The sequence below is a fragment of the Neomesorhizobium albiziae genome (assembly GCF_900114255.1).
Lineage (GTDB): Bacteria > Pseudomonadota > Alphaproteobacteria > Rhizobiales > Rhizobiaceae > Neomesorhizobium > Neomesorhizobium albiziae.
In genome coordinates this window covers 1-230,686 of record NZ_FOSL01000008.1, presented here as the reverse complement: position 1 = coordinate 230,686, position 230,686 = coordinate 1, and the positions used below count along the sequence as shown (strand labels likewise).

At 62.2% G+C, this 230,686-nt stretch carries 204 protein-coding genes, 4 tRNA genes and 4 pseudogenes (1 of these 212 cut by a window edge); 88 read left to right on the top strand and 124 right to left on the bottom strand.

Translation table 11 applies throughout. The features are described from left to right. The 4 genes from F3H98_RS15360 to F3H98_RS15345 all read right to left on the bottom strand — a co-directional run. Positions 1-1,008 carry the 5' portion of a RimK family protein gene (locus tag F3H98_RS15360; RefSeq protein ID WP_149761014.1) on the bottom strand. It extends 447 nt beyond the left edge of the window, so 1,008 of the gene's 1,455 nt are visible here — the first part of the coding sequence; the start codon lies at positions 1,006-1,008; its stop codon lies beyond the left edge, outside the window. Between the two features lie 129 nt (positions 1,009-1,137). Beyond that, positions 1,138-1,608 (bottom strand): GNAT family N-acetyltransferase, encoded by a 471-nt coding sequence (locus tag F3H98_RS15355; protein WP_244621734.1) that lies wholly within the window; start codon positions 1,606-1,608, stop codon positions 1,138-1,140. Positions 1,609-1,879: 271 nt separating this feature from the next. Beyond that, the gene (locus F3H98_RS15350) at positions 1,880-2,674 is read right to left on the bottom strand and encodes an anti-sigma factor family protein (RefSeq protein ID WP_149761012.1); all 795 of its coding nucleotides are present in this window, start codon (positions 2,672-2,674) and stop codon (positions 1,880-1,882) included. Next, positions 2,671-3,189, bottom strand: a complete 519-nt coding sequence (locus F3H98_RS15345; RefSeq protein WP_149761011.1) for a sigma-70 family RNA polymerase sigma factor — start codon at positions 3,187-3,189, stop codon at positions 2,671-2,673. The genes F3H98_RS15350 and F3H98_RS15345 overlap by 4 nt, the downstream gene beginning before the upstream one ends. A gap of 258 nt (positions 3,190-3,447) precedes the next feature. On the opposite strand from F3H98_RS15345, the gene F3H98_RS15340 reads away from it, so the two are divergent. Then, positions 3,448-4,689 carry an MFS transporter gene (locus F3H98_RS15340; RefSeq protein WP_149761010.1) on the top strand — a complete coding sequence of 414 codons (1,242 nt, stop codon included), beginning with the start codon at positions 3,448-3,450 and terminating at the stop codon, positions 4,687-4,689. A gap of 81 nt (positions 4,690-4,770) precedes the next feature. Here F3H98_RS15340 and F3H98_RS15335 read toward each other — a convergent pair whose 3' ends face one another. The 13 genes from F3H98_RS15335 to F3H98_RS15275 form a co-directional block, all read right to left on the bottom strand. Continuing rightward, positions 4,771-7,482 (bottom strand): DUF2339 domain-containing protein, encoded by a 2,712-nt coding sequence (locus tag F3H98_RS15335; protein WP_149761009.1) that lies wholly within the window; start codon positions 7,480-7,482, stop codon positions 4,771-4,773. A gap of 128 nt (positions 7,483-7,610) precedes the next feature. Next, complete coding sequence (gene recO, locus F3H98_RS15330) at positions 7,611-8,375, bottom strand: DNA repair protein RecO (protein ID WP_149761008.1); 765 nt, start codon at positions 8,373-8,375, stop codon at positions 7,611-7,613. 97 nt (positions 8,376-8,472) lie between these two features. Continuing rightward, positions 8,473-9,705 (bottom strand): peptidase T, encoded by a 1,233-nt coding sequence (gene pepT, locus F3H98_RS15325; RefSeq protein WP_149761007.1) that lies wholly within the window; start codon positions 9,703-9,705, stop codon positions 8,473-8,475. 46 nt (positions 9,706-9,751) lie between these two features. Continuing rightward, positions 9,752-10,663 (bottom strand): GTPase Era, encoded by a 912-nt coding sequence (gene era, locus F3H98_RS15320; RefSeq protein ID WP_149761006.1) that lies wholly within the window; start codon positions 10,661-10,663, stop codon positions 9,752-9,754. Beyond that, on the bottom strand, positions 10,656-11,375 hold the full coding sequence (gene rnc, locus F3H98_RS15315) for a ribonuclease III (RefSeq protein ID WP_149761005.1): 720 nt from the start codon (positions 11,373-11,375) through the stop codon (positions 10,656-10,658). Before rnc ends, era begins: the two co-directional genes overlap by 8 nt. Before the next feature lie 116 nt (positions 11,376-11,491). Beyond that, positions 11,492-12,250, bottom strand: coding sequence for a signal peptidase I (gene lepB / locus F3H98_RS15310; RefSeq protein ID WP_149761004.1), 759 nt, complete (start codon positions 12,248-12,250; stop codon positions 11,492-11,494). A 100-nt stretch (positions 12,251-12,350) separates the two neighbouring features. Then, positions 12,351-12,752: a holo-ACP synthase gene (gene acpS, locus F3H98_RS15305; protein WP_149761003.1), complete on the bottom strand. Its 402-nt coding sequence runs from the start codon at positions 12,750-12,752 to the stop codon at positions 12,351-12,353. After that, positions 12,749-13,339 (bottom strand): DUF2062 domain-containing protein, encoded by a 591-nt coding sequence (locus F3H98_RS15300; protein WP_149761002.1) that lies wholly within the window; start codon positions 13,337-13,339, stop codon positions 12,749-12,751. The genes acpS and F3H98_RS15300 overlap by 4 nt, the downstream gene beginning before the upstream one ends. Before the next feature lie 33 nt (positions 13,340-13,372). Further along, complete coding sequence (pyrE, locus tag F3H98_RS15295) at positions 13,373-13,951, bottom strand: orotate phosphoribosyltransferase (protein ID WP_149761001.1); 579 nt, start codon at positions 13,949-13,951, stop codon at positions 13,373-13,375. Between the two features lie 57 nt (positions 13,952-14,008). Further along, positions 14,009-16,255 (bottom strand): RelA/SpoT family protein, encoded by a 2,247-nt coding sequence (locus tag F3H98_RS15290; RefSeq protein ID WP_149761000.1) that lies wholly within the window; start codon positions 16,253-16,255, stop codon positions 14,009-14,011. Between the two features lie 108 nt (positions 16,256-16,363). Then, positions 16,364-16,765 (bottom strand): DNA-directed RNA polymerase subunit omega, encoded by a 402-nt coding sequence (gene rpoZ, locus F3H98_RS15285; RefSeq protein ID WP_149760999.1) that lies wholly within the window; start codon positions 16,763-16,765, stop codon positions 16,364-16,366. Between the two features lie 104 nt (positions 16,766-16,869). Further along, the gene (locus F3H98_RS15280; protein ID WP_149760998.1) at positions 16,870-18,123 is read right to left on the bottom strand and encodes an RNA polymerase sigma factor; all 1,254 of its coding nucleotides are present in this window, start codon (positions 18,121-18,123) and stop codon (positions 16,870-16,872) included. Then, positions 18,120-18,485, bottom strand: coding sequence for a YciI family protein (locus tag F3H98_RS15275; protein WP_149760997.1), 366 nt, complete (start codon positions 18,483-18,485; stop codon positions 18,120-18,122). The genes F3H98_RS15280 and F3H98_RS15275 overlap by 4 nt, the downstream gene beginning before the upstream one ends. Positions 18,486-18,967: 482 nt before the next feature. Here F3H98_RS15275 and F3H98_RS15270 point away from each other — a divergent pair, with 482 nt between their 5' ends. Next, positions 18,968-19,549, top strand: a complete 582-nt coding sequence (locus F3H98_RS15270; protein ID WP_149760996.1) for a LabA-like NYN domain-containing protein — start codon at positions 18,968-18,970, stop codon at positions 19,547-19,549. Then, the gene (locus tag F3H98_RS15265; RefSeq protein ID WP_149760995.1) at positions 19,549-20,226 is read left to right on the top strand and encodes a uracil-DNA glycosylase; all 678 of its coding nucleotides are present in this window, start codon (positions 19,549-19,551) and stop codon (positions 20,224-20,226) included. Before F3H98_RS15270 ends, F3H98_RS15265 begins: the two co-directional genes overlap by 1 nt. A gap of 57 nt (positions 20,227-20,283) precedes the next feature. Here F3H98_RS15265 and smpB read toward each other — a convergent pair whose 3' ends face one another. Together smpB and dapA are read right to left on the bottom strand one after the other, a co-directional pair. Beyond that, complete coding sequence (gene smpB / locus F3H98_RS15260) at positions 20,284-20,763, bottom strand: SsrA-binding protein SmpB (protein ID WP_149760994.1); 480 nt, start codon at positions 20,761-20,763, stop codon at positions 20,284-20,286. An 82-nt stretch (positions 20,764-20,845) separates the two neighbouring features. Beyond that, complete coding sequence (gene dapA, locus F3H98_RS15255; RefSeq protein ID WP_149760993.1) at positions 20,846-21,727, bottom strand: 4-hydroxy-tetrahydrodipicolinate synthase; 882 nt, start codon at positions 21,725-21,727, stop codon at positions 20,846-20,848. Between the two features lie 248 nt (positions 21,728-21,975). Here dapA and F3H98_RS15250 point away from each other — a divergent pair, with 248 nt between their 5' ends. Then, a complete protein-coding gene (locus F3H98_RS15250) occupies positions 21,976-24,063 on the top strand; it encodes a lytic transglycosylase domain-containing protein (RefSeq protein WP_188130435.1) in 2,088 nt (695 codons plus the stop codon). Positions 24,064-24,199: 136 nt separating this feature from the next. After that, positions 24,200-25,102, top strand: coding sequence for an alpha/beta fold hydrolase (locus F3H98_RS15245; protein WP_149760992.1), 903 nt, complete (start codon positions 24,200-24,202; stop codon positions 25,100-25,102). A 148-nt stretch (positions 25,103-25,250) separates the two neighbouring features. Here the strand turns inward: F3H98_RS15245 and F3H98_RS15240 are convergent, their stop codons facing one another. Then, on the bottom strand, positions 25,251-26,483 hold the full coding sequence (locus F3H98_RS15240) for a porin (RefSeq protein ID WP_149760991.1): 1,233 nt from the start codon (positions 26,481-26,483) through the stop codon (positions 25,251-25,253). A gap of 486 nt (positions 26,484-26,969) precedes the next feature. On the opposite strand from F3H98_RS15240, the gene F3H98_RS15235 reads away from it, so the two are divergent. The 5 genes from F3H98_RS15235 to F3H98_RS15215 all read left to right on the top strand — a co-directional run bounded on the left by F3H98_RS15235 (position 26,970) and on the right by F3H98_RS15215 (position 31,711). After that, positions 26,970-27,060: transfer RNA gene (locus tag F3H98_RS15235), tRNA-Ser, on the top strand. A gap of 135 nt (positions 27,061-27,195) precedes the next feature. Continuing rightward, the gene (locus F3H98_RS15230; protein ID WP_149760990.1) at positions 27,196-28,320 is read left to right on the top strand and encodes a porin; all 1,125 of its coding nucleotides are present in this window, start codon (positions 27,196-27,198) and stop codon (positions 28,318-28,320) included. A gap of 313 nt (positions 28,321-28,633) precedes the next feature. Further along, complete coding sequence (locus F3H98_RS15225) at positions 28,634-29,599, top strand: tyrosine-type recombinase/integrase (RefSeq protein WP_149760989.1); 966 nt, start codon at positions 28,634-28,636, stop codon at positions 29,597-29,599. A gap of 558 nt (positions 29,600-30,157) precedes the next feature. Beyond that, positions 30,158-31,270: a pyridoxal phosphate-dependent aminotransferase gene (locus F3H98_RS15220; protein WP_149760988.1), complete on the top strand. Its 1,113-nt coding sequence runs from the start codon at positions 30,158-30,160 to the stop codon at positions 31,268-31,270. Positions 31,271-31,342: 72 nt separating this feature from the next. Next, a complete protein-coding gene (locus F3H98_RS15215; protein ID WP_149760987.1) occupies positions 31,343-31,711 on the top strand; it encodes a VOC family protein in 369 nt (122 codons plus the stop codon). Between the two features lie 7 nt (positions 31,712-31,718). On the opposite strand, the gene F3H98_RS15210 is transcribed toward F3H98_RS15215, so the two are convergent. After that, positions 31,719-32,705 carry a bifunctional helix-turn-helix transcriptional regulator/GNAT family N-acetyltransferase gene (locus tag F3H98_RS15210; RefSeq protein WP_188130434.1) on the bottom strand — a complete coding sequence of 329 codons (987 nt, stop codon included), beginning with the start codon at positions 32,703-32,705 and terminating at the stop codon, positions 31,719-31,721. Positions 32,706-32,961: 256 nt separating this feature from the next. On the opposite strand from F3H98_RS15210, the gene F3H98_RS15205 reads away from it, so the two are divergent. The 10 genes from F3H98_RS15205 to F3H98_RS15160 all read left to right on the top strand — a co-directional run bounded on the left by F3H98_RS15205 (position 32,962) and on the right by F3H98_RS15160 (position 42,665). Continuing rightward, positions 32,962-33,621, top strand: a complete 660-nt coding sequence (locus F3H98_RS15205; RefSeq protein ID WP_149760985.1) for a TetR/AcrR family transcriptional regulator — start codon at positions 32,962-32,964, stop codon at positions 33,619-33,621. Further along, positions 33,587-34,750, top strand: coding sequence for an isovaleryl-CoA dehydrogenase (locus F3H98_RS15200; protein ID WP_149760984.1), 1,164 nt, complete (start codon positions 33,587-33,589; stop codon positions 34,748-34,750). Before F3H98_RS15205 ends, F3H98_RS15200 begins: the two co-directional genes overlap by 35 nt. Positions 34,751-34,828: 78 nt before the next feature. Then, entirely contained in the window at positions 34,829-35,224 is a 396-nt protein-coding gene (locus tag F3H98_RS15195) for an AbrB/MazE/SpoVT family DNA-binding domain-containing protein (protein WP_149760983.1), read from the top strand. Further along, entirely contained in the window at positions 35,221-35,604 is a 384-nt protein-coding gene (locus F3H98_RS15190) for a type II toxin-antitoxin system VapC family toxin (RefSeq protein WP_149760982.1), read from the top strand. Before F3H98_RS15195 ends, F3H98_RS15190 begins: the two co-directional genes overlap by 4 nt. Before the next feature lie 7 nt (positions 35,605-35,611). Continuing rightward, entirely contained in the window at positions 35,612-37,219 is a 1,608-nt protein-coding gene (locus F3H98_RS15185; protein WP_149760981.1) for a carboxyl transferase domain-containing protein, read from the top strand. A gap of 255 nt (positions 37,220-37,474) precedes the next feature. Further along, on the top strand, positions 37,475-37,936 hold the full coding sequence (locus F3H98_RS15180; RefSeq protein ID WP_210249684.1) for a hypothetical protein: 462 nt from the start codon (positions 37,475-37,477) through the stop codon (positions 37,934-37,936). 198 nt (positions 37,937-38,134) lie between these two features. Next, positions 38,135-38,374, top strand: a complete 240-nt coding sequence (locus F3H98_RS15175) for a hypothetical protein (RefSeq protein ID WP_149760979.1) — start codon at positions 38,135-38,137, stop codon at positions 38,372-38,374. Between the two features lie 709 nt (positions 38,375-39,083). Next, on the top strand, positions 39,084-39,455 hold the full coding sequence (locus F3H98_RS15170) for a hypothetical protein (RefSeq protein ID WP_149760978.1): 372 nt from the start codon (positions 39,084-39,086) through the stop codon (positions 39,453-39,455). Positions 39,456-39,935: 480 nt separating this feature from the next. Beyond that, positions 39,936-40,697: a VOC family protein gene (locus F3H98_RS15165; protein WP_149760977.1), complete on the top strand. Its 762-nt coding sequence runs from the start codon at positions 39,936-39,938 to the stop codon at positions 40,695-40,697. A gap of 24 nt (positions 40,698-40,721) precedes the next feature. Beyond that, positions 40,722-42,665 carry an acetyl/propionyl/methylcrotonyl-CoA carboxylase subunit alpha gene (locus F3H98_RS15160; RefSeq protein WP_149760976.1) on the top strand — a complete coding sequence of 648 codons (1,944 nt, stop codon included), beginning with the start codon at positions 40,722-40,724 and terminating at the stop codon, positions 42,663-42,665. Positions 42,666-42,740: 75 nt separating this feature from the next. Here the strand turns inward: F3H98_RS15160 and F3H98_RS15155 are convergent, their stop codons facing one another. Further along, a complete protein-coding gene (locus F3H98_RS15155) occupies positions 42,741-43,859 on the bottom strand; it encodes an ABC transporter substrate-binding protein (RefSeq protein ID WP_149760975.1) in 1,119 nt (372 codons plus the stop codon). Between the two features lie 276 nt (positions 43,860-44,135). Next, complete coding sequence (locus F3H98_RS15150; RefSeq protein WP_149760974.1) at positions 44,136-44,402, bottom strand: SEL1-like repeat protein; 267 nt, start codon at positions 44,400-44,402, stop codon at positions 44,136-44,138. Positions 44,403-44,836: 434 nt separating this feature from the next. Between F3H98_RS15150 and F3H98_RS15145 the strand changes: the two genes are divergently transcribed. Continuing rightward, the gene (locus F3H98_RS15145) at positions 44,837-45,181 is read left to right on the top strand and encodes a DUF2147 domain-containing protein (protein ID WP_149760973.1); all 345 of its coding nucleotides are present in this window, start codon (positions 44,837-44,839) and stop codon (positions 45,179-45,181) included. A 58-nt stretch (positions 45,182-45,239) separates the two neighbouring features. Here F3H98_RS15145 and F3H98_RS15140 read toward each other — a convergent pair whose 3' ends face one another. Further along, positions 45,240-45,968 carry a glutathione S-transferase family protein gene (locus F3H98_RS15140; RefSeq protein ID WP_149760972.1) on the bottom strand — a complete coding sequence of 243 codons (729 nt, stop codon included), beginning with the start codon at positions 45,966-45,968 and terminating at the stop codon, positions 45,240-45,242. Between the two features lie 150 nt (positions 45,969-46,118). On the opposite strand from F3H98_RS15140, the gene F3H98_RS31095 reads away from it, so the two are divergent. From F3H98_RS31095 to F3H98_RS15130, 3 genes are all read left to right on the top strand, one after another. Continuing rightward, positions 46,119-46,268, top strand: a complete 150-nt coding sequence (locus F3H98_RS31095; protein ID WP_188130433.1) for a hypothetical protein — start codon at positions 46,119-46,121, stop codon at positions 46,266-46,268. Between the two features lie 33 nt (positions 46,269-46,301). After that, complete coding sequence (locus F3H98_RS15135) at positions 46,302-46,499, top strand: hypothetical protein (protein ID WP_149760971.1); 198 nt, start codon at positions 46,302-46,304, stop codon at positions 46,497-46,499. Between the two features lie 70 nt (positions 46,500-46,569). Next, a complete protein-coding gene (locus tag F3H98_RS15130; protein ID WP_149760970.1) occupies positions 46,570-48,072 on the top strand; it encodes an AMP nucleosidase in 1,503 nt (500 codons plus the stop codon). A 12-nt stretch (positions 48,073-48,084) separates the two neighbouring features. Here the strand turns inward: F3H98_RS15130 and F3H98_RS15125 are convergent, their stop codons facing one another. Together F3H98_RS15125 and F3H98_RS15120 are read right to left on the bottom strand one after the other, a co-directional pair. After that, entirely contained in the window at positions 48,085-48,684 is a 600-nt protein-coding gene (locus F3H98_RS15125; RefSeq protein ID WP_149760969.1) for a DUF922 domain-containing Zn-dependent protease, read from the bottom strand. Positions 48,685-48,789: 105 nt separating this feature from the next. Beyond that, positions 48,790-49,695: an alpha/beta fold hydrolase gene (locus F3H98_RS15120; protein WP_149760968.1), complete on the bottom strand. Its 906-nt coding sequence runs from the start codon at positions 49,693-49,695 to the stop codon at positions 48,790-48,792. Between the two features lie 135 nt (positions 49,696-49,830). On the opposite strand from F3H98_RS15120, the gene F3H98_RS15115 reads away from it, so the two are divergent. Further along, positions 49,831-50,856 carry an endonuclease/exonuclease/phosphatase family protein gene (locus F3H98_RS15115; RefSeq protein WP_149760967.1) on the top strand — a complete coding sequence of 342 codons (1,026 nt, stop codon included), beginning with the start codon at positions 49,831-49,833 and terminating at the stop codon, positions 50,854-50,856. Between the two features lie 50 nt (positions 50,857-50,906). Here F3H98_RS15115 and F3H98_RS15110 read toward each other — a convergent pair whose 3' ends face one another. Together F3H98_RS15110 and F3H98_RS15105 are read right to left on the bottom strand one after the other, a co-directional pair. Then, complete coding sequence (locus F3H98_RS15110) at positions 50,907-51,503, bottom strand: DUF922 domain-containing protein (protein ID WP_149760966.1); 597 nt, start codon at positions 51,501-51,503, stop codon at positions 50,907-50,909. A 137-nt stretch (positions 51,504-51,640) separates the two neighbouring features. Then, complete coding sequence (locus F3H98_RS15105; protein ID WP_149760965.1) at positions 51,641-53,323, bottom strand: electron transfer flavoprotein-ubiquinone oxidoreductase; 1,683 nt, start codon at positions 53,321-53,323, stop codon at positions 51,641-51,643. A gap of 247 nt (positions 53,324-53,570) precedes the next feature. On the opposite strand from F3H98_RS15105, the gene F3H98_RS15100 reads away from it, so the two are divergent. Together F3H98_RS15100 and F3H98_RS15095 are read left to right on the top strand one after the other, a co-directional pair. Beyond that, positions 53,571-54,197, top strand: a complete 627-nt coding sequence (locus F3H98_RS15100; RefSeq protein WP_244621739.1) for a hypothetical protein — start codon at positions 53,571-53,573, stop codon at positions 54,195-54,197. 54 nt (positions 54,198-54,251) lie between these two features. Beyond that, the gene (locus F3H98_RS15095; RefSeq protein WP_425294849.1) at positions 54,252-55,127 is read left to right on the top strand and encodes a uracil-DNA glycosylase; all 876 of its coding nucleotides are present in this window, start codon (positions 54,252-54,254) and stop codon (positions 55,125-55,127) included. Between the two features lie 107 nt (positions 55,128-55,234). On the opposite strand, the gene F3H98_RS15090 is transcribed toward F3H98_RS15095, so the two are convergent. Further along, a complete protein-coding gene (locus F3H98_RS15090) occupies positions 55,235-55,660 on the bottom strand; it encodes a PaaI family thioesterase (protein ID WP_149760963.1) in 426 nt (141 codons plus the stop codon). A 31-nt stretch (positions 55,661-55,691) separates the two neighbouring features. Beyond that, positions 55,692-56,087, bottom strand: a complete 396-nt coding sequence (locus F3H98_RS15085) for a hypothetical protein (RefSeq protein WP_149760962.1) — start codon at positions 56,085-56,087, stop codon at positions 55,692-55,694. 132 nt (positions 56,088-56,219) lie between these two features. Between F3H98_RS15085 and F3H98_RS15080 the strand changes: the two genes are divergently transcribed. Next, a complete protein-coding gene (locus tag F3H98_RS15080) occupies positions 56,220-57,044 on the top strand; it encodes a helix-turn-helix domain-containing protein (protein ID WP_149760961.1) in 825 nt (274 codons plus the stop codon). 59 nt (positions 57,045-57,103) lie between these two features. On the opposite strand, the gene F3H98_RS15075 is transcribed toward F3H98_RS15080, so the two are convergent. The 3 genes from F3H98_RS15075 to F3H98_RS15065 form a co-directional block, all read right to left on the bottom strand. After that, complete coding sequence (locus F3H98_RS15075; protein ID WP_149760960.1) at positions 57,104-59,026, bottom strand: ABC transporter ATP-binding protein/permease; 1,923 nt, start codon at positions 59,024-59,026, stop codon at positions 57,104-57,106. Positions 59,027-59,242: 216 nt separating this feature from the next. Beyond that, positions 59,243-60,214 carry a DMT family transporter gene (locus tag F3H98_RS15070; protein WP_149760959.1) on the bottom strand — a complete coding sequence of 324 codons (972 nt, stop codon included), beginning with the start codon at positions 60,212-60,214 and terminating at the stop codon, positions 59,243-59,245. A gap of 92 nt (positions 60,215-60,306) precedes the next feature. Then, positions 60,307-62,616, bottom strand: a complete 2,310-nt coding sequence (locus F3H98_RS15065) for a xanthine dehydrogenase family protein molybdopterin-binding subunit (protein WP_149760958.1) — start codon at positions 62,614-62,616, stop codon at positions 60,307-60,309. 158 nt (positions 62,617-62,774) lie between these two features. On the opposite strand from F3H98_RS15065, the gene pepN reads away from it, so the two are divergent. From pepN to F3H98_RS15045, 4 genes are all read left to right on the top strand, one after another. Further along, positions 62,775-65,420 carry an aminopeptidase N gene (gene pepN / locus F3H98_RS15060; protein WP_149760957.1) on the top strand — a complete coding sequence of 882 codons (2,646 nt, stop codon included), beginning with the start codon at positions 62,775-62,777 and terminating at the stop codon, positions 65,418-65,420. A gap of 216 nt (positions 65,421-65,636) precedes the next feature. Continuing rightward, positions 65,637-66,647, top strand: coding sequence for an ATP-binding cassette domain-containing protein (locus F3H98_RS15055; RefSeq protein ID WP_149760956.1), 1,011 nt, complete (start codon positions 65,637-65,639; stop codon positions 66,645-66,647). Continuing rightward, entirely contained in the window at positions 66,644-67,447 is an 804-nt protein-coding gene (locus F3H98_RS15050; protein WP_149760955.1) for an ABC transporter permease, read from the top strand. The genes F3H98_RS15055 and F3H98_RS15050 overlap by 4 nt, the downstream gene beginning before the upstream one ends. Before the next feature lie 176 nt (positions 67,448-67,623). Then, positions 67,624-69,972, top strand: a complete 2,349-nt coding sequence (locus F3H98_RS15045; RefSeq protein WP_149760954.1) for a PAS domain-containing sensor histidine kinase — start codon at positions 67,624-67,626, stop codon at positions 69,970-69,972. Between the two features lie 85 nt (positions 69,973-70,057). Here F3H98_RS15045 and F3H98_RS15040 read toward each other — a convergent pair whose 3' ends face one another. From F3H98_RS15040 to F3H98_RS15020, 5 genes are all read right to left on the bottom strand, one after another. Next, positions 70,058-70,507, bottom strand: a complete 450-nt coding sequence (locus tag F3H98_RS15040) for an EF-hand domain-containing protein (RefSeq protein WP_149760953.1) — start codon at positions 70,505-70,507, stop codon at positions 70,058-70,060. Between the two features lie 67 nt (positions 70,508-70,574). Further along, positions 70,575-73,541, bottom strand: a complete 2,967-nt coding sequence (locus F3H98_RS15035) for a bifunctional [glutamine synthetase] adenylyltransferase/[glutamine synthetase]-adenylyl-L-tyrosine phosphorylase (RefSeq protein ID WP_149760952.1) — start codon at positions 73,539-73,541, stop codon at positions 70,575-70,577. Continuing rightward, positions 73,538-74,992, bottom strand: coding sequence for a sensor histidine kinase (locus F3H98_RS15030; RefSeq protein ID WP_149760951.1), 1,455 nt, complete (start codon positions 74,990-74,992; stop codon positions 73,538-73,540). The genes F3H98_RS15035 and F3H98_RS15030 overlap by 4 nt, the downstream gene beginning before the upstream one ends. Further along, positions 74,992-75,666 (bottom strand): response regulator transcription factor, encoded by a 675-nt coding sequence (locus F3H98_RS15025; protein ID WP_149761049.1) that lies wholly within the window; start codon positions 75,664-75,666, stop codon positions 74,992-74,994. Before F3H98_RS15025 ends, F3H98_RS15030 begins: the two co-directional genes overlap by 1 nt. A 275-nt stretch (positions 75,667-75,941) precedes the next feature. Then, positions 75,942-77,477, bottom strand: coding sequence for a Do family serine endopeptidase (locus F3H98_RS15020; RefSeq protein ID WP_149761048.1), 1,536 nt, complete (start codon positions 77,475-77,477; stop codon positions 75,942-75,944). A 136-nt stretch (positions 77,478-77,613) separates the two neighbouring features. Here F3H98_RS15020 and F3H98_RS15015 point away from each other — a divergent pair, with 136 nt between their 5' ends. Next, the gene (locus F3H98_RS15015) at positions 77,614-78,789 is read left to right on the top strand and encodes an adenylate/guanylate cyclase domain-containing protein (RefSeq protein WP_149760950.1); all 1,176 of its coding nucleotides are present in this window, start codon (positions 77,614-77,616) and stop codon (positions 78,787-78,789) included. Between the two features lie 26 nt (positions 78,790-78,815). Here F3H98_RS15015 and F3H98_RS15010 read toward each other — a convergent pair whose 3' ends face one another. The 17 genes and pseudogenes from F3H98_RS15010 to F3H98_RS14925 all read right to left on the bottom strand — a co-directional run bounded on the left by F3H98_RS15010 (position 78,816) and on the right by F3H98_RS14925 (position 93,183). Next, positions 78,816-79,289 (bottom strand): cytochrome c-type biogenesis protein, encoded by a 474-nt coding sequence (locus tag F3H98_RS15010; protein WP_244621732.1) that lies wholly within the window; start codon positions 79,287-79,289, stop codon positions 78,816-78,818. Further along, positions 79,286-81,277, bottom strand: a complete 1,992-nt coding sequence (locus F3H98_RS15005) for a heme lyase CcmF/NrfE family subunit (protein WP_149761046.1) — start codon at positions 81,275-81,277, stop codon at positions 79,286-79,288. Before F3H98_RS15005 ends, F3H98_RS15010 begins: the two co-directional genes overlap by 4 nt. Continuing rightward, positions 81,277-81,717, bottom strand: coding sequence for a cytochrome c maturation protein CcmE (gene ccmE / locus F3H98_RS15000; RefSeq protein ID WP_149760949.1), 441 nt, complete (start codon positions 81,715-81,717; stop codon positions 81,277-81,279). The genes F3H98_RS15005 and ccmE overlap by 1 nt, the downstream gene beginning before the upstream one ends. A 3-nt stretch (positions 81,718-81,720) precedes the next feature. Then, on the bottom strand, positions 81,721-82,857 hold the full coding sequence (gene ccmI / locus F3H98_RS14995; RefSeq protein WP_149760948.1) for a c-type cytochrome biogenesis protein CcmI: 1,137 nt from the start codon (positions 82,855-82,857) through the stop codon (positions 81,721-81,723). A gap of 252 nt (positions 82,858-83,109) precedes the next feature. Beyond that, entirely contained in the window at positions 83,110-83,550 is a 441-nt protein-coding gene (locus tag F3H98_RS14990; RefSeq protein ID WP_149760947.1) for a hypothetical protein, read from the bottom strand. A 161-nt stretch (positions 83,551-83,711) separates the two neighbouring features. Beyond that, on the bottom strand, positions 83,712-85,088 hold the full coding sequence (locus tag F3H98_RS14985) for an ATP-binding protein (protein ID WP_149760946.1): 1,377 nt from the start codon (positions 85,086-85,088) through the stop codon (positions 83,712-83,714). A gap of 49 nt (positions 85,089-85,137) precedes the next feature. Continuing rightward, the gene (locus F3H98_RS14980; protein ID WP_149760945.1) at positions 85,138-85,803 is read right to left on the bottom strand and encodes a response regulator transcription factor; all 666 of its coding nucleotides are present in this window, start codon (positions 85,801-85,803) and stop codon (positions 85,138-85,140) included. A 75-nt stretch (positions 85,804-85,878) separates the two neighbouring features. Beyond that, positions 85,879-86,178 carry a hypothetical protein gene (locus tag F3H98_RS14975; protein ID WP_149760944.1) on the bottom strand — a complete coding sequence of 100 codons (300 nt, stop codon included), beginning with the start codon at positions 86,176-86,178 and terminating at the stop codon, positions 85,879-85,881. A gap of 121 nt (positions 86,179-86,299) precedes the next feature. Continuing rightward, positions 86,300-86,506, bottom strand: a complete 207-nt coding sequence (locus F3H98_RS14970) for a hypothetical protein (RefSeq protein WP_149760943.1) — start codon at positions 86,504-86,506, stop codon at positions 86,300-86,302. A 169-nt stretch (positions 86,507-86,675) separates the two neighbouring features. Then, positions 86,676-88,228 (bottom strand): annotated as a pseudogene (locus F3H98_RS14965) (phage tail protein). A 302-nt stretch (positions 88,229-88,530) separates the two neighbouring features. Then, positions 88,531-88,941 (bottom strand): annotated as a pseudogene (locus tag F3H98_RS14955) (phage major tail protein, TP901-1 family); the annotation flags it as partial. A gap of 181 nt (positions 88,942-89,122) precedes the next feature. Beyond that, complete coding sequence (locus F3H98_RS14950; protein WP_149760941.1) at positions 89,123-89,536, bottom strand: DUF3168 domain-containing protein; 414 nt, start codon at positions 89,534-89,536, stop codon at positions 89,123-89,125. A gap of 165 nt (positions 89,537-89,701) precedes the next feature. After that, positions 89,702-90,037 (bottom strand): phage head closure protein, encoded by a 336-nt coding sequence (locus F3H98_RS14945; RefSeq protein ID WP_149760940.1) that lies wholly within the window; start codon positions 90,035-90,037, stop codon positions 89,702-89,704. After that, positions 90,037-90,606 (bottom strand): head-tail connector protein, encoded by a 570-nt coding sequence (locus F3H98_RS14940; protein WP_149760939.1) that lies wholly within the window; start codon positions 90,604-90,606, stop codon positions 90,037-90,039. The genes F3H98_RS14945 and F3H98_RS14940 overlap by 1 nt, the downstream gene beginning before the upstream one ends. 295 nt (positions 90,607-90,901) lie before the next feature. Continuing rightward, on the bottom strand, positions 90,902-92,155 hold the full coding sequence (locus tag F3H98_RS14935; RefSeq protein ID WP_149760938.1) for a phage major capsid protein: 1,254 nt from the start codon (positions 92,153-92,155) through the stop codon (positions 90,902-90,904). Next, entirely contained in the window at positions 92,145-92,849 is a 705-nt protein-coding gene (locus F3H98_RS14930) for an HK97 family phage prohead protease (RefSeq protein WP_149760937.1), read from the bottom strand. Before F3H98_RS14930 ends, F3H98_RS14935 begins: the two co-directional genes overlap by 11 nt. Beyond that, positions 92,839-93,183, bottom strand: coding sequence for a DUF6107 family protein (locus F3H98_RS14925; protein ID WP_149760936.1), 345 nt, complete (start codon positions 93,181-93,183; stop codon positions 92,839-92,841). Before F3H98_RS14925 ends, F3H98_RS14930 begins: the two co-directional genes overlap by 11 nt. Before the next feature lie 178 nt (positions 93,184-93,361). Between F3H98_RS14925 and F3H98_RS14920 the strand changes: the two genes are divergently transcribed. Then, a complete protein-coding gene (locus F3H98_RS14920) occupies positions 93,362-93,574 on the top strand; it encodes an AbrB/MazE/SpoVT family DNA-binding domain-containing protein (RefSeq protein WP_149760935.1) in 213 nt (70 codons plus the stop codon). Continuing rightward, on the top strand, positions 93,574-93,951 hold the full coding sequence (locus F3H98_RS14915) for a type II toxin-antitoxin system VapC family toxin (RefSeq protein WP_149760934.1): 378 nt from the start codon (positions 93,574-93,576) through the stop codon (positions 93,949-93,951). Before F3H98_RS14920 ends, F3H98_RS14915 begins: the two co-directional genes overlap by 1 nt. A gap of 44 nt (positions 93,952-93,995) precedes the next feature. Here the strand turns inward: F3H98_RS14915 and F3H98_RS14910 are convergent, their stop codons facing one another. The 4 genes from F3H98_RS14910 to F3H98_RS31770 form a co-directional block, all read right to left on the bottom strand. Next, on the bottom strand, positions 93,996-94,304 hold the full coding sequence (locus F3H98_RS14910; protein ID WP_149760933.1) for a hypothetical protein: 309 nt from the start codon (positions 94,302-94,304) through the stop codon (positions 93,996-93,998). A gap of 386 nt (positions 94,305-94,690) precedes the next feature. Next, the gene (locus F3H98_RS14905; RefSeq protein ID WP_149760932.1) at positions 94,691-95,932 is read right to left on the bottom strand and encodes a phage portal protein; all 1,242 of its coding nucleotides are present in this window, start codon (positions 95,930-95,932) and stop codon (positions 94,691-94,693) included. 143 nt (positions 95,933-96,075) lie between these two features. Further along, positions 96,076-97,239, bottom strand: coding sequence for a DNA-packaging protein (locus tag F3H98_RS14900; protein ID WP_483237993.1), 1,164 nt, complete (start codon positions 97,237-97,239; stop codon positions 96,076-96,078). 55 nt (positions 97,240-97,294) lie between these two features. Beyond that, positions 97,295-97,786, bottom strand: coding sequence for a hypothetical protein (locus tag F3H98_RS31770; RefSeq protein ID WP_244621731.1), 492 nt, complete (start codon positions 97,784-97,786; stop codon positions 97,295-97,297). Positions 97,787-97,879: 93 nt separating this feature from the next. Here F3H98_RS31770 and F3H98_RS14895 point away from each other — a divergent pair, with 93 nt between their 5' ends. From F3H98_RS14895 to F3H98_RS14880, 4 genes are all read left to right on the top strand, one after another. Further along, entirely contained in the window at positions 97,880-98,104 is a 225-nt protein-coding gene (locus F3H98_RS14895) for a hypothetical protein (RefSeq protein WP_149760930.1), read from the top strand. A 30-nt stretch (positions 98,105-98,134) separates the two neighbouring features. After that, positions 98,135-100,285 carry a transglycosylase domain-containing protein gene (locus F3H98_RS14890; protein WP_149760929.1) on the top strand — a complete coding sequence of 717 codons (2,151 nt, stop codon included), beginning with the start codon at positions 98,135-98,137 and terminating at the stop codon, positions 100,283-100,285. Between the two features lie 153 nt (positions 100,286-100,438). Next, positions 100,439-101,023: a DUF1214 domain-containing protein gene (locus F3H98_RS14885; RefSeq protein ID WP_149761045.1), complete on the top strand. Its 585-nt coding sequence runs from the start codon at positions 100,439-100,441 to the stop codon at positions 101,021-101,023. Continuing rightward, entirely contained in the window at positions 101,016-101,558 is a 543-nt protein-coding gene (locus F3H98_RS14880) for a DUF1254 domain-containing protein (RefSeq protein WP_149760928.1), read from the top strand. Before F3H98_RS14885 ends, F3H98_RS14880 begins: the two co-directional genes overlap by 8 nt. A 94-nt stretch (positions 101,559-101,652) precedes the next feature. On the opposite strand, the gene F3H98_RS14875 is transcribed toward F3H98_RS14880, so the two are convergent. Further along, entirely contained in the window at positions 101,653-101,841 is a 189-nt protein-coding gene (locus F3H98_RS14875) for a hypothetical protein (protein WP_149760927.1), read from the bottom strand. 188 nt (positions 101,842-102,029) lie between these two features. On the opposite strand from F3H98_RS14875, the gene F3H98_RS14870 reads away from it, so the two are divergent. Further along, positions 102,030-102,974, top strand: coding sequence for a DUF2336 domain-containing protein (locus F3H98_RS14870; protein WP_149760926.1), 945 nt, complete (start codon positions 102,030-102,032; stop codon positions 102,972-102,974). Here F3H98_RS14870 and F3H98_RS14865 read toward each other — a convergent pair. The 3 genes from F3H98_RS14865 to F3H98_RS14855 form a co-directional block, all read right to left on the bottom strand. Beyond that, complete coding sequence (locus F3H98_RS14865; RefSeq protein ID WP_149760925.1) at positions 102,971-103,318, bottom strand: DUF1491 family protein; 348 nt, start codon at positions 103,316-103,318, stop codon at positions 102,971-102,973. The two genes, F3H98_RS14870 and F3H98_RS14865, sit on opposite strands and share 4 nt — an antisense overlap. Positions 103,319-103,512: 194 nt before the next feature. Further along, the gene (locus F3H98_RS14860; protein ID WP_149760924.1) at positions 103,513-104,301 is read right to left on the bottom strand and encodes a peptidoglycan-binding domain-containing protein; all 789 of its coding nucleotides are present in this window, start codon (positions 104,299-104,301) and stop codon (positions 103,513-103,515) included. Further along, positions 104,276-106,030, bottom strand: coding sequence for a PAS domain-containing sensor histidine kinase (locus tag F3H98_RS14855; RefSeq protein WP_149760923.1), 1,755 nt, complete (start codon positions 106,028-106,030; stop codon positions 104,276-104,278). The genes F3H98_RS14860 and F3H98_RS14855 overlap by 26 nt, the downstream gene beginning before the upstream one ends. 505 nt (positions 106,031-106,535) lie before the next feature. Here F3H98_RS14855 and F3H98_RS14850 point away from each other — a divergent pair. After that, a complete protein-coding gene (locus F3H98_RS14850; protein WP_149760922.1) occupies positions 106,536-106,868 on the top strand; it encodes a DUF5330 domain-containing protein in 333 nt (110 codons plus the stop codon). A 262-nt stretch (positions 106,869-107,130) separates the two neighbouring features. Then, positions 107,131-107,559, top strand: a complete 429-nt coding sequence (locus tag F3H98_RS14845) for a SufE family protein (RefSeq protein ID WP_149760921.1) — start codon at positions 107,131-107,133, stop codon at positions 107,557-107,559. Positions 107,560-107,864: 305 nt separating this feature from the next. On the opposite strand, the gene F3H98_RS14840 is transcribed toward F3H98_RS14845, so the two are convergent. Both F3H98_RS14840 and F3H98_RS14835 read right to left on the bottom strand, forming a co-directional pair. After that, a complete protein-coding gene (locus tag F3H98_RS14840; protein WP_149760920.1) occupies positions 107,865-108,680 on the bottom strand; it encodes a DUF6456 domain-containing protein in 816 nt (271 codons plus the stop codon). Positions 108,681-108,682: 2 nt separating this feature from the next. Then, positions 108,683-109,027: a helix-turn-helix domain-containing protein gene (locus F3H98_RS14835; protein ID WP_244621730.1), complete on the bottom strand. Its 345-nt coding sequence runs from the start codon at positions 109,025-109,027 to the stop codon at positions 108,683-108,685. A 299-nt stretch (positions 109,028-109,326) separates the two neighbouring features. Between F3H98_RS14835 and F3H98_RS14830 the strand changes: the two genes are divergently transcribed. Further along, the gene (locus tag F3H98_RS14830) at positions 109,327-109,665 is read left to right on the top strand and encodes a cytoplasmic protein (RefSeq protein ID WP_425294848.1); all 339 of its coding nucleotides are present in this window, start codon (positions 109,327-109,329) and stop codon (positions 109,663-109,665) included. Positions 109,666-109,687: 22 nt separating this feature from the next. On the opposite strand, the gene F3H98_RS14825 is transcribed toward F3H98_RS14830, so the two are convergent. Then, on the bottom strand, positions 109,688-110,113 hold the full coding sequence (locus F3H98_RS14825) for a Ros/MucR family transcriptional regulator (RefSeq protein ID WP_149760919.1): 426 nt from the start codon (positions 110,111-110,113) through the stop codon (positions 109,688-109,690). Between the two features lie 622 nt (positions 110,114-110,735). After that, complete coding sequence (locus F3H98_RS14820; RefSeq protein WP_342211613.1) at positions 110,736-111,188, bottom strand: SH3 domain-containing protein; 453 nt, start codon at positions 111,186-111,188, stop codon at positions 110,736-110,738. A gap of 36 nt (positions 111,189-111,224) precedes the next feature. Between F3H98_RS14820 and F3H98_RS14815 the strand changes: the two genes are divergently transcribed. Beyond that, positions 111,225-113,345, top strand: a complete 2,121-nt coding sequence (locus tag F3H98_RS14815; protein WP_149760918.1) for a S9 family peptidase — start codon at positions 111,225-111,227, stop codon at positions 113,343-113,345. A 94-nt stretch (positions 113,346-113,439) separates the two neighbouring features. Here the strand turns inward: F3H98_RS14815 and F3H98_RS14810 are convergent, their stop codons facing one another. Together F3H98_RS14810 and F3H98_RS14805 are read right to left on the bottom strand one after the other, a co-directional pair. After that, positions 113,440-114,396, bottom strand: a complete 957-nt coding sequence (locus F3H98_RS14810) for a c-type cytochrome (protein WP_149760917.1) — start codon at positions 114,394-114,396, stop codon at positions 113,440-113,442. A 10-nt stretch (positions 114,397-114,406) separates the two neighbouring features. Next, complete coding sequence (locus F3H98_RS14805) at positions 114,407-114,844, bottom strand: c-type cytochrome (protein WP_149760916.1); 438 nt, start codon at positions 114,842-114,844, stop codon at positions 114,407-114,409. A gap of 355 nt (positions 114,845-115,199) precedes the next feature. Between F3H98_RS14805 and F3H98_RS14800 the strand changes: the two genes are divergently transcribed. The 9 genes from F3H98_RS14800 to F3H98_RS14760 all read left to right on the top strand — a co-directional run bounded on the left by F3H98_RS14800 (position 115,200) and on the right by F3H98_RS14760 (position 126,462). Continuing rightward, positions 115,200-116,177, top strand: coding sequence for a substrate-binding domain-containing protein (locus F3H98_RS14800; RefSeq protein ID WP_244621736.1), 978 nt, complete (start codon positions 115,200-115,202; stop codon positions 116,175-116,177). 65 nt (positions 116,178-116,242) lie between these two features. Beyond that, a complete protein-coding gene (locus F3H98_RS14795) occupies positions 116,243-117,763 on the top strand; it encodes a sugar ABC transporter ATP-binding protein (RefSeq protein ID WP_149760914.1) in 1,521 nt (506 codons plus the stop codon). Positions 117,764-117,768: 5 nt separating this feature from the next. Further along, positions 117,769-118,797: an ABC transporter permease gene (locus F3H98_RS14790; RefSeq protein ID WP_244621735.1), complete on the top strand. Its 1,029-nt coding sequence runs from the start codon at positions 117,769-117,771 to the stop codon at positions 118,795-118,797. Between the two features lie 5 nt (positions 118,798-118,802). After that, positions 118,803-119,780, top strand: coding sequence for a sugar-binding transcriptional regulator (locus F3H98_RS14785; protein ID WP_149760913.1), 978 nt, complete (start codon positions 118,803-118,805; stop codon positions 119,778-119,780). After that, positions 119,777-120,766, top strand: a complete 990-nt coding sequence (locus F3H98_RS14780; protein WP_149760912.1) for an aldo/keto reductase — start codon at positions 119,777-119,779, stop codon at positions 120,764-120,766. The genes F3H98_RS14785 and F3H98_RS14780 overlap by 4 nt, the downstream gene beginning before the upstream one ends. Positions 120,767-120,787: 21 nt before the next feature. Next, positions 120,788-122,563, top strand: coding sequence for a glycerol-3-phosphate dehydrogenase/oxidase (locus F3H98_RS14775; RefSeq protein ID WP_149760911.1), 1,776 nt, complete (start codon positions 120,788-120,790; stop codon positions 122,561-122,563). Beyond that, positions 122,505-123,350, top strand: coding sequence for a class I fructose-bisphosphate aldolase (locus F3H98_RS14770; RefSeq protein WP_149760910.1), 846 nt, complete (start codon positions 122,505-122,507; stop codon positions 123,348-123,350). The genes F3H98_RS14775 and F3H98_RS14770 overlap by 59 nt, the downstream gene beginning before the upstream one ends. After that, entirely contained in the window at positions 123,347-124,852 is a 1,506-nt protein-coding gene (locus F3H98_RS14765; RefSeq protein WP_149760909.1) for an FGGY-family carbohydrate kinase, read from the top strand. The genes F3H98_RS14770 and F3H98_RS14765 overlap by 4 nt, the downstream gene beginning before the upstream one ends. Beyond that, complete coding sequence (locus F3H98_RS14760) at positions 124,816-126,462, top strand: GMC family oxidoreductase (protein ID WP_149760908.1); 1,647 nt, start codon at positions 124,816-124,818, stop codon at positions 126,460-126,462. Before F3H98_RS14765 ends, F3H98_RS14760 begins: the two co-directional genes overlap by 37 nt. A 13-nt stretch (positions 126,463-126,475) precedes the next feature. Here the strand turns inward: F3H98_RS14760 and F3H98_RS14755 are convergent, their stop codons facing one another. From F3H98_RS14755 to F3H98_RS14710, 10 genes are all read right to left on the bottom strand, one after another. Beyond that, positions 126,476-127,234: an iron ABC transporter ATP-binding protein gene (locus tag F3H98_RS14755; protein WP_149760907.1), complete on the bottom strand. Its 759-nt coding sequence runs from the start codon at positions 127,232-127,234 to the stop codon at positions 126,476-126,478. Beyond that, positions 127,231-128,139, bottom strand: a complete 909-nt coding sequence (locus F3H98_RS14750; RefSeq protein WP_149761041.1) for an iron chelate uptake ABC transporter family permease subunit — start codon at positions 128,137-128,139, stop codon at positions 127,231-127,233. The genes F3H98_RS14755 and F3H98_RS14750 overlap by 4 nt, the downstream gene beginning before the upstream one ends. Positions 128,140-128,164: 25 nt before the next feature. Beyond that, positions 128,165-129,139, bottom strand: a complete 975-nt coding sequence (locus F3H98_RS14745; protein WP_149760906.1) for an ABC transporter permease — start codon at positions 129,137-129,139, stop codon at positions 128,165-128,167. Beyond that, complete coding sequence (locus F3H98_RS14740; RefSeq protein ID WP_149760905.1) at positions 129,136-130,038, bottom strand: siderophore ABC transporter substrate-binding protein; 903 nt, start codon at positions 130,036-130,038, stop codon at positions 129,136-129,138. Before F3H98_RS14740 ends, F3H98_RS14745 begins: the two co-directional genes overlap by 4 nt. A 42-nt stretch (positions 130,039-130,080) precedes the next feature. Further along, positions 130,081-130,365 carry a DUF2218 domain-containing protein gene (locus F3H98_RS14735; protein ID WP_149760904.1) on the bottom strand — a complete coding sequence of 95 codons (285 nt, stop codon included), beginning with the start codon at positions 130,363-130,365 and terminating at the stop codon, positions 130,081-130,083. 35 nt (positions 130,366-130,400) lie between these two features. Further along, positions 130,401-132,683, bottom strand: a complete 2,283-nt coding sequence (locus tag F3H98_RS14730; RefSeq protein ID WP_149760903.1) for a TonB-dependent receptor — start codon at positions 132,681-132,683, stop codon at positions 130,401-130,403. A gap of 146 nt (positions 132,684-132,829) precedes the next feature. Next, the gene (locus F3H98_RS14725) at positions 132,830-133,756 is read right to left on the bottom strand and encodes a FecR family protein (protein ID WP_244621728.1); all 927 of its coding nucleotides are present in this window, start codon (positions 133,754-133,756) and stop codon (positions 132,830-132,832) included. A 141-nt stretch (positions 133,757-133,897) separates the two neighbouring features. Continuing rightward, positions 133,898-134,413, bottom strand: coding sequence for an RNA polymerase sigma factor (locus F3H98_RS14720; RefSeq protein ID WP_149760901.1), 516 nt, complete (start codon positions 134,411-134,413; stop codon positions 133,898-133,900). A 361-nt stretch (positions 134,414-134,774) separates the two neighbouring features. After that, positions 134,775-135,374 (bottom strand): superoxide dismutase, encoded by a 600-nt coding sequence (locus F3H98_RS14715; RefSeq protein WP_149760900.1) that lies wholly within the window; start codon positions 135,372-135,374, stop codon positions 134,775-134,777. Positions 135,375-135,586: 212 nt separating this feature from the next. Then, positions 135,587-136,465: a branched-chain amino acid aminotransferase gene (locus F3H98_RS14710; protein ID WP_149760899.1), complete on the bottom strand. Its 879-nt coding sequence runs from the start codon at positions 136,463-136,465 to the stop codon at positions 135,587-135,589. Between the two features lie 154 nt (positions 136,466-136,619). Between F3H98_RS14710 and F3H98_RS14705 the strand changes: the two genes are divergently transcribed. From F3H98_RS14705 to F3H98_RS14695, 3 genes are all read left to right on the top strand, one after another. Then, the gene (locus F3H98_RS14705) at positions 136,620-137,282 is read left to right on the top strand and encodes a haloacid dehalogenase type II (RefSeq protein ID WP_149760898.1); all 663 of its coding nucleotides are present in this window, start codon (positions 136,620-136,622) and stop codon (positions 137,280-137,282) included. 187 nt (positions 137,283-137,469) lie between these two features. Continuing rightward, positions 137,470-138,177 carry a L,D-transpeptidase gene (locus tag F3H98_RS14700; RefSeq protein WP_149760897.1) on the top strand — a complete coding sequence of 236 codons (708 nt, stop codon included), beginning with the start codon at positions 137,470-137,472 and terminating at the stop codon, positions 138,175-138,177. Positions 138,178-138,354: 177 nt separating this feature from the next. Further along, positions 138,355-138,867, top strand: coding sequence for a DUF992 domain-containing protein (locus tag F3H98_RS14695; protein WP_149760896.1), 513 nt, complete (start codon positions 138,355-138,357; stop codon positions 138,865-138,867). A gap of 113 nt (positions 138,868-138,980) precedes the next feature. Here the strand turns inward: F3H98_RS14695 and F3H98_RS14690 are convergent, their stop codons facing one another. From F3H98_RS14690 to F3H98_RS14665, 6 genes are all read right to left on the bottom strand, one after another. Further along, entirely contained in the window at positions 138,981-140,540 is a 1,560-nt protein-coding gene (locus tag F3H98_RS14690) for a helicase HerA-like C-terminal domain-containing protein (RefSeq protein WP_149760895.1), read from the bottom strand. A 185-nt stretch (positions 140,541-140,725) separates the two neighbouring features. After that, complete coding sequence (locus F3H98_RS14685; RefSeq protein WP_149760894.1) at positions 140,726-141,475, bottom strand: PopZ family protein; 750 nt, start codon at positions 141,473-141,475, stop codon at positions 140,726-140,728. Positions 141,476-141,750: 275 nt separating this feature from the next. After that, a complete protein-coding gene (locus F3H98_RS14680; RefSeq protein WP_149760893.1) occupies positions 141,751-143,142 on the bottom strand; it encodes a TolC family outer membrane protein in 1,392 nt (463 codons plus the stop codon). A gap of 170 nt (positions 143,143-143,312) precedes the next feature. Next, complete coding sequence (locus F3H98_RS14675; protein ID WP_149760892.1) at positions 143,313-143,987, bottom strand: protein-L-isoaspartate O-methyltransferase family protein; 675 nt, start codon at positions 143,985-143,987, stop codon at positions 143,313-143,315. Between the two features lie 562 nt (positions 143,988-144,549). Continuing rightward, a tRNA-Cys gene (locus F3H98_RS14670) sits at positions 144,550-144,623 on the bottom strand. A 118-nt stretch (positions 144,624-144,741) separates the two neighbouring features. Then, complete coding sequence (locus F3H98_RS14665) at positions 144,742-145,017, bottom strand: PGPGW domain-containing protein (RefSeq protein WP_244621727.1); 276 nt, start codon at positions 145,015-145,017, stop codon at positions 144,742-144,744. 195 nt (positions 145,018-145,212) lie between these two features. Between F3H98_RS14665 and F3H98_RS14660 the strand changes: the two genes are divergently transcribed. The 7 genes from F3H98_RS14660 to F3H98_RS14630 all read left to right on the top strand — a co-directional run bounded on the left by F3H98_RS14660 (position 145,213) and on the right by F3H98_RS14630 (position 152,535). After that, positions 145,213-145,287, top strand: a tRNA-Asn gene (locus F3H98_RS14660). Positions 145,288-145,533: 246 nt separating this feature from the next. Continuing rightward, positions 145,534-146,976, top strand: coding sequence for a methylmalonyl-CoA mutase family protein (locus F3H98_RS14655; RefSeq protein WP_149761039.1), 1,443 nt, complete (start codon positions 145,534-145,536; stop codon positions 146,974-146,976). Next, positions 146,973-149,096 carry a methylmalonyl-CoA mutase gene (gene scpA, locus F3H98_RS14650; RefSeq protein ID WP_149760891.1) on the top strand — a complete coding sequence of 708 codons (2,124 nt, stop codon included), beginning with the start codon at positions 146,973-146,975 and terminating at the stop codon, positions 149,094-149,096. Before F3H98_RS14655 ends, scpA begins: the two co-directional genes overlap by 4 nt. A 203-nt stretch (positions 149,097-149,299) precedes the next feature. After that, positions 149,300-149,848 carry a FecR domain-containing protein gene (locus tag F3H98_RS14645; protein ID WP_149760890.1) on the top strand — a complete coding sequence of 183 codons (549 nt, stop codon included), beginning with the start codon at positions 149,300-149,302 and terminating at the stop codon, positions 149,846-149,848. 51 nt (positions 149,849-149,899) lie between these two features. After that, positions 149,900-151,855, top strand: a complete 1,956-nt coding sequence (locus tag F3H98_RS14640; protein WP_149760889.1) for a CHASE2 domain-containing protein — start codon at positions 149,900-149,902, stop codon at positions 151,853-151,855. Positions 151,856-151,927: 72 nt separating this feature from the next. Further along, positions 151,928-152,149 carry an AbrB/MazE/SpoVT family DNA-binding domain-containing protein gene (locus tag F3H98_RS14635; protein ID WP_149760888.1) on the top strand — a complete coding sequence of 74 codons (222 nt, stop codon included), beginning with the start codon at positions 151,928-151,930 and terminating at the stop codon, positions 152,147-152,149. Next, positions 152,146-152,535, top strand: a complete 390-nt coding sequence (locus F3H98_RS14630) for a type II toxin-antitoxin system death-on-curing family toxin (protein ID WP_149760887.1) — start codon at positions 152,146-152,148, stop codon at positions 152,533-152,535. Before F3H98_RS14635 ends, F3H98_RS14630 begins: the two co-directional genes overlap by 4 nt. On the opposite strand, the gene F3H98_RS14625 is transcribed toward F3H98_RS14630, so the two are convergent. Further along, on the bottom strand, positions 152,532-153,014 hold the full coding sequence (locus F3H98_RS14625) for a GreA/GreB family elongation factor (protein ID WP_149760886.1): 483 nt from the start codon (positions 153,012-153,014) through the stop codon (positions 152,532-152,534). The genes F3H98_RS14630 and F3H98_RS14625 overlap by 4 nt on opposite strands. A 117-nt stretch (positions 153,015-153,131) precedes the next feature. On the opposite strand from F3H98_RS14625, the gene F3H98_RS14620 reads away from it, so the two are divergent. After that, the gene (locus F3H98_RS14620; RefSeq protein WP_149760885.1) at positions 153,132-154,511 is read left to right on the top strand and encodes a TIGR03808 family TAT-translocated repetitive protein; all 1,380 of its coding nucleotides are present in this window, start codon (positions 153,132-153,134) and stop codon (positions 154,509-154,511) included. A 28-nt stretch (positions 154,512-154,539) separates the two neighbouring features. On the opposite strand, the gene F3H98_RS14615 is transcribed toward F3H98_RS14620, so the two are convergent. The 4 genes from F3H98_RS14615 to F3H98_RS14600 form a co-directional block, all read right to left on the bottom strand. After that, positions 154,540-155,544 carry an asparaginase gene (locus F3H98_RS14615; RefSeq protein ID WP_149760884.1) on the bottom strand — a complete coding sequence of 335 codons (1,005 nt, stop codon included), beginning with the start codon at positions 155,542-155,544 and terminating at the stop codon, positions 154,540-154,542. 120 nt (positions 155,545-155,664) lie between these two features. Further along, entirely contained in the window at positions 155,665-156,156 is a 492-nt protein-coding gene (locus F3H98_RS14610; RefSeq protein ID WP_149760883.1) for a hypothetical protein, read from the bottom strand. Between the two features lie 94 nt (positions 156,157-156,250). After that, positions 156,251-156,994 (bottom strand): SDR family NAD(P)-dependent oxidoreductase, encoded by a 744-nt coding sequence (locus tag F3H98_RS14605; protein WP_149760882.1) that lies wholly within the window; start codon positions 156,992-156,994, stop codon positions 156,251-156,253. Further along, a complete protein-coding gene (locus tag F3H98_RS14600; RefSeq protein ID WP_149760881.1) occupies positions 156,991-158,157 on the bottom strand; it encodes an acetyl-CoA acetyltransferase in 1,167 nt (388 codons plus the stop codon). Before F3H98_RS14600 ends, F3H98_RS14605 begins: the two co-directional genes overlap by 4 nt. Before the next feature lie 438 nt (positions 158,158-158,595). Between F3H98_RS14600 and betI the strand changes: the two genes are divergently transcribed. From betI to betB, 5 genes are all read left to right on the top strand, one after another. Further along, positions 158,596-159,183 (top strand): transcriptional regulator BetI, encoded by a 588-nt coding sequence (gene betI / locus F3H98_RS14590; protein ID WP_149760879.1) that lies wholly within the window; start codon positions 158,596-158,598, stop codon positions 159,181-159,183. Between the two features lie 205 nt (positions 159,184-159,388). Beyond that, on the top strand, positions 159,389-160,912 hold the full coding sequence (betC, locus tag F3H98_RS14580; protein WP_149760877.1) for a choline-sulfatase: 1,524 nt from the start codon (positions 159,389-159,391) through the stop codon (positions 160,910-160,912). Then, positions 160,912-161,913: a threonine/serine dehydratase family protein gene (locus F3H98_RS14575; RefSeq protein ID WP_149761038.1), complete on the top strand. Its 1,002-nt coding sequence runs from the start codon at positions 160,912-160,914 to the stop codon at positions 161,911-161,913. The genes betC and F3H98_RS14575 overlap by 1 nt, the downstream gene beginning before the upstream one ends. Beyond that, the gene (betA, locus tag F3H98_RS14570) at positions 161,906-163,558 is read left to right on the top strand and encodes a choline dehydrogenase (protein WP_149761037.1); all 1,653 of its coding nucleotides are present in this window, start codon (positions 161,906-161,908) and stop codon (positions 163,556-163,558) included. The genes F3H98_RS14575 and betA overlap by 8 nt, the downstream gene beginning before the upstream one ends. Before the next feature lie 32 nt (positions 163,559-163,590). Beyond that, positions 163,591-165,054: a betaine-aldehyde dehydrogenase gene (betB, locus tag F3H98_RS14565; protein ID WP_149760876.1), complete on the top strand. Its 1,464-nt coding sequence runs from the start codon at positions 163,591-163,593 to the stop codon at positions 165,052-165,054. A gap of 28 nt (positions 165,055-165,082) precedes the next feature. Here betB and F3H98_RS14560 read toward each other — a convergent pair whose 3' ends face one another. Then, entirely contained in the window at positions 165,083-165,829 is a 747-nt protein-coding gene (locus F3H98_RS14560; protein WP_149760875.1) for a DUF899 family protein, read from the bottom strand. Between the two features lie 39 nt (positions 165,830-165,868). After that, positions 165,869-166,645: a DUF899 domain-containing protein gene (locus tag F3H98_RS14555; protein ID WP_149760874.1), complete on the bottom strand. Its 777-nt coding sequence runs from the start codon at positions 166,643-166,645 to the stop codon at positions 165,869-165,871. Positions 166,646-167,147: 502 nt separating this feature from the next. On the opposite strand from F3H98_RS14555, the gene F3H98_RS14550 reads away from it, so the two are divergent. Continuing rightward, on the top strand, positions 167,148-169,133 hold the full coding sequence (locus F3H98_RS14550; RefSeq protein ID WP_149760873.1) for an alkyl/aryl-sulfatase: 1,986 nt from the start codon (positions 167,148-167,150) through the stop codon (positions 169,131-169,133). Positions 169,134-169,222: 89 nt separating this feature from the next. Further along, entirely contained in the window at positions 169,223-170,128 is a 906-nt protein-coding gene (locus F3H98_RS14545; RefSeq protein ID WP_149760872.1) for a transporter, read from the top strand. 79 nt (positions 170,129-170,207) lie between these two features. Here the strand turns inward: F3H98_RS14545 and F3H98_RS14540 are convergent, their stop codons facing one another. Both F3H98_RS14540 and F3H98_RS14535 read right to left on the bottom strand, forming a co-directional pair. After that, positions 170,208-172,454 (bottom strand): AGE family epimerase/isomerase, encoded by a 2,247-nt coding sequence (locus F3H98_RS14540; protein WP_149760871.1) that lies wholly within the window; start codon positions 172,452-172,454, stop codon positions 170,208-170,210. 15 nt (positions 172,455-172,469) lie between these two features. Next, entirely contained in the window at positions 172,470-173,990 is a 1,521-nt protein-coding gene (locus F3H98_RS14535) for a phosphomannomutase/phosphoglucomutase (RefSeq protein WP_149760870.1), read from the bottom strand. 308 nt (positions 173,991-174,298) lie between these two features. Here F3H98_RS14535 and F3H98_RS14530 point away from each other — a divergent pair. Further along, positions 174,299-174,375: transfer RNA gene (locus F3H98_RS14530), tRNA-Pro, on the top strand. A 260-nt stretch (positions 174,376-174,635) separates the two neighbouring features. On the opposite strand, the gene F3H98_RS14525 is transcribed toward F3H98_RS14530, so the two are convergent. The 6 genes from F3H98_RS14525 to F3H98_RS31765 form a co-directional block, all read right to left on the bottom strand. Further along, on the bottom strand, positions 174,636-175,517 hold the full coding sequence (locus F3H98_RS14525) for a hypothetical protein (RefSeq protein ID WP_149760869.1): 882 nt from the start codon (positions 175,515-175,517) through the stop codon (positions 174,636-174,638). 253 nt (positions 175,518-175,770) lie between these two features. After that, positions 175,771-177,390, bottom strand: a complete 1,620-nt coding sequence (locus tag F3H98_RS14520) for an ABC transporter ATP-binding protein (protein ID WP_149760868.1) — start codon at positions 177,388-177,390, stop codon at positions 175,771-175,773. Positions 177,391-177,392: 2 nt separating this feature from the next. Then, complete coding sequence (locus F3H98_RS14515; protein ID WP_149760867.1) at positions 177,393-178,529, bottom strand: ABC transporter permease; 1,137 nt, start codon at positions 178,527-178,529, stop codon at positions 177,393-177,395. Then, positions 178,522-179,445 carry an ABC transporter permease subunit gene (locus tag F3H98_RS14510; RefSeq protein ID WP_149760866.1) on the bottom strand — a complete coding sequence of 308 codons (924 nt, stop codon included), beginning with the start codon at positions 179,443-179,445 and terminating at the stop codon, positions 178,522-178,524. Before F3H98_RS14510 ends, F3H98_RS14515 begins: the two co-directional genes overlap by 8 nt. A 72-nt stretch (positions 179,446-179,517) precedes the next feature. Then, the gene (locus tag F3H98_RS14505) at positions 179,518-181,107 is read right to left on the bottom strand and encodes a peptide ABC transporter substrate-binding protein (RefSeq protein ID WP_149760865.1); all 1,590 of its coding nucleotides are present in this window, start codon (positions 181,105-181,107) and stop codon (positions 179,518-179,520) included. A 389-nt stretch (positions 181,108-181,496) separates the two neighbouring features. Continuing rightward, positions 181,497-181,634 carry a hypothetical protein gene (locus F3H98_RS31765; protein WP_244621740.1) on the bottom strand — a complete coding sequence of 46 codons (138 nt, stop codon included), beginning with the start codon at positions 181,632-181,634 and terminating at the stop codon, positions 181,497-181,499. A 26-nt stretch (positions 181,635-181,660) separates the two neighbouring features. On the opposite strand from F3H98_RS31765, the gene F3H98_RS14500 reads away from it, so the two are divergent. Together F3H98_RS14500 and F3H98_RS14495 are read left to right on the top strand one after the other, a co-directional pair. Continuing rightward, positions 181,661-181,978 (top strand): hypothetical protein, encoded by a 318-nt coding sequence (locus F3H98_RS14500; RefSeq protein WP_342211614.1) that lies wholly within the window; start codon positions 181,661-181,663, stop codon positions 181,976-181,978. After that, on the top strand, positions 181,975-183,765 hold the full coding sequence (locus F3H98_RS14495; RefSeq protein ID WP_149760864.1) for a TadG family pilus assembly protein: 1,791 nt from the start codon (positions 181,975-181,977) through the stop codon (positions 183,763-183,765). Before F3H98_RS14500 ends, F3H98_RS14495 begins: the two co-directional genes overlap by 4 nt. Positions 183,766-183,771: 6 nt before the next feature. Here the strand turns inward: F3H98_RS14495 and bglA are convergent, their stop codons facing one another. From bglA to F3H98_RS14445, 10 genes are all read right to left on the bottom strand, one after another. Then, positions 183,772-185,400, bottom strand: coding sequence for a beta-galactosidase BglA (gene bglA, locus F3H98_RS14490; protein ID WP_149760863.1), 1,629 nt, complete (start codon positions 185,398-185,400; stop codon positions 183,772-183,774). A gap of 46 nt (positions 185,401-185,446) precedes the next feature. Continuing rightward, positions 185,447-187,435 carry a glycogen debranching protein GlgX gene (gene glgX / locus F3H98_RS14485; RefSeq protein WP_149760862.1) on the bottom strand — a complete coding sequence of 663 codons (1,989 nt, stop codon included), beginning with the start codon at positions 187,433-187,435 and terminating at the stop codon, positions 185,447-185,449. 271 nt (positions 187,436-187,706) lie between these two features. Continuing rightward, on the bottom strand, positions 187,707-189,335 hold the full coding sequence (locus tag F3H98_RS14480) for an alpha-D-glucose phosphate-specific phosphoglucomutase (RefSeq protein WP_149760861.1): 1,629 nt from the start codon (positions 189,333-189,335) through the stop codon (positions 187,707-187,709). Beyond that, positions 189,332-190,783: a glycogen synthase GlgA gene (glgA, locus tag F3H98_RS14475; RefSeq protein ID WP_149760860.1), complete on the bottom strand. Its 1,452-nt coding sequence runs from the start codon at positions 190,781-190,783 to the stop codon at positions 189,332-189,334. The genes F3H98_RS14480 and glgA overlap by 4 nt, the downstream gene beginning before the upstream one ends. A gap of 2 nt (positions 190,784-190,785) precedes the next feature. Further along, entirely contained in the window at positions 190,786-192,048 is a 1,263-nt protein-coding gene (gene glgC / locus F3H98_RS14470; protein WP_149760859.1) for a glucose-1-phosphate adenylyltransferase, read from the bottom strand. A gap of 18 nt (positions 192,049-192,066) precedes the next feature. Further along, positions 192,067-194,283 (bottom strand): 1,4-alpha-glucan branching protein GlgB, encoded by a 2,217-nt coding sequence (gene glgB / locus F3H98_RS14465; RefSeq protein ID WP_149760858.1) that lies wholly within the window; start codon positions 194,281-194,283, stop codon positions 192,067-192,069. A 61-nt stretch (positions 194,284-194,344) separates the two neighbouring features. Then, the gene (locus tag F3H98_RS14460) at positions 194,345-196,813 is read right to left on the bottom strand and encodes a glycogen/starch/alpha-glucan phosphorylase (protein WP_149760857.1); all 2,469 of its coding nucleotides are present in this window, start codon (positions 196,811-196,813) and stop codon (positions 194,345-194,347) included. Positions 196,814-196,937: 124 nt separating this feature from the next. Next, the gene (locus tag F3H98_RS14455) at positions 196,938-197,720 is read right to left on the bottom strand and encodes an ATP-binding cassette domain-containing protein (protein ID WP_188130432.1); all 783 of its coding nucleotides are present in this window, start codon (positions 197,718-197,720) and stop codon (positions 196,938-196,940) included. After that, the gene (locus F3H98_RS14450) at positions 197,717-198,781 is read right to left on the bottom strand and encodes an ABC transporter permease (RefSeq protein WP_149760856.1); all 1,065 of its coding nucleotides are present in this window, start codon (positions 198,779-198,781) and stop codon (positions 197,717-197,719) included. The genes F3H98_RS14455 and F3H98_RS14450 overlap by 4 nt, the downstream gene beginning before the upstream one ends. A 163-nt stretch (positions 198,782-198,944) precedes the next feature. Further along, on the bottom strand, positions 198,945-199,961 hold the full coding sequence (locus F3H98_RS14445; protein WP_188130436.1) for a sugar ABC transporter substrate-binding protein: 1,017 nt from the start codon (positions 199,959-199,961) through the stop codon (positions 198,945-198,947). 221 nt (positions 199,962-200,182) lie between these two features. Here F3H98_RS14445 and F3H98_RS14440 point away from each other — a divergent pair, with 221 nt between their 5' ends. The 4 genes from F3H98_RS14440 to F3H98_RS14425 all read left to right on the top strand — a co-directional run bounded on the left by F3H98_RS14440 (position 200,183) and on the right by F3H98_RS14425 (position 204,340). Then, positions 200,183-201,412, top strand: coding sequence for an ROK family transcriptional regulator (locus F3H98_RS14440; protein WP_425294847.1), 1,230 nt, complete (start codon positions 200,183-200,185; stop codon positions 201,410-201,412). Between the two features lie 133 nt (positions 201,413-201,545). Continuing rightward, the gene (locus tag F3H98_RS14435) at positions 201,546-202,469 is read left to right on the top strand and encodes a carbohydrate kinase family protein (RefSeq protein ID WP_149760854.1); all 924 of its coding nucleotides are present in this window, start codon (positions 201,546-201,548) and stop codon (positions 202,467-202,469) included. Between the two features lie 139 nt (positions 202,470-202,608). Further along, on the top strand, positions 202,609-202,962 hold the full coding sequence (locus tag F3H98_RS14430) for a nuclear transport factor 2 family protein (protein ID WP_149760853.1): 354 nt from the start codon (positions 202,609-202,611) through the stop codon (positions 202,960-202,962). A gap of 235 nt (positions 202,963-203,197) precedes the next feature. After that, a complete protein-coding gene (locus F3H98_RS14425; protein WP_149760852.1) occupies positions 203,198-204,340 on the top strand; it encodes a DegT/DnrJ/EryC1/StrS family aminotransferase in 1,143 nt (380 codons plus the stop codon). Positions 204,341-204,402: 62 nt separating this feature from the next. Here F3H98_RS14425 and nadC read toward each other — a convergent pair whose 3' ends face one another. The 11 genes and pseudogenes from nadC to F3H98_RS14370 form a co-directional block, all read right to left on the bottom strand. Further along, positions 204,403-205,254 carry a carboxylating nicotinate-nucleotide diphosphorylase gene (nadC, locus tag F3H98_RS14420; protein ID WP_149761034.1) on the bottom strand — a complete coding sequence of 284 codons (852 nt, stop codon included), beginning with the start codon at positions 205,252-205,254 and terminating at the stop codon, positions 204,403-204,405. Further along, positions 205,254-206,795, bottom strand: coding sequence for an L-aspartate oxidase (locus F3H98_RS14415; protein ID WP_149760851.1), 1,542 nt, complete (start codon positions 206,793-206,795; stop codon positions 205,254-205,256). The genes nadC and F3H98_RS14415 overlap by 1 nt, the downstream gene beginning before the upstream one ends. Then, on the bottom strand, positions 206,792-207,766 hold the full coding sequence (nadA, locus tag F3H98_RS14410; protein ID WP_149760850.1) for a quinolinate synthase NadA: 975 nt from the start codon (positions 207,764-207,766) through the stop codon (positions 206,792-206,794). The genes F3H98_RS14415 and nadA overlap by 4 nt, the downstream gene beginning before the upstream one ends. Positions 207,767-207,831: 65 nt before the next feature. Further along, the gene (locus F3H98_RS14405) at positions 207,832-208,797 is read right to left on the bottom strand and encodes an NUDIX hydrolase (protein ID WP_149760849.1); all 966 of its coding nucleotides are present in this window, start codon (positions 208,795-208,797) and stop codon (positions 207,832-207,834) included. 215 nt (positions 208,798-209,012) lie between these two features. Next, positions 209,013-209,858: a 3'(2'),5'-bisphosphate nucleotidase CysQ gene (gene cysQ / locus F3H98_RS14400; RefSeq protein ID WP_149760848.1), complete on the bottom strand. Its 846-nt coding sequence runs from the start codon at positions 209,856-209,858 to the stop codon at positions 209,013-209,015. Then, on the bottom strand, positions 209,821-211,758 hold the full coding sequence (cysN, locus tag F3H98_RS14395; RefSeq protein WP_149760847.1) for a sulfate adenylyltransferase subunit CysN: 1,938 nt from the start codon (positions 211,756-211,758) through the stop codon (positions 209,821-209,823). Before cysN ends, cysQ begins: the two co-directional genes overlap by 38 nt. A gap of 2 nt (positions 211,759-211,760) precedes the next feature. Beyond that, positions 211,761-212,666, bottom strand: coding sequence for a sulfate adenylyltransferase subunit CysD (gene cysD / locus F3H98_RS14390; protein ID WP_149760846.1), 906 nt, complete (start codon positions 212,664-212,666; stop codon positions 211,761-211,763). Between the two features lie 374 nt (positions 212,667-213,040). Continuing rightward, positions 213,041-213,274, bottom strand: coding sequence for a hypothetical protein (locus F3H98_RS14385; RefSeq protein WP_149760845.1), 234 nt, complete (start codon positions 213,272-213,274; stop codon positions 213,041-213,043). Between the two features lie 281 nt (positions 213,275-213,555). Then, positions 213,556-213,672: pseudogene (locus F3H98_RS14380) on the bottom strand (IS5/IS1182 family transposase); the annotation flags it as partial. 225 nt (positions 213,673-213,897) lie between these two features. After that, positions 213,898-214,326 (bottom strand): hypothetical protein, encoded by a 429-nt coding sequence (locus tag F3H98_RS14375; RefSeq protein ID WP_149760844.1) that lies wholly within the window; start codon positions 214,324-214,326, stop codon positions 213,898-213,900. Between the two features lie 147 nt (positions 214,327-214,473). Beyond that, positions 214,474-215,055, bottom strand: coding sequence for a hypothetical protein (locus F3H98_RS14370; protein ID WP_149760843.1), 582 nt, complete (start codon positions 215,053-215,055; stop codon positions 214,474-214,476). 1,327 nt (positions 215,056-216,382) lie between these two features. On the opposite strand from F3H98_RS14370, the gene F3H98_RS14365 reads away from it, so the two are divergent. The 8 genes from F3H98_RS14365 (at position 216,383) to F3H98_RS14330 (ending at position 224,759) form a co-directional block, all read left to right on the top strand. Next, on the top strand, positions 216,383-217,195 hold the full coding sequence (locus tag F3H98_RS14365) for an IS5 family transposase (protein ID WP_149760842.1): 813 nt from the start codon (positions 216,383-216,385) through the stop codon (positions 217,193-217,195). Positions 217,196-217,312: 117 nt separating this feature from the next. After that, positions 217,313-218,350 (top strand): IS110 family RNA-guided transposase, encoded by a 1,038-nt coding sequence (locus F3H98_RS14360; protein ID WP_149760841.1) that lies wholly within the window; start codon positions 217,313-217,315, stop codon positions 218,348-218,350. Positions 218,351-218,821: 471 nt separating this feature from the next. Beyond that, positions 218,822-220,132, top strand: coding sequence for a tyrosine-type recombinase/integrase (locus F3H98_RS14355; protein WP_149760840.1), 1,311 nt, complete (start codon positions 218,822-218,824; stop codon positions 220,130-220,132). Positions 220,133-220,449: 317 nt separating this feature from the next. Further along, positions 220,450-220,863, top strand: coding sequence for a hypothetical protein (locus F3H98_RS14350; RefSeq protein ID WP_149760839.1), 414 nt, complete (start codon positions 220,450-220,452; stop codon positions 220,861-220,863). Between the two features lie 71 nt (positions 220,864-220,934). Continuing rightward, a complete protein-coding gene (locus F3H98_RS14345) occupies positions 220,935-221,354 on the top strand; it encodes a hypothetical protein (RefSeq protein ID WP_149760838.1) in 420 nt (139 codons plus the stop codon). After that, positions 221,351-221,521, top strand: coding sequence for a hypothetical protein (locus tag F3H98_RS31090; RefSeq protein WP_188130431.1), 171 nt, complete (start codon positions 221,351-221,353; stop codon positions 221,519-221,521). Before F3H98_RS14345 ends, F3H98_RS31090 begins: the two co-directional genes overlap by 4 nt. Positions 221,522-221,858: 337 nt before the next feature. Continuing rightward, positions 221,859-223,202 carry a nucleotide sugar dehydrogenase gene (locus tag F3H98_RS14335; protein WP_149760837.1) on the top strand — a complete coding sequence of 448 codons (1,344 nt, stop codon included), beginning with the start codon at positions 221,859-221,861 and terminating at the stop codon, positions 223,200-223,202. A 267-nt stretch (positions 223,203-223,469) separates the two neighbouring features. After that, positions 223,470-224,759 carry an O-antigen ligase family protein gene (locus F3H98_RS14330; RefSeq protein WP_149760836.1) on the top strand — a complete coding sequence of 430 codons (1,290 nt, stop codon included), beginning with the start codon at positions 223,470-223,472 and terminating at the stop codon, positions 224,757-224,759. Positions 224,760-225,057: 298 nt separating this feature from the next. On the opposite strand, the pseudogene F3H98_RS14325 reads toward F3H98_RS14330, so the two are convergent. The 3 genes and pseudogenes from F3H98_RS14325 to F3H98_RS14315 all read right to left on the bottom strand — a co-directional run. Then, positions 225,058-225,477, bottom strand: a pseudogene (locus tag F3H98_RS14325) (transposase); the annotation flags it as partial. A 155-nt stretch (positions 225,478-225,632) separates the two neighbouring features. Further along, positions 225,633-226,898: an MATE family efflux transporter gene (locus F3H98_RS14320; RefSeq protein WP_149760835.1), complete on the bottom strand. Its 1,266-nt coding sequence runs from the start codon at positions 226,896-226,898 to the stop codon at positions 225,633-225,635. Further along, positions 226,879-228,087 (bottom strand): glycosyltransferase, encoded by a 1,209-nt coding sequence (locus tag F3H98_RS14315; RefSeq protein ID WP_149760834.1) that lies wholly within the window; start codon positions 228,085-228,087, stop codon positions 226,879-226,881. Before F3H98_RS14315 ends, F3H98_RS14320 begins: the two co-directional genes overlap by 20 nt. 547 nt (positions 228,088-228,634) lie before the next feature. Between F3H98_RS14315 and F3H98_RS14305 the strand changes: the two genes are divergently transcribed. Continuing rightward, on the top strand, positions 228,635-230,176 hold the full coding sequence (locus tag F3H98_RS14305) for a hypothetical protein (protein ID WP_188130430.1): 1,542 nt from the start codon (positions 228,635-228,637) through the stop codon (positions 230,174-230,176). A 347-nt stretch (positions 230,177-230,523) separates the two neighbouring features. Continuing rightward, positions 230,524-230,686: transposase (locus F3H98_RS14300; RefSeq protein ID WP_149760831.1), on the top strand; the 163-nt coding region annotated here is incomplete at its 3' end.

Below are 230,686 nucleotides of genomic sequence, written 5' to 3'. Positions count from 1 at the left end.
CTTCTTGACGCCGCGCGAAAAGGCGCTGTCGGGAATTTTCAGCACCAGCGGAAAGCCGAGAGTCTGCGCCGCGATCTCCAGGTCGACGGGGCCGGCGATCATTACAGTGGGCGGCACCGGCACCTTATTGTAGGTCATCAGTTCGTTCAGATAGACCTTGTTGGTGCAGCGGATCATCGACAACGGGTCGTCGATCACCGGCATGCCCTCCTGCTGGGCGCGCCTGGCAAAGCGATAGGTGTGGTTCGAGATCGATGTCGTCTCGCGGATGAACAACGCGTCGTAGTTGGCTAGCTTTGCAAGGTCGCGTTTGGTGATCGGCTCGACTTCGACCCCCATCTTTTCGGCGATCTTGGCCCAGTACCGCAGCGACTGGACCTCGGATGGCGGCAGTTCTTCGTGCGGATCGATCAGCGTGGCGAAGGTGTAGCGCGACGGCGTTCTGGCCTTGGTGTCGCGCCATTCGCGGCCGGTATAGGTTTCCAGGCACTCCAGGAAGCGCGCTTCTTCCTCGTCGGTCATGCGGGCAAGCGGCAGGAAGCCTATCTTGCGGACAGACGCCCATTCGGCGCTGTCCGTGATCGAAACCTCCAGCGCCGGCGCGCGAAACCAGTCGAACAGAAGTTTCGCGAAACGATCCCAGGCCTTGGAGGGACCTATGCCAAAAAAGATCGCGACCTTGTGCGGAAAGGCTCCGCCGAGGTCCTTGCGGCATTTGTTGAGCGCCAGTTCGAGCTCCGGCAGCGCATGCTCGTAAAGCTTGCGCTCGGAAAGGTCGATCATCGTCTCGACGGTCGGGATGACCTTGTGGCCGCGCGAACTGGCGAGCAGCGAGGCATAATAGCCGCGCGACTGATAGCCGTAGTTGTTGGACAGGTTGATGACCTTCGGCCGCTGCCCGCGAAACAGAGCCGGATGGGCCAAATAATCGCGGTTGGTGATGATCTTGTGCGGTGTGGCGAACTGATCGATGTCGTTCTGCCGTCCGGTGAGAATGACCCAAGTCATCGTGTCGAATACTTTCCAGAGATTCTCTTTGCAATCCGGCCGCCCCGTGGGCCGCGGAAGCGGGAATAGGAACCGAGTCGCGCGCCGGCGTCGAGCGCCACTTCGAAATCCAAGCGGACGCCGAACGCTCTATGCACGCCGCAGTTCCATCACGGCCGGCGCGCCAGCCTTGGCTGCGCCGATGTTCATCGGTTTTTCATATTTGAACGCAGTGGCGCCATCGGCGTAATAGCCTGCTACTTCGCCTATCCGCCGATAGCCGTTCTTCTCGTAGAGGATGCGGGCGCGGTCGTTGTCGTGACGCACCTCAAGGCGCAGCGAGCGGGCCCCCCTGTCACGGGCAGCGCGCTCGGCAGCATCCAGCAGTTTCCTCCCATAGCCGTTGCCCGCGTCCGGGGCCGCCGCGATGGAATAGAGGCGTGCGCCGGCATTCCCCTTCCTGAACAGCACGACCGCGTAACCGGTTAGCTTGCCGGCCGCCTCGGCAATCAGCACCACGGCCGTATCGGCGCTGACAAAGTGGCGAAACGATTTGCGGGAAATGCGGTCGGCCTCGAAAACCGTGTTTTCGAGCGCTACCAGAGCGTCGATATCGGACACGCGGGCCGTTCTGATGTCGGCGGGCATTCGGACCACAAAACCTCGAATTCGAAGGAGGAAAGTCCAGTGTTGCTAGTGTCGTTCGATTCTGAAACTCGCACACTGCCCCTGATCTCTAACTCATGCGAATTTCAGAATCGGGACACTGGTGCGATGCGAGACCCGTCATGGCCTGCACCGGAGACGCTTTCCGCTCCTCGATTTGGGCCGAATTGTGACTGTTAAAGCCGCCGGGAAGCCGTTTCGCAATGTAATGAAGGGCTGGATGATCTCAACCCGGAACGGCTTCAACCAGCTGCTTCCAGGCGGTTTTCGCCACCTCGGCCAGCCGCTGCTCGGGTAAGGAACCGACGATGGCGCAGCCATAGTTCTTGTCCAGCCAGTAGATGGCGGTCGGACCGCCGGTTTTGGCGGTGTAGGTTCCCTTCGCCTTAGCGTCGCCCTTGGCGATCATGTAGATGGAAATCTGGGCCCCCTTCTGATCCTTGTAGACCAGCAGCGCGGCCGGGCTTTGCCCACCGGGCAGCAGACGTCCGCCGAGCAGTTCGAACCCTTCCGACTTCAAGTCTGGCGCGACGAGCTTCAGGCCGGTTCGCTTCGAAAGCCATCCCTCCAGATAGGGCCTGTCGGTGCCGCCGACCTCGACAGTGTGGCCCTGGTCGGCTGCGTAGGTGACATAGGCGCCGATCGCATTCTCGACGAGTTCCTCTTTCGCCTCCGCCTGCGTCCGCAAGCCGCCGGCGCCGGCAAGATATCCGCCGGCGACGCCGGCCGCGAAAATCACCGCTGCTGCAGCCGCCGACCGCCAGGCCGGCAACCATGAGGTTCTCGTAGTCCTCGGTTGATCTTCTGTCACCACTTCCGTCAGCCGTTCCGGCACGGGTTCCTTGAGCACCGACGCAAGAACATTCTGCAGGCGTGCTCGGTCGGCGGCAAAACGCGTGCTCATCGCCTTCATGTCCGGGTTTGCGGCGAGCCAGACCTCGAAAGCCTCGCGGTCCTCGGCGGGCATCTCGCCGTCGAGCGCCATGTGGATGTCCCTGAGGGTGTATTCGCGCCGCGTCATTTCTCGACAATCCTGATCGTGCGCCGACGCGCCGCATCGTCGAGAAGCACGCGCAGTTCCTCGCGTCCACGCGCGATCCGCGACATCAGGGTTCCCGCCGGAATTCCCAGAATGTTTGCTGCCTCGACATATGAAAACCCCTCCACTGCGACCATCATGATGGCGGCGCGGCGCTCCGGGCTGATCGCCTCCAGCGCGTCCAGTACGTCGCGCACGGCAAAATTGTCCTGCTGCGCCGGCGCTTGTGGCAGGCGCTCGGCCGCCTCCACCGGCACTGTCGCGTTGCCGCCACGGCGGCTCACCTTCCTCATCTGGTCGACAAACAAATGATGCATGATCGTAAACAGCCAGCGGCGCGGGTTTTCACCGGTGCGCCAGTTGTCGAGCCGCGTCAGCGCCCGCTCAAGGCTGTCCTGGACGAGGTCGTCGGCAGCGTCCCTGTCGCGCAAAAGCGCGCGCGCATAGCGGCGTAACCGGGGAATCTCCGCAAGGATGGCCGTTTTCTTCTCGTCCATTAGCTCCGCCGGCGTCTCCTGCCCGATCGTCACGCCTGCGATTGAACCCCCGTTTCCGCCGCCGCACAAGCAGCGAAAGCGTCCGGAACCCCGGCAGGCAGCCAAAAGCCCCGCCGACGCATTCCCTGGCCGACAACGCATCAGGACGGGAATTTATTCCCGCGGTTGCATCAAAGGAATTGAACCGACTGATCCAACCAATTCATTTGATTGGCGACGCCAATCCTATATCAATTGTGTAACTACACGGAGGTTCCCATGTCCAATGTTTCGGCAGCCGCCCGGCCCGCCGCATCCCACCTGCCCTGGCTGATCATCGCCTGCGGCTGCGTGATTGCGGCCATGACATTCGGCCCGCGCTCCGCCATGGGTTTCTTCCAGTTGCCCATGCTTGCCGAAAAGGGCTGGGACCGCACCACCTTCGGCCTCGCCATGGCGCTGCAAAACCTGTTCTGGGGCGCTGGGCTGCCATTCTTCGGGGCCATCGCCGACCGCTACGGAACCTGGCGGGTGCTGGCGCTCTCCGGCATCATTTATGCAGCCGGCCTGTTCCTGATGGCGACGGCGACGACGCCCACCATGCTTCATATCGGCGGAGGCGTGCTGGTCGGCCTCGGCGTCGCAGCCGGCGGCTTCGGCATCGTGCTCGCCGCGTTCGCCCGCCATGTGCCGGCGGAGCGGCGGAGCCTGGTTTTCGGCATCGGCACGGCCGCCGGTTCGGCGGGCATGTTCATCTTCGCGCCGATTAGCCAGGGCCTGATCACCGCCTATGGCTGGTCGGACACGCTGATCATCATGAGCGCGGCAATGCTTCTCATTCCAATCATCGCCATTCCGCTCGCCGGCAATTCGAAGTCGGGCACGGTCTCGCAAGTCGAGATCGAGCAATCGGTCGGCCAGGCGCTGCGCGAAGCGCTGGGCCACCAGAGTTTCCTCCTGCTCACTTCCGGCTTCTTCGTATGTGGTTTCCAGGTGGCGTTCATCACCGCACATTTTCCCGCCTATATCGGCGATATCGGCATCGAAGCCCGCTATGCGGTCATCGCGCTGGCGCTGATCGGCTTCTTCAACATCATCGGCTCGCTCGCTTCGGGCTTCATCGGCCAGCGTTATTCGAAGCCGATCTTCCTGGCTTGGATCTATATCGGCCGCTCGGTCGTCGTTACCGCGTTCCTGCTCTTCCCGCAGACCCCGACAACCGTCATCCTGTTCGCCATCGCCATGGGTCTTCTGTGGCTCTCCACGGTGCCGCCGACCAATGCGCTGGTCGCCATCATGTTCGGCACAAGGCATCTCGGCATGCTCGGCGGTGTCGTCTTCTTCTCCCACCAGATCGGCTCGTTCCTCGGCGTCTGGCTCGGCGGCTATCTCTACGACCGGTTCGGCTCCTATGACGGCGTCTGGTGGTTGGGTGTCGCGCTGGGGCTGTTTGCAGCGGTGGTGCACTGGCCGATCGCCGAGCGGCCGGTCGTCCGTCCGGCACTGGTACCGGCGCAGTAGTCAGCGCACTGCGCCCGCCTCCGTTGCCGACAGAGCCCCGAACTTGGCTAAGCCGGCGCTAAAGCATGATTCACATCGCCGTCATCGCCGCGCTGTCGCAGTGAGCATACGCTGATAGAACAACCCGATGCCGATCAGCACCGCGCCGAGGCCGATGAAGGACAGCGCGCGCAGCACGCCTTCGAGTTCCGACATGTCGAACAGGAAGACCTTCGCTACGGCCACCACCACCAATGCAGCGGAAGCGATGCGCACGACGCGCGAGTTCAGCCTGAGCCCCGCGACCAACAGCAACACGCCCATGGCCAGCCACAAGGCGGAATATGAATAGGTTTCTATCTGGCCCATGCCTTTCCACGCGCCGATAAACTCGCCGTGGAACAACCGGCGCACCGAAAGGGTCGCGTAGACGAAGGCGAGCACCGCCGCAACGGTCGCCAGCATCGCGACATACCAGTCCGGCCGCTTTCCCCACGCGTAGAATGCGACCCCGGCCATCGCCACAGCCGGCAGCAGATAGGCCAGCAGCAACAGGTTGAAGAACACGATGGTTCCGGTGGATTCGTTGGTGAACAGCGGGTTGAGCATGGCCAGATGCTGGAAGGCGATGAACACCACCGACAGAACGCCGATACCCATCGATCCGTAGCGGAAGACCGGGCTCGGCGCGCGTGCATCGAGCGCCACCAGGATGGCGCTGCCGCCGATGGCGATCAGCGTATAGATCGCCTGCTCGGCCAACGTCGGCGCGCTGTCGTCGATGATGCCTCCATTCATCGCGTGGCGCACCAGCATGGCCACCGTCAGCAGGCCGAACAGCGCTGCCACTGCTTCCATGACGAAGCGCGGCCGGCCCTTGGTGGTTTTGGCCAGCTGCCAGGCGGTGAAGCCGAAGGCAATCGCGGGAATGCCGTATCCGGGCAGCAGCCAGTTGAACACCGGCGTGGTCTGCAGGAACTCCGAGCCGACGATGGTCGGGTCGAAGGCGACGCGCGCCAGCGTGATGGCGGCGGCACCGACGCTCATCCAGCCGAGGATCGGATAGCCCCGGTAACGCGTGGCGAGAGCCGGCAAGACCGCCGCAAGGCCGATCAGGATGGTCGTCAAGCCGGCGCCGAACGCCATCAGGATCGTCAGCACGAGAGCGAGACCAGACCCGGCAAGCAGCAGCGACACCGCGAGATCGCCCTTCAGCGGCCGGGCTTCGGCGCGCGCCACCCATTCGCCGCCCGCGACGAGAAGCAAAGTCACCACAAGTGCGGCAAAGGCATAGTTGAAATCGCGATCAATATTGCCAAATGCCAGCCAGGTGGCTGCGAGGATGGCGAGCGACACCAAAGCCGCCCAGCCGGCCCACGAGCCTGCCCTGTAGCGGCTGGTGGAGGCGAATTTTCGCGCCATCCACAAGCCGGCGGCAAGGAATACGGCGCCGATGGCGATGCCCAGCGGCACGAAGTTCACCGAGGCGGCGGAAATCGGCAGGCCGTCGATTGCAATATCGCCATCCCAGAACTCGACCTCGAAATCGCCGCCGAAGGCCGACTGGATGTAGATGAGGATGGTGGCTACACCCGACCCGTAGAGCAACGGTATCGCGCCGTAGCGCAGGAAGGCCACCAGCACCAGGGCAATCAGCAGTGCCGCCGAAAGCCAGGTGCCGCCACTGGCTGAGAACACGGGATCGACACCGAGCCCCATTGCTGCAATGGCGACAAGCAGCGCCGGCACCATCGACGGCTTGTCGATGCCGGCCAGCACGCCGGCCTCATCGCTCAGCGCCGCATCACCACGCAGCCAGACGAAAGCCAGCACTGCAAGAGTGACCACATTGATGAAGGCCACCGCCTTGAGGTCGGCAACGGGTGCGGCGACCATGTAGGCAAGGCACCAGAGCCCGGTGCCGGCAAATGCCGCCGCCATCAGAAGCGGCCACGACCGCATGCGGGCAATGACGCCGGTCGCCGCCAGAATGATGGCGAGGAAGCCGAACAGCGACCACGGGCTCGGCGCATTCGATGCGACCAGCAGCGGCGTCAGGAACGAGCCGAGCAGGCCGAGGCCCGCCAGCGCCTGCCCATGCACCAGCGACGCCGCGATGGCGCCCAGGCCGACGATCGCCATCAGGATGAAAGCCGGCGCCGGCCCGATGAAACCGTAGATGCCATGCGCGGCATAGATGGTGCCAAACAGCGTGAAGGCGCCGGCGGCAGTCAGGATGCCTGGCACATAGGCACCCTGCACGCCCTCAAGAGGCACCTTGAAACCGGTGCGGCGGATGAATTCGCCGCCGGCAACCAGCAGCAGGCCAAGCAGACCAGCCATCGTCAGGCGCATGCCAGGGCCGAAAATGCCGGCCTCGATCGAATAACGGACGAGGAAAATGCCGCCCAGCGCCAGCGCCAGCCCACCGACCCACACCGCCCACCGCGTGCCAAGCGCAGTCTCGATGTCAGGTTTTTGGGGAGCGTCTTTTATGCCCCCGGCAGGAACGGCCTCGTCGCTGGAGGGGCGAACCGTGACCGCCTCACTCGTCTCATCGGAAGCGGTCGTCACTGCCTCGGGCAATGCCTGTTCGGCATCATTTGCGGTGGCGGGGATCGCGGCGTCTGCCGGCAAAGCCTCGCGTAGCGAATCTTCGGCGGTGGCTGCCGGTGCGGGCGTGGCTGCGCCCGAAAGGACAAAGCTGCGCAGCGCGCCAAGCTCGCGCTCGATCAGGCCAAGCCGGCTCTGCTGGCGCGCTACCACGATGATCAACCCGACGATCGCGACAAAACCGATCAGACTTTCGAACATCGTGGCCCCCGTTCCGCCAGAACAGTTCGTCTACGAAATATCGGCACGCCGCAAGGTTTTGCTGCCAAAGGCGAACGGCTTGCCATCCCTGCCCTCCGGCACGACCGGCCGTTCCAGACGGATCTCACTCACGCTGCGGTCCCTCCATCCAAGGCAGGCTTCGGCGCGGCGAGGCTTTTCCGCAAGGCTGCGATAAAACCGGCGCGCGCATCCGGTTCGGCAAGCCCGCGCGGTTCGTAGACGTGGCGCTCGAAAAAGAAGCCGGTCAACCTGAACGCGTCCTCGATGTCGGCCGGCCCTGCGCGAACGCCAGCGCCATGTTGCAAGAATGCCGGCAGCGCCAGCATCTTGTCGCGCCAGGGAGCAGCCGCAGCGCGCGAGACGGCACGGCCCGACTTCGGCGAGACATAGGCCAGGTCGTCGCGCGTGCCGGTCGCAGCACATTCGGTCAGGTCGAGCCCGAAACCCAGTTCGTCGAGGATCAGGAGTTCGAAGCGCACCACCAGTTCGGCGGCAGCCTCCGGATCGTCGAGATGGCCGATCATCAGCACCAGCGTCTCGAACAGGCTCGCATGCGGGTCGCGCTCCGGCAAAAGACGCAGATGCGCCGCCAGCGTCTGCAGGCCATAGACGGCGACCGCGCTATCGATGAGGCGGGCGGCGTTGAGTTCCAGTGCTTCGGCCTGGAAGATGCCGAGATGTTCGTCGAGCCTGGCGCGCCACAATAATTCCACCCGGTTTCCCGGCTGCAGAAGTGGCTGCAATTTACGCGACCGCCCGCCGCGAACCAGACCGAGATGCCGGCCATGCGCGCGCGTCATCACCTCGAGGATGGCGCTGGTTTCGCCATGCTTGCGGGTGCCGAGAATGATTCCCTCGTCGCGCCATTCCATCCGCAAAGCCTTTCACCGCTTCGCTGGCGAAATCAAGAACCATGGCATTCAGCCGAGATGCGGGCCGCGCCCGAAGCCGGGCTGCCGCAACCAGCTTCTAGGCGCGTTCTTCCCAGACCTTTGCCAGCTCGACGATGGTCTTTACCGCCCTTTCCATGTCCTGGCGGCTGACCCATTCGAGCGGCGAGTGGAAGGCGTGGCCGCCGGCGAAAATATTGGGGCACGGCAGGCCCATGAACGACAGCCGCGAGCCATCGGTGCCGCCGCGGATACTGCCCCGCACTGGTTCCATGCCGGCGCGGCGCACAGCCTCCAGCGCGTTGTCCACGATCTCGGGGTGACGGTCGAGCACGACCTTCATGTTGCGATACTGCTCCTTGACCTCAAAACTGTAGGTCGAGCCGGGATAAGTCGTCATCACGTCCTTGACGATTTCTTCCAGCATCGCCTCCTTGGCGGCGAGGCCCTCGTCGGTGAAGTCGCGGACGATGAAGCTGAGCGCTGCCTTTTCCATCGATCCGGAAAGGCCGGTGGGGTGGACAAAGCCTTCGCGGCCCTCGGTCGTTTCGGGCGCCATGTCCTTTGGCAGGCGGGCAACGATCTCGCCGGCGATCTTGATGGCATTTTCCATGCGATCCTTGGCGAAGCCGGGATGGATGGCGACGCCCGCGATCGCGATCTCGACGCCGTCGGCCGAAAAGGTCTCGTCCTCGACGTGACCGGCGGTCTCGCCGTCCATGGTGTATGCAAAGGCCGCTCCCAGCTTTTTCAGGTCGACCTTGTCGACGCCACGGCCAATCTCTTCGTCGGCGGTGAACAGAAGCCTGATGGCGCCATGCTTGATGTCGGGATTGGCCACCAGGAATTGCGCCGCCGTCATGATCTCGGCGATACCGGCCTTGTCGTCGGCGCCGAGCAACGTCGTGCCGTCGGTGGTGATGATGTCATTGCCGATCTGGTTCTTCAGTTCGGGGTGCTCCGCCACGCGGATGACCTGCTGCGGGTCGCCCGGAAGCACGATGTCACCGCCGGCATAGCTGCGCACGAGCTGCGGCTTGACGTTGGTGCCGGTGAAATCGGGCGCGGTGTCCATGTGCGAGCAGAAGCAGATGACCGGCACCTGCTTGTCGGTGTTGGACGGGAGCGTGGCATAGACGTAGCCATGCTCGTCGAGATGGGCGTCCGAAAGGCCGATCGCCAAAAGCTCCTCGACGAGCAGCCGGCCGAGGTTCTTCTGCTTTTCGGTCGAAGGCTGGGTCGGCGATTTAGGATCCGACTGGGTGTCGATAACGACGTAACGGAGGAAGCGATCGATCACGGTGTCGGTCATGGGTGATATCCAATGCGTCGGGGAAGATGTGGGAGCCGCGCAGCCCCTACCCCGGAAAATCCAGCCCCATCTCGCGGTAGCGCTCGGGATCGTTGCCCCAGTTCTCGCGCACCTTCACGAACAGGAAAAGATGCACCTTCTGTTCGAGGATTTCGGCGATTTCCATGCGCGACGCCTGGCCGATGGCTCGGATCGTCTCGCCCTTGTGACCGAGCACGATCTTCTTCTGGCTGTCGCGCTCGACATAGATCACCTGCTCGATGCGCACCGAGCCGTCGGGCTTCTCTTCCCATTTCTCGGTTTCGATGTGCGACGAATAAGGCAACTCCTGGTGCAGCCTAAGATAGAGCTTCTCGCGGGTGATTTCGGCTGCGAGCTGGCGCATCGGCAAATCCGAAATCTGGTCCTCAGGATAGTACCAGGGGCCGGCCGGCAGCTTCTCTGCGAGGTAGTCCAGCAGATCCTTGCAGCCGGAGCCGGTCAGCGCCGAGACCATGAAAGTGCGCTGGAACGGCACCCGTTCGTTGGCAGCCGCGGCCAGCGCAAGCAACGCTTCGGGCTTCACGCGGTCGACCTTGTTGAGGATAAGCACCATCGGCTGGCGCACATCCTTCAACCGTTCAAGAATGGCGTCGGCGTCGCCCCTGATGCCGCGCTCGGCATCGATCAGCAGAAGCACGATATCGGCATCCTTGGCGCCGCCCCAGGCGGTCGTCACCATCGCGGTATCCAGCCGCCGCTTCGGCTTGAAGATGCCTGGCGTGTCGACGAACACGATCTGCGCATTGTTGTGGGTGGCGATGCCGCGCACGATGGCGCGCGTGGTCTGCACCTTGTGGGTCACGATCGACACCTTGGCACCGACCAGCTGGTTGACCAGCGTCGATTTACCGGCGTTCGGAGCGCCGATCAGCGCAACGAACCCCGACCGCGTGGCGGCCTGTTCGGTTTCAGTCATGCGCCCCTTCCTTCTGCCAGACGCCTTCGCGCAGCAGTACGGCCGTGGCGGCCGCTTGTTCGGCTTCGCGTTTCGAGCGGCCAACGCCGGTCGCGGGTTCGAAGCTGCCTACCCTGACACTGATCGTGAACACCGGGTCGTGGTCCGGGCCTTCGCGGCCTTCCAGCGTGTATGCCGGCGTGGTGCCCGCCGCCTGGTGCGCCCACTCCTGCAATTCGGTCTTGGGGTCCCGCCGCGCCTCACGCACCGCGCTGGAGCGCGGCTCCCAATAGCGCCGGATAAATTTTCGGGCGAGTTCCAGACCGCCTTCGAGAAAGAGCGCGGCAATCAGCGATTCCAGTGCGTCGGCGCGCAGATTGACCCGCTTGCGTCCCTCGATCGAGCGCAATTCGCTGCCGGTATGGACAAGCTGCGGCAGCCCGACTTCCTCCGCGATCTCGGCCAGCGTCTCGGCGTTCACCAACGCATTCAGCCGAAGCGACAGTTCGCCTTCGGGTGCATCGGGATAGGCGTTGAACAGCATGTCGGCGATGACCAGACCAAGCACGCGGTCGCCGAGAAACTCCAGCCTCTCATAGTCGGCGCCGGTGCTGCCGCGCGCGCTGGCATGGGTCAGCGCACGGCGCAGGCGTGCGTGGTCGCGAAACAGATGACCCGTCGGCGCCTGGAGTGCTATCGCCAGCGCCTCACCCGACAGTTTTCGCGTTGCCATGGGAACGCTGCGGCCTAGGGCCTGAACCATTCCGACAAAATCGGAATGGAGGTCCAGTCTTCACGGCTGACCATGATCTCGTTCGAAAACCGGCGCCGATTTTTTGGGGTCATGGCCTAATGAACCGGGTTGAGGAAGCGCGACAGACGGACCGAACCCCACCGCCAGAGTTCCAGCGGGCTGGCGCCGTCGGCGATCGAGAAGAAGATGATGTTGGCGCGGCCGACAAGGTTTTCGGCCGGCACGAAGCCCACGCCGCTCGGCGGCGAGAAACGGCTGTCCGTCGAGTTGTCGCGGTTGTCGCCCATCATGAAATAATTGCCTTCCGGAACCACGAACTCGCGCGTGTTGTCGGCAATGCCATTCGGCGTCAGGTCGAGGGTTTCATAGGAGACGCCGTTCGGCAGGGTCTCGCGGTAGACGTCGACCGGGCGGTTGACTTCCGTGATGTCGGGATTGTTGATCTCCCCGACCTTTTCGCGCGGCACCGGCACGCCGTTGATGATGAGCTGGCCGTTCTGCACCTGGATGCGGTCGCCGGGAAGGCCGACCACGCGCTTGATGTAATCGAGCGACGGGTTGGGCGGGAATTTGAAAACGACGACATCGCCGCGCGCCGGTTCGCTGCCCCAGATACGACCCGAGAAGATCGGCGGCGAGAACGGCAGCGAATGGCGGGAATAGCCGTAGGCCCACTTGGTTACGAAGAGATAGTCGCCTTCGAGCAAGGTGGGGCGCATCGAGCCGGACGGAATCGAAAACGGCTGGAACAGAAGCGTGCGGATGACCAGGGCAAGCAACAGCGCCTGAACGATGACGCTGACGGTCTCGCTAAGCCCGCCGGACTTCTTTTCGGTTTTTTCAGCCACGCTCATGTCGTCCTCGATTGTACGCGGGAATCGTCTTAGCCAGTTGCGCCGTCCTGGGCAACGGAATTGGGCCGCGCGACGGCTCCAAAGCGCAGGACTATGGCGGTTATTCGACCGGAAGCGCCTCGATGATGACGAATGCCTGCGCCAGCGGGAAATCGTCGGTGATGGTCAGGTGTATCACGGCGCGGTGGCCGGTCGGCAAAAGCCGCTCGAGTTTTGCCGCCGCTCCGCCGGTCAGATGCATGGTCGGCTTGCCCGAAGGCAGGTTCACCACGCCCATGTCGCGCCAGTAGACGCCTTCGGAAATGCCGCTGCCCAGCGCCTTGGAACAGGCTTCCTTGGCGGCGAACCGTTTGGCGTAGGATGCCGCACGCCCCCTGCGGCGCTCCGAGCGCGCCCGCTCGATATCGGTGTAGATACGGGTGATGAACCGCTCGCCGTGGCGTTCAAGCGATTTTTCGATCCGCCTTATGTCGATCAGGTCGCTGCCGATGCCGAGGATCATCGAACGGTGGAACCGGAGTTTCCGGACGCGGGCACGACCGCGCGGCGGCCTGACCTTTCGGCCATGCGCCTGAGACGCTGGTTGCGGAAAGCAGTCATGCCCCAGCGTGTAATTCCATAGAAAACCAGCCCGAAGAACACGCCGAGCGGGACCGCGCCGACTGTCATCGGCTTCAGCACCGGTTCCCACAATTGCGCGAAGGACAGGTCCTGGAGCATGGCCCCGAGCCTTGCGGTCGGCGCATGGATCGTCTGTTCATGCAGGATCAGCTTGCCGGTCTCCCACGATGCGCCCCACAGAAGCGGAAACGTCAACGGGTTGCCGAATGCCGTGCCGAGGGCGGCAGCGACCACGTTTCCGGCGATCAGCCAGGCAACGATCACCGCGATGATGAAATGGAAACCGAGCGGGAAAAACGACGCGAACACGCCTGCCGCCACGCCGGCCGCCACCGCATGGGGCGTCGCCTTCAGCCGGAGCGCGCGTTTCGAAAAATAGCGAAGCGAACGCGAGAAAGACCGGCGCGGCCAAAGGAGGACCCTCAGCCTTTCCGCGAAACTCGCCGATATTCTGCGTCTGAACAACATGGGATTGTCTATTACAGCCGAAACGCTGTGCCTTCAAATGTTCCTGCTGCCCGGTTTGATCGGCGGAATTGCGGCAAGTTCCGGCGGCAAATTGTCCGCCGGATAGGCCGGCACCTCATATTCGGCGAGTGCGACCAGCGGCACCCCGACATCGGACTTGCCGGCAGAGCGGTCGATGATGCAGGCAGCCGCCGCCACCTCGGCGCCGATCGCCCGCAGGCAGTCGATCGTCTCGCGGATCGACAGGCCGGTGGTGACGATGTCCTCGACGATGACGACGCGGGCGGCCTTCTCGATCTCGAAGCGCCTCAGCCGGAAGGTGCCGTTCTCGCGCTCCACCCAGATCGCCGGCACGCCGAGATGCCGCGATGTCTCGTAGGCGGGGATCAGTCCGCCGATCGCCGGCCCGACCACGTAATCGATCCGGCCGGGGACTTCCCGGCGGATCTTTTCAGCAAGTGCACGGCACAGCTTTTCGGTCTTGTCGGCGTGCATGAACACGCGTGCCTTCTGCAGGAAGACCGGGCTGCGCAGGCCCGACGTCAGGATGAAATGACCTTCGAGAACCGCGCCAGCTTCACGAAAAACCGCCAAAACGTCGTCTGTTTTCATCAAGATCTTCCCAGAATTCGCAAATTTTCAGCCCGGAACATCCGGTCTTCGCAACCGTCAGCCGTTGACGCGGCGCGCCTCGCTGACACTCGAATTGTCCTTCAGCTGCGACAGCAACCGGTTCAGATGTTTCAGATCCCAGACCTCGAGGTCGATCAGCATTTCGGTGAAGTCGGGCGCGGTGCGGATCATCGACAGCGTGTGGATGTTGGCATCGTTGGCGGCGATCACCTGGGCGATATCGGCCAGCGAGCCCGGCGCGTTGATCGCCGTCACCGAGATGCGGGCCGGGAAACGCTCCTTGGTGTCTTCGTCGATGTCCCAGCGCACGTCGATCCAGCGCTCCGGCTGGTCGTCGAAAGCGGTCAGCGACGGCGACTGGATGGGATAGATGGTGATGCCGGATCCGGGCTGCATGATGCCGACGATGCGGTCGCCGGGCACCGCGCCTTCCGGCGCAAAGCGCACCGGCAAATCGCCGCGCACGCCCTTGATCGGCACGGCGCCGTCGCGCTGCTCCTTGGCTTCCTGCGCCTCGCGCCGCGATTTACGCGACGAGGCGCGGCCGGGGATCTGGAACAGCATGCCGGCGGCGTTGCGCAGGTTGAACCAGCCCTCCTCGCGCGCCTTGGGAGCCTGGGTGACGCGCTCGTCCTTGAAATCGGGGTAGACCGCCTTCATGACGTCGGTCGAGGCGAGTTCGCCGCGGCCGACAGCCGCCAGCACGTCCTCGATGTCCTTGCGGGCGAGCCGGTGCAGCACCGGCTTCAGGCTCTCCTTGGAGAAGCTCTTGCCGCTGCGCTCGAAGGTGCGCTCCAGAATGCGGATGCCTAAGCCCGAATACTGCTTGCGGATGGCGTTCTTGGTCGCCCGGCGTATCGCCGAACGCGCCTTGCCGGTAACCACCACCGATTCCCATGCGGCGGGCGGCACTTGCGCCTTCGAGCGGATGATCTCGACCTCGTCGCCGTTCTTCAACTCGGTCATCAGCGGCATGATGCGGCCGTTGACCTTGGCGCCCACGCAGGTGTCGCCGACGTCGGTATGGACGGCATAAGCAAAGTCGATCGGCGTGGCGCCGCGCGGTAGCGCGATCAACATGCCTTTGGGGGTGAAACAGAAGACCTGATCCTGGAACAGCTCAAGCCGGGTGTTCTCCAGGAAGTCTTCCGGATTGTCGCCTTCCGCCAACGCCTCGATCGTGCGCCGCAACCAGGCATAGGCGTTGGTTTCCTTGGAAATGGTGTGCGTGGAGCCGTTGGTCTTGCCGCCTGTGTCCTTGTAAATGGTGTGGGCGGCGACGCCATATTCCGCGACCTTGTTCATCTCGCGGGTGCGGATCTGCAATTCGATACGCTGCCTCGAAGGCCCGACGATCGTGGTGTGGATCGAACGGTAGTCGTTCTGCTTCGGCGTCGAGATGTAATCCTTGAAACGGCCCGGAACCATGGACCAAGTGGTGTGAATGGCACCCAGCGCGAGGTAACAGTTTTCGACGCTTTCCACGACGACCCGGAAACCGAAAATATCGGAAAGCTGCTCGAAGGAGAGCGCCTTGGCTTCCATCTTGCGAAACACCGACCACGGCTTCTTCTGGCGGCTTTTGACTATCGCCTTCAGCTTGTATTTTTCGAACAGTTCCGAAAGCGACCTCTCGATCTCGCCGATGACACCGCGGTTGCGTTCAAACGTGTCGGCAAGACGTGCGGTGACGGTACGGTAGGCTTCCGGATTGATGTAGCGGAAGGCGAGCTCTTCCAGCTCCTCGCGCATACCCTGCATGCCCATGCGGCCAGCCAGCGGCGCATAAATTTCCATCGTTTCTTCGGCGATGCGCAGCCGCTTGGCTTCGGGCACGTGGTCGAGCGTGCGCATGTTGTGCAGCCGGTCGGCGAGCTTGACCAAGAGCACGCGCACATCCTCGGAAATCGCCAGCAGCAGCTTGCGCAGGTTTTCCGCCTGCTCGGCTTTCTTGGAGACGAGATCGAGCTTCTTCAGCTTGGTCAGTCCCTCGACGAGCTTGCCCATTTCGGGACCGAACAGCTCGTCGATCTCGGCCCTGGTGGCCGTGGTGTCCTCGATGGTGTCGTGGAGGAGCGCGACCGCAATCGTCGCCTCGTCCATGTGCATGTCGGTAAGAATGGCCGCGACTTCGAGCGGGTGCGAAAAATACGGATCGCCCGAAGCACGTTTCTGATGGCCATGCTTCTGCATGGCGTAAACGTAGGCCTTGTTGAGCAGCGCCTCGTTGACGTCGGGCTTGTAGCGCTGAACGCGCTCGACAAGCTCATATTGACGCATCATGGGCGGGTTTCCGGCGGTCGAAATGAAACATGCGCCGCATCGGATGAGCAGCGCATGTCATAGATAGCCACGAAATTGCCGCCACGGAAGTGGCGGCGCTCAACGTGCTCAGTAATCGTCGCTTTTCTCTGGCGGAACAAGACCTTCGATGCCGGCAAGCAGGTCTTCCTCGGTCATGCGGTCGAACGTGATGTTGTCCTCTTCGCGGTCAGCATCGGCAGCAATAGCCGTCGTATCGGTCTGGTCGGCGATTTCCTGCGCGTCGGCTTCCGGCTCGTCGACTTCGACATGCTTCTGCAGCGAATGGATCAGGTCTTCCTTGAGATCGCCCGGCGAGAGCGTCTCGTCGGCGATTTCGCGCAGCGCCACGACCGGATTCTTGTCGTTGTCGCGATCAATGGTGATCATCGCGCCCTGCGAAATCTGGCGGGCGCGGTGGCCGGCAAGCAGAACGAGCTCAAAACGATTGTCGACCTTGTCGATGCAATCTTCAACGGTTACGCGGGCCATGGATTGCCCCTTTCAAACATTGGATGTCGGGAAACTGGCCGGGCCTTACACTGAACGACCGTGAAATTCAAGCATAATGGCATTGTTGGGGATATGGCTAGACCTTAATGCCTTGTCGCGCCCTGCCCCTTGAGCTGGTCGAGACGGGCCTCCAGGAAGCGGCGCTCCACGGGCTGGCTCGCCAGGTCGAGCGCGCGCCGGTAGGAAGCTTCAGCTGCTTCGTTTTGGCCGAGCCTGCGCAGCATGTCGGCGCGCGCCGCATGCGCCAGATGATAATCGTCCAGGCCACCATGCCCCAGCACGCCGTCGATGGCCAGAAGCCCAGCCGCTGGCCCGTCGCGCATGCCGATAGCGGCCGCGCGGTTCAACGCCACAACCGGCGACGGATCAACGCGCAGCAGCACATCGTAGAGCGCGACAATTTCGGCCCAGTCGGTTTCGGCCATGCCCGGCGCGCTAGCGTGGACCGCTGCGATGGCCGCCTGGAGCACATAGGGCCCGACACGCCGCGTCGCCAGCGCCCGCCTGATCAGGCCATCCGCCTCGGCGATGAGCCGGCGATCCCATTGCGATCGGTCCTGATCCTCAAGCAGCACGAAATCACCCGCAGCATCCGTGCGCGTGGCGCGCCGCGCTTCATGCAGCAACATCAGGGCGAGCAGGCCGAGCGCCTCCGCATCGTCCAGGAGTTCGACCATCAGCCGGCCGAGCCGGATCGCCTCCGCCGACAAGTCGGCGCGCGTCAGGCTCGGCCCTTCGGTCGCGGCGTAACCCTCGTTGTAGATGAGATAGATCACCTGCAGGGCGCTCTCCAGCCGGGCCGGCAGTTCCGTGCGGCCAGGCACTTCGTAGGGAATCGCGGCTTCGCGTATCCTGGCTTTGGCGCGGACTATGCGCTGCGCGATCGTCGGCCCACGGGTCAGATAGGCGCGTGCGATCTCCTCGGTGGTCAACCCGCCGACCTCGCGCAAGGTGAGCGCGATGCGCGCGTCGGGCGCCAAAGCGGGATGACAGCACACGAAAATCAGCCGCAGTTCGTCGTCCTGGATCGGTTCGGGCATGGTCGGCTCCGCCACGGGTTCGGCCAGCGCCGTCAGTTCCGGCAAGACGCCCGCCAGCCGCGCCTGGCGGCGCCACCGGTCGATGGTCTTGAAACGGCCCGCCGAAACCAGCCAGGCATAAGGATTTACCGGAACACCTTCCCGCGGCCAGCGGTCCGCAGCCGCGGCGAAGGCTTCGTGCAAAGCCTCCTCCGCAGGCTCGAAGCCGCCCAGCAGGCGGATCAGCGTTGCGAGCACGCGCCGCTTCTCGGTGCGGTAGGCCGCCTCGATGGCGGCGCGTGCTTGCGGATCGCTCACAGTTCCGGCCGCGGCTCGCTGAAATCGACGACCGGGCGGACTTCGACCGAGCCGATCTTCGCCAGCGGGTGCGCGCTCATGACCTGCACCGCTTCATTGAGATCGGATGCCTCGATGACGATGAAGCCGCCCAGCACCTCCTTCGTCTCCATGAACGGCCCGTCGACGGTCGACATCTTTCCGTCGCGCACCCTGATCGTCATGGCCTCTTCGGGCAGCACCAGCGCCTCCGAGGCGACGTAGTGCCCGGTTTCCGTCAGCTTTTCGCCGAAGCCGGCGCATTCTTCGAGGGCGGCGTTGGATTCGGGTGCTCCGCCGAAAAGCGTCTTGGGGTGGTAGTAGATCAGACATGCATAGCGCATGATGGGCTCCTTGTGTTGACACCTTTGAACGCAGGTAGTCGTCTGGCGCCGCAGGAATTCGACATAGGTTTAGATTTTTTTTCGGAATTGTCGAAACACGGCCGCGCGCGGCGCTCTCGCCATCATCAAGTCAGGGGCCGTTGCGGAAATCCGACTGGTCAGGATCGCATCGAAGTGGGCTTTGAGAGCCTGTTTCGAAATTCGTCAGGGCGTGGCGAAAATGGTTATTTCGAGAACCGGAGCGCAGCGTACATTCGGGTACGCAAGCACCGGAAGCGCAGAAATTGCCATTTGCAGCCCGCCATCACGGATTTCCAAACGGGCTCTGAGTGCGCCATCACATTTTCTTGCTTTTCCCGAGGAATCTCTTGGAATGGTCCCGTCGGAGCGTTATCTCATATTAGGCAGCGGTGAAATTGCGCCGCACAGGGCCCGGGACCGAAAATTTTTCGATCTTTTATTGACCAAAAGGATTTTCCGGCATGTTCGACCCCCGCGAAAAGATCGCCTTGTTCATCGACGGCGCCAATCTCTACGCCACGTCGCGCGCGCTCGGCTTCGACATCGATTACCGCAAGCTACTGTCGAGCTTCCAGAAACGCGGCTATCTCCTGCGCGCGTACTATTACACCGCGTTGATCGAAGACCAGGAGTACTCGTCGATCCGGCCGCTGATCGACTGGCTCGACTACAATGGCTTCAAGGTAGTGACCAAGCCGGCCAAGGAATTCACCGACTCGACCGGCCGCCGCAAGATCAAGGGCAACATGGACATCGAACTCACCGTCGATGCGCTCGAACTTGCCGATGTCGTCGACCACTATGTGATCTTTTCCGGCGACGGCGATTTCCGCACTTTGGTGGAAGCGCTGCAGCGGCGCGGCCGCAAGGTCAGCGTGGTGTCGACAATGGCTTCGCAGCCGCCAATGATATCCGACGACCTGCGCCGCCAGGCCGACCACTTCATCGACCTGACGACGCTGAAGAACGAAGTCGGGCGCGATCCGTCCGACCGCCCCGTCAGGCGGCCCGAGCCGGCCGACGCCGAAGACGACGACTATTGATGTCGGCGGAAAATCTGGCGTTGCTCGCAGAGCCGTCGCGCGACTGCCCGCTGTGCCCCAGGCTGCATGATTTCATCGCCGGCTGGCGGCAGCGCGAACCCGGCTGGTTCAACGGGCCGGTGCCGACGTTTCTGCCGCCGGAAGGCGACGCCGCGGTGCGCTTCCTGATCGTCGGCCTGGCGCCCGGCCTGCGCGGCGCCAACCGCACCGGTCGCCCCTTCACCGGCGACTACGCAGGCGACCTGCTCTACGCGACGCTGATCCGCTTCGGCTTCGCGCGCGGTGAATTCAAGGCGCGGCCCGACGACGGGCTCCAGCTAATCGGCACGGCGATCACCAACGCGGTGCGCTGCGTGCCTCCCGAGAACAAGCCGGTCGGCGCGGAGATAAACACCTGCCGGGGCTTCCTGAAACCCACGATCGAGCGGTTTCCAAACCTCGAGGCCGTTCTGACGCTTGGCGGCATCGCCCACCAGACGACGGTGCGAGCACTCGGCGGCCGCGTCGCCGCAATGCCGTTCAAGCATGGCGGCCGTCATCAAGCCGGCCCTATTTCAATTTTTTCCAGCTATCACTGCTCGCGCTACAACACCAATACGGGGGTGCTCACCGAGGAGATGTTTGTCAGCGTTTTCAAGGACGTGGCCGAATTTCTTGAGTCCCGCCGATCCCGCTGACAAAGTGCTCCAGCAGCTAGAGTTGTCCTCGTTCTGACAATTCGGCAAGCCGGAAACTCACCCCCGCTCCTTCAACAAGCGCCCCTTCTCACGCGCCCAATCGCGCTGCTTTTCGCTCTCGCGCTTGTCGTGCAGCTTCTTGCCGCGGGCAACGGCGAGCAGCAGCTTGGCGCGACCGCGGTCGTTGAAATAGATCTTCAACGGCACCATGGTCATGCCTTCCCGGTCGACGGCCTGGCCGAGGCGCGCCATCTCGCGCTTGTTGAGCAGCAATTTGCGGCGGCGGCGCGGTTCGTGGTTGAAGCGGTTGCCCTGGAGATATTCCGGCAGATACGAATTGATCAGCCAGATCTCGCCGTCTTCCAGCGATGCGTAGGATTCCTGGATGTTGGCATGGCCCTGGCGCAGCGACTTCACTTCGGTGCCGGTGAGCATCAGCCCGGCCTCGATGGTATCGAGCACCTCGTAAGAGAAACGCGCCTTGCGGTTCTCCGCCGCCACCTTGTTGTTGGGATCGGATTTCTTGCCGGGGGCCATGACTTTCGAAGCGGTTCGTCCCGCCAACTCCTTGATTTGAAACGATGTTCCGAGCCGTCTGTGAACTCGCGCGAATGTCGCTCTAGTTGATCAGGCCAGCGTGTTTCATCGCCGCGTCGATCTTCTCGGCGGTCGAATCCTCCACCGTCATCAGCGGCGAGCGCAGGGCGTTCTCGACCTTGCCCAGCCGCGACAGCGCATATTTTGCGCCGGAAACGCCGGGCTCAAGAAAGATCGCCTTGTGCAGTGGCATCAGACGGTCCTGCAGTTCCAGCGCCTTTTCCTTGTCGTTGTTGAGCGTCGCTTCCTGGAACTCTGCGCACAGGCGCGGGGCGACGTTCGACGTCACCGAAATGCAGCCGACGCCGCCATGCGCGTTGAAGCCGAGCGCCGAGGCATCCTCGCCGGAAAGCTGGATGAAATCCTTGCCGCAGGTCATGCGCTGTTCGGAAACACGCTCCACCTTGCCGGTCGCATCCTTGACGCCGACGATGTTCTTGAAATCGTGAGCCAGCCGACCCATCGTTTCCGGCGTCATGTCGATGACCGAGCGCGGCGGGATGTTGTAGATGATGATCGGCAGGCTGGTTGCCTTGGCCACCGCCGCGTAATGCGCATAGAGGCCGCGCTGCGTCGGCTTGTTGTAATACGGCGTCACCACCAGCACCGCATCGGCGCCGACGCTTTCGGCATACTTCACCAGACCGACAGCTTCCTCGGTGTTGTTGGAGCCGGCGCCGGCGACAACCGGCACCTTGCCCTTGGCCACCTCGACGCAAGCCTTGACGACCTGCCGGTGCTCATCATGCGACAGCGTCGGCGACTCGCCGGTGGTGCCGACTGGCACGAGGCCGGTCGTGCCCTCGGCAATCTGCCATTCGACGAATGCGCGAAAGGCTTTCTCGTCGAGACGCCCGCTCTTGTCGAACGGTGTCACGAGCGCGGTAAGCGAGCCTCTCAGCATGTCGTCCAACTCCCTGGAACGCTTGGGGTTTCAAAGTCTTTGCGATGTCACGGATTTTTTAGCCGAAAGCAAGGCGGCTCACCATAGTCCTGACATTCCTGTGCGGCAATACCAGCCAAACACGGTTCTCGAAGGAATCGAATCCAGCGATGATAACCTTTCGTTTACATCCTCTTCACCGCATCTCGGTAAGGTCCCCGTAACCCGCTCCACCTTGTATCGTGTATGGACAGGAAATGAAAAACGCCATGCCATCCAGAGTTCTGGTGCGTCTTGTGCTTGCGGGCACTGCGCTGGCCACAGTTACGGTGGCGTTCGGCCAATCTGGTCACATGAACTACGCGCCGGTGCCCAAAGCCCGGCCGCAAGCAGCCATCAGCGGCAATCTCGACAAGGAAACGACCGGTGCGATCCGGGTGCGACCAGAGCTTCCCGGCGACCGGCAGCCGGTTAAATCCGCTGACATCGCCGCGCTGAAAAGCGGCCTCGACGCACTGACCGCGAAGGACCTCGGTCGCGCGCGCGCCGTGCGCGACGCGCTGCCGGCGGCTTCGCTCGATCACCATATCCTCGCCTGGGCGATCGCGCTGCAAGGCGGCAATGACATTTCAAGCGGTGAGATCGCCGCCGCGGCGGAGGCACTGCCAGGCTGGCCCGGCATGGCAGCACTTCGCCGCAACAGTGAAAAAGCCCTGCTGCGCGAGAACCCCGCGGCCAAAACCGTGGTGCAGGCATTCGGTGCGACGAAGCCGCAGACTGCCGAAGGAATGACCATTCTGGCGCGGTCGCTGGTGGTGCTTGGCCAGCCGGAGCGCGCCCGCGCCCTGCTGTCGCCGTTCTGGCGCACGGAGAAACTCGAGGCAAAGGACGAGGTCGCGATTCTCAAGGAGTTCGGCGCGCTTATCCCGGCTGCCGACCACCGCTTTCGCATGGAGCGCATGTTGTATGCGGACCGGGTGAGCTCTGCGCAGCGTGTCGCGGGACTGGCCGGCGCAAAACAGCTCGCCGATGCGTGGAGCGCCGTGCTCAGGAACGACAAGAACGCCGGCAAGCTGCTCGATGCGGTTCCGTCGGCACAACGCTCGGCCGGCTACCTGTTCGCTGAAGCCAAATATCTGAGGCGCGGCGAAAAAATCTCCGAGGCGGCCGCGATCATCCTGAAGGCGCCGAAAGACAAGGCGTCGCTTGTCGATCCCGACGCCTGGTGGATCGAAAGGCGGGTCCTGTCGCGCGAACTGGTTGACGCGGGCGACATGAAAACGGCCTACAGGCTTGTGGCGGCGCATTCCGCCGAAAGCCCGTCGAATGCCGTCGATGCGGAATTCCACGCCGGCTGGTATGCGCTGCGCGGGCTCAACGACGCACAGACGGCGGCGAAACATTTTTCCCGCATCGCGGAGATCGCCGACGGCCCGGTTTCGCTGTCGCGTGCCTATTATTGGCTTGGCCGAGCAGCCGAAGCCGGCGGGCCTGGCGATGCCAAGGCCTATTACGAACGCGCCGCCGGCTACGGCACCGCGTTCTATGGACAGCTCGCGGCTGCGAGGATAGGCCGCGGCGGCATCACCGTCGCCTATCCCACTCCGACCTCGGCCGACCGACAGCAATTTTCGCGACGCGAGGCCGTGCAGGCGATCCGCCGGCTGGAAAATGCAGGGCACGCGTGGCGCGCCGACATTCTTTACCGCGATCTCGCACAACAGTTGACGGCGCCTGGCGAACTGGCGCTGCTGGCGGTGATGGCGGAAAAGCGCGGTAATAACTTCCTTGCGCTGAAGGTAGGAAAAATAGCAGCCGGACGCGGTATCGACATCGGCGCGTTATCGCATCCACTCGGGGCCATACCAGAATCGGCCAAGATCGACGGCTCCGGCAAGGCGCTCGCCTATGCGATTGCGAGGCAGGAAAGCGAATTCAACACCGGCGCCGTCTCGCGCGCCGGCGCCATGGGGTTGCTGCAGCTGATGCCGGGCACGGCAAAGGAACTCGCCAAGCGGTCTGGCCTGCCCTATTCAATGCAGCGTCTTACCTCCGATGCCGGCTACAATGCGACCTTGGGCGCTGCCTTTCTCGGCGAACAGCTTGGCAAGTTCGACGGCTCCTATGTGCTCACTTTCGCCGGCTACAATGCCGGGCCACGCCGCACACAGGAATGGGTGAAGCGTTACGGCGATCCGCGCGGCAAGGACATCGATACCGTGGTCGACTGGATCGAACGCATCCCCTTCGCCGAAACGCGCAGCTACGTGCAGCGCGTGATGGAGAACTACCAGGTCTACAAGATGCGGCTTTCCGGACAGTTCAACATCGCCACCGACCTGGTAAGCGGGCGCTGATTCTTCGACCGGCTTTGCTTTCTCCGGGGGGGTCGCCGTGCCGGCCGGCGCTGGCGTCACGCGCCCACGGCTATTGATTCTGCGCTGTCGAACCGTCTAGCAATGCCAAGGCGGCGGTCCGCCGACGGGAGTTCTCATGGATATATCGACCGGCTTTTCCGACTTTTTCTATTCCGCGCAGGACGGGCTGAAGCTGCATGCCCGAATCTATGGGGACGATGGCAGCGCCGGATTGCCGGTCATCTGCCTCCCCGGCCTGACGCGCAACGCCCGCGATTTCCACGATCTCGCCCTGTTCCTGTCGCGCGACGCCCAACAGCCTCGCAAGGTCATCGCCTTCGACTATCGCGGGCGTGGACGCTCGGCCTACGATCCCAACTGGAAAAACTATGATGTGGTCGTCGAAGCTGGCGACATCCTCGCCGGCCTCACCGCCCTCGGCGTCGAGCACGGGGCCTTTGTCGGCACCTCGCGCGGCGGCCTGATCATCCATGTTCTGGCGGCGATGCGGCCGGCGGTGCTTAAAGCGGTGGTGCTTAACGATATCGGTCCGGTTGTGGAAGGCGAAGGCCTGGCGCATATCCGCGCCTATCTCGAGCGGGCGCCGAAGCCCAAAAATCTCGCCGATGCTGTCGCCGTTCAGAAGGCCGTGCATGCGCAGGCGTTTTCGGCGCTGAGCGACGCGGACTGGGAGCGCTTCATTCGTGCCATTTACCGAGAGGAAAGCGGCGTTCCGGTTCCCGATTTCGACCCCGCTTTGCTGAATGTCGTCAAGGGCATGGACCTGACGCAACCTCTGCCGGTGCTCTGGCCGCAATTCGAGGGGCTGAAAGCTGTTCCAATGCTGGCGATCCGCGGCGCGAACTCGAAACTGCTGTCTGCAGCGACCCTCGCGGAGATGGCCAGTCGCCATCCAGATTGCCGAACGGTTACCGTCGACGGCCAGGGCCACGCGCCCCTGCTCGAGACGGGAGAATTGCCGGCGACCCTCGCCGCATTTCTAACCCACGCCGAGCAGAAATCATCGACAGACTCATAGGCCGGAGACCGCCGAATTTTCATTGCGCCGCCGTGTCGACGAGGCCACGGCGGCACCTGAAGCGCGACACAATTGCCTTAAGGCTAGACCCTCAAAGCAAAAAACCCGGCGGTTGCCCGCCGGGTTTTTCTATCAGCCGTGAAGCCGATTAGAAGTTGCGCTGGAAGCGAAGGAAGCCACCAAACGAGTCGGCATCGTCGCCGGCATCATCAGCGAAGTTGTCGATGTAGACAACTTCAGGCGTGATGGTGAAGCCCGGAACGAGCTCGTAGTCGACGTTACCGACTGCCACGAAGTTCTCGAAGTCGTCATACGAAATCTGAACGTTGACTGCGGTCTTCGGCGACACGACGAAACGACCGCCGCCCCAGATGGCCCAGTCGCCACCCCAGTTGCCGTAGAAGTTCAGGTTGGTGATATCCGCAACGCCGTCGCCGTCGATATCAAAGTCATCCGAGTCCTTCCAGCCTGCCATTACGAAGAGGCTCAGAGCCTCCGTCGCTTTCACGTCCAAGCGGCCCTTGACGGCGAACTGTTCCCAGACCGAGTCGTAACCGGCAACAACCTTCACGCCACCCCAGCCAGCAGTGTAGCCGACACCAGCAGCAACATGCGGCATGAAGCTGTCCAGCGTGTAGACGTCTGCCGAAACAAAGTCCAGGTCGCCATCAGCATCAATGTCGACAAGAACGTCATCCGTGCCGGTGCCTTCTTCGAGAGCGATACCGGCGGTGAAGCCGTTGCCCGCGTCGAACTTATACTGGATGGTGTGGGTGTCGAACGGACCATAAGGAATGAGGTCGTCGTTGATGATGGTACCGGCATAGTCGGTAAAGGTCGTGAAGAACGAGTCGGTCTTACCAACCAGGAAACCGCCCAGCTCGATATAGGCGTGGTTGATCGCGACTTCTTCGTTGGTCTCAACGAACGGAAGGTCGGTATCTGCGACACCATCACCGTCAGTGTCGATCGTGCCCAGGTTGCCCTGGTCAGCGTCATAGTTGAAGTTGATCTGGAAATATGCACGCAGGGTGCCGAGCTCGGTCTCGGTGCGGGCGTCGAGACGCAGGGCCGCACGAGCGCGCTTGTAGTAGGTGTCGTTGATGTCGACAACGCCATCCTCAAGCAGGTCGAGCTTGTCGAACGACTGCTGACCTAGAAAGCCGTCCTCGCCCACGCCGATGTCGTAACGGACATAGCCGCTGACCTTCAGGCAGGTTTCGGTGCCGGGCATGTAATAGAAGCCGGTGCCGTACACGTCGCAGACGCGAACGTATTCGACCGGCTCCGGCTCGGCGACGACGACCGCATCGGCGGCGCGCGCACCGGAAACTGCGACGAGGGCCGCAGCGGAGCCGAGAAGAAGGCTCTTGATGTTCATTTTCTGACCTCCAGTCAAAGTTAATAAACGGGTCTGGGTATTTATTGCTGAAGGACAGCGTTCCCTGCCCCATCCCCAATGGCGAAAAAGACGCAAATCGCTCCTTCTTCAGTGCTGACTTTTACCGAACCCGTTTGCCTGTTCAACAACGATCAGGCGTTTGTACCTGCGCTGCCGCCTCTATGCCCAAAGCCTGTTGCACAAATGACACGATTTTGCCCACCTTGTTCATTCCTTGGTAACCATCAGCCGCTTTCGACCCCTTGTTTCCAGCATATTCGCCCAAATGAAACGGGCAGAATCGCCCGCAGCACCGGGTGCTCCAGCGTCGAATCGGCCGGTTATTCGGGTGTGCAGGGATCGGCGGCGCCAGCTCGGCAGAATTCGCACCGCCCGCACTCTTTACCTGGCTGGCAGGCATTTTCGAGAAATCACGACCTCTCCTTATTGATTGTCATGCCGGATTTCTCTATCCAGCGGTGCGCCGGAGAGGTGGCCGAGTGGTCGAAGGCGCTCCCCTGCTAAGGGAGTAGACCTCAAAAGGGTCTCGTGGGTTCGAATCCCATCCTCTCCGCCAGCGCTTTGGTTCACATCGACATCCCAAGTCTTTTCAACCACTTACCTGCCATTCGCTGGGCGAGGGGCGCGGATTTTGCGCCCTAAACCGGCATTTTCTCGCGCTCCTGTCACGATTCTGACTGGAGGTCAGAAAATGAACATCAAGAGCCTTCTTCTCGGCTCCGCTGCGGCCCTCGTCGCAGTTTCCGGTGCGCGCGCCGCCGATGCGGTCGTCGTCGCCGAGCCGGAGCCGGTCGAATACGTTCGCGTTTGCGACGTGTACGGCACCGGCTTCTATTACATGCCCGGCACCGAAACCTGCCTGAAGGTCAGCGGTTACATCCGCTACGACATCGGCGTGGGAGATATCCTCGGTCTGCAGGACGTGCTCGACAAGGAAGACTTCGCCAACGGCGTAACGAACCTGAACGACACCTACTACAAGCGCGCTCGTGCGGCCCTGCGTCTCGACGCCCGCACCGAGACCGAGCTCGGCACCCTGCGTGCATATGCCCAGATCAACTTCAACTGGGATTCGACTATCGCTGGCCGGACGATCGATACTGATGGCGACGGCATTAACGACGCAGGCGGCTTCTCCACCACCGCCCAGAGCACCTCGCTCAACCACGCCTACATCGAGCTCGGCGGCTTCCTGATCGGTAAGACGGACTCGCTGTTCACGACCTTCACCGACTACGCCGGTTCGGTCATCAACGACGACTTCGCCGTTCCGTACGGTCCGTTCGACACCCACACCATCCAGTACAAGTTCGATGCGGGCAACGGCTTCAGCGCCGCGATCGCCGTCGAAGAAGGCGCTGGCCTGACCTACACGATCGACGACTACGTCCCGCACGTCACCGGCGGCGTCGGCTACACCGGCGGCTGGGGTTCGGTCCGCGTCGTCGCTGGTTACGACTCGGTCTGGGAAGAATACGCCGTCAAGGCGCGGTTGGACGTGAAGGCGACCGAAGCCCTCAGCCTCTTCGTGATGGGCGGCTTCAAGGATGACGATGCTGGCGAGCCGAACTTCTACGGCACCTGGGGTGGCGACTGGGCCATCTGGGGCGGCGGTCGTTTCGTCGTGTCGCCGAAGGCTGCCATCAACGTTCAGCTGGCGTACGACGACTACGAGAACTTCTCGGCTGTCGCCAACGTCGACTACGAGCTGGTTCCCGGCTTCACCATCACGCCGGAAATCGCTTATGGCGAAAACTTCGACGTCGATGACTCCGATGCGTTCGGCGGCTTCATCCGCTTCCAGCGCAACTTCTAATGCGCCAAGCGCGATAGCTTGAGTTGACGGCCCGGGGTCCAAGGGGGATCTCCGGGCCGTTTCATTTTTCAATCTGCGTTGGCGAGGGGGCTGACAGAACAGGGGGCTCGCGACTTGAACGAGGCATGACCTTGATGTGTGGATTCAAAGACAAGCGTCTCAAATTTCGCGTGAATTTCGCGAGAGAGCCGCACTTCCCAATCTCACAGAAATGTGATCAACGGGTCCTTATCGGTTACAAGAACGTGATCTCGGCAGGGGGCCGGGTTCACTTCCACAGCAAAATTGTACCGGTTGGGGGCGCGTTGTTGTCATGAGTACGAGTGTAAAGAGTGACTTTTCGAGTCATACAATTTCATACACTGCCAATTACGGCAGCGGCGCTGCCCTTCATGACAGACTTTTTAATGTCGTCGAAAAGTTCTCGGTCGCGGAGCTCTTCGAGAGATACAAGAACATTCTGTGGGAAGACGGAAACCACAAATACAACGTCACCTCATTCCTGGGCGAGTTAAACGAAATAATGCTCGGAGAGCGCTTCAGCGCCTTCGATCAAAGCACCCTGGACGATCTGATCGGCAAGCTACGCGAACGCGGTAACAGCAACGCCACCATCAACAGGAAGATGGCTGCGCTGAGCAAACTGCTGCGAAAGGCGTACAAGATGGGGGATATCCACAGCTTGCCGGAGTTCCGGCGTCAGAAGGAACGGGCCGGGCGCATCCGGTTCCTGGAGTATGACGAGGAAGATCGCTTGTTCGGCGCCATAAAGGCCCGCTGCGAGGACAGCTACCGGCTGAGCCTGTTCCTTGTTGACAGCGGCTGCCGGCTCGGCGAGGCGCTGGGCCTGATCTGGAACGATATCCAGGAGCACCGGGTGAGTTTCTGGATCACCAAATCCGGCCGTAGCCGCACGATCCCGCTGACCGAGCGCGCCGAAAGAGCGATCAAAGGGGTAGATGCCAGAGGCAACAAGGGCCCGTTCTCGATGCTGACCGGGGTGCGCTATCGCATGCTGTGGAACGATGCCAAGGCTGAAATCGGACTCGGCGACGACACCCAGGTCGTACCGCATATCCTCAGGCACACTTGCGCGTCTCGCCTGGTGCAAGGCGGCATCGACATTCGCCGTGTCCAGATGTGGCTCGGCCACCAGACCTTGCAGATGACCATGCGTTACGCGCATCTCGCGACCAACGATCTCGATTCCTGCGTCAATGTGCTCGATCGCGATCGCTGCCGCCGGCATCATCCGGAGCGGGCCTGGCACATAGCCTGACCGAACGGAAAGGCCAAGCGTCTCACGGGGGTCGTGCAAGCGTATCCGCGCATGCAATACCCCCTCGCACGGGCACAAGGGGCTCCGGGCTAAATCGGCGTTCGCCCTTGCTCCCTGAAGCGGTAACGGGCTCACATTGATAGATGAACTGCATCCGTTCAGCCGCTGGTCGTTCCAGCACCTCCAGGAGTTCGCGCCCGTTGCGGCGATCGCATCGCCGCAACCAGAAACCGGGCGGCCGGAAGCGGCGGGACTGCTGGCGGACTTGAAGCTGACTGCTTCCGACGGTCGCGGTATATCCGCTATCGAAAAGCTCGACAGTTTCGTGGTCATGCGCACTGGAAAATCCTCGACGAATGGCATGGGGCCATGTCGACCCCACTGCCCCACACTTTCTTTTCGGCGCTGACGGAAATCGACATGCTCGGACAGGTCGCAAGGGCGCTTTGAACATCGAGGGGTTTGTTTCACTTCCGATGCGACGCGAAAGAGAATTGCTTCCCCGACGGCGGACCAATATCTAGGCCCACAATCTTCCCATGCCGAGCGAGCCAGACGATGCCCAAAACTCCGCGCCTCACACCTTTGGTGGCATCCTTGCCGACGACGGTGCCGTTTGTCGGCCCGGAAGCGCAGGAGCGCGCCAGCGGCAGGAAATTTCGCGCCCGCATCGGCGCCAATGAAAGCAGCTTTGGCCCCTCGCCTGCCGTGATCGCCGCCATGAATGCCGCTGCACCCGGCATGTGGATGTACTGCGATCCCGACAATTACGATCTCAAGGCGGCACTCGCGGCTTTCTTGCGTGTCAACATCGGCAATGTCGTGGTTGGCGAAGGCATCGACGGCCTGCTCAATCTCGTCGTTCGCATGTATGTCGCGCCCGGCGAAACGGTGGTGACTTCGCTTGGCGCCTACCCGACCTTCAATTTCCATGTCGCCGGCTTCGGCGGGCGCCTGGTGACGGTGCCGTTCGAAAACGACCGGGAAAACCTTGACGGGTTGCTCGCCGCGGTGAAGCGCGAGAACGCGCCGCTGGTATATCTCTCCAATCCCGACAATCCGATGGGAACCTGGTGGGAAGCTTCGGAAATCGTCCGTTTCATCGAGGCGCTGCCGGAAACCACGATGCTCATCCTCGACGAGGCCTACGGCGAGACCGGTCCCGCTTCAGCGCAGCCGGCGCTCGACGTTGCTCGCCCGAATGTAATCACCATGCGGACGTTTTCGAAGGCCTACGGGCTTGCCGGCATCCGCTGCGGCTATGCTATCGGCGAAGCCAAAGTTATCGGCGAAGTCGAGAAGGTGCGAAACCATTATGGCGTCAGCCGCATGGCGCAGATCGCTGGCCTCGCAGCACTTGCCGACCAGGCCTACCTGAAAGAGGTCGTGGCGAAAGTCGCGGCCGGGCGTGAACGTATCGCCAGAATTGCTAGGGAAAACGGGCTGTCACCGATCCGTTCGGCGACGAACTTCGTCACGATCGACTGCGGCGGGGATGGCGCCTTTGCGCTGAAGATCATGCAAGGCCTGCTGTCGCGCGATGTCTTCGTACGCAAGCCGATGGCGCCGAAACTGGATCGCTGCATCCGCGTCAGCGTTGGGCTCGACCACGAACTGACTATTTTCGAGGAAGAGCTGCCGGGCGTTTTGGCGGCCGCGCGGGGCAACTGATCCATCGCGGCGTCTCCGATGCCGGAGTACTTGGACGGTATAGGGAATTAATGCATCTCTGGAGGTGAACCGATGCCGAAAGCCGTGCCGATGCTGCATGTTTCGGATGTCGACGCCACCGCCGACTGGTACCAGTCGATCGGCTTCACGATCGAAAACAAGGGCAGCGACGGACAGGACATCATCTTTGCGCTACTGTCGTTCGGGGAGAGCGAAGTGATGCTGAGCGCCGGCGGCTCTGTCAGCCAGGCGCCTCGCCGCGACGCCGATCTTTATCTTTATGTTGACGACGTCGGCACCATTTTCCCGCATGTCAGCCGGCAAGCCGAACTGGTCGAAGGGCTGCACGACACGTTCTACGGGATGCGCGAATTCATTGTGCGCGACATCAACGGATTCTGGCTGACCTTTGGGCAGCGTTTGCCAAAGCGGGCGAATTGAAGCGTGGCTACAGCGCCAGTTCCCATGTCTGGCCGACCAGATCCTTGCCGAAGCTGTGATGCCGGTTTTCCTCGACGAGCCTGAAGCCGGCGCGCTCATAGAGTTTGCGCGCCGCGACGAGCACGTCGTTGGTCCACAGAACCATGCGCCGGTAACCACAGCGGCGCGCCTGCTCGACGCACTCCTCGACCAGCCGCGCGCCGATGCCATGGCCTCGCGCGGCTTTTTCGACATGCAGCATGCGTAGTTTTGCCGATCGTCCATCATCCTCGTGGACCAGAAAGACCGCCCCCACCGGCTGGCCATTCAATTCGGCGATCCAGCAGAAATCGAGGCCGGGCTGGCAATTGCGGATGAATGCGGCGCCGATCTCCGCCAGCAAGGCCTCGAACTCGATGTTCCAGCCATACTCTTCCGCATAGAGCCGGGCTTGCCGCTGCACCACCCAGCCGATGTCACCGACGCGATGCGGGCGCAGCGCAATACATGGCGGCCGGGCCGTCTCGCCCAAAAACTCCATCATGATGTGCAAGGCATTGCCGAGTTCGGGCTGCCTCTCGCCGGGAAAAGCAGATACGAGGCGCGTAATATCCTCGTCGGCGGCGGCCTGGAGTTTGGCGAGGGCCGCAGCACCCGCCCCGGTGAGCGACAGGATGCGGCGGCGGCCATCGGCGGGATCGGCGCGTGCTTCGGTGAGACCGGCGCCTGCGAATTTTTTCAGGATGCGGGTCAGGTATGCAGGGTCGAGCCGCAGATCCTCCGCAATCTCGGATGCCGCAGGCCCGACCTCCAGATGGAATGTGTCGGCGAGAAAACCCAATTCTCCATTTGCCTTGGCGGAAACCGGACTGCCGCGGTGGCCGATTTCAAACAACACGCGTGCTTCAGTCAGCGTAAAGGCGCTGCGGGTCAACGTCTCTTCGAGAAGGCCAATTGTGCGGGTGTAGAGCCGGTTGAAACGCCTGACGTCAGCAACCAGACCATCGGTGTCCATCAATATTCCTCACTGCATTTTCGTTGACTCAGTCAACTAAATTTAATGGACTGAGTCAACGAATATGTGAAGAAAACGGGCAAAAGCATGCTGGCGCGCCTCATCTGCTGCATCTGCCGAGCAGCAAAAGCGGCCATGAAGCGTCACGCGGGTAACGACTACCGATTGCGTCACAAGCAACATACGGCTCGCAGGGCATCTTGAATTAATTGAACGTTTGTTTTATTATTGATCCAAATCAAAACGAGGCTTATCCATGGCCAGAACCACCGGTTCAGACGGCGAGAAGACGGAAGCCGCGCTGCGCGAAGCGGCGGTCAGCCTGATGGCGCGCCATGGCTATGAGGCGGTGTCGATGCGCCAGCTCGCCGCTGAAGTGGGCGTCCAGGCCGCCGCGCTCTACCGCTATTTCCCAACCAAGGAAGACCTGCTGTTCACGCTGATGCGCGAGCATATGGAAGGGCTGATCGGAGCGTGGGAAGAGACGCGGCCCCTGATGGCTGGCCCGGCGGAGCGCCTCGAGGCCTTTGTCGGCAACCATATCCGCTTCCATGTGGCGCGCCGCCACTCGACGCACGTTTCCAACATGGAATTGCGCAGCCTGTCGCGTGAAAACCTCACCCACATCCTCAGGCTGCGCACGAGCTACGAGAAGGAGCTGCGGCAAATCCTGCGCGACGGCGTCGAGACCGGCGCCTTCCTCGTCGACGATACCGGGCTGACCGCGATGGCGATCATTCAAATGGTGACCGGCGTGATCGTCTGGTTCCGCCCCGACGAGCGACTGTCGGTCGACGAAGTGACCGAAACCTACCTTTCCATGACCTTGCGCCTGGTCGGCGCCGAGACAAAAAACATCAAAAATTCCAGGGAGAAACGCGATGTACACGCATTCGATGAATTTCGGGCTGGGTGAGGACATCGATGCGCTGCGCGACATGGTGCAGCGTTTCGCGCAGGAGCGTATCGCCCCGCTCGCTGCCGGCATCGACCAGTCCAACCAGTTTCCGGCAGCGCTATGGAAGGAACTCGGCGAGCTCGGCCTGCTCGGCATCACCGCCGACCCCGACCATGGCGGCTCCGGCATGGGCTATCTCGCGCATGTGATCGCGGTCGAGGAGATTTCGCGCGCCTCGGCCTCTGTCGGCCTTTCCTATGGCGCCCATTCCAATCTCTGCGTCAACCAGATCAACCGCTGGGCAAAACCCGAGCAGAAGGCGAAGTACCTGCCCGATCTCTGCAGCGGCGAAAAGGTCGGCGCGCTCGCCATGTCGGAGAGCGGTTCGGGTTCCGACGTCGTCTCGATGCGGCTGAGGGCGGACAAAAAGAACGACCGCTATGTGCTCAACGGCACCAAGATGTGGATCACCAACGGCCCGGACGCCGACACGATGGTGGTCTACGCCAAGACCGATCCGGAGCGGAAATCGCGCGGCATCACCGCCTTCATCGTTGAAAAGGAGATGGCCGGCTTCTCGGTCGCGCAGAAACTCGACAAGCTCGGCATGCGCGGCTCCAACACCGGCGAACTGGTGTTCGAGAATGTCGAGGTGCCGTATGAAAACGTGCTGCACGAGGAAGGCCGCGGCGTCGAAGTTTTGATGTCCGGCCTCGACTATGAGCGTGTGGTGCTGGCCGGCGGGCCACTCGGCATCATGGCCGCCTGCCTCGATGTCGGCATTCCCTATGTGCACGAGCGCAAGCAGTTCGGCCAGAAGATCGGCGAATTCCAGCTCATCCAGGGCAAGCTCGCCGACATGTACACGACCATGAATGCGGCGCGCGCCTATGTCTATGCGGTGGCAAGCGCCTGCGACCGTGGCGAGACGACCCGAAAGGATTCGGCCGGCTGTGTCCTGTTCGCCGCCGAACGCGCCACCCACATGGCGCTTGACGCGATCCAGCTGCTCGGCGGCAACGGCTACGTCAACGACTATTCGACCGGGCGCCTGCTGCGCGACGCCAAGCTCTACGAGATCGGCGCCGGCACGAGCGAAATCCGCCGCTGGCTGATCGGACGGGAGATCATGGCGGAGGGCGTCTAGATTGGCAACTTGCAAAAAATTGCCATTAGGGTGAGATTATGACATAATCGGCTTGTTTGCCACTTGAGCGCGATTGTCATGAAACACAAAAAGAAAACGGCGGGTTTCCAGGAGCATGCCCAAGCGCCATATGATACGCGCCAGCGGGAGAGCTTGCTCGGGAAGCCGCCGCGCTATGAAAAGCTGAAACTCGGCGAGGGCGGGCGTTTCGTCATCCCTGCGGCGATGCGCGAGGAGATAGGCGTGAAGCCGGGCGAAGATCTGATCCTCTACGTGGAAAATGGCGAACTCCGGGTAAGGTCATGGCTTCGGAACTTGAGGCGCATCCAGTCGGAATTGTCGGCTTTGAAAAGGCCGGGCGAAAGCGTCGTTGACGATTTCCTGAAAGAGCGGCGAGAGGAGCAGCGTCGAAGCGACGAGCGATTCGACCGGCTTCATGCCGAAGGCATGGCGATGAAGAAAGCGCCTGGATGATCCCATACGTCATGGACAGCTCCGCAGCGCTTGCGATCCTGCTCGACGAAAAAGGCGCCGAAACAGCAATGGGCTTCTTGCCGGGGGCCCAGTGCTGTTCGGTCAACGCCGTGGAGATCATCACCAGACTGATCGACAGGGGGCGCTCCGCAGAGGAGGCCGCAGAGGATTTCGCCGGCCTGGGCATGCCGATCGCCGCCTTCGACGGAGCCCTGGGAATTGCCGCAGGCCAGCTTCGCGCGGCGACCAAGCATCTTGGTCTCTCGCTTGGCGATCGCGCCTGCCTTGCCCTGGCAATTCGCGAAGACCTCGTTGCCGTCACCGCCGACCGCAACTGGGCCAATCTCGACGTCGGCTGCAAGATAGAACTCATTCGCTAGGGAAAAAATGGCCACCTTAACCTCCCAGATCTCCCCCTCCTCCGAAGCCTATCGCGACAATGCCGCCCGCATGCGCGAGCTGGTCGCCGACATCGCCGACAAGGCAGCGCTGGTACAGCGCGGCGGCTCCGACGAGGCGCGCGAACGCCATGTATCGCGTGGCAAACTGCTGCCGCGCGAGCGGCTGGCGCAATTGCTCGACACTGGCTCGCCCTTTCTCGAAATCGGCCAGTTCGCCGCCTGGAACATGTATGACGGCGACATTTCTTCAGCCGGCATGATCGCAGGTATCGGTCGCGTCGAGGGCCGCGAGGTGGTGATCGTGGTCAACGACGCCACGGTGAAAGGCGGCACCTATTACCCGGTGACCGTGAAGAAGCACCTGCGCGCGCAGGAAATCGCGATGCAGAACAACCTTCCCTGCGTCTATCTCGTCGACAGCGGCGGGGCTAACCTGCCCAATCAGGACGAGGTGTTTCCCGACCGCGAGCATTTCGGCCGCATATTCTACAACCAGGCCAACATGTCGGCTGCCGGCATTCCGCAGATCGCCTGCGTCATGGGTTCGTGCACGGCGGGCGGCGCCTATGTGCCGGCGATGGCCGACGAATCCATCATGGTGAGGAACCAGGCGACCATCTTTCTCGGCGGCCCGCCGTTGGTGAAGGCCGCCACCGGCGAGGACGTGACGGCGGAGGATCTCGGCGGCGCCGACGTGCATACCCGCCTCTCCGGCGTCGCCGACCATTACGCGATGGACGACGAACACGCGCTGGCGATCACCCGGCGCATTGTGAAAAACCTCAATCGCAGGAAAGAGACAAGCCTCGACCTGCGTGACTCCCGGCCGCCGCTCTACGCCCCGGACGAGATATACGGCGTCATCCCCGCCGACCTGCGCCAGCCATACGATGTCCGCGAGATCATCGCGCGCGTGGTCGATGGCTCCGAGTTCGACGAGTTCAAGCAGAACTACGGCACCACGCTGATCACCGGCTTTGCCCATCTGCACGGCATGCCGGTCGGCATCATCGCCAACAACGGCGTGCTCTTTTCCGAAAGCGCGGTGAAGGGCGCGCATTTCATCGAATTGTGCTGCCAGCGCAAAATCCCGCTGATCTTCCTGCAAAACATCACCGGCTTCATGGTGGGCCGCAAATACGAGGCCGGCGGCATTGCCAAGGATGGCGCCAAGCTGGTGACCGCGGTGGCGACCGCCCAGGTGCCGAAGGTCACGATGATCATCGGCGGCTCGTTCGGCGCCGGCAATTACGGCATGTGTGGCCGCGCCTATTCACCACGCTTCCTGTGGATGTGGCCGAACGCCCGCATCTCGGTGATGGGCGGCGAACAGGCGGCCACGGTGCTTGCCATGGTCAAGCGCGAGGGCATCGAGCGCAAGGGCGGCGAATGGAGCGCCGAAGAGGAACAGAAATTCAAGAAGCCGATCCTGATGAAATACGAGCATGAGGGCCACCCGCTCTATTCCTCGGCCCGCCTTTGGGACGATGGCATCATCGACCCGGCCCGCACCCGCGAGGTGCTGGCGCTCTCGCTCTCCGCCGCGCTGAACGCCGAAGTGAAGGAGACGAAATTCGGCGTGTTCAGGATGTAAGGGCCATCCCGCAACGGAAATCTCGCTTCCCGTTTGTCCACCCCCATTCCGCGTCCCCTTAAGCTTTTCCTCGAGCAGTCGAGGAAGGGTGATGGACGAAAGCGCACACACAAGGTTCAGAACACGAAGCCAGATCGCAGCGGGAGCGATCCTACAACAACAATGTACGGCGCTTCGATCTGGAGAATCGCAGCTTCGGTGAACAATATGATGACGGTCTCGGGCTGATTGAGGAGACGTTGGGGGAGTATGGCTATGACCTCTCGGATTTCTGAAATATCGGTGCATGAATTGCTCAAAACGTTTCTTAAATATGAAAATCTGCGCTTGCGCGCTGTCAGAAGGCTTGATGTCCCGGCCACCAATAGGAATTTCCTCAAGGCGGTAGCTGCATCAGACTCGCTTTCACAAACTGCCGCAGGCAGAGCGGAAATCGAGAAGCTTCTTACGCACCCGATGCCCTATATCCGTGTCAGGGCGGCAGGTGCGGTGATGACGTGGGCGCCCGAAAAAGCAATACCGGTTTTTGGCCGCATGCTCGATGCCGATCTGAGCGCCATCAGTTCAGTGGATGAGCGGCTGGATATACGGATCGATTCCCAGGACTGGCTTTACCAGCATTTTCAGATCCGCAGTTCCGATCGAAACGATCTCATAGAGCCATTGAAGGCTTATGGCATTGAATTGTCTTATCGAGATCGCACGGGATGGCGATGAAACCGCGAAGGACATGGGTTATGAAATCGATCCATTTTGATCCAGAAACGACGCAACTTGTTTCTATCCTGGTCGAGCATCAGCGGGAAATCGCCATTTCGACAGAATATTCTCGGTAGCAAAGCAACTTTCGAAAATTCTCGCGGACGTGACGCCCTCGAACATCTAATGACACACGATATGCCGGAAGTTTGCGTCGTGGCCGCTGGTCAAGTCATGGCATGGGCGCCCGACAAGGCGATTCCCGTGCTCGGCAAGTTGGTCGTGGAATGGCTGCGCAAGGATCCCCGCAAGGGATACGTAGCGGTGCGCACGGAGGCCAAGGCACGGCTCTACGATCATTTCGGCATCAAGGATTTCGATCAGAACAAGCTGATCGAGCCATTGAAGGCGTTTGGCATCAACTTGCCGCGACAACCGGAAGGAGGGTCGTTCTGACAGCGCGGCCTTTCGGTGACCGCCAGGTGGAGCGACTGGCGCATAATGGCATGGCCGCCTGCGATATGGTGTGGAGGCCTGCAGGGGAATGGCAAGTACGACGACGCAGCAAGCACATGGCGCTCATAGCCACCAGTGGCCTCGCACACGATGAGCATTGCCCATTGTCAGCATCTGTTAGCAGTCTTCCCCCGGTTTTGTCCACACCCCTTTGCCGCTCCCGCATAATGGCTGCATCGCCCTCACGGGAACACGGGTCATGAACCGGATGAGCGTGGAGGGGACGGTGCCGGATCGGCAGCGCTACGGTGGCGTTGCTGGGGGAATGAACCCGTAGGTCCGGGCCCTGACCGAGGCTAGTTCGCGGTGTGAAAGCCGCGCTCCCTGCGGTAGGGCAAGAACACCGGCGGCGCCTGGGAGACCGGGCCTCGTATAAATTTGAAACGGCACGGTCCCAGGCGCCGCTTCCCACTCCTGAGCCTGTCGAAGGGCTCCACTCAATGGCCAGACCGGAAACGGGGCGTGGCGACGGAGAAGCTTGTGCCGATGGAAGTTGGAGCCTGCGATAAAAGACCTCGCCGGCGGAGAGCTTGAATTGACTTACTGGGATCGCGCGAGCTGTGAATAATGACAACCGTACACCATTACTTCTTTTCACACGCACAGATTGCAGCTAACCCTTGTCCCGTTCAAAGGGGGAATACAGAGAATGGGACTGAAATACGTGCGGCCGGCAATCGCTTCGATGCTGGCGGGAATGATGCTTGTGGCCACACCGGGTGCAGGAATGGCGGAATCGCTGGCGGGGAAAATCGGCAACAAACGCTATCCCGTGCAATTCACACCCGGAATGACCGGCCCTTGCCAGAAGGTCTACAAGGACTACATCGCGGCCCCTGGCCACTCCGCCTATGCGCAGACACCCTTGCGAGATGGGGTCGAAGCCTTCTTCTGCGGACGCGCCTTCAATGCGCCTTCACAGAAGGCTGCCGAGGAGCGCGCACTGGAGAACTGCAGGTCCGTGGGCAAGAAGTACAAGGTCAAGATCGCAGGAGCTTGTGCGGTTTACGTTTCGAAATAAAGAAAGCGACGGGAGCAGGCGAACAGGCCGGCTCCCGTCGTGGGCCAGATGACGATGTTGGCCGAGGCCTGTCTCGCGGGTCGGTCGGACACTGCAAGCGGCAGGTTAAGCCCCTCGCCCGCCATGCGCTTCAACAACCTTGTGGCAGGCTTCGGAAAACTTCTCCCTGTCGCGCAGACAGGCCTGCATCTGCGCCAAGACCGGGGCAACCGTCCGCGTCAAATTTCATCGCATGGGCGCACTCGCAGCCCGTGCGGCAAACCAACAAGTCATCAAACACGCCGGCTGCGTCGCGCGGGACCCTCCACAGGGCGGTTTCGCCGGGTTGCACGATGCTTGTCTTCGCGTCGTCAAGATTGTGATGTCAGTATATTGCCGTTCGCCCTTTCCGGGCGCAACGTCACCGCCTCGCGATCGAACATGCTCCGGCCGGCGCTGGCCGGGGGCGAAAGAGTTCGACACCAACCAAGGGAGCGAAACATGGCCTCGAAATTCATCTGGTATGAACTGATGACTTCCGATCTCAAGGCGGCGGAAAAGTTCTACAGCGAAGTTGTGGGCTGGAGCACCGAGGATTTTGGCGGCGGTGATTTGCCCTACACCATCGTCAAGGCGGGCGAGACCCCCGTCGGCGGTTTGATGAACATTCCCGCCGAAGCGGCGAACATGGGCGCACAGCCAGCCTGGATGGGCTACATCTACGCCGCCGATGTCGACGCCAAGAGCGAAAGTATCCGGGCGGCTGGCGGCGCCGTTCAGCGTGCGCCCGAGGATATTCCGGGCGTCGGCCGGTTCTTTGTGGTAGCCGATCCCCAAGGGGCGATGTTCATGCTTCTCGCCCCGCAAGGTCCGGAGCAGCCGCCGGCGCCGATGGGCACGGTCGGCCATATCGGCTGGCGCGAACTCTATACCGACGGCTGGGAGAAGGCCCTCGACTTCTATTCCAGCCAGTTCGGCTGGACCAAAGACCAGTCGATGGACATGGGCGAAATGGGTACGTATCAGCTCTTCGCGATCGACGGTGAACAGGCTGGAGGCATGATGAATCGAACGCCGAACATCCCGATGCCGTGCTGGGGTTTTTACTTCAACGTTTCCGGCATCGATGACGCGGCGGCGCGCGTTACCGCGAACGGCGGACAGATCCAGATGGGGCCGATGGAAGTGCCGGGCGGCAGTTGGGTCATCAACTGCGTGGATCCGCAAGGCGCGGCGTTCTCCCTGGTCGGCCCGAGCCGATGAATTGACAGTGACAAACGAGGGTACATGTTCACCAAAATACTGATTGCCAACCGCGGCGAGATCGCTTGCAGGGTCATTCGAACCGCCCGCAGGATGGGCATCCGGACGGTTGCCGTCTATTCCGATGCCGATGCGCGCGCCCTGCATGTCGAAATGGCCGACGAGGCCGTGCATATCGGCCCGTCGCCCGTCACGGAAAGCTATCTGCTCGGCAACAGGATCATCGAAGCCGCGCTGGAAACGGGCGCCCAGGCAATCCACCCCGGCTATGGTTTCCTGTCGGAAAATCCGGACTTCGTCGATGCGGTCGAGGCGGCCGGGCTGACCTTCATCGGTCCTTCCGGCGCCTCGATCCGCGCCATGGGCCTGAAGGACGCAGCCAAGCGGCTGATGGAAAAGGCCGGCGTGCCGGTGGTGCCCGGCTATCACGGCGAGGACCAGGGGCTTGTGCTGCTTGCCGGCAAGGCCAAGGAGATCGGTTATCCCGTGCTGATCAAGGCGCGCGCCGGCGGCGGCGGCAAGGGCATGCGCCGGGTCGACAGCCCCGACGATTTTCCCGAGGCGTTGGCCGGCGCCCGCCGCGAGGCCAAGGCCGCCTTCGGCGACGAAAGCGTGCTGGTCGAAAAATATGTCGACAAGCCCCGGCACATCGAGGTGCAGGTGTTTGGCGACAATCACGGCAACGCGGTGCATCTTTTCGAGCGTGACTGCTCGGCTCAGCGCCGCCACCAGAAGGTGATCGAGGAGGCGCCGGCGCCCGGCATGACGCGCGAAATGCGCGCGGCGATGACGGCAGCGGCCGTGAAGGCCGCCGAGGCCATCAAATATTCCGGCGCCGGCACCATCGAATTCATCGTCGATGCCTCGGACGGGCTGAAGGCCGACCGTTTCTGGTTCATGGAGATGAACACGCGCCTGCAGGTCGAGCACCCGGTGACCGAGATGGTGACCGGCATCGACCTCGTCGAATGGCAGCTCAGGGTCGCCGCCGGCGAAGCGCTGCCGAAATCGCAGAACCAGATCGCGCTCGACGGCCACGCCTTCGAGGCGCGCATCTATGCCGAGGATCCCGGAAAGGGCTTTCTGCCGGCGACCGGCACGCTGCATCATTTGAAATTTCCACCTCAGGATGCCGATCTGCGGGTCGAAACCGGCGTGCGCGCCGGCGATGCGATCTCACCTTTCTACGATCCGATGATCGCCAAGCTGGTCGTCCACGCAGACAGCCGCACGGAGGCCCTCCAGGCGCTGGACAACGCTCTGGCGGCGACCGAAATCGCCGGTTCGGTAACCAACATCGCCTTTCTCGCCGCTCTTGCCCGCGACGCCGACTTCGCGGCAGGCGACGTCGATACCGGATTGATCGGGCGCAAGCAGGACGGGCTCGTGCAAGTGCCGCCACCGGGCGCGGAGGCGGTCGCAGCCGCGGCGCGCGAAGCGGCCGGCATCGGAACCCTGCCGGCTTCCGGCGATCCATGGGCGTCACTGCCCGGCTACGCGCATTTCCACGCCACGCCGCGGCGCACGCGGCTGAAATTTGGCGATACGGACATCTCGGCGCACGTTTCGGTCGTCAACGGACGCTGGTCGGTGGAACTGGACACGCCGATTTCCCCCGCCCCCTCGCCTGGTGGAACACCACGCGTGGCGCGCTGGCCGGGCCACATCACCGTCTTCGACGGAGCCGCCGGTTATACCTTCGCCGTCCACGACCCGCTGGCGCAAGCTGCGGACGCGGCCGCAGGCGACAGCATGCGGGCGCCGATGCCGGGCCTGGTCAAGATCGTGCGGGCAGCCGCCGGCGATATCGTAACGAAGGGCCAGCCCCTGCTGGTGCTGGAAGCCATGAAGATGGAACATACCATCGCGGCATCGCATGACGGCGTCATCGCCGACATCGTCGCCGAAGGAATGCAGGTCACCGACGGCGCGGTTCTGGTGCGGTTCGTGGAAGCCGATGCGGCCTGAACAGGCGGGACGTCCTTCAGGCACCAAAAAAGGCCGGGACGAACCCGGCCTTTTGCACTGCTTAAGCTGCGAAGCTTACTGCTTGATCGGCGCGTACTTGCCGTCATGCCACTGGTTGATGTCGTAGCTGGCGTTCTTCAGGTCGCCCTTTTTATCGAAAGTCACCTGGCCGACGACGGTGTCGATGGGCTGGCCGTTCTTCAATGCCTCGGCGACCTTCATCGGGTCGTCGCTGCCGGCACGCTTGATGCCCTCGGCGAATGCCTGGATCGTTGCGTATGAGAACAGCGTAAAGCCTTCCGGCACGAAGCCGCCGGCCTTGATCTTCTCGATCGCCGCCTTGGCTTCGGGTTTCGACTGCGGGTCCGACGGGAAGACGAACATGGTGCCTTCACCGGCCGGGCCGGCGATCTGCCAGAATTCCGGCGATGCGATGGAGTCCGGCATGATCAGCTGGAACTTGAAGTTCTGCTCGGCCGCCTGGCGCAGGATGAGGCCCGCTTCGGGGTGATAGCCGCCGAAATAGACGACATCGGCCTTCAGTTCTTTCATCTTGGTGACCAGGGCCGTGTAGTCCTTTTCACCGGCGTTGATGCCGTCATACATCACTTCGTTGAGGCCGCCGGCGTTCATGGTCGCCTTTACCGCATCGGCCACGCCCTGCCCGTAAGCGCTCTTGTCGTGCAGGATGACGACGTTCTTGCCCTTGTACTTCTCGGCGATCCAGGGGCCGATAAAGGCGCCCTGCGCGTCGTCGCGGGTGTAGAGGCGCATGATGGTCGGCCAGCCGTTCTTCGCCGCGTCGTCGGTCAGCAGCGGGTTGGACGATGCCGGCGTCATCATCAGCGCAGCGCTTTCGGCATAGACGGCCGAGGCCGGGATGCTCGAACCGGAGCAGGCATGGCCGTCGATGAACTTGATGCCGTTGGCGATGATGCGATTTGCCACCGACACCGCCTGCTTGGGATCGCAGACGTCGTCTTCGATGGCGATCTTGATCTGGCGGCCGTCAATGCCGCCCGCCTCGTTGATCGCAGCGGCAGCCGCTTCCGCGCCTTGGCGGAACTGGTCGCCGATGTTGGCGAGTTGGCCCGTCATCGGTCCGACGACGGCAAAGGTGATGTCGTCGGCGTGAGCCGGCGCTACCAGAAAAAGCCCGGAAAAAGCCGCGCCCAGAAGGGTTTTCCTGATCATATCTCTGTTCCTCCACGGCATCCGCGATGCCCGAAGCATCCTGATATCGCGGCAGGACGCGGATTGCCACATATGATGCGGTCTATCGCGCGGGGCCAGCCGAAAGAAACGGATAATCCAGCTGCAAGAAAGCCGCGCCGGTTGTTCCCACCGGTCGCGGCTTTTCCTGTCAGCTTCGTCCAGGCGTCCCCTTGCCTGTTTCGCGCCGTTGTCCCGGATGGCAGCTTTTGCCGCTCTGTTTTGCCGGGAACTCCCTGTTTAAGGTCGGTATTCCTGTCAGTGTGCGGTCATCCATTCGCGCGCTTCGCGCAGCGCCTTGGCGATTTCCAGCTTGGACATCGAGGCCGAGAGTTCGGCGCGGACTTCAGCCGCACGGTCCGATCCCTTGATGGCTGCGATGTTGAACCATTTGTGGGCGGCGACAACGTCGACGGCGCAATCGCGGCCGGTCGCATACATCATGCCGAGTTCGAAAAGAATGTCGGCCTGGGCCGAGCTACCGATGCCGCCGAAGCCGGCTTCCTGGATTTCAAAACGTGCCATTTCTTCGTCCCCTGTCTTGCTCCGAGAGCCGCTTCTTTCGTCCCGTTCGAGCTGCCCTTTCGATGCTTCCGAGAATGCCGCCGAGGCTTGAATCCGTCGTTAAATGGCGTGCTTAATTTGCCGCAAACAAAAATCAAACAAGAGGTAAACCTCGGATTTTATTAAGGATAGAGTCGCCGCTGCGGCGCGGATTCGGCGAAAAATCGTCGAAAATTTGGGCCTGGCAAAAGAACTGTTTGATAACCACGAAACCGGAAGCGGGCTCAAGAATTTGCGCCCCGTCTGAAAAACCAACGCAAAAAAAACCGCCCGAAAATCGCCGCAACCTGACGCTGCGTCATACTTTTGTTTTCCCCCGGACTGGATTAGCTTACGTTTGCGTAAGGGGAAGCGGCGGAAGGATCCGGGCCGGCAACCCTCGGAGGGAGGAACCGATGTTTCGCAAAATGAGCATGGCCGTTGCGGCGGCAACACTGATGACCGGCGCGGCGCTGGCGGCAGAGCCTATCGAAGGCACCTGGAAGCGCTCGAACGGCACACTGATCCAATATGCCGCAAGCGGGGGACAATTCTGCGGCACCGTTATGACCGGCGAATACAAGGGCAAGTCTATCGGCTGCATGGCCGGCTCCGGCGGCAGCTACAAGGGCAAGGTCAACAAACTCGATGAGGGCAAGACCTATTCGGGCAAAGCCTCCGTCAGTGGCAACACGCTCTCGCTCTCCGGCTGTGTGCTGGGCGGGATCATTTGCAAAAGCGAGAGTTTGGCCCGCCAATAATTAGTCGTGTCGCGCGCCGCGGCCACCGCGCTCATACGGTGGCCGCGAACACATGCTCTCAGGCTCTCGCACGCTGGCCGAACAGCACCTTCTGGGCTTCCTTGTCATTGGCGAGATTGGATTTCTCGCGCTCTTCCTTGCCCACCTCCATCGCCCTTTCGACGGCCGGCCGGGCCATGATCGCCTCGAACCAGCGCTTGAGATTGGGAAAGTCGTCGAGATCCTGGCCCTGGTTCTTGTAGGGCCTCACCCAGCCGATGCAGGCCATATCGGCAATCGAATAGTCGCCAGCCAAGAACTGCCGGTCCGCGAGGCGCTGGTTCATGACGCCATAGAGCCGGTTGCACTCGTTAGTGTAGCGGTCGATGGCGTAAGGGATCTTCTCCGGCGCATACTGGCGGAAATGATGCGCCTGTCCGGCCATCGGACCCAAGCCACCCATCTGCCAGAACAGCCATTGGTCGACCTCCACGCGGGCGCGCTCGTCCGCCGGATAGAATTGCCCGAACTTGCGGCCGAGATATTGAAGGATGGCGCCGGACTCGAAGACCGAGATCGGCTCGCCGCCCCCTTTTCCGTTGGAAGAAGGCCCCTCGGGATCCACGATCGCCGGCATGCGGTTATTGGGCGCGATCTTCAGGAATGACGGCTCGAACTGCTCGCCACGGCCGATGTTGACGAATTTCACCGTGTAGGGGATGCCGAGTTCCTCCAGCATGATGGTGATCTTCCAGCCGTTTGGCGTCGGCCAATAATGCAGTTCGATCGGCTTGGTCTGGGTGGCCATCGGGCATGCTCCTGTTTGAATTCCGGCGCAGATTGCCCGCCGGGGCCACCCGCGTCACGTCAAAGTTTTTGAACGCAGGATGAACGGCGGTCTCAGGGCCGGTTCAGCCCGCAACAGGCAAAGTGTGTCCATGAATTGAGGGATACACCGATGCTCGCTCGCCGCTTCACCATCGTCTGCCTGATTACGGCGCTGTTTGGACTGTTCTTTGCCCTTCTCGTCGCAGAGGCAGGGCGCTCCGACCGCCACCGTGGCATCGCCGCGCCTTGCGCATTCTCCTGCAGCACCCCGCGCGGATAACAACCCAACCCGTTCAACCCAAGGCCAACGTCTATGAACCGCTCGATCAACCCAGTTCTCAAAGTGCTTCGCCACCTGCCCCGCGCAGCAGCGATCATGCTGGTGTTGTGGAGCCCGCTGCTCGCGATCCAGGGTGTTCGCGCCGACAGCCGCGTCACGACGATCGAAGCGCCGGCGCCGAAGAAGAGCGGCATGGGTTTCGTGCTGCTTGTCAGCCTGCAGCGCGGCTGACGGCTGGGGTGTCGTCAGATTCTGGAATGGCCCCCCTCCCATGGGCTGACCCAAATCTCTATATTGGGTCATGGAAAAGCGAATCTACCCAGAACCCATAGAATCCGTTGCCAGTCCGGAGCCATTTGCCCGGCAAAGTTTCACTGACGCTGCCGAAGCGGTAGCCATGCTGCGCGTTCTCTACGAGCGCAACACAGCGTTCCTGCGCGACTCCTTCAAGAAACTCGCCGAGGGCGACCACAGCCCGCAACGCTTCCGCGCCTTCTATCCCGAAGTCAGCATGACGACGTCTTCCTTTGCGCAGATAGACTCCCGCCTCGCCTACGGACACATGCCCTCTCCCGGCCATTATTCGACAACGGTAACGCGGCCCGATCTCTTCGAAAGCTATCTTACCGACCAACTGCGGGTGATCATGCGCAACCACGGCGTACCGGTCACCATTTCGGAATCGGAAACGCCGATCCCGGTGCATTTTGCGTTCCTCGAAGGCACGCATGTCGACGCTTCGTCGGCGGACCGCATCCAGCGACCCCTGCGCGACATCTTCGACGTGCCCGACCTCAACGCAACCGACGACCACATCGCCAACGGAACGTTCGAGCCGATCCCCGGCGAGCCGCTGCCGCTGGCGCCGTTCACGGCGCAACGCATCGACTATTCGCTGCACCGGCTTTCGCACTACACGGCGACCAGCCCGCAGCACTTCCAGAATTTCGTACTGTTCACCAACTACCAATTCTACATCGACGAGTTCTGCGTGCATGCGCGCAACCTGATGGCCAATGGCGGCGGCGGTTATACGGCCTTCATCGAGCCGGGCAATTTGGTGACGCATGTCGGCGAAACGGCGCCGCAGGATGGCGCCTCGCCGCTGCGCATGCCGCAGATGCCGGCCTACCATCTGGTGAAGCCGGGGCACAGCGGCATCACCATGGTCAATATCGGCGTCGGTCCGTCCAACGCCAAGACGATCACTGACCACATCGCTGTGCTGAGGCCGCATGCCTGGCTGATGCTCGGCCACTGCGCCGGGCTGCGCAACACGCAGGCGCTCGGCGACTACGTCCTGGCGCATGCCTATGTGCGCGAGGATCACGTGCTTGACGACGACCTGCCGGTCTGGGTGCCTGTGCCGCCGCTCGCCGAAGTCCAGGTCGCGCTGGAGCAGGCGGTGGCGGAGGTGACCGGGCTTTCCGGCTACGACCTGAAGCGCATCATGCGAACCGGCACCGTGGCCACGATCGACAACCGCAACTGGGAGCTGCGCGAGCAGCGCGGCCCGGTGCAGCGCCTTTCGCAATCGCGCGCCATCGCGCTCGACATGGAATCGGCGACGATCGCGGCGAACGGCTTCCGCTTCCGGGTGCCTTACGGCACGCTGCTTTGCGTTTCCGACAAACCGCTGCATGGCGAGTTGAAGCTGCCGGGGATGGCGACCGAATTCTACAAGCGGCAGGTCGCTCAACATCTGACGATCGGCATCCGCGCCGTCGAAAAACTCGCGGAAATGCCGCCGGAACGGCTGCATTCACGCAAGCTCAGGAGTTTTTCGGAGACGGCGTTCCAGTAAGGGATTTGGTCTTCAGGGATTCACCAGCCGCAGTATCAGCTGCTCGATGTTGCCGCCCTTGCCCATTTCGACGCGGTCGAAATCGCGGCTTTTCTGCCGCTGGGCAAGCGACGCCGCCGAAAGCGGCTTTTTGATTTCTTCCCGGATCTTCTTGCATTTTGGATCATCGGGAACGGAAAATCCTACGGTGGCGCTTAAAATCGTCTCCACCATCTCCCTGATCTGATCGCCATGCACTTTTTCGTGGTCGCGAATGCCCGCGTAAAATGTCTCCCACTTCTTTGCTATCGGCTCCGGCAGGTGCTGGGACGGCTTGGGCAGCGTGTAAGTGATGATCAGCTTCGGCCGCGCCGAAACCAGCGTGCAACCGCCGTCTTGCGGTACATAGTCCCTGATCCAGGTCAGCTTGAAATCGGTATGCGCGACAGTGCGGACCTTGCCGCCAATCAGCGGTCCCCGCTCGCCGATCGAGGTGTAAAGCTCGATGCCGGTGGTTCCGGAAACGGCATAGGTCTTGACCTTTTCGACCGCCTGCCATTCCGCTGCCTGCGCGGCTGTGGGCAGCACCGCGAGACAGGCAGGCAAAGCCAGCAGCCAAAATCGACGCACCATTTTCACGCGAATCCCCGCAGCAGTTGGATATGCGCGCGCAAGATATGGGTGACGCGACGCACGGGCAATGCATCGCATCATTTCCCTCAAGCACCGCGGGCCGGACTACCTGCCCGCGAGGAACGGGATGAAGGCTCCAAGCACACCCTCGGGATTTTCCTCGGGCACGAAATGACCGGCCTTTACCTCGTCGCCGGTGACGGTTTTCGCCCAGGCCCGCCACAGGCCCATCGGATCACCGGTCTTTGCCGGGAAACCGTGGCTGGACCAGACGAAATGCAAAGGCGCCGCGATCTTGCGGCCGGCTTTGAAATCGGCGTCGTCCAACGCGCGATCGATGCTGGCGCCCGCCCGATAGTCCTCGCAGAAGGCGCGGATGCGGTCCGGCTCTGCATAAGCGCGCCGGTAGCTGTCGAGCGCGCCGGGGTCGAACGCCTCGAGCGAGCCGCTCTGCGACCAGGAGGCCAGCGTCCATTCCAGATAGGGCAGCACGGGATCGGCCGCGATCATCCGCTCCGGTAGCGGGTGCGGCTGCGCCAGGAAAGTCCAGTGATAGGCGCTCATCGCCATGCCGGCATCGAAGCGGTTCCACATTTCGGCGGTCGGCACCACTTCGAGAATGCCCAGTCGCTCGACATGTTCGGGCGTGTCGAGTGCAAGCCGGTAACCCACCCGCGCGCCACGATCATGCCCCAGCACGCTGAAACGCCGGTGACCAAGGCCGGCCATGATCGCCACGATATCGCTGGCCATCTCCCGTTTCGAATAGGTCCGGTGGTCCGCGGCCGGCTCGGGAATGGAACTTTCGCCATAACCGCGCAGGTCGGGCACGATGCAGCGGAAGTGCTTCGCCAGCGTCGGCGCGACGCGATGCCAGGCAGCATGGCTCTGCGGGTAGCCATGCAGCAGCACCAGCGGCGGCCCGTCGCCGCCAATGCGGCAGAACAGATCAGCGCCCTCACCCGCCAGCCTGCGGGTCTCAAACCCCGGGAACAAATCGGCGCCTGGCATCGGCTACCTCGCAGCTTTCCGAACAAAGATGACGTAGGATCACCGCATCATTTGACAACGATCTGTGAGGGGCTGAAATCGGCCAAAATCAAAAGTTCTTCTCAGCCAGCTTTTTTCAAGACATAAACAGGCCACATGATTTTTCGTATCATCCTTCCCTTCGCGACGCTGGCGATTGCCGCACTGCTGTCGCTGTCATTCCTGGCGCGGCTTCATCCAGCGTTCGATTCCATCGCGCATTTTCGTGGGCACCTGGCGGTGCTGCTGGGTTTCTTAGGCCTGCTTCTGCTGATGGTCGGGTACTGGAAGGAGGGAATCGTAGGGCTGGTGTTTGCGGCCGCAGCCTTTTCGTCGACCTTAGGCTCGTTTTCATTTCCTGGCATGACCAAGGTACATGCCGCACTCGCGCCGAAAGACGAAAACCGGGCGGTCTACCGGCTGCTGCAGATGAACCTGCGCTTCGACAACCAGAATCCGGGAATGGTGTTGTCGCTGGTCGGCCGTACGCAACCCGACGTGATAACCTTCCAGGAAGTCTCGGGAAAATGGATCCCTTCGCTCGACCGGCTGTCGGCGACCTACCCTTACCGCGTCATCTGCCAGGGCACGACGCGGATCGGCGGCGTCGCCGTCCTTTCGCGCCGCCCCTTCGCCGAAGGCGTTGCCGGGCGCTGCTTTGGCCGCGGCAGGCTTGCCATCGCGCCGGTCAACTTCGGCGGGCAGGTAGCGGATGTGGCCGCACTGCATCTCGGCTGGCCCTGGCCTTATTGGCAATGGGCCGAGGTCGACGACGTTTCGGGAGTTCTCGGCACGTTGAACGACAATGCAATCCTCGCCGGCGATTTCAACGCAGTCGGCTGGAGTGTCACAGCAAACCGCGTCGCGGCTGCCGGCGGGCTGACGCCAGTACCGTCGATTGGGCCGACGTGGCTGCACCGCAAGCTTCCAAACGCACTGCGGCCATGGATCGGCCTGCCCATCGACCATGTGATGGTAAGGGGCAATGTGATTGTCCATTCGGCGAAAACGCAGGCCTATGCCGGCTCGGACCATCTGCCGGTGCTGGTGGAATTTTCCCTGCAGCCCAATTCGCGGGTTCCGGATGAAGCGGCGCCAACCGAAACGGTCTCGCTTTCACCGCAGGCCGCACCTGGGGGCTGAGGCCAAATTGAAGCAGATAGAGTGGCTTGCGCGCTCCAACGGCGGATCGGCTAGTCTTTTAGACGGGCGATCAGGCGTTCGACATTGCCGCCGTCGCCATGCTCCTTGGTGTCGAAAAGGATCTGGCGCCTTTCATATTTGGCATAGATCGCGCTGACACGTTTCTTGACCTCGGCCTGCGCCTTGCGGCAGCCCCTGTCGTTGGCAATGGCCAGGCCCGACACTGAACGCTCGGCAGTCGTGACCATTTCCCGGGCGAGGCTGCCGTGCCATTCCTCATGTTTGCGGACACCGCTCATGAAGCTGGCCCAACGTTTGCGCATCGCCGGCGACATCCCACCCTTCACTTGCGGGTAAGTGTAGGTGATCGAAAGCAGTGCATCGGCACTCTTGACCCGGCACGCGCCATCCTTTTCCGCCCAGGTAACGTTCCATCCAACCGTGTATTTGGTCTGGGCGATGGCGCGGGTCAGCAGGCCGTGCTTCGGGCCATGACGCTCCATGGCGTCAAGCAGCGTCGCGCCTGACTTGCCGCTGATCTGATAGCTTGCTTTCGTGACGGTGACCTTGACCCCGGCCGAGGCGCCACCGGTGAGGCCGGCGAGCAAGGCCGCTGTCAGTATGCCGGTCCAGGCGATGGAGCGCATCTTATGATCTCCCGCTTCCCGAAACACAGCACATCCACGGCCGTGTTTCAATATCAGGATATGGTCCGCGACCCCGAGGTCTCAAAAAAGCAACCTAGGGACTAAAATCCGTACGGCTAGAGGACCGGAGATCGCGCCTACATACTCGTATAGACGGGTCCCTCGCCGCCCTGCGGCGGTACCCAGTTGATGTTCTGGTTGGGGTCCTTGATGTCGCAGGTCTTGCAGTGCACGCAGTTCTGCGCGTTGATGACGAACCGGGCGTCTTCATGGCCGGGGTCGCCCGCGATCGAATTGCCGTCCGCGTCCACCCATTCATAGACGCCGGCCGGGCAATAGCGCGACGACGGACCGGCGAAGATTTCGTATTCCGAGCGCTTCTGCAGATCCATATCCTTGACCTGAAGATGGACCGGCTGGTCCTCCTCATGGTTGGTATTGGACAGGAACACCGACGACAGCCGGTCGAAGGTGAGCACGCCATCGGGCTTGGGATAGGCGATCTTCTGGTGCTTTGCCGCCGGCTCCAGTGACGCGGCGTCCGTCTTGCCATGGCCCATGGTGCCGAACAGCGAGAAGCCGAACAGCGTATTCGTCCACATGTCGAAGCCGCCGGCGCCAACGCCGATGATGGTGCCGAAGCGCGACCACAGCGGCTTGACGTTGCGGACTTTCTTCAGATCCTTGCCGATGTCGGAATCGCGCCAGCCGCTCTCGTAACCTTCGAGTTCGTCATTGGCGCGGCCGGCTGCAATCGCCGCCGCTGCGTGCTCTGCCGCCTGCATGCCGGACAGGACCGCATTGTGCGACCCCTTGATGCGGGGAACGTTGACCAGGCCGGCAGAGCAGCCAATCAGTACCCCGCCGGGGAAGGAAAGCCTGGGCACCGACTGATAGCCGCCCTCGGTGATGGCGCGTGCGCCATAGGAAAGCCGCTTGGCGCCTTCGAACGTGCCACGGATCGAGGGATGCGTCTTGAAGCGCTGGAATTCCTCGAACGGTGCCAGATAGGGGTTCTTGTAGTTGAGGTGGATGACGAAGCCGACCGCCACCATGTTGTCCTCGAGGTGGTACAGGAAGGACCCACCGCCGGTCTTCATGTCGAGCGGCCAGCCGAACGAATGCTGGACCAGACCGGGCTTGTGGTTTTCCGGCTTCACCTGCCAGAGCTCCTTCAGGCCGATGCCGTATTTGCCGGGCTCGCGGCCTTCGGAGAGATTGAATTTGGCGATCAGTTGCTTGGCGAGCGAACCGCGCGCGCCCTCGCCGATCAGCACATATTTGCCGAGCAACGCCATGCCGGGAGCGAAGGCGGGGCCATGCGAGCCGTCACGCTCGACGCCCATGTCGCCGGTGACCACGCCGGTGACCGCGCCCTGGTCGTTGTAGAGCAGGCTTGCGGCAGCAAAACCCGGATAGATCTCGACGCCCAGAGCCTCGGCCTTGGCGGCCAGCCAGCGGCAAACGTTGCCCAGCGAGACGATGTAGTTGCCGTGGTTGTTCATCAGCGGCGGCATCATGAAGTTCGGCAAGCGGAAGGCCCCCGACTTCGACAGCACCATGAAGCGGTCGTCGGTGACCGGGGTCTTGAACGGATGATCGCTTTCGGACCGCCATTCGGGCAGCAGGCGGTCGATGCCGATAGGGTCGACCACCGCGCCGGAGAGGATGTGGGCGCCGACCTCGCCGCCCTTTTCGAGGACCACGACCGAGAGTTCCGGATTGATCTGCTTGAGCCGGATCGCCGCCGACAGGCCCGCTGGACCCGCTCCGACGATCACCACGTCGAATTCCATGCTTTCGCGTTCGATCTCGCTCATCAGGTCCTCCGCAGATTGCCCGCTTTTCACAGGCACTTACCCCTTGCAACCGCTCATAGCGCATCCGTTCGCGACGCGAAACCATCACACAAGCGGCGGGTCATTCGGTCGCGAGCTCAACGTCCCCGGAAAAGTAAATTACGTAAACGTAAACGTCAATATTCAGAAGGCGGTGGAAAATTGCGTTGACCTCGTCCCCTATCCTTTTCCAGTTTGCGAAAATCCGGTTCTCGGTCATAGTCGCGCGATGCGGCACCGCCTCTTGGGTCGAGTATCGGCATTCAGCGTCGTGGGAGCAGTTGCGCTGCTTCTGGCGACTTCCGGAGCTGGCGCCGATTCCGAGACCGATGGCCCCCGCATACTCGAAGCCGGCGCCTATTCCTTTTCCGACGAGTTGGGCGGCTTCCACCTCACCTCCGCCAGTGGCTCGGGAACACGGGACGACCCGGTCGTGATCACGCAGGAGCTGAATTCTTCAAGCCCGGTGACCCTTGTCATCCGCGCGATCCGCCCCATCCGGCCGTTCAGTAACTCGGAGGAAGTCGTCAACGGCTTCCTTTATCTGCGCAGTGAAATACTCAACAACAGCGGACAGGCCTGGATCGAATTCGAGTTCGAATTGCAGGAGTTGCTGCAAAAGCCGAGCGTGTTCGGCGATGGCCTGTCCTTCGATCAACGGCAGTCCAACACCCCTAGCATCAAGTCCGACAGTTTCGCCGAATTCAGCCGCGATTTCGAACCCTACGATCGCCTGCTCTTCCAGAATGGCCGGTTGGACCCGCTGAAAACCGGCTCGTTTTCGTTTCTGGTGACCGACTTCACGCCGCGGCCCAAATTCTTTCTGGTGCTAGACCCGCGCATTCCGTCGTCCTGAAACTTGCGTTCAAGCCGGCAATCTGCGAACCCGGTGGCAGCGAGAAGAACCTTGATCCAGGCAAAAGAACCACCACCCGACCTTGGCGACCTGCTGCGTTTCTACGCGGATGCGGGCGTCGACGAGGCGTTGGACGAGATCGCGCCGAACCGCTTCCAGGCAAACGCCACGAAGAATGTTCCGGCCCCGGCGGTGGAGCGCATTGCAAGCCCGGCCGCCGATTCGACGCCGCGGGCCGAGGAGGGGTTTCGCGATGAACGTTATGCCGCGGCGCCCGATGCTCCCGCGAGCGGCAGGCCGCAGGTTGCCGCCGTTCCCGACGGCGCGCAGGCAGCCCTTGCCCGGGAAGCCGCCAACCGGGCCGGGTCGCTTGCCGAACTCAAGGAAGCGATGGCTGCCTTCGACGGCTGCAACCTGAAATTCACCGCCAAGAACCTGGTTTTCGCGGACGGCAATCCGGAAGCCGACCTGATGCTGGTTGGCGAGGCACCCGGACGTGACGAGGACCTTGAAGGGCTTCCGTTCGTCGGGCGTTCGGGACAATTGCTCGACCGCATGCTCGCCGCGATCGGCTACGACCGCAGTTCGGTCTACATCGCCAACGTCATCCCGTGGCGGCCACCGGGCAACCGCGACCCCTCCCCCATGGAGACGGAAATCTGCCGCCCCTTCATCGAGCGGCAGATCGAACTCGCCAATCCCAAGGTGATGATTACGCTCGGCAACCCGTCGTCGAAGCTGCTGTTGAAGACGCAGACGGGCATCATGCGCCTGCGCGGCAACTGGGGAACGTACCGGACGCAGTCGGGCGCCGAGATCGCCACCATGCCGACATTCCACCCGGCCTATCTCTTGCGCAATCCCGCACACAAGAAACTCGCCTGGCGCGATTTCCTGGAGGTGAAGGCGAAGCTGAAGGGCCTCGCCTGAGCCGGCTACAGCGCGTCGCGCCGAATGGAATTCGGCGGCCATGCCGTAGTTTGTTGCTTGTGCATGTCGTTTCCCCCGAAACCGAGGACACTTTCGGGCGACATGCATTAGCCTGCCGGCCTGCGGAAGATGCGGCTGGTCACCGTTCCCTTGGCGATCAACGCTCCCTCGCAATCACGCACCGATACATCGGTGACGGTTTGGCTTCGCGTGCGATGGGCCACAACCGCCTCGGCGGCGATGTCACGGCCTTCGGCCGGCGCGAGGTAGGCCACGTTGAGATGGGTGGTTGCACCGCCCACCGTGTCGTCTCCGGCAATGCCCGAGGCCGAAGCGGCTGCGCCCGCGACGTCGATCAGCGTGGCGATGGCGCCGCCATGGACAATGTTGCCCACGGTGGCGAGGTCGGTCCGGAACGGGAGGCGCAGCGTCACCCGCTCGGGCTCGGCATCGACCACTTCGATGCCGAGCGGTTTGGCGAAAGGCGACTTTATGAGAATCTCGTCGATCCAGTAGCGAGCTGCCTTTTGCATCTGCCTTCTCCTTGCGCCATGCGTTCCGCGGTCAGGCGGCCGCCGCTGCGCGGCGCATGCCGACGAACTGCAACTCGGCAAACAGCGCGACCGTGATCGCCTGTGCGGCGACAAACAGGATCCCGAGCAGGTTCGGCGACACCGCACCGCTCACGAGAAGCGCGAAGCTGCCGATAACCCAGAGCGCGTTGATCGCGATGATGTCGATCATGACCAGCCGCGAAACGGTTTGCCGTCGAGCGATGACAACGAGCATCGCGACGAAGGGCACCAGCGCCAGCCCGGCCCAGAAGAGCAGCGGTGCCGGCAGTTCGAGGAAAGGGGAAAGAATGTTCGCGCCACCCATCATCAGCAGGCCGGCGACGCCGCTGACCAGTGCGTCGGCATTGATGGCATTGCGAAGGAATGGGGTAATCGTGACAGACATGATCGTCTCCTGTTGGGCGCCGTTCGTTCGGTTCGGCGGTTTCGACGATCGGGAAGATGCCAGCGGTTTTTCGGCCTGACGATTACGCGTGAGGTAATAGGATCGAAATCGCGGTTCGGTTACGGTCCAATCATGAACACGACAACCGACATGCCGATTGGCAACCTCATCCGTGAGTGGCGCACCAAGCGCCGCATGAGCCAGCTCGATCTCGCCAGCGAGGCGGAGATTTCCCAGCGTCACCTGAGTTTCGTCGAAAGCGGGCGCTCCGCCCCTTCACGCGAGATGGTGCTGCACCTGGCCGAAATGCTGCAGATTCCGCTGCGCGAGCGCAACCACATGCTGCTTGCAGCCGGTTTCGCGCCTGCCTTCGGCGAACGTCCGATCACCGATCCGACGCTGTCGGCGGCGCTCGATGCCGTCAATCTGGTGCTGAAGGGGCACGAGCCAAACCCGGCGATCGCTGTCGACCGGCACTGGAACCTGATCTCGGGAAACAATGCGATGCGGCCCTTCCTGGCCGCGGTGACCGAGCCGTCGCTGCTGACGCCGCCGGTCAATGTCTATCGCCTAAGCCTGCACCCCAAAGGGCTGGCGCCGATGATCGCCAATCTCAACGAATGGCGCTCGCATCTGATCGACCGCTTGCGGCGCCAGAACGACGCCGTCGCCGACCCCGTGCTGATCGAGCTCGAGAAGGAGGTGTCGGCATATCCGGGTGCGGCGCGCGGCGGGCCGGCGATCATCCACAAGGATCAAGCGGCGATCGCCGTGCCGCTCAGGATCAGGATCGGCAGCGACATCCTGTCGTTCATCTCGACGATCACCGTGTTCGGCACGCCACTCGACGTCACCCTGTCTGAACTTGCGGTGGAATCGTTCTTTCCCGCAGACCAGCGCACAGCCGAGATGCTGCGCGCCATGGCCGCGACCAACCCGGCGCAGCAGACTTCCTGACGGCTACAGCGCCGCGCGTCATTTCAGGCGTACAATGGTTGCTGTTTGAAGGTCATCCGTCAGCGCAGGCCCGGACGTTTCCCCTTGGCGCGGATGATGCGAGCAAGCCGCAGGCGCGCGCCGTCGACCGGGAAAGGCTGCACCAGCGCTGCTGCAACCTCCATCGGCGGGTTCGCCACGATCGGCGTCTTCAGCGCAATACCGTCCTCGACCAGCAGGATGCTGTGGTAGAAAGAGGCGCCGTTGGCGGCCTTCGGCGGCTCGAGTTCGTGCATGACGCTGATAACGGTGATGCCGGGGCAATTGTCCTTGATGGCCTGGTGGAAGGCGATCTTCGCATCCAGGTCGAGCGCACCGGTCGCCTCGTCGAGAAACAGGATGCCGGGCTGGTGCAGCAGGATGCGGGCAAGCATCAGCTTCTGCTTCTGACCGCCCGAGAGAACCTGATCCCAAGTCTTGCCCTCGCGATCTTCTGCCGCGAGATATTCGATGAAGTCGCCCAACCCGGCTTTGTGGAGCATGGCCGCAACGCGTGCGTCGGCATGGGCCTCGTCGCCATCAGGCAGGCAGACCAGCCGCTTCAGCGAAACCTGCTGCAGCTTTACGTCCTGCGCGGCATAGTAGGAGCGCACGCCTTCCGGGAACACGATGTCGCCCTGGCCATAGGGCCACAGGCCGTTGATTGCCTTGATGAGGCTGGTCTTGCCGCTGCCGGACTCGCCCTTGATGAGGGTCCATTCGCCACGGCGGAAGCGGATGTTGCCAGCGCTCAGGAAGGGCTGTGCATCTTCGCCCTGATGCATCAGTTCGAGGCGCTTGACGGTGAGGCCGAACACCGGATGCTGGGCGTCATAGCGGAAATCGGACCGGCCGCTCAGCCGGTAGAATTCCTGCGGCTGCTGCACGTTCTCGATGGCAATGGCGAGGTCCGTGATACGCCGGGCATTGGCTTTCAGCGTGGCGATCGACGGCATCACCTGGATGAACCAGGAACATTGGCTGATCAGCGAATTGACCAGTTCGGCGCCGGTTACATAGCGCTTGAGGTCGATCTGTTCGTGCATGTAGGGCAGCAGGCCGGGGCCATAGGCGACAATCCGCGCCGCGACGAAATTGTAGATCGTCTCGAACGACATGTAGCCGGCATTGATCCAGTTGAGGCGCCCCCAGGTGCGATCGATGCCGACGTAAAGCCGATCGTGCATTTCCTTCTGGACGTTTTCGCCACCAGCGGCGGCGACATGAAAGCTGCGGCGCAACAGGGTGGTCAGTTCGGCGCGATAGCTGCCTTCGGCCTGCTGGATGGCGATGGTCAGCCTTTCCAGGATGCCGCCGAGCTTCATGGCGATAAGCGTGTTTGCCGGCACGTAAAGCGCCACTGCCGCGAAGGCGAGTACCGCGCCGCCATAGTCGCCGAGAAACTCCAGCCCGGCCACCGAGGTCGAGGTCTCGATCAGCTTCTGGCCAACGAAATACAACGACGTCGCGACGCCGAGCACGCCCATGGCCAGGCCGATGGCGCCGCCCGTCATCTGCTTGATGGAATCCTGGACGCGCTGGTCGATGTTGTCCGGCGCTTCGGCAATCAGGCCGTCCTTGCCCCTTGCAGCGTGCTGCACGTGGAAATGCGTGTGGTTGCCGTCAAGCAGCGCCTTGTTGAAGCGGCTGTTCAGCCAGGCGCGCCATTTGCGGTGCAATGTCGAGGAGAACAGATGGCGGACGCCGACGAAGGCGACATCCTTGATCATCACCAGAAGAACCAGCATGCCCGCGTTTGTCAGCAGCGTCGCCAGCGGCGACATGTTGAGCGGGTTGTGGAAGAAGGCAATCGAATTGACGAGTTCGCCCGAGGCCTCGGCGATCCAGACGCTGGCTTTGCTGGCGACCGCCGTCAGAAGGGCAATGATGATGGTCAGAGCCCAAGCTTCCTTCCAGCGCTCTGAGAACCAGTAGGCCCGCATCAGACCCCAGAACCCGCGCATCGAGGAAACCGGCGTCAGTGGAGGGGGGCGCGAACCGCCATTCCACCACTTGTCGACGGAAGATGGTAGAGGCCTCGCGGCCAGTACCCGAATCACAACGAATCCCACCTTGCGTTTTTTTGTTACATAAGAGTAACACAAATTGATCTTTTGCAAATTGCTTTATGCCTACCGCTTCCGAAGGTGGCGGAATTGCTGGGTTTTTTGTCAACCCGGCTAACCTTGTGGCGGGGTCACCTTTCTGGCGGCGCCTCGTTTGAGGCCCAACTGGCGCTCGCGCCAGATGATGAAAATACCTGCCGCGACGACGATTGCGCCGCCGACCAGCATGTGCACGGTCGGCACGTCGCCGAAGGCCAGATAACCGACGACGATGCCCAGGATCATCGAGGTGTATTCGAACGGCGCAACCGTCGAGGCCTCGGCATGGCGATAGGCTTCCGTCATCAGGATCTGCGCGACGCCGCCGCAAAAACCCGCGGCTATGAGGAACGCGGCCTGCTCGGCTGTGAGTGCCTGCCAGCCGAACGGCAGGGTCATCAGGCCCACCACGCTGGCGGTAAGCGAGAACCATAGTACGATGGTCGCCGTCTTTTCTGTTCGTACGAGGTTGCGGACCAGAAGCAGCGCCACAGCCGAAATGCCGGCCGCCACAAGGGCCGCGGCGACGCCGACCGCTTCCTGATTGCTTATGCCGCCCGGCGAATCCAGAAGCGTAAGCTTCGGCCAGGAGATGATGAAAACACCGAGCAAGCCGACGATGACCGCGCTCCAGCGGTAGAAACGGATCTTTTCCCCCAGGAACAGCGCGCTGAAAACCACCACCAGCAGCGGCTGCGCATAGTTGAGGGTGATCGCTTCCGGCAGCGGCAGCCTAGTCAGCGCAAAGAAGCCCAGCATCATCGACGAAACGCCGACCACGCCGCGTGCAATGTGGTTCAACGGCCGGTTGGTGACGAGAGCGGTGCGCAGTTCACGCTGGTATGCGAGGAAGGCCAGGATGGGGAGAATGGCAAAGAAAGACCGGAAGAAAACGATCTGTCCGGCGGGAAGCTGGCCCGACGCCTTGATGAAGGAAGACATGCCGACGAAGATCGCCACCGACAGGATTTTCAGGCCTATGCCGATCAGCGGGCTTCTGGTGTCTACCTCTTCCGTCGCCGCCGGCTCGTCTTTTTGTTCATTCATCTTTTAGCGGGCATTTTTAGCGGGCATCTTTCAGCGGGGGCAGGTCACCGTCGCCGGCTGGCGAAGGCCTGAGGAGAAATACCTAGGACACGTCAGCCCGAAGTTCCGGCAGCCTGAATGGCGTTCCAGATCCGGTCGGGTGTCGCCGGCATATCGATATGACCTATTCCATAGGCGCGATAGAGCGCGTGGGTGATGGCGTTCAGCGTTGACGGCGTGGCGCCGATCGTGCCGGCCTCGCCCGCTCCCTTCATGCCCAGCGCATTGGTGGTCGAGGGCACGTTGCGCGTTTCGAAATGCAAGAAGGGCACGGTGTCGGCGCGCGGCATGCTGTAATCCATGAAGCTTGCAGTCAGCAGCTGGCCATCGTCGGAATAAACGGTATTCTCGGTCAGCGCCTGGCCGATGCCCTGCACGACGCCGCCATGCACCTGTCCGGCCAAAAGGATCGGATTCACGGTGACGCCGAAATCGTCGACGATGGTGTAGGCGACGACATCGGTATGCCCGGTTTCGGGGTCGATCTCGACTTCACAGATGTGGGTGCCGTTCGGGTAGGTGTTTTCATCCTGAACGAATTCGCCGAAGCCCTTGATGTCTTCCGGCTTTTTGGCCGCTCTGGCGATCTCGGAAAAACCAATCGAACGGTCGGTGCCGACGATGCGGGCAACTCCGTCGACCAGTTCTATGTCGGCAGCCGACGCTTCGAGTTCGTCGGCCGCGATCTTCTTGATCTTTTCTGCAAGATCCTCGCCGGCGCGAGCCGCCGACACGCCGCCAAGCGGGATCGAACGCGAGCCGCCGGTGCCGCCACCGCTGGCGAGACGGTCGGTATCGCCCTGGTGCATGTGGACGCGGGAAATATCGATGTTGAGCTTTTCAGCGACGAACTGCGCATAGGCGGTCGCATGCCCCTGCCCGTTCGACTGCGTGCCGATCAAAAGCGTCACCGAACCATCGGTGTTGAGTTCGACATGCGCGGGTTCGGAGCCCGCGAAAGCGCACGCCTCGATATAGGTCGCCATGCCGATGCCGCGGATCTTGCCGGCGGCCTTCGATTTCCGCAGCCGCTCGTCGAAGCTTTTCCAACCTGATCGCTCGATGGCCTGGTTCATGTGCCCCTCGAACTCGCCGACGTCGTAAAGACGGTCGGTCTGGGTGCGATAGGGAAACTGCTCCGGCCGGATGAAGTTGCGGCGGCGCAGCGCGTCGGGCGTCATGCCGAGATCGCGTGCGCAGGCATCGACCAGCTTTTCCAGCAGGAACGCCGCCTCGGGCCGCCCCGCGCCGCGATAGGCGTCTACGGGGCAGGTGTTGGTGTAGACGCCCACGATCGACACATCGAGCGCCTGGATATCGTAGACGCCGGTCGACATTGAGGCGCCGACATAGGGGATGAACGGGCCGTACTGCGAGATATAGGCGCCGAGATTGGCGATCAGCGCGACCCGCAGGCCGAGAAAGCGGCCCTCCGAATCCATCGCCATCTCGGCGGTCACCACGTTGTCGCGGCCTTGCGCGTCGGTCAGGAAATGCTCGGTGCGGTCGCCCGCCCACTTGACCGGCTTGCCCAGGCGTTTCGCCGCCTCCAGCACCAGAGCGTGTTCGCGGTAGACAAAGCTTTTCGGGCCGAAGCCGCCGCCGACATCGGGCGTAATGACGCGCAGCTTCTTGGCATCGATGCCGAACACGCCGGCAAGGATGTACTGCATGGAATGCACGCCCTGCGAACCCGTGGTCAGCACGAAACGGTCCTCGTCGTCGCGCCATTCGCCGATCGCCGATCGCGGCTCGATGTAGTTGCAGACCAGCCGGTTGTTGATGAACTCGATGCGCGTGACGCTTTTGGCCATGGCAAAGGCGGCGGCGGTCTTGGCCTGGTTGCCCATCGCATAGGTGAACGCCCTGTTGGAACCGAGATCCGGCCAGACCAGCGGGGCGTCGGGATCGAGAGCGCGCGCGGTTGCGGCAACGGCGTCTTCGCCGTCATAGTCGACCTCGATGAGTTCGGCGGCGTCCTGGGCCAGCGCCCGGCTGTCTGCGACCACGAAGGCGACCGCGTCGCCGACATAGTTGACGCGGTCGCGGCACAGGATCGGGATGTCGCGGGTCGGCGCCCGCGTGCCGTCGGGCTGGCGCTGCATCACGCCGGATTTCAGCGCCTTGAGATGGGCTACGTCGGCCCCGGTCAGCACGAGATGCACACCAGGTGCTGCGCGCGCCGCCTCGACCGAACCGACCGATAACCTCGCCTTGGCGACAGGCGAGCGCAGCACATAGCCGTGCAGCGTGCCCGCCGGCGAGATGTCGTCGGTGTAGCGGCCCTTGCCGGTGATGAAGGCTTCGTCCTCAAGACGCAGGACGGATGCGCCCATCCCGAATTTCGGTGTGACGATGGTCATGGCTGCTCCGCGGGATTGTTTGGGCGAGACACATATGCCCTCCTCCAGTTTTGTCGAGAGGTCAGGGTCTGTAAAGCTCAGTTTCCCGTTTTTGTTGTGCCAGTCCGCAATGACGGCTAAACCGCCACAGCTTTGAAGCGACAGGGGAAGCGTTCGATATGCGTTCAGATACCGGCCAGATCTTCCGGCTCGAGGACTACCGCGCAAGCGACTACCTCATTCCGCAGACGCAACTTACCTTTCAGCTGTCGCCGGAAAATACGCTCGTTGTCGCCGAACTGACCATAGAACGGCGCGACGGCGTCGCAAAGAACGCGCCGCTGGTTCTCGACGGGGACGAGCTGACGCTGAAATCCATACGGATCGACGGCGCGCCGCTCTCCCCATCGCAATACGAGGCGACACCGGACAAGCTCACCATCCGCAAGCCGCCGGCCGCGAAAAAGTTCGTTGTTTCGATGGAGACGGAACTCAACCCGTCGAAGAACGAAAAGCTGATGGGACTCTACCGTTCCAGCAACGTCTACTGCACGCAATGCGAAGCGGAGGGTTTTCGCCGCATCACCTACTTCCTCGACCGTCCGGATATACTGTCGGTCTATACGGTGCGGATCGAAGCGGAGCGCAGCGAAGCGCCGCTGCTGCTTGCCAACGGCAATCCGGGTGAGACGGGCGATCTTGCGAACGGCCGCCACTATGCGGTCTGGGAAGACCCCTTCCCCAAGCCGTCCTATCTCTTTGCGCTGGTTGCCGGCGACCTCGGCCGCGTCGGCGATGTCTTTGTGACGGAGTCCGGCCGCACGGTCGAACTCGGCATTTATGTCGAGCATGGCAAGGAGGCGCGCGCCGCTTACGCGATGGACGCGCTGAAGCGCTCGATGAAGTGGGACGAGGAGAAATTCGGCCGCGAATACGATCTCGACGTCTTCAACATTGTCGCGGTGTCCGACTTCAACATGGGCGCCATGGAGAACAAGGGGCTGAACCTCTTCAACGACAAATATGTCCTGGCCGACGACGAGACCGCGACCGACGCCGACTTCGCCAATATCGAGGCGATTATCGCGCATGAGTACTTCCACAATTGGACAGGCAATAGAATCACTTGCCGCGACTGGTTCCAGCTTTGCCTGAAGGAAGGGCTGACCGTCTTCCGCGATCACGAGTTTTCCGCCGACCAGCGCTCGCGCGCGGTGAAGCGCATTGCAGAGGTACGGACGCTGAAGGCGCATCAGTTTCCGGAGGATCAGGGGCCCCTGGCTCATCCGGTGCGGCCGCGTCGCTACCGCGAGATCAACAATTTCTACACGGCCACCGTCTACGAAAAGGGCTCCGAAGTGGTGCGCATGATCCGCACCATTCTTGGCGAGGAAAGCTTCCGCGCCGGCATGGATCTTTATTTCGAACGGCATGACGGCGATGCCGCGACGATCGAGGATTTTCTCAGGGTTTTCGAGGATGTTTCGGGCCGCGACCTTTCGCAGTTCGCGCTGTGGTACCATCAGGCGGGAACGCCCAACCTCAGCGTCGCCTCGTCGTACAATGCGACGGCGGCCGAGTTCACGCTGGAGATCGAACAGTCGGTGCCGCCGACGCCGTCGGAGAGCCGCAAGCGGCTGATGCACATCCCCGTCGCTTTCGGCCTTGTCGGTCCGGATGGCAAGGACATCGCCTACAGCCGCGTCGAGGGTGCTACGGTGGAGGGCGACATCATCCATGTCAGGAAACGCCGCCACTCGGTTCGTTTCTCTGGCGTTTCGTCCCGCCCGGCGGTTTCACTCAACCGCGGCTTCTCGGCGCCCATCACGCTCGCCATCGAGCAGAAGCCGGAGGGCCACTACTTCCTGGCGCGACACGACAGCGACCTGTTCTCGCGATGGCAGTCGCTGAACACGCTTTTGACCGATGAGTTGATTACCGCCTTCCGCAAGTGCCGCGGCGGCAAGGCCACCAACTACCCGGCCGAACTCTCCGCATTGGCATGCGACATCGCCGCCGACGAGGAGCTGGAACCGGCTTATCGCGCATTGGCGCTGACCTTGCCGGGAGAGGCCGACGTCGCGCGCGAAATCGGCACGAACATCGATCCTGATTGCATCTTCGAAGCGCGTGAGGCGCTGACGCGCTCGATCGCCCTGGCGAATGAAAGCCGCTTCGGCGATCTTTTCCGCAGGCTGCACAACAAGGGCGAGTTCAGCCCGGATGCCGCCAGCGCCGGGCGCCGGGCGTTGCGCAACGTGCTTCTGGATTACCTCTCGGTCGCATCCGGCGATCCGACTTTCGCCGAAAAGGAATTCGCCGGCGCGACCAACATGACCGACCGTGCTGCGGCGCTGACTATCCTGGCGCACCGCTTTCCCGGCTCGCCGCAAGCACTGTCGGCATTGGCGGCCTTCGAAAAGCGCTTCCGCTCGGATGCGCTCGTGCTCGACAAATGGTTCCAGATCCAGGCCACGGTGCCGGGGAAAAACGCCGTCGTCACCGTTGGCGCGCTGATGGAACACCCGGCTTTCTCGCTCACCAACCCGAACCGGGTTCGTGCGCTGGTGGGCACCTTCGCGACCGCCAACCAGACGGGTTTCCACCGTGCCGATGGCGCGGGCTACAGCCTTTTCGCCGACACTGTTCTGGCGGTGGAGAAGCGCAATCCGCAAATCGCCGCCAGGCTGGCGACCGCGTTGCGGTCATGGCGTTCGCTCGAGCCGGTACGCCAGGCCAAGGCGCGGGAGACGCTGCTGTCCATCGCCGCCGCGGACAACCTCTCGGCCGACCTGCGCGACATCGTCGAACGCACCCTGGCTTAAATCGGCTTGTAAGGCCCCAAGGCCGCAGCCGACCGGCAGTACCTGTGTCAGTAGAGTTGAGACACCTGCTGCAGACGCCACTTGAAAAATCCGTAACGCAACCCAAGTCGGAGCGGTCGGGTCTTTCAATGGTGCCGGCAGGCGGCTCGTAAGGCCCGGCTTGCGGCGTCGTGAATTCATCTCCTAGAGATACGTCTTTTCGAAGGGGCTATTGCGATGAACGATGCGGCGCAGGCGAATGTCTTCTCGCGGACACGCGACATGGTTCCGCTTGCAATTTCGGTACGCGGGCTCGTCAAGCATTTCGGCGATGTCAAGGCGGTGGACGGGATCGATCTCGACGTGCCGCGCGGCATGATCTTCGCCATGTTGGGGCCGAACGGCGCCGGCAAGACGACACTGATCCGCGTTCTCGCGACGCTGCTCTCACCCGACGCGGGCACCGCAACAATCATGGACCACGATCTTGCGGCGGAGCCACAGGCCGTGCGCGGATCGATTGCCATGACCGGGCAGTTCGCCTCCTTGGACGAGGACCTGACCGGACGCGAGAACCTCGTGATGTTGGCGCGGCTCTGGGGCTTCGCCGGCCGGCGCGCAAAGGAACGCGCCGACGAACTGCTGGCCGCTTTCGATCTTTCCGAAGCTGCGGGCAAACAGGTCAAGTCCTATTCCGGCGGCATGCGGCGCAAGCTGGACATCGCCGCCTCCCTGATCGTGACGCCGGGCGTCCTCTTCCTCGATGAGCCGACCACGGGCCTCGACCCGAAGGCGCGGCAAGGCGTTTGGCGGATGATCAGGCAGTTGGCGCAATCGGGCGTCACCATCCTGCTTACGACGCAATATCTGGAAGAAGCCGACCAGCTTGCGGCCCGCATCGCCGTTATCGACCACGGCCGCAAGATCGCGGAGGGCACGAGCCACGAGTTAAAGTCGACCATCGGCTCAGGCTTCCTGCATGTCGCTCTCGCCGATCCCGCGCGGCTCGACGAGGCAGAGGCGCTACTCGAGGCGCGGCTTCGCAATACCGTGCAGCGCAGCGCCGAAGGCGCCCGGCTTTCCATCATCGCCGGCACGCCGAAGGCCGCCAACGAAGCGCTGGCGGCGCTGATTTCCGCCGGCATCGAGTTGGCCGACTTCTCGATGGGGTCGCCCAGCCTCGACGAAGTGTTTTTCGCGCTTACCGGCCAGCCGCTGGAAGACGAAGCGGAGGAGGAACATCCATGAGCGACATCAGCCCGGCAACACTTTCGAACGTCGCCCGTCCGCCCCGCCCTTCGGCTTTTTCCAACGCACTGGTGTTCGGCTGGCGGGCGATCCTGAAATTCAAGCATGTGCCGGAGCAGCTCTTCGACCTCGTCATGACGCCGCTCATGTTCACACTGCTGTTCACCTTCGTGTTCGGCGGTGCGCTGGCCGGTTCGACGGGCGAATATCTGCAATTTTTCCTGCCGGGTATCTTGGTGCAGACCGTGGTCTTCAACTCGGTCTATTCAGGCATGGGGTTGAGCACGGATCTCAGCAAGGGCCTGTTCGAGCGTTTCCGCTCTCTGCCCATCTGGTCGCTTTCGCCCTTTGCCGGCCTCATGGTGGGCGACGTCCTGCGCCACGTCATCGCCGGGTTGATCATCCTCGGCGTCGGCCTGGTCCTCGGCTACCGGCCGGAGGCGGGCTTCATCGGGGTCGTCGCCTCGTTCCTGCTCCTGATCGTCATCGGCTTCGGCGTCGGCTGGATATTCATCGTGCTCGGCCTCCTCATCAGCACGCCGATGACGGTGATGACGATCGGCTTCACCTTCATCTTCCCCCTGGTCTTTGCCTCGAACATCATGGTGCAGCCGGAAACGATGCCCGACTGGCTGGAAGCATTCGTCGTGCGCAATCCGGTCTCGCACATGACGACGGCGCTGCGTGGCCTGATGGCGGGTACGGCGACCGGTGGCGACGTGCTGCTTGCGCTGGTGGCTCCGGCGGTCCTGACGCTGGTGCTGGCGCCGGTGACGCTTTGGCTATACCGGCGGAATTGACACCCGAGGGCGACTTCCCGGCCTCGGAAACATGTCCAGCGCAATAAAAATCGCGCTGCGCGATCTTTTTTCGCTCCAGCCTATGGACAACGCGAATCACGTTTGATTCTTTACTGAAGATTCGGATGTGCGGCGTTTCCGGATCGTCAACAGAAAACCAGGTTGGGGAGCCGGTTATGGCAAAGGCGGACGCGTGGCTCGCGGCCGGAGGGTGGATTTTTTCCCGGCGAAAGCGCCGTCGCGAGGGCAATCTCGCTGGCCATGCGCGCATCATCGCGGAACCTGCCTACCAGAAGCTGCTCGCAGCGGAGCCTCTCTTGCGACGGTCCATCCCGACCCTCATCGTCATCTTCCTGCTGGTGGTTAGCGCCGCCCGCGCGATGTCGTTGCTGGCATGGCGCGACGACGTGGAGCGCAACGCCAAGGCGGTGCTTGGTCTCGCCGCCGGCGAACTCGTCAATGCCCTGATGCTGGCAAAGGCCGATGGCGATCCCCTGCCCGGCGTGCGTCAGGATCTGCTCGAACGGACCGGCCAGCATGGGGCGATGGGCGACCGCTACATCCTCGCAGTGACCGACCGCTCCTTCACGGTACTGGCGGCGACGCCGGAGTCAGTGCAGCTCGAAGGCAAGTCGCTGCCGACGCTGATCAGCGGCGGGCAGCCCCTGTTCATGTTCGGCCAGCGTGCCGGCGTCATGGACGTAACCATCGACGGCGCCGACTGGTTTGCCGCGGTCGGCCTCACCGACAACCGGGACGGCGCGGCCGTAGCGCTGATTTCGCAGGACGCGGTGTTTGCCGAGTGGCGCAAGACCGTTTCGCTCAACGTCTCGCTGTTCGTGCTGACGTCGGGCATCCTGATCGTCATCCTCTACGCCTATTTCAGCCAGGCGGCGCGGGCACGTGCGGCCGACCGCATCTACCTCGAAGCGCATCAGCGCATCGACCTCGCGCTGGTGCGCGGCCGCTGCGGCCTGTGGGACTGGGACATGGTGCGCGGCAAAATGTACTGGTCGCGCTCGATGTACGACATGCTCGGCTACGAGTACTGCGACACGATGCTGTCGTTCGGCGAAGTGGCCGAGATCATCCACGCCGAGGACGGCGACCTCTTCCACCTCGCCAACCGTATCGTGTCGCGCGAAGTCGACAATATCGACCAGATATTCCGCATGAAGCACGCCAACGGCCAGTGGATCTGGGTACGGGCGCGCGCGCAGGTGGTCGACCCCGACGCCTCGGAAATCCAGCTCATCGGCATTGCCGTCGACGTCACCGAGCAGCGCAATCTCGCGCAACTCTCAGAAGTGGCCGACCTCAGGCTGCGCACCGCCATCGAGAACATCACGGAATCCTTCGTGCTGTGGGATGCCGCCAACCGGCTGGTGATGTGCAACACCAAGTACCAGCAGGACAGCGGGCTCAGCGAACGCGACGTCGTGCCGGGCGCCAGCCGCGAGGTACTGGAGCAAAAGATGCTCCCGCTGGCCTCCGAACGGCGGCTGGCCAACGCCAACGGGCCGCGTGGCGCGGCGACTTTCGAACGCCAACTGGCCGATGGCCGCTGGCTGCAGGTCAACGAGTTGCGGACCCGTGACGGCGGCACCGTCTCGGTGGGTTCCGACATCACGCAGATGAAACAGCACCAGGAAAAGCTGGTCGACAGCGAACGCCGCCTGATGGCGACGATCCACGACCTCAGCCTGGCGCGCAAGGCCGAGCAGGAGCGCGGCCGCGAACTGGTCGACCTCAACCGGAAATACATGAAGGAAACCGAGCGCGCCGAAGCGGCAAACCGGGCGAAATCGGAGTTCCTCGCCAACATGTCGCACGAGCTCAGGACACCGCTCAATGCGATCATCGGCTTTTCCGAACTCATGCAGTCGTCGCTGTTCGGACCGCTCGGCTCCGACCGTTACAAGGAGTATGTCAGCGACATCCATTCCAGTGGCAATTATCTGCTCGGCGTCATCAACGACATCCTCGACATGTCGAAGATCGAAGCCGGCCAGTTCTCGATGGACCGCGAGGAAATCGACCTTTGCCCGCTGATCCGCGAGACGGTGCGGGTGGTGTCGCTGCAGGCGGCCCAGAAATCGATCGCCGTCGAGACCAGGATCGCCGACAAGATGACGCTGTTTGCCGACCGCCGCGCGGTCAAGCAGATCGCGCTCAACCTCCTGTCCAACGCCGTAAAGTTCACCGGGCAAGGCGGTCAGATCATGGTGCGCGCCCGCAACGTCTCGGGCGCCATGATGCTGAGCATCGAGGACAATGGCTGCGGCATTCCGAAAGAGGCGCTGAGCAAGCTCGGACGGCCGTTCGAGCAGGTGCAGAACCAGTTCTCGAAGAACCATACCGGCTCCGGCCTTGGGCTGGCGATTTCCCGCTCGCTGGCCGAACTTCACGGCGGCGCGCTTAAAATCCGCTCTAGGCAGGGAGTCGGCACCATCGTGTCGGTGCGCATCCCCGTGCGCAAACCGCCGGCCCGCAGCGCCGCGAGGAAACTCAGGGCAGCCGCCTGACGGGCCTCGTCCTGCATCAGGGATTTATCCCTTTTGGAGCACTCTCCCGCCCTTCCAACCGAACGGCGGGGAGAACGCAAACCGGTCAGTTGTCGGCATTGCCGCGACGGTCTTTCCAGCGGCGCGGAATCTCGTCCTTGACGATCTTGCCGTCATTGTTGCGGTCCATCAGCGCAAACATCTTCTTTTCGCGATCCTCGATCGCCTTGGTCGTCAGTGCGCCGTCGCCGGCCTCGTAGCGGGCGAGGATGCGCTTGGCCATCCGCTCGAAACGCGCCTTCTCCAGCGCGTCGGCAAGCTGTGCGACCGTGACCTTGCCGCCGTTGTCAGCAACGATCTTCTTCAGCCGCGTATCCATCGCCGCGGAGAACTGGTCGAAGGTAAGGCTGCCATTTTGATCCTTCATGGCCTTGTCGAGACGCATCATCATGCCGCGGCGCCGACTGTCGCCCGATTGATCATCGGCATAGGCTGCGCTTCCGATCACGCCGGCCAAGCCGGCGAAGGCGATCGCGAGTGTGGTCGACTTTCTCATGGTCTTCTCCTGTTGCACCCGTTACCCCCGATGCAGTGGAAACGCCCTGGCCTGCCCATCGCCGGCGTCAGCGTTCCCCACGAAGCAGAAGGTCGAAGTCGCTTCGCACCTTCCGCGCCGTCTCTTGGACATGTGCCTCCAGCACACGGAAATCCGGCAGATCGCTGGTTCCGACCAGGAGGTCCGAAAGGCCCGGCGGAACATCTTCCGGCTCGAACGCGCCGGTCAGGCACAGCCTGATCATCTGCGTCAGCGCCGAATAAAGCGCATGCGCCTCCACAAGCTCGTGCCTGATCTGGGCGTCCGCCATCTCCGGTGCGAGGCGCGCGAGCTGCTCATGCGTACCGGTGGCCCTCGACACACCGGATATCTGGCCGGTCAGCGCCGCACACTGCCCGATGAATTCAAGATCGATCAGCCCGCCTGGAATGAGCTTCAGGTCCCATTTGTCGTGCGGCGGCTTTTCCTTCTCGATCATGGCGCGCATCTCCGCCGCTTCCCTGGCCACCTTCGCCCGGTCGCGCGGCAGCGCCAGGATTTCCTCGACTTCGGTTTCCACCGCCGCTGCGAGCCTTTCGTCGCCCGCCACCGCGCGCGCGCGCGTCAGCGCCATGTGCTCCCAGGTCCAGGCATCGTTGCGCTGGTATTTGCTGAAGGCCGAAAAATGCGTCGCCACCGGCCCCTTGTTGCCGGAGGGGCGCAGCCGCAGATCGAGTTCGTAGAGCACGCCCTCCGCTGTCGGCGCCGAAACGGCCGCGATCAGCCGCTGGGTCAGCCGCGAATAGTAGTGCGACGGCGCCATCGGCTTTTCACCGTCGGATTCTTCGGCATCTTCGTCGTGATCGTAGAGCAGGATCAGATCGACATCGGAGCCGGCGGTCAGTTCGCGGCTGCCGAGCTTGCCCATGCCGAGGATCACCACCCTGCCGCCCGGCACCTTGCCGTGCCTGGCCGCGAATTCGTCGGCAACCGCGTCGAGGGCAGCACCTATCGTCAGGTCGGCGAGATCCGAAAAAGCCCTGCCCGCGCGTGCCGGCTCGATCGACCCGGTAAGCAGGCGCACGCCGATCAGGAATTTCTGTTCCGCCGCGAAAATGCGCAGCCGGTCGAGGATTTCTTCGTAAAGAACCATGCCGTCGAGAAAGGCTTTCAGCCGTGCCGCCAGGTAGGCCCGGTCAGGCAGTTCCGACAGCAGCAGAGGGTCGAGCAGCCCGTCGAATACATGCGGGCGACGCGTGATGATGGCTGCAAGCCGGGGTGCCGCCCCCATGACGGTCGCCAGAAGTTTCAACAGCGCCGGATTGGATTGCAGCAGCGAGAAGAGCTGGATGCCTGCCGGCAACCCGGCAAGGAACTCGTCGAAGCGCATCAGCGCCTCGTCGGCCCGCTTCGTCTGGCCGAAGGCGCCGAGCAGCGCCGGCGTCAGTTCGGTCAGGCGCTCGCGCGCTTCCGCCGACTGTGTCGCGCGATAGCGGCCGAAATGCCAGCCGCGAATGACCCGGCAGATGTCGCTCGGCCGCTGGAAGCCCAGATTGGCGAGCGTCCGTAACGTGTCGGGGTCGTCGACATCGCCGGTGAAAACCAGGTTGCCGACCCCGGCGGAGAGCTGCGGCGCGGTCTCGAACAACGCGGCATAGTGTCGTTCGACCAGTTGCAGCGACTTGCGGAACGCCGCTTCGAACGCCTCGCCGCCGGCGAAGCCCAGCATCCTGGCGATCCGCTCGATACCCTCGTCGTCGTCCGGCAGCGTGTGCGTCTGCTCGTCGGCGACCATCTGGATCGCATGCTCGACGCTGCGCAGGAACCAGTATTGCGCAATCAGCGCATCGCGCGCTTCCGCCGTGATCCAGCCATGCGCTTCCAGCGCTTTCAGCATCGGAACGGTCTCGCGGCCACGCAGTTCGCGAAACCGCCCGCCGGCGATCAGCTGCTGCGTCTGCACGAAAAACTCGATCTCGCGGATGCCGCCGCGGCCGAGCTTCACATTGTGGCCCTTGACCGCGATCTCGCCATGTCCCTTGTGGGCATGGATCTGGCGCTTGATCGAATGAACGTCGGCAATCGCCGCGTAGTCCATGTACTTGCGCCAGACATAGGGCAGCAATTCCCTGAGGAAGGCTTGGCCTGCCTCGATGTCGCCGGCCACCGGCCGCGCCTTGATCATGGCGGCGCGTTCCCAGTTCTGGCCGCGGCCCTCGTAATAATTCAGCGCCGCCTCGACCGGAATGGCGAGCGGCGTCGAGCCGGGGTCGGGACGCAGGCGCAAATCGGTGCGGAAGACGTAGCCGTGCTCGGTGCGGTCCTGAAGGATACGGACCAGCCGGCGCGTCAGGCGGGCAAACAGGTCGACGCTCTCGAAGGGATCGGTGATCGCCGGGGCACCCGGCTCGACGAAGACGATCAGGTCGATATCGGACGAAAAGTTGAGTTCATGCGCGCCGAGCTTGCCCATGCCAAGCACGATCCAGCCGGAATCCGTGGCAGGATTTTTCGGATCCGGCAGCTTGAGCTTGCCCTGGCTGTGGGCATCGCCCAGCAGGAAGTCGACGGCGGCGCCGACGCAGGCATCGGCAAGGTCCGCCAGCCGCCCGACCGTCATTTCCGTCGTCGCCTCGCCGGAGAGCTCGGAAAGCGCGATCAGGAAATGCGCCTCCGTCTTGAGGATGCGCAGGTCCTTCATCAGGCTCGCTTCGGAAACGTCGGCAGCGCTGGCGCATTGACCGATCGCGGCGCGCACCTGCTGCAAGCGGTCCTCAAGCGCGACGTCGAACAGGCGGTCGAGCATTTCCGGCTGGCGGCGCGCGCAATCGCGCATGAAGGGCGAGAGATTGAACACCGCGCCGAGGAAATCGGCCGCCGCGCTTTTCCCCGCCAGCAACCCGGCAAGGCGCGTCAGGCCGTTTTCGGTGGCGACTTCCGCCATGTCGGAGAGTTCCCGGCGAGCTTCATCGGCATCGAGCGGAGCAAGTTCGCGCAGCGTGGCGCCAAACCAGCCCGCGCCTGTTTGCTTCTGCTTTGCCGAAACGACCGTCATTCGCCACCTTTCGCGTCCGGGAACACCATTGTGACGGATAATCCCGGATTGTTGTCGGAAAGATCAAGCTGCCCGCCGTGAAAACGAATGACTGCCTTGGCAAGGCTGAGGCCGAGGCCCGAGCCCGGCTGCGAACGGCTTTCTTCCAGACGCACGAACCGTTCGGTGGCGCGTTGCCGGTCCGCCTCGTCGGCAATGCCCGGCCCATTGTCAGCTATACGCAGGCGGATTTCCGCCGCCGTCTTCTCCAGCGACACCACGACGCGCGGACTTTCGGACGCGCCGGCGGAATATTTGATCGCATTGTCGACGACGTTGGAGAGGGCCTGGCCGATCAGCTCGCGGTTGCCGTCAACCACGAACGAACCGTCGACCGACGCCTCCAGCACGACACCGACATCTTCGGCGGCCGGCTCGTAAAGCTCGACCACGTCGCGCACCGCGTCGGCCAGGTCGACCTTGGTCACCGATTCGGCGGAATAACCGGCCTCCAGCCGCGAAATCATCAGGATGGCGTTGAAGGTGCGGATAAGCTGGTCGGATTCGGCGATGGTCGCCTCCAGCGTCTCGCGATATTCGGCCGGCTTGCGCTTGCCGGCGAGTGCCGCCTCCGCACGGTTGCGCAGCCTGGTCAGCGGCGTCTTCAGATCGTGCGCGATGTTGTCGGAAACCTGCTTCAGGCCCTCGTTCAGGGTGCCGATCCGGCCCAGCATGGCGTTGAGGTTTTCAGACAGGCGGTCGAATTCGTCACCGGCGCCGGTCACCGGCAGGCGGCGCGTCAGGTCGCCTTCCATTATGCGCGCGCTGGCTTCCGAAACGCTGTCGATGCGCTTCAGCGCCCGTCTGCCGACCAGAAACCAGATCAGGAATGCGCCGACGCCCATCATGCCGAGCGCGAACATCAGCGCCCGCTGCACGACACTGCGGAAGCGCTCGGGTTCGCCAAGGTCGCGGCCGACCAGCATGATCATCTGGTTGGGCAGCCGCAACACCACCGCGATGGCGTGGTGGCGCCCGTCGGCCGGCCGGGCGGTGGATTCCAGCGCCGTGTTGCGCTGCTCGCCGCCGCGCTCCCCCTCGCCGAAGCGCTGGTACGCAAAAGGTCGCTCGGTCCAGCCGTCACCCTCCAGCACGCCAGGTTCCAGATTCTCGACGTTGCCTGACAGGATGCGGCCGTTGGGGTCTGCGATCAGATAGAGATTGGCGCCGGGCTGGCGTGCCCGCCTCTCAATGGTGCGCACGAGAAAAGGCAGGCCGCCGCGCTGGTAGGCCTGGGCCAGACCTTGCACTTCCTCGTTGATCGTCTCCATCGTCTGGCCGGCAAGCATGCGGGCCGAGAGCGACGTCATGTAGAAAACCAGCACCACCGCGCAGACCGCGAACAGAAGCAGGTAGAGCGCGGAAAGCCGCGCCGCCGTTGTCCGCATCATCGCCGAAAGCTTGGCCAGCATCAGCCGGCCTTCAGCATGTAGCCGGCCCCGCGAACCGTGTGCAGGACCGGGCTTTCGAAACCTTTTTCGATCTTACCGCGCAGCCGCGAGACGTGAACGTCGATGACATTGGTCTGCGGATCGAAATGATAGTCCCAGACGTTTTCGAGCAGCATCGTGCGGGTGACCACCTGGCCGGCATGCCGCATCAGATATTCAAGCAGGCGGAATTCGCGCGGCTGCAGGGTGATCTCCTTGCCGGACCGCCGCACGGTATGCGACAGCCGGTCGAGTTCCAGATCGCCGCTGCGGTAGACAGTCTCGACCTCCTTGGCGCCGGCGCGCCTGTTCAGCACCTCGACGCGGGCGAGAAGCTCTGAAAAGGCATAGGGCTTGGTGAGGTAATCGTCGCCGCCTGCGCGCAGGCCGGTGACCCGGTCGTCCACCTCGCCGAGCGCCGAAAGGATCAGGACCGGCGTCGTGTTGCCATGGGCACGAAGCTCGGCGATCACCGACAGCCCGTCGCGGCGCGGCAACATGCGGTCGACAACCAGCACGTCATATTCGTTGGTGTCGGCAATCGCGAAGCCCATCTCGCCGTCGGAGGCCAGATGCGCGGTATGCCCCGCCTCGGACAATGCCTTCTGCAGATAGTCGGCCGCCTCGCGGTCGTCTTCGATGACCAGAATCTTCATGGGGTCCTTATACGCGAAATCCTTGAACGGTGCGGAGCCCATGACTTTGCCTCCTGGCGTGTAACTTCGAAAGCCGAAATCCTGTTCCGGCTGCGCAGATTAAGAAAACCGCGGTTTCCTGCCCCGCTGCGCCGGCGGATGCAGCCATCGAAGAAAGACGGCAGCAGGCGATGGGACCTGCTGCCGTCGGAACCGGACAACTCTACGCACCGGCTCCTTCTTGTCCGGACCGGCGGACCAGGGGGTGTTTGATCCGCCGCCCCGAAAAGAAGCACTCAACCCTTCGAGACAGGCAGCGCCACGAAGCGGCTGGTGTTGTCGCGGGTCACCTGGACGAGGACAGCCTTGCGGCCGGCCTTGACGGCGTCGGCCATCGCTGCGGAAACATCGGCGGAGCCGCTGACTTCCTTGGCGTTCACTGCCACGATGACATCGCCCGCCTGGATGCCGCGATCTGCGGCATCGCTTTCCGGATCGACATCGGTGACGACGAGGCCCTTGCCATCATCGGCCGGCGAGACGGTCAGGCCGAGGCTTTCCAGCGATTCGGCTCCTGGCGCCTCGCCGTTGCCCTGGTCGAGGTTTGCCTGCTTATCGGCGTTGGGCAGTGTGCCGAGATCGACCTTGACCGTCTCGGTTTTGCCCTTGCGCCAGACAGTGACGTCGACGGGCTTGCCCGGCGCCATATTGCCGATCAGGCGGGAAAGTTCCCTGGGCGAAGCGACCTCCTTGCCGTCAACGGCAGTGATGATGTCGCCGGCAACGATACCGGCCTTCGTGGCCGGGGTACCGGCTTCGGCTTGCGAGACGAGCGCGCCCTTGGTTCCGGTCAGGCCGAGCGATTCGGCGATCTCGGTGTTGACGGGCTGGATCTGCACGCCAAGGAAGCCGCGCTGTACGCTGCCATTCTTCATGAGATCTGCGACCACCTGCTTGGCGGTCGAGGCCGGGATTGCAAAGGCGATGCCGACATTGCCGCCCGACGGCGAAAAGATCGCGGTGTTGATGCCGACGACCTCGCCGTTGAGGTTGAAGGCCGGACCACCGGAGTTGCCACGGTTCACCGCAGCGTCGATCTGGATGAAGTCGTCGTAGGGGCCGGCGCCGATGTCGCGGCCGCGCGCCGAGACGATGCCCGCCGTCACCGTGCCGCCGAGGCCGAACGGATTGCCCACGGCAACGACCCAGTCGCCGACGCGAACCTTCGCATCGTCGGCAAAGGAGACATAAGTGAACTTGCGGCTGTCATCGACCTTGAGAACGGCAAGATCCGTGCGCGGATCGGTGCCGATCAGTTTGGCATCGAGTTCGGCGCCATCGTCCATCACGACGGTGAACTCGGAGCCACCTTCGACCACGTGGTTGTTGGTGACGAGATAACCGTCTTCAGAGATGAAGAAGCCGGAGCCTTGGGAGACGGGACGCGGGGCGCGGTCACGACGGCTGAATCGGCCATCGCGGTCGCCACCCTGCTCGCCATCACCGCGGAACTCGCGGAAAAAGCGCTTCAAGGGGTGGTCGTTCGGCAGGTCTTCGAAACCGCGCGGACCGGAAAACATATCCGAGCCGTCGTCCGCGGCGGGCTGGACCTTCGCCTTGACGCGAACGCTGACCACCGCGGGGGAGACGCGCTGCACGACGTCGGCAAAACCCGGGGCCTGCGGGCCGTCGACACGGACAGCCTCGGCAAATACCGGTACGGTGCCGGTGGTGATGGCGCCAAGGCCGATAGCGCCAGCTATCGCCATCGATGCGGCGGCAGCCAACAGGCGACTACGGGACTTCGACATTGATTTGGGGGAAGTAGGCATTTCGCTCATTGTCCTCTTCGTTGGAAGAATTCCAGGGATGCTTGGGGAGGTTTGCATCCGATAGGACAAGAGATAGAAGCCGTCACATTACGGCGCCATTTCCGGTTGATGAAACTTTCGTAATGTTGAGGGTGCGGTGGCGAAGATTGAAAGCCATGTTTCTGTGCAGGCCGCGATAACAAGCTGGCTGATCGGTCCCGCCCGGCGGCATGGCAGCCCAGAAGAAATCGTGGGCGGCCTGGCGGAGCGCCTGGTCGATGCAGGCATACCGCTCCGGCGCGTGCGCATCGGTCAGTCGGTCGCCAACCCGCTTACCGCCGCCTGGGGTGTAGTATGGACGTCCCATGCCGGCACGGAGCTCTACTCGGTGCCGCGCGGCATGCTGGCCACTGATTCCTACAAAGGCAGCCCGTTCGAACACGTCATCGTCACCAGGACGAGCGTGCGCCACTCACTGGAGAACCTCGTCGCTGGCCGCGACCATCCTGTCCTGTTCGAGGTCGCTGCCGGCGGCAGTACCGGCTACCTCGCCCTGCCCATCGAATATGGCGACGGCTCGGTGCAGGTCGGCGCCTTCACCACCGACCGACCCGGCGGCTTTTCCGATCGGGAGATGGATCTGATCGAGATGCTCGCCCCGGCCATCGGTGCCGCGCTGGAGCCGGCCGCCATGCGCCACTCGATGGCGAGCCTGCTCGAAGTCTATCTCGGCAGCGGCCCGGCCGAGCGCATCGGCAAGGGAGCATTCCGGCGCGGCCAGACGACGGAGATCGACGCTGCCGTCGTCATCACCGACCTGCGCGGCTTTACCGGCCTTTCGGAACGGCTGGCGCCGGCGGACCTGCTGGAGAGCCTTGGGACGTATTTCGAAGTGGTGGTCGATGCCGTGCGCTCGGAGGGCGGAGACGTGCTCAAATTCATCGGCGACGGCGTGCTTTCCGTCTTTCCAGCCGATGGCGACGGCCGCGCGGAAGCCTGCCAGCGCGCCGCCCGCAGCATCGTCCGGGCCTTCGGGCAGCCCACCGCCTCGGACAAGCCGTTCGTCGCCGCTATCCACTACGGTCCGGTCGTCTACGGCAATATTGGCAGCCTCGACCGGCTCGACTTCACTGTCGTCGGCCCGACTGTCAACTATCTCAGCCGGCTCGAAACCGCCGCCAAGCAGCTCGACAGGAAGGCAGTGTGCTCACAGGAGGTCGCCGCGGCCTTACCGCCGGAGATGGTCGCGGATCTTGGGCAGCACATGCTGAAGGGATTTGCCGAGCCGCAAGCGGTGTTCGAACTGAAAGTAACCGAAGCCAGCTTGCCCTGACCGGCGACGCTTCCACCTTTCCGGTTCTACTTCTCGGCCTCTTCCAGCACGCGGCTGAGTTCCGCCTTCTCCTCGTCGGACAGCACCGCCTCTGTGCGCTTGCGCGAGCGGGCCGAAACCACCGCGAAGATACCCCCGCCGATCAGGAGGATGATCGGCGTGCCCCACAACAAGGCGTTGCGGATGTTGAAGCGTGGTTTCAAAAGCACGAACTCGCCGTAGCGTGACACCACGAAATCCATCACCTCAGCGTCCGAATCGCCCGCCGCCAGCCGTTCGCGCACCAGCACGCGCAGGTCGCGGGCAAGTTCGGCGTCGGAATCGTCGATCGACTGGTTCTGGCAGACCATGCAGCGCAGTTCGGCCGACAGCGCCCGCGCACGCGCTTCGAGCGCCGGGTCGGCAAGCACCTCGTCGGGCTGCACCGCATGGGCGATGCCGGCTGCGGCAATCGCGAAAAGCGCCGCGGCGATACGCAATGAGAGGCACTTGCCGGTCACGACACGCTCGCGGCAGGCTTGTCGACAGATGGCTTCGCCCGCTTTGCCGGTGCGCCGACGCGAAGCCGCCGGTCCATCAGGGAGATCGTTCCGGCAATCATCATCATCAGGCCGCCGAGCCAGATCAGCGTGACCATCGGCTTCCACCAGACGCGCACGACTATCCCGCCGTCTGCGGTGGCGTCGCCCAGCGATATATAGAGCTGGCTCAGGCCCAGCGTCTTGATGCCTGCCTCGGTGGTAGGCATCTGGCGCACGGGATAGAAACGCTTGGCCGACATGATCTCGCCAAGCACCTGCCCCCCGCTTCCCGACAGGACGAAGCGGCCCTGGTCTTCGGTGTAGTTCGGTCCCTTGAACGGCTGCGTGCCCTCGAAACGCAGGGAGTAACCGGCGATATCGAGCGTCTCGCCGGGCCGCATGGTGACGATCCTTTCGGCTTCGAGCGAAACCACGCCGACAATGCCGAGAACGGTGAGGCCGAGCCCGAGATGCGCGAGTGCGGTGCCGAACACCGAGCGCGGCAGGCCGATCAGGCGGGAAAACGCCACCGACGGCTTCACTTGCGGAATGCCGGCCTTCAGCACGAGGTCGGTCAGCGCACCAAGGATCAGCCAGAACGCCAGCCCGGCGCCGAGAGCCGCAAAGACCGAAGCCCCATCGACGAAGAAAAGCACCACCAGGACCGCCAGCAAAGCGCCGCCGAAAGCAAACATCAGCCGCTGCGCCGCACCCAGCAGGTCGCCGCGTTTCCAGGCGAGCATCGGTCCGAACGGCACAAGCGCCAGAAGCGGGATCATCAGCAGTCCGAAGGTGAGGTTGAAGAACGGCGCACCGACCGAGATCTTGTCGCCGCTGACCGCCTCGATGAACAGCGGATAGAGCGTGCCGATCAGGACCGTCGCCGCGGCTGTGGTCAGGAACAGATTGTTGAGGACAAGCGCGCCTTCGCGCGAGATCGGCTGGAAGATGCCGCCGGCTGTGAGCGACGACGCGCGCAGCGCAAACAGCGCCAGCGAACCACCGATGAAGACGGTGAGGATGGCGAGGATGAAGATGCCGCGGCTCGGATCGGTGGCAAAGGCGTGCACCGACGTCAGCACGCCGGAACGGACGAGGAAGGTGCCGAGCAGCGACAGCGAGAAGGTGAGGATGGCAAGCAGGACCGTCCAGATCTTCAGCGCCGAGCGCTTTTCCATCACCAGCGCCGAGTGGAGCAGCGCGGTGCCCGCCAGCCACGGCATGAACGAGGCGTTCTCAACCGGGTCCCAGAACCAGAAGCCGCCCCAGCCGAGTTCGTAATAAGCCCAGTAGGAACCCATCGCGATGCCGCCGGTGAGGAAGACCCAGGCAGCCAGCGTCCACGGCCGCACCCAGCGCGCCCATGCCGCATCGATGCGGCCATCGATCAGGGCCGCGACCGCAAACGAGAAGCAGATGGAGAAGCCGACATAGCCGAGGTAGAGCATCGGCGGGTGGATGGCGAGGCCGATGTCCTGCAGGATCGGGTTGAGGTCCTGCCCTTCGAACGGCGCCGGCGTCAGCCGCGCAAACGGATTCGAGGTGGCAAGCAGGAACAGCATGAAGGCAGCGCCGATCCAGCCCTGCACGGCCAGCACGTTGGCGCGCAGCGAAGCCGGCAGATTGGCGCCGAAGCTTGCCACCAGCGCGCCGAAGAAGGTGAGGATCAGCACCCAGAGCAGCATCGACCCTTCATGGTTGCCCCAGGTGCCGGTGATTTTGAACAGCATCGGCTTCAGCGAATGGGAATTCTCCCAGACGTTCAGCACCGAGAAGTCCGACTGCGCATAGGCCATGGTGAGCGCGGCGAACGACAGCGCGATCAGTGCGAAACCGGTGATCGCGGCGGGACCGCCGACCGCCATCATTCGCTCGTTTCCGGTGCGTGCGCCGATCAGCGGCACCGTCGATTGAACCAGCGCCAGCGCGAAGGCGAGCACGAGGGCGAAATGGCCGGTCTCGACGATCATTGCGTGGTCTCCTGCCAGACGCCCTTCGCCTTCAGGCTGTCGGCCACTTCCTTGGGCATGTAGGTCTCGTCGTGCTTGGCCAGCACGCTGTCGGCGACAAACGTCCCGTCCTGCCTGAAGCTGCCTTCGGTGATCACACCCTGCTTTTCCCGGAAGAGGTCGGGCAGGATGCCGTTGAACACCACCTTCACCGATTTTTCTGTATCCGTCACCGAAAAGGCGACTTCGGTCCCCTGCCCGCGCACGATCGTGCCTTCTTCCACCAGGCCGCCCAGCCTTATCCGTTGGCCAGGCGCCACCGTCGCCTGCTGTAGGTCGGCCGGCATATAGAAATACGATGCCTTCTGGCCGAGCGCATAGAAGGTCAGCGCCGTCGCCAGGCCGAGGAAGCCCAGCGCACCGCCGATAACCGCCAGCCGTTTTTGTTTGCGCGTCACCGGCTACTCCGTTTTCGCAAGCCCGAGCGAGGCGGCGAATGCCTGAAGCCCCTTGGCTTCCTCGCTGTCGGCGCCAAGGGCTGCGACGCCGCGCTGCAATGCATCGCGGGCGGCGTCGGCATTGCCGAGCACCTGGTGTGAACGCACAAGGCGGCGCCATCCTTCCGCATCGCGCGGATTTGCCCGCAATCTTTCGTCGAGCTGCGCCACCATCGTCTCGATCATGGCGGCGCGATCCTGCGGCGACATTTCGGCCGCCGCGTCGATCTGATCCTGGCTTGGGCCGTCCGCGGGGGCGTTGCCGGCTGCAAGCGAGGCGCGGCGCTCGGCCTCGGCGATGGCACGCCCGATCGGGGATCGCCAGGGCGAATCCGCCGGCAGCGTGCCAAGCATTGCCTGCCAGGCAGCAGCGGCCTCCGTGAGCTTGCCCTCCTGCGCGAGCGCGCTCGCCAGGTAGAACTGCGCCTTGGCATTTCCGGGCTCGGCCGCCAGCGCGCGGCGGAAGGCCGCTTCCGCATCCGCCGAAATCATGCCGCCGGCGGCCATGGCGATGGCCTCGCCGAGCCCGCTTTCCCGATCGGCGGTGGTGCCGTTGATTGAGATCGTGTTGCGGTAGGCGATCACCGCGTCGCCGGCGCGGCCGATGCGCAGATAGATCGGCGCCAGCACATCCCAGCCGCGGCCATCTTTGGGATTGGCGGCAAGATGCGCTTCGGCGCGCGCCACCAGTTCGTCGACCGAGCTGTCGGCCGGATTTTTCGCCAACCGGTCCTGCAGCGGCTGCGACGGCAGGGCGGGCGAGCCCAGGAAGGCATAAAGCCCCCACGCGATGAGCGGTATGGCCAGCACGGCTGCCATGCCGGCGGCGCGCTGAGCTGTCCCGTTCGAAGTGGTTGCCGATGTCGGCTGGTTGCCGAGCCGCAGGATGCGGCGTCCGATCTCGGCGCGGGCCTGTTCTGCCTCGGCAGCGGCAATCAGGCCGCGGGCAGCATCCCGGTCGACCTCGGCGAGTTGGTCGCGATAGACTTCGAGGTCATGGCTCCCGGTGGAATCCCCGGCTTCCCGGCCACGCACCAACGGCAGCAGCACCGCCATGCAGGCAGCCAGTGTCAGAAGCGCGGCAACGACCCAGAAAAGCATATGACCTCAATAGCCACACACTTTACCCATGCCAATGCGGCCAATTGACGAGAAGATCGGCTCTTCAATGACATGCGCAAGAGAGGGTGTGTTGAGATTCAGGTCAGGCCGAGCCGGAGTCGAAGACGGGCGCGTCAGCGACCAAACAGGTGGATTTCGAGAACCGGAGCGCAGCGTACATTTGAGTACATGAGCACCGGAAGCGCAGAAAACCGTCATCTACAGGCCGGCATCACCTGAATCTCACACACACTAGGTCAGCGGCGTCCAGCTGCCGTCGGCATTGCGGCAGGCGGTGCCGCGCGCCCGCTTCGGCTGCCCGCCGGTGTAGACCGTATGGGCGTATTGGCGGCAATCCTGCGAGCCCACCCGGTAGGGCGAAGCCGCGACGACCTCGCCATAGCGGCCGCCGGCCTTGTCGCCCCAGACCACCGTCTGGGCGTTCGGGGTATATTCGAGCGCGCGATATTCGGCTTCGAGGGCGGATCGGCGCTCGCTCCGGCTGAGTTCGGCGCCGACCGAACCGCCGACAAGCCCGCCGCGCATTTCGGTGATGATCGCCGTCGCGACCTTTTCGGAGCCGGCGTTGCCGGTGACGCCTTCCGTCGCCGCCCCGATCACCGACTTGCTGCCTTGCGAGGCGCACCCCGTCACGGTCAGCATGCCAGCCAGAAAAGCCAAATAAATCTTCATCTTGTCACCGGAAGTCTTGGCTCTTCGGCCGGGTCGATCGTGCGTCCGTTTAGAACATGCGTAAAATCAAGACATAAAGCGCTAAATGCGAATGCGACGCGCTTTATGAACCATGTTTGGCCGAATTTTGACCATGGCGAAAGTAGGATTTCGATGAAACGTCAAAGCGCCGTCCGCAGTTGCACGGTCGCCTTCAATCCCCCCAGTCTGGAGCGTTCCAGCCCCAGTTTTCCGCCGTATTCGTTGACGAGATCCGCCACGATTGCCAGTCCGAGCCCGGTTCCCGGCTTCGTTTCGTCCAGCCGCCTGCCCCGCTTCAGGACGTCGCGCGCCTTGTCTTCGGGAATGCCGGGGCCGTCGTCCTCGATCGCCAGCTCGAACGCTCCGACACCCGGCTCCGGACCGTCGACGGCTTTCAGCGAAACGACAACCGCACTGCCCGCCCATTTCATCGCGTTTTCCAGCAAATTGCCGACGACTTCCTCGAAGTCCTGGCTTTCGCCGGCAAAGAGCAGCTCGTCCGCCGGCAATTCCAGCGTCACCAGCGTCTTCGGGTTCAGCTTCCCCATCACCCGCACCAGCCGCTTCAGCAAGGGTGACAGCGGCGTCCGGTAGACGACGCTGTCGCGCTGTGCGGCAATGCGGGCGCGTTGCAGGTAATGTTCGAGTTGCTGCTGCATCGCAGAGGCCTGCACCTCGATCAGCCTGCCCTTTTCGCCGCCGATGATGCGCGCTTCGTTGAGCAGGACGGCTAGCGGCGTCTTCAGCGAATGGGCGAGATTTCCGACCTGGGTGCGCGACCGCTCGACGATGCGCTTGTTGTTCTCGATCAGCGCGTTGGTCTCGTTGGCCAGCGGTTCGATTTCGGCCGGAAACTTGCCGTCGAGCCGTTGCGCCGTGCCCTCGCGAACCTTCGACAGCGCCTCGCGTACTCTCGCAAGCGGGCGCAGGCCCAGCATGATGGCAATCGCGTTGATGGCGACCATGCCGGCGCCGAAGATCGAGAGATAGGTGAACAGCCGGCCCTGAAATGCGCCGATCTCGTTTTCCAGTTCTGTCCTGTTGCCCATGACCCGGAAACGCGCAACGCGGTTCTCGGCATCGAGCACGAACTCGCTTTCGAACACCTGCAGGTCCTCGCCGGCGATGCCGTCGGTCTCGTAGCTGCGCTGGAATTCGGAATTGAACGGCACGGTCGTCGCCGGCGGCGACGGGATCGCCTCGCTCATCGAGAGCGAGCGCAACTGGCCGGTCAGCCCGCTGGAAACCGGCTCCACCGCCCAGTACCACCCGGAATCCGGCTCGGAGAAACGCAGGTCGCCGAGATCGACGCTGCCGGTCAGCGCGCCACCCTCGGAGACGCCGACCGAACTGATCAGGTTGAACAGATGTGCCGAAAGCAGACTGTTGAAGCCGCGCTCGCTTGCCTGCCGGTAGAGCGTGCTGATGATCGTCGAGATGATCAGCAGCGTCACGATCGCCCAGACCGTCGACAGCGCGATGATGCGAAAAGCCAGCGAGCGCGGGACGAGTGTCACGCCGCGACCTGGCGATGGTGAGTGAAGCAGGGTCTCGCCGGCCTCGCCGTCACGCCGCCGGCTCGCGCATCCGGTAGCCCATGCCGCGCACGGTTTCGATCATGTCGATGCCCATCTTCTTGCGCAGGCGGCCAACAAACACTTCTATGGTGTTGGAATCGCGGTCGAAATCCTGGTCGTAGAGATGCTCGACCAGTTCGGTGCGCGACACCACCTCGCCCATGTGGTGCATCAGATAGGCAAGCAAGCGGAACTCGTGCGAGGTGAGTTTCAGCGGCACGCCGTCCACGTCGGCCTTCGACGCCTTGGTGTCGAGGCGCAGCGGCCCGCACGAAAGTTCGGACGAGGCATGTCCCGCGGCCCGGCGGATCAGCGCCCGCACCCGCGCCAGCACCTCTTCGATATGGAAGGGTTTGGTCACATAGTCGTCGGCGCCGGCATCGATGCCGGCCACCTTGTCGCTCCAGCGGTCGCGCGCGGTGAGGATCAGCACCGGCATCTTGCGCCCGGCGCGCCGCCACCGCTCAACCACGCTGATGCCGTCCATCTGCGGCAGGCCGATATCCAGCACGACAGCATCGTAAGGTTCGGTGTCGCCGAGATAATGCCCCTCCTCGCCATCATAGGCGCGGTCGACCACGTAACCGGCGTCAGTCAGCGAATCCGCAATCTGACGGTTCAGGTCCTTGTCATCCTCAACCACAAGTATCCGCATGGTATCACATACACGCTCTTGGAGAAGTCAATCGAGGATAGGCGAAAGGCCCATCCGTTGGAAACGGCGAGGCCATCACCCCTGCGGCACCACCATCTGCACGCGGCGCGGACGCTCGCCATCCTTGCCGGGAACCAGCACGACGATGACGCAGACCGGCTGCCCGCCGCTCGTCGAAGGCGACGCCTTGGCCAGCGTGCCGCCGTTTTGCGCGGCGATCTGCTCGCCTATGGCGTAGCAGTCGCTTTGCACCGGTATCAGCAGACTGTCGGCCGTCAGAGGCGCGACAGGCATCGCAGCCGCTTGCGAGGCAAGCAGGGCCAATCCGGAAAAGGCAGCAATTGCAGATCGAAGCACTGAGCGAAATCCTTCCATGGCGCTCTTCTAGCCGATCGCTTCTGAACGTTAAATGAACGCTGGTTCAGCAATAACTAATGTAATCAACGGCATTGTTCTCCGTTTCAACAATATCGCCCGAACAACGCAGCACCGTATGTCAGCCGATGCGGTCCTTGGCCGAGAGCCTGCCGAAGATCGCAACCAGTCCCGCGATCGCCGCCACTGCCTGGAGCAGCGTATCGGCCAAAGCGGAATTGTCCAGCCCCTCGACCGGCAGTCCGAGCATCCCCGCCAGAGCCGTGGCGACGGTGATCAGCGACGCCCAGATGGTGCGCGAAAGATACCAGGCTTTTATCTCGTTCATGCTTCACCCTTTTCAGCTCGTGAAACTTTGTCGGTCAGAGAGCCTGTTTGATAACTCGCTGCGGTGGTCAAATGGCGGTGGTTTCGAACCGGAGCGGAGCGTACATTTTGGGTACGTGAGCACCGGAAGCGCAGAAATTGCCATTTGCAGCCCGCCATCACGGATTTTCTCAACCCAATGACAGCCGGCGGGTGCACGCAAGTCCCCAGCCGGCCGTGGCGCTCAGTTGCGAGACGGTCACGTCGATTGCGGACGGGATCGGCGAAAAATCGGCGGCCATCTGCGCCGCCCCACAGGTCCAGCCCTGCGTCGGCGATATCGCCGTTCGCACCGTCGGGCCGCCGGGCGCGGATATTTCGATGCGGTAGGTTTCGCTTTCTTCGCCGAGCGGAATGTCCAACCCCTGCCAGCTGTCGGCGTCGATGCGGCCGCACCGCTTCCAATCGATCGCAAAATCGCCTGCCGCGGTCTTCCTGCCCCTCAGGTGAACCGGCGCCAGCGGCAGGCTCGAGCGCAGCCCGCCCGTCACCGACTGCTGCACGAAATTAGCGTCGGAGAAGTCGTACCCGGCCGGCCCCACCCGCCAGTTCATCGGCAACCTGCATTCGGCCGGCAACAGGCCGGCGGAAAGCACAGCCTCGTCGATCAGCACGAAATGCGCGCCGGCGGCCGCACCGGCGGCCATGGCGTCGGTCGTTCCAAGCTGCCCCCGCAGCAGGCCGGAAATCTGCCACGCATCCGGCGCAAACTCCGCTGCGTTTTCATACTGAATCAGCTCCCAGACGCCCGTATTCGATCTTACCGCCGCGACATTGCCCCCGTTCAACAATTGCAAGCGGCTGACATCAGTGAGTTCCCCGTCGAAAAGCTTCACCCTGGCGATCGTATTAGTGTCGACGCGTCCCGAAAAACCCGGCCCCAGCGGTTCAAGAAGCTGTCCGACGGTCGCAGCCTGGGGGATCGACGCCCGCTGGACGAAGCCGGTTTGTTCGGGCGACGCGAAGGCGATCTGGCTTCGCCAGGCGCGGTTCCACGCCGCGATCCGCAACTGCCGATGCGGTTCACGCGCGCCAGGCGCCATCGGCAGGTCGAGCAGGATCGCCAGCGGCCTGCCCGCAACCGTCAAGCGCTGGTTGGGCGCCACCGGCAGCGCGCCGCTGGACGGCCGCAGCGCCGAACGCGTCACCTGCCGCGCCGAGACCTTACGGATCAGCCCGTCTTCGACTTCGGTGACGAGAAAATCCGCATTGCCTGCCGCCGGGATCTGGATGATGGCACCGGGCTCGATCCCGGCATCGGGCGCGGGAACCGCGAACGAAACGCTTTCGCGCCGCGACCATGCCCGCCGCATCCATTCATCCAGCAGCGCCGAGGCCTCGGCGGTCTCGAGCACGCCAGGAAAGCCGATCGTCTCCTGGCGGTGGCCCAGGCCGCCTGCTTCACATGCCTCGCCGATCCCGCCTGGTAATCGGCTAATGCATCGCGGAACCCCAGCACCGCCTCGGTCGGCAATTGATGGTCGGGAATGCGCACGACCTCGACGGCCGGATTGTTGCCGTCGACCACCAGTTCGGTAACCGCGACAGCCGCCGCCTGCCGTGCGCCCTCGCTTCGGAAGACCAGTTTCCCGCCGGCTTCGCAGACGGCGAGCCCGAACAGGTCGATCACCGGTTCGAACGCGGCGCGCGCCGACGGTGGATCCGAGATGACATAGCCATGCATCGTGCCGTCGGCATTGGCGACATCGGCCGGCGGCAATCCGTGCTCGGCCAGCACCGCATTGATCAGGTCGCCGCAGGCCACGCCGTTCAGGCGGCCGTTCAGCCAGTGCCCCAGGCGCCAGTTGGTGCCGTCCCGCCACAAGGAGCCATTCACCGGAAATGCCGGGAATGGCCGCGCGTCCCACGTCCAGGCGTAAATGCGGGTGGTATCCACCATGCGGCCGCCATAGACCGGCGAAACGGGATTGGCAGCGGCGGCAAGTGCGGGCTCGCCGGGTCCCAGTACTCCTGGTGCGCCTGAAGCAAACGTCCGACGGCGAGGTCAGAGCGGCCGCCGTTCGAAAAATCGAACGTCACCTCGCCATCGTGGGCGCCCGTGTATTCCAGCGCGGTGATCTGGAAAGGCTCCTCCACGGAGCCGAAGCTCGGCACCGCCAATTGCCAGCCGGCGATCTCGCCGGCGAAGAAGCGCTGGCGGATCGCCGCGTCCGACTGCGCGTCCTTGAAGATGCCGGAACCGCTGATGGCGGCGCGCTGCACGCCGCTGCCGGCCAGTAATTCGCGCCAGCGGCCGGCCGAATCCGCATCGGTGATGTCGACCGTCTCGCTGTTGAAGGCGATGCGTTTCGAACGCAGCCCGGCGACCGTGACGAAACTGCCCAGACCGTTGGAATCGATCTTGAGCAGAAGGTCCTTGCCCTTCTGTGCGACCATTGGGTGGTCTCCTTGTTGATGATTTTGCTGAGGCTGTCGGGCTTGCCGCGAGAGGCTTTTAAGAATTCGCCCTGCCGAGTCATATGGCGTGGTTTTCGAGAACCGGAGCGGAGCGGACGTTAAAGTCCGTGAGCACCGGAAGCGGAGAAAACTGCGTCAGATGGCCGGCAGGGTAGAATTATCAAAAGGCCTCGGCCTCCGTCACCGCCCGGAACCGCAATAGCCCATGATGCAGCGACAGGTCGTCGTCGTGGCGCGCCTCGGCGAATTCCAGGCGCAGGCTCACCAGATGGTGGCCGTCAAGCGGCAGCGACGCATCGGCGAGGCGCGCGCGCGCCAGCTCCATGATGTCCAGCGTTTCCTTCTTGCCCTTGGTCTTCGACCAGATATGCAAGGTGAAGAGCTGTTCGGTGCCGCTTTCGGTTCCGGTGCTCCAGTCGTAGACGCTGGTGCGCCCGAAGGTGATGTAGGGGAAGGCGACATTGGCCGGCGCCAGGTCGAAGATGCGTGCGCCGCCCATCGCCGCCACCAGCGCCGGGTCGCCTGAAAGCGACGCGAAAATCGCCTTCTGCAGTTCAGCGGCCGGCGCGGTCATTGCTATCCTCCCCCGAGATCAAAGGCCGCTTTCGAGGCCGTTGCGCGGATTTTTCGGCAGCGGTCCTGCGCGGACGGTAGCGGTATTCACCGTTCTCCGCCAGGGCATACGCCTTCCATTTCAACGCCTTGACCAGTCCGTCTAATGTCAATCGTATCCCCAGTTTCACAATCCGTCCTCCCTTGTCCGGCAGACGAGATAGCGGCCGCTCTCGTCCGGGTCGTGAATGGTGACGATGGCAAAAACCCGCGTCCCCTTGACGAAGCGCATGCCGCTCAGAATACCGTCGCGTTTGCGGATGGTGATGCGATGCGTCACCGTCTCCAGCGCCTGGTCGCCCCTGACGATGCTGTTGGCGCTCACCGGCTCGATCAGCCCGAACACCGAGGCGATTTCGTTCCACGTTTCCGCATGGCCGCCGAGCCCGTCCGCGGTTGGCGTCGCCGCCTGGAGCGTCAGTTCGTGGCGAAGCGCGCCGGGGTCGAGAAGCACCGAGCGCATCAGAGCTTCCTCGCTTTATGGCCGGCGATCAGCCGCTCGTAGCCGGCGGGGTAGGATGCCGGCTGGCTCTCAGCACCGAGGGCGCCGCGCAGTTCATACCAGTGCGCCGTCAAAAGCAGCATCGCCCGTTTCAGCGTGTCCGGAACGTCCGTTCCGGCCTCGCCGTAGCCTGCCGAAAAATCGATTTCGATGCCGTTCATCCGCCTCAGCGGCGCCGGCGTGTCGTCGAAATGAAGCCGCGCCGGGCGCGACAGCGTGTCAGCCTGATAGGCGGAAGGCGGGATCAACGCCGCCTCGCCGTCTGCCCCGTAGGCGGTGACGGAAACAACCGTGCGCACGGGGTGGCGGGCCAGAAGCACAGTGCCGTTGCGCGGCCAGCGATCGAGCGCCAGCCGCCAGCCTTGATTGATCAGGGCGATGCCGGTGGCGCGTTCGACTTCCTCGCGCGCCGCCCGGATCAGACCAGCGAGAAGCCCGTCCTCGCTGGCATGGCCAAGGCGAAGCTGCTCCTTCACTTCGGCGAGCGTCACCGGCTCGACAGCCGGTTCCACGGTTCGAAACAGAGTCATGAAACATCCTGAATCAATTGATTTTCAAGGGAAATGGCCGGGCGACGATTAGCCCTCTTCTCCCCGTTCACGGCAGGGGAATCGCAGATGGTTCTGTCTTCCCCCACTCCGGCCCTTCGGGCCACCTCTCCCCCCTCCGGAGGGAGAGGAAAGGAGCCTGGCATAGCGGCCGGCGCTTCCTCTCCCCCGTCGATCGGGGGAGAGGTGGTTTGCAAAGCAAACCGGAGTGGGGGTCGATTGCCCTGCTCCGGAGGGGAGAAGGAATGGCCGCCGGAGCAGGCTTCCGAACGAACCGTCAGCTCACGCCATATTTCAGCAGCTTGATCGCGTCGAAATCCTGGACACCGCCGCCAACCCGCTTGGTCGTATAGAACAACACGTAGGGCTTGGCGGAGTATGGATCGCGCAACACCTTCACGCCGGTGCGGTCGACGACGAGATAGCCGCGCGAAAAATCGCCGAACGCGACCGGCGTCTCGTTGGTCGCTGCATCCGGCATCTCTTCGGCCTCGACCAGCGGAAAGCCCATCAGCATCGCCCGCTGGCCGGCGGCCGCCGGCGGCTGCCAGAGATAGTTCCCGTCGGCGTCCTTCAGCTTGCGGATAGCGGCCTGCGTCTTGCGGTTCATCACCCAGTTGGCGTTCTGCCGGTAGCCGGCCTTCAGCGCATAGACTGTGTCGATCAGCACGTCGGACGGGTTGCTTGCCGGCAGCGCGCCGGCGACGCCGGTCGCCACGTAGCCGAGATTGCCCCAGCTCCAGCTCGCCTCGGCGACCGTCGCGTAGTCGAGGAAACCGCGCGGCTTGTTGACGCCGTCGCCGTTGACGAAGGCAGCGCCTTCCTGCTCGGCGAAAGCGGCCTCGACCTCGCCGGAAATCCACTGGTCGAGATCGACGACGCTGTCTTCCAGCAGCGAAGCGGTCGCCGCCGGCATGGCGTAGAGCTCCATCGTCGGAAACTGCAGCTCGGCCAACGTGGCGGTCGCCGTCTGCGGCCGCGCCGTCGTTTCGCCGACCCAGCCCACGGCCGGACCGTTGACCGCGAACGGCTTCTTCAGCACCGCGCCCGAAACCTGGCGAACCGAGGCGATCGAACGGATCGGCGACAGTGCCGCCAGCCGCTTGCCTATCTCGGCCTCGGTTTCTGACGGCACTAGGTAGCCGCCGTCCTGGCCGGAGCCGTAGGACATCGCCTTGGTGTCGAGCGCCCGCAGAAGCCGGTCGTCGCCGCTGCGCACATAGGTCTCGAAAGCCTGCTTGTGTTCGAGGTCGATGAAGCCCGAGCGCGTTTCGCGGCCGAGCTGCGGCCGGGCCCTCTTCAGCGCCATCGTATCGAGCGCCCGCTTCTGCTCGTCGAGCGCGCGGGAAATGCGGTCCACCTTGTCGGTGGTCACCACGTCGGCGCTCATGCGCTTTTCGATATCGGCCAGCCGTTCGTTGTTGGCGTCCTTGAAGGCCTCGAACGAATTCATGAACTCGTCGAAAGCCTCGGGCAGCTCGAAGTGGCCGGACTTGGTTTCAGGCGCTGGCGCCTGCATGTCATTGTGCATCAGAAAAATCCTTTCCGTTGATCATGCGTGTCGCCGCGCGGATCATCGCAACGATCCCGTCCGGCGTATTCCTCGCGGCGTCCCGCTCGCGCACAAGGCTGGCGAACCCCTTGGCGATCACCGCCCTGGCGTCGCCCCGCGTCAGCCCGGCATCCCGCGTGAGCCAACGTTCGAATTCACGTGTCGTCGGCAGTGCACGCCCGCGCCCGAAACCCTTGATCTTCTCGACGCGGGCGCCGGGCATCATCGGAAACGTCACCACCGAAATTTCCCACAGATCGGCCTCCAGGATGCGCCGCACCCCCGCGGCGGCGTCGTTCTTCGCCCGAACTGTGCGGAAGCCGATCGACAGCCCGTCGAGCGCGCCGCCGCGCATCAGATTCAGCACCTCCCGCGAGCGGTTGACCCCTTCGGTCAGCCTGCCGCGCACGAACAGCCCGCGGGCATCCTCCCGGACCTCGGTCCAGGCGCCGATCGGCTGGTTCGGGTCGTGCTGGAACAGCATGCGGATGCCGGCAGCACCGCGTGTCCTCAGCGACTTGGCGAACGCTCCGCGCTCGACCACGTCGCGGCCGAGATCCACGCGCCCGAAAAGGCTGGCATAGCCTGAGAAGGAACCGTTGGGTTCCAGTTCCTCGACCACCAGGTCGACAAATTTCCGCTCGCAGAGGCGGGTGATCCAGTCAGCGCCCATCGCTTTCCCTTCGCTCCTTTGGCCATGCCCATCCGCCGCGTTCGAAGGCGCGCGCCAGGAAGCCCAGCGCCCACCATGTGCACAGGCTCGCCGCCGCCGATCCCATCAGCATCGTCTCGAAGCTGCCGATCGTGCTGGCGATGCCGAGTTCGGTGGCGATCTTCAGTCCGGCGGTGCCGCCGAAAACCAGCCCGCAGACCACGCCCGCCGCAAAGCGCAGTGCGGCCTCGCGCCGCCCGCCGGGCAGGATGTAGGCCAGCGACACGGCCGACCCTGCGACCGCGCCAGTACCTTTCGCCGCCCACAGCCAGGCGGTTTCGTTGATTTCGGTCATGTGTGATGGTTCCAAGAGAAAGGGCAGTCGGCCTTAGGCAGTCGGCAGTCGCAATGCGCGATCTTGCCCATGCAGTCCGGGACGGAAACTGCCTACTGCCTACTGCCTACTGCCTTTCCGCAACGATCGATCCGTGCTATTTCTTACGAAGCATCGATCGATCAAGGATTGGTACGACATGTTCGACACTGCCACGCTCTCAGCCAAATTTCAGATCTCGATCCCGAAGGCCGTTCGCAAGGCGCGCCATTGGACGGCAGGCCAGGAGTTTGCCTTCATACCAAAAGGAGCCGGCGTTCTGCTCGTGCCGGTTCCGGAAGCCGAGGAGCTCGCCGGGATCGCCAAGGGCGCCAAGGCGACTGACTATCGCGACCGCAAAGACCGCTTCTGATGCGCCTCGTCGACACGTCGGCCTGGATCGAGTGGCTCATCGCTTCGCCAACCGGCCAGGCCATAGGCCCCCAGATACCGGCGCGCGAAGATTGGCTGGTGCCAACGATCATCCAGCTCGAACTTGCAAAATGGCTCACCCGGGAAGCCGGCGAGGACAAGGCAGACCAGGTCATCGCCTTCACGCAGATGTGCCGCGTCGTGCCGCTCGACACGACGATCGCGCTGCTTGCGGCTGAACTCTGCAGCAAGCACAAAATCGCGACAGCCGATGCGATCGTCTATGCTACCGCGCTTGAACATCAGGCCGATCTGTTGACCTGCGACGCGCATTTCCAGGGCCTGCCCGGCGTCAACTTCGTCGCAAAGAAGAAATGAGAAAAGGGAGACCGCAGACGGGAAACGCTGCCCATTGCCGACGCCTACTGCCTACTGTCCAATTCCCCGATCATTTCCCGGGCGCGCTTGAACAGCGTGCGTATCTGCTTGCCGTTGGTCAACCAGACGTCGGCCGGCGAGCTTTTCCACAGTTGGACCAAATCGTCGGCGCTGTAGCGCGGGCTTGTGATCTCATCGAGAATGGGCGCGAGTTCCCTCTTCTCCTCCTGGGTCAGCGATCCAAGACCCAATTTTGCAAGGTCATCAAGGGTCGAGTAGAACTCGTAAAAGCCGTCGAAAAAATTTTCGACAGAATTTGGCGAGAAGCGGATGCATTGTTGCACCGTGCTCAATCGTTTCGGAGATAGGCTGTGAAGACACAATATCCCCGGCTTGAGCGTGGATCGTGCCAAAACAGGACACCCACGCCATAAGTATTGTGCACATAGGGTTTCGCGTCCGCATTCGCCCGCCTCTTAGCGACCCCAAACCTTAAGTTTTGCCGGCTTCATCTGTTTGTTTCAAGACGGAGTGCATCCCGAAGCTGCTCGAGGAACGAAACGACCTGAGGTTCTGAAACGCACCAATCGGACCCGGCTTTCGCCCAAATCGCGGTAAGCTCCTCTTTGCTCAGGTTCGAGGACAGCAGGGTATCGATAAACCGCGCCGCCGCTTCGCGCGCCGCAAAATGCTCGCGCTCCCATCGCCGACGAACGTCAAGACCCCCACTACCCACTGCCTATTGCCTGCTCCCGTACCCCACCGCTTCCCGCTTCTCGTCGTCACTGAGGAAGTCGGCCGCCCCCACCCTCGCCCACAGCGCGTCGCGTTCACCCGAAAGCCCCTCGATCTGGTCGGCGTCGAACCACAGCCGCAGCTCCTCGCCGAACACGGGGCCGAGCCACGCGGATAGCTCCTTCGCCGTGCGGGCGACCAGCGGCAGGATGGTCAGGCGGTAGAAGGCGCGGTTCGCCTCCTGGTAGTTGGCGTAGGTGTTGTCGCCGGGAATGCCGAGCAGCATCGGCGGCACGCCGAAGGCCAGCGCTATGTCGCGGCTGGCCGAATTCTTCGCCTCGATGAAATCCATGTCCTTCGGCGTCAGGCTCATCGCCTTCCAGTCGAGGCCGCCTTCGAGCAGCAGCGGCCGGCCCGCTCGTGTGGCGCCGGAGTATCCTTCCTCCAGTTCCAGCTTCAGCCGGTCGAACTGCTCGTCGGAAAGATTGCCGCCTTCCTTCGGCGCATAGACCAGTGCGCCCGACGGCCGCGCCGAATTGTCGAGCAGCGCCTTGTTCCAGCGCCCGGCGGCATTGTGGGTGTCGAGCGCGATCAGTGCGGCCTCCAGTGGCGGAAAACCGTAATGGTCGTCGATCGGATGGAAGAGCGAGAGATGAAGTCCGGCTCCCGCCCCGAGCGCGATCCTGCGCCGCGCGCCGCCCGCGCGATATTCAAGCCCGCTCGGCCAGCCATCCGTGTCGGCCAGCACGGTCACGCGGTCCGGCCGCAGCAGGTGCAGTTCCCGCAACCCGGCGTCCGCCGCCGCTTCCGACCCTGAACCTGTCGAAGGGCCATGTCCTGAGCCTGTCGAAGGGCCATGTCCTGAGCCTGTCGAAGGGTCGATCAGTTCGACATAGGCATTGCCGGCCAAAAGCAGGTTGCCATAGAGCGCTTCAAGGAACGACGCGCCCGCCTGCCGCTGGTTGGGGCGGGCCAGCAGGTCCAGCGCCGGATGCACGTCGTGCTCGGTCGCGCCGACATAAAGCAGCCAGGGAACCGCCGATGCCGCCTCGGCGATCAGCCGGACTGAACGGTGCACGACGGGGTTGCGCATGTAGCCCTCGCGGGCAAGCGTCACGTAATCCCTGCGCGTCCAGCGCGCCTCCGCCTGTGCATGGATCGCGACAAAGCCCGATGCACCGCTCTTGCGCTCGGGCGGCGTGTTTTTCCTTTCCGGGCGCAACTGCCACGGCCAGCGAATTGGCATATCGTGTGTTCCTTTGATGTCAGAAGACTCAAGGCAATAGGCAGTAGGCAGTAGGCAGTCGAGAAAGCAGCAGGCGCGCGGAGTGCCCGGCAACGAGGTGCCGCAGCCGAACCTCGATTGCCTACTGCCTACTGCCTACTGCCTCATTGAAAATCCCTGATCCTCGGCCGCCCGCCACTCCGCGGCATCAGCTCGCCGATCGCCCATACCAGCGCATCGACGCGGTCGGGCGAGCGCCCGTTCGACAGGCCGTTCGGCCCGAAATCGCACATCTCGTCTTCCAGTTCGGGAAATCGCGCCGCATGGCGCACCCTGCCCTGCTGGTAGAGTGCCGCGATCGGTTCGGCGCGCAGCCATTTGCCGCGCCGCGCCCGCACCGGCTTCACCGGCACATCCGCATCGACGGTCGCGATCACCGCGCCCACCATGTCGCCGCCCTGGTTGATCTCCACCACCAGGCAATCCGCTTCCAGCCGGTGAAAGAGCCCGACCGCGGCGTTCGCCCATTCCCGCGGCTTTGCCGCGCGCACCGTCGCGTCGGCCAGCACCACCGCATTGCCATTCCCGTCCAGTCCGGCGGCGATGATGCCGCAGGCGTCCGACGTTTTCAGCGAACTCGCCGGCGGGTCGACCGCCACCACGATCCGGCGCAGTCCCGCCGGCATCGCCGTCTGCGCCTGTTCGATCGTGGCGCGCGACCACAAGGCGTCGTCGCGATCCTCGATCAGTTCGCCGTCCAGCTCCTGTCGTCCGAGCCGCGAACCGGCGTAGCGTTTGCGCACCGCCTCGACGAAACCCGGTGCCAGATTGCCGGCGTTGTCGGCGGTGCGCATGGTCACCCTCTGCACGGCCGGGTCCGCATAAAGCCGCTTCAGCAACGGCGTCGGCTTCGGCGTGGTGGTGATCAGCTGGCGCGGCGCCGTACCCAGTCGCACGCCGAACTGCAGCATGTCGAAACAGGCGTCGGCGTTTTTCCATTTCGCCAGCTCGTCGCACCAGGCCGCCTCGAATTGCGGCCCGCGCAGGCTTTCGGGGTCTTCCGACGAAAATATCTGCGCCACCGCCCCGCTGTCCCACACGAGCCGCCGCCGGCTCGGTTCGAAGCGCGGCCAGTCCTTGCGCGAAATCGTCCGGATGCCGGACGGCCCCTCGATCATCACGTCGCGAACATCGGCCAGCGTTTCGCCGACCAGCGCGATCAGCCCATACCGAAGCTTGTCCCTGGCGAATGGCGGCAATCCCCGCACCAGCGCATTCACCCATTCCGCGCCGAGCCTGGTCTTGCCGGCGCCGCGCCCGCCCGTCACCAACCAGATGGCGGGAGGGTCGACAAGCAGCGGGTATTGTTCGAGCCGGGCGAAATTAAACCATTCGTCCCTCGCCAGCCACGCACCGTCCAGCCCGACATGACTCTTCGACCAGCTGAGCTGCGAGCTCGCGGGCCATTTCGACGATGCGCGTGTTGATGCGTTGGAGGACCTCGGCCATGTCTTCATCCTGTTTGATCTTGTTCTCTTTGGCGACCATTTCGGGCCGCATGATTGTGTCGACCTTTTCGAGACCGCGGATTATCGTGATGAACCCGTCGATCTCGGCCTTGTTGATCGTGATGCCCTCTTCGGCAGCCTTGCGCCCGGCATCCTCCAACTTGTCCAGCAGCATGGCGGCGAACACCCTGAAGCGGGCCGCCAGATCTTCCTGCGGCGCCCTGTCGAGCGCCCATCCTTCGCGCTCCGCCTGCAGCTTCAGCATCCTCAGCGAGCGTCCGCTGGCGTCGGCCAGCAGGTCGAGGGTCGCCTTCGCACCCTCGGCAAGCGCGCGCAGCGCGTGCGTGCGTGCAAACGGTTTCCTCATAGCCGGCGTCTTTCCGGCGATTGTCTGCCCGGTTGTTTTGGAAGTGTCGGATTGTTCACGGACCGGAAACATGCCCGAGAGTACGAGGGTGAAATGTCCAAGCCGCTGGCCCGCCACCCACACTTTTCCGACGATAGCGATAACCTACCAGAGGACCGTTACGCAGTCAAGAATAAATTCCTATTCTTTACCGTATTTTTTCAAACCCTGGTGAGCGGCTGGATTTCCCTTGTTGGCCCATCCAAAATCAGGGAAAAGGAAATGGCTCCGCAGGATCACGATTGTTTTCGCCCTGAAATCGCCTGTATGCAATTTTAGATTGATCCAGGGTCGCGGCCGGACAGCAGAATGGAACATCCGTTCGAACCTCGAAAATCCAGGGCTCCGAAGGCCGGCAGGCTTCTCGCGGTCGATGCCTGGATCGATTCGACCCTCTATGAGGCCGGGTTCGCGGCGAGCCGCGCCTGGGAAAACCTCACCATATTCTTCCGCCGTTTTCGCTTCACCGGCTGGCGGCGCGCCGTCACGGAGCTGCTCAGCGAAGGCTTCACGCTGGGCGCGGCCGGTTCCGTGGTCATGCTGGCGCTTGCCATGCCCGCCTTCGAGGAAACCGCCGGCGACTGGCGCACCCAGGACGATTTTGCCGTCACCTTCGTCGACCGCTACGGCAACGAGATCGGCCAGCGCGGCATCATCCAGCGCGATTCGGTGCCGGTCGACGAAATGCCCGACCATGTGATCCAGGCCGTTCTCGCCACCGAGGACCGGCGGTTCTACAGCCATTTCGGCATCGATTTCCTTGGCCTCTTCCGCGCCATGCAGGAAAACGTGCGCGCCAATTCCGTCGTGCAGGGCGGCTCCACCATCACCCAGCAGCTCGCCAAGAACCTGTTCCTCTCCAACGAACGGACCGTCGAGCGCAAGGTCAAGGAGGCTTTCCTTTCGCTGTGGCTGGAAATGAACCTGTCCAAGAAGGAAATCCTGCAGCTCTATCTCGACCGCGCCTATATGGGCGGCGGCACGTTCGGCATCACGGCCGCCGCCAACTTCTATTTCGGCAAGGGCGTCAAGGATCTGACGCTGCCCGAGGCGGCGATGCTCGCCGGCCTGTTCAAGGCGCCGGCCAAATACGCACCGCACGTCAACCTGCCGGCGGCGCGCGCCCGCGCCAACGAAGTTCTCACCAACATGGTGCAGGGCGGCTTTATGACGGAGGGCCAGGTGTTATCGGCTCGCCTGCATCCGGCAAACGTCGTCGATCGTGGCGACGCGAAGAGCCCCGACTATTTCCTCGACTGGGCTTTCGAGGAAGCAAAGCGCGTCGCACAGAAATCGGGCGTTCACTCGATGGTTGCACGAACCACCATCGACATGAACATCCAGAGTGCGGCGGAAGAGGCGCTGGAGTTCCATCTGCGCCAGTACGGCAAGCAGTACCGGGTCACCGAGGGCGCCATCGTCGTTCTGGAAAACAACGGCGCGGTGCGGGCCATCGTCGGTGGCCGCGACTATGGCCAGAGCCAATTCAATCGCGCCACCAAGGCGCTGCGCCAGGCCGGCTCCTCCTTCAAGCCTTATGTCTATGCCACCGCCATGGAAAAAGACTTCACGCCGGACTCGACAATTTCCGACGGCCCAATTTCCTGGGGCGGCTGGTCGCCGAAGAACTATGGCCGCAGCTATTCCGGGCGGATGACGCTGACGACAGCCCTCGTGAAGTCGATCAACACCGTGCCGGTGCGGCTCGCCAAGGACCATTTCGGCGTCAAGCCGGTCGTCGAGCTTGCGCATGCCATGGGCGTCGAATCGCCGCTCGAAGTGTTCAAGACCACGGTTCTCGGCACGTCCGGCATGACCGTCATGGACCAGGCGACGGGCTACAGCGTGTTTGCCCAGGGCGGCCTTGCCGGCACACGGCACGCGATCAACCAGTTGCTCGCCCATTCCGGAGACGTGGTCTACGATTTTGACCGCGATGGCCCCAAGCCGCGCCGCGTCCTGTCGGAGAAGGCAGCGGCTGCGATGAACTTCATGCTGGTGCAGGTGCCGGAATGGGGCACGGCGCGGCGCGCCGCACTGCCGCTCGTGCGCACCGCCGGCAAGACCGGCACCACGCAAGGGTACCGCGACGCCTGGTATGTCGGCTATTCCGGCAACTACACGGCCGCCGTCTGGATGGGCAACGACGACTTCACGCCCACCAAAGAGATGACCGGGGGCCTGCTGCCGGCGATGACCTGGCAGCGGTTCATGGCCTATGCCCACCAGAACATCGAGCTGAAACCCATCCCCGGCATCGAAAAGCCGTTTGTCGATCCCAAGCTCGTCGCCGAGGCGGCCGCCGAAAAGAAGCCCACCGACGCCGCCGAGCCGGTCATCGACCGTCCTGCCGTCCTGTCGGTCGCAACGTCGAAGGCTCTCAAGGAGATGGCGGAGGAATTCCGTACCGCGCCGCCTATCCGCGTTCCACCCAAGGTCGAAACGCTCTCCGCGCTGTAGGGCATCGGAGGAGGCGATTCCGATTCAGCGTTCGTTGCTTGCCTCGCATGTACGACGCAGGCTAGAGCATTTTCCAGCCAGGTGGAATCACCTGGCGCGGCACAAATGCGGCTAAAACAAGCAGCCATCCCCGATGTCACCTGCCGGCGCCTGATGCTCAGAACCGTTTTCCTCGCAGTCCTCGTCCTTGCGATCGCCATCGGCGGCGGGGCGGCCAGCGTTTGGTACGCGCTGCAGGAGCAGGAAGGCATCGGCGCCGTCAAGGTCGGCGGATGGACGACCTTCCCCGAACTCGGCACGCCGCTCGCCGATCCCTATTCGAAAGCCCGCATCGCCCGCGAAGGCGTCTTGTCGCTCGGACTGGCGGAAGGCCTGACCTTCGTCGCCCAGCGGGATTCGGGCGGCGCCATGCTGCGCAAGAACTGCGCCTACCGGATCGAGGGCAGTTTCCCACCGGCGCGCTTCTGGACGCTCTACGCGGCCGAGCCCTCGCATGCGATGATCCGCAACGGAAATCTGAAATCGCCTGCGCTGCAGTCGATGCAGGCGCTGCGCAAGCCCGACAATTCGGTGAGCATCGCCGTTGGCCGGCATCCCGCTCCCGGCAACTGGCTGCCGGTATCGGGCGGCGGACCGATGGCGCTGGTGCTGACGCTCTACGACAGCCCGGCGGCCAGCAGTTCGGGCATCGCGGATCTCGCGCTGCCCGCAATCGCCAGGGCGGGCTGCGATGCTTAAGCAGATCGCCTACGCCCTCATCGTCGGACTGGTCGGCGCCGGCATCGTCCATATCGCGATCCTCCTGATGCTGCCGTCCTTTTCGGAGCGCGACGCCTGGTCGAAGCTCGCGGCGAGCGCCGACCTTTACGGCGTTACCCGCCTGACCTCCAGCGGCGCCCCGTCTGTGCTGGGTACGCCCGATCCCTTCTTCGACGCTGTCTCCTGCCGCTTCGATCTCAGCGAAGGCATCGCGCATCTGAAAGCCGCTGGTGCCGTGCCTTTCTGGTCGGCTTCGGTCTACGACCGCAACGGCCAGAACGTCTACTCCTTCAACGACCGCACGTCCGCCGACGGATCGCTGGATTTCGTTATCGCCACGCCACTCCAGATGACCGAAGTGCGCAAGAACCTGCCGCCGGAATTCGAGAAATCGGTGTTCGTCGAGGCGCCTATCGCGCAGGGCATCGTGGTGATCCGCAGCTTTGTTCCCGACGCGAGCTGGAAGCCCGGGATCAGCAGCTATCTCGACGGGGTTTCCTGTAACATCGAATGACGTGGCGACCTTTGGGTGCCTGAAAAGATGCACGGCGCATTTGGGGTGCGTCGAGATTCAGGTCAGGCCGGCATCACCTGAATATCGGCGTACCCTAATGCAGCGGAGCTGGATTGCGTGGATCGCCGCACTCGTCGTCGCCAGCCGGACTCTCCGGCGCGAGGTCCTTTGCCCGCTCGTAGCGGACGCCCGGAAAGATGATGACGGATGCCGCAACGGTGTGGTCTTCGCTGCGGCGGATTTTTGCCGCTGGCCGCGGCACAAAAGACACTATGCTGCCCATGACTTCGCGCTTTCCCTCTCGGCATGACCGGAGCAGTACGCAACGCCTCCATAGTGATTACGCGCAGCAGACGGTTAACACCTTCCTAACGGATCGCAGCTAAATTTATTCAAGTGTCGAGCTTTTCCTGTGCATCAGCGCGGTTGGTCTTGGCGCGATGTTTTTAAAAGTGCGTCAGGCGTTCCCACGTGTCTTCTTCGGATTTCAGGCAACTCGTCATCAGGGGCGAAGCGGGAAAGGCTGACAGGCTTTTCCGTGCCGCCGTTTCGGCGTTCTGCTCGCTGACGCGTCCGTCACGCCGCGAAGTCGACCAGCTTGAAGATCTGGCGCTGCCGCTTTTCGACGCCGTTTCGGTGGAAACGAAGCGGTTCGCGGCCGCGGCGCTCTCCGAATGCGCTCACGCGCCCGCCGTACTCATCCGGCGGCTCTGCGACGAAACCGTCGACATCGCAGCGCCGCTGCTCATCCGCTCCGCCGCACTCACCGACGTCGACCTCATCGCCCTCATCGGCCGCCACGGGCTGCCGCATGCGCGCGCCATCGCCCGCCGGCCTGGCCTCAACCAAACCATCTCCGATCTCGTGCAGGCGCTGTCCGGCTCCGGGTCGCAGTCCGACGCGCCAGGCGGTCCGCAAGGTTCCGCACAGCACGCCGCCTCGAACGACACCTCGCCGGCCGCACCGAAATCCGAAACCGAAAGAACCCTCAGCCGCCTGCGCGCGATGATGCGCCCAGCCACCGCGCCGGCTGGCGCCGACGACCCGTCCACGGCGCGGCAGAAAGCCGACGCCGACGACTTCGCAAAACTCTTGGCAACCGCGCTCTGCGGCAACCGCGCCTTCTTCCAGACCGCGCTTGCCGATCTGCTTGAAGTCCGCTTCCAACTCGCCAAGTCGCTGACCGAAAACACCCACTACACCAGCCTGATCCCCGCGCTGCGCGCATTGGAATTGCCGGAAGAACAGGCGTTCCTGCTGGTCGCCGCGCTGTTTCCGCTTGCCGTCAACGGCGCGGCGGCGATCCGCGTGTTCCTCGACCATTACCGGCTGTGCAATGTCGAGGCCGCGCGGGAGTGGCTGCGCGCCCATGAAAACGATGCGCCGGCCGGTCAGCCCCTGTCGTCTGCTCTTTAGGGTTCGCTGAGAGCGATCAATTCCGCCATTCCGGTTCGTCCTGGCTCGATCTCGACGATCCAGATATCGGAATCGAAACGCCGTTCCTTTTCCAGTCGGGCGTCCACCGCCTCGGCTTCAACCGTCGCCATCAGCCGGGAGAACCGGCGGTCGTCGGGACGCTCGGAATCGTAGGCGGTCTGCGAGGCCGGGCCGAACAGCGCGATCTCACCCAGCCTGTCCCTGGAGAGGATGAAGACAGCGCCCGCCTCGGTGGCGCCGCGCTTTACCACCGCCGCGAAGCCTCCGTCGGCGAAGACGCGGCGTGTCAGGGCCGAAACCCAAAGGTCGGTGGTTACGCGCATGATTTTTCGGGTCGCCTCGTTCAGGGCCGACTTAGCATCGCCCGGGCCGCGCGGCCAGCGGTCGCTGCGACAGCAGTTGCCCTTGAGATCGACGAGGGTTGCGGCTCTACGTTGCCCCCTTTGTCCTGCCGGGGGGCGCGAAGGAGTGCGACCTCAAACGAAAGCCGCCATTTGCAGGCCGGCCTCACCTGAATCTAGTTCGTCAGGCCGATCTCGCGCATTTTCGCATAAACGACCTGGTCCGGCTCGCCGGTCACCGGCAGGCCGAACAGCGATTGGAACTCGCGGATCGCGTTCTTGGTCTTGGCGCCCATGACGCCGTCCACTTCCATGCCGTCATTGCCGAACGCCTTCAGGCCCGCCTGGATCTTGAGAATGAGCGGGTCGGAAACCGGCGACGTGGCGTCAGGCGAAGCGGCCGCTGCCTGTGCGCTTGTTTCGCGCGGCGCCGGCGCCGGCGTCACCGGGATCGCCGCCGTCGTCTGCCTGGCGCCAAGCTGCGTCAGCAATTCGTCGTCGATTGCTTCCGAGGCCGGCAACCCGACCTTCTTGCGGTAATTGGCAATCGCGGTGCGCGTCGCCGGGCCGGTAATGCCATCGACGGTGCCGGCGTAGAAATCGAGATCGCGCAGGATTCCCTGCACCTGTTCGACAACGGGATCGGGTTTGGGCTGCGGCAGGTACTGCGGACGCTCGATCTTGATCGTGGTCTCCGCCTCGTCGTCGCCAAGGGCTATCCCGTTCCCGAACTCCGGCGCGACATAGGAACTGCCCTGGTCGCGCGTCGAGAAGAACGCGCCGGAATGGAAATGCGGCTGATACCACAAGGCATTCGCCGAAACGAAGGACAGCGCGACCAGGAAAGCGGTGGTGCCGCCGACCAGTACCGGGTTGCGGGAAACCACGCCGCCGAGCGCGACGGCTCCATTGCGGGCAAGCACCATGTGGGCCGGCTTCTTAGGCCGTTTTGCGGAGCGAGCCATTCGTTCCCTCGTTGCTTCCCGTTGTCTTGATCGCGATGTCGCGGAAATCGTGATGGTCCGCTTTCGGCGCCGGCCCGGCGACCGGCAGGCTGATCGTCACCGTCGTGCCCTCTTCGGGCGCGCTTTCGATTGTCATGCTCCCGTCGTGCAGGGTGACAAGCCCCTTCACCAGGGACAGGCCGAGCCCCGTTCCCTCGAACTGGCGCGTGTAGTCGTTGCGCACCTGCACGAAAGGCTCCCCGAGGCGCATGAGATCGTTCCCGTCGATGCCGATGCCATTGTCGCTCACCCAGAAATGCAGCCGCGACCCCACCCGCTTGGCGCCGATCGTCACCTTTCCGCCTTGCGGCGTGAACTTCACCGCGTTGGCTGCCAAATTGATCAGCATCTGCTGCACGGCGCGGCGATCGGCGCTGATGTCGCCGACGTTCTGGCTGATGTCGGTCGTGAAGGCGATCGCCTTGGCGTCGGCCTGGAAGGCCATCATTGAACGGCACATCTCGACCGCATCCCTGAAGCGGAAGGGTTCGACCTGGATCGCGTAGGTGCCCGACTCGACCTTGGAAACGTCGAGGATCGCGTTGACCACAGCCAGGAGATGTTCGCCGGACTGCTTGATCAGGCCGACATATTCCTTCTGCCGCGGGTCCGAGAGGCTGCCGCAAATTTCGTGGCCGAGCATGTCGGAGAAGCCGATGATGGCGTTGAGCGGCGTGCGCAGTTCGTGGCTGACCGCCGCCAGGAAGCGGCTCTTGGTGATTTCGCTGCTGCTTGCAGCTTCCGCCGACGCGGCCGCCGCTTCGCGCAATGCGACCACTTCGGCATTGGACCGCATGACGGCGATAAAGCCGGCATCGGCCTCTCCCAGCCGCGCCAGTTCGATGGCGAAGGCCTGATAGTTGCCGCCACGCTGTTCCTCGGTCTCGTTCGGCAGCCGAAGCTTGAGTTCGACACGGCGCGAGGCCGCGCCATCGCGCAGGTCGGCAAGCGCGCTGAGATAGGCAATGCGGTCGGCGACATGGATACGTTCGAACAGGCCCGTTCCCAGCAAGAGCTCGGGCGCCAGCCGCAGCATCCTGCGCGCCTTGTCGGACACGTCGAGGATTTCTCCGTTGTAGCCGAGGTGCAGAACCACCGCCTCCATGACATCTTCCAATGCCATGGGATGAGTGTCGTCCGTCCGTTCGACAGCCTCTTTCCTGAACAGTCCGGCGGTGCGAAGACCCATCGTTCCCATATAGGCGAGCGGCACCAGCCACTGCCATGCGGAGACGGCCCCCGTCCCGGCAAGCGGACCGAACGCCAGTTGCAGTCCGAGCGCGGCAATCGCCGATGCAAAGCCCCACGCGACGGCGCGGCGCGACCGCCAGGCCCATGCGGTTTCGAAAACGAATGCGGCAAGCATCATGGCAAGCGGCGAAGCCAGCCCGCCTGCGGCGGCCACGATTGCGGCAGCGGGCAATGGCGAGATCAGCAGCACCGACCTGCCGGCCAGCAAGCCTTTTCCCGTCGACACCAGGATCAGCGCGGCGAACCAGAAGGCGCCGAAAACGGCGAAGATCGCGGCCAGCGTCGTCGCCGAACCGAATGCGCCGAAGAAGCTCTGACCTATCGCGGATGCTGCGAAGAAAGGAGCAACGAGCAGGATCGAAAGCAGCCGGCAATGGCGCGCCCGCTCTGCTGAGCCGGTCACCGACGGGTGGACGAGCCGGTCGCACCCGGCTGACATCCCGGCGAACCACTCACTGGATCTGGTTGCAGACAAACTCAACAAACGCACTCACACCTGCCCGGCTTTGCGGGTCGCTTTTGGTTGATACCGAACCTCTCATTGAGCTTTTAAGGAAACGATAAAAGCTCTCGCATTCCACGCCCGCTCCACGGCCGATATTGGGTAGCAAGCGACGAAATGCCTGGGCACTTCGCCCCATGGTAAACAGCGGGTTAGCCGCGCAAGGCGAACGGTGCTTGCGGGAAAACCGTTTCAACACAGTAACCAAAGGTTGAAATACTAGCAAAAACAATTGTCTATATGGTTAACCGCAGGTAAATACTAAACTTCGAAAGCGATACAAAGCGCGGCAACCGGAAGCCGTTAAAATTTGAATCGAATTTGTTGAAAAAGCGAACGCGTCAAACAATCGCTCCTTTGCACCGGCATGTCATTCTCCATGCCAACGAAAGAGACCGCGCCGGCAACGAAGCGTGGTCCGCAGTGCAGAGAGGCCAAGGTCATGTTCTTCCTGATCCGAACCGCGTTCTGGTTTTCGCTGGTGCTGCTGGTGCTGCCTTTCGGCGGGACCGGCGAAGCGGGCAATGAGGCGGTCAATCCAATTCAGGCACTGTCGGCCGCGCGTGATGCGGTCGGCGACATCACCGCCATCTGCGAGCGCAAGCCGGATGTCTGCGAGACCGGCAAGTCGGCGTTCCAGACCATCGGCGTCAGGGCCCGCGAAAGCGCCAAGATCGCCTATGAACTTCTCGACGAACAGTTCGGCGAGCCCGATCCATCCATCCAGACCGGCGGCATCCCGGCCATCATCGACGCCGCCGCTTCCGTCAACTGATTGCATTCCCGACGCCGGCTTCACCCGGCGCGCCACCGCAACCGCCTTCCTCTCGGCGGCTTGCGGTGTTTCTTTTTTCGTGACCTTGCACGCCTTGGCGACTAGGGTGTGTCTAGATTCAGGTCAGGCCGCGCCGAGAATGGTGGGTTTCGAGAACCGGAGCGCAGCGTACATTCGGGTACGTGAGCACCGGAAGCGGAGAAAGCCGCCATTCGCCGGCCGGCATCACCTGAATATCGACACACCCTATATCCGGTTCAGCATGGCAACGACGATCACAGAAATATTCGACGACTTCGCCTTCCTCGACGAGTGGGAGGACCGCTATCGTTATGTGATCGAGCTCGGCCAGGCGCTGCCGCCCTTCCCCGAAGCTGCCCGGACGGATGTCTACAAGGTTCCGGGTTGCGTCAGCCAGGTCTGGCTAACCACCAACCTCGAAGCCGGACCGGACCCGATCGTCACTTTCGCTGGCGATTCGGACGCCCACATCGTCAAAGGCCTTGTGGCGATCATGCTGGCACTGTTCTCCGGCCGGCGCGCGAGCGAGATCGTCGGCCTCGACGCCGAAGCCACGCTGCGCAAGCTCGGTCTCGACGAACATCTGACGCCGCAGCGCGCCAACGGCTTGCGCTCCATGGTCAAGCGCATCAAGCGCGACGCTGTGGCAGCACTCGAACCTGCCGAATAGTCCTAACGCTCGAAAGCAAGCGGAAACGCTAGCGCTCCCCGCCAGCCTTCTTCTTCTGCAAGGGCAGGGCAATCGCATATGGGTTCTGTCTTCCCCCACTCCGGCCCTTCGGGCCACCTCTCCCCCCTCCGCAGGGAGAGGAAGGAGGCCCGGGATCGCGGCCGGCGCTTCCTCTCCCCCGTCGAACGGGGGAGAGGTGGTTTGCAAGGCAAACCGGAGTGGGGGTCGACCAATCACATGCGATAGCCCCTGCCGTTTACGCCGAGAAGGAGGAGTTCGGCGTTGCGCCACCAAGCACGGCACAGTCACCCGATCTTCGGCCGATAATCGGCCGCGCCCCAATGCAGCATCCGGGCTGCAAGGCTGCCACTGCGCCGCGCCTGCGGATTGTAATGGCGGTGCAAGACGCCAAGCGCGGTCTTCAGCACGATCTTTGCCGACCGGACCGGCCAGCCGCGTTCCATCTCCACCTGCTCCAGGCCTTTCAGGAAACAGCAGACATCGATCAGCACACCGGCGAGTTCGGGTCCGACCGCCTCGATCGACCGGTCGACGCGCTGGCGCGAGGCCAGCGCCGCATCGGTGAGCTCGGCCACGCCATTGCCGCCATCGCGGCGGCCGGAGGCGACCGACGCCACCCAGTTCGCGCTCATGCGCGGCATGATCTGGCCGCGCGTATAATCCGAGCGCAGGCGCTCGCCGGCGCGCCATTCGTTCTCGGTCAGGAACGGCTTGCCGTCCTTTGCCTTGCGCCGGGCCAGCTGCGCCAGCGGCGACTCGGCGAGGTTGGCGGCGACCATGGCCGCGCCCCCGTCCGGCATCTCAACGCGGATTTCTTCCATCTCGCGATGCTGTTCCTGGAACGGGTCCACGGCGGCCAATGCACGCTTCACATAGGCCCTGCCCGCCGCCGACAGAAAAAGCCCTGCGGATCGGCGTTCGACAAAGCCTGCCCGCGCCATCGCAGCCAGCGCCGTCCTCGGCGCGCTGATCGGTCCCCTGTCGGCGCCGTCCAGCAACACCTTGCCGTCTTCGGCGCTGTCGATCGCTCGTGCATCGCCGCGTGACAGGAACCGGGCGATCCGAAGCCATGTCTTGTCGTCATCCTCGCCGGCCGCCATTTCTATGCCGCCTCATGGTTGCGGAATGCGGCGGCCGCGACACGCTCCGTCATCGCGATGATGCGGTCGAAATCCCGGTCGTCGCGCATGTCCTCGATAAGGTGGCAGGCATGCAGGACCGTCGTGCGCTCGCGCTGGAACCCCCTGCCCACCTCGTTCATGCTCAAACCGAGGACGACATGGGTCACGTACATTGCGATCTGCCTGACGCGTGAAACCTCAAACGGCGTCCGGCCCGTCTTGCGCATGTCCTTGCTGCTGACGCTGAACAGCGCCGCCGTCACGTCGATCATGCATTCGCACAGTTCGATGATTTCCTCTTCGCGCTTGCCGCTCGGTCGCCACACCTTGGGTTGCCAATGGGGTTGCCTGTCGGCCTGCCTGCGAATTTGAAGGGAAGATCGAGCCTGAAGCGCTTGCACGGAACATATCCTTTTTCCGAGAATAGGAATATGTTCTTATACCGACGTTCCCGGTAAGTGTGAACAAAAAAGGAACAACCGAAAAGCGAAAAATTTGACAAGGCACTGAAAGGCAATCGTTTTTTTCATCGCGTCGAAAAATTTAGCGCGGAATCTATCCCCACCCCCCGTGCGGCTGCCGACTATGGACCGGCGAAACGAAGGTGGGTGGAACGATGTCTGCAATGATCGATGAGGTACGCGCGTTCAAGGCGCAAAAGCTGGCGTTCGAAGCGCAGGCCCGGCGGCTCATGGCGTTGCGCCTGATTTCGGGCGTCGACCTAGGGGCGGCATTGACGGCCAGTCGCGAGGAAGCCGGCCGAATTATGAGGCGCGTCGTGCGATTGATCGAACGCGAACGGCTGAAGGGTCTGCGCCGCCACTGGGCTTACGACCTCAACCGGCATATCGCACTGAAACAGGCGCTCGAGCAGCTGCGCCGCGTTCATGACTGCCTGCCAGCGGGACGCGAGCACCTCGAAGCACCCTGGAAAACAAAACGGCGCCCGAAGGCGCCGTCTTAGCCGTCAAATCCAGAAGCGGGATTTATCTGGACTTGCGCTTGCGTCCGAGGCCCATCTTCTTGGCGAGCTGCGAACGGGCGGCCGCATAGTTCGGCGCAACCATCGGATAGCTCGCGTCGAGGCTCCACTTGTCGCGATACTGGTCCGGCGTCAGACCATAGTGCGTCATCAGGTGCCGCTTCAGCGACTTGAATTTCTTTCCGTCTTCAAGGCAGATGATGTAGTCGTCGTGAACTGACTTCTTGGGATTGACTGCCGGCTTCTGCTTATCCGCCGGAGGCTGTTCACTGTTGCCACCAACACGGCCCAGCGCTGCATGCACGTCCGCAATCAGGTTCGGCAGTTCGCCAACCGGAACCGGATTGTTGCTGACGTAAGCCGCCACAACATCTGCGGTAAGCTCGATCAGCATTTCGCTGTTTTTCCCAGGTGTTTCGGTAATGTCCATAGCTTTCAGGCCCCAACACAAGTTATCGTGAACTGTCCCCGATATCGAAAGTCCGGGGTATCAGGCGATTCCGTACGGAACCAATCAAAGCACCGATTCCGTTCGCATGGTTTAAATGGGCCTTTCAGTATAGCAAGTCAATTGCTATTTGTTACTTAAATGGAGAACATTGAGAATTCGGTGTACTCAGCTTTATTTCTACTTCCACGAGGTCAATTTATCATACTTAAGTTGCAATCGCCTCGACAGGCCCACCCGAGGCATACAGAAGCATTAGAGAAAGCTTAAATTTTCATCGCAAGACCGTCGCCATTCAATATCCAAGTAAAGAATCTTCCGATTCGTGCATATACCCACTCCACTCGCGGATAGTGTAACCCACTGAATGTGCTGCTTTTGGGGCAATGGTTCGGGAGTTTCGCGAGCCCGCCGGCAGACAGCAGGCCGCGGGAAGATCGCGGCGTCAGGCGACGACCGGAATGGAAACATCTTGCGGATCGGGGAAGCCAAATTGCCCCCCATTTGGACCAAACCAAATACAGTCTTGGTGCAGAAGCATGCTGCAGCCAGCACACGCGCGCGTCACGCCGAAGCGGACAAGACGCCGCTGTGAATTATGGCGTCAATACGGCGCGATATACTTGCCATACACCCAGCCTGCGACAAATTTGCCGTTGTGGCTCGGGTCGTGCCAGACTTCACACCATTTCTGGCGCACCTGCTGCCTCTGTCTCCAGTCAGGTTGTTTTGCGATGTCGAACAGGTCGATGCCGCCCGTGCAGCGTCCCGTCATCTGCATGACCGCGCCGTTCGGATAGGCCGCCTGTTTCTGCGAGCCGCTCGAGGGATATTTGCGCACGTTGAGCGTGTCGCCCCATGCTACATCGACCACCTCCCACGCGACAAAAGTCGTGGCATGTGCCCCGCCTGCCGGCATCATCAGCACCGAGCCTGCGGCCAGCGCCATTATCGTTTTGACAAATCTGTTCATTCCTGTTTCTCCCCCTGCGGTGGCCGGCTGATTGTAGCGGCCGAACAAATGCCATGCGGCCCTTGAACCGATGCTGATCGGCATGTTCACTTGCCGTTCAAATAAAAGGCCGAGAACCCGATGATCAAAAACACCCGCTTTGCCGAGATCACGCCGCCAGAAACCGAACAACGGCCGCACGCCGACACCCGGCACAACATCACACGCGTCGATGAATATGCGTGGCTGCGGGCGGACAATTGGCAGGAGGTTTTCAAGGATCCGTCCACCCTCGATCCGGCGATCCGTTCCCACCTCGAGGCCGAGAACGCCTATCAGTCGGCTCTGATGGAAGACACTGCCGCGCTGCGCACCAAGCTGTTCGCCGAGATGAAGGGCCGCATCAAGGAGGACGATTCCTCGGTACCGATGAAGGACGGCCCGTTCGCCTATGGTTCATCCTTCAAGCTCGGTGGAGAACAGCCCCGTTATTTTCGCATTCCCAGCGGCGGCGGGGCGGAAGAAATCATCCTCGATGGCGATCACGAAGCGGAGGGGAAAGCCTACTTCCGCATAGGCGGCGTCGACCATTCGTCAGATCACCGTCGCTTGCTGTGGGCATTCGACGACAAGGGTTCCGAATTCTACTCGTTGCGCGTGCGCGACATCGCCACCGGCGCCGATCTTGACGACCGGATCGCCGACACCGGCGGCTCCGGCGTCTGGAGCGCGTCGAACGACGGCTTCTTCTACACCCGTGTGGACGCCAATCACCGGCCATCGACGATTTTCTTCCACGACCTCGGCATGGAAACCAGCGGCGACCGGCTGATCTACGAGGAAACCGACCCGGGCTTTTTCATGAGTGTCGGCGGCAGCCGCAGCAACGAGTGGATATTCATCGCAATCAACGATCACGAGACCTCGGAATACCGCCTGCTGCCAGCAGACAATCCGCTTGCTTCACCACGCATCGTGGCTGCGCGCGAGACCGGGCTGCAATACGACCTTGAGGAAGGCGGCGACATCTTCTTCATCTTGACCAATGCCGACGGCGCCAAGGACTTCAAGATCGTCACCGCGCCGGTTGCCGATCCGTCGCGCACCAACTGGCAGGAACTGGTGCCGCACGAGCCCGGCCGGCTGATCCTGTCGATCCTCTCCTTCAAGGATTTTCTGGTCCGGCTGGAGCGCAAGGATGGCCTGCCGCGAATCGTGGTGCGCGAGCGGGCGAGCGGCGAGGAACATATGATCGCCTTCGACGAGGAAGCCTTCTCGCTCGGCCTTTCCGGCTCCTATGAATACGACACCGAGACGATGCGCTTCACCTACTCGTCGATGACGACGCCGGCGCAGCAGTTCGACTACAACATGCGCTCGCGTGAGCGCACGCTTCTGAAGACCCAGGAAGTGCCGTCCGGCCACGATCCCGAACACTATGTGACGCGCCGCCTGATGGCGGCGTCGCACGACGGCGAGCTGGTGCCTGTTTCGCTGATCCATCACCGCGACACGCCACTCGACGGCACAGCACCCTGCCTGCTCTACGGTTACGGCTCCTACGGCATTGCCATTCCTGCCTCCTTCAACACCAATTGCCTGTCACTCGCCGATCGTGGCTTCGTCTACGCCATCGCGCATGTGCGCGGCGGCAAGGACAAGGGCTTTTCCTGGTACGAGGACGGCAAGCGGGCCAAGAAGATGAACACGTTTTTCGACTTCATCGCGGTGGCACGTCACCTGGTCGCAGAGAAATACACGGCGCACGACCGCATCGTGGCGCAGGGCGGTTCGGCCGGTGGCATGCTGATGGGGGCTGTCGCCAACATGGCGCCCGAAGCCTTCGGTGCCATCATCGCCGAGGTGCCTTTCGTCGACGTGCTGACGACCATGCTCGACGACACCCTCCCGCTTACGCCGCCGGAATGGCCGGAATGGGGAAACCCCATCCAGTCCGAAGACGACTACCGCACGATCGCCGCCTATTCCCCCTATGACAATGTCGCGGCACTTCCCTACCCGCCGATCCTGGCGGTTGCGGGCCTCACCGACCCGCGTGTTACCTATTGGGAGCCGGCGAAATGGGTGGCGCGGCTCAGGGCACGCAGTGCATCCGGCAACCCGGCGCTGTTCAAGATCAACATGGATGCGGGCCATGCCGGAGCTTCCGGGCGGTTCTCGCGCCTCGAGGAAATCGCCTTTACCTACGCGTTTGCATTGAAAGCCGCAGGCAAGGCGAACGTCGGACCCTTCAGCAGCTGATCGAGCCGAACCTGAACGGCACGGGCCAGCGAAATCGGCACGATGTTCGACGCGGCGTCTATGCCGCCGAACATCGAAAACGGCCCTGGACAGGTTACCCTTTCGGCTCTTCCGGCTTCGGCGGCGGATAGCCGTTCGGATGCGGCGGGATGGCTTTCAGGTAGGCGGCGATAGCCTCCCGGTCGGCCGCCGGCAACTGCGCCATGTTCCGCTGCACCGCCACCATCGCGCCGCCGACCGAATCGAAGTCCGGCGTGAACCCGGTCTCCAGGAAGCTGGCTATGTCGCCGGCCGACCACGTGTCGATGCCGCCCTCGCCGCCCGTGATGTTCGGGACGATGCCATCGCCCTCGGCAGCGACGGCACCGGCCAGCCACTGGTCTTTCTTCAATCCACCGGTGAACTGCCTGGGCGTGTGGCATTCGCCGCAATGGCCGGGCCCTTCGACCAGATACTGGCCGGCAAGCGCCTCTTCCGGCGTGCCTTCCGGCAGCGCCAGCACCGGCTCGGCTGTGAGATAAAGCCGTTTCCAGAAGCCGAGGCCGCGGCGGATATTGAACGGGAATCCCAGCCGATGGCCGGCGGCCTTGCCTTCGACGGCCGGCAGCGTCTTCATGAAGGCATGAAGGTCGCCGATATCGGCGGGTTTCATGCGGGCGTAGGACGTGTAGGGAAACGCCGGGTAATAGTGGCTGCCCCGCGGCGAGACCCCGCGCATCATCGCATTGGCTAAATCCTCGGCCGACCAGGAGCCAATACCGTCTTGCGGATCGGAAGAGATGTTCGGCGCGACAAAAATGCCGAACGGGGTTTTCAGCTCCAGGCCGCCGGCAAGCTCCAGCCGTGCCGGACCTTCCGATTTCGGCCGCGCATGGCAGGACGTGCAGCCGCCTGCCCAGAAGATGCGTTCGCCGCGTTTTGCATCGCCAGTACCGAGCGCGGCTACCGCCCCGGCATCGAGCCGGACGGGCGCCGACAAAAACCAGGCTGCGACAGCACCGACTCCAGCCAGCGCCACCACGGCGCCGGCCAGCTTTCCGATTGAAGCCATCGCGTCGGGATTACCCTTTCTTGATGCGGAAATTCTCGTGGCATCCGCCACAATTGTTGCCGATGGTGCCGAGCGTTGCCTTCAACGAGTCGACATCCGCCGGTGGCGCCGCCACAGCGGCGGCCGTGTCGGTCTTTAACTTGTCGACCCTGGCCTGGAAGTCGGCCGTGTTTTCCCAGATCTTTGGCGATGCGGTCGTGTCGCCCTTATCGCTGCCGGCCGGGAACAGCGCCGCCACATCGATCTTCGAGGCGTTTTCGCTGAGCGTCGTCAGCGCCGCGAGCACGGCAGCGGCGTCAAATGGCTGCTCGCCCTTGACTATGGCCGAGAGAGCGCCCGCGGCCTTGCCGTTCGCCTTCATCAGTGCCTTTCGATCGGCAATGGGGTCAGCGAATGCGGCCGTTCCGGCGAGCGCCAGGGCTGAGATGGCAAGTATAAGCTTTCTCATGAATTCCTCCGGTGGATGCTGATTGGACGATGCAAGAAGGGACAATGACCCCACAACGCTAACGGCCTCATTGGAGCAGAAATTCCCGCAATCGGTCTTCACGCTTTTGTGAATGTGTGAGGTCGTTGCCGCTGCCCTTGCGGGGCATCGGGGAGACGCAACGAAACCCCATCGACGAAAACGCTCCGCTTCTCATTGACACTTCCCCGGAGCGGCTTTATGCAATGCAAGAAATAGATATCACAACGTGAAATTTATTTCATCTACTGGGTGCGCCGGAGAGAGGGCCCACCCGCAACGGGAGGTGAACATGGATCTTCGAAAGTGGACGTTGGCCGTGGCGGCAGGCGTGTCGATGCTTGCGTCGGCCGCACATGCGCAAGAAAGCAAGTTCAGGTGCAGCGAAGGCGAAACCTACTACATGAACGTGATGGTTTCGGGCGTGGAATACTGGTTCCCGGTCTATGAAGCCTTCAAGCAGGCTGCGCAGTCGATGGGCTGCAAGACCGCCTACACCGGCACTCCGGAATATGACGTGAACAAACAGATCGCGAGCTTCGATCAGGTTCTGGCAAAGCAGCCGGCCGGCATTCTCGTGCACCCGATGAATTCCGATCCGTTCATCGAGCCTATCAACCGCGCCGTCGATTCCGGCGTGGCGGTGGTCACTTTCGCCGCCGATTCCCCCAACAGCAAGCGCGCTTCCTACGTGACCTCGGACAACAACCGCGAAGGCTCCTACGCGGCCGATGTGATCGCCGAGGCGATGGGCGGCAAGGGCGAATACGGCATCCTCGAAAACCCCGGCCAGGACAACCACGACAAGCGGGTCGCCGCCTTCGTGGCGCGCATGACCGAGAAGTACCCGGACATCAAGCTTGTTGGCCGCGCCGCAACCAACCAGGACGCAAACAAGGCCTACCAGGCGGTGATGTCGATGGCGCAGGCCAATCCGAACCTCGGCGCACTGTTCATGCCGGAAGCCAACTCGGCGCTCGGCGCCGCGCAGGCCGCACAGGAACTTGGCGGCAAGATCAGGGTGATGAACGCCGACGTCAACGGCAAGATCCTCGACATGATCAAGGCCGGACAGGTATTCGGCGCGGTCAATCCGAACCAGGGCATCCAGGGCTACATGGGCTTCATGCTCCTGTTCATGGCCAAGCATCCGGAACTGATCGACCCGATGAACGACTGGAAACGCGCCGGCTACAATCCGATGGGCGTGCCGTTCGTCGACAACGGCTTTGCCGTCGTCACCAAGGACAATGCCGACGACTTCTATTGGGACGCGTATCTGAAGCGTCGCGGCACCAAGGGCATCGAAGAGTAAGCTCCCCGGCAGGGCTGGCCGGACATAATCTTCGGCCAGCCCCCTGAGACCCAGAGTCGACCGTCATGGATCAGCAAACGTCACTGGAAGTAAGCCGCGTCAGCAAGGCATTCGGCCCGGTGCAGGCCTTGCAGGATGTCGACTTCGCGTTGCGCGCCGGCGAGGTACATGCCCTTGCCGGCGAGAACGGCGCCGGCAAATCCACGTTGATGAACATCATCGACGGCATCCTGTCGCCCGACAGCGGCGAAATCCGCATCCGCGGCCAGCTGGCCGACATCCGGTCACCCGAGCAGGCCCAGGCGCTGGGCATCGGTTTCGTGCACCAGGAGATCGCGCTTTGCGGCGACATGACGGTGGCCGAGAACATCTTCATGGCCGCGACGAACCGGCGGCGTTCCTTCTGGATGAACTATGGAGAAATCAGGGAGAAAGCGCGCGAGGTGCTTTCCAGCCTGGGCGACATTGCACCGGACCGGCTGGTCGGCGACCTGACGATCTCGGAACAGCAGATCGTCGAGATCGCCAAGGCGCTGACGCTCGACTGCACGATCCTGATCCTCGACGAGCCGACCGCCGCGCTGACCGAGCGCGAGGCTGGCAAGCTGTTCGCCATCATGGCCAGGCTCAAGCAGCGCGGCATCTCGATCATCTACATCAGCCATCGCATGGCGGAAATCTTCGACAATTGCGACCGCATCACCGTGCTGCGCGATGGCCGGCATGTTTCGACGGATGACATCGCCGACATGACGCCGGAAAAAGTCGTCGCCAGGATGGTCGGGCGCTCGCTGGGCAGCCTCTATCCCGAGAAAAACGAGGCGAGCGGCAAGGCTCCTACCCTGCTTTGCGTCGAGGGCTTGTCCGACGACAACCGTTTCAAGGATGTCAGTTTCGAATTGCGCAAGGGCGAGGTGCTCGGCGTCGCCGGCCTCATCGGTTCGGGCCGCACTGAAATCGCGCTCGGCATTTGCGGCCTGATGAAAAGGCTGCGCGGCACCGTCAGGCTCGAAGGCCGGGACATTTCGCCGGCAACCTATCAGGACAGCGTCGCCAACGGCGTGGTCTATCTGTCAGAGGACCGAAAGGGTTCGGGCGTATTCCTCGACATGCCGATTGCCGCCAACGTATCGGCGCTGGATCCCGACCGGATTTCGACACGCTATGGCTTCATCAGCCGCACTTCGGAGCGTCGGCAGGCCGAACGGCTGGGCGATGCGCTGCGTCTGCGGCGCGGTTCGGTGGACGACAATGTGTCTACGCTCTCCGGCGGCAACCAGCAGAAGGTCGCGATCGCGAAAATGCTTTCGGTAAACCCCAAGGTGATCCTGCTCGATGAACCGACGCGCGGCGTCGATGTGGGCGCCAAGGTCGAGATCCATCGCATCCTGCGAGATCTGGCCAATCAGGGAACGGGCATCGTCGCAATCTCATCCGAGCTGCCCGAGCTCATCGGTCTTTGCGACCGAGTGATCGTCGTGCACGAAGGCCGGATCGCAGGCGTGGTGTCTGGCGAAGACCTGACGGAAGAAACGCTGATCCGCCTCGCTTCGGGGCTGGGCAATGCCGAACGGAGGGGGAAATGACCGTCATGAGCCAATCGCCGGTGGAAACCCCAGAGCTTGGGACGGTGCGCAAGGAACATTACGGTTGGCTGCGCGGTGTCGGCAACATGCGCGAAATGGGCCTGGTGCTTATCATCCTGGCGCTGTGCGCCGTTATGACCTTCGCCTCGCCCTACTTCCTCACCTGGTCCAACTTCCGGGCAATGCTGTTGTCGTTCGCAATCGAAGGGATCGTGGTCGTCGGGATGACGGTCCTGCTGATCGTTGGCGCGATCGACCTGTCGGTCGGTTCCGTCGTCTGCCTCGCCATGGTGGTCGGCGGCTACCTGTTTCTGGCCGGGCTCGACCCATGGACATCGAGCGTGCTGGCGATCCTCGCGTGCTCCGGCGTCGGCGTGCTGATGGGCCTGTCGGTAACGCGCATCGGCCTGCACTCCTTCATCGTATCGCTGGCCTCGATGGTCATCGTGCGCGGGCTATGCCTGGCGATCACCGGCGGCACGCCGCTGTCGCTTTTCGCCTTGCCGCCAAGCTTCAAATTCATCGGCCAGGGCACCATCTACGGGGTGCCTGTGGTCATCCTCATCTTCGTCGTGGTGGTCGCGGTTTTCGACATCCTGTTGCGCAAGGCGACAATGTTCCGGCGGGTTTTCTACACCGGCTCCAATGAGCGCGCCGCCGCCTATTCCGGCATCCGCACCGACCGGGTGAAGTTCTTTTGCATCGTCCTGTGCTCGACGCTGGCGGGCGTGGCCGGCGTCATCTACATGGCCCGCTTCGGCGCGGCGACGCCAACCTTCGGCGTCGGCATGGAACTCAACATCATCGCAGCAGCGGTCATCGGCGGAGCCAGCCTCAACGGCGGCACCGGCACGATCCTGGGCGCCATCCTCGGCATGGCCCTCCTGTCGGTGGTTTCCAGCTCGCTGATACTTCTCGACGTCTCGCCCTACTGGCAGGATACGATACGCGGACTGATCCTGTTTGCGGCGGTGGCGTTCGATCACCTCCTGCACAAGCGCAAGGCCGCCCGCGGCCGCGTCGCAGCAAAGTGAAAACCATGGCATCGAATTCCACCAACGACGACTTCGAGCGGCTGCGCAAGATCCATCGCGTGCTTGTGCTGCACTATGTCGAAGGCCTCTCCCAGGCCGAGATAGCGAAGCGTACGGGACTTTCGCACCCCACCGTCAATCGCCTGGTCAAGGAAGGTCATGAGCGCGGCTACGTCCAGATATCGGTGACGTCGCCATTCGCGTCGCTGTTCGATCTCGAGCGCGAACTGGCTGCGGCCGGCAGGCTGAAGGAGGCCATCGTCGTCCCCTCGGCGTCTGAGCAGGAAGAGGTCAATCTGCGGGCAGCGGGGAAGTCCGTCGCCGACTTTGTGCTGGCGAACCTCAGGGATGGCGACACTCTGTGCGTTTCCGGCGGCCTCGGCGTCAGCGCCGTCGTTGCCGCACTTGCGCCGACCCGCGCCTACGACGTGACGGTCGTGCCGGCGACGGGCGGCGTCCAGGGCAAGCACTTCATCGATGTCAACCATCTCGCCGCCCAGCTTGCCTCGAAGCTGCAGGGGCGGGCCTATCAGATTCATGCGCCGATCTTCGCCGGCTCGCCGACCGAACGCGATGTGTTGATGTCGCTGCACACAGTCAGCGACGTGCTGGCGCGGGCCCGTGACGCCAGGATCGCGCTGGTGGGCATAGGGTCGGTCAGTTCCGAGGCGTCGACCTATTTCAATCTTCAGGGGGCCGGTGGTCCGCATTTGCCGGACCTCAGGCAGACCGGAGCGAGCGGCGAACTGGTCGCGCATCTGATCGACGGCGACGGCGCGCTTTGCGACTACCCGCTCAACGAGCGTGTCGTCGCCCTGACGCCGGACGAGGTACGAGCCATACCTCTGGCGATCGGCATTTCCGCCGGGGCACGCAAGATCGATCCGATCGTCAGCGTGCTCAAGGGCGGTTACCTCGACCTCCTCGCCACCGACGAGGCGACCGCCGCAAAAGTTCTCGAAAATCTGAAAGGCACTTCATGACCGACGCAGGCAGGAAGATGGGCCGCTCCGACGTCGTTGCCAGCGCTGTCGGGCTCGGCACCTGGGCGATGGGCGGCTGGATGTGGGGCGGGCATGACGATGACGCGTCGGTTGCCGCAATACGGGCATCGCTCGACAACGGTGTGACGTTGATTGATACGGCCCCGGCCTATGGCCTCGGCAAGGCGGAAGAACTTGTCGGGATTGCCATCAAGGGTCGCCGCGAAGAGGCGGTGATCGCCACGAAATGCGGCCTCAACTGGCACCACGGCAAAGGCAATCATTTCTTCGACGAGCTCGGCCGTAATGTGCACCGCTATCTCGGCCGTGACGGCATCCTGTATGAGCTGGACGAGAGCCTTCGCCGGCTGGGTACCGACTACGTCGATCTCTACATTACCCATTGGCAGGACCCGACGACACCGATTGCCGAAACCATGGGAACCCTGCTCGAACTCAAGAAGTCCGGCAAGATCCGCGCCATCGGCATCAGCAACGCGAGCCCCGAGGATTTGAACGCCTATCTGGCGGTTGGTCCCGTCGACGCCATTCAGGAGCGCTACAGCATGCTTGACCGGGAGATCGAGAAGACCCTCCTACCCATTTGCGCGGCTAACGATGTCTCCACGCTCAGCTATTCGTCGCTGTCGCTCGGCCTTCTGTCGGGCAAGATCGGTCCGGACCGCGCGTTCAAGGGGGACGACCAGCGCAAGGACAATCCGCGGTTTTCGCGGGAAAACCGCCAGCGCGCGGCCGATTTCGCGGCAGCTGTCGAACCGCTGGCGCGCGAAAAGGACGCGAGCGTCGCGCAACTGGTCATCGCCTGGACGGTCGCGCAGCCGGGCATCACCTATGCGCTGTGCGGTGCGCGGGACGCGACCCAGGCACTGGAGAACGGCAAGGCGGGCGCCTTGTGCCTGACAGCCACCGAACTGGCCGAGGTCGACACTGCCATCGCCGCGCATCTCGACGCCGTTCCAGCCTGAACCAATTCGTAGCCGACGAACATGAACACCACTCGCAACGAGAGGCTGGGCAGATTGCGCGACAGACGCCGCGTCGCGGCGCTTGTCGTCGGCGGCGGCATCAACGGCATCAGCACCTATCGCGAGCTTGCCCTGCAGGGCGTCGACGTGCTGCTGGTCGAACGCGGAGACTTCATGAGCGGAGCCAGTTCGGCTCCCTCGCGCATGATCCATGGCGGCTTGCGCTATATGGAAAACGGCGAATTCGGGCTGGTCAGGGAGTCGCTGCGCGAGCGCAACCGGCTGCTACAGAACGCGCCGCACTACGTCTCCCCGCTGCCGACACTCATTCCAATGTCAGGTCATCTTTCGGGTATTGGCGCGGCCATCTCGCGCTTCTTCGGTGGCACGCCGAAGCCGGGCGCGCGCGGCTCGCTGATCGTCAAGCTCGGATTGACCCTCTACGATTTCTACTCCGGGCGCGGAAACCCGTTGCCGCGCAACAGTTTTTATGGCCGTACCGAAACGCGCAAACGCTGGCCGGCCTTGAGTCCGGAGATCACTTGCGCGGCACTCTACCACGACGCCAGGATCAGCTATGCCGAACGACTTGGCATCGAGATGATCCTGGATGTCGAGCGGGATGCGCCGCAGGCGCTCGCCCTCAACCATGTGGAGATGGCAGGGCTGGACGGTGCTGTCGCGACCTTGAAGGACACGCTGACCGGCGAGACCTTTTGTGTGCAGCCCGACGTCATCGTCAATGCGACGGGCGCCTGGATCGACCTCACCAATGCACTTCTGGCGGCGGAGGCGCCAAAGTTCATAGGCGGCACGAAAGGATCGCATCTCGTGCTTCGCAGCCCAGCTCTCGTAGAGGCGCTCGGCGACAAGATGGTCTACTTCGCCAACCGCGACGGTCGCGTCTGCATCCTGTTCGTGCATTTCGGCAACGTGCTGGCCGGATCGACCGATATCAGCGTGGACACGCCCGAGGGAGTGCGCTGCGAGGACGACGAGACCTCCTACATCCTCCAGTCAGTGCGCGAGGTTTTCCCGGCCGTTGCCATTACCGAAGAAGATATCCTTTTCCGTTTTTCCGGCGTTCGGCCGCTGCCCCGCGGCGAAACCGGCGTCAATGCCGCGATCTCGCGCGATCACAGCTGTGAGTGGCTGGATCGGGCTGGCGTCCCTGCGCTCAACCTCATCGGGGGCAAATGGACGACGTTCCGCGCATTCGGCGCGGAAGCGGCGGACATGGTGCTGGGCAAGATCGGCATGGCGCGCGGCGTCGGCACCGATTCCCTGGCGATCGGTGGTGGCGCCGATTACCCCGCATCGAACCAGGCGCGCGCGCAATGGCTGAAAGGCGAAGCCCAATTCGGTGGAATATGTGAGGGCCGCGCCACTGAACTCCTGCAACGCTACGGCACACGAGCGCGGCAGTTTGTGCCGCCCGCCGAGGACGGCCCTGTCGCATCTCTTCCCTCCTACAGCCGCGCCGAGATCGAATGGATCGTCGAAAACGAACATGTGGCAACGCTCGGCGATCTCATACTGCGGCGCACAGCGATCGCGTTCAGTGGTGAACTGTCGCTTGCCGCTCTCGAAGAGCTCAGCGCGATTGCAGCCGGCGTGCTCTTCTGGAGCGCGGACGAAAGACGCAGGCAAGTTGAAGACCTTGTCTCCCAGCTCGCCACCAATCACGGCCTCGACGCCGACGCGCTAGCCGCGCGCAACCTCCCTCGAAAGGAAGCCGATGTACCAGTCCCGGAAAGTCCGCATGAACCGCCTCTTCGGAAACGGCAGATGTCTTGACGTCGCGATCGATCACGGCGTCTGCAACGAACCATCGTTCCTCGACGGGTTGGAAGACATGGGCAAGGTCGTGCGGCTTCTTGCGGAGACCGGCCCCGATGCGATCCAGATGAATTACGGCCAGTCCGACCTGCTGCAGGAAATGCCGGGCAAGGTGAAGCCGGCGCTGGTCATGCGCATCGACATGGGAAATCCTTACAACCGAACCCGCCATCGCGACATGTGGGCGGTGCTTCAGAACGCTCATGATCCGATCGCGCCGGCGCTGCGCATGGATGCCGCCTGCGTGGTGGTCAACCTGTTCATGCTGCCCGACGAGCCGGCGCTCTTCCGCCAATGCGTGGAAAACATCTCGAAGGTCGCACAGGATTGCGAGAAATACGGAATGCCGCTGATGATCGAGCCCCTCGTCATGCAGCCTAACAGCGACAAGGGGGGCTATCTCGTAGACGGCGATGCCGAGAAGATCGTGACGCTGGTTAGGCTGGCGCGCGAGATGGGGGCGGACATCGTCAAGGCCGATCCGACGACCGATCCCGCCGATTTCCACCGGGTGGTCGAGGCGGCGCGGTGTCCGGTGCTGGTGCGCGGCGGAGGCAAAGCCGATCTGCGTCAGGTCTTTGCGAATTCGTATGCGCTCATGCGGCAGGGCGCTGCCGGCATGGTCTATGGCCGCAACATCTACCAGCACGACAATCCAGGGCGCGTGGTCAAGGCGCTGATGGCGATGATCCATGACGGCGTCGACGACGCGGAAGCCTGGCGCATCTACGAGACAGCCGCATGAGCCGGTACCTGCTCGGGATCGACGCCGGCAACACGGTGGTCAAGGCGGTGCTGTTCGACCTCGACGGCAATATGCTGGCGCGCGCTGCGCTCGAGGGCCAATCGCGCAAGCCACACCCCGGCCACGTTGAACGCGACATCGCCGAACTCTGGCGCAACGCCGGCGCCGCCATTCGCGAATGCCTGGACAAGGCCGGCGCGAACGGCGCCGACATCGCCGCCGTCGGCACCGCCGGCCATGGCAACGGCCTCTATCTTCTTGACGAGAACGGACAGCCGCTCGTCGGCATCCAGTCGATCGACAACCGCGCGGCAGCGCTGGCGGGCACCTTGCGCAACTCTGACCTTGGCGATGCCGTCTATCCGCTTTGCCTGCAGCGGCCATGGCCGGCCCAAACCGCGACGCTGCTGCTCTGGATCAAGCAGAACCGGCCGGAGATCTACCGCCGCGCCGCAACCGCGATGCTGGGCAAGGACGTGCTGACGTTCATGTTGACGGGCCAGCGCGTCTCCGACTTTTCGGACATGAGCGGCTCCGGGCTGCTGCGTCTGCCTGAACGGCGCTACGATGACGGGCTGCTCGACGTCTATGGGCTCGGCGACGCCAGGCATATGCTGCCGCCGCTGGTCGAATCCGACGCGGTTGCCGGCACGGTCAGTCCTGCCGCGGCTCAGGCCAGCGGGCTTGCCGTCGGCACCCCTGTCGCGGCGGGCTTCTTCGACGTGATCGCCTCCATGATCGGCTCCGGCGCGCACGATCCCGGCGAAGCCGCGATCGTGGCCGGAACCTGGGGCATCAACCAGGTCGTGCGCGACGCCCCGCTGGTCGATGACCGCATCTTCCACGCCTCGACCTGGCGGCCGGACCGCTACGTGGCGATCGAATCCAGCGCCACCTCGGCGGTCAACCTGGAATGGTTCGTCCACGAGTTCGGCGCAGGCCACGGCACGGCGGCATTCGAAGCGTGCAACGAGCTGGTCGCGTCGGTAGAGTTGAACCCGGACCTGCCGCTCTTTCATCCCTTCCTCTACGGTTCGGCCACCCATGCCGATGCGCGTGGTGGGTTCTTCGGCCTGGCGGGCTGGCATGGCAAGGCCGAGATGCTGTACGCTCTTTACGAGGGCGTGGTTTTCGAGCATCGCCGCCATATCGAACGCTTGCGTTCCGCAGGCGCGGTTTTCGACAAGGCGTCGCTTTCAGGAGGCGGCTCGCGCAGTGCGGTCTGGTGTCAAATGTTTGCCGATATCATTGGCGTCCCGGTGACGGTCGCCGAGTGCCAGGAAACCGGAGCGCTGGGCGCCGCCATCGCGGCGGGCGTCGCGGGCGGAATTTTCCCGTCGTTCGAAACCGGTATCGCCAGGATGGTGCGCACCAGAAGCCATTATCAGCCGCGGGCATCTAACAAATCCCTCACCGACGCACGCTACCGGCTCTATTGCGAGCTTGCCGGGGAGATGCCCGAAAAATGGCGTCGCTATCGCCAGGAGATCGACGCGGCGTGAACGAACGGCACGATCTCGGCATCTACGACTATGTGATCGTCGGCGCGGGATCGGCCGGCTGTGTGCTCGCAAACCGGCTGAGCGCCGATCCGAGCAAGCGCGTCCTTTTGCTGGAAGCCGGCGGATCCGACAACTACCACTGGATCCACATTCCGGTCGGCTATCTCTACTGCATGGGCAATCCGCGCACCGACTGGGGCTATTCCACGGTCAATGAGCCGGGGCTCAACGGGCGGGCGCTGGCCTATCCACGCGGCAAGGTGATGGGCGGGTGCTCGTCCATCAACGGCATGATCTACATGCGCGGCCAGGCCGCCGACTACGACCGCTGGCGACAGCTCGGCAACCCCGGCTGGGGATGGGACGACGTGCTGCCGCTGTTTCGAAAATCGGAAAACCATCATGCGCTCGGCGGGCCGTTTCACGGGCAAGATGGCGAGCTGCGCGTCGAACGCCAGCGCCTATCCTGGCCGATCCTCGACGCCGTGCGCGAGGCTGCCGAAGAACTCGGCGTGCCACAGGTTGACGATTTCAACGCCGGCGACAATCTCGGCTCTTCCTATTTCGAGGTGAACCAGAAGGCCGGATTTCGCTTCAACGCCGTGCGCGCCTTCCTGAGGCCTGTCCGTCATCGCGCCAACCTGACGGTTCGTACCGGCTCGCATGCCGAGCGGATCATTTTCGAAGGACAGCGCGCCGCCGGTCTTGAACTCAGGCTGGCCGGCCAGCCTGCCAAAGTCGCAGTACGCGGCGAGCTGATCCTTTCGGCCGGCGCCATCGGCACTCCGCAACTTCTGCAATTGTCTGGCGTCGGACCGGCCGCGCTGCTGGCGCGGCACGGCATCCCCGTCCTGCGTGACCTGCCTGGCGTGGGCGAGAACCTGCAGGACCACCTACAGATCCGCACCGCCTTCAGGATCGCCGGCGCGCGCACCTTGAACGAATGGCAATCGAACCTCTTCGGCAAGGCACAGATCGCGCTGCAATATGTGCTGAGCCGCTCGGGCCCGATGGCGATGGCGCCGAGCCAGCTCGGCATCTTCATGCGCTCGGATCCGCGCTTCGACACGCCAAATATCGAATTCCACGTCCAGCCGCTGTCACTCGACAGGTTCGGCGAGCCGTTGCACCCGTTCCCGGCCATCACCGTGTCGGTCTGCAACCTCAGGCCGGATTCGCGCGGTCATGTCCGCATCGTTTCGCCGTATGCGACAGATCACCCGGCGATCGCGCCGAACTATTTGAGCGCCGAAACCGATCGCCAGGTCGCGGTGGAATCGATCGGGGCCGCACGACGCCTGATGGCAACGCAACGCATGCAGCGCTACAACCCCCAGGAATTCAAACCTGGCCCCGAGATCACATCGGCCGACGCACTGGCGCGCGCTGCCGGCGACATCGCCACCACCATTTTTCACCCCGTCGGCACCGCAAAAATGGGAACGGACAGCACGGCGGTCGTCGACCCCCGGCTGAGCGTGCATGGTCTCGCCGGCCTGCGGATCGCGGACTGCTCGATCATGCCGACCATCGTTTCGGGAAACACCCACGCCCCGGCCGTTATGATCGCGGAAAAGGCAGCCCAGATGATTGCAGCCGACGGCAGGTGAGCGCCGTTCCGGCTCAGAGGTGGTGCAGCACGAAAGGCTTTCCGGCAACCTCCGTCACCTCGATCGCGTAGCCGAACACGTCCGCCAGCACATCCGGGCGCAGCACGTCCGCGGGGGCTCCGTCGGCGACGATGCGGCCTGCCTTCATCGCCACGATCCGGTCGGCATAGACGGCGGCGTGGTTCACATCGTGCAGCACGACGATGACGGTCCGATTCTGCTGTTCGACAGCCGCGCGCAGGTGCCTCATCAACTGGCGCGCAAAGAACATGTCGAGATTGTTGAGCGGTTCGTCGAGCAGCATGTAGCCGGTACCCTGGCAAAACGTCATCGCCACCAGTGCGCGCTGCCGCTGGCCGCCCGACAGCGTGTCGAGAAACCGGTCGGCAAACTCCTCCAGCTCGAATTGCCGTAACGCCTTGTCGATCAGTGCCCGGTCCGCGTCGTCAATGCGCCCGCCATTGTGCGGAAACCGGCCAAAACCGACGAGTTCGCGCACGCGCAGCCGGCTTGCCACACCCGCATCTTGTCGCAGGATGGCAAGGGTTCTGGCCAGTTGGCGGCTGGGCGTGGTGTCAACCGGCAGCCCGTCGACGCGGATGCGCCCGGACTGCAGCGGCTGCAGCCTTGCAATGAGCGACAACAGGCTGGATTTGCCAGCGCCGTTGGGGCCGATGAGAGCGGTGAGGCCACCTTTCGGCAAGGTCAGATTTACATCCTGGAGAATCTTGGCGTCGCGGTACCGAAGCGAAACCTGCTCGATTTCAATCATCGTTTGCCCGCCGCCAGCAGCATGACCAGGAACACAGCCCCTCCGACAAATTCGATGACGACGCCGAGCGTCGATACGCCGCCCAAACCATGCTGCAAGAGCATCTGTCCGCCGACCAGAACGATGATCGCCGTCAGCGCGGCCGCCGGCAGCAGGAGGGGATGGCGACGGCTGTTCACGATACGCTCGGCGAGCGCGACAACGAGCAGCCCAAGGAAGGTCACGGGGCCAACCAGCGCCGTCGACACGGCGACAAGTGCGGCCACAAGCAGCAGCAGGGCAGCGACAGTGCGGCTTCGGTTCACCCCCAACCCAACGGCGCTGTCGGCGCCCAGCGCCAGGATGTCGAGCGTATGGCGCGTGCGCCAGGCAATCACCGCCCCGATGGACGTCAACACCAGCCCGACCGCCAACAGGTCCGAGCGGACGGCGTTGAAATCGGCAAAACTCGCGGCCTGGACGACCGCGAATTCATTCGGGTCGATCAGACGCGCAAGCAATGTGGAAAGGCTACGAAACAGCACCCCCAGCACGACGCCGGTCAACAGGAGCAGGCCGATGTCAAAACGCCGCCGCAGCATCGGCAGGAGCAGCGCGAGCGTGAGCGTCGTCATCAGCGCCACCTCGCCAAAAAATTTCAGGCGCGGGTCGAGGCTGGCGAATCCCAAACCTCCGAAGACGAAGACAAGTGCCGTTTGGCAGAACAGGTAGAGCGCATCGAGGCCCATGATCGACGGCGTCAGGATCCAGTTCGCCGTCACGGTCTGGAAAACAACGGTCGAAACCGCGATCGCCACGCCGACCTGCACCAGCGCCAGCAGCCGGACAGCGCGCAATTCGAGTGCGAAGGCGAGATTGCCGCGCAGGCCGACAAACATGAAAGCCGCTGACAGCAAGGCAGCCATAACAACCAGAAACCAGAGACGCCGTTCAGACACGCTGCGCCCGCCCGAACAGTATCCACAGGAAGAGCCCCGCCCCCACTACGCCCAACACGGTGCCGACCGGTATCTCGTAGGGATAACGGATCAGCCGTCCGACGATGTCGCAGGAAAGCACGAGCGCTGCGCCGGTTGCTGCGACCCGTGGCAACGCCGCGCTCAGATTGTCGCCAAGCGAACGCGAGACGAGATTGGGCACCACCAGCCCGACGAACGGGATCATGCCGACGACCACGACGCTCAGGGCAGAGATGATCGAAACGATGACCAGCCCGAGCTGCACGACCCGCCGGTAGTTCAGGCCCAACCCGACGCTGGCGTCACGGCCAAGCGAGGCTATGGTCAGGCGATCGGCGATCCACCAGGCGAGCGCGACGGCCGCCGCCGTGACCCACAGGATCTCATAACGTCCGCGCAACACGCCGGAAAATTCTCCGGTGGTCCATATTTCGAGAAACTGCAGCAGGTCGGCCTGCCAGGCGACGAAGGTGACGGCAGCGCCAACGACCCCGCCGTAAACCAGGCCGAAGAGTGCGACGAGAAATGGCTGCGTCGGGGGCAACCGGTGCGCGACGGCAAGGAAAAGCGAGGTGCCGGCAAGCGCTGCCACACTGGCCAACACTGTCTTCCACGCCAGCGAGGCGGAAGGAAACAGCAGCGTCGCGATGAGGATGCCAAACGCAGCGCTCTGCCCGGTTCCGGCAGTCGTCGGCTCGACGAAGCGATTGCGCGCCAATATCTGCATCACCAGGCCGGCAATCGCCAGTCCAGCGCCGGCGAGCAACGCGGCCAGCGTGCGCGGCAGCCTGCTCACCAGCAGCAATTGCAGCGCTTGCGGATCGCTCCACAGGCCGGTCGGCGGCATGTCGCCCACGCCAATGCACAGGCTGATCGCAGACAGTGCGGCAAGGCCCACTCCCGCAGCCAGCCAGGCATTCACGCTGGGCTTCAAATCCGCCGTCATTGCGCCTTTTCGAACGCACTTTCGATGATCGCGAGCACCCGTTGCGTCGCCTGCACGCCGCCGGCGGCGATATAGAAATCAGCGGACGGCAGATAGATCACCTGGCCCTTTTTGGCGGCCGTCGTCTGCGCCACCAGCTCGTTGTCGAGCGTCGCCTTGGCGCCCTGCTCGCCCGAACCGATCGCCGCAGCACGATCGAGCACGATGAGCCAATCGGGATTGGCCTTACTGATGAATTCGAACGAAATCGCCTCGCCATGCGTTGCCGTATCGACTTCTCCTACTGCGGCTTCCAGTTCGAGCGCCTTGTGAATCCAGCCGAAGCGGGAGCCCGGTCCATAGGCCGAGATCTTCGGGCCATTGGTCATCACGATGAGCGCCTTGCCTTTGCCCTTCACGGCTTGCCGTGCGGCGGCGACCGAGGCGTCCAGTTCCTTCTCGATTGCCGTCGCCTGTTCGGTCTTGCCGAATATCTGGCCATAAGCGGCGAGTCGCTGTTTGGCCTGCGCCAAGAGATCGTCGCCGTCCATGGTCATGTCGATGGTCGGCGCCACGCGTGATGTCGCCTCGGCCTTGGTCGACGAACGCCCGCCAACAATGATGAGATCGGGCGCCAGCGCGTTCAGCGCTTCGAGATCCGGTTCGAAGATGTCGCCGACAACAGCCGCGCCTTGCGCCACGTCGGCAAGCTCGCCGAGATACAGCTTTTGTGGAATGCCGTCAGGCTTGACGCCGAGCCGGTCGAGCGTGTCGATCGCCGCGATATCGAAAACCGCGACCTTGGCCGGCACTTTGTCGATCGTCACAGGTCCGGTCGCCGTGGTGATTTCGGCTGCGGCGGCCGTGCCGACAACCGCAAGAACGCCCATCAAACCGGCCCACAGCCGAAAATGCCTCATGCCTGCCCCTTCCTGCTTTCAGAATTGTTTGCCGGTACTTCCTCAGGCGCTCCAGTTCACGCTGCGCCCGGGCTCGCGGAAGGCGAACCTCACCAGATGGTCCTCGACGACGGCTTTTACCTGGTGAAGCCGTTCCGCATCCTCTGCGGCCACTTTTATGGCGAGGGCACCAGGTTCAGCATCGAGCACAGCGGTACCGATCTCGAAACGGCATTCGCCGTGCCGTTCGGAGTACTCCACTTCGATCTTGTGCGAAAAATGCTTGCAGAGCTGGGCGAGATATTTCTGTCCGTGCTCGGTCGCAAAATGCCCTGTTGCTTCCATCATCCCTATCTCCTTGCCGGTTTTGCCGGGCGCGGTTCTCAGAATTTCGCTGTCGCGCTGATGCGGAATGTCCGTCCCGGCTCCAGCAAGGGCTGGACGGTGCCGAACTCCTGGCCGTAGGTGGCGCGGTTCGCATAGGTTTCGTCGAATATGTTCCTGACCTCGCCGCGCAGCGTGAAATTCGGATGCGACGGCGGCTCGTATTCGACGAACGCATTGACGACCTGATAGCCCTCCAGCGGCTTGTTGCCCGGCGCAACGTCGTCATAATCGAGCGCGATCTCGACATCGCCGCCGACTGTCAGCCCCCATTCGGCGAAATTGTGGACAGCGGCCACGGTGAAGATCTGGCCAACTGGCGTCGCGAGGTAGGTGCCTATATCGGTGTCGGCCGGCAGACCATCGATGTTGACGTCGATATCGGCGTATTTGATGCTGACATAGCCAGCGCCCCAACTATAGCGGCCGCTGATGTCGAAGCCTTCTGAACGGATGTCGTGAGCCTCGATTGCCCGGTTGACCGCATAGCGCGCCGACCTTGCATCGTAGATGTCGGTTCGGAAAATGTTGCCCTCAAGCGTGAACGCTTCATAGGTGGCGACAAGGCCCGCGGTATAGTTGTCAGCCGTAACCGGTTCGGGACCCGCACGATAGTTCCACAGCGGATTCATGATGAAGTTCTCGGCGAGCGGAACGCCTGCCCATACGTGGGAATAGCCAGCCTTTGCGGTGAGGAATTCGGGCATGAGATCGTACTCGCCCGAAATGTTGCCGCTCAGTCCGGAGTTCTCCCACTCCTCGCCCCTGGTTCCGGTGAACCACTGATGGTCGCCGCGACCGCCGAAGGACAGGCGCGTGCGGTCGAAAGGCTCGATCCTGGCCTGCGCGTAGAAGCCGGCATTGCTGGCCTTTTCCGCCGAGGCGTCATAGTTCGCGTCGAGCAGGGCCTTGTCATTGTAGAAGTCGAAACCGGCGGTAACGCTGCCCATGTCGAGCGCGAACCGGTTTTCAGCCTTGCCGTTGAAGCTCTCGGTGGTGCCGGTTGCCGGGAACTGTTCGACGCGCGTCGTCACCAGCGTTTCCACATCGGCCCGGCTGTAAGCGAAAAGGATCGTCGGATCCCACCAGCCTTCGGGCGTGGTGTCCGTGAAGGTGAAGACCGTATTGCGGCGGTCGAGCTTGTAGTCGCGCACACGTGGCTCCCAGGCCGGCCGGCCCGTGATCATTCCTATATTGGCGCGGAAGGGCCTCGGCGCATCGTCGCGCACCTGTTCGTGGCTGACTTCGAAGCGGTAGCCGTTCTGGCCTTCGTATGCGAATTTGAGCAGGCCGCTCAGCAGGTCGGCGCTGGTGCCGTCAACAACCTGCCCGTTGCCCGCCTTATAATTGTCGCCGCGCGCGAAATTCAGATAGCCGAGATAGTCGAACCCGTCGGTCGCGCCGTAAGTGGAAAGGCCGGTCGCGAAGGTGTGGCTGTTGGTATCGTAGCTGCTCGTCGCGAAACCGCCGAAACGAGCGCCCGGATCAAGAAGATCACGCGCGTCTTTGGTCTCGTAGGCGATCGATCCCGCCAAGGCTCCCGGTCCGGCATCCGCCGGCGCGACGCCCGCATCGACGCCGACCGCCTTCAGCAAGGTCGGATCGATCAGATTGGTGCTGTTGTGATGGAAGACCTTGTTGTTCTGGCGGCTGCCGTCGACGGTGACCGCCAGGTTGGTTTCCTCGATGCCCTGCACATAGACTTTCTGCGTGGCGACAAAGGAGCCCCCGACCGAAACCTTCGGCTCATCCGCGAACAGTTCCTGCAGATCGGTCGGCCGCTTTTGTTCCAGTTCTTCGGCCGATATCTCGATGTGGTTCACGCTGCCACCGCCCTGCGTGGTGACGTTGATCGTGTCCAGTACGGTCGCGCCGGGCTCCGCGACAGCGGCACCGCCGGCAGCGGCACCGCCTGCGCCAGAGGGGGCCGATAGGATCGTCACCGTATTGGCTCCAGTGAAGCGATAGCTCAGACCCTTCCCGGCTAGCAGCCGCGTCAGCGCCTGCTCCGTCGACATCGTGCCGGCAACGATCGGCGCGTTCCTGTCGCCCAAGACCGCGCTGCCATATGCAATCTGTACACCAGTCTGGTCAGCGAGTTGCCGCAGCGAGCGGCCAAGCGGCTGGACCGGCAGGTTGATGTTGTGGGTGTCGGCGGATTGCGCAAACGCCCCGCCGAACATGCCCGATATCGGCACCACGCCTACGGCGAGTGCGGTTCCCAGCAGCAGCCTTGAAACCAGGCCCCTGCCCGCAGCGCCGCGCAAAACCATTCCGATCATCAGCAAATCCCCATGCACAATGCCCCACCTGCCGGCCGCGAACGGCCAACCTCACACAGCCTTGACGCGCCAGCCGGGCCAGCGCCTAAAGACGCCCGTTCATCTTTTTTGGAGAATTTCTCGAAAAGCCCGAAACGTGGTTCCAGTCAGGAAATCAGGATCGCCACGCCAGGAACCCGGCGCACGGCAAGCCCTTGGGTGTGGGCGAGCGCTTCGATGGCCTCATACACTCCGCTCATCGAAAAGACCGCGCTGACCGGCACATCGTCCCTGGAATGATTGGCAATGACGACGCGTTCGGAAATGTAGCGGCCGAGTTCCCGGATGGCGGCTCCGAAGGGTTTGCCTTCGAACACCAACCGACCATTCTGCCAGGCAAGTTCGACATCCAGGTCAATCGCCGCAGCCGGCCGCGGCGCCCGGCCTTTGGCATATCGCGTCTGCCGCCCGGCAGACACCTGAACCGGCGAAGCCGCATCCGCATCGCCACCGGTCACCGAAGCGACGCCCTGTGCACATGTGACGGTCACCTCGCCATCGATGGATCGCACTGCAAAGACAGCGCCCGCGGTTTCGCTCGTCCCGCCGAGCGAAAGAACCCTGAAGGGCGAGGCCGCATCGGGCCTCACCGAGAATTGCACTTCTCCGCCAAGCAGGTCGACCCGACGCGATCCCGCGCTGAAGTCGACGGCGATGGCGCTGTCGGTGTTGAGCAGTGCGGCCGAACCATCCGGCAGGTCCACATTTGCCTGTTCACCCGAACCGGTGACGAAATCAGCGCGCAGCCAGGTCACGAGTGCCGGTGCTGCGATAGCTACGCCCGCAACCAGCGCCCCGCCAGCCAGAAATGTACGGCGGCTGACCGGGCCTCGCCGCCGCGAAACAGTCGAAGCGGGCAAAGGCGCCGCCGCTTCGCTGCCTTCAAGCCCGCCAAGCAGTCGCCAGAACTGGCGTTCTTGCGCGAATGCACGCTCGTGAGCCGGCGATTGTGCCTGCCACGCGTTAAACCGGTCGAGTTCTTCGCTGCTGACGCTGCCGGAATTCAGCCGGACGATCCAATCGCGCGCATCCATCGCGATCGCGTGATCTGTGTCGCTTCGTTTTCGCGCTTCGCTCATTCGCCGTCACGTAGCTGGCGCCCGCGGGCGCTTCAACAGGTTTGCATATCATAGACACGCAAGCCGGTCCTACGCCTAAGCTCAAAGGCAAAAAATCTACTTTTCGAGTTGGTCCCGCAATTCGCCCAGCCGTTCAACCACACGACGGATGTGGTAGTAGACGGCCTCCTCACTGATACCGAGCCGGCGTGCGATCTCGCGATGGGAAACGCCCCCGAGGCGGTTCATCAGGAAGATTCGCCGGCTCCTTTCGGGCATCTTCTTCAGCGCCGCGTCGACCACCCGCAAGACATCGCGTCCCAAGGCGATGCGCTCCGGCGACAATTCGTCGACCGATTGCCACAACAGATCGTTGACCTCCGCGTCGATCTCGGTGCGGCGCCTCTGCTTGCGAAAATGACCGACGACCGCGTTCATCGCAGTCTTGATGGCGAAGCCGGCGGGATTGCTGATCGTATCGTCCCGCCTGACATTGGCCAGCTTGATCCACGTATCCTGCATGATGTCTTCGGCGGTAAAGGCGCAACCGACACGCCGGCGCGCCATCGCCTCGGCGCGCGGCCGCAGCATGGCGAAAGCGGAAAGCAGGTTCGTTTGGTCGTTTGTCGTCACGCGTCGCACACCCGGAAATTGAAGCGGAATGTCGGTTACCCCGACACCCTCGAGATGAACCGCTCCCTAGTGCACGAGAAAAAAGCCTGCAACCGCAATGATTTAGAGAGATTCCAAAAAACCAGACGGTTCGCTCTAAAACTTTACTATTTTAATCATGTTTAGTGTTTGATTCTGTTGCGCTAACCGCATCCGGGCGCTGATGATGACGGCTTTGACAGCAGGGAAGATATTTCGTCCCGCGTTGCGGAAAAGCCACACAAACGCCGGCGATCCTACTACCAGTGCCGACTCATGTCGGCATAAGAAAAGGGCTCCGCGTCGCCGCGGAGCCCTTCCATTTTCGTGGGGAAGTCGGCGATTACTTAGCCTTTTCGTACATTTCCAGCACATGGTCCCAGTTGATCAGGCTGTCGACGAAGGCTTCCAGATATTTCGGCCGCGCGTTGCGGTAGTCGATGTAATAGGAGTGCTCCCACACGTCGACGCCGAGGATCGGCGAAGCGCCGTGAACCAGCGGGTTCTCGCCGTTCGGGGTTTTGGAAATCTCCAGCTTGCCGTTCTTTACCGAAAGCCAGGCCCAGCCGGAACCGAACTGCGTGGTGCCGGCAGCAATGAAATCGGCCTTGAACTTGTCATAGCCGCCGAGGTCGCTGTCGACAGCCTTCTGCAGAGCGCCCGGAAGCTTGGTGCCGCCGCCGCCCTTCTTCATCCACTTCCAGAAATGGATGTGGTTGTAGTGCTGGCCGGCGTTGTTGAAGAGCCCGGCGTTCTTGCCAAAGGACTGCTTCACGATCTCCTCGAGCGACAGCTTGTCCATACCGGCCTCGGCGGCAAGCTTGTTGCCGTTGTCGACATACGCCTTGTGGTGCTTGTCGTGGTGATATTCGAGGGTTTCCTTCGACATGAAGGGCTGCAGGGCCTCATAATCGTAAGGCAGTTCCGGCAGTTCAAAAGCCATGATCGTACTCCTCATTTTGGCAAATTCCGGCAGTCCATGCCGGAAGACATAGACCCGGGCAACGAAACGGCAACCCGAGCGTAAAGCTCCCAGGCTCTATCTACTGCATCGGCCCGAAAATCGGAATCGATTTTCGGAAAGCAACGATGCATAGATTCAATCTCTTAGAGCGTCCTTTGCGCGCGTCCAAGGACGCGTGGCGCTCTAACGAATCATCCCGCAGAAGTCGAATGCGCCCAGTCCCAATAAAGCTCGCGGGCACGCTTGGCGACCGGCCCTGGCTGCAGGTCGCGGCCCTCGATGCGGGTGATGGGAACCACCTTGGAATGGTTGCCTGTCGAGAATATCTCGTCGGCTTCCATGAAATCCTGCACGGTCAGTGTTCGTTCCGTCGTCCTGAATCCATAGTCGCCGAGCAACGAGATTGTCCGCGAGCGGGTGATGCCGGACAGGAACGAACCATTGGCCGCCGGCGTCGCAACATGCCCGTCCTTGACCAGGAAAATGTTGGACGTGCCGGTTTCGGCGACGTTCCCAAGCATGTCGAGCACCAGTGCGTTTTCGAAGCCGCGCTTCTTGGCCTCCAGGATGGCGCGCCCGTTGTTGGGATAAAGGCAGCCGGCCTTGGCGTTGGTCGGCGCGGTCTCGATCGACGGGCGGCGGAACGGCGATACGCCGATCGAGAATCCAGCCGGCGAAATCATCGGCGATTCGTACAGGCAGAGGCAGAAGCGCGTCGAGGCCGGATCGGCGGGAACGCCCATGTAGCCACCATGCTCGGCCCAATACATCGGCCTGATGTAGACGGCAGTTTTGCCATCGAACTTCTTCAGCCCGTCGAGGGTCAGACCGACGATCTCCTCCGCGGTCTTGGTCGGCGCGAGGCCAAGGGCGATTGCGGAAGCGTTGACCCGCGCCGAATGGCGGTCGAGATCGGGAGCCACGCCTTCGAACCAGCGTGCGCCGTCGAAAACGCTCGAACCCAGCCACATGGCGTGCGAGCGGGGACCTATCAGCGCCACGTTTCCTTCGTGCCAGTCGCCGTCGACAAAGGTCCAGGTCGCCGATTGCGCTGGTGTAGCAAGGGTCATCGATTGTTCCATTCGAGATTTGTTCGTTCGGACCATCGAAAAGGCTTTGACGGCCAAGGTCAACCAGCATTCGGTAGCATAAACTTGGTCCAGCGGCGCTCCCTTGACCGCATCCAGCGGTTGCGGTGAACTGGCTGAGGAACCGAGGAAACAGATGCGTCATTCAGCCTACGTCTTCGACGCCTACGGCACGCTGTTCGACGTCCACGCGGCCGTCAGGCGCCATGCGGAAGATATTGGCCCCGACAGCCAGGCCCTTTCGGAAATCTGGCGGGCCAAGCAGCTCGAATATTCCTGGGTGCGCACGCTGATGGGAGCTTATGCCGATTTCTGGGAGCTGACCGAACAGGCGCTGGACTTTGCTTTCCACAAGGTGCCCTCGGCCGATCCGGCGCTGCGCGACCGGCTGCTCGATTCCTACTGGCATCTCGACTGTTACCCCGAAGTGCCGGCGGTCCTTAAAGCGCTGAAGGCGGACGGCGCACGCCTGGCTATTCTCTCCAACGGTTCCCCGGCAATGCTGGAGGCTGCCGTTCACTCCGCGGCTCTCGATAATGTGATCGACGAGGTTTTTTCGGTCGACAGCATCAAACGCTTCAAGACCGACCCCTCCGTCTACGACCTGGTGACCACCGGCTGGAGGCTCTATCCCGCTGCAGTTTCCTTCCAGTCCTCCAATCGCTGGGACATTGCGGGAGCCACGAAGTTCGGCTTTCGCACGGTTTGGATCAACAGAACCGGGCAGCCCGACGAGTACCGCGACATGCCGCCGGGCTTAATTCTTCCTTCATTGGAAGGGCTGCTAATCGCCGGGTGAAGCGCCGCACAACGTGGCGTTGCGCAAATGTCACAAGCCCATTCGAACACGCCTTCGCCACTATTTGTTCAATTTCAAGCCAGATTCGGACGCCCTATCTCGCCCCACGTTCAACGGGAGGGAGGGCGCTCCGAATGGTCGGCGCGTTCAGCAAGTTTCTTTTTGCAGTCCGCCGAGCAGGGGTAAAATGTCCGGAATATCAAAACCATCCGTCGGTTTCAGCCGACGCCAGTTTCTAACCGTGTCGGGTGCGGTCGCCGCCTCGGCAGCCCTCTCAGCCTGTACCACCATACGTGAGCCGGCTCCCGAACCGATCCGCCAGCCCATTCCGCAGGAACCGCCGCTCGGCGGCTATGAGCAGATGTACGCTTCCGTCGTCGACGAGGGCTACGAATTGCCGGCGATCCCGGTCAACAAAGTCGAAAAGCGCTTCCTGCGCCAGATCGTGCAGGATCCGACTGGCGAGATGCCCGGCACGATCGTCGTCGACACACAGGCCCATTACCTCTATCTCATCCGCCCCGGCGGCGAGGCGATCCGCTACGGCGTCGGCCTTGGGCGCGCCGGCTTCGCATGGCAGGGGCGCGCGGTCGTGCAGTGGAAGAAGAAATGGCCGACCTGGAAGGTGCCTGACGAGATGATCGCCCGGCAGCCGGAACTCGAAAAGTACAGCGTCGCCAATGGCGGCATGCAGCCCGGCCTCAAAAACCCGCTCGGTTCTCGCGCGCTTTACATTTTCCAGGACGGCGAAGATACGCTCTACCGCATCCACGGCTCGCCAGAATGGTGGACCATCGGCAAATCGGTGTCTTCCGGCTGCGTGCGGATGATAAACCAGGACGTGATGGACCTTTACAACCGGGTGCCCAACAAGACCCCGATCCTCGTCTACTGAGGCAGACAAATCCGGTTCCAACAGTTGATGCGATTTCTATTCACAACTGTTGGAGCCGTTGATTTTTCACATTTTTTTGACCCCGCAGCGCGATCATCGTTCCGCCATAGTCGTTGGGCTTGTCGAACCCATGCGCCCAGCATGCGGACGCATCGGACATACACGGAAGGAAAAGCGATGAAGACGGCTCTCGCCACTGTTCTTGCGGCGCAATTGGCGTTCGCGGTTATCTCAGTCGCCTACGGGGCCGACTTTCCCGCGGAAAGGGAGCCGGACGCGAGCGGCGGCGTAAAGATCGGTTATCTCGATTGCGCGGTTGGCAGCGGCCTCGGCTATGTGGTCGGCTCGGCAAAACAGATCGACTGCGTCTTCCAGTCGAGCGGCGGCAGCGGGCGTTCGGAGAGCTACACCGGGACAATCCGCAAGCTTGGCATCGATCTCGGCTACACGACGCGTGGGCGGCTCGTCTGGGCGGTGTTCGCGCCGACGGCCGGCTATCATCGGGGTTCGCTCGGCGGGCTCTATGAGGGCGCGACCGCCGAGGCGACACTGGGCGCCGGCGTCGGAGCCAACATTCTGGTCGGCGGAACGTCGGGATCGATACAGCTCCAGACGGTGAGCGTGACGGGCCAGCTCGGCCTCAATGTCGCCGCCACGGGAACTTCGATGACGCTCAACGCGACCAACTAATCTCCGGGTCGCCAATCTTGTCGAACTGCTGAATGCGATTTGGGCCGCGATACCAGCGTATCGCGGCCCAAATCATTGTACTTCAAGCAATGTGTCCATCGGCGACCGCGCCGTCAGAACCCCTTCTTGAGGCTGCCCAGAATTCCGCGCACCAGCGCGCGGCCGACCGAGGAACCGACCGAGCGCACAACCGACTTGATCGCCGCCTCGGTAACCGTCTGGCGGTTCGAAACGCGCGGCCGCGGCGCAGGCCTGCCGGTTGTGCGCGGCGGTGGTGCGGGTTCGTCGCCAAACCCTGGAATGGTCCACCGCGAGCGGCCGCTGTCTACCGGCTCCGCCTGCTGGGCTTCCTGCTCCGCTTTGGCGGCGTCAGCCGCACGCTTCTGCAGCAGCTCGAAAGCCGATTCGCGGTCGACTGTCTTGTCGTACTGTCCGGCGACCGGGCTCTCGGCGATGATGCGCGCGCGCTCGGCATCGGTGACCGGCCCCAGACGCGATGCCGGCGGCCTGACCAATGTGCGCTGCACGACCGACGGCACGCCTTTTTCTTCCAGTGTCGAAATCAGTGCTTCGCCGGTGCCGAGTTTGGTGATCGCCTCGGCGCAGTTGAAATCGGGATTGGCCCGGAATGTATCGGCAGCAGTCCTCACCGCCTTCTGCTCGCGCGGCGTATAGGCGCGCAACGCGTGCTGGACGCGGTTGCCGAGCTGGGCAAGCACGGTTTCGGGCACATCAAGCGGGTTCTGGGTGATGAAATAGACGCCGACGCCCTTCGACCGTATCAGTCGAACCACCTGCTCCACCCGGTCGACCAGCGCCTTCGGCGCATCGGTGAAGAGCAGATGCGCCTCGTCGAAGAAGAACACCAGCTTCGGCTTGTCGGGATCGCCGATTTCCGGAAGCTGCTCGAACAGCTCCGACATCAGCCACAACAGGAACGTGGCGTAGAGCCGCGGGTTCATCATCAATTTCTCAGCCGCCAGTACGCTTACCGCGCCGCGTCCGTCGCGGGTCGTGCGCATCAGGTCGGCGATGTTCAACGCCGGCTCGCCAAAGAAGAAATTGCCGCCTTGCTGTTCCAGCACCAGAAGCGTGCGCTGGATGGCGCCAACGGAAGGCTTCGTCACGTTGCCGTAGCGCGCCGAGATCTCGTCCGCGCGATCGGCAATGTTGGCCAGCAGCGACTGCAGGTCCTTCATATCGAGCAGCAGCAGCCCTTCCTCGTCGGCGATCTTGAAGGCGATGTTCATGACGCCTTCCTGCGCGTCGGTCAGGTTCATGAGACGCGAGAGGAGCAGCGGTCCCATCTCGGAAACGGTGGCGCGGATCGGGTGCCCCTTCTCGCCGAAGAGGTCCCAGAAGATCACCGGGAATTCCTGGAATTCGTAGGGATCGAGCTTCACCTGTTCGGCGCGCTTGACAAGGAAATCCTTGGCCTCACCCATCGCCGCGATACCCGAAAGATCGCCCTTGATGTCAGCAGCGAACACCGGCACGCCGGCATTGGAGAAGCCTTCGGCCAGCACCTGCAGCGAGACCGTCTTGCCGGTGCCGGTCGCGCCGGTGATGAGGCCGTGCCGGTTGCCGTACTTCAAGAGCAGCTCTTCCGGCTTCTGATAGCTGTCATCGGGCTTGCGGCTCGCTCCGATGAAGATGCTGCTTTCGTCTGCCATGCTAACTCTCCGGCGAAATGGTTTGTCAGGTCGAACGCGGCAAAGCGCCGTCCTTGGTATAATCACGCCAGCGCAGCGCGACAATGGTGGCGTAGGGGGCCTCTCGACCTGAAGTGGTGTCCGGGTCTGAAATGAAAACGCCGCCCTACGGCGGCGTCTCTATACAGTGAAGCTGCGCGGCGTCTTCAGCGTACGCCGCCGCGAGCAACCCGTTCGATCTCCTCGCGCACAAGCCGCTCGACCAGCACCGGAAGGTTGTTGTCCAGCCAGTCCTGCAGCATCGGCCGCATCATTTCTTCGGCAAGTTCGTCGAAGCTTTTCTTGCGGGTGGCAAAGACGTCCGAAAGCTCGCCGAATGCTGCCGCTACCTGGCGTCCCGCATGTTCGGAGATGATAGCCGTCTTCGGCGCCTGCTGCGGCGACGACGTCTCGGCAGCCGCCACTGTCTGGACAGGCTCAGGCTCCCTGGCAGCCAAGACCGCTTCCGCCATTTCGATAGGGTCGGCGAGCTCGTTCGCGATATCGAGGTCGTCGTCCAGATCGTCAGCGACTTCAAGCGGTGCCTCCGGATCGTCCTCAGCCTCGACAGGCGCCACCGGTGTCGGCGCTGAATAATAGCTTTCGCGCGCGATCTGCGCCTGAACCTCGGCGAGCGTCACCGGCTTTTTCTCCAGTGAATCCCCGGGCGCGGCACTCGTTGCTTCGACCGCAGGCTCCGACGCACCGCGCAATTCGGCGCGAAAGGCATCCACTTCGACCACCGAGCCGGTCACGGGTCTCGGCTCGGAGACGACAACCGACTCCTGCTCCCGGCGCGCGGCCAGTTGCTCCTCGCCCTGCTTTCGGGTCGTGTCGCTGTCCTCGATGATCCGCCGGATCGAAGCGAGGATTTCTTCCATGGAAGGTTCGCGCTGTGCGCTGCTTGCTTGTGCCATTGTCACATCCGCCGCCCTTGTGACCAGTTTTTGCCCGCGTGTTCTCCGTCGACCGCGCGGTAACGGAACCCGCCCACTCAAAAATCAGGTTCCGAATCAAGGACAAGCGTACCCGACAGACCGGGGCTAGAGAATCCCCCTTCGCGCGGCTTTGGCGCTTTCGCACAGAATAGAAAAATGCGCGCCGGCCGCGTCAGAGGTTTTTGAGGCCAGGCGGAACCACCTGGCGTCGCACAATGCAGCTAAACAACGGATAGAGCTGAATGAATCCAGCTCTAGCGGCCGTCGGGCGTCCTCAGGCCGTGCCACTTGTCCTTGACGGCGTTGAAGTGCTCTTCTGGATTGTATTCCGACACCTGCAGCGCAAGCTTGCGCACCGACAATTGGCCGATCGCCGACAGGATGGCATAGCTCGCCACCACGACATCGTGCTCCGAATTGGCGACGTTGATCTGCGCGTTGATAACAACGGCCTGCGCGTCGAGAACATCGAGCGTGGTGCGCTGGCCGACATTGCGTTCTTCAATGACGCCATTCAACGCCAGCTGCGCCGCGGCAACCGTTTCACGGTTGGCCACCACGCCCTCCCGGGCGGCTTCGTAGCTCGTCCAGGCCGACGTAACCGCCTGGCGCACGGTATCGCGGCTGACATCGACTTCGATGCGTGCCTGGCCGAGCGATTCCTTCGACTGGCGAACCTGCGCCGAAGTGCGGCCACCCTGGTAGATCGGCACCGTCAGTTGCAGGCCGACGCCGGCAGACGTCGAATTGCTGCTCTGACCGGCCAGGTCCGTCGAACCTTCTTCAAACGATTCGGAAACGCCCGCGGAAGCCGAAAGCTGCGGCAGCAACTGGCCTTCGGTCGATTTCACCGTGAAGCCGGCGGCGTCGACAAGATGCAAGTTGGCGGCGATCGCCGGATGCTGATCGCTGGCAATCGCGATTGCCCGATCGAGACTTCTCGGCAGCATCTTGGCCAGCGGTGCTGCGGGCCTCAACGAATTCGGGTCTTCGCCAACCAGTTGCCGGTATGTTGCAGCGCTTGCACTGGCGGTGGCGCGCGCGGAACTCAGTTGAGCAACCGCCAGCGAGCGATTGGCTTCGGCCTGGGCGACATCGGTACGCGTACCCTCGCCGACATCGAATCGCGAGCGCGCCGCACGCACCTGTTCCTCGAGGAACTCCAGGTTGCGCTCGCGCAGCACGGCGATCTGCCGGTCGCGGATCACGTCCATATAGGCCTGCGCCGCGTCGAACAGGGTGTTCTGCTCGGTGTTGCGCAGATTCTCCTGCTGCGCGCGGACACGCGCCGTGGCCGCCGCGACGTTGTTTTTGGTCTGAAAGCCGTCGAAGAGGCTCTGTCGGATTTCGACGCCGAACGAACCGCTGGTCAGATCGGTGGTGCGATTGCCGAGATCGTTGCGCGACCGCGTCGTGTTATAGTCGATCGCGCCCGAACCGTTAATGGTCGGCCGATAGCCCGACTTGGCAATCGCCACGTCCTCGTCGACCACGCGCACGCCAGCGCGCGCTGAATTCAGCGCCGAATTCAGCTGATAAGCCTTCGCCAGCGCGCCGCTGATCGTTTCGGCGAAGGCGCTCGCGGGGGCAAGCGCTGTTGCCGAAGCAAGAAAGGCGGCGAAAATACCGGATCGAAACTGCGACACGACTTACCCTCTCATTCGTTTCACGGGGAGCGATCGAAGCCTGCCGCCCGGCAGATGTCCCGACCCCTCATTCCCCCGCTGAACCCGACCCGATGACCGGCCCGGCAGTTCAGCAACGATGTCCAACCCTGGCGCCAAAATGGTTGCTCATTTGTCCCGACACAAGGGAATTAGAACTCAAAAGCCTTAATTCTTTCGAATCCCGGCAACGGCTTTACTGCCGCATTGAAAGCCCGGCGACCAGTCACCAACCCGTTATCCTTCAGATAAAGACGCGCCACACCGGCATTGCCATGCCCTTCCACGGCAACCAGCCGGCCGCGCTCCTTCAACTGGTCGAACAGCGCCTGCGGTATTTCGTCCACCGCGCCGCCGACAACAATGACATCATATGGACCGTTTGCCGCAACACCCTGCGCCAGCGAGCCGGTAACGACCGTGACATTGTCGAAACCGAGATCGGCGACCAGTTGAGCGGCACGCCCGGCAAGCGTGGAATCGCTTTCCAGAGCTACCACCGAACCGCCAAGGCTCGAAAGCACGGCAGACGAATAGCCGGTGCCGCAGCCGACATCGAGCACCCTGTCGCCGGGCTGGATTTCGGCAAGCTGCAGGAGTTTCGCGAAAGGCGACGGCTCCATCAGGAAACGCGCCGGCCTGCCGCCTTCGGCGGGGGCGATCTCGAGATCTACGTCGATGTAAGCGAGGTCGCGCAGGCTGGCGTCGACAAAAGCCTCGCGCGGCACCGTTCCCATGGCCAGAAGGATGGCGCTATTGGTGACATCGGTCGTGCGTATCTGGCCGTCGACCATCTTGACGCGCATATCGGAATAGTTGGCGCTCATATATTCTGTCGGCCCGTTTGCGCCCAAAGCAGCGCTTCACAAAATCCGCTAGAATGCTTCCATCGGACGCCTCGATCGGCGTTGAGGCTGCTCTGAGGCCGGCAAGGCATCGTCGAAGCACTTTCTAGCTCGTAGCGGCGGGTGTGGCAAAATTGACCTGCACAGTCAATCAAGGACTTAGCGGAAGGCCTGCGTTAACCAAAAGTGTGCTGACGGTCGTGACTGGCCGGCAACAGTTTTTGATTAAAATCCGCGAAATAGGGCCTGTGGAGCGAACAGCCGGAACGCCGAAGACATCGGCGGTTTCTGGTAAGCGACCCGGCCCACGCCCAACATAAGACGTTCGATTCAGCGCTCGCCGGGATGCCCGGCGCAAGGACTAAAGCTTCGAAAATGCGCCGCCAGAGACGGTAAGTGCGACGTGCATGACAGGTTGTTGCCAGCATCGGCTGGTCGGTATCGAATCGCGATTGCCGCGACCGATCAAGGCGGCATCCCTGTTTGATGTGCCCCAGAAAAAGCGCTCTAGCTCAAGAGCTAAATGCCGGAGGTAGTATCGGAATGGAGGCCTCGCCCGGAATCGAACCGGGGTGCAAGGATTTGCAGTCCTCTGCGTAACCACTCCGCCACGAGGCCTCACCGCTCTACGCGGGCTTCAATAGGTTGCCGTCAAATTCGCGTCAAGCTCAATGCGGCGCTTTCGTCGCTGACGCTGCGGCGCGGCAGCGAGCGAACGCGCCCGCGCTTGAACTGGCTATTTGCCGGCCTTGGCCCGCTGCCGCCTCTCCCACCATACCAGGGTGCGGCGGCGCAAGCGGCGCACGAGGTGGAACTCATAGGAGAGAACCAGCAGGCCGAGCGGAATCATCCAGAACCCGAGCACCGGCAGGAAGCCGAGAATGCCCAGGATAATAAGCAGCACCCCGATCAGCACGCGCAACACCCGCGAACGCGGCATTTGGAACCGGCGCCCGAAAATATGGATGGCGTGGTGGTGGTGCGTGCTGGCGGTATCGTCTCTATCGGTCATCAATCTTTCCGGCATTTGCGCGATATATGGGGCCGTTTCCGTTCTTTCTGTGACGCTTCGCGGCCATATGTTCGCACTCGTGCGTCAAAACGCGCAATGCCGCGCCAAAACGTCTCAAAAAAATTGCCGATTGCTTCTTTGCAAAGCCGAAAGGGGTTTGCTATAGGCAGCCACGTTCACACGAGCAGCCAACGTTCCCCGGTAGCTCAGTGGTAGAGCAACCGGCTGTTAACCGGTTGGTCGCTGGTTCGAATCCGGCCCGGGGAGCCACTTCTTGTAAAATCCTCAAGAGTTGGACCGCAAGCCTTCCTCCCGGCGGGAATCGGCGGTCGTTTTGGCATATCTCCAACAATTCCGCCTGAGGCTCCACCCCTTGATACCCGGAAGCGGTATCGCGGCAATTTGGCCTGTACCAAAAAATGGCTCGCAAGGGTTGCGGATGGGCCTTACCTTTGGCAATCGGTATCGTGATGAGTTCGTGCCCCGGGCGAACGTTGCTGGTTTCGAGGAGGAATGATGGACGCCGGCGCGGTATTCAAGGACACAGCCTTCCCCGCCTTCGACCAGGGCCGCTGGCGGGCGCTTGCCGAAAAGGCGCTGGCAGGCGCCGATTTCGAGCAGACGTTGGCTTCGCAGACCGATGACGGCAAGCGTATCGACCCGCTTTACGAACGCTCTTCCGCCACTCGTCCCGTCCTGCGCGCCAACCCGGCCGAACATGGCGTGATCACCCAGCGCATCGACGATCCCGATCCGGTCCGTGCCAATGCCCAGGCGCGTGATGACATCGCGCAGGGCGCCACCGGCCTGTCGCTGGTTTTCGAAGGCGCACCCAATGCCTTCGGCTACGGGCTTCCCGTCGCCGTCGAGGCGCTGGCCAAGGCGTTGGACGGCATTCCGCTCGACAAGACCTATCTGCGCGTCGACGCGCATCCGCAAAGCCGTGTCACTGTCGACTGGCTGGTTGCACTCCTGACCAAGCGGCGCGCCGACCCGTCGAAGCTCAGCCTGTCATTCGGCATCGACCCTGCGGCCGTTTTCGCTGGAACCGGCCGGTTGCGCATGTCGATCGAGGCGCTGCGCGCTTCTATGCCGCAATCGCTGGCGCACTTCTTCGCCCTCGGCGTTCCCGGTGTGCTGCTCGAGGCCGACGGCCGCGTCTTCCACAATGCCGGCGCCACCGAGGGCCAGGAACTCGGCATCATGCTCGCGTCCTCCGTTTCGCATCTGAGGATGTTCGAGGAAGCCCGCCAGGCGCTCATATACGCCGCGCCGCATATCGGTTTTGCGCTCAGCGTCGACCAGGACCAGTTTCTGTCGATGGCCAAGGTTCGCGCCATGCGCAAATTGTGGGCCAAGGCGCAGGAAGCCTGCTCGATCCAGCCGTCGCCGGCGATCATCCATGCGGAAACCTCTTACCGCATGATGACCGTGAACGATCCCGAGACCAACATCCTGCGCACCGCCATCGCCGGCTTTGCGGCTGCGACCGCCGGCGCCGATTCGATCGCGATCCTGCCTTACACGGTCGCCCATGGTCTGGCCGACCCGTTTGCCCGCCGCGTGGCGCGCAACACGCTTCTGGTCATGGAAGGCGAAAGCCGCGTCGATTTCGTCGCCGATCCGGCCGCCGGTTCGGGCAGCATCGAGGCGCTGACGGACGCCCTTTGCGAAGCCGCCTGGGCGGAATTCCAGAAGATCGAGACTGAAGGCGGCGTGCTGAAAAGCCTCGCCGACGGCAAGATACAGGCGCGCATCACCGCAGCCCGCGAAGCGCGCGCCGAAGCCTACCGCGGCGGCAAGCGCACGCTGATCGGCACGACGCTCTATCCGCTGAAGGCCGAGCGGCCGGTCGTCACCTTGCCTGCCGAACGCCGGGCCGTGCCGGATGAAGGTGCTGCGTCCTGCGAGCGCCTGCCGGCGATACGCATCGACCAGTCGATCGAAGGCCGTCGATGATCCCCGACTTTTCGACGATCGCCTGGTCCGACCCTGAAGCGCGGACGGCAAAGGCGGGCGCCGACCGCTGGCAGACGCCGGAAAGGATTTCAGTCAAGCGGCTCTACGGCGAGGCCGATCTCGAAGGGCTGCCATTCCTCGACACCTGGCCGGGGCTGGCGCCGTTCATACGCGGCCCCTACCCCACAATGTATGTCCAGCAGCCGTGGACGATCCGCCAGTATGCCGGCTTTTCGACGGCAGAGGAATCCAACGCCTTCTACCGGCGCAACCTCGCGGCGGGGCAGAAAGGCCTGTCCGTCGCCTTCGACCTCGCCACCCACCGCGGCTACGACAGCGACCATCCGCGTGTCGCAGGCGATGTCGGCATGGCTGGCGTGGCGATCGATTCAATCCTCGACATGCGGCAGCTGTTCGACGGCATCCCGCTCGGCGAGATGACCGTATCGATGACAATGAACGGCGCCGTACTGCCGATCCTGGCGCTTTATGTCGTGGCAGGCGAGGAACAAGGTGTGGCGCCGAAGGATCTCGCCGGCACAATCCAGAACGACATCCTCAAAGAGTTCATGGTGCGCAACACCTACATCTATCCGCCCAAGCCCTCGATGCGGATCATCTCCGACATTTTTGCCTACACCTCGCAGCATATGCCGAAGTTCAACTCGATCTCGATCTCCGGCTATCACATCCAGGAAGCCGGGGCGACAGTCGACCTGGAACTCGCATACACCATCGCCGACGGTATCGAATACGCCCGCGCCGGCGTCGCCGCGGGTCTCGACATCGACAAGTTCGCGCCACGCCTTTCCTTCTTCTGGAACGCCGGCATGAACTTCTTCATGGAAGTGGCAAAACAGCGCGCCGGTCGCCTGCTGTGGGCCACGCTGATGCAGAAGAACTTTGCGCCCAAGAGCGAAAAGTCGCTGGCGCTGCGCGCCCACACCCAGACTTCCGGCTGGTCGCTGACCGCGCAGGACCCCTACAACAACATCATCCGCACCATGATCGAGGCGATGGCCGCGACGCAGGGTGGCACCCAGTCGCTGCACACCAACGCCTTCGACGAGGCGCTGGCGCTGCCGACCGACCACTCGGCCCGGATCGCCCGCAACACGCAGCTCATCCTGCAAAAAGAGTCCGGCAACACGCGCGTCATCGATCCATGGGGCGGTTCGGCCTTCGTCGAGCGCCTGACACACGATCTTGCAGTGCGCGCCATGCAGCATATCGAGGAGGTCGAGGCGCTGGGCGGCATGGCTGCGGCGATCGAAAAAGGCATCCCGAAGCTGCGCATCGAGGAAGCGGCCGCCCGCACCCAGGCTCGCATCGATTCGGGCGAGCAGCCGATGATCGGCATCAACGCCTACAAGCCCGAAAAAGACATCGAGGTCGACGTTCTCAAGGTCGACAATGCCGAAGTCCGCGCCCGCCAGCTCTCCAAGCTGCAACAGCTGAAGGGCACACGCGACGTAGCCACCGTCGAAAGCGCGCTGGATGCGCTCACAAAAGCCGCGCACGGGGACGGCAACCTTCTCGAATTCGCCATCCGCGCCGCCCGCGCCAACGCCACCGTCGGCGAAATCTCGCTGGCGCTGGAAAAAGCCTTCGGCCGCCACGTCGCCACCGTGCAGACAATTTCCGGTGTCTACCGCAAGGAGCTCGGCGACAGCCCCGTCGTCGACCGTGTGCAGGACAAGGTCGACGCCTTCGAGCGCAGAAACGGTTCCAAACCGCGCATCCTGGTCGCCAAGATGGGACAGGACGGCCATGACCGCGGCCAAAAGGTCATCGCCACCGCCTTCGCCGATCTCGGTTTCGACGTGACCGTCGGGTCGATGTTCCAGACCCCAGAGGAGATTGCCAGGTTGGCCGCCGATCACGACGTCCACATCGTCGGCGCCTCGTCGCTTGCCGCGGGCCACCTGACACTGGTGCCCGAACTCAAGGATGCGCTGAAGAAACTTGGCCGCGACGACATCGTCATCGTGGCTGGCGGCGTCATCCCGCCGCAGGATTTCGAGGCCGTGCTTGCCGCGGGTGCTGCCGAAATCTTCCCGCCCGGAACGGTCATCCCCGAAGCGGCCGAACGGCTGATGGACGGGCTGCTCGGGCGCTGAGGCCGGCTCGCTGAACACGAACCGCGTTATAGCTTGCTTTTGAAAGAACTGGCCCGGCGAACAACAAAACGCAAGGCTTAAGCGCCGCATCTGCGCCTCAATCGAAAGCCGCACGCCCTCTCCGCAAAGAAACTCATCAATGCTGCATTGGCTTTACTGTAGCGGGCCTGTAAAAATGAAGCGGGGTGCACCAGGAGGGCTTTATGAGCTTGTCGGCGCGAATTTTCCGCAGCGCTTGCGCGCCCCTTACCGGCCTGATCCTCGTCTTCATGGCAGGCGCGAATGTCGCCCATTCGCAATCAGCCGCCGCAGGCTGCGTGCTGGAACGCGTTGGCGGAACATCCCGGATGCTCCTGCGTTGCCCCGATGGCCTGACGATCATCGTGGAGGCCGGCGCGCGGTTTTCACTGATTGACCGTAATCGGGACGGCAACGCCGATGCAGCCAGGTTGCAGCGCAAGGCATTGCTGCTCAACGCTCCAGCCGGCCAAGCCGAAACCGGATTCCAGGTCATCACACCGCAAGCCATCGCCGCGGTGCGCGGCACGAAATGGGCAGTCGACGTCCAGGACGGCAAGACATCCGTGTTCGTCGTCAGGGGACGGGTCGCCGTGCAGCGGCCGTCGGCCAGGGCCGGCGTGCTCCTTGGGCCGGGTGACGGTGTCGACGTCGCCCCAGGCTCCGACCCTCTCGTCGTCAAGCGTTGGCCGCGGGCTCGCGTTTCGGCATTGCTTGCCCGCTTCGGCCAATGAGGCGCCCTATTGCATCGGCCCGAAAATCGGAATCGATTTTCGGAAAGCACGATGCATAGATTCAAAGTCTTGGAGCGTCCTTTGCGCGTCCAAAGAGACGCGCGGCGCTCTAAAGGGCGCACGTTTCAGACCCTCATCGCGCTTGCCCTGGCGGGCCTTTGGGGCGCAGCGCTGGGATATGGTCACTTTCGCGGCGACATGTGGTTTCTCGAGCGTGTCGAAGCCACAATGACCGATATCCGCATGCTGATGCGGGGCCCGAGGCCCGCCCCCGATGCCGTCACCATCGTGGCCATAGACGACGATGTCGTCAGCCGGGAGGGCGGGTATCCGCTTTCTCGCGCCACGCTGGCGCGCATCATCGACGGCATCGCCCGCCTCAAACCCAAAGTCATCGCGGTAGACCTCTTGCTGGTCGATCGCGGCCCGGAAGACGGCGACCGGGCGCTGGCGCAGGCGCTCGGCGCGAGCCCAAGCGTTATCGCGGCAGCGGCGGTGTTTGCCGAGGACCAGCAATTCCTGTCGGCTGCTGGCGACGGCCCCCTCGCCCGCACGCCCGTCGCGGAGCGCTTCCTGCTGCCGTTGAAGCCTTTCACGGATGCAGCGGCGGTCGGCGTGGTCAATGTTGCGGCCGACCAGACGGGGACGCCGCGTTTCATCCCGATGCTGTTCAGGACCGGCGACCGCGTGGAAGCTTCGTTTCCGCTGCGTGCCGCAGCTTTCGCCGCCGGGCAGGATCCGGAGATCGAGCCCGATGGCTTGTCGATTAGCGGACGGACGATAAGAACCGATATCGGCCAGCTTCTTCCTGTTGCCTTTTACGGCCCTCGCGGCACGATACGCACGCTTGGCGCCGCCGCAGCGCTTGACGGCCGCCTGCCGCCCGATGCGATCAAGGATCGGATCGTGGTTGTCGGCGCGACGGTGACCGGGGGCGGCGACGTCTTCCCCACATCATTCGATCCGGTTCTTCCCGGCGTGGAAGTCATCGCCACTGCGATCTCCCATCTGGTGACCGGCGATGGAATCATACGAGACAGGAATGTCCGTCTCATCGATGCCGCGGTCGCCATCATTCTTCCCATGCTTCTGGTTGGCCTGCTGGGATGGCGCCGCAGCATCGTCAGCTTTGTTGCGATCATTGGCGTGGTGCTGACCTGGCTGGTGCTCAATGTGACGGCGTTTGTGAATGGCACCTGGTTCAGCGCGGCATTGCCGATGATGGCGGTCGGCCCTCCGGTCATCCTGTTCGGGGCAGCCCAGCTTTGGCTCGGCAGGCGGCGGGCGCAATATTTCGCCAGCCAGAGCGCGCTGCTGCAACGGTTTCAGGCTGCGGGCCTGGGAAAATGGCTGACCAGCCATCCCGACTTCCTCGCCGAGCCTGTCCGCGAGGACGCCGCGGTGGTGTTCATAGACATCTCCGGATTTACCGGTTTGAGCGAAACGCTGGGCCCCGATGCGACGCGCGAACTGCTGTATCCGTTTCACACGATGATCGACAGGGCCGTGGTTGAAGCGGGCGGCATCGTAACCGGCTTCATGGGCGACGGAGCGATGATCCTGTTCGGCCTGCCCGAGCCTTCGTCCAACGACGCGTCCAACGCTGCGCGCTGCTGCGTCGGCCTTTCCGAGGGTACCAGGGCCTGGCTCGCTTCCCTGCCCGCGCCGGTCGCGTCGCGGATCGGCTTCAAGATCGGCGCGCATTTCGGCGCCATCGTTGCATCGCGCCTGGGCGGCCAGAGCCATCAGCATATCGCCGCCACGGGCGACACCGTCAACGTCGCCAGCCGCCTGATGGAGGTGGCTGCCGCACATGACGCCGAGGTGGCAGTCAGCCAGGATATGCTGGACATGGCCGGCCGCGACTGCGCTTTCTTCACGTCGGGTTCGCTTACCGGGCCGATGGAAACACAGATTCGCGGGCGGGCAGGTTCACTGGTGATCTGGCTGTGGCGGAGTTCGACGGAGATTGCTGACGGGTACAGGCAAACACCACCTACGTTATAACTTCCGGAACAACATTAGTTGCGCAACCTGGGTCTCCATGTTATATCTCTCGTTATAACATGGAGAAAGGTCATGAACGTCACCTTGCGCAAGATCGGCAATTCCGAAGGCGTAATCCTGCCCAAGGAGGTTCTCGATCGGCATAACCTTCAGGCAGGCGACAAGCTCGAACTCATAGACACCAAGGAAGGATTCACGCTGAAGCCTTCCGACGAGGTGTTCGAGCGGCAGATGAAGGCTGCGCTGGAAGTCATGGACAAGTACAAGGTCGCTCTTCAGAAGCTCGCGGAATGAGCTGGGAGTTTCTGACGCGTCGCGTCGTCGAAGCCATGCATGCTGAGCAGTTGCGCCGGCACGGCGGAGCGCACGGTTTGAGGGATGAAAATGCCCTCGAATCCGCGCTTTCCCGCGCCGAAAACAAAACTGCTTATGGCGAACCCGACATCCATGAACTCGCTGCAGCCTACGTGTTTGGCCTTGCCCGAAACCATGCTTTCGTCGACGGCAACAAGCGAACCGCCATCGTCGCCGCCGGCGCATTCCTTATTATCAACGGGCATCAGCTCACAGCAGATGATGGTACACTTTACACATTTACGATGGGGGTAGCCGCTGGCGAAATTGATGAAACCGGCGCTGCCGCTTTCTTCCGCGACCACACCGAGCCGGTCGGCGCCTAAACGGTGCCGTTCGCCTTCATCTCCAGAATTTCCCATTCCTTGCCGTTGACCGTCGCAAGGTCGCCGACAGATTTGCCAAACAGCGCGATCGCCATCGGCGAGGAATGCGAGATCTTGCCATGGGCGGCATCGGCCTCGTCCTCGCCAACGATTTGCCATCTGTTCTTGTGGCCGTCATCGTCCTCGATCGTGACGCTCATGCCGAACCGCACCACAGTGCTGTCGGGATCGGGTACCGAGAGTTCGGCATTCTCGCGCCTGGCGTTCCAATAGCGCAGGTCGCGCGAAACCAGCGCGATCTTCTCCCGATTGCTCTCCGCCTCGGCCCTGGCCAGGTCTGCGCGCAGCGCTGCAATTTCAGCCTCGATCGCGGCAAGCCCTTTTTCGGTGACCAGATTCCGATGCTGGCTGACCGGTCGCTCGCCGATATCGGCAATGGCGTTGTCACTCTCGTCTTCGCGGGTGAAAGCTCTGCTCATCAAGGAAACGTAGGCCTCCCCGTGCGGTTTCACAAGGCTCTTGGCCTACCTCAAAAGCATCCCCTCCGCTGGCACAAATCCTGCAGTACAAAACGCAAAGCAGAATGAACTGTGCCAATGTTGAACAGACGCCATTTCCTCAAACAGACCGCCGGCTTTGCCGTGGCCGGACTTGCCGTGCCCGGCGCCGCCTACGCGGCGATTCTGCCGGGAATCCAAGCTGCTTCGATGCGCGGTTCCATCAACGCCACCGACCTCGGCGCCCGCCCAGGCGCACTCGACGACCAGAGCAGGATTTTCGCGCGCATGCTGGAAAAGGCGGGCAGCCAGGACATGCCGGTGTTCCTGCCGCCGGGCACCTATGTCGTTTCCAACCTGACGCTGCCGCGCAACCTGCGCCTCACCGGCGTTCCCGGAGCTACCCGCATCGTCTATGGCGGCGACGGCCACCTCTTCGCGGTCGAGGATGCGGTCCACATCGAACTCTCCGGTTTGGTGATGGACGGCGCCAACCGCTGGCTCGGAGACCATGCACAAGGCCTTCTCGATCTGCGCCGGGTCCAGCATCTGGTCGTCGACAATTGCAGCATCCTCGGCAGCGGCAAGAACGGGCTGGCGCTGGAGCGCGTGTCCGGCCGTATCGAGCGCTCGGAAATCACCGGCGCGGCGGACGCCGGCATCTATTCCGTCGAGGCCGGCAAACTGCAGATCCAGGCGAATACCGTCTCCGATTGCGGCAATGGCGGCATTCTGGTGCATCGCTGGCAAATCGCCGACGACGGCACCATGATCTTCGGCAACCGCATCGAGCGTATCCTCGCACGAGGCGGCGGCACGGGGCAGAACGGCAACGGCATCAACGCGTTCCGCGCGAATGGTGTATCGATCGCCAACAACTCCGTCAGCGATTGCGCCTTCTCTGCTATCCGCGCCAACAGTTCCAGCAACATCCAGATGTCAGGCAATTCCTGCTTGCGTTCCGGCGAAACCGCCATCTATGCCGAATTCGCCTTCGAGGGGGCCGTCATCAACGCCAACATCGTCGACGGTGCGGCCAACGGCATCTCGATCGTCAATTTCGACAGCGGCGGCCGCATGGGCGTCTGTTCCGCCAACATCGTGCGCAACATGTCGACCCAGGGTCCATACCAGCCCGATCCGCCCGGTTTCGGCGTCGGCATCTCGGTCGAGGCCGATTGCGCCGTCACCGGCAATGTCGTGGAGAACGCGCCGCGCTACGGCATGAACATCGGCTGGGGCGCATTCATGCGCAACGTGGTCGCCACCGGCAATGTCATCCGCAAGGCCGGCACCGGCATCGGCGTTTCGGTCGTTGAAGGCACCGGCTCGGCGGTCATCTCTGACAACATCATCGACGGCGCCGAGAATGGCGCCATCATCGGCCACCGCTGGGCAAAGCCGGTGACCGGAGACCTCGCCTTAATGGAGAAAAGCGGCTTCGCCAACCTGATGGTCGAACGCAATCGCTCAAGCTGAATGTCGAACTTCCGGCTGCGGACAGGCTCTACGCAAGCGCGCTCGCCGGCCGCATCACGCCGACCGGTTCGCCCTTGCGGTTCTCGACCGAAGGCCGGCAAAGTGCAGTCAGTTTTGCAAAAACCGCCTCGTCATTGGCGAAAAATCCCGCCAGAATCGACGAAACAGCGACTTCCGCGGCGCGTGCCGCACCGTCTTCGCATTTCAACGCGATACCGAAACCGAGTTCGGGAATTGCCGCGCAGTAGACGCCTTCCGCCCCGACCTTGGCGAAAATCCGGCCGGGCGCGGCTTCCATCAATTGGGTGCAGACCCTGGCGGCGCCGGCGACATAAAACGGCTCCGCCATGCAGGCTGACATCAGGCGTTTGGCCGCTTTGGCGCGCTCCGGAGCCAGCCCGTTGCCACTGACCATCCTGGCAAAACCCAAAGCGAGGCTTTTCAGCGGCGCCGCATAGGTCGGGATCGAGCAGCCGTCGGTGGCGGAATTTTCAAGCCCATGCCTCACGCCCGTCACCTGTTCCATGGTTTCGGCGACAAGCTGTTGAAACGGGTGCGCAAATTGCACGTAGCCGCGGTGGCCGATCTTCTGGTGGCAGCAAACGCACAGGAAACCGGCGTGCTTGCCCGAACAGTTGTTGTGCAACTGATTGGGACTTCCGCCAGCGCGCGCCAGCGCAACCGTGGCATCGTGGTTCGAAGGCCAATGCGAGCCGCATTCCAGCGCCGTTTCGTCGAGCCCTGCCCTTGCAAGCATGGCACCCGCCAGTTCGACATGCCTTGCCTCGCCGGAATGCGAGGCACAGGCCAGCGCCAGTTCCCTGTCGCCGAAACCATATGCGTCGGCGGCACCCGTCTCGATCAGCGGCAGCGCCTGGATCGCCTTGACCGCCGAGCGCGGGAACACCGGCATCCCGATATCGCCGATCTCGCGGACGAGCTTGCCGTCGCCATCGACAATCACCGCCGCGCCGCGATGAACGCTTTCGACGATGTCACCGCGCAAAACTTCGACAAGGACGGGATTGGTCATGAATTCACCGAGCTGGAGATGTCTTCCGGCGCAGGTCGTAGTCGCTCGCATCTCGACGGGCAAGGACTTCCAGAGCTGGCGCATAGACTTGCATGACCTGCCCTCATGCGCCCGGCCGTCTTATTGATCGAAAGCGTTGAAGAGGACGCTTCTCAGTCCGATCTCCTCGGTATGGTTGGCGGGGATCTGGAACAGGATGTCGTCGATCAGAAAATCCGTGCCGGACTGGACCAGGAGCAGCCTATCTGTCCAGTTGGCGGCGGGCGTGTCGGGAAATTCGTAACGCACGGTGACTTCCATGCGGCCGGCAAGCTCGCTGGACTGACCGGCCTTGCAGACCGGCGCGCGGTCGGGAAAGCCTTGGTAGGGAATGCCATCTCCGAGCGGCGGCTTGTCGCCGGGCGCAGCCTTGGCGATGGCGTCGTTGCGCTCCTCGGCCTCCGCGATAACCTTCAGCAGCGCAGGCGACAGCAGAGCCCGGACCTGCTTTTCATTGTCTTGCACACGCGCCGCGCAAAACGCCTCGGCCAGTTCCTGCGGTGTTTCGGCTGCCGGTGCCGCATTGCCCATGAGGAGCGCGAACGCAGCGGCGGCGATGACAGTTTTTTGCAAAGCGAATGCCTTTCGGGCGGAAGCCGCGTCCTTCCGCAAAGAATCGGAAAATGGCTCCATCCTGTTGTTTTTCAATGATGTCCCCCCGCCGCGGTCAGCCGCCGGCGAGCACCCCGGTCGACAGAAACCCGCCGTCGACGGCAAGAGTGTGGCCATTGATGTAACTCGCCTCGGGCGACAGGAGAAAGGCGATCGCCGCGGCCACTTCCTCCGGTTCGCCGTAGCGGCCCTGCGGCACGTGGCCGAGCCAGATGCGGCGGTCCTCCTCGGAATGCAGACGGGCGATCATCGGCGTGTGGATCGGGCCGGGCGCCACGCAGTTCACCCGCACGCCCCGATTGCCATATTCGAGCGCCAGCACTTCGGACATCAGTTTCACGCCGGCTTTGGACGCGCCATAGGCGGCCCGCCCGCGATTGGCCCTCAGCCCCGACACCGAGCCCATGTTGACGATCGACAGCGTCGCCCCCATGCGCTCCAGCGCTGCCTTGGAGCAGATGAAGGAGCCGACGAGATTGATGTCGAGGATTTCGCGGAAAAGCTCGGCGCTGGTCTCCTCGGCGGAAATGTCGCGCGCGATGCCTGCCGAATTGACCAGGCCGCCGATCAGGCCGAGCCGGTCGACCGTCTGGTCGAAGACGTCGGCAACCTCGTCCTCGTCGGTGATATCGGCCTGCAGGAAAATCGTGTTCTCGCCGGAGAATGAACCCTCCGCGCGGGCCAGCGCATCCTCGTCTGCATCGACGATGGCGACCGGCCAACCGTCGTCAACGAGGCGCTCGGCGACCGCGAGGCCGATACCCGAAGCGCCACCGGTGACGACGGCGGAATGCTTCATTTGATGCGCTCGAGGATCGACACGTAGTTGGCGACCGCGGCGCCGCCCATGTTGAAGATGCCGCCGAGCTTGGCGTTCGGCACCTGGATGCCGCCGGCGTCGCCGGTGAGCTGCATGGCGGTCAGCGCATGCATGGAAACGCCGGTGGCGCCGATGGGATGGCCCTTGGCCTTCAAACCGCCGGAGGGGTTGACCGGCAGGCGGCCGTCCTTGGCGGTCTGGCCCTCCAGCACCACCTTGGCGCCCTCGCCGCGCTTGGCCAGTCCCATCGCCTCGTATTCGATCAGTTCGGCGATGGTGAAGCAGTCATGCGTCTCCACAAAAGACAGGTCGTCCAGGGTGACGCCGGCGCTCTTCAATGCCCGGGTCCAGCCCTGCTCGCAGCCCTCGAACAGGAGAATGTCGCGCTTCGACATCGGCAGGAAATCCTGGACGTGCTCGTTGGCGCGGAAGGCGACGGCGCGCTTCATCGAGAGCGCGGTGGACGTGTCGGCAAGCACGATGGCCGCCGCACCGTCGGACACCAGCGAACAATCCGTGCGCTTCAGCGGGCCTGCGACGAACGGGTTCTTCTCGCTCTCCTGCCGGCAGAAATCGTAGCCCAGATCCTTGCGCATCTGCGCATAGGGATTGTCGACGCCGTTCTTGTGGTTCTTGGCGGCGATTGCCGCAAGCGCGTCCGACTGGTCGCCGTAACGCTGGAAATAGGCGTCGGCGATTTTGCCGAAGACGCCGGCGAAACCTGCGGGAATGTCACCGTCTTCCGGCAGGTAGGAGGCGCGCAGCAGGTTCCTGCCGATTTCGGGACCGGGGGTGGTCGTCATCTGCTCGGCCCCGACAACCAGCACGATGCGCGACGCCCTGGCGTCGATGGAGCGGATGCCTTGCCTGACCGCCGCCGAGCCGGTCGCGCAGGCGTTTTCGACGCGCGTCGCGGGCTTGAAGCGCAGCCGGTCATCGGCCTGCAGGACCAGGCTCGCGGTGAAATCCTGGGCGGAGAACCCGGCGTTGAAATGGCCGAGCACGATTTCGTCGACATCGTCCGGACCAATGCCGGCATGCGCAAGCGCATCGCGGGCAACGCCGACGATCAGCGATTCCAGCGTCTCGCCTTCGAGTTTCCCGAAGCGCGAATGCGCCCATCCGACGATACAAGCGGTCATTTTCGTCTCCGTAACAGTGGCAGCCTAGCACGTGATCCGACGGCAGGCGCATAATTTATATTGTTCAAGCATGAACGTATTTCCAGTGGCGGTAAAGGGGTTTTGATGGCGGAGTGGGTGTGGTGGTATTCGCATTCCTTCGCGCCCCCCTCTGGCCTGCCGGCCATCTCCCCCACAGGTGGGGAGATCAGTCGCGTCGCCGACTTTGCCCAATCGCCAACGCCGGAGTTTGGACGTTGCAGCCGAAGCTGCCAATCTCCCCACTTGTGGGGGAGATGGCCGGCAGGCCAGAGGGGGGCGACGTAGAACACAAACTTCTCCTACCTGCCCGAGTTCTACTTTGCCGACTTCCCATCCCCAGACGGTTTGCATTGGCCCAAGAATTTTTTGTTGATTGACGGATCAATAAAAAATAACGTCCCGCCGGCGAGGAGCAAAATGCCCAAGATCGGAATGGAACCGCTGCGCCGCAAGGCGCTGATCGACGCGACGATCTCTGCGATCGGCGCACGGGGTTCGCTCGACGTGACCATGTCGGAAATTGCCGGCCGCGCCGGCGTTTCCTCGGCTCTGGCGCACCATTATTTCGGCGCCAAGGACGAGCTGCTGCAGGCAACGATGCGCCACCTGCTGGCGGAACTCGGCGGCGACACCCGCGCCGCCCTGCATGCCGCGGGCTCGGGCCAGGCGCGCGTTTCGGCAATCATCGCAGTCAATTTTTCGGAAAAGCAGTTCCAGCCGGAAACGATCGCCGCCTGGCTTGCCTTTTATGTCGAGGCACAGAAGGCCCCGGAATTGCGCCGGCTCCTGCGTATCTATGCGCGGCGCCTGCATTCCAACCTGATGAGCGGGCTGACCGACCTGATGCCACGCGGCGATGCCGAGCGGACCGCGGAAGGCATCGCGGCGCTGATCGACGGCTTCTATATCCGCCGCGCGCTGAAGGACGGCAATCCCAATGCCGGAAGTGCTGCCGCCATCATCGAAGACTATCTCGCGACAAAGTTAAGGACTGCAAGAAAATGATGGTTGGTGCTCTCTCGCGCCCCCCTCTGTCCTGCCGGACATCTCCCCCACAAGGGGGGAGATTGGCAGCTTCTGCCGAGCCGCATTTTCGGCATCATCCGCGATTGGCGAAATCCGAAATGACAGCCGATCTCCCCCCTTGTGGGGGAGATGTCCGGCAGGACAGAGGGGGGCGACGTAGAGCGCTGGCCTATGGGGTTTCAGCATGAAGAGCCCCAATATTCTCATCGTCATGGTCGACCAGCTGAACGGAACGCTGTTTCCGGACGGGCCAGCGGATTTTCTGCACGCACCACACCTGAAGGCGCTGGCGAAACGCTCGGCGCGGTTCCAGAACAACTACACCGCATCGCCGCTGTGCGCGCCGGGCCGCGCCTCCTTCACCAGCGGCCAGCTGCCGTCGCGGACCCGCGTCTACGACAACGCGGCCGAGTTTGCCTCGGATATTCCGACCTATGCGCACCACCTGCGCGCCGCCGGCTACTACACCTGCCTTTCGGGGAAAATGCATTTCGTCGGGCCAGACCAGATGCACGGCTTCGAGGAGCGGCTGACAACGGACATCTATCCCGCCGATTTCGGGTGGACGCCGGACTACCGCAAGCCCGGCGAACGCATCGACTGGTGGTATCACAATCTGGGCTCGGTCGCCGGCGCCGGCGTCGCCGAGACGACCAACCAGATGGAATATGACGACGAAGTGGCGTTTTTCGCCGAACAGAAGCTCTACCAGCTGGCGCGCGAGAGCGACAGCGGGGACCGCCGCCCCTGGTGCCTGACGGTCTCCTTCACGCATCCGCACGACCCCTATGTGGCGCGCCGCAAATACTGGAACCTTTACGAAGATTGCGCAGCGCTCGAACCGGAGACCGGGTTCATCCCCTATGCGAAGCAGGACCCGCATTCGCAGCGGCTCTACTTGGCAAGCGACTACGCGAGCTTCGACATCACGCCCGAACAGGTGCGGCGGTCGCGGCGCGGCTATTTCGCCAACATCTCATATCTCGACGACAAGGTGGGCGGTATCATCGACGTGCTGGAACGCACCCGCATGCTGGACGACACGCTCGTGCTGTTCTGCTCCGACCATGGCGACATGCTGGGCGAGCGCGGCCTGTGGTTCAAGATGTGCTTCTACGAAGGCGCGGCGCGGGTGCCGCTGATGATCGCCGGGCCCGGCATCGCGGCGGGTGCGATCAAAACGCCGGTCTCCAATCTCGACATACTGCCGACGCTTTGCGCGGCAGCCGGCATCGAACTTGGCGGGATCGCGCCGTGGACCGACGGGCAATCGCTGCTGCCGCTGATCGCGGGCGCTCAGCGCACCGCACCGGTGCTGATGGAATATGCCGCGGAGGGTTCCTACGCGCCGATGGTGGCGATCCGCGAGGGCCGTCACAAGTTCGTGCATTGCGAGATCGACCCGCCGCAACTCTTTGATCTTGAATCGGATCCCGGCGAGCGCGTGAACCTTGCGGAAGACCCAGCTTATGCCGGGCTGGTGGCGGAATTCACGGCGAAAGTGCGCGCCCGCTGGGACATGGAAAAGTTCGACGCCGCAGTGCGCGAGAGCCAGGCCCGCCGCTGGGTGGTCTATCCGGCGCTGCGCAACGGCGCCTACTACCCGTGGGAATTCCAGCCGCTGCAGAAGGCTTCGGAGCGCTACATGCGCAACCACATGAACCTCGACACGCTCGAAGAGAGCAAACGGTTTCCGAGAGGCGAATGATGACGGACATGCTGGTTCCCGACCTGGCGCATCTGAAGCGCGCTTATGCGGTGACGTCGAAGGCGACGCAGATGACGCCGCTGCTGGAATCTTCCGCACTCGCCAAGGCCAGTGGCGCCGCACGCGTCTTCGTCAAGCCGGAGTCGCTGCAATGGGCGGGCTCGTTCAAGATCCGCGGTGCCTACTGGCGGCTGAAGCAGCTTTCCAAGGATGAAGCGCGGCGCGGCGTGGTCGCCTACTCCTCCGGCAATTTCGCGCAAGGGCTGGCGGCGGCCGGCGAGGCGCTGGGCATTCCCGTCACCATCGTCATGCCGGTCGACGCACCGGCGGCCAAGCGCGACGCCACGGCAGGTTATGGCGCGCGCGTGGTGCTGACCGATCATGGCGAGCGCGCCCGCGAGGAGGTCGCGTCGGAGCGCGCCCGCCAGATCGCGGCCGAGGAAGGCCTGGCGCTGCTGCATCCCTTCGACGATCCCGAAATCGTCGCCGGCCAGGCGGGCGCGGGGCTTGAAGCGCTCGACCAACTGGCCGCGCGCGACGCCAAGGCTGACCTACTATTGTGCCCGGTCGGCGGCGGCGGACTGATCGGCGGCGTGTCGCTGGCCTTCCGCTACCTGTCGCCGCAGACCGAGATCATCGGCGTCGAGCCGGAAGGCTTCAACGGCATGGGCAGTTCGCTGGCGCGCGGCGCGATTGAAACGATGCCGCTGGCGCCGGGCTCGATCTGCGACGGGCTGATGGCGCGTGCGCCGGGCAAGGCGCCTTTCGCCGCCGTGGCAACCGCCGGCGTGCGCGGGCTGACCGTCGCCGACGCGGCGGTGCGCCGCGCCATGAAGATCGCCTTCGAACGCATGAAGCTGGTGCTCGAGCCTTCGGGCGCGGCTTCGCTTGCCGCCCTGCTCGACGGCAAGGTCGACGTTTCCGGCAAGACCGTGCTCGTGGTCGCCACCGGTGGCAACGTCTCACTCCCGGATTTCATGAAACATGTCGCCGATGCTTGAAGCCGATTTTGTCATTGTCGGTTCCGGTTCGGCCGGTTCGGCGCTCGCGTCGCGGCTCTCCGAGGACGGCCGCCATTCGGTGATCGTCATCGAATATGGCGGCACCGATTTCGGGCCGTTCATCCAGATGCCGGCCGCCCTTTCCTTCCCGATGAACATGAGCCGCTACGACTGGGGTTTTACCAGCGAGCCGGAGCCGCACCTCGACGGTCGCGTGCTGGTGACACCACGCGGAAAAGTGCTCGGCGGCTCGTCCTCGATCAACGGCATGGTCTATGTGCGCGGCCACGCCCGCGACTTCGACCACTGGGCCGAGGAAGGTGCGAGCGGCTGGGCCTATGCCGACGTGCTTCCCTATTTCAAGCGCATGGAAACCGCGCATGGCGGTGAGGACGGCTGGCGCGGCGCCAGCGGGCCGCTGCATGTGCGGCCGGGCAAGCAGCGCAATCCGCTCTACAAGGCTTTCGTCGAGGCGGGGCGCCAGGCGGGTTTCGAGACGACGCCGGACTACAACGGCTCGAAGCAGGAAGGCTTCGGCGTGATGGAGCAGACCATCCATCACGGCCGCCGCTGGTCGGTGGCGAATGCCTATCTGAGGCCAGCGCTCAAACGCAAAAATGTGAGTCTCGTCAACGGTTTCGCGCGGCGCGTGGTGATCGAGAATCAACGCGCCATCGGCGTCGAGGTCGAAGCTCGCAAACAGATTCAAGTCGTTAAAGCACGGCGTGAGGTGATCGTGGCGGCGTCGTCGATCAACTCGCCGAAGCTTCTGATGCTGTCGGGCATCGGGAAGGCGGCGCATCTCAAGGAGCACGGCATCGAGGTGGTGTCGGACCGGCCGGGCGTCGGGCAGAACCTGCAGGACCACATGGAGCTTTACATCCAGCAGGAATCCATCCTGCCGATCACGCTCCATTCCAAGCTGAACCTCTTCTCCAAGGCGATGATCGGAGCCGAGTGGCTGTTCTTCAAGAGCGGGCTCGGCGCCACCAACCATTTCGAGAGCGCCGCCTTCGTACGCTCCAAGCCGGGCGTCGACTATCCCGACATCCAGTATCATTTCCTGCCGGCGGCGATCCGCTACGACGGCAAGGCGGCGGCCAGGTCGCACGGCTTCCAGGCGCATGTCGGACCGATGCGGTCGAAGTCGCGCGGCGCGGTGACGCTGAAATCATCCGATCCATGGGAGAAGCCGGCGATCCGCTTCAACTACATGTCGCACGAGGACGACTGGGCGGATTTTCGCCACTGCATAAGGCTGACGCGCGAAATCTTCGGTCAGAAAGCGTTCGATGCCTATCGCGGCAGCGAGATTTCGCCAGGCATCCGCGTGCAGAGCGACGACGAGTTGGACGCCTTCATCCGCGAGCACGCCGAAAGCGCCTTCCACCCGTGCGGAACCTGCCGGATGGGGCGTGCCGACGATCCGCGCAGCGTGGTCGATCCGGAATGCCGGGTGATCGGCGTCGAAGGCCTGCGGGTTGCGGACTCGTCGATCTTCCCGCGGGTGACCAACGGCAATCTCAATGGCCCGTCGATCATGACCGGCGAAAAGGCCGCCGACCATATCCTCGGCAAACAGCCGCTCGCGCCTTCCAACCAGGAACCATGGATCAATCCGCGCTGGCGGGTGAGCGACCGATAGAGCATGATCCGATAAGCGACTTGGAGAACATCATGAAAGTGCAGCCGACCGCATCGCACTACATCAACGGCCGCTTCGTCGAGGACGAACAGGGCGCCGCCCTTCCGGTGATCTACCCGGCGACTGGCGAGACGATCGCTAAGCTGCATTCGGCCACCCCCAACATCGTCGAGCTGGCGGTGGAAGCGGCGCGCGAGGCGCAGCCGGCCTGGGCGCGGCTGAAGCCGGTGGAGCGCGGCCGCATCCTGCGCAAGGCAGCCGACCTGCTGCGTGAACGCAACGCGCAACTGGCGAGGCTCGAGACGCTCGACACCGGCAAGGCGATCCAGGAGACACTGGTGGCCGACGCTGCTTCCGCTGCCGACGCCATCGAATTCTTCGCCGGGGCGATCGCCGGCTACAATGGCGACTACGTCGACCTCGGCGGGCCGTTCGCCTACACCAAGCGCGAGGCGCTGGGCGTCTGCGTCGGCATCGGCGCCTGGAACTATCCGATCCAGGTGGCCGGCTGGAAATCGGCGCCGGCGCTGGCGATGGGCAATGCGATGGTGTTCAAGCCATCCGAAAACACACCGCTTTCCGCACTTGCGCTGGCCGAGATCTATTCCGAAGCCGGCCTGCCCGACGGGCTGTTCAACGTCGTGCAGGGCTATGGCGATGTCGGCGGCGCGCTGGTCTCGCATCCGGGCGTGGCAAAAGTCTCGCTGACCGGCTCGATCGGCACTGGAAAGCGGGTCCTGTCGCTTGCCGGCGCGCAGATGAAGCACGCCACTATGGAGCTTGGCGGCAAGTCGCCGCTGATCGTCTTCGACGACGCCGATGTGGAAAACGCCGTCGGCGGCGCCATGCTCGGCAATTTCTACTCGACCGGCCAGGTCTGTTCCAACGGCACCCGGGTTTTCGTGCACGACGGAATTTTCGACCGCTTCCTCGACCGGCTGACCGAACGCACCAAGGCGATCCGCATCGGCGATCCGCTCGACCCCGACACACAGATGGGGCCGCTGATCAACAAGGCGCAGCATGAAAAGGTGACCGGTTACATCCAGGCAGGCAAGGACGACGGCGCCGTGCTGCACTATGGCGGCAAGGTTCCGGCACTGCAGGGTTTCGAGGGCGGCTTCTTCGTCGAGCCAACGATCTTCACCGGCGTGAAGGATGACATGCGCATCGCGCGGGAAGAAATCTTCGGGCCGGTGATGAGCGTGCTCTCCTTCGCCGACGAGGACGAGGTCATTGCCCGCGCCAACGACACGGAGTTCGGGCTGGCGGCGGGCGTGTTCACCCGCGACCTGCCGCGCGCGCACCGGGTGATCGGCGAGCTGCAGGCCGGCACCTGCTGGATCAATGCCTACAACCTGACGCCCGTGGAAGTGCCGTTCGGCGGCTACAAGCAATCCGGCATCGGCCGGGAAAACGCGCTGGCCGCATTGGGGCATTACTCGCAGCTGAAATCCGTCTATGTCGAGACGGGGGATGTGCAGAGCCCGTACTGAGCAAAGCGGCGAGCCGGTTAGCCGGCCCTCAGCTTTTATTGATTCTCAGGTCGTCCGAATATCCGGCGTTGACGCGAGGCCACTGGACTATGGGACGGCCGTCGATGCGATAGCCTTGCTCGTCTTCCGACAATTTTTTCCAGCCGTCCGGCGAGTCCTCGAACGCCTCCTGCCGCCCGTAGACCGTCAGATCGAGCAATGCGTAGCTGTTGCCCATCACCTCGACGCCGCGCCCGGTCGTCCAATATGTCTCGAAGACTTTTGACCCCTGCCGTAGGTAACAGACGAGATGCATCATACCGACCCGACGCCCGACTAACAGGGTGTCGAGCGACTTCTCGGCCGAGTACCAGGGCATTTTCCAGCCCATGAAGTCGCGATAGCGTGCGCTCTCCTCGTACAGGCCCTGGCAAAAGGTGGCATAGGTGACGTCACGGGAATGAATGAAGGACAACTCTCGGACCTGGGAAGTATACAGCGTGCATCCCTCGCACTGGTCCGGCGCAGGTTTGCCGGGGTACCACATGAAATAATAGGCGATGAGCATCCGGCGACCCTCAAACGTGTCGAGCAATGTCACCGGCCCGTTTGCGCCGATGAGCGGCGTCGCGCCATCCACCTCGACCATGGGCAGCCGCCGCCGGGCGGCGGCGATGGCGTTGCCTTCCTTTGCGTGGGCTTTCTCTCGGACGCGCAACGCATCCAGCTGCGCCTGGAACGTGGTCCGATCGACAACCTTGGGCGCTCCAAGGTCATTTCCCATACGGTTTTTCATCGTCAATCTCCGTAGCCGGACTTACGACTAGGCTTTCACCTACTGGTCGCGGAATGCCGCCTCCCCGGCATCCGATACCTCGACCCATTTCTTGTCGGGCTCCGCATCCGCGGTGTAGCTGTCGTGCCAGTTCCACCATTTGTAGGTCGGCGTCTGGGGATAGCCCGCGGGCGAGTTTTCCCAGACTTCCTGGCGGCCGAGCGGCGTCATGTCGAGATAGCTCCAGACCGTCCCGATCGCCTCGTCGCCGCGGCTGTTGATGAGATAGGTGCGGAAAATCCGATCGCCGTCGTGGATGAACACGTTGTGGCCGTGCCATTCGTCGACGCCGAAATCCTTGTCGAAGCTGTCGGTGATGGTGACCCAAGGCATTTCCCAGCCCATCCTCGCCTTCAGCCGCGCGATGTCGGCCTGCGGCGCACGCGAGGCAAAGACGAGCGTGGTGTCGCGGGCATTGACGTGGGCAAGATGGGAAACCTGGTCGGCCACCATGGAACAGCCCCGGCAGGCTTGCTCCGGCCAGCCATAAACGCCCGGCTCGAAGAAGGCGCGGTAGACGATCAGCTGGCGCCGGCCCTCGAACAGGTCGAGCAGGCTCACCGTGCCGTCGGGTGCTTCGAACTTGTACTCCTTCTCCACCGCCATCCACGGCATGCGCCGGCGCTCGGCGGCCAGAGCGTCATGGGCCCTGAGCTGGGCCTTTTCCTTCACCAGCAGCTTCTCGCGGGCGGCTTCCCACGCCTGCGGCGACACGACAGGTGGCGTTTGCATGCCGGCAAGTTCGCCGTTCTTTCCATTCCGGGCTGATGTGCTCATGACCTTGAACCTCCTGATCTGGATGAACTCCGTAGCTACCCCTGGAGCATGATCTCTTCCGAAAACCGGTTTCCACTTTCCGGGATCATACTTTTTGTTGGAGCATGATCTTCTCCGAAAACCGGTTTCCACTTTCCGGGATCATGCTCTAACGGCGAAAGCGCGAATACGTTTCGCCGACGGGCGTGAGAGCGTTCTCGCATCGGAAGTCGACAGGGCGGGAGTAACAAGTCTGGCGGGATTGGGGTGGAAGTCGCTCTGCGTCTTGCACCAGTTAGCGTTGGGCGGATTTCTCCACCTGCGCGAGTGTTTGCAGCGACCGCAATATTCCGACCTCTTTTATTCATATTAGAACTCTCTTAATTAAGAATTTACTTAATATATCGGACACTTGCTGGCCGAACTGTTCTCAATTGACTGACCCAAACCCCACGGGCATCATCGGCGCGGGATCATTGCGGTGCAACTTTAGGGCGGATCATTCTCAGCATGAGGAAATGCAATGATCCGGAAAATTTTGTGGGTGAGCACGGCTGTCGTAGGCCTGAACTGCGGAGCAGTTCTGGCCCAGGAGGCAACCAAGCCGAAAGACGCGGAACAGGCGACGAGGGATGTACACTCACGGTTCCTCACCGAGCTGCCGTTTTCCGACAAGGCTGATTTCGACAGCGCCAGCCGTGGGTTGATTGCGCCATTGCCTGATGGCGTGATCAAGGACGCAGACGGCAAGCTCATCTGGGACATGAAGACGTACGAGACCTTCATGAACTCCGAGACTGCGCCCGACACCGTCAATCCGAGCCTTTGGCGGCAGGAACGGCTCAACAACTACTCCGGCCTGTTCGAGGTCACCAAGGGCATACACCAGGTGCGCGGCTTCGACCTGTCGAATATGACCATCATCGAAGGCGAAACCGGCCTGATCATCATCGATCCGCTGATTTCAACGGCAACGGCGGCGGCCGGACTGAAGCTCTATCATGAGAAGGTCAACCAGAAGCCGGTCGTGGCGGTGATCTATTCGCACAGCCACGTCGATCACTATGGCGGCGTCAAGGGCGTCATCTCCGAAGACGACGTGAAGGCTGGCAAGGTGAAGGTCTATGCACCGTCCGGCTTCCTCGAACACGCGGTTGTCGAAAACGTTTATGCCGGCAACGCGATGAGCCGCCGCGCTCAATACATGTATGGCGCGCTGCTGCCCAAGGATGCGCGTGGCCAGGTGGGCACCGGCTTGGGCAAGACCACGTCGAGCGGCGAGGTAACCCTGATTGCGCCTACCGACATCATAGGGGCAAAGGGCGAAGCGACGGAAAAGGCAACGATCGACGGCATCGAAGTCGAATTCCAGCTTACGCCCGGCACGGAAGCCCCGTCCGAGATGAACATGTTCTTTCCCGACCTGAAGGCTCTCGGAGCGGCGGAAAACGCTACCCACACGCTGCACAACATCCTGACGCTTCGCGGCGCTGTGGTTCGCGATCCGCTGATCTGGTCGAAATATCTCGACGACACGATAGGGCTCTACGCCGACAAGGTTGACGTCGTGTTCGCGCAGCATCACTGGCCGACCTGGGGCGCCGACAAGATCAAGCCTTTCCTGGCCGACCAGCGCGACATGTACAAATACATCAACGACCAGACGCTGCGGCTCCTGAACATCGGGCTGACGCCGATGGAGATCGCCGAGGAACTCAAGACGCTGCCGCCCCACCTCGCAACGAAGTGGTACAATCGCGACTATTACGGTTCGATGAGCCACAATGTTCGCGCCGTCTACCAGCGCTATCTCGGATTCTACGACGGCAATCCCGCCAATCTCGATCCGCTCCAGCCCGTCGCTGCGGGAAAGAAGTATGTCGAGTTCATGGGTGGCGCCGACAAGGCTGTCGAGATGGCCCGCGAGTCCTTCAAAAAGGGCGAGTTCCGCTGGGTTGCCCAGGTCATGAACCACGTGGTCTTCGCCGATCCGGACAACAAGGACGCCAAGGAACTGCTGGCCGACGCGCTGGAGCAGATCGGATACCAAACCGAAAACGGCACCTGGCGAAGCGTGATGCTGATGGGCGCGTTCGAATTGCGCAACGGCGTCCCCGAGGGAGCGTTCTCGACCGCATCGCCGGACACCATCAAGGCGATGACGCTCGACATGTATTTCGACTACATGGGCATCCGCTTGAACGGCGAAAAGGCCGCCAACCTGCCGGAAACGGCCTTCAACTGGAACTTCACGGACACCAAGCAGCAATACGCCATGACCTTGCGCAACGGTGCGCTGACTTACCGGAAAGGTGTCCAGATTCCGGATGCGGCCGTTGGCCTCGAGCTCACGCGCACCGCGCTTGACGATGTGACGCTCGGCAAGAGCACTTTCGAAAAAGAGATCGAGAGCGGCAACATCAAGCTCACCGGCGACGCAGCCAAATTCAAAGAGCTTTTTGGCATGTTGGACACGTTCGACGTGATGTTCAACATCGTCACGCCGTAAACGCGCGAAATCGAACCGGCGGCCAGCGCGATCGCGGCCGCCGGGCTTCACCGCATCGTTGAAAATTGAATGCCTGGAGAGGGCTCTTCATGACTGTTGGATTGAAAAGAAAACTTGCCGGACTTGGCGCCGCGACCCTTGCGCTGGTACCGACAGGCACACTGGCGGATGGCGCACGCGACTGGATCAGCGTGCCCGTCGACATGAATTTTCTGTACGTCTACTACACCTACTCGAACGCGGAAGCCTCGATCGATTCAAACCTGCCCATCGATGGCGCCTCGGTCGATGCAAGTGTCCCCATCGTTCGCTATGCGCGATCGTTCGATCTCGGCGGCAGGGTCGGCGGCATTCAGCTGATCGCGCCATACGGGTTCATCGATGCGCGTCTCGACGGCACGTCCCTGGAGACGTCGACCGACGGCATCGGCGACATCATGGGCATCTTTGTTGCGAACATTTACGGCGCGCCGGCGCTCTCGAAGGAACAGTTTGCGAAGTGGAAGCCGGAACAATACCTGACGGCGTCCCTGGCGGTTACCGCGCCAACCGGGAAATACGACGCCGACAAAATGCTCAACGTGGGCAAGAACCGCTGGGTGTTCAAACCGCAGCTTTCCTGGGGCCAGCCCTATGACCGGGGCGCACTGCTCGCGGTCAACGCCAATGTTCAGATATTCACCGACAACGACGAATATCACGGCAGCAGCGTACTCGAACAGGATGCCCTGTTCTCCATCGAAGCGCATTACAGCCAGAACCTGACCAAGGCATTCTGGCTCTCCGCGGACGCCTTCTATTCCTACGGCGGGGAAACCAGCGTCGACGGCGTCGAGCAAGACAATCTGCAGAGCACGCTAAAGCTCGGCGTCAGCGGCAGCTTCAACTTCACACCTGTCGACGCCGTCACCGTCGCCTTCAACAGTACGGTGGCAAAGCGAGACTCGACCCCGAGCGCGCAAACATTCTCGATCAACTACAATCGCGCCTGGTAGCCAGATCAATCGCCGTCAGCCGATTGTCCTTCGAGCGTCGAGACGCAATGCCGCGTCTCGGCTAACCTCGGGAAGGCAATCAGCTTTTCGGATCGTCTTCGGTGCCGTCCAGATACTGCGTCAGCGCCGAGACAAGGTGATAAAAGATCGAGGCGGGGACTTCGGTCGCCAGCGAACGGCCGCGTTCGTCGATCTGGTCGATCCACAGGCCCTGCGGTGCCGGGTCGATGTGCCAGCGGAACAGGCGGCCGACACGCGCCTCGATTTCCGGTTTCAGGTCGGGACCGCCGGTGCCGTCGAGCGCGATGGCCGCCTTGATTGATTCCGACTGCGGCCAGCTGCGCGAGACGCCTTCCAGCGGCAGGCCCTGGCGCGACACGGCGGCATAGGCAAGGCCGGTGGCGCGGTTGAGCCCGTTGGCGATGGCCGAGGCATAAAGCTTGCGGGCAAAGACGATGAGGTCCTTCTGGCCGCTCTTGGCCGCGAAATCGACAAGCAGCGACGCCCATTCGAAGTGATGGCCGGGCTCGGTCCAGTCGCCCTCGACGCCCGCCGCCGGCTTCCAGTCGCGGTCGAAGAATTCGCCCAGCGTCCAGCTTTCGGGGTCGAAGAAATGGCTGCGGAACAGATCGATGATGCGGGCGGCGCGCCTGAGATAGGCGCGGTCGCCGGTGACCGTGTGCCAGGCCAAAAACGCTTCCAGAAGATGCATGTGCGGGTTGGAGCGTCGCATCCCCTCCCCGTCAGGTGTCTCCAGGAAGCCTGTCAGGCGCGCATCCTCGAGGTGCGTGTCGAGAAAGTGGAAGGTTTCCTCGGCCAGCCACAGCGCATCCCTGTGACCGACGCGATAGGCGTGCGCCAGCGCCAGAAGCACGCATGAATGGTCGTAGGCGTCTTCCACCGGATCGGCGACAGAGCCATCGACATTCAGCGTGCGCACAAAGCCGCCGCGATCGGTGCGGCCCTTGTTGGCGATGAAGCCGATGCCGTGGTGGATCAGCCGATCGGCCTGGCCCTGCCAGCCGCGTTCCTTGGCGACGGCGAAGGCATAGATCTGGCGCGCCATGGTGCGCATGCGCTTCGGTTTTTTCAGCGCGCGGCCGTCAAAGCCCAGCGCCTCGTGAAAGCCGCCATGCACCTCGTCGACGCCGGCGGTCGACCACAGCGGCAGCGTTTCGTCGAACAGCCAGTGGCCGACGCGCTTGCGCCAGCCGCCGCTGACGATGACGCGGTCGTGCGCGGGGGTGAATTTGGTCTCCAGCCGGCCGCTCTTTTCCAGCTGCTCGACGATCTTCTTGACGTTCTGGCTGTGGCTGACCGGCGCGACGAAGGTAGCGTCCGGGGTCGAGACGATGGCGACATCCTTCAAGCCTATCGCCGACAGAAGCCGCCCTTCGCTGCGCAGGTAGGAATTCTCGCAATCGATGGCGACGACATCGCCGACCACGACATTGCCGTCCTTGTCGGACGGGCTGACGTCGAGCAGCGACTGCCAGGAGCCGAGATCGTTCCAGCGGAAGCCCGCCGGCACCATGGCGATGTCGGCGACGCGCTCGGCGATCGCGTAGTCGACGGAAATCGAGGGAATAGCGGAATAGAGGTCGAGCGACATGTAGAGGCCGGACACATCGCCGACCGCCTTGCCGAAGGCTTCAGCCGCGGTCTGCCATATCTCCGGCTGGAACTTCTCGAAGGCCTGGCGCATCGAGCCGGCGCGAAACAGGAAGATGCCGGTGTTCCAGAAGAAGGTTCCGGCGGCGAGATAGGACTTCGCCGTCTCAAGATCCGGCTTTTCGACGAAACGCGACACGGTGCGCACCTCGCTTTCGCCGGCCGCCACCTCGATGTAACCGAAGCCGGTTTCCGGCTGCGTCGGCTTGATGCCGAACACCACAAGCCGGCCCTCGGCCGCCGCGGGGGCGCCCTTCTCGATGGTCTGCCAGAACTGGCGATCGGTCGAAATCTCGTGGTCGGACGGCACCACCAGCACCAGCGCGTCGTCGCCATGGGCGGCGATGGATTGCAGGGTGGCGATCGCCACCGCGGCGGCAGTGTTGCGGCCGACCGGCTCGAAGATGGCGCCGCCGCCATTCAGGTCCAGCGAGGCGATGTCGGTGCGCACGCGGTCGGCATGGCGCTCCGAGGCGATGAGGTAGATCGGCGTCTCGCCGGCCGGCCTTGCCTTCAGCCGGCGCAGCGTCTTCACCAGCATGGAGCCGTCGCCGGACAGATCGTGGAACTGTTTCGGATTGTCCTCGCGCGACAGCGGCCAGAGCCTGGAGCCGACGCCCCCGCTCATGACGAAACTTACGATCCGTTCTGCCATCTGCCCCGTTGCCCGTCAGAATGTCTGGTTGTAGGCGCCGACTTCCGGGCTCTTGCGCAGCACCGCGTCGACCGCCTCGAACATTTCGCGCCGGCGCTCCGACGAAACCGGGCTCTCGACGACGACCACCAGCTCCGGCTTGTTGGACGACGCCCGCACGAGGCCCCAGGTGCCATCCTCGGCGACGACGCGCACGCCGTTGGTGGTCACCAGATCGGCGATCTTCTGGCCGGCAAGGGCCTCGCCATGCGCCTTCATCTCCTGGAAATCCGCCGTCACCCTGTCGACCACGCCATACTTCACCTCGTCGCCGCAATGCGGCGACATCGTTGGCGTGCCATAGGTCAACGGCAGGTCGCGGTAAAGGTCGGCCATCGACTTTTGCGGATTGCGGTCGAGCATCTCGCAAACGGCGATCGCCGTCACCAGCCCGTCGTCATAGCCGCGGCCTATCGGCGGATTGAAGAAGAAGTGCCCGGACTTTTCGAACCCGGCAATGGCGCCGAGTTCGGCGACGCGCCGCTTGATGTAGGAATGGCCGGTCTTCCAGTAGTCGGTCTTAGCGCCGTTCGCCTTCAGCACCGCATCGGTGTTGAACAGGCCGGTCGACTTCACATCGACGACGAACCGGGCGCCAGGGTGGAGCGCGGAAATATCCCGCGCGAGCATCACTCCCACCTTGTCGGCGAAAATCTCGTTGCCTTCATTGTCGACGACGCCGCAGCGGTCGCCGTCGCCGTCGAAACCCAGGCCGACATCGGCGCCGGTCTCCAGCACCTTGTCACGGATCGCATGCAGCATCTCCATGTCTTCCGGATTGGGATTGTAGCGGGGGAAACTGTGGTCGAGTTCGGTGTCGAGCGGAACGACCTCGCAGCCGATCGCTGCAAGCATCTGCGGCGCGAACGCGCCGGCGGTGCCATTGCCGCAGGCGCAGACCACCTTCAGCTGGCGCTTCAGCCTTTTGCCCGCCGTCAGGTCGTCGAGATAGGTCTTGCGAAAGTCCGCCACGAATTCGTAGGAGCCGCCGCCGACGAGATCGAAATCGCCGGCAAGCACGATTTCCTTCAGCGCGCCCATCTCCTCTGGGCCGAAGGTCAGCGGGCGCTGAGCTCCCATCTTGACGCCGGTCCAGCCGTTTTCGTTGTGAGAGGCGGTGACCATGGCGACCGACGGCGTGTCGAGCGCGAACTGGGCGAAATAGGCCATCGGTGAAAGGGCAAGGCCGATATCCTTCACCCGGGCGCCGGCGGCCATCAGGCCAGACACCAGCGACAGCTTGATGGCCATCGAATAACTGCGGAAATCGTGACCGGTGACGATGTCCGGCCCGGCGCCCAGCCGGCGTATCAAGGTGCCGAGCCCCATCCCCAGCGCCTGCACGCCCATCAGGTTGAGCTCGGGCTCCCTGCTCGAGGCGGGATGGCCAAACCACCAGCGCGCATCGTATTCGCGAAAACCGCTCGGCTTCACCAGCGCTGTGGTCTCGAAGGCAAAGGTGTTCGGCCTGGCATCGCCGACGGGCTTCAACGTCACGGAAGGATGTCTCCAAGAGCAGGAATTGCCGAATGAACTGTAGCTACAACGATTTATGGCTGCGTAAAGCGCTGGGATGTTTCAGATCGCTTCCCACGCCTTACGTCTTTGATCCTATGCATGTCGTTATCACAAAACCGCTGCACACTTTTGCGCGACATGCATTAAACGATCCCGGCGCGCTTTGCGACAGGGGAAAATCGAAAAGCAAATCAGCGACTTCGACTATTCCAGCTTTTTGTTGAATCATTTCCCCTTGGTGCCTTGCGGGAACGAGGCATGGCGGCTATAAGCCCGCCGTCTGGTCGCGGAGTGTAGCGCAGCCTGGTAGCGCACATCGTTCGGGACGATGGGGTCGCAGGTTCAAATCCTGCCACTCCGACCAGAAAAATCACGAGATTGGTTCAGGAGAGTTCGATCTCCTCAGATTTCCTTGAGGAAATCCCCGACCAGCGACCTGCCGTCACCCAACCCGACCGCCTCAGCCACCGACTCTTCACAGATCGTCGGCATCGAGCTGCAACAGCCAACCTTGAGCCCCCCTGGCGCCCTCCGGGTAATGGTGGGACTTCCGGGCGAAGCCAGCCTGCGACGAAGCTGAATGCGAAACGTCCTTGGTGCCGCCAAACGACTCCCCGCGCCCCGTCAGCTTATTATTCTCAACCTCACCACAGACCCAATCCTGAACAGCCAAAAAACAAAATAAAACACGGCCAGGCACCACGATGTAATGAAGACCAGGAAGCGGAATGAAAATCTCCGCTGCTCGGTGGAAACATCGGCTACGACAGCGTTTGGATACCGCCCACTTTCAAATTCCTTCTGCATCAGAACCTTGGATGGCAGGCACTCGGCAACCGCGACATCAGACTGGGTACGCAGCGGCTTTCCGGCCTCGTCCAGCTCGACTTCACCTGTATCATTAACCTGATCATGGTTGACTTTTGTCGACGCCGTACAATCGACCCATATATTTCCGTCTTCTATTCTGGTCTGGGGCGCATATTGAGCTACAAGCAGAATGATCATTGCATTTATGAGCGCAACCTGGATCAGATTTCTGTTCAGGCTTGTATCTTCAACTATCTCTCTCGTTATTAGATAAATGGAAAACACAACAAGATTTGATATCATCAAAATATATGATATGAAAAAAACCCAATTTATGTTTTCTATAGAAGTTATCATCATATACAACGAAATAAGAATTATCGAAACAAATATGGATCTGGAAAATTTGAACTGCTCAAGCAGATCCACGTTATCATCGTCGCTTATTGAAACACCTCTTGCAAATATATAAAGAAAAACAGGGATAATGGAGAACGCTACATAGAAGATTATTGCCGGAATGAGGAAGTAATGTATCTTTTCGTTATCAATATGATATGAGAAACTTATCAGCAATAAAAAGCATATGAACGTTGTAGCAATCGCAACCAAGTACGGCGATCGGGTCGGGCGCAGATAGTCAAGTATCTTTGCCAGACCGGCGAAAGTTCCTAAAGTAACTGGCTCTAAGACCATTCCGATCGCCCCGCAAATGCACCTACCGAAATTGCAACAGCGGTAATCCCCGGAAATCAATCCGAGATATCCACGCAACGACCAAGTATAACTCTTTTTTCGTATTGTGACAGCAAGGCTCGAATTGCGAACCCCACGCGGCAAGGGCGGCGCAATGGCCGCCTGCTGGCCTAACCGGCGTGTAAAGACTTAAATCGCCCACGGATGGTAAACCCTGAGCACGCGCGTTCGGGAAATGCGACGCGACCTGGCGTCAGGCGCTCAGCCTGAATTTGGTCGGGTCCATCGCAGCCGCCATCAGGGTCTGGGTGTATTCCTCGCGCGGATTGTCGAAGATCGCGTCGGTCATGCCTTCCTCGACGATCTTGCCTTGCTTCATGACGATCAGATAGTCGGCCATGGCGCGGACGACGGCCAGATCGTGGCTGATGAAGAGATAGGACAGGTCATGGTCCTTCTGCAGCTTGCGCAACAGTTCGACGATCTGTTTCTGCACCGAACGGTCGAGCGCGGAGGTCGGCTCGTCGAGCACCACCACCTTGGGCTTCAGGATCATGGCGCGGGCAATGGCGATGCGCTGGCGCTGGCCGCCCGAGAATTCGTGCGGGTAGCGGTTGCGCATGATCGGGTCGAGGCCGACCTCTTCAAGCGCCTCGCAGGCGCGCGCGTCCCGCTGCTTGGCCGACAGTGACGGCTCGTGCACGAGAAGCCCCTCGGTGATGATCTGGCCGACCGTCATGCGCGGCGACAGCGAACCGAACGGATCCTGGAAGACCAGCTGGAGCTCGCGCCGCAGCGGACGCATGTCGCCCTTGTCGGCCTTGGAGATATCGCGGTTCTCGAAGCGGATCGAGCCTTCGCTGCCGAGCAGGCGCAATAGCGCACGGCCGAGCGTCGATTTGCCGGATCCGGATTCGCCAACGATGCCGATGGTCTGGCCCTTGCGCAGGGCAATGTTGATGCGGTCCACGGCGCGCAAAAGCATCGGGTCGCCGGCAAGGAAGCCGCCGCCGATCTTGAACACGACCTCGACATCCCTGCCCTGCAAAAGGATCGGCGCGTTGGGCGCTGGCGGCGCCTTGCGGCCGGTCGGCTCAGCCGACAAAAGCATTTTCGTGTAGGGATGCGTCGGCTTGGAGAACACCGCCTCGGTGACGCCTTCTTCGACCACCTCGCCCTGCCGCATCACGTAAACGCGGTCGGCGAAACGGCGCACGATGCCGAGATCGTGGGTGATGAAGACGATCGCCATGCCGAGCTTCTGCTGCAGTTCGGCAAGCAGGGTCAGGATCTGCGCCTGGATGGTGACGTCGAGCGCCGTCGTCGGCTCGTCGGCGATCAGGATGTCGGGATCGTTGGCAAGCGCCATGGCGATCATGACGCGCTGGCGCTGGCCGCCTGACATTTCGTAGGGGTAGGATTTCATGCGCCGCTCGGGATCGGGGATCTTCACCAGCTTGAGCAGCTTCAGCGCCTCCTCGCGGGCCGCCGCGGCGCCGAGCTTGCGGTGGCGCTGGATCGGCTCGATCAGTTGGTTGCCGATCGTGTAGAGCGGGTCGAGCGAGGTCATCGGCTCCTGGAAGATCATGGTGATCTTGCGGCCGCGAACCTCGTTGAGGCCGGACTTGGAGAGCGTAAGCAGATTGCGGCCGCGATAGTCGACGCTCCCGGTCGCCTCGCCGTTGGAGGCGAGCAGGCGCATCGCCGCCATCATGGTTTGGCTCTTGCCCGAGCCGGACTCGCCGACGATGGCGACGGTTTCGCCGGCGCCGACCTTGAGGTTGATGCCTTTCACAGCCTCGACAACGCCGTCGAGCGTGCGGAAGCGGACGCGCAGGTCGTTGACGGAAAGGACGGTTTCTGGAGTGCTCATGGTTACCGGTCCTTGGGGTCAAGCGCGTCGCGCAGGCCGTCGCCGATGAAATTCAGCGCAAACAGCGTCGACACGAGGAAGAATGCCGGGAAAAGCAGAAGCCAGTTCGCCGTGCCGATGTTCTTGGCGCCGGCCGAGATCAGCACGCCCCAGCTGGTCATCGGTTCCTGGACGCCGAGGCCGAGGAACGACAGGAAGCTTTCCAGCAGGATCACCTGCGGCACCAGGAGCGTCATGTAGATGACCACCGGCCCGAGCAGATTGGGGATGACGTGGCGGCGCACGATGCCGCGCGTCGAAACCCCCATGGCTTCCGCCGCCTGCACATATTCCTGCCTGCGGATGGAGAGCGCCTGGCCGCGCACGATGCGCGCCATGTCGAGCCAGAGCACCGCTCCGACGGCGAGGAACATCAGGATGAAGTTTCGCCCGAAGAACACCACCAGCATGATGACGAAGAAGATGAACGGCAGCGAATAAAGGACGTCGACGATGCGCATCATGATCTCGTCGGTCTTTCCGCCGATGAAGCCGGCGGTGGCACCGTAGATAACGCCGATGACGACGGCGACGATGCCGGCAAGCAGGCCGATGGCAAGCGATATGCGCCCGGCCATCAGCGTTCGCGACAGGAGATCGCGGCCGACATTGTCGGTGCCGAACAGGAAATACTGCTGCTTGACCGAGGCGCTCATCACCATTTCGAGGCCGTCGGGCGAGGTGCTGTCGATGGTGACGTTGTCGAAGGCGTCGGAGCGCTCGAGGTAGCGGACGTTGCGTTCGTCAACCTTCTTGGAGGAAGTGACGGTGACAAAAACCCGGTCGCCTTCCTGATGCCATTCCTTGATGTCGACGCGCATGCGCTTGACCGCGTCGCCGAGCGAAGTCTCGATCGTTTCGGCCCGCGGATAGGGCGAGAAGCTCGGCGCCGTGCGGACGTAGTCGGGATAGATTGTGGTATAGAGATGCGGCACGAAATACGGGCCGACGACGCAGATCACCGCCATGAAGACCAGGTAATAGAGGCTGATCATGGCGGCCTTGTTGGCCTTCAGGCGCGCCCAGGCATCGCCCCAGAGCGAACGTCCGACGACCGCCTTGGCGGCTGCGGGTGTTGGGGCTGCGGTGACGTCAGTCATAGCGCACCCTCGGATCCACGACGGCATACATGATGTCGACGATCAGGTTGAACAAAATGGTGAAGATGGCGATGACGACCACGGTGCCCATGACCAACGTGTAGTCGCGGTTGAGCGCCGCCTCGACGAAATAACGTCCGACGCCGGGGATCGAGAAGATGGTTTCGACGATGACCGAGCCGGTGAGCAGGGCGGCAGCGGCGGGACCCGCGAAAGAGACAATGGGCAGGACCGCGCCGCGCAAGGCATGCTTCACGACCACCGACCAGTCGGACAGGCCCATGGCGCGCGCCGTGCGGATATGGTGCGAGCGCAGGGATTCGATCATCGAGCCGCGCATCAGGCGCGCCACGATTGCCATCTGCGGCAAGGCGAGCGTGAGGATCGGCCCGATCTTGTTGAGCAGCGCGCCATCGCCCCAGCCGCCTATGGGCAGCAGGTGCCAGGTCAGGCCGAACACGAGCTGGATCACCGGCGCGATGACGAAGGTCGGGATGGTGCTGCCGGCCGTCGCGATGGCGATGACCGTATAGTCGCCCACCTTGTTCTGGTTCAGCGCGGCGATGATGCCGAGCATGCTGCCCAGCAGCAGGGCAAGGATCAGCGCCGACGCGCCGAGCTGGGCCGAAATCGGCAGGCCGGCGGCGAAGAGTTCGGTGACGGTGAAGTCAGGCAGATTGTAGCTCGGCCCGAAATTCCCGTGCAGCAGATTGTTCAGATAATTGACGTATTGGAGCCAGAGCGGGTCGCCGAGACCGAACTGCGCTTCCAGATTGGCCCGGATTTCGGGGCTCAAACCGCGTTCCTGATTGAACGGCCCGCCGGGGGCCACACGCATCAGGAAAAACGCCAGTGTTACGATGACGAATAGCGTCGGTATCGCGGTCAAAAGCCGCCTGAGCACGTAGAGCAGCATAACGGCAGCCCCTTCCTGGTTGGACGGAAGCCGCCGCCTCCCGTTTTGGGGAAGCGGCGGTTCGCCAAGGGCTTAGTCCTTGCTGACGAAGCGTGTCGGATGCACGTCCATCACGTTCTCGTCGAAGCCCTTCAGCTTCGAGGAGACCAGGTTCTTGTAGCTGTAGTAGAGGAGCGGGATCTGGCCGACGTCGTCGATCAGGATGCGCTCGGCGTCGGAGAGAAGCTTGAGGCGCTCCTCCGGCTTGCCGCCGGCAGCGGCTGCCTTGTCCATCGCAGCTTCGTAGGCCGGGCTGTTGTAGTTGGAGTAGTTGTTGCCGCTCGCCTTGCGGGAGATGCCGAGGAAGGTTTCGGGATCCTTGTAGTCGGCGATCCAGCCTGCGCGTGCGACATCGAAGTCGCCCTTCTGCTCCAGGTGACCGTAGTGGGTCTTGGTGTCGGTGTTGAGCAAGGACACCTCGATGCCGAGCGGCTTCAGCTGCTCCTGGATGGCGACGGCGGTGTTCTTGTGGTTTTCCGACGTGTTGTAGCGGATTTCCATCTTCAGCGGCTTGTCCGGGCCGTAGCCCAGTTCAGCCAGGACCTTCGACGCCTCTTCCTCACGGTCGATCTGCGACTTCTCGGCGAAGGAAGCGAGCGCCGGGCTATAACCCTCGATGCCCGGAGGCACCATTGAGTAGCCAGGGATCATCGAATTCTGCCAGACCTTTTCGGCCAGGAAGTCGCGGTCGATAGCCTCGGAAATCGCGTTGCGCAGCTTCGGGTTATCCCACGGGGCCTTGTCGGTCTTGATGGCGTAATAATAGGTGCCGAGATAGGCGCCGATGCGCAGCTGATCGCCGAATTTGGCTTTCAGGTCGGCCATCTGCTCGGTCGGGATGTCGTCGTTGGAATCGAGCTCGCCGGCTTCGAAACGCTTCATGGCGGTCGAGCGGTCTTCCGTCGGGATGTAGTTCACAACGTCGATCTTGACGTTGGCGGCGTCGTGGAACTTCGCATTCTTGGTGAGCTTGATGTGGTCGTTCGGCACGAATTCGGCCAGCGTGTAGGCACCGTTGGACACCAGATTGCCCGGCTTGATCCAGTCGGCGCCAAGCTTGTCGATGGCGGCCTTGTTGACCGGATAGGCCGACTGGTGGGTCAGCATCTCAAGGAAATACGGGGTCGGCGCCTTGAGCGTGATCTCCAGCGTCGAAGCATCGATCGCCTTGACGCCCATCTCTTCCGGCTTCGCCTTGCCGGTGTTCACTTCCTCGCCGTTCTTGATGACGTAGAGCATCGAGGCGTACTCGGCGCCCGTTGCCGGATCTTCAAGGCGGCGGAAGGAATAGACGAAGTCTTCGGCGGTCACCGGGCTGCCGTCCGACCATACGCCACCGGAACGCAGCTTGAACGTGTAGACCAGGCCGTCGTCGGACACTGTCCAGCTTTCGGCGGCGCCGGGAATAACGTCAGCCTTCTGATCCTGCATCACCAGGCCTTCGAACAGGTCGCGCAGAATGTGCGCTTCGTACACAGTCGAGGTCTTGTGCGGGTCGAGCGATTCCGGATCGGCGGAGTTGCCGCGGTTGTAGACGACTTCGGCGAAAGCCGGCGTCATGAACGCGCCGCCCGCCACGACCAGGCTCGTCGCGAGCATGGTCGCCCTGAGGAACTTATGCATTTTTTACACTCCCATTTTTTGGTCGGCCCTGAGCCGACGCTGGGCGATTATCATCACAGAATTGCCCAAAGCAACACAGATTCCGTCGCAAACGCGACATTTTAGCAAGCCTCGCGCCGGCTTACCTAGCGGCAGCCAGCATGGCTTCCCGGCGCCGCGGACCTACCACAAAGCGGGAGGAAGACCGCTTCATCCAGCCGCGTCCTGCTCGCGAGCCGGGCTACCCCATCGGCTGGCATCGCTCAACCGAAGATGGCGAGCGCGAGCGAATTTCATGCTCTTTCGGAATAAAGTTGCGGGCACAACCATCACGGCGATATTTCAAAATGTTTCGACGCCTTGAAATTTATGAAGGTTTCGCGTCGAAGCACGCATAGGTTGTGCCCGGTTTAAGCCGATCGTGAACGGGCCGCAGCCATACTGGCTGCCATGAGCACAAAGCTGGCAAAATCGGCAAAGGCTTTTTTCCTGCGGAACACTTCCGCCACTGCGGCCATCGAGTTCGCGCTGCTGTTCCCGATTTTCATCCTCCTTTTCCTGGGGATGATCGCCTATGGCATCTATTTCGGCGCCAGTCATTCGGTTCAGCAGATCGCTGCCGACGCCGCGCGCGTCGCCATCGCGGGCCTCGACGAAACCGAGCGCCAGACCCTGGGCCGACTTTCTTGAGCGCCATGCCGACGGCTACGTCTTCGTCGACGCCAGCAAACTGACGGCCGAAACGGGCGACAGCATGGACAACGGCAGACAGTTCGTCGTGACGATCAGCTACGACGCCCGCGAGTTGCCGATCTGGAACCTCCTTCCCGGCCTGACGATGCCCGGCATGACGATTGCGCGCCAGTCGACCATACGGGTGGGCGGAATATGACGGACTGCGCGAGGCACCCGGCATGGCGTCGGTTCACCGGCCTTCTCGGGGACCGGTCCGGCAATTTCGCCACGCTCGGCGCGCTGACCGCCCCGATAGCCATCACGCTTGCCGCATTCGCGATCGACGAAGGGTCGCTCTATTATGAACGCCGCCAGGTGCAGGCACTGGCCGATCTCGCCGCAATCACCGCCAGCGCAAACATCGCCAATGCGGAAGCGGCCGTCATCACCACCCTGCGCGACAACGGCATGACCGACATCACGGTGGTCGGCAGCCCGATGCCGGCGGGCGTCGCGATCGGCAATGGCGGCCCCAGGGCCGTCGCCGTGTCGTTGAAGACGGGGCGCTACGATCCCGACCCGGAGGTTCCGGCCGACGAACGGTTCCAGCCCGGAGCCTTGCCCAGCAACGCGGTGGAGGTCGCGCTTCAGAAAACCGGAACGATGTATTTCGGCAAGCTGCTGATGGACCCGCCGACGCTCGGCGCTTCGGCAACGGCAAGCGCACCAGCGGCAGCAGCCTTTTCGATCGGTTCGCGGCTGGCGAGCCTCAACGGAGGCATGCTCAACGCGCTTCTGGGCGGGTTGCTGGGCACCACCGTCTCGCTGAAGGTGATGGATTACGAAGCGCTGATCGCCGCCGATGTCGAGGTGCTGAAATTCGTCGACGCGCTTGCTACGAACCTCCATCTCACCGCCGCGACCTATGACGAAGTGCTCGAAGCGAAAGCCACGGTCGGGCAGATCGCGACCGCACTCGCGGCCGTCGATGGCGTCAGCGACACGGCGAAACTCGCGCTGCAGGCCATCGCCGCGCGCGAGCCGGCCAACGCAGCCGAAATACCGCTCACTCACCTGCTCGATCTCGGGCAGGCCGGGCGCGTGGCGGTCGGCAATCACGGCGCCGGCTTCGGGGCGGCGGCGAGCATCATGGAAATCCTTTCCGCCAGCGCTGCGATCGCCGGCAACGGTAAGCAGGTCGACCTCAATCTCGGCGCGGCCCTGCCCGGCGTCCTCAATGTGACGCTGAACGTGGCGGTCGGAGAGCCGCCGCAACATTCGCCATTCTTTTCGATCGGGCATGCAGGCGATCTGGTGCGCACCGCGCAGACGCGGCTGAAGCTCACGGTCGATGTCGGCAGGCCGAACGACAATCTGGGCGGGGGCGTCTCCCTGTTGTCGGTTCGGCTGCCGATCTATATGGAGCTCGCCTATGCGGAGGCCAAGCTGACCAAGGTGAGTTGCCCGACCGGGCGACCGGAGAGCCTGAAGGTGCAGATCGCGGCGCGGCCGGGCGTGGCCGAACTGCGCATCGCAGAGATCGACGGCACCGGTTTTGCGGATTTCACCCGCGACCTTTCGTTCAAGCCGGCGAAGATCGCGGAAGTGAAGATCCAGCTTTTGCTGCTGTCGATACCGCTGCTCGCGGTAAACGGCATGGCCAGGATCGATATCGGCAACCTGCAGCCGCAGACGCTGGAGTTCGATCGGGAGGACATCGACGAGCGGGCGATCAAGACGGTGTCGACGCGCGATGTCACCCGGTCGCTGACGCGATCACTGCTCAACGAACTGAAACTGAGCGCCAACCTGCTCAACCTGCCGCTCGACCTCACTCCGCTGCTGGCGACCGTCAGGCCGGCGGTCCTCGACGCGATAACTCCGGTGACCTCCTCTGTCGACAGCCTGCTTTACACGGTGCTTTCGGCGCTCGGGATCAAGATCGGCGAGGCGGATGTGCGCGTCACCGCGGCCACCTGCGGACGATCCGTTCTCGTCCAGTGATCGGCGTCAGCCAAGCCGCGCGAAGCTGAAGCCAAATCCGGGCAGTACGATTTCGCCTTCGCCTATCTCCCCATTTCCGGGGGCATCGAGCGGCAGCGCGGCGCCGATGTTCGCAGGCAGCGGCCAGGTCGCCGGCTGCGGGGAAAAATTGAAGACACAGAGCAGGGTTTCTCCGTCGACGCTGCGCGTGAAGGCAAGAATGTCGTCCGCCGCATCGAGAAACGCGATGGCGCCGCTCACCAGTGCGGGATGCTCCCTTCGGAAGGCTAGCGCCCGCCTGTAATGGTGAAGCACCGAGTTCGCATCGGCATTCTGTGCGTCGGCGGCGCGGGCAAGATGGTTTTCGGGGACCGGCAGCCACGGCTTCGCGGTTGAAAAGTCGCCGTAGGGTTTCGCCGCCTCCCAGACCATCGGGGTGCGGCAGCCGTCCCTGCCCTTGAAGGCCGGCCAGAAGCGGATGCCATAGGGGTCGCGCAATTCCTCCTGGGAAAGTTCGGCCTCGGGGAGCCCCAGCTCTTCGCCCTGATAAAGGCAGATCGAGCCGCGCAGCGAGGCAAGCAGCGCGATCGAGAATTTCGCGGTCGCGTCGAGGTCGCCGCCTGTTGCCGTCCAGCGCGACACATGCCGCATCACGTCGTGGTTGGAAAACGCCCAGCAGATCCAGCCGTCGGCGACGGCCGTCTCGAACGCTTCGACGCAGCCGCGCACATGCGCGGGGGAAAATGCCGGGCCAAGCAGGTCGAAGGTGTAGCACATATGAAGGCGCTCGCCGCCCTCGGTGTACGCGGCGACCGTCTGCAGGGAACGCCACTCGTCGCCGACTTCGCCGACCGACGCACGAGCGCCGAATTCGTCAAGCAGGGCGCGGAAGCGCTTCAGGAAATCCAGGTTCTCGGGCTGTGTCTTGTCGAAGAGGTGGTACTGGTAGAGATAGGGATTGGTCTCCGACAAGGTGCCGGCAGCAGCCTCGGCGAGCGGCGGGTTCTGGCGCAGCCAGCGGTCGTGGACGTAGTAGTTCACCGTATCCAGCCGGAATCCGTCGACGCCGCGCTCCAGCCAGAAACGGACGGTTTCCAGGAGCGCGTCCTGCACATCCGGATTGTGGAAGTTGAGGTCCGGCTGCGCGGCAAGGAAATTGTGCATGTAATATTGCCGGCGCGTGGAATCCCACTCCCAGGCGGGCCCGCCGAAAACCGACAGCCAGTTGTTGGGCGCGGCGCCATCCGGCTTCGGATCGGCCCATACGAACCAGTCCGCCTTCTCGTTGTCGCGGCTCTTCCTGCTCTCGACAAACCAGGGGTGCTGGTCGGAGGTGTGTGACAGCACCTGGTCGATGATGATTTTCAGGCCGAGCCGATGCGCCTCGGCAATCAGCGCGTCGAAATCCGCAAGCGTGCCGAACATCGGATCGACGGCGCAATAGTCCGACACGTCGTAGCCCATGTCGGCCATCGGCGATTTGAAGAACGGCGATAGCCAGACGGCATCGACGCCCAGCGAGGCGATATGAGAAAGACGCGCGGTAATGCCGGCGAGATCGCCGCTGCCGTCGCCGGTCGAATCCTGGAAAGAGCGTGGATAGACCTGATAGATCGTGGCTCCCCGCCACCAGTCCGCGTTGTCCGTCGCAGTCATTCCCGTTCCTTTGGCCTGTTCCTTTTTGGCCCATACCCCGGCGACATCATCCGGACTGCCGTTCGCAAGCGAAGGCAACCGTGCGGCCCGGCAGGCGCCAGGCGCTTTCCCCGGCGACATGTCCGACGTTCCCACCGGCAGGCACCATCATTTCCCATGCATAGCCGCTTCGCGGCCACAGCGAAAAGACCGTCGAACGCCGGTCGCCATTGACGAGGACGGCCAGACGTTCTTCGCCCGAAGCGAGCACCATCGTCATCCGATGCCGAGAGGGATCGTTCCATTCGGCTTCGGTCAGCACGCTGCCGGTTTCGGAGAACCATTCGACATCGGCAACGCCATCGCCGGCCTTGGGCGTTCCGGTGAGCAAGGCAACATCGGTCAGGCCAGGCATCGATCGGCGCAAGGCGGCAAGCGCGAACGCGTACGCTTCGAGCTCGACATCGCGGCCGGCCCAGTCGAGCCAGGTGACGGCATTGTCCTGCGCATAGGCGTTGTTGTTGCCATGCTGGGTGCGGCCGAACTCGTCGCCAGCGGTAAGCATGATGGCGCCGCGCGAGGCAAACAGCGTCGCGAGCTGCGCCTTCACGTCGCGGCGGCGCGCCTCCGCAATTTTGGGATCGCCGGTTTCGCCTTCGACGCCATTGTTCCAGGAGATATTGTCGTTGTGGCCGTCGCGGTTGCCCTCGCCATTGGCTTCGTTGTGCTTGCGTTCGTAAGCGACCATGTCGGCCAGCGCCATGCCATCATGGGCGGCGATGAAATTGACCGTCCGGGTTTTTCCGGCGAACACATCGGACGAGCCGGCAAGCCGCGTCGCAAGCTGGCCGATCATGCCGCGATCGCCGCGCCAGAAGCGGCGGACATCGTCACGGTAGCGGTCGTTCCATTCGAGGAACGGTTTGGCGAAGTTGCCCAACTGGTAGCCGCCGGGACCGATGTCCCAGGGCTCGGCGATCAGTATACGGTTCGACAGCACGGGATCGTCGCGGATTTCACGCAGCAACGGCGCATCCGGATCGAAGCCGTCTTCGCCGCGGCCGAGGATCGTCGCCAGGTCGAAGCGAAAACCGTCGACGCCGGCGTTGAGGGCGAAGTGTCGGAGCGTATCGAGGATGAGTTCGCGTACCACCGGATGCTGGGTCGCCAGCGTGTTGCCGGTGCCGGTGTCGTTGACCAGAGAACCGTCGTGCGCGTGCCGGTAGTAGGCTGAGTTATCGAGCCCGCGCAGCGAAAGCGTCGGGCCGAACTCATCGCTTTCGCCGGTGTGGTTGAAAACAAGGTCGAGAATGACGCCGATGCCTGCCGCTCGCAGGGCAGAGACCGTGTCGCGCAACTCGGCCAGCCCGCCCGGCGCCAGGCGCGGGTCGAGCGCCATGAACGTCACCGGGTTGTAGCCCCATGCGTTGGAGAGGCCGAGTGGCGGCAGGTGCCGCTCGTCGATCCATGCGGTGACCGGCATCAATTCGACTGCCGACACGCCAAGCTTTTGCAGGTGTTCGATGACCGCAGGATGGGCGAGTGCAGCGACGGTGCCGCGCAGCTTTTCCGGAACCTGCGGATGGAGCATGGTGAAGGAGCGGACATTCAGCTCGTAGATAAGGCCGCCGGGTTTGAAGACCGGTTCGCTGTTAGCCACCGGCGCGAATGGCGCCTGGACCACGGCCTTCGGCATCAATGACGCGGTGTCGCCACCCTCGCCCCGCTTCGCCGCCAACCGCGGATCGTAGATGTAGGGTCGGTCGATGGCCATAGCGTAGGGATCGACCAACAGCTTGTCGGGATCGAACCACAGGCCGCGGGCCGGGTCGTAGTCACCATCACAGCGATAACCGTAGCGCGTGCCGGCGGAGAGGCCGGGAACAAACAGGGCATGAACGCCTTCGCCTATCGCTTCGAATTCGAGCCGGTCGACCTCGCGGTCGCCGCGATCATCGAACAGAGATACCCAGTTGCGTCTTGCGGCGCTGGACCAGACGGAGAAACGAACGTCATCGCTGGTGGCGGTGGCGCCAAAGCGCAGACGAAAACTCATCAGATAAAAGCGCCGCCAGTGATGACAGCCAATCTCCCCCCACAGGGCAGGGCTATCGCATATGAGTGGTCGACCCCCACTCCGGTTTGCTTTGCAAACCACCTCTCCCCCGATCGACGGGGGAGAGGAAGCGCCGGCCGCCATGCCGGGGCTCCCTTCCTCTCCCTCCGGAGGGGGGAGAGGTGGCCCGAAGGGCCGGAGTGGGGGAAGACAGATCCCATATGCGATAGCCCTCCCCCACAAGGGGGGAGATTGGCTGTCATCAACTGCCTCAAGTGATCACCGTCGGCTTGTTGCGGCCGGTGTGGGCATGGATGCCGGCAAGCGTCTCGGCGGCAGCGATCAGGTCGGCAAGCGCGGACTGGGTTTCCAGGCCGAGATTGCCGTCCTTGGGTTCGTAGCGTTCGATGTAGACCCGCAGCGTCGCGCCCGACGTGCCCGTGCCGGAAAGCCGGAACACGACACGCGAGCCACCCTCGAACATGACGCGGATGCCCTGGTTCTTCGAGACCGAGCCGTCAACGGGATCGTCGTACTGGAAGTCGTCAGCGGCGGCGATCTTCAGGTCGCCGACGCTGGTTCCCGGCAGCGAGCCGAGCTTGCCGCGAAGCGCATCCATCAGCGCATTGGCGCGCGCCGTCTCAACTTCTTCATAATCGTGGCGGGAGTAATAATTGCGGCCGTAGGTCGCCCAATGCTCCTCGACGATCTGCTTGGCGCTCTCGCCGCGGATGGCGAGGATATTGAGCCACAGAAGCACAGCCCAGAGCCCATCCTTCTCGCGCACATGGTCGGAGCCGGTGCCGGCACTTTCCTCGCCGCAGATCGTTGCCATGCCGGCGTCGAGCAGATTGCCGAAGAACTTCCAGCCGGTCGGCGTCTCGTACATGCCGATGCCGAGCTTTTCGGCGACCCGGTCGGCGGCGCCGCTGGTCGGCATCGAACGGGCGATGCCTTTCAGGCCCTTGGCGTAGCCGGGCGCCAGATGCGCGTTGGCCGCCAGGATCGCCAGCGAATCGGACGGCGTGACGAAAATTCCCTTGCCGATGATCAGGTTGCGGTCGCCGTCGCCATCGGAAGCGGCGCCGAAATCCGGCGCGTCCGGTCCCATCATCTCGTCATAGAGATGCTTGGCATGGACGAGGTTGGGGTCGGGGTGATGGCCGCCGAAATCCGGCAGCGGCTTGAAGTTGCGAGCGGTGCCCTTGGGAGCGCCGAGGCGCAGCTCCAATATCTCCTTGGCATAGGGCCCGGTCACCGCATGCATGGCATCGAAAGCCATGCGGAAACCGTATTTGAAATTGGCGCGGATGGCGTCGAAATCGAACAGGCTTTCCATCAGTTCGGCGTAGTCGGCGACCGGGTCGATGATTTTCACCTTCATGCCACCGGCATCGAATTCGCCGATCCTGTCGATGTCGATGGCATCGATGTCGGCGATCTTGTAGCTGGCGATCGCCTTGGTGCGGGCGAAGATCGCGTCGGTGATCTTTTCCGGGGCCGGGCCGCCATTGCCGATGTTGTATTTGATGCCGAAATCCTCGTGCGGGCCGCCCGGATTGTGGCTTGCCGACAGGACGAGGCCGCCGAATGCGTTGTATTTGCGGATGATGTTCGAGGCAGCCGGCGTCGAGAGGATGCCGCCGCGCCCGACGATGACCGAACCGAAGCCGTTGGCCGCCGCCATCGCAATGGCGATCTGGACGACCTCGCGGTTGAAATATCGGCCGTCGCCGCCGATCACCAGTTCCTTGCCCTGAAAACCCTCGAGCGAATCGAAGACCGACTGGATGAAGTTTTCCACATAGTTGGGCTGCTGGAAGACCGGCACCTTCTTGCGCAGGCCGGACGTGCCCGGCTTCTGGTCGTCGTAAGGCTTGGTTTCAACGGTTCTGATCATGCAGGCTGATGTCCTTTCGAAGCGAGCTTCCGGTAGAGCCCGGCATATCTCGCGGCGCTTTTTTCCCACGAAACGTCCGCCTTCATGCCCTGAAGCTGCAGCGACTTCCAAGAGGCAGGCGCCTCATAAATGGTCAACGCCCGATGCACGGCGTGAAGGAAGGCATCGAGATTGGCTGGCGTGAACTGGAAACCGGTCGCAGCACCCGCCGAAACCGCGGCCTCATTGGCGTCGACGATGGTGTCGGCAAGGCCGCCGGTACGCGCCACGATCGGCACGCAACCATAGCGCAGCCCGTAAAGCTGGGTGAGGCCGCAAGGTTCGAAGCGTGAGGGAATGACGATGGCGTCGGAACCGCCCTGCATCAGATGCGACAGGCCTTCGTCATAGCCGATGACGACGCCGACACGGCCGCGGTGGCGCGCCGCACCCGCAAGCAGGCCGCCTTCCAACGCCTGGTCGCCAGCGCCGAGCACCGCCAGCCTGACGCCCATGCCGGCAAGGGCGTCGATCGCCGCGACCAGCATGTCCATGCCCTTCTGCCAGGTGAGGCGACTGACCACACAGAGAATCGGGCCGTCGTCGCGGTCGAGGCCGAAACGTTCCTCGATGGCGCGCTTGTTGGCCTGGCGCCCCTTCAGCGACCGCGCCGAATAGGTTTCAGCAAGATGCGTGTCGGTGGCGGGATTCCAGATACCGGTATCGATGCCGTTGACAATGCCGTGCAGGTCGCCGGCGCGCAGATTGACGAGACCATCGAGACCCATGCCGAATTCCGGGGTGCGGATCTCCTGCGCATAGGTAGGGCTGACCGTGGTGATGGCGGACGCCGCCTGAAGCCCGGCCTTCAGGAAACCGACGCCGCCGTAATATTCGACACCGTCGAGCGCCATCGCTTGCGGCGGCAGGCCGAGCAGCGGGAAGACACTGGCAGGAAACTGCCCCTGGAAAGCAAGATTGTGCACGGTCATGACACTCGGCAGTGCGGAAGCCGCCCCGTAACGCATGTAAGCCAGCGTCATCGCCGCCTGCCAGTCATGCGCATGGACGAGCGTCGGCGCATAGCCCGAAACGACGCCAGCGGCGATGTCAGCGCCGGCGCGGCTGAGTGCTGCGAAGCGCCGCGCATTGTCTGGCCAGTCGGCGCCGGTGGTGTCGCCGTAGGGGCCGCCGACACGGTCGAACAAATGCGGCGCGTCGAGAACGAAAAGGTCGAGCCCGGCGATCTGAACCGGGAGGATCGACGCCTTGCCGCCATGCAGGTCCGCATATTGGTGGACGGGCTTCTTGCGCTTCAACTGGCCGCGCACCACGGGATAGCCTGGCAAGAGCGTGCGGACATGAACGCCCTGCCCTGCGAGCGCCAGCGGCAACGCGCCGGCGACATCGGCCAGGCCGCCGGTCTTGACCAGCGGATAGACCTCCGATGTCACCGAAAGCACGTCCATGTTCAGGCCTCCAGCTTGTTGATCATGTCCTGCGTGATCAGGCAGATGCCCTTTTCCGAAAGGCGGAACCGCTTGGCGTCGAGCACCGGGTCCTCGCCAACCACAAGACCTTCGGGTATTCTCACGCCATGGTCGATGACGACGCGCTTCAGCGAAGCGCTGCGGCCGACATGACAGTCGGGAAGCATGACCACATCTTCCAGCTTGGCGTAGGAATTGATGCGGGCGCCGGTGAAGATCAGGCTGCGCTTGAGTGCTGCGCCCGAAACGATGCAATCGCCTGAGACCAGCGACGACACCGCCGAACCGCGCCGGCCATCCTCGTCGTGGACGAACTTTGCCGGCGGCTTCAACTCGGCGTAGGTCCAGATCGGCCAGTCGCGATCGTAGAGATCGAGCTCGGGCGTGATGTCCGTCAAGTCGATATTGGCTTCCCAATAAGCGTCGATGGTGCCGACGTCGCGCCAGTAGGCCTGGGCCTCCGATGTCGAGCGCACGCACGACTTGGCAAAACGGTGCGCCACGGCTTTGCCGTGCTCTACAATGTAGGGGATGATGTCCTTGCCGAAATCACGGCTGGAACCGGGCTCGGCCGCGTCGCGGCGCAACTGGTCCATCAGGAACTTGGTCTTGAAGACATAGATGCCCATCGAGGCCAGCGCGAATTCCGGCTTGTCCGGAATTCCAGGCGGATCCGCGGGCTTTTCGACGAAGGCGATGATGTTATCCTTCTCGTCGACATGCATGACGCCGAAGCCGGTGGCTTCCATGCGCGGCACTTCCAGGCAGCCGACGGTGACGTCTGCCTTGGCTTCGACGTGCTGGCGCAGCATCAGCTCGTAGTCCATCTTGTAGATGTGATCGCCGGCGAGGATGACCATGTATTCGGGGTCGTAGGCCTCGATGATGTCGATGTTCTGGTACACCGCGTCGGCGGTGCCTTCATACCACTGCGTTTCGGAAACGCGCTGGCTGGCAGGCAGGATATCGAAACTCTCGTTTCGCTCGGGCCGCAGGAAGTTCCAGCCGCGCTGCAGATGGCGGATCAGCGAATGCGCCTTGTACTGGGTGGCGACGCCCATGCGGCGGATGCCGGAGTTCAGGGCGTTGGAGAGCGCGAAGTCGATGATGCGGGTCTTGCCGCCGAAATAGACCGCCGGCTTGGCGCGCCGGTCGGTCAGCTCCTTCAGCCGGCTGCCGCGCCCGCCGGCCAGAACATAGGCCATGGCGTCACGCGCCAGCGGCTGGTTCTTCTTTGCCTCCATAAAACCCTCCCAGGTCTGCTACTCCAGAACAAATTCCAGCATGATCGTCGCCAGCGGCGGCAAAAGCATCGCCGCATACGCGCCGCCTTCGCCCTCCTCGACGGCTTCCACACGGCCGCCATTGCCTTGGCCCGAACCGTCGTAAACGGTCGCGTCGGTGTTCACGATCTCGCGCCAGATACCAGCCTTCGGCAGCGGCACGCGATAGTTTTCGCGTGGCACCGGCGTGAAGTTGGAGATCACCGCGACGGGATTGCCATCGGGTGCGGTACGCAGCCAGGCGAAGACCGAATTCTGGTTGTCGTCGACGACCAGCCAGGAAAAGCCGTCCGGCTCGCAGTCGCGAGCATGCAGCGCCGGCCGCGAGCGGTAGAGGTAGTTGAGATCGCGCACGAGCTGGCGCATGCCGCGATGCGGCGCGTGTTCCAGCAAGTGCCAGTCGAGCGACTTCGCCTCGTTCCACTCGGCGCGCTGGGCGAACTCCTGGCCCATGAACAAGAGTTTCTTGCCGGGATAGCCCCACATGAAGGCGTAGTAGGCGCGCAGCGTGGCGAACTTCTGCCAGTCGTCGCCGGCGATCTTGCCGATCAGCGTGCCTTTGCCATGCACGACCTCGTCATGAGAGATGGGCAGCACGAAATTTTCGCTGAAAGCGTAGAGCAGCCCGAAGGTGATCTCGTTGTGGTGGTGCTTGCGGTAGACCGGCTCGCGCGACAGGTAGTCGAGCGTGTCGTGCATGAAGCCCATGTTCCATTTGAAGCCGAAGCCCAGCCCGCCTTCATGCACTGGCTGCGACACCTTCGGCCAGGAAGTGGATTCCTCGGCGATGGTCATGACGCCGGGGTGGGCGCCGTAGACTTCCTTGTTCATGCGCTGCAGGAAGCTGACCGCCTCGAGGTTCTCGCGGCCGCCCTTCTCGTTAGGGATCCATTCGCCCTGCTTGCGCGAATAATCGAGGTAAAGCATCGAGGCGACCGCATCGACGCGCAATCCGTCGAGGTGATATTTTTCGGCCCAGAAGACGGCGTTGTTGACGAGGTAGGAAATCACCTCACGGCGGCCGAAATTGTAGATCGCGGTATTCCAGTCGGGATGGAACCCTTTGCGCGGATCGTCGTGCTCGTAGAGCGCGGTGCCATCGAAACGCGCCAGCCCGTGCGCGTCGACCGGGAAATGCGCCGGCACCCAGTCCAGTATGATGCCGATGCCGGCCTGGTGGGCGCCGTCGACGAAGCGTGCGAACCCTTCGGGATCGCCGAAGCGCGCGGTTGGCGCATAAAGGCCCGTGGTCTGGTAACCCCAGGACGGGTCGTAGGGATGTTCGGTGATCGGCAGGAACTCGATATGGGTAAAGCCCGTCTCGGCAACATAGGGGATCAGCCGGTTGCCGAGATCGTCCCACGAGAGAAAGCTGCCATCGTCGGCAAGCTGCCAGGAGCCGGCGTGGACCTCGTAGATCGAGATCGGCTCGCGGCGATGGTCGGCGGTCCTCCAGTAGGCGCGATGCGCCTGGTCGTTCCATTGGTGCCTGAGCGGCGCCATGGTGACCGAAGCGGTGGCCGGCCGCAATTCCGAGCGGAAGGCGAACGGGTCGGCTTTCAGCGGTACAGGCTGGCCGTCCGCCCCGACGATCTCGAATTTGTAGGGACGCCCCTCGCCGATATCCGGCACGAAGATTTCCCAGATACCGGTATCCCTGCGCAGGCGCATGACATGGCGGCGGCCGTCCCAGTCGTTGAAATCGCCGACCACGGAGACGCGGCGCGCGTTTGGCGCCCAGACGGCGAAATGCACGCCCGACGCGCCTTCATGAGCGATGAGGTGGGCGCCGAGCTTGTCGAAGAGCCTGTGATGCGAACCTTCCGCGATGTAGTAGTCGTCCATCGGACCGAGCACCGGACCGAACGAATACGCATCGGTCACCCACCATTCGCCGCCGGCATTGCGGGCGTGGTAGCGCAAGGGCTGACGCTTGCGGATCGACAGCTTGCCGTCGAAGAAGCCGGCATCATCGCGCCGGGCGAGCTCACCGGCGGATTTGCCGGCCAGCGTGAAGGCGGTGACGGTTTCGGCATGCGGGATGAAGCAGCGGGCCAACAATCCCTTGTCGGCGGATTGCACCCCGAGCACCGAAAACGGGTCGCCATGCGTGCCCGCGACGATCGCCGCGATGTCGGAAACGGCCGTCAAATCCGGCACTTCCCTGTTCGCGACGCTAGCGCGGGCTTTCTTCATGCAGACCGTTTCCCTCCCCCGCCTCAACAGTAAGCTTTTCTTCGCCGCCTGGACAATTCCCTCAGACGGGAACGTTCCAGATTTCGCTGGCATATTGACGGATCGTGCGATCCGACGAGAACCACCCGACCCGCGCGACATTGCGGATCGCCTTGGCCTGCCATTCCGGGCTGTTCCTCCAGATCGAATCCACCTTGCGCTGCGCTGCGGTGAAGGCGTCGAAGTCGGCGGCGACCATGAACCAGTCGTTGTCGTAGATGCCGTTGATCAGGTCACGGTAACGGTCGGGGTCGTCATGCGAAAAGACACCGGAGGCGATTGCCGACAGCGCCTGCGCCAATTCCGGCGAGCCCTCGATGATGTCGCGCGGCTTGTAGCCATTGGCGCGGCGTTCGGCGACCTCGGCCGCCGTCAGGCCGAAGATGACAATGTTGTCGTCGCCGACGCGCTCCTTGATCTCGACATTGGCGCCGTCGAGCGTGCCGATGGTGATGGCGCCGTTCAACGCGAACTTCATGTTGCCGGTGCCCGACGCCTCCATGCCGGCGGTCGAGATCTGTTCCGACAGGTCGGCCGCCGGCACCATGATCTCGGCCAGGCTGACATTGTAGTTGGGGATGAAGACGATCTTCAGCAGCCCGCGCACCGCCGGATCACGGTTGATCACGCGGGCGACATCGTTTGCGAGTTTTATGATCAGTTTGGCGTTGTGGTAGCTGGGCGCCGCCTTGCCGCCGAAGAACTTCACCCGCGGCTCCCAGTCTTTTTCCGGGTGAGAGCGGATCTGGTCGTAGAGCGCCACCGCCTCGACGATGTTCAGGAGCTGGCGTTTGTATTCGTGGATGCGCTTGATCTGGATATCGAACAGGGCCGACGGATCGACCTTGATGCCGAGCCGCTCGCCGACCAGGCTGGACAGGCGCTGCTTGTTGGCGCGCTTGACGGCGGCGAACTTTTCACGGAACGCCGCATCGTCGGCCAAAGGGTCGAGACCCGACAGAAGATTGACGTCGTCGAGGAAGGCATCGCCGATCGCCTCGCGGGCAAGGTTGGTCAGGCCGGCATTGCACTGGATCAGCCAGCGGCGCGGCGTGATGCCGTTGGTCTTGTTGTTGATGCGGCCGGGGTAGAGCCGGTGAAGATCGGCGAACACGGTTTCCTTCATCAGGTCCGTGTGCAGCGCCGAGACGCCGTTGATCGAATGCGAGCCGGCGAAGGCCAGGTTGCCCATGCGCACGCGACGGTCAGACCCTTCGTGGATCAGCGAGATACGACCGATCTGCTCTCCGTCGAACTTCTGGGCGGCACGTGCCTCCAGCAGCACCTGCGCGTTGATCGCGTAGACGATCTGCATATGGCGCGGCAGAAGCCGCTCGAACAGCGGCACCGGCCAGCTTTCCAGCGCTTCCGGCAGCAGCGTGTGGTTTGTGTAAGCGAAGGTGCGCTTGGTCAGGTCCCAGGCGGTGTCGAAATCGATGCCATGGGCGTCCATCAGCTGCCGCATCAGCTCGGCGACCGCGACAGCGGGATGGGTGTCGTTGAGATGGATCGCGGCCTTGTCCGGCAGCGACAGCAATTCGCCATATTGGCTGAGATGCCGCTGGACGATGTCCTCGAGCGAAGCGGCGGAGAAGAAATATTCCTGCCGCAGCCGCAGTTCCTGGCCGGCGAGATGCGAATCCGCCGGATAGAGCACCTGGGTGAGAACTTCCGCCTTGTTGCTTTCGCGCATCGCCCCGATGTGGTCGCCGGCGTTGAAGGCCTCGAGCAGGATCGGATCGACCGGCATGGCCGACCACAGCCGCAGCGTATTGACGCGTTCGCCGCGCCAGCCGACTACAGGCGTGTCGTAGGCAACCGCCAGCACGCGCTCCGACGGCTTCCAGACATGACGCTCCAGGCGCCCGTCCTTCGAGGTCACGGATTCGACGGTGCCGCCGAACCCCACCTCGAAAGAGCGCTCGCGGCGCTCGAATTCCCACGGATTGCCGTGGTCGAGCCAGGTTTCGGGCAATTCGACCTGCCAGCCATCTGAAAACTCCTGCCGGAACAGGCCGTGGACATAGCGGATGCCGTAGCCATGCGCCGGCACGTCGACGGTAGCCATGCTTTCCATGAAGCAGGCGGCCAGACGGCCAAGGCCGCCATTGCCGAGTGCGGCATCAGGTTCCAACTTTGCGATCACGTCGAGTTCGACGCCGAGCAGGGCAAGCGCCTCGCGCATATTGTCCAGCATGCCGATGTTGGAGAAGGCGTCGCGCATGAGGCGGCCGATGAGGAATTCGAGCGACAGGTAATAGACCCGCTTTTCCTTCTGCTCGTAGGCCGACTTGGTCGACTCGATCCAGCGCTCGATGATGCGGTCGCGCACCACCTTGATCGAGGCGGTCAGCCAGTCGTGCGGAGTGGCAACGCTCGTATCCTTGCCCAGCCGATAGGTCAGGCTCTTCAGAATTTCTGTTGCGAGGGTCTTTGGATCGGAATTGTGCAGGATTGGCCTCAGGAGTTCAGAGTTTGGCGCCAAGGTCATTCAGTCGTTCCGTTTCTGCCGGTGGCCACAACCACCATCCTCTTCCTCCCGGTCTAAAGACTAGCGGGGATTCAATCGATTTGGAAACGCGAAATTGCCGCGCCTGCCATGCGTTTGCTTCAACTCACGCCGCGAGCGCCTCTTCCGGCGGCTTCTTGGCACCGGTCATGAACGCGACAGCGTCGGACATTGTGTACTGTTTCGGGTCGATGACTGTGAGGCGGCGGCCGAGCCGATGGATATGGATGCGGTCCGCCACCTCGAATACGTGCGGCATGTTGTGCGAGATCAGCACGATCGGCATGCCTCGCTTCTTGACGTCGAGGATGAGTTCCAGGACGCGACGGGATTCCTTGACACCGAGTGCTGCCGTCGGTTCGTCCATGATGACGACCTTCGAGCCGAAGGCGGCGGCGCGCGCCACCGCAACACCCTGCCGCTGGCCGCCGGAGAGTGTTTCGACCGACTGGCTGATGTTCTGGATGGTCATCAGGCCGAGTTCGGTAAGCTTGTCGCGCGCCCGCTTTTCCATCGTCGAACGGTCGAGCATGCGGAACAGCGAGCCGGCGATGCCGGGTTTGCGGATCTCGCGGCCGAGGAACATGTTGTCGGCGATCGACAGGGCCGGCGACAGCGCCAGGTTCTGGTAGACGGTCTCGATGCCGGCGTCGCGCGCTTCCATCGGCGAACGGAACTGCACCGTCTTGCCTTCGAGCTGGATTTCGCCCTCGTCGGGATTGACGGCCCCGGAGATCGCCTTGATGAGCGAGGATTTTCCGGCGCCGTTGTCGCCTATGACGGCGAGGATTTCGCCGGGATAGAGATCGAAATCGGCATTGTTGAGCGCGATGACGCGGCCATAACGCTTGACGAGACCGCGCGCGGTGAGAAGGGGCTGGACGCTCATGCCGATACCTTTCTGATCCACTGGTCGATGGCGACGGCGCCGATGATGAGCACGCCGGTCAGGAACACTTTCCACTGCGGGTCGGCGCCGAGCATGTTCAGCCCCATAGACACGACACCCACGATCATGGCGCCGAACAGCGTGCCGAGGATCGAGCCGCGCCCGCCGAACAGCGAGATACCCCCGATCACCGTCGCGGTGATCGCCTGGAGATTGTAGTCGGTCACCGCCCAGGACGGCGAGATCGAACCATTGCGGCCGATGGCGACCCAGGCCGCGAACGCGGCAATCAGCCCGGCCAGCGAATAGACCGCCATCAGAACTTTTTTGGTCTGGATGCCGGAGAGCTTTGCTGCTTCGGGATCGTCGCCGACCGCGTAGACATGCCTGCCCCAGGCGGTGTGATTGAGCACGTACCAGAGGACAAGCACCAGGATGACCATGGCGATCACGCCGAGGGTCAGCACCGCGTTCCCGACCTTGAAACTGGTGCCGAACAGATGCAGCAAAGGCGCTTGTGCGGAAACGTCTGCCTCGCGGATCGTCTCGTTGGCGGAGTAGATAAAGTTCGTCGCCATGATGACGTTCCACGTGCCCAGCGTCACGATGAAAGGCGGCAGCTTAACATAGGCGACAAGAGCCCCGTTCAGCAGCCCGCACAGCGCGCCGACCAGCAGACCGACGGGAACGGCGATGATCGCCGGCCAGCCGTAGCCTACGGCGAAATTGCCCATAACCACTGCAGAGATCACCATGACCACGCCGATAGACAGGTCAATGCCCGCCGTCAGGATGACCAGGGTTTGCGCCGCACCCAGGATGCCCACGACGGCAATCTGCTGCAGGATGAGCGTCAAGGTGTAGGAGGAGAAAAAGCGGCCGCCGATGGCTACGCCGAAGATGATGATCGACAGCACCAGGACGATCAGCGGCACAGCCGCCGGATTTCCATGCAGGAAATGCTGGACCCGCCTCAGCAGCGATACGCCGTGTTCGTCGAAAGATGCGACGCTCTTGTCGCTATCCGACAGCACCTTCTCGAATTCCTGAGCCTGGGCCATTTCTTTCCTCCAACCTGAGCGCGATCGAGAGCGCACGGGATCAACACCGCCGCGTCATCGGTCTGGCGCCGCATGTGTCGGGCGGACGGCAATCGCATCGTCCGCCCAAACCGGCCGGGGATCAAGCCCCGGCCCTTTTGGTGATGTTCTGCTTAAAAGGTAATCAGCCCCAGCACTTGGCCGTGCCTTCCTTGGTGTCGATCGAGGTGACCCCATTGGCAGGCTTGTCGGTGACGAGGTTGACGCCGGTGTCGAAGAAATCCTTGCCTTCGGTCGGCTTCGGCTTGGTGCCGTCCTTGGCGAATGCGGCGATCGCCTCGATGCCAAGCGAGGCCATCAGCAGAGGATATTGCTGCGAAGTGGCGCCGATGACGCCCTCGGTCACCGACTTGACACCCGGGCAGCCGCCGTCGACCGAGACGATCAACACCTGGCCTTCCAGGCCGACAGCCTTGAGCGCCTGGTAGGCGCCGACCGCGGCAGGCTCGTTGATGGTGTGGATGACGTTGATGGTGTTGTCCTTCTGCAGAAGGTTCTCCATCGCCTTGCGGCCGCCCTCCTCATTGCCGTTGGTGACGTCGTGGCCGACAATGCGCGGATCGTCCTCGTCGCCAATCTTGTTGACGTCCTTGGTGTCGATTCCGAAGCCGGCCATGAAGCCCTGGTCGCGCAGCACATCGACAGTCGGCTGGTCCGGCGTCAGATCGAGGAAGCCGATCTTTGCCTCCTTGGCCTTGTCGCCGAGCGTCGCGGCGGCCCACGCGCCGATCAGCCGCCCGGCCTCGAAATTGTCGGTCGCAAAGGTCGCATCGGCGGCATCAAGCGGATCGAGCGGGGTGTCGAGTGCGATCACCAGGATGCCGGCATCGCGCGCCTTCTTGACAGTCGAGACGATGCCTTTGGTATCCGAGGCGGTGAGCAGGATGCCCTTGGCGCCGTCGGCAATGCAGCTTTCGATCGCCGCGACCTGGCTTTCGGAGTCGCCATCGACCTTGCCGGCGTAGGATTTCAGGTTGACGCCCAGTTCCTTGGCCTTGGCCGTGGCGCCCTCCTTCATCTTGACGAAGAAAGGATTGGTGTCGGTCTTGGTGATCAGGCAGGCGCCGACCTCCTGCGCCGATGCGGGCGCGGCAAGGCCCATCAAAGCCACCGCGGCTGCAGCGAACACGGACGATTTCAAGAAAGCGGTCTTGGTCACGATAACTCCTCCCAGTGAAGCAAACTGACGCCGGTAGCCGGCGCCGGACAAGCATCCAGGCACTCCCGCGGCCCGGATGTTGGCAGCCACGAAACATCAAATTTCCAGCTGTGTCAATTAATAAATCACTCTTATTTATTATTGACACATCCTCCGGTTGGCAGCATTGTCCGCAAAAAGCATAACGGGAACGGAGGCGCCCGGTGGAAACCGGAAACCCCACGATACGGCCGGGCGAGCCGGCCGAGAGCCGCTTCCATCGCGGCACCAACCAGAGCGGCATGCGCGACGCCAACGAGCGGGTCGTGCTGTCCCTGGTGCGCCGGCACGGCAGCCTCGCCAAGACCGATATCGCCCGCATGACGGGGCTTTCGGCGCAGACCGTCTCGGTGATCATGCGCGAGCTGGAGAAGGAAGGCCTCTTCATCCGTCAGGAACCGGTGCGCGGCAAGATCGGCCAGCCGTCGATCCCGATGGCGCTGAACCCTGACGGCGCCTACTTCCTGGGCCTGAAGATCGGCCGCCGCAGCGCAGAACTGGTGCTGATCGATTTCCTCGGCAAGGTGCGGGCATCCAGGCAGATGTCCTACCGGTATCCGGCGCCGCGCGAGACCGTCGAATTCGTCACCGGCGGGCTTGCCGATATTCGCGCCGGCCTGACCGCTGCCCAGGACAAGCGGATCGCCGGCCTCGGCATCGCGATGCCGTTCGAGCTCTGGAACTGGGCCGATACGGCGGGCGCGCCACGCGAGATTATGGATGCATGGCGCCATCGCGATATCCGCGCCGAAATCCAGGCCGAATGCAGTTTTCCGGTCTACCTGCAGAACGACGCCACGTCGGCCTGCGGCGCCGAATTGGTGTTCGGACAAACCGGCGCGCTCAGGGACTTCATCTATTTCTACATCGGCGCCTTCGCCGGCGGCGGCGTCGTGCTCAACGGCAGCCTCTACAGCGGCCAGTCCGGCAATGCCGGAGCGCTGGGTTCGATGCCGGTGCCCGGCCCGGCGGGGAAGCCGACACAGCTCATCGACGTCGCCTCGATCGCCATCCTCGAGCAGGCGCTGAACGCCAAGGGCAAGGAGACTTCGCAGCTGTGGTCGTCCCCTGAAGACTGGGGCGACCTCGGCGAAGAGCTGGACGACTGGATCGAAGGGGCAGCTTCCGCCCTCGCCTACGGCATCGTTTCGGCCTCTTCCGTCATCGATTTCGAGGCCGCCATCATTGACGGCTGGATGCCGGCGTCGGTGCGGGAGCGGCTGGTCGCCGCCACCCAGGCGGCGATCGGCAAGGTGGACGTCGAAGGCCTGCACATTCCCTCGGTGCGCGAAGGCACCGTCGGCATTCACGCACGCGCGCTCGGAGGTGCCAGCCTGCCACTTTCGGAACGGTTTCTGATCAGCGCCAACGCCCTGTCGTCGAAGGGGCCATGATGGTGCCCCCTGACGCCGTAGTCCGGCAATCCCGCCGCCGGATCGAACGGCACGCCACGCCCACGGTTGCAACTGTCGCTCAAGACCTCTACGCCAGCCTCATTGTCTGGACCATCACCGGAAAGGGACCTGCATGATCCTGTGTTGCGGCGAAGCGCTGATCGACATGCTGCCACGCGAAAGCACCGCCGGCGAAACTGCGTTCGCACCCTATGCGGGCGGCGCGGTCTTCAACTCGGCCATCGCGCTGGGGCGGCTGCGCATTCCGGTCGGCTTCTTCTCCGGCATTTCTTCCGACCTATTCGGACAGCAATTGCGCGAGGTTCTGGCCGCCAGCCATGTCAGCGCCGACTATGCGGCGATTTCGGACCGGCCGACGACGCTTGCCTTCGTGCGGCTGGTCGACGGCCACGCGTCCTATGCGTTCTATGACGAGAACACCGCCGGCCGGATGCTTTCGCAGGACGACCTTCCGACACTGGATGAGAACGTCAACGCGATGTTGTTCGGCGCCATCAGCCTGATCCCGGAGCCCTGCGGCTCCACCTACGAGGCGCTGATGCAGCGCGAGCACGGCCAGCGCGTGACCATGCTCGACCCCAACATCCGGCCCGGCTTCATTCCCGACCGGCAAAAACATCTTGACCGGATCCGCCGGATGATGGCGATGGCCGACATCGTCAAGCTTTCGGACGAAGACCTCGGCTGGTTCGGCGAACCGGGCACGCACGAGGAGGTGATCGCGCGATGGCTGGAGGGTAGTCCGAAGCTGATCGTCATGACCCGCGGCAGCCGTGGCGCCATCGCCTATTCGCGCCACCATACGGTTACCGTCGACGCCGAAAAAGTGACAGTCGTCGATACGGTCGGCGCCGGGGACACGTTCAATGCCGGCGTGCTCGCCTCGCTGCACGAGAACGGCGTATTGACCAAGGCGGCACTGGCAGATCTCCCCGCAGAGACGATCCGCGCGGCCCTGAAGCTCGGCGTCAAAGCGGCGGCGGTGACGGTCTCGCGTGCCGGCGCCAATCCGCCCTGGCGCAACGAACTCGGGTAGCGCCGCATGCTTGCTCTCTTCGGGCGCGGGGAGATGCTTCAACTGACATCAGTTGTCAGGAGCCCGCCTGGCCATGGTGGTAAAATCAATGCGTTGGGAGTTGGATGAGCGTTGCCATTTCATCCCGGAGGAAACGCTGATGACCACTGCTGAACTCGCAAAGGCCTTTACCGACCTGCTCAGCCAGGGCGACCACGAAGGCGCTGCCAAGAAATACAACTCCGACAACATAGTGAGCTACGAAGCCATGGATGGCCCAATGGCGGTCTGCAAAGGCAAAGAGGCCGTCAAGCAGAAGGGCGATTGGTGGAATGAGAATCACGAACTTCATGGCGGTTCGGTCGAAGGACCCTTCGTCAACGGGGACCAATTTGCCGTTCGTTTCAAGCTGGACGTGACGCCAAAGGAGACTGGTGAGCGTGTTGTGATGGACGAAGTCGGCATCTATACTGTCAAGGACGGCAAGATCGTCGAAGAACGCTTCTTCTACTGACCGCCACTGCGGGCGACACCGGGATCACATTATATTTCGGCGCGGCGCGGGTTCTCGACCGGACTGGAGCCGGCCGGTATCCGCTGCCGTCATTTGCGCCGATTCTTGTGGTTAAGATCGCAACCGCCGGTAACGCCGGCGCTGATTGTGCCAAACGGACGCATGGCAACAGTGCTTTCTAGGCCGCTCGCGGTCTGATATCAGCGGCCGAAAGTCGAATATTCAGGAACGGACTATGCAATTCATCGACCTCGGCGCGCAGCGTGAACGCATCCGCGACCGCCTCTCGGCAGCCATCGACCGTGTCGTCAACGACGGAAAATACATTCTCGGGCCTCAGGTTGCCGAGTTCGAGCAGAAGCTTGCGGCCTATGTCGGCGTAAAACATGTCGTGGCCTGCGCCAACGGCACCGACGCGCTGCTCCTGCCGCTCTACGCATCGGGCATCGGTCCGGGCGACGCCGTATTCGTGCCGAGCTTCACCTTCGCCGCGACCGCCGAAGTGGTGGCGCTCGCCAAGGCCGAACCGGTGTTCGTCGATGTCGACGCCGAAACCTACAACATCGACATCGCCAGCCTCGAGGCCGCGATTGCCATGGTGAAGGCCGAGGGGCGGCTAAAGCCGCGCGCCATCATCCCGGTCGACCTTTTCGGGCTTGGCGCCGACTACGCGGCGATCCAGAAGATCGCCGAACGCGAGAACCTTCTGGTGATCGAGGACGCTGCCCAGTCGATCGGCGGTTCGGTCGACGGCAAGATGTGCGGCGCCTTCGGCCATGTCGCCGGCACCAGCTTCTATCCGGCAAAGCCGCTCGGCTGCTACGGCGACGGCGGCGCCATGCTCACCAATGACGGCGACCTTGCCGAGCGCCTGCGTTCCTTCGCCTTCCACGGCAAGGGCGAGACACAGTACGACAACATCCATGTCGGGGTGAATTCGCGTCTCGACACGTTGCAGGCGGCAATCCTGATCGAGAAGCTGGCCATCCTCGAAGACGAGGTGGTCGCCCGCCAGAAGGTCGCCAAGCGCTACAATGAGGGTCTCGGCGATATCGTGCGGGTGCCGACCATCGCCAGCGGCAGCCGCTCGGCATGGGCGCAGTACGCGATCGAAACATCCCACCGCGACGCGCTGAAGACGCATCTGCAGGAAAAGGCCATTCCTTCGGTCATCTACTACGTGAAGCCGCTGCACAGCCAAGTCGCCTACCGGGAGTTTCCCCGCACGCCGAGCGGCCTGACCGTTTCGGAGACCTTGCCCAAGCACATATTGTGCCTGCCGATGCACCCCTACCTGAGCGAAGCGGACCAGGACCGGATCATCGACACCATCCGCGGCTTTCTGGAAGGCCAATCGTCTAAAGCCGCGGCGGAGTAACAAGCCCTATTGCGTCTCGCTTGGGCGGGTCCGACGGCATCCTTGGGCGCGGCTGCGTTCACTCAGCCGACGAAGTCCAGACCGATATCAAGGATCGGCGCGCTATGGGTCAACCAGCCGATGGAAATCAGGTCAACACCGGTCGCGGCAATGGCTGGCGCCGTAGCGGCGGTAATCCTGCCCGACGCCTCGGTGATCGCCCGACCCGCAACCATCGTCACCGCCTGACGAAGCTCGTCGACTGACATATTGTCGAGCAGGACGGCGTCGGGGGTGAGAGCCAGGACCTCTTCCAACTGGGCCAGCGTATCGACCTCGATTTCGATCTTGACGAGATGACCCGCGCCGCTTCGCGCCCTCTCGATTGCCGGGTGAATTCCGCCGGCGATGGCGATGTGATTGTCCTTGATCAGGATCGCGTCGTCGAGGCCGAAGCGGTGATTGGCGCCGCCACCGGCGCGTACAGCGTATTTTTCGACAGCCCGCAGACCGGGTGTCGTCTTGCGCGTGCAGACGATCTTTGCGCGATGGCCGTGAACCGCTGCAACAACCGACGCCGTCGCCGTGGCGACGCCGCTCAGATGGCAGAGAAAATTGAGCGCCGTTCGTTCCGCAGTAAGGATAGCTCGGGCCGGGCCTATCACCGACGCAATGGCCTCGCCTTGCGCAACTTCGCTGCCGTCGGCGCGATGCACGGTCATTTCGACGTTGTGGTCGACAAGCCTGAAGGCGAGCATTGCCAGATCGAGCCCGGCGACAGTTCCCGCCTGGCGCGCAGCCAGAACGGTTGTCACATGATGGTTCTTCGGCACGACGGCGTCCGAGGTCAAGTCACCGGCTCTGCCAAGATCTTCAAGAAGAGCCGCCCGCGCCAAAGGCTCAAGCATGATTGTCGGAAGGGGTGACAGGTTCATCATAGAATGCTTTCCAACGCTCGGGAGGATGCCAGTTCCCGTGCTGCGGCTATCGCCGCGTTGAGTGTGATTTGGGAACGGCTGGCGACGGCCGCACGACTGGGAAAGTCGGTCCGGAAATGAGCACCGCGGCTTTCCTGGCGCAGCAAGGCGCCAACCGCGATCATCAGCCCGACAGCGGCTGGATCGGACGCCGGGCCTTGTTGCTGCTGCAGGAGCAACAACGCCCGCGCAGCCTCCTTCAACCTTTCGCCATCCCGTGTGACGCCGAGGGCACGCGACAGGAGAGGTCGCACAGACCCTGGATTCGGCGCTGGCAGGTCAAGCGCTACCGCCTGCTTCCGGCCACTGTCGAGCGAACCGGCAACACTGTCGGCAACCCAGCGCGCGCAGACCGCGGCCTCGGTCAACGAATTGCTGGCAAGCCGATTAGCGCCGTGCAGCCCGGTCGAGGCAACTTCGCCACAAGCCCAAAGCCCCGGAACGGAGGTCCGCCCGGCCATATCCACGGCGACACCTCCCATATGGTAGTGCTGCGCTGGCCGGATAGGGATGGGATCACGTGCCGGATCGATGCCGGCCTTGCGACAGGCGGCTGCGATCATCGGAAAATGCTGCGCGAATGTCGCGCCTGGCTTTTCGCGCACGTCGAGGAAGACGCGGTGGTTATCGGCAAGATGTCTCCAGACAGCGCGCGCGACAATGTCGCGCGGCGCCAGTTCCGCACCTTGCACGCCGTCGAGGAAACGTCGACCTGTCTCGTCGATGATCGTTGCGCCTTCACCGCGAACCGCCTCGCTGATGAGCGACATCGGACGGTCGAGCCCGTCAAGCGCAGTCGGGTGGAACTGGATGAACTCCAAGTCGGCAAAGGTTGCACCGGCCCGCGCTGCCAGTGCAAGGCCCTGCCCCCAACTGCCCAACGGGTTTGTCGTGTCGTGGAACAAGCCGCCGATGCCGCCAGTGGCAAGAACGACCCGCCCCGTGGCGAGGAACACCGGACCTTTCGAACCATTCGCCAGCACACCGGTGATTCTGCCATCCTCCACTGTCAGCCGGCGCGCTTCGATGCCATCGACAACCGCTATTGCCGGCGTGGACCGCACGGCGGCGACAAGCCCGCGCATGACCTCCCGTCCGCTGCCGTCACCCCCGGCATGAACAATGCGCCGCCGACTGTGCGCGGCTTCCAGCCCGAGGCGAAAGGCGCCCGTCGGCGTCCGATCGAAACGAACTCCAAGACGCGCCAGATCCTCGATCGCGTCGGGCGCCGCGTTCACGATGCGCCTTGCTGCCTGCGCAGCGCAAAGCCCATCGCCTGCGGCAAGCGTGTCGGAAAGGTGAAGCGCCGGTTCATCATCGTCGCCCAGGCTGGCGGCAAGCCCGCCCTGTGCCCATGCACTCGACGCGTCCGCGCCAAGCTCCGATCTCGACACGAGAAGCACCGGCTCAGGCGCCAGGTGCAGCGCAGTCATCAGCCCAGCTATGCCGCCGCCGATGATGACCGGCCGGCCGCCGAGATCGCGGACGTCAACACTCATACGGCGAGCATCCGCTCGACGGCCAGACGCGCGTGTCCGGCGATCTCCGGATCGATGGTCACGACATGGCGGTTCTGCTCGAGCGCCGTACGGATGTTGGCGAGCGTTATCCGCTTCATATGCGGACACAAATTGCAGGGCCGGATGAACTCCACCTCGGCATGCTCGACCGCGACATTGTCGCTCATCGAGCACTCGGTCATCAGCACGACGCGGGATGGTTTTTGCTGTCCCACGTAGTCCGACATGGCGGCGGTCGAGCCGGAAAAATCGGCCTCGGCCACCACTTCGGGTGGACATTCGGGATGGGCAAGCACCGTCACGCCGGGATGGTCTTCACGCAACTGGCGGATGTCGGCAGGCGTGAAGCGCTCGTGCACCTCGCAATGCCCTTTCCAAGCGATGATTTCGACGGCGGTCTGGGCGGCGATGTTCTGGGCCAGATATTCGTCAGGCAGCATGATCACCCGAGGAACACCCAGCGACTCCACGACAGCTTTCGCATTGCCGGAGGTACAACATATGTCGGACTCGGCCTTCACGGCAGCCGACGTGTTGACGTAGGTGACAACCGGCACCCGGGGATAGCGTTGCCGCAGCAGTCGGATGTCCTCGGCGGTAATGGAGTCCGCCAGCGAACAGCCGGCTCCCAGGTCGGGAATGAGCACCGTCTTTTGCGGATTGAGCAACTTCGCGGTCTCGGCCATGAAGTGAACGCCGGCAAGCACGATGACATCCGCATCGACCGACATCGCCTTGCGGGCAAGCGCCAGGCTGTCGCCGACAATGTCGGCAACACAGTGGAAGATTTCCGGCGTCTGATAGTTGTGCGCCAGGATGACGGCATTTCGCTGTTGCTTCAAATCGAGAATGGCGTCGATATCATCGGCGAAGGCTGGCCATTCGATGGGCGGGATGACCCGCCGTACGCGATCGTAGAGCATGGCGGTACGGGCGGAAGTGTTGAGCATGTTAGGCTTTCCTTATGCTCGCTATGAGTATAACTCCCATATGCTTAACTTGAGCATAAGAAATGTCAAGTGCGTGAAAGTGGCAATTTCGTCCCTGCGACAGCTCGTTCCGCCAGAATGGCCTGGCGGAAGCGGAAACGCTTCGCCGGGCGCCCGCCTGTGGCCGACATCGTCTCGCCTGTCTCCTCGACCAGATCCTGCTGTTCGATGAGGCGCCTGAAGTTCTGCTTGTGCACGAGCCTGCCGGCGAGCGCTTCAACGGTGCGCTGCAACTGCAGCAGCGTGAATGCCGGCGGCATCAGTTCAAAAACGACGGGGCGGTATTTGATCTTGGTTCGAAGCCTGGCGATTGCCGTCGCCAGAATGCGACGATGATCGGCAATCATCGGCCGACCGGGAATGGACCGCGGACTGCCATTGTCGCGGCCGCGCACTGCCTCCTCCACCAGCGCCGCTTCATAGAGCAGTTCGTATCGCTGCAGGACGAGTTCTTCATTCCAGTCGTGGTCATCCAGGCCGAAGGCATATGCCACGCGTTGACGGCGATCATGGCTCATGTTCGGGTCCTGGGCGTCGCCAGCCCAGGCCAGGAGCCGGGGCATAAGGATATCCGGCAAGACCGGCGGGACGCCCGCACGGTGATCTTCCCACGGAAAATAGTCGTACCAGCTCCGCCAGCCATGCGTTGCAGACCTTTCGGCCTGTTCTTCCCGCGTCAGCCCGAGGTAGCTGATCGATATCTGCACATGCTCGTCACCGGTCCGGTCGCGGTCGGCAAAGGTGTAGAGCTGTTCAATATAGCCGAGCGGATGGCCGGTCTGCCGCTCCACCCATGCCCTCAGTCCCGACTGCAGGGAGCGATGGCCGAGCTCCAGAGGACCGGACGGCAAAGCATGAGCCTGTTCGATTGTCAGTGAACGCGGTTCACCATTCGTAACGGCAATCACTACGGCTATCAGATCGGCATTCACGATCTGACTCCGGCTGTTACCCACCAGATGCTTCGCCGCCTGGATTGCCTTGTCTTGCATGGTTGTCTGATGCAGTTCCGATTGTCGGTTCGCCCCAAGAGAGCCAATGTGTGCGAAGGGTGAACTGCTCCGTCCTACCCGTCAATATTTGTCCAGCGCAGCGAATTCGGCGTTTGCTTCCCGCTCGTAGAGAATTCGATGAGTTCCAGGCTTCCAACCAGAGCTCGGTTGGCCGTGATTCGAGCTTGCGGGGCAGCCTCTTTACACCGACGGCGTTAAACGCCGCCTGCCGGGCACTCCACCCGGCCGCGCGCTATGAAGGCCGGGTTGGCGAAATCCAGCCAGTCCGGACGGCCCCGCTTGCCATAGACGAGCGGGGTTCCATCGACCATTTCGGTGGCGCCGCCGGCGGCGCGCAGCACCGCATCGCCGGCCGCCGTATCCCATTCCATCGTCGGGCCGAAACGCGGATAGACATCCGCTTCGGCGGCGGCAATCAGGCAGAATTTCAGGGAAGACCCGACCGAGACGATCTCGGCAGTGCGGAATTTCAGGATATAGGCATCCGTCTCCGGCGTGCGGTGCGAGCGGCTGGCAACGATCGTCACCGGCTCGAACCCTTCCCTGACGGCAATCCGCCGACGGCCGCCCGGTGTAAAATCATCCGAAATGTCGACGGCTTCGGCAAAGCCCGGACGCCCCAGATAGAGCTTGCGGCTGATCGGCGCGAACACCGCGCCGACAACCGGCATGCCGTTGCGGATCAAGGCGATGTTGACGGTGAAATCGGCGTGACGGGTGACGAACTCCTTGGTGCCGTCGAGCGGGTCGATCAGCAGGAAGGTATCACCGAGTTCGACCGGCACGATGCCCTCCGAACACTCCTCCTCGGCGACGCATGGAATATCGGGCAGTGCGTCGCGCAGGCCTTCGAGAATGATCTTCTCGGCCCGACGGTCCGCCTCGGTGACCGGCGAAGAATCGTCTTTCCGGCTTACCGTCATGTCGGAGTGAAAAACGTCGAGCACCACGCGGCCGGCCGCAAGCGCCAGCCGCTCGAAAAGCGCCAGTATGGCGATATCGTCAGATGCCGCCGCCGCTGTCGTATTGCTGGTCGCCATTTTCACGCTCACGAAGCCAGTTCTCCAGAGCCTCTACCATCTCTTCCGGCGATTTGCCGAGCGTTTCAAGATGGATTTCCGGTTTCTCCGGAGCTTCGTAAGGCGAATCGACGCCGGTGAAATTGCGGATCGCGCCGCTAAGCGCCTTGGCGTAGAGCCCTTTCGGATCGCGCCTGGCGCATTCGTCGAATGGCGTGTCGACGAAGACCTCGACGAACTCGCCCTCTTCCAGCATTTCGCGCGCCATCTGCCGCTCGGCGCGGAACGGCGAGATGAAGGAGACAAGCACGATCAGGCCGGCATCGGCCATCAGCCGCGCCACTTCGGCAACCCGGCGGATATTTTCCACCCGGTCCTCGTCGGTGAAGCCGAGATCGCGGTTCAGCCCGTGGCGGATATTGTCGCCGTCGAGCAGATAGGTGTGGTGGCCAGCGGAATGCAGCTTCTTCTCAAGCATGTTGGCGATGGTCGACTTGCCGGAGCCCGACAGGCCGGTAAACCAGAGCACCGCCGATTTCTGATGCTTGGCGAGCGCCCTCGCCTTCTTGTCGACGTCCAGCGACTGCCAGTGGATGTTGGCGGCGCGGCGCAGCGGATTGAGGATCATGCCAGCGCCGACCGTGGCGTTGGTCATGCGGTCAATGAGGATGAACGCGCCGGTGGTGCGGTTGTCGGCGAAGTTGTCGAAGGCGATCGGCGCCTGCACCGAAACGCTGACGACGCCGACTTCATTCATCTCCAGCGTTTTGGCGGCTTCGTGGGCGAAGTCGTTGACATTGATGCGGTATTGCAGGTCGCTGACCGTAGCATTCGCCTGGTCGGTCTCCGTCCTCAGTATATAGGAGCGGCCGGGCAGAAGCGCGCTTTCGTCGAACCAGACGAGGTTCGCCGCGAACTGGTCGGCGACATGCGGGCGCGTGTAGGGCGACACCAGCATGTTGCCGCGCGACACCTCGACCTCATCTTCGAGAACCAGCGTGACGGCCTGGCCTTCGACGGCGCGCGCGAGGTCGCCGCCTTGCGCCACGATGCGCTTTACCCGCGACAGCTTGCCCGACTTCGCAACGACCACGTCGTCGCCCTTGTTGACGGAGCCGGACGCCACGGTTCCCGCAAAACCGCGAAAATCGAGGTTGGGACGGTTCACATACTGCACCGGGAAGCGGAACGGACGGTCAACCGCCACCGCATCGATGGAGATGTTTTCCAGATGCTCGAGCAGCGTCGGGCCCGAATACCACGGCATTTCGCTGGAGCGGCGAGTAACATTGTCGCCATAGCGCGCCGACATCGGGATCGGCTCGATCGTCGCGAAACCGAGGTTTGCCGCGAAATCGCGGTATTCGGCGGCAATGCGTTCGAACACCTGGCGGTCGAAGCCGACCAGGTCGAACTTGTTCACTGCAAGCGCGATGTGACGGATACCGAGCAGCGAAGCGATGATCGAATGGCGGCGGGTCTGGCGCAGGATACCCTGGCGCGCATCGACCAGCACCACCGCCAGATCGGCGGTCGATGCGCCGGTCGCCATGTTGCGGGTGTACTGTTCGTGGCCGGGCGTATCGGCGACGATGAATTTGCGTTTCGGCGTGGCGAAGAAACGATAGGCGACATCGATGGTGATGCCCTGCTCCCGCTCGGCCTCCAGCCCGTCGACCAGCAGCGCGAAATCGATATCGGCGCCATTGGTGCCGTGCTTCAGGGAATCCTTTTCAAGTGCCGCAAGCTGATCCTCGAAGATCAGCTTGGTGTCGTAGAGCAGGCGTCCGATCAGCGTCGACTTGCCGTCGTCCACCGAACCGCAGGTGAGGAATCGCATCAGCGATTTCTGCTCCTGCGAGGCGAGATAGTCGCGGATGTCGCCGGCGCCGGGGATTTCCTTGGTCATTACGTGCCGCATGATCAGAAATAGCCCTCGCGCTTTTTCTTTTCCATGGAACCCGCCTCGTCCTTGTCGATGAGGCGGCCCTGGCGTTCGGAGGTGCGGGCGGTCAGCATTTCGCTGACGATGGATTCGAGATCCTCAGCATCGGACTCGATGGCGCCGGTGAGCGGGTAGCAGCCCAGCGTGCGGAAGCGCACCAGCCGCTCCTCGACGGTTTCGCCGGGGCTGAGCTTCATGCGGTCGTCGTCCTTGAGGATCAGCATGCCGTCGCGCTCGACGATCGGGCGCTTCTTGGCGAAATAGAGCGGCACGATGGGGATTTCTTCCTGCAGGATGTATTGCCAGATATCGAGCTCGGTCCAGTTGGACAGCGGGAACACGCGGATCGATTCACCCGGCGCAACACGGGTGTTGTAGATCTTCCACATTTCCGGACGCTGGTTCTTCGGGTCCCAGGCGTGGCTGGCGTTGCGGAAGGAAAAGATTCGCTCCTTGGCGCGCGACTTTTCCTCGTCGCGGCGGGCGCCGCCGAAGGCGGCATCGAAGCCGTATTTGTCGAGCGCCTGGCGCAGCGCCACCGTCTTCATGATGTGGGTGTGGGTGTTGGAGCCGTGCTCGAACGGGCTGATGCCGTCGCGCACGCCATCTTCATTGATATGCACCAGGAGATCGAAACCGTGCCTGGCCGCCATGGCGTCGCGAAATTCGATCATCTCGCTGAACTTCCATGTCGTGTCGACGTGCAGGAACGGAAACGGCGGCTTGGCCGGATAAAAGGCCTTCATCGCCAGATGCAGCAGGACCGAGGAATCCTTGCCGACGGAATAAAGCATCACCGGCTTCGAGAAGGTCGCGGCGACCTCCCGGAAGATATGGATCGCCTCGGCTTCGAGCCGGTCGAGATGGGTGAGCTTTGCAAGCATACTGACGCCTTCGGGGTGCGGCAGCCAACGGCCGCGAACGGCCCGACGGAACGCGGAGCCTTCGAATACCCTCAATCCCACGGCTTGTGGGGGTCTCTCAAGGCGACCGCGTCCAATATGACAGGTGCAGGCAGAAGGAGTTTTGCGCTGATAGCGCGATATTCGAAAAACAATTCCCCACCGCGAGATTCTCCGAGATGGGGTGCTTTAACCTAGGGAATGTCGCGTCCTGCTTCAGATATTTTTCGTTTTGCCAAATTGCTATTTATGGTTGATTATGTCAGTTAATTCAATCTTAAGAGGCGACTGTGCACTTCTCTCAAAAGTCGACACCAGTTGGAACGCTTTCGTCAACCCGGTCTCGGTAGACACCCTTATCCCAGCGGTAAACGCATCTGGAGCACCTTCTGAAGCTTGATGGCGTGCAACTTGTAGGAGCGCCGAATGCTCACGTCGTCTCCATTCTGCTTCATGTCGAGCGCGTCCTCGATCAGGTCCTCCAGACCTTTGCGGTCGCATGTAATAGTCAGCGCGTCGTGGGCGATTATGCCACGCCGGAGATAGTCGGTGGCGATCATATGGGTCATGGGGATGTTGTACGTCGTCATTCGTGGCACTCCAAGCATAACATAATGTATAATTGAAGCGTAATAATAAACCTATGCAATGTCTATCATAGATATGAAAATAATATTTGTTATACCAACAAAAGCTTTTGTAAACTTTACAATATTACAAATTCATCACTTTATTGCTACAATTGGTCGCCCTAGGCTGACGTGATACGGATAAACTCGCAATCAACGACGGCGCGACTTACAATCTTTGGGACCGGTTATCTAGGTCTTGTCACCGTTCACGAACTCACCGTGATGTCGCCCTCCAGCGGTTTCGACAATACTGAATGATTCCAGGCCGTGTCATCGACACCGTGGCCGACGAACCAACGGAAGAAGTATGCCAGCCGCTCCATCAAAAGCCTCACCGATCGGATTGCAAAGATAGCTGCAGCGTCGCGTCGACGCCAAAGGAGCCCCCCGGACACTACCTTGTCCCCAGAGCTGCGATCGCAAAGGTCGCTCATTTCTCGACGGCGCGAGCCAACTCTTAGCTAGTACAGACTTTCACCCGCTAAAGCTCGACTGCGTTCGTGGCCCACCGGACTTTCGGCATCGGGTTGCGGGCGCCGAGCTAAGTCCAAGTATACGTGCCAGTGGTTGAACTCCACACCTCAACCGCCCTTCCCGACCGTCCCCTCGAAGGCTAGTAACAACGCAAAAGCGGCCTTACGGCGGCGCGACAGCGTTCGCCGCTCGTATGTGTCGAGGGTTGCCAGCTGTTTGAGATTGTTCGCGATAGCTTTTCCCTCCGAGAATTCCAGCGACGCCCGCTCGGAAGGACCGTCACCGTCTGTGCTTCGCTCGCCGCCAGGATTCGGGCCTGAATCAGCGACAAACGTGCCCTCCTCCCCCAACTCCGAAACCCCTCCGGTCGCAGCATTGTTGGGCAGGGTATCCATTGCGCGATTGATAAGAGAGGTTTTTGCACGCCGTATCGACATAATTGTCATCTGAAGGTCGGCGAGTCGTTCTGCGGCACGCCAAACCTCCGGGTCACGATTTCCCTTGGACATGGCATCTACGAGCTTCAGCTTTGTCACCCGACGACCTGCCGAGTCGTCTGTCGAATTATTCGAACGCGCTGTTAGGCCGTGCTTCCTTGCGTTAAGCGAACTCGATGATCGCGGAGCAGCCGACATAGGTTGCCTTTGTTTCATTATGGTCAGCGGAAAGAACCGCGAAACGTTTCAGGTCGCAGTGGGTCCAAACTGGTCAACAATCGCATTGGCTTTTTTCTTCGCCGTTTCGGGATTCAGAGAGCGATGCGCACGAAACTCACGGAACAGCTTTTCCCGGCGATTCTCCATTGTCTCGATCATCTTGTCGAAACGTTCGACCTCGTCGAGGTTTTCGATCAAGGCTGAATCGAAAACGTCCTCGACAGTCAATCCGTGACCCGCGAGTTGTTGCCCTATTTCCCTTGACCGGCCTTTGGTCACGACGACCGGTTGAGATTTAAAATCCCCATGTGAGAATTTTTCGAATCCAAAGTCACTATCTTCGATCAGTTTTGACGCAAGGGCCGGACAGGCAAGTCGAATGAGTGTCGCCTTTGCTCTGCGGTAGCGTGATATTTCCCAGTGCACGTTGACGAGATCATTGACGAGAAACCATTCGCTTATGGATTGTGGATCGAACTCCAAAGCAAAGCGAACCATAAAATCACGATAGCGAGACGGATCTTCCGTGGCGATAAGCGGAGGAGGGCTGAGCAGTTCCTGAATGTCATCTGGAATTACTGGAGTTAGGTCTCGCGAATGGGAATCCACGTCCGGCAGCCTTCGTTTAGGTTTATTGATCACTGATGACCCTTTTCGATCGACGTGGCCAACTACATGCGATTGGTGGCGAGTTGTTCTTTCAGTTTGCCGTTTTGGGCGGATGAACCTCCTGGAAGCGCAAATAATAACACCTTGAACTGCGCGCGGATGGTTTGGTTCTGCCCCCTAAATTGGGCAGACTATAGCCCTATGGATAGAAGCGATTCGCTGCAACTTTCCTAGGCAACAATATAGAACAATGGATGATGAACGCTTGAGAGCCTCTTCTTCCCCTCCGGATTGAAGCGAGCAAGAGGCGGGCAATACGCATCCCCGAAACGTTCAGCGAACACTCTGTCATTGTGGAGATCGCGGCCGCGCTCCAGCGGTTCGCCCACGACCTGGCCGCGAAGTGGGTGCGGCCTTCGTCAGCAGTCCGGATCTGATCCGATGGCCCCGCAGAGATTTACGAAGCCTGTTTCATCGCCGCCGGCACGTAAAGGACGGGGGAACGTTTTGGGTTATCATTTTGATCAACTGAATCTTGTGGAAATGACAGCGATTGCTAGCCAGGTTAGCTGGACCTAACGCGAAGTCTAAGCTTAGACTGAAGCTCCTACCCAGAAGCACTGCCGTCGAACTTCCCACGCAACAATCGTGGAAATTGCGATATGTGCGCTGCTAATCTGCTCCCTTCGATGTCCCCTCCCAAATCTGGGGACCGCACGAGGCTGGCACTAGATATTTACAAGATGTCCTCGATGCCGCGAACACGCTAGGGCTCGCAATCAGAGACTTCGCGGCGCGCATTCAGGCTCTGAGCGCCGGCGATCTGCACCCGAAGGAAAACATTGCTGATCCTTTTGACCGCGTTCTGGCCGGGTCTCGGTCCAACCATGGCGAGCCGATAACGGCCCACGTTCACCAGTCCACCGATGGCGATCGCGCACGCAGATGTCACCCCCACAGCTTATCAAGGCATTGGGGCAATGACTTAGAGCCCGTCCCGAAATTTCGGAGCGTGGCTTTGCTGGGCAGACGCTCATGGTTGTGACGGACGTGGCTTAAGGATTGATGTGATTCGGACGTTTAATCCCAGGCGACCTTGAAGTCTGGGACCGCTTCAGAAAATTTGTATCACATCTTTTCGTATCCTGCCAAATCGAGCAACGGCTAGTCTGCTGTGATTATGTCTTTGTAGTTCAATGTGTTAGTGGGTTCGTGTGAATCTACATCCACACCAACATGTGCTCAATTTTGGATCGCGCCAAGGGGGTTGAGCAGCTGGCGCGGTGGTGATTCCAACGGGTTGTCGAAGCCTGATTGGAGAGACCTGATGTGGACGCCAGCTACTCGCCGCCAGCATAGCCGTGAAAACCTGCGTTATGAAACAGACACGACGGACGCAGAGTGGAGTTTGATTGCACCACTTATGCCCAGGGCCAGCCGCACGGGTCGACCGCGCAGATGGTCCTTGCGCGAGATTATGAACGCGATTTTCTACGTCATGCGTGGCGGCATCGGATGGCGCCTGTTGCCATCGGATTTTCCGCCAAGGAGCACGGTGTTTCGCTGGTTTTGCTTGTTCCGCGATACCTGCCTGTTCGAGAAGATGAACCACAAACTCCTGATGCTGGATCGCGAACGGTGCGGCCGCGAGGCCTCTCCCACCGCCTCTATCATCGACAGCCAGACGGTGAAGACCTGCGAGAGTGGCGGGCCGCGCGGCTATGACGCCGGCAAGAAGATCAAGGGCCGCAAGCGCCATGCGCTGGTCGACACCGACGGTCGGGCTCTCGTCCTTTATCCGCATCCCGCCAGCATTCAGGATCGTGATGGTGCCGGGCCGATCCTGAACGCCTCGCGGCGACCATTTCCCTTTATCCGAATGGTGTTCGCTGATTCTGGATACCGGGGACCGCGTGTGGCCGAGGCCACCTCCATCGCAGTCGAAATAGTCAAAAGACAGCCAGATCAGATCGGCTTCGCCGTGCAACCGAGACGTTGGGTCGTGGAACGCTTTTTTGCGTGGATCAGTCGCAACAGACGCCTATGGAAGGACGCCGAAGCCACCATCGAATCCGCAACAGCATTCCTCTACGCCGCAGCCGTCATGATCCTTGTCCGGCGCATCGCACGAAATCAATGACTTTCGGCACAGATGGGGTGATTGGGGTCTCGGCCGAGCCGAAAGAGGTGGCTGCTCCTGTCGGGGTGTTAGAACGTGGTCGCTTTGGAGCGCCACAAACATCGGGAAGGAGCAGCCATGAAGTACTTTGCCGGACTTGACGTATCTTTGGAAGAGACCGCGATCTGTGTGGTCGACGAAACCGGCCGGATCGTGAAGGAAATGCGTGCGGCGAGCGAGCCTCAGGCCCTTTCGGCCGCCTTGCGGGAAGTCGATCTGCCGATGCAACGGATGGGTCTGGAAGCGTGTTCGCTGGCGGCCTGGCTTCATGACGAACTGCGCGCCGAGGGTCTGCCGGCGATCTGCATCGAGACGCGGGCAGCGAATGCGGCGATGAAGACGATGCCGAACAAGACCGATCGTAATGATGCCCGCGCCCTGGCGCAGATCATGCGCACCGGCTGGTATCGGCAGGTGCATGTGAAGAGCCGGCAATGCCGTCTTTGGCGCTCCCTGCTTGTTGCCCGCCGCACGGTCCTGAACGAAATGCGGACCATCGAGAACGTGGTGCGGGCGATCCTACGGGAGGCCGGCCTCAAGCTGGGCACGCCGTCGCGAACCGCCTTCGCCGATCGCGTGCGCGACGTTGCCGGTGCAGATCCGGTCGTCCTACCGCTGGTTGAGCCGCTGCTGACGATCCTCGGCACCATGCTCGCAGAGTTCGCTCGCCTGACGAAGCAGGTTCTCGATCTCGTTCGCAAGGAAGAGGTCTGCCGGCGTCTTATGGGCGTTCCCGGTGTTGGTCCTATCACCGCGCTCGCCTTCCGCGCCACGATCGACCGGCCCGACCGGTTCAGGCGATCGAGGAATGTAGGCGCCCATCTCGGCCTGACGCCGGCGCGCTACCAATCGGGCGAAACCGACATCCAGGGCAAGGTCAGCCGCTGCGGCGACGAACTCGCCCGCACCGCGCTTTATGAGGCCGCCCACACACTGCTTGTGCGCAGCAAGAAGTGGTCGAGCCTCAGAGCATGGGGCATGAACATCGCCAGGCGACGGGGCATGGCGCGAGCCCGGGTCGCGGTTGCCCGCAAGCTCGCCGTCATCCTGCACCGCATGTGGGTCGATGCGACCGAGTTTCGCCAAGGCAAGCAACCTGCCTGCGCGGCGGCTTGAATGAGACGACAACTGGAGGGACAAGAAACCAGGGTTCGCCCGCAAGGGTGATGTCCGGATCGTCCGCGGCGACGATGGGCAAGGCGATCTCGTTGAGAGTCCAGAGCCTGTGGGTCCAAATGCCCGCAAGGTCGTGGCACAGATTGAGACGCCTCGCTCTCCTGAGCCCGTCATGCGGCGGCCCAGCGCTGACCGCGAAGAGAAGCGCGTGACCCGCGGACGATACGATCCGGAAAAAGAACAGGAGCAGCTTGACGTCAACGATCCCAATCAGAGAGGACTCTTAGGCGCTCGAGACTACGATAAGGACGCCCCGGTCCGGATCGAAATAGTCGTGAAGATAGCGTTTCCCGACGGTTCAATGGGCGTCAAAGGTCTTCGCAAGGAACGCGATGCCGGCCGCCTCGAAACTGAAATTATCGCCAACAAGGAATACACAACGTTGGCAGCGATCGCGAAAATGAGGGATCTATGTCGAGTGCGAAAGGCATCCGCCTTCACTTCAGAAAAAAGGCCCGAAAGGCCGACGGCCGCGCTCGGCGCAAGGCCCAATGGTTCATCTATGACGGAAATCAAGGACATCCCACTGGCTTCGGCAAGGGCGACATTGCTCTCGCTCAAATAGCTCTCAGGGAATATTTAGCGAAGACCTACCCTCCAGAGAGGAGGAAGCACAGTGATCCCGACGAAGTACTGGTTGCGGACGCCGTCAAGCAATACGCGATCGACAAAATAGCCAAGCTCAAAAATGGAGCGAAGCGAAAGGATGCGGTCGCAAGGCATCTGAAAATCCTCGACTTCTTTGGGGATAAGATGATCGGTGACATTACGGGCTTCGTCGTGACCGACTTCATCAACCAGTCGAACACGCTGCCGGCGGCTCGCCGCCAGCTTGAAGACCTCCGGGCTGCCCTCAATCACTATCGGGATGAGGGCTACATCAGATACGCCCCGGCCATCAAACTTCCGAAGAAGGCGGAGCCGAAAGTGCGCTGGCTTAGCCGTGACGAAGCGGCGCGTCTCATCCGCGCGGCGATGCACATGAAGCAGTCGTGGAAAGGTCAGACTAGCGAACGCTACACCGGGCGTCATCTTGCCCGCTTCATTCTGATCGGCATCTACACCGGCACCCGGTCAGCCGCGATCTTCAATGCCGCTATACGGCCAACGACGGGACGCGGATACGTAGACCTCAACCGTGGCGTTTTCTACCGTAAGGCACATGATGCGGTCGATACACGCAAACGACAAACGCCGGTGCGAATCGCTGACCGGCTGCTCGTGCATATGCGTCGATGGGCGACGACGGAATTCACTCTCGGGCAGCATACTGTCAGGCGTGGCAAGAGTAAGAATATCGGCCGAATGATCTCTCAGGATTACATCGTCGAGTGGGAGGGCAAGCCCGTCCAGTCGATCAAAAACGCGTTCCGGAAGGCGTGCAAGATCGCCGGGCTTGGCTGGCACGTTTGGGACGAGAAGAAGGGAAGGAACGTCTTCAAGACCGACGTAACGCCGCATATTCTCCGGCACACGGCCGCGACGTGGTTGATGCAGAATGGGGCGAGCCCGTCAGATGCGGCCGACTATCTCGGCATGACGGAGCCGGTTCTCCGCAAACACTATTATCACCAGCACCCCGATTTTCAGGCGGGAGTTGCCGAGCGCACCACGGCGAAACCACAGGCCTTGACGGTCAAGAGTAGAATAGTCCGGCGGCGATATGACGGACAGGGACCTCCCGATGGGGAAGCCGCTTGGTGGACCTCACGGGACCGTTGAGCCCAAGACCAATAGATTCGAAACCCCAACCACCAGGCACTTCGAACTATCGTCATTCAAAGCAGCAAATGCGCTGCGCCGGACCACTGCCGCCTGATGGGCTGTGACCTGGTAGCCGACGCGACTCTTGGCGCAAGGAAAAGGTGCGGAGAAAGGGCTCCTAGCCGAAATCGGAACGGCGTGCATTGCAGCGAATCAGATTATTCGCAATAATCTTGCCCTCAAGGCGGGCTTCCTACCACGGAGCAAATTGAAACCAGAGACGATCGTGCCCCAAGCGCGATTGATCTGGAATTTGGCCGACGTAAGGAAGACCCATGCTTGACAACGAAACAAATTCGGGCGCTGATATCGATAAAAGGGCCGCCGAGCGAATGAAGGCCTGCGTCAGTCGACGCTTCGAGATCGAAGCGACCGACGATACCCTCCGGCAGATTCGCAGCCTCGCTTATTATCATATGGCGCCAAGCGAAATGGCGGCCATTCTTCGTGTGCCTCAACCCACTTTTCAAGCCTTCCTTGAGCGCTCCCTGGAAGCGGCTGAAGAGATCGAACGGGGGCTCGCCGAAGGAAAGCTGAGCCTCCGTCGTGCCCTATTCCGCCTAGCGGAACAAAACGCCCAAGTAGCCATGTTTTTGGCAAAGCATCTATTGCTCCAGTCAGATGAAAGGAAGCCGAGTAACACGGGCATTATCCAAATCGTGATCGATACCGACGACGCAGCTGTTTGATTGCTGCTCGCAATCGACGAAGGATTTCCGTCAAAGCTAGGATGCCTGCGTCCGGCGGTGAAAGGCAAAGAATGAACGCACTTGACCTTTTACACACATTCGAGCTCGCAGCCTGTGTCCGGGGAGAGCAAGGGGCCGCCGATATGTATCCCCCACATGTCCGCGAAGCCGCGAATACCCTCGAAATTGCTGTCATGGATATGGCGACCAGCATTCCAGCGGTGAACACCGAAGACCTGGCGAAGGAGTTTATCGCCGATCACGTTGACGGCATTCTGGACGGCTCCCTGACTGAAAGTGGCGAGCCCTCAACGGCCGACCTTCGAAGATCCATTGCCAACGATCACCTGGTCCGAAGTGCCGCCGCAAGAGACGAGCCACAGGTCACGATGCACAATGGCGACAACAGGAAGGTTTACATCATCGTCAAGGCGATCGACGGGATCGTCGCTGCCAAGGCGGTGCTGGGGGGCAAGGCAGTCGCGAAATGACGTTCGAACGTATCGACGCGGCCTATCTGGCCGCCGCCGAGCTTGTTGAAATGCACGGCGAGGCATATCTCCCAATATTCGAACGGCTCGCCGATGAACGGGACGCCGCGCTTGCGCGCGGCTACCGCCTTCGAGAAGCGCTCACACGACTTCGGGGTCGGAGGTGACGTGGCCCCAATTTGGCTCGTTTGTGGAATGCGCGCCTGAGATCGGTGAGGATTCGACTAGGGTCCGTCGGGTTACAAAAAGGGAACCTATCGCTAGATACCGCACTCACAGCATCGAGTCTAAGCGGCAGGTAGCGCAGGAATATCTGCCAGGTGAGACGCTTCACAGATTACGAGCGTGCCGCCTTTTCAACACTAAGATGCCATTCAGGTCGTCGTTTTTGGCCGTGGGCTTCAACCTTGCTAATGTTGGGCTTCCGAAATATGCCTCCGTCAGCGCCACAAAGTAGGTGGCCGCAACAGAAATCAGTCTCAGCCAACCGGGAAGATCGTACGCTTGAACGCCCTTCAATCGACCTATGAATGCCTTCTGGAAAAGATCTCGTCGCGCGAGGCTCGGGTTGGAATCATCGGCCTTGGGTACGTCGGACTGCCGCTGGCCATGGCAATCGCCCGCGCAAGTTTCCCGGCAACCGGCTTCGACATTGACCCGGAGAAAATCGTCACATTGAACGACGGACGGTCGTACATCGAAGCTGTGACACCTGATGCGCTTGCTTCAGAGGTCTCGGGTGGCCGGTTTCACGCCACGTCAGAGTTCTCCGAACTCGAAGCGTGCGACGTCGTTATCATCTGCGTGCCCACGCCGTTGACCAGACACCGCGATCCGGATCTTTCATTCGTGAGGAATACCGCAAAGGTTATTGCGCGGTATCTTCGCCGCGGGCAGCTGATCGTTCTCGAATCGACGACCTACCCCGGCACCACCGACGATGTGGTGAAAGTCATACTCGAAGAGAGCGGCCTGAAATCCGGAACCGATTTTTTTGTCGGCTTTTCCCCCGAGCGGGAGGACCCCGGCAACAAGAAGTTCGAAGTTGCAACGATCCCCAAGGTCATCGCGGGAGACGGTCTGATGGCGGCTAGTCTGATGGAAGCCTTCTACGGCAAGGTCGTCAAATCGGTCGTGCCAGTCTCGTCCACATCGACCGCGGAAGCCGTCAAACTGACAGAGAACATTTTCCGATCCGTCAACATTGCTCTCGTCAACGAACTGAAAGTTATCTACGACGCGATGGGCATCGACATCTGGGAGGTTATCGAGGCAGCCAAAAGCAAGCCGTTCGGTTATATGCCTTTCTACCCCGGTCCGGGACTCGGCGGGCATTGCGTTCCCATCGACCCGTTTTATCTCACCTGGAAAGCGCGCGAATACGAGATTCCCACCCGGTTCATCGAACTGGCGGGCGAAATCAACTCAGCAATGCCTCGCCTCATCGCCGACAAACTTGCCGAGACGCTCAACTTACGGTTTGGCAAGGCGATGAGTAAGTCACGAATTCTCGTCATTGGCCTTGCCTACAAAAAGAATGTTTCCGACATTCGCGAAAGCCCCTCATTGCGGCTAATCGAAATTATGGAGGAGCGTGGAGCTATCGTAGACTTTCACGATCCTCATGTAGAGGAGATCCCACCAACCCGCGAGCATTTGGCGCTCCAGGGGCGGCGATCAGTTGCACTTACTAGAGATACGCTGAAGAACATAGACGCTGTTACAATAGCGACTGACCATGATGCTGTCGACTATCGCGCAATTGCAGAATGCGCACCTCTCGTAGTTGACACGCGCAATGTCATGGATCGTTGGGGATTTGATAATGCAAATGTTGTCAAAGCGTAGTACTAAGCCAACCAACGCGCACAATTGATGTTAGTTCGCCGGGCTAAAGCAATGCATTGCGAAGACGGCTCATTCAGCCTTTGTCGCAGTCCAAGCACAAGACTGAAAAGTCCTTTGTCATCTTCCGGCAAAGGATTTTCCTATTTTAAGGACTTCACCAGACGAACTGATGATCTAGATAGACTTAACGCCGCGCCACTTCGTGACCGCGAAACTTCGCGTCCAGGAAAGATTGAACACACTGACTGCTCCTGATGGGTCCTCATTTTGCATGTAGAAATTCAGTCTAACGCACTTCAGCGCTTCTTGGCATCAACAGGCGATTACTTCATTGCGGCCGGCCTATCATTCTGCCTGCTGTGGAGCGGATCATTACTCGGTGCCATTGCAATCTACGGAGCTTTAATTGCGTTAAGCTCGCAGTTGGCTTTTATAACGCATTCTATCTCTGATTATCGTCAGAAGTTCACACAACCTCACATTGTATATTACAATATTCGATTAACATTCTCGATGGCAGTTCTTCTCCTTGCTCTGTTGCATCGAGATCTATCGTTACTTGAAGTGCCTGCGAAATGTCTGGTCGTCGCTTTCTTCGTGACGTTCACGATGCCCCAGCATCGTTGGTCGACACTGGTAATTGGCACAGGTTTTGGAGCGATTACTTCATTCTTCGCCGCAGTTTATCAAATTCAGCTCGAGGACGTCGTCAGACCTGGCGTCGGCACGAACCCGATTCGTTTCGGAATGATATCACTTACCTTTGCGGCAATCTGTGCTGTTGGAGTAGTTCATTCGACCGGCCGCTGGCACGTAACTGTCATTGCGACTGGCGGCCTTTTGAGCGGAACTGCGAACGCCTTTTTATCTGGCACCAGAGGTGCGCTTATCGCCATTCCGCTTCAATTGCTTTTGCTAGCACCTGCGCTCTGGCGAAAATCCCGGGCTGCGTTTCTCACGGCAGCAGCCTGCACAATAGTTTTCATCGGAGCGATGATCGCTTCCGACGCGGGATATGTGGCGTCGCGCGTTGAAAGCGCGTACTCCGGATTGTCCATGCTTGTCCTCGGCCAGGATGCTTCTGACAATGCCGCGGTTGGCGACCGCGCGAAATTGGTAGCTTTGGCAATACAGCTCTTCGAGAAATCACCGATCATTGGCGTGGGGAGCGCGGGCTGGGAAGACGCGGTAGCCTCGTCGACAAAGGCACTAAACCCTGACAAAAACCTTTCGGCCCCGTTCAATCAAGCCCATAATCAATATCTGAATGACCTTGCTACGGGCGGACTACTTCGTTGTCTTGCAAACCTCGTTCTTCTCTTTGCTCCAATTTACTTGTTCTCCAAATTCCATCCATTTCAAGATCGAGCAGAAAGTAAATTTTCGCTAGCTGGGCTCATCGTATCAGTCAGCTACGGCACCTATTGCTTGACTGAATCGCTTATGATTCTTCCGCTTTCTGCCGTAATCCACTCTACCCTTGTGTGCTACCTCCTTTGCGGTTGTATCGAAGCGAAGTCGTGTCCTCTAGATCGCAGGGGCCCGCAAGAATGCTAGAATAGGCGTTACGGCTTTACGCTTTTACTCGCAGTGAGCATTTCCTTTGTCGCAAACGACTTCGTTAAACACGTGTCTTAGGCCACACGACGATAGCCGGCAGGCGGTCACAATCGGGCGGTTACGGACCTTCCAGGAAGTGACCTGCCTCTGAACTGTCATCCAGCGGCGATTAGAGCCTCGACCCGTTTCTGTTACGCCGTAGGGCGCGGGTTGAGCAACCGGCGAAGACGCGTAGCTTTCGATTTGCGCAGCGTCTGAACCGGTTGCAGTGAAGACCTTTGCGAAGGCCGTCGGGGTCTGGTAGCCGAGCGAGGAATGTGGCCTCGCGCAGACGCCTCGACCGATAGCGGACCATCTTGCGATCGGCACCAACGAAGGAACAGGCCCGACGCTCCGACAAGCACATCACGGCCTGCAGATGCGCGACGGCTTCGCGCCTGGCGGCGGGCCCTACCATTTTTTGACAGAAGCTCGCGAAGCGCCGAGGCTTCCAGCATCTGGTCGGCCACCAGCTTCTTCTGCTTCGCGTTCTCGTCTTCCAGCGCCTTCAGGCGCTTGGCGTCGGATACGTCCATGCCGCCATGCTTCGCCTTCCAGTTATACAGTGTCGCCTCGGATATACCGTGCTTGCGGCCAGATCACCTGCCTTCGCACCCGCCTCATGTTCGCGCAGCACCGCGATGATCTGGTCTTCCGTGAATCGCTTCCGCTTCATTCGTCCGTCCTTCAATCAAGGGCCGGACTCTAATCTCAGATGGAGGAAAATCTCAGTGGCAGGTCAGGATCAGCCTAACCACTGGATGGTTTTTACCCCGCCCGCATCACGCCGGCGCTCCATGGCCCAATTTGTCACCGCCGCGCACACGTCGATCAAGGGCGGCAAAAATCCCTTCTATTGCTCAACCAATATACAGTTGCAGCAATTAATTCTACAACTGCAACCACCAACAACATTACACCTGTACTCCACTTATCTCCAAATAACGCCTCATACATCAGCACGATTAACAATCCAATCAATAGAACAGCACTGTTTAAAGTAATTATTAATTTTCCACGGCCATCGACAAGCATACTAATACCAATGGCGCTAGCCGCAGCTTTGGCGAAACAGATAAGGAAGCCAGCGACAACAATGGGTGGGTTGAGAAAGTGACCCCAGCCCACAAATCGGTGCGCCAATATTATTAGGAAAACGAACAACGAGCCCGAGAACGTCGAAAGAACAATTGATCCCATCATAGCCCACCGAAATTTCATCGATTGATCGTGCGTTGCGGCGGCTTTCGACAGTCTAGGCAGAACGGCCCCTTGAATAATTGCTGAGGGCACTAATGCAATCATGCTCAACGTTATGACGAAACCCAATTCGGCAACTACGATTGATGGTGCGCTACGATACGCCAACCAAATCACCGCTCCGTTGTCGACAATCGATCGCACAACCAGGGACGCTCCTACTGGCATCGCGGCCACGGCTAGAGCAACAACATCGCGTGATACGTTCAGCATACTAGCAAACATAACGCGAATTGCGCGGAAATCCGTTATGCACAGGATCGCACATAGCAGAAATTCCAGAAACAAGCGGCTAAAGAACCATGTCGTTAAAGGTGGCGTCTTCATCATAGATAGCGCTAACGCAAGGGCAAAACTCGCAAAACATGCAATTGCTGCGGAGCTCGCCAACAGCTTGAACTTTTGCGTCGCTTGGCTCGCCGAGACAAAGAGAAACCGAAATGCCATGAGCGACGAGAGAGATGCGATCCACAAGCCAGTTCCCTGAACCTCCTGAGGAAAATGTCCAAACTGATCCGCCATTACGCAGATCACACTTATGCAAAGTGCTGTGAATAGTTGCAGCACAATCGCGGCCACATGGGTACGCCTTAGAGAACTTGGATTGTCGGCAGCTGCCATTCCTACCAAAGCAACGGACGGTATTCCTGCAGATACTAGGAGCGCGCCGATAGTTGAGAAACTTTCCACAAGTCTCACTTTGGCGAAATCGGATTCATTTAAGCTCCAAGCCGCAAGCAACTGATAAGCGTAGATTGTTCCTTGTACACCAAGGAGCGAAACGCCGAACAGCGCCGCATGAGATAAAAGAGAGGATCTAAGTTTCACGGAGAGCATAGAGTAGCGTTGCGCCAACCGCTTCAGGCGATTTGTGTTTGGTAACAATTTTTCGACCGACTGCTATTCTGGAAGCTAGCTCAGCGTCAGAAGCATTGAGGGCCTCGAGAAGCGAGACGGCAAATTTTTCGGGGTCGTTGTCGTGGATACAAAAAAAACATCGGAAATACTCATCCGGAATGCCGGCCATCCGCGTAGACAAAATTGGGACTTCTAGGCTCATATATTCAAACAATTTCGAAGGAAACGAATACCTGCTTCCCCTCCAATTTGGGTCACGGGCGTTTAAGAGAAAATCGGCGTTTGCCACCTCCTCTGCGTATTCCCTGCCGTGAAGAAAAGGCTTAACAGAAATTCGCGAGTCGACCTGTGCAGCCATCTCGATCTGCGCTCTGTCAGGCCCACCACCAACAAATACTAAATCAGCAGGGATTTCCGGTCTTTCCGAAAACATTCGAACAAAAGAAGATAAATGAGAAAACGTCCCAGCGTATAATATTTTCTTCCTTCGGTTCTCTTCCCGCGTTTTTATCCGCGGAGAGACATTCGAATTTGCTATCCCCTCTATAACTTCAAATTTGATCCCTTCAGGAAGCCAATCCTCAGCGATATATTTAGTAATCGGAAAGGACACATCAATGTGGCGTGAAAGGTTTCTCAATATCCAATTATCCAACCTCTTGGCCAACGCTTTGATCCCAAACTCATTCCTTCCATTCATATTTAGCGGCAAATCGGGAATAAGCACCCCTAATTTTACGCCAAACATATACTTCAGAATCACCGCCGCCAGCACGTAAGGGGTATGCAACGCATAAACTAAAATGGCGTCGACCTTTGGCTGCGTCCGAAGCTCCCGCCGACCGCTCCCGAACGAAGATATAAGCCTTGAAAACAGATTGACGACTGGTAAATTGATAAAGCCCATCAGGCGACCGTTTGCTTCGCCTAAGGAGAAATCCCTGGAACGGACGAGCAGCGTACGATTTCTTGGAAAACTCGAAATCGGAAGCGTACTCAGGATGCGTACAGCCGCACCATTTTTTGAAATGGCCTCGATAATCGCTTGTTGGAACTTAATTGCCGAGACCTGCGGATTCTCTTCCGAAGAAAACACTTCCAAGAGATGCTGATGGTCAGAAATAAACCCAAAAAACAGTATATGATAAATCTTTGGTTCATTCTTCATAGTTTACCTGCACCGATCCAATGCGACTACCGTGCTGACTTTACAACCGAGCTATCTCCCTGCAGGACGATCCCCTAGCATGGGACAATTGAATTCTACTCTAAGCCATGCGTTAGCAATGTGCATAAGGACCTCCAACGCGGTTAAAAGCAGGATGGCAATTCACCGGCAAGGTGCGTTTGTAGCACGAACTGCTTCAATGAGATTGCAAGTGCTGCGTCTCCGTTGGCTGGCAGATCAAAATCTGGCGGCTGCATTTCGCCCCACTTCCGCGCTCATTTTGGTCCAGTCTCACTTTGCACGGCAGAAGGCTGGTCATACCCCTACTGAACCACCACGCCAAGAGATAACGCCTATCGCAAACATTTGCCCAACGATTGAGAACTCATAACAGAAATCGCGCCATGGCTCTTCGGACCACGGTACGAGCGCGTGTGGCGGTGTCGCGGCTGATTCGCTCAGGCATCTGGTGGAGACGACAATCGACCATCTCGCGCACCGGCACAGGAGTTGGCCTAGCTAGTTGTTCAGCTAAGATTTGCAGCTTTTGCTCGTCGACGCGATACATGCAGTCAAGCAGCGGCGGCGCTTCAGCGGGAACGCTCTTATCCATGCTGACGTCCTTTCCGCCGTTTGTCAGATCGAGATTTCAGATTGTCAGGAGGCACGCAGGTCTATAAGTTCCGCAACGATTGGAATGAGGATTTGCCTCACAATGGTCAACCGCGACCCATTCCGGCTATGGGTGTCTCGAAACCTTCAGCCGATTGCCTTCCTTGGCGCGTATTTTGCTACAATCGTAGCCGGAAATGTGATCTTCGCAACCCCTTTGGGGACGGCATCGCTCAAGGCAACCGGCTTTTCGCCCCGCATTCTTGACATGGACCAGATGTTCACGCCCGGCTATTGGGCGCTGCTTCTCTGCCCGTTCGTTCTAACACCCCTGGTCGTCTATCTGACGAAGCGGGGCGCCCAGCCGCTTATCGCCAAAGCTTCGGCAATCCTGCCTGATTTCAGCGGTGTCGAGTATTTGGTATTTTTGAGCGTCTGTTACGCCTTCGTCTTCTATCAATTCTGGCAGGCCGATGTGGCAGCGCTGTTCTTGAGTGGAACCGATGCCGTTTCTTCTGTGAACGCCCGTTTCGCGATCCATGACCGCATAGGCTACGGAACGCTGATGGTGCTGCAGGCGCTACTGCCGTTCCTTGCCATCTATTCAATGTTGCGGTGGATGAGATCAGGCGGCAGGTTCTGGCTGGTCGCGATGGTCGGCAACATCTTTATGATGTCCATCCTGCTCATCATGCTCAATATGAAGTGGCCGGTTCTGCTGTTCTACATCGGCTTGGTCATGGCGGTTTTCGTGAACGCCAAACGCCACGCCTATGTGAAGGCAGCCATCGGGACGATCTTTCTCGTGGCCTCCTTCCTGATGATCTCCTCGTTCGTCTACCGGCTAGCGCCGGAAACGCAGGCGGACGAACCCAAGATCGCCGCAGTGGAGCCTACCTTCGCCAAGACCAAAGTGGCTCGCGCCTCGCGAATAGCGGCCGAAACGTCGACGCAAGCCTTTACCCACGCGCCCACCATCCTCTTCGCCGCGCTCAATCGAATGGCGGTCATCTATCCCTATTATTACCAGACCTTCACCACGGAAGGCGCGGTCTGCGGGGGCATTCTGGAACAGGCGAAGCCAGGCCCGAAATGCCGGGCGAGCACTTTCATCTACTCCCGCATCTTCGGCGTGGCCGAGGGATACACCGACAAGGGCACGTCGCCGCAGTCGGTCCATATCTCCGGCTATGCCATGGGCGGCTGGCCTATGGCCCTCCTAGCGCTCGCCTGCGGATCGTTTTTGGTCGGTCTCTTCGCCTGCTTGCCGCTCGACAAAAACACCTCCATCGGCAGCCTGGCAGTGGTCGGGGCCCTGGCGGGATATCACCTCTCGCAGGTGCCTGGAGAAGGCGTCATTTTGTTCGATCACGGCCTTCTGTGGACGTTCCTGATGCTCGGTATCTTCATGGCCTGGAGGGGCGTTCTTCGTATCTTAGGGCAGTCTCCCGCAACGCAGATGAAACCGGCAGAGTGACCGACAACCAGCTTGAGTTCGCTGAACTACTGATCGTCTCTGGGTTTTCGCCTGTGGCTGCGTTTTGTCGCTTACACTAGGGAGGGGAGGACATCATCCAGACGAGAGAAATCCCTGTGGTGCCCCTTACGAGTGAACGTGGCAGGCCAGTGGTTGCCGCCCACCTCAGGCGAAAACGAGATACTCTGACCTCGCAGCTTGCAAATTTGTGTTCAGAAGAAACACTCCGCTTGCATGCCTTCGGCCCGACAGAGAGAAACGCGTTCTAGGCTGTAGTGACGATTTAACGGCTTGGGATTCCCAAAGTTGCGCAAATCAGATTCAACGCTGGCTTTTGGAGGCTGGCGATGGACGGAGAGGTTTTGCGCGACGATCAGTGGGAGAAGGTGAAGTCGTTCGTTCCGGGCGGTCGCAAGGGCAAGCGCGGTCCACGCAGTGATGGACGACGCTTCTTCGACGCGCTCTTGTGGATGGCGCGTTCGGGTGCACGTTGGCGCGATCTGCCCGAAG

Excerpts from the sequence above, each read along its gene's own strand:
- F3H98_RS15350 (WP_149761012.1), bottom strand. The coding sequence starts at position 2,674 with ATGACGCGGCGCGAATACACCCTCAGGGACATCCACATGGCGCTCGAC.
- F3H98_RS15345 (WP_149761011.1), bottom strand. The coding sequence starts at position 3,189 with ATGGACGAGAAGAAAACGGCCATCCTTGCGGAGATTCCCCGGTTACGC.
- F3H98_RS15340 (WP_149761010.1), top strand. The coding sequence starts at position 3,448 with ATGTCCAATGTTTCGGCAGCCGCCCGGCCCGCCGCATCCCACCTGCCC.
- F3H98_RS15335 (WP_149761009.1), bottom strand. The coding sequence starts at position 7,482 with ATGTTCGAAAGTCTGATCGGTTTTGTCGCGATCGTCGGGTTGATCATC.
- recO (WP_149761008.1), bottom strand. The coding sequence starts at position 8,375 with ATGGAATGGCGCGACGAGGGAATCATTCTCGGCACCCGCAAGCATGGC.
- pepT (WP_149761007.1), bottom strand. The coding sequence starts at position 9,705 with ATGACCGACACCGTGATCGATCGCTTCCTCCGTTACGTCGTTATCGAC.
- era (WP_149761006.1), bottom strand. The coding sequence starts at position 10,663 with ATGACTGAAACCGAACAGGCCGCCACGCGGTCGGGGTTCGTTGCGCTG.
- rnc (WP_149761005.1), bottom strand. The coding sequence starts at position 11,375 with ATGGCAACGCGAAAACTGTCGGGTGAGGCGCTGGCGATAGCACTCCAG.
- lepB (WP_149761004.1), bottom strand. The coding sequence starts at position 12,250 with ATGAGCGTGGCTGAAAAAACCGAAAAGAAGTCCGGCGGGCTTAGCGAG.
- acpS (WP_149761003.1), bottom strand. The coding sequence starts at position 12,752 with ATGATCCTCGGCATCGGCAGCGACCTGATCGACATAAGGCGGATCGAA.
- F3H98_RS15300 (WP_149761002.1), bottom strand. The coding sequence starts at position 13,339 with ATGTTGTTCAGACGCAGAATATCGGCGAGTTTCGCGGAAAGGCTGAGG.
- pyrE (WP_149761001.1), bottom strand. The coding sequence starts at position 13,951 with ATGAAAACAGACGACGTTTTGGCGGTTTTTCGTGAAGCTGGCGCGGTT.
- F3H98_RS15290 (WP_149761000.1), bottom strand. The coding sequence starts at position 16,255 with ATGATGCGTCAATATGAGCTTGTCGAGCGCGTTCAGCGCTACAAGCCC.
- rpoZ (WP_149760999.1), bottom strand. The coding sequence starts at position 16,765 with ATGGCCCGCGTAACCGTTGAAGATTGCATCGACAAGGTCGACAATCGT.
- F3H98_RS15275 (WP_149760997.1), bottom strand. The coding sequence starts at position 18,485 with ATGCGCTATGCATGTCTGATCTACTACCACCCCAAGACGCTTTTCGGC.
- F3H98_RS15270 (WP_149760996.1), top strand. The coding sequence starts at position 18,968 with ATGTTCGACCCCCGCGAAAAGATCGCCTTGTTCATCGACGGCGCCAAT.
- F3H98_RS15265 (WP_149760995.1), top strand. The coding sequence starts at position 19,549 with ATGTCGGCGGAAAATCTGGCGTTGCTCGCAGAGCCGTCGCGCGACTGC.
- smpB (WP_149760994.1), bottom strand. The coding sequence starts at position 20,763 with ATGGCCCCCGGCAAGAAATCCGATCCCAACAACAAGGTGGCGGCGGAG.
- dapA (WP_149760993.1), bottom strand. The coding sequence starts at position 21,727 with ATGCTGAGAGGCTCGCTTACCGCGCTCGTGACACCGTTCGACAAGAGC.
- F3H98_RS15250 (WP_188130435.1), top strand. The coding sequence starts at position 21,976 with ATGCCATCCAGAGTTCTGGTGCGTCTTGTGCTTGCGGGCACTGCGCTG.
- F3H98_RS15245 (WP_149760992.1), top strand. The coding sequence starts at position 24,200 with ATGGATATATCGACCGGCTTTTCCGACTTTTTCTATTCCGCGCAGGAC.
- F3H98_RS15240 (WP_149760991.1), bottom strand. The coding sequence starts at position 26,483 with ATGAACATCAAGAGCCTTCTTCTCGGCTCCGCTGCGGCCCTCGTCGCA.
- F3H98_RS15230 (WP_149760990.1), top strand. The coding sequence starts at position 27,196 with ATGAACATCAAGAGCCTTCTTCTCGGCTCCGCTGCGGCCCTCGTCGCA.
- F3H98_RS15225 (WP_149760989.1), top strand. The coding sequence starts at position 28,634 with ATGAGTACGAGTGTAAAGAGTGACTTTTCGAGTCATACAATTTCATAC.
- F3H98_RS15220 (WP_149760988.1), top strand. The coding sequence starts at position 30,158 with ATGCCCAAAACTCCGCGCCTCACACCTTTGGTGGCATCCTTGCCGACG.
- F3H98_RS15215 (WP_149760987.1), top strand. The coding sequence starts at position 31,343 with ATGCCGAAAGCCGTGCCGATGCTGCATGTTTCGGATGTCGACGCCACC.
- F3H98_RS15210 (WP_188130434.1), bottom strand. The coding sequence starts at position 32,705 with ATGGACACCGATGGTCTGGTTGCTGACGTCAGGCGTTTCAACCGGCTC.
- F3H98_RS15205 (WP_149760985.1), top strand. The coding sequence starts at position 32,962 with ATGGCCAGAACCACCGGTTCAGACGGCGAGAAGACGGAAGCCGCGCTG.
- F3H98_RS15200 (WP_149760984.1), top strand. The coding sequence starts at position 33,587 with ATGTACACGCATTCGATGAATTTCGGGCTGGGTGAGGACATCGATGCG.
- F3H98_RS15195 (WP_149760983.1), top strand. The coding sequence starts at position 34,829 with ATGAAACACAAAAAGAAAACGGCGGGTTTCCAGGAGCATGCCCAAGCG.
- F3H98_RS15190 (WP_149760982.1), top strand. The coding sequence starts at position 35,221 with ATGATCCCATACGTCATGGACAGCTCCGCAGCGCTTGCGATCCTGCTC.
- F3H98_RS15185 (WP_149760981.1), top strand. The coding sequence starts at position 35,612 with ATGGCCACCTTAACCTCCCAGATCTCCCCCTCCTCCGAAGCCTATCGC.
- F3H98_RS15180 (WP_210249684.1), top strand. The coding sequence starts at position 37,475 with ATGACCTCTCGGATTTCTGAAATATCGGTGCATGAATTGCTCAAAACG.
- F3H98_RS15170 (WP_149760978.1), top strand. The coding sequence starts at position 39,084 with ATGGGACTGAAATACGTGCGGCCGGCAATCGCTTCGATGCTGGCGGGA.
- F3H98_RS15165 (WP_149760977.1), top strand. The coding sequence starts at position 39,936 with ATGGCCTCGAAATTCATCTGGTATGAACTGATGACTTCCGATCTCAAG.
- F3H98_RS15160 (WP_149760976.1), top strand. The coding sequence starts at position 40,722 with ATGTTCACCAAAATACTGATTGCCAACCGCGGCGAGATCGCTTGCAGG.
- F3H98_RS15155 (WP_149760975.1), bottom strand. The coding sequence starts at position 43,859 with ATGATCAGGAAAACCCTTCTGGGCGCGGCTTTTTCCGGGCTTTTTCTG.
- F3H98_RS15150 (WP_149760974.1), bottom strand. The coding sequence starts at position 44,402 with ATGGCACGTTTTGAAATCCAGGAAGCCGGCTTCGGCGGCATCGGTAGC.
- F3H98_RS15145 (WP_149760973.1), top strand. The coding sequence starts at position 44,837 with ATGTTTCGCAAAATGAGCATGGCCGTTGCGGCGGCAACACTGATGACC.
- F3H98_RS15140 (WP_149760972.1), bottom strand. The coding sequence starts at position 45,968 with ATGGCCACCCAGACCAAGCCGATCGAACTGCATTATTGGCCGACGCCA.
- F3H98_RS31095 (WP_188130433.1), top strand. The coding sequence starts at position 46,119 with ATGCTCGCTCGCCGCTTCACCATCGTCTGCCTGATTACGGCGCTGTTT.
- F3H98_RS15135 (WP_149760971.1), top strand. The coding sequence starts at position 46,302 with ATGAACCGCTCGATCAACCCAGTTCTCAAAGTGCTTCGCCACCTGCCC.
- F3H98_RS15130 (WP_149760970.1), top strand. The coding sequence starts at position 46,570 with ATGGAAAAGCGAATCTACCCAGAACCCATAGAATCCGTTGCCAGTCCG.
- F3H98_RS15125 (WP_149760969.1), bottom strand. The coding sequence starts at position 48,684 with ATGGTGCGTCGATTTTGGCTGCTGGCTTTGCCTGCCTGTCTCGCGGTG.
- F3H98_RS15120 (WP_149760968.1), bottom strand. The coding sequence starts at position 49,695 with ATGCCAGGCGCCGATTTGTTCCCGGGGTTTGAGACCCGCAGGCTGGCG.
- F3H98_RS15115 (WP_149760967.1), top strand. The coding sequence starts at position 49,831 with ATGATTTTTCGTATCATCCTTCCCTTCGCGACGCTGGCGATTGCCGCA.
- F3H98_RS15110 (WP_149760966.1), bottom strand. The coding sequence starts at position 51,503 with ATGCGCTCCATCGCCTGGACCGGCATACTGACAGCGGCCTTGCTCGCC.
- F3H98_RS15105 (WP_149760965.1), bottom strand. The coding sequence starts at position 53,323 with ATGAGCGAGATCGAACGCGAAAGCATGGAATTCGACGTGGTGATCGTC.
- F3H98_RS15100 (WP_244621739.1), top strand. The coding sequence starts at position 53,571 with ATGCGGCACCGCCTCTTGGGTCGAGTATCGGCATTCAGCGTCGTGGGA.
- F3H98_RS15090 (WP_149760963.1), bottom strand. The coding sequence starts at position 55,660 with ATGCAAAAGGCAGCTCGCTACTGGATCGACGAGATTCTCATAAAGTCG.
- F3H98_RS15085 (WP_149760962.1), bottom strand. The coding sequence starts at position 56,087 with ATGTCTGTCACGATTACCCCATTCCTTCGCAATGCCATCAATGCCGAC.
- F3H98_RS15080 (WP_149760961.1), top strand. The coding sequence starts at position 56,220 with ATGAACACGACAACCGACATGCCGATTGGCAACCTCATCCGTGAGTGG.
- F3H98_RS15075 (WP_149760960.1), bottom strand. The coding sequence starts at position 59,026 with ATGCGCGGGTTCTGGGGTCTGATGCGGGCCTACTGGTTCTCAGAGCGC.
- F3H98_RS15070 (WP_149760959.1), bottom strand. The coding sequence starts at position 60,214 with ATGAATGAACAAAAAGACGAGCCGGCGGCGACGGAAGAGGTAGACACC.
- F3H98_RS15065 (WP_149760958.1), bottom strand. The coding sequence starts at position 62,616 with ATGACCATCGTCACACCGAAATTCGGGATGGGCGCATCCGTCCTGCGT.
- pepN (WP_149760957.1), top strand. The coding sequence starts at position 62,775 with ATGCGTTCAGATACCGGCCAGATCTTCCGGCTCGAGGACTACCGCGCA.
- F3H98_RS15055 (WP_149760956.1), top strand. The coding sequence starts at position 65,637 with ATGAACGATGCGGCGCAGGCGAATGTCTTCTCGCGGACACGCGACATG.
- F3H98_RS15050 (WP_149760955.1), top strand. The coding sequence starts at position 66,644 with ATGAGCGACATCAGCCCGGCAACACTTTCGAACGTCGCCCGTCCGCCC.
- F3H98_RS15045 (WP_149760954.1), top strand. The coding sequence starts at position 67,624 with ATGGCAAAGGCGGACGCGTGGCTCGCGGCCGGAGGGTGGATTTTTTCC.
- F3H98_RS15040 (WP_149760953.1), bottom strand. The coding sequence starts at position 70,507 with ATGAGAAAGTCGACCACACTCGCGATCGCCTTCGCCGGCTTGGCCGGC.
- F3H98_RS15035 (WP_149760952.1), bottom strand. The coding sequence starts at position 73,541 with ATGACGGTCGTTTCGGCAAAGCAGAAGCAAACAGGCGCGGGCTGGTTT.
- F3H98_RS15030 (WP_149760951.1), bottom strand. The coding sequence starts at position 74,992 with ATGCTGGCCAAGCTTTCGGCGATGATGCGGACAACGGCGGCGCGGCTT.
- F3H98_RS15025 (WP_149761049.1), bottom strand. The coding sequence starts at position 75,666 with ATGAAGATTCTGGTCATCGAAGACGACCGCGAGGCGGCCGACTATCTG.
- F3H98_RS15020 (WP_149761048.1), bottom strand. The coding sequence starts at position 77,477 with ATGCCTACTTCCCCCAAATCAATGTCGAAGTCCCGTAGTCGCCTGTTG.
- ccmI (WP_149760948.1), bottom strand. The coding sequence starts at position 82,857 with ATGCTTTTCTGGGTCGTTGCCGCGCTTCTGACACTGGCTGCCTGCATG.
- F3H98_RS14990 (WP_149760947.1), bottom strand. The coding sequence starts at position 83,550 with ATGAAGATTTATTTGGCTTTTCTGGCTGGCATGCTGACCGTGACGGGG.
- F3H98_RS14980 (WP_149760945.1), bottom strand. The coding sequence starts at position 85,803 with ATGCGGATACTTGTGGTTGAGGATGACAAGGACCTGAACCGTCAGATT.
- F3H98_RS14975 (WP_149760944.1), bottom strand. The coding sequence starts at position 86,178 with ATGGAAGGATTTCGCTCAGTGCTTCGATCTGCAATTGCTGCCTTTTCC.
- F3H98_RS14970 (WP_149760943.1), bottom strand. The coding sequence starts at position 86,506 with ATGAACGAGATAAAAGCCTGGTATCTTTCGCGCACCATCTGGGCGTCG.
- F3H98_RS14950 (WP_149760941.1), bottom strand. The coding sequence starts at position 89,536 with ATGACCGCGCCGGCCGCTGAACTGCAGAAGGCGATTTTCGCGTCGCTT.
- F3H98_RS14945 (WP_149760940.1), bottom strand. The coding sequence starts at position 90,037 with ATGCGCTCGGTGCTTCTCGACCCCGGCGCGCTTCGCCACGAACTGACG.
- F3H98_RS14940 (WP_149760939.1), bottom strand. The coding sequence starts at position 90,606 with ATGACTCTGTTTCGAACCGTGGAACCGGCTGTCGAGCCGGTGACGCTC.
- F3H98_RS14935 (WP_149760938.1), bottom strand. The coding sequence starts at position 92,155 with ATGCACAATGACATGCAGGCGCCAGCGCCTGAAACCAAGTCCGGCCAC.
- F3H98_RS14930 (WP_149760937.1), bottom strand. The coding sequence starts at position 92,849 with ATGGGCGCTGACTGGATCACCCGCCTCTGCGAGCGGAAATTTGTCGAC.
- F3H98_RS14925 (WP_149760936.1), bottom strand. The coding sequence starts at position 93,183 with ATGACCGAAATCAACGAAACCGCCTGGCTGTGGGCGGCGAAAGGTACT.
- F3H98_RS14920 (WP_149760935.1), top strand. The coding sequence starts at position 93,362 with ATGTTCGACACTGCCACGCTCTCAGCCAAATTTCAGATCTCGATCCCG.
- F3H98_RS14915 (WP_149760934.1), top strand. The coding sequence starts at position 93,574 with ATGCGCCTCGTCGACACGTCGGCCTGGATCGAGTGGCTCATCGCTTCG.
- F3H98_RS14905 (WP_149760932.1), bottom strand. The coding sequence starts at position 95,932 with ATGCCAATTCGCTGGCCGTGGCAGTTGCGCCCGGAAAGGAAAAACACG.
- F3H98_RS31770 (WP_244621731.1), bottom strand. The coding sequence starts at position 97,786 with ATGAGGAAACCGTTTGCACGCACGCACGCGCTGCGCGCGCTTGCCGAG.
- F3H98_RS14895 (WP_149760930.1), top strand. The coding sequence starts at position 97,880 with ATGTCCAAGCCGCTGGCCCGCCACCCACACTTTTCCGACGATAGCGAT.
- F3H98_RS14890 (WP_149760929.1), top strand. The coding sequence starts at position 98,135 with ATGGAACATCCGTTCGAACCTCGAAAATCCAGGGCTCCGAAGGCCGGC.
- F3H98_RS14885 (WP_149761045.1), top strand. The coding sequence starts at position 100,439 with ATGCTCAGAACCGTTTTCCTCGCAGTCCTCGTCCTTGCGATCGCCATC.
- F3H98_RS14880 (WP_149760928.1), top strand. The coding sequence starts at position 101,016 with ATGCTTAAGCAGATCGCCTACGCCCTCATCGTCGGACTGGTCGGCGCC.
- F3H98_RS14875 (WP_149760927.1), bottom strand. The coding sequence starts at position 101,841 with ATGGGCAGCATAGTGTCTTTTGTGCCGCGGCCAGCGGCAAAAATCCGC.
- F3H98_RS14865 (WP_149760925.1), bottom strand. The coding sequence starts at position 103,318 with ATGCGCGTAACCACCGACCTTTGGGTTTCGGCCCTGACACGCCGCGTC.
- F3H98_RS14860 (WP_149760924.1), bottom strand. The coding sequence starts at position 104,301 with ATGGCTCGCTCCGCAAAACGGCCTAAGAAGCCGGCCCACATGGTGCTT.
- F3H98_RS14855 (WP_149760923.1), bottom strand. The coding sequence starts at position 106,030 with ATGTCAGCCGGGTGCGACCGGCTCGTCCACCCGTCGGTGACCGGCTCA.
- F3H98_RS14850 (WP_149760922.1), top strand. The coding sequence starts at position 106,536 with ATGTTCTTCCTGATCCGAACCGCGTTCTGGTTTTCGCTGGTGCTGCTG.
- F3H98_RS14845 (WP_149760921.1), top strand. The coding sequence starts at position 107,131 with ATGGCAACGACGATCACAGAAATATTCGACGACTTCGCCTTCCTCGAC.
- F3H98_RS14840 (WP_149760920.1), bottom strand. The coding sequence starts at position 108,680 with ATGGCGGCCGGCGAGGATGACGACAAGACATGGCTTCGGATCGCCCGG.
- F3H98_RS14830 (WP_425294848.1), top strand. The coding sequence starts at position 109,327 with ATGATCGATGAGGTACGCGCGTTCAAGGCGCAAAAGCTGGCGTTCGAA.
- F3H98_RS14825 (WP_149760919.1), bottom strand. The coding sequence starts at position 110,113 with ATGGACATTACCGAAACACCTGGGAAAAACAGCGAAATGCTGATCGAG.
- F3H98_RS14820 (WP_342211613.1), bottom strand. The coding sequence starts at position 111,188 with ATGCCGATCAGCATCGGTTCAAGGGCCGCATGGCATTTGTTCGGCCGC.
- F3H98_RS14815 (WP_149760918.1), top strand. The coding sequence starts at position 111,225 with ATGATCAAAAACACCCGCTTTGCCGAGATCACGCCGCCAGAAACCGAA.
- F3H98_RS14810 (WP_149760917.1), bottom strand. The coding sequence starts at position 114,396 with ATGGCTTCAATCGGAAAGCTGGCCGGCGCCGTGGTGGCGCTGGCTGGA.
- F3H98_RS14805 (WP_149760916.1), bottom strand. The coding sequence starts at position 114,844 with ATGAGAAAGCTTATACTTGCCATCTCAGCCCTGGCGCTCGCCGGAACG.
- F3H98_RS14800 (WP_244621736.1), top strand. The coding sequence starts at position 115,200 with ATGCTTGCGTCGGCCGCACATGCGCAAGAAAGCAAGTTCAGGTGCAGC.
- F3H98_RS14795 (WP_149760914.1), top strand. The coding sequence starts at position 116,243 with ATGGATCAGCAAACGTCACTGGAAGTAAGCCGCGTCAGCAAGGCATTC.
- F3H98_RS14790 (WP_244621735.1), top strand. The coding sequence starts at position 117,769 with ATGAGCCAATCGCCGGTGGAAACCCCAGAGCTTGGGACGGTGCGCAAG.
- F3H98_RS14785 (WP_149760913.1), top strand. The coding sequence starts at position 118,803 with ATGGCATCGAATTCCACCAACGACGACTTCGAGCGGCTGCGCAAGATC.
- F3H98_RS14780 (WP_149760912.1), top strand. The coding sequence starts at position 119,777 with ATGACCGACGCAGGCAGGAAGATGGGCCGCTCCGACGTCGTTGCCAGC.
- F3H98_RS14775 (WP_149760911.1), top strand. The coding sequence starts at position 120,788 with ATGAACACCACTCGCAACGAGAGGCTGGGCAGATTGCGCGACAGACGC.
- F3H98_RS14770 (WP_149760910.1), top strand. The coding sequence starts at position 122,505 with ATGTACCAGTCCCGGAAAGTCCGCATGAACCGCCTCTTCGGAAACGGC.
- F3H98_RS14765 (WP_149760909.1), top strand. The coding sequence starts at position 123,347 with ATGAGCCGGTACCTGCTCGGGATCGACGCCGGCAACACGGTGGTCAAG.
- F3H98_RS14760 (WP_149760908.1), top strand. The coding sequence starts at position 124,816 with ATGGCGTCGCTATCGCCAGGAGATCGACGCGGCGTGAACGAACGGCAC.
- F3H98_RS14755 (WP_149760907.1), bottom strand. The coding sequence starts at position 127,234 with ATGATTGAAATCGAGCAGGTTTCGCTTCGGTACCGCGACGCCAAGATT.
- F3H98_RS14750 (WP_149761041.1), bottom strand. The coding sequence starts at position 128,139 with ATGGCTGCCTTGCTGTCAGCGGCTTTCATGTTTGTCGGCCTGCGCGGC.
- F3H98_RS14745 (WP_149760906.1), bottom strand. The coding sequence starts at position 129,139 with ATGACGGCGGATTTGAAGCCCAGCGTGAATGCCTGGCTGGCTGCGGGA.
- F3H98_RS14740 (WP_149760905.1), bottom strand. The coding sequence starts at position 130,038 with ATGAGGCATTTTCGGCTGTGGGCCGGTTTGATGGGCGTTCTTGCGGTT.
- F3H98_RS14735 (WP_149760904.1), bottom strand. The coding sequence starts at position 130,365 with ATGATGGAAGCAACAGGGCATTTTGCGACCGAGCACGGACAGAAATAT.
- F3H98_RS14730 (WP_149760903.1), bottom strand. The coding sequence starts at position 132,683 with ATGATCGGAATGGTTTTGCGCGGCGCTGCGGGCAGGGGCCTGGTTTCA.
- F3H98_RS14725 (WP_244621728.1), bottom strand. The coding sequence starts at position 133,756 with ATGGATGCGCGCGATTGGATCGTCCGGCTGAATTCCGGCAGCGTCAGC.
- F3H98_RS14715 (WP_149760900.1), bottom strand. The coding sequence starts at position 135,374 with ATGGCTTTTGAACTGCCGGAACTGCCTTACGATTATGAGGCCCTGCAG.
- F3H98_RS14710 (WP_149760899.1), bottom strand. The coding sequence starts at position 136,465 with ATGACCCTTGCTACACCAGCGCAATCGGCGACCTGGACCTTTGTCGAC.
- F3H98_RS14705 (WP_149760898.1), top strand. The coding sequence starts at position 136,620 with ATGCGTCATTCAGCCTACGTCTTCGACGCCTACGGCACGCTGTTCGAC.
- F3H98_RS14700 (WP_149760897.1), top strand. The coding sequence starts at position 137,470 with ATGTCCGGAATATCAAAACCATCCGTCGGTTTCAGCCGACGCCAGTTT.
- F3H98_RS14695 (WP_149760896.1), top strand. The coding sequence starts at position 138,355 with ATGAAGACGGCTCTCGCCACTGTTCTTGCGGCGCAATTGGCGTTCGCG.
- F3H98_RS14690 (WP_149760895.1), bottom strand. The coding sequence starts at position 140,540 with ATGGCAGACGAAAGCAGCATCTTCATCGGAGCGAGCCGCAAGCCCGAT.
- F3H98_RS14685 (WP_149760894.1), bottom strand. The coding sequence starts at position 141,475 with ATGGCACAAGCAAGCAGCGCACAGCGCGAACCTTCCATGGAAGAAATC.
- F3H98_RS14675 (WP_149760892.1), bottom strand. The coding sequence starts at position 143,987 with ATGAGCGCCAACTATTCCGATATGCGCGTCAAGATGGTCGACGGCCAG.
- F3H98_RS14665 (WP_244621727.1), bottom strand. The coding sequence starts at position 145,017 with ATGACCGATAGAGACGATACCGCCAGCACGCACCACCACCACGCCATC.
- F3H98_RS14655 (WP_149761039.1), top strand. The coding sequence starts at position 145,534 with ATGGACGCCGGCGCGGTATTCAAGGACACAGCCTTCCCCGCCTTCGAC.
- scpA (WP_149760891.1), top strand. The coding sequence starts at position 146,973 with ATGATCCCCGACTTTTCGACGATCGCCTGGTCCGACCCTGAAGCGCGG.
- F3H98_RS14645 (WP_149760890.1), top strand. The coding sequence starts at position 149,300 with ATGAGCTTGTCGGCGCGAATTTTCCGCAGCGCTTGCGCGCCCCTTACC.
- F3H98_RS14640 (WP_149760889.1), top strand. The coding sequence starts at position 149,900 with ATGCATAGATTCAAAGTCTTGGAGCGTCCTTTGCGCGTCCAAAGAGAC.
- F3H98_RS14635 (WP_149760888.1), top strand. The coding sequence starts at position 151,928 with ATGAACGTCACCTTGCGCAAGATCGGCAATTCCGAAGGCGTAATCCTG.
- F3H98_RS14630 (WP_149760887.1), top strand. The coding sequence starts at position 152,146 with ATGAGCTGGGAGTTTCTGACGCGTCGCGTCGTCGAAGCCATGCATGCT.
- F3H98_RS14625 (WP_149760886.1), bottom strand. The coding sequence starts at position 153,014 with ATGAGCAGAGCTTTCACCCGCGAAGACGAGAGTGACAACGCCATTGCC.
- F3H98_RS14620 (WP_149760885.1), top strand. The coding sequence starts at position 153,132 with ATGTTGAACAGACGCCATTTCCTCAAACAGACCGCCGGCTTTGCCGTG.
- F3H98_RS14615 (WP_149760884.1), bottom strand. The coding sequence starts at position 155,544 with ATGACCAATCCCGTCCTTGTCGAAGTTTTGCGCGGTGACATCGTCGAA.
- F3H98_RS14605 (WP_149760882.1), bottom strand. The coding sequence starts at position 156,994 with ATGAAGCATTCCGCCGTCGTCACCGGTGGCGCTTCGGGTATCGGCCTC.
- F3H98_RS14600 (WP_149760881.1), bottom strand. The coding sequence starts at position 158,157 with ATGACCGCTTGTATCGTCGGATGGGCGCATTCGCGCTTCGGGAAACTC.
- betI (WP_149760879.1), top strand. The coding sequence starts at position 158,596 with ATGCCCAAGATCGGAATGGAACCGCTGCGCCGCAAGGCGCTGATCGAC.
- betC (WP_149760877.1), top strand. The coding sequence starts at position 159,389 with ATGAAGAGCCCCAATATTCTCATCGTCATGGTCGACCAGCTGAACGGA.
- F3H98_RS14575 (WP_149761038.1), top strand. The coding sequence starts at position 160,912 with ATGACGGACATGCTGGTTCCCGACCTGGCGCATCTGAAGCGCGCTTAT.
- betA (WP_149761037.1), top strand. The coding sequence starts at position 161,906 with ATGCTTGAAGCCGATTTTGTCATTGTCGGTTCCGGTTCGGCCGGTTCG.
- betB (WP_149760876.1), top strand. The coding sequence starts at position 163,591 with ATGAAAGTGCAGCCGACCGCATCGCACTACATCAACGGCCGCTTCGTC.
- F3H98_RS14560 (WP_149760875.1), bottom strand. The coding sequence starts at position 165,829 with ATGAAAAACCGTATGGGAAATGACCTTGGAGCGCCCAAGGTTGTCGAT.
- F3H98_RS14555 (WP_149760874.1), bottom strand. The coding sequence starts at position 166,645 with ATGAGCACATCAGCCCGGAATGGAAAGAACGGCGAACTTGCCGGCATG.
- F3H98_RS14550 (WP_149760873.1), top strand. The coding sequence starts at position 167,148 with ATGATCCGGAAAATTTTGTGGGTGAGCACGGCTGTCGTAGGCCTGAAC.
- F3H98_RS14545 (WP_149760872.1), top strand. The coding sequence starts at position 169,223 with ATGACTGTTGGATTGAAAAGAAAACTTGCCGGACTTGGCGCCGCGACC.
- F3H98_RS14540 (WP_149760871.1), bottom strand. The coding sequence starts at position 172,454 with ATGGCAGAACGGATCGTAAGTTTCGTCATGAGCGGGGGCGTCGGCTCC.
- F3H98_RS14525 (WP_149760869.1), bottom strand. The coding sequence starts at position 175,517 with ATGGTCTTAGAGCCAGTTACTTTAGGAACTTTCGCCGGTCTGGCAAAG.
- F3H98_RS14520 (WP_149760868.1), bottom strand. The coding sequence starts at position 177,390 with ATGAGCACTCCAGAAACCGTCCTTTCCGTCAACGACCTGCGCGTCCGC.
- F3H98_RS14515 (WP_149760867.1), bottom strand. The coding sequence starts at position 178,529 with ATGACTGACGTCACCGCAGCCCCAACACCCGCAGCCGCCAAGGCGGTC.
- F3H98_RS14510 (WP_149760866.1), bottom strand. The coding sequence starts at position 179,445 with ATGCTGCTCTACGTGCTCAGGCGGCTTTTGACCGCGATACCGACGCTA.
- F3H98_RS14505 (WP_149760865.1), bottom strand. The coding sequence starts at position 181,107 with ATGCATAAGTTCCTCAGGGCGACCATGCTCGCGACGAGCCTGGTCGTG.
- F3H98_RS31765 (WP_244621740.1), bottom strand. The coding sequence starts at position 181,634 with ATGAAAATCGGGAACAGCAGCGCGAACTCGATGGCCGCAGTGGCGGAA.
- F3H98_RS14500 (WP_342211614.1), top strand. The coding sequence starts at position 181,661 with ATGGCATCTATTTCGGCGCCAGTCATTCGGTTCAGCAGATCGCTGCCG.
- F3H98_RS14495 (WP_149760864.1), top strand. The coding sequence starts at position 181,975 with ATGACGGACTGCGCGAGGCACCCGGCATGGCGTCGGTTCACCGGCCTT.
- bglA (WP_149760863.1), bottom strand. The coding sequence starts at position 185,400 with ATGACTGCGACGGACAACGCGGACTGGTGGCGGGGAGCCACGATCTAT.
- glgX (WP_149760862.1), bottom strand. The coding sequence starts at position 187,435 with ATGAGTTTTCGTCTGCGCTTTGGCGCCACCGCCACCAGCGATGACGTT.
- F3H98_RS14480 (WP_149760861.1), bottom strand. The coding sequence starts at position 189,335 with ATGATCAGAACCGTTGAAACCAAGCCTTACGACGACCAGAAGCCGGGC.
- glgA (WP_149760860.1), bottom strand. The coding sequence starts at position 190,783 with ATGGACGTGCTTTCGGTGACATCGGAGGTCTATCCGCTGGTCAAGACC.
- glgC (WP_149760859.1), bottom strand. The coding sequence starts at position 192,048 with ATGGAGGCAAAGAAGAACCAGCCGCTGGCGCGTGACGCCATGGCCTAT.
- glgB (WP_149760858.1), bottom strand. The coding sequence starts at position 194,283 with ATGAAGAAAGCCCGCGCTAGCGTCGCGAACAGGGAAGTGCCGGATTTG.
- F3H98_RS14460 (WP_149760857.1), bottom strand. The coding sequence starts at position 196,813 with ATGACCTTGGCGCCAAACTCTGAACTCCTGAGGCCAATCCTGCACAAT.
- F3H98_RS14455 (WP_188130432.1), bottom strand. The coding sequence starts at position 197,720 with ATGAGCGTCCAGCCCCTTCTCACCGCGCGCGGTCTCGTCAAGCGTTAT.
- F3H98_RS14450 (WP_149760856.1), bottom strand. The coding sequence starts at position 198,781 with ATGGCCCAGGCTCAGGAATTCGAGAAGGTGCTGTCGGATAGCGACAAG.
- F3H98_RS14435 (WP_149760854.1), top strand. The coding sequence starts at position 201,546 with ATGATCCTGTGTTGCGGCGAAGCGCTGATCGACATGCTGCCACGCGAA.
- F3H98_RS14430 (WP_149760853.1), top strand. The coding sequence starts at position 202,609 with ATGACCACTGCTGAACTCGCAAAGGCCTTTACCGACCTGCTCAGCCAG.
- F3H98_RS14425 (WP_149760852.1), top strand. The coding sequence starts at position 203,198 with ATGCAATTCATCGACCTCGGCGCGCAGCGTGAACGCATCCGCGACCGC.
- nadC (WP_149761034.1), bottom strand. The coding sequence starts at position 205,254 with ATGAACCTGTCACCCCTTCCGACAATCATGCTTGAGCCTTTGGCGCGG.
- F3H98_RS14415 (WP_149760851.1), bottom strand. The coding sequence starts at position 206,795 with ATGAGTGTTGACGTCCGCGATCTCGGCGGCCGGCCGGTCATCATCGGC.
- nadA (WP_149760850.1), bottom strand. The coding sequence starts at position 207,766 with ATGCTCAACACTTCCGCCCGTACCGCCATGCTCTACGATCGCGTACGG.
- F3H98_RS14405 (WP_149760849.1), bottom strand. The coding sequence starts at position 208,797 with ATGCAAGACAAGGCAATCCAGGCGGCGAAGCATCTGGTGGGTAACAGC.
- cysQ (WP_149760848.1), bottom strand. The coding sequence starts at position 209,858 with ATGGCGACCAGCAATACGACAGCGGCGGCGGCATCTGACGATATCGCC.
- cysN (WP_149760847.1), bottom strand. The coding sequence starts at position 211,758 with ATGCGGCACGTAATGACCAAGGAAATCCCCGGCGCCGGCGACATCCGC.
- cysD (WP_149760846.1), bottom strand. The coding sequence starts at position 212,666 with ATGCTTGCAAAGCTCACCCATCTCGACCGGCTCGAAGCCGAGGCGATC.
- F3H98_RS14385 (WP_149760845.1), bottom strand. The coding sequence starts at position 213,274 with ATGACGACGTACAACATCCCCATGACCCATATGATCGCCACCGACTAT.
- F3H98_RS14365 (WP_149760842.1), top strand. The coding sequence starts at position 216,383 with ATGTGGACGCCAGCTACTCGCCGCCAGCATAGCCGTGAAAACCTGCGT.
- F3H98_RS14360 (WP_149760841.1), top strand. The coding sequence starts at position 217,313 with ATGAAGTACTTTGCCGGACTTGACGTATCTTTGGAAGAGACCGCGATC.
- F3H98_RS14355 (WP_149760840.1), top strand. The coding sequence starts at position 218,822 with ATGTCGAGTGCGAAAGGCATCCGCCTTCACTTCAGAAAAAAGGCCCGA.
- F3H98_RS14350 (WP_149760839.1), top strand. The coding sequence starts at position 220,450 with ATGCTTGACAACGAAACAAATTCGGGCGCTGATATCGATAAAAGGGCC.
- F3H98_RS14345 (WP_149760838.1), top strand. The coding sequence starts at position 220,935 with ATGAACGCACTTGACCTTTTACACACATTCGAGCTCGCAGCCTGTGTC.
- F3H98_RS31090 (WP_188130431.1), top strand. The coding sequence starts at position 221,351 with ATGACGTTCGAACGTATCGACGCGGCCTATCTGGCCGCCGCCGAGCTT.
- F3H98_RS14320 (WP_149760835.1), bottom strand. The coding sequence starts at position 226,898 with ATGCTCTCCGTGAAACTTAGATCCTCTCTTTTATCTCATGCGGCGCTG.
- F3H98_RS14315 (WP_149760834.1), bottom strand. The coding sequence starts at position 228,087 with ATGAAGAATGAACCAAAGATTTATCATATACTGTTTTTTGGGTTTATT.